The following is a 230686-nucleotide window of genomic DNA, read 5'->3' as shown; positions in this document are numbered from 1 at the left end:
CTACTGGTGGTATTGCTGTATTAGGTGTAACAACTACATCTGCACTTCAACACACATCTGACCTTTTTGATAGCTTAAAACCAAAAGCAAGCGAAATAGCATCTATTTCGCTTGCAGAAAGAGCTTCAATGTCACCTATTTTTATAAAGGATGTTGCTACGGAATTAGCAGATACATATAAACTAGCATCGGAGGAATTAAACCAACTATTTACAAATGCCGAACAAATTGGTTTTGTTGATTCTGAAAAGCTAGATAATAACAACACCTTGCTATTCAATGGTAATCTATTTCGCCGAGATTCAACAAAAAAAATAAAGGCTGTCCTTGACTCACTTAAACCAGATGAGCAAATAAAATTAAATGAACTCCAAGATACATTAAAAAAGCAAGCATGTCTCAATGTTGAGCAAGCTGAGAATTTTCTTGGCACTCAATTATTTCAAAAAGTTACTGCTATCGGTTTGTTTGATATAAGTGTTGTCAGTAATTCAACTGAAAATATAGGATTTATTACGCTACCTTCTGCATTTTCTAAATATAGTAACTCTATGGTTGATGATGCATTTGATCTTGCTAAAGCATTTGTTAGCTCAATAACATATGGTATGACTAAAAGTTCTTATACCCGTGGAAAAATTCAAATGGTTGATGCTTTATTAAGTGCTTTAGTACGAGGTGAAAGTGTTGGCCCCGTTCAAGCAATTTCAGAGGACTATAAGCTTCTTGAATTAAAAGGTGTAGTTAAAGTTAGTCAAGGATCAAAAAAAGGACGTACAGGCCCTATGCTTGAGCTCCTTAAAATTGAGGTTGGAGAGTTAGCCCTTCAAGTAATAAGGCAAGGTGATGTAAGTGAACATTCATTAAAAAACTTTCCCACCGCAGCAGTAACATCTTTCAATGGGCCTGAACAAAATAGAGAATTAACCCGAAGAACTCAAAGAAGATTAAGCCCTAAAGCGACCAATGATATGCTATCTGTCCTTCGGACTGGAGGTGGCTTATGAGTAAATATAAACACACATTACCAAAAGGATTCATGATGGAAGAACTACTTCGTAGTTATTTCATTAAAGCTGGGTACTACGTTATTCGCGGTGTACCATTCAGCTATGAAGGGTTTGATGTTACAGATATCGATTTATGGCTGTATAGCAGGACGTCCTCTGTTTCTCGAGAAATTACTTTAGTTGATGCAAAAAATAAAAAAACACCTCAAGCAATTGAACGAATTTTTTGGGTTCAGGGATTACGTATTGCAACAAAAGCTACAAATGCAATTGTAGCAACAACAGATAGACGTCAAGAAGTAAAAGATTTTGGTAGGAAACTTGATGTGCTAGTTCTTGATGGTAATTTTTTAACAAAACTTGCTAATTCAGATAGTCCAAATATTAATAGACTTTCAGATGAAGAATTTTTTACAAAAATAGATGATTATTCGTTAAGTAAATTAGATGGAAACTGGCGAGGGCGAATTTTATCTTCAAAGGGCCTATTAGCAAAACCACTATCTTTTGATAGCTGTAATGAATGGATTTCCCACGGAAAATTTTTTGCAGAACAATCTATAACTCAAGAAATACAACACGAAACAGCGCTGCGATGCCTTTACTTGATCTGCTCTTTCATCTCTATTTCAATAGATTATTGTATGAAAGAATTATCTTTCCTAGATCAACCTGAACGTAATATTTTGATCAAAGATGGATTTACTTATGGTTCTAGAGGAAGTTCTGGTATGAAAAAAATACTAGATATTTCAATGCGACTTGTAGAAGAACATGCCAACGATGGCTTAGCCATATCCCAGCAAGTAAGACTCAATGTTGAAAATCAATTATCTCAATTGAATACAACTATACTAGGTGATTTCTTTTCGAAAAATGATGTAGCTATGACATTATTTTCTGTGGCTAAAGAGTTTGAGCACTTAGCAATGTCTCGTGATTTCCTATCACATAAAACAGCTAGTTCTAATCTTCGAAGTATTCTCTTTTGCCTTCTTGACTACTGGGAAATTGATAGAGTTATGTTCTCAAAATAACTATTCTATTCATGCTTTATAAAATAATAAAAATAGCCACCTTTACGTCTAAACGTAAAGGTGGCTATTAATTTCCCTTGTTAACTTTTCTTTATTTGAAACAACTTTGATTAGAGTGTTCCAGTTGCTCCCAATAAAGTGGACACTTCCAACTTATCCATATAATCCGCATGCCACTGCATCATTTCCCTGCGTCCATCCATATACTGAGCATGATTATACGTGCCACGGATCGCATTCTTATCGATATGAACAAGCTGGATTTCAATCTATGCAGAGTTATATCCTTTCTCATGCAAAATTGTGCTCATCCTGTGGCGGAAGCCATGCCCTGTTAGCCTTCCTTTATACCCCAACAACTCAATAACCTAATTTAAATTATCTTTAATGGGGAGTGGACAAGATTACCCGATTTAGCAAAACTAAAAGGTGAAATCTCCTTCGTCCTATTCGCATCCAGATAATCAGCCCACCATTGCACCATCAGTCGCCTTTCCTCAATATGTTCAGCCTTATGAATATAAGCAGCCCTCACTGAGTTGCGCTCTTGGTGGCTCATTTGCCTTTCTACTGCATCCTTCGACCATAGACCCGACTCAATCAACGAACTACACGCCATCGTTCTGAAACCATGACCACACACTTCTGTCTTAGTATCATAACCCATCACACGTAATGCGTTGTTTACCGTGTTCTCACTCATTGGTTTTCTTGGATTATGATCGCCAATAAAGATCAACTCATGGTTACCACTGAATTGATAGATCTGTTTTAAGATCTCAATAGCTTGTCGACTTAAAGGGACTAAGTGAGTAGTACGCATTTTTGATCCGCGATGTGAGTGTTTAACCCCTTCTATCGCTTCGCGTTCCGCAGGGATCGTCCACATGGCATTTTCAAAATCGATTTCATCCCAACGAGCAAAGCGCAGCTCACTGGAACGAATGAAGACTAACAAGGTAAGTTTGACTGCAAGTTTAGTTAAAGGTCTTCCCTTATAATCATCGATGCGTTGTAAGAACTCAGGTAGGCGTTTAAGCTCTAATGCCGCTCTATGAACTCGTTTGCCTGTCGCAACTGCGCCAGCCATATCTTGTGCAGGGTTATAGTCGATTAAACCGCTTTGTACGGCATAACGCATAATAGCTGTCACACGTTGTTGTAAACGTGCAGCGACCTCAAGACGTCCAGACATCTCTACCGCTTTAATAGGTTCGAGTAGATCACGAGTTTTTAGTTCGGTAATATTGCGTTTACCAATAGCCGCAAAGATATTGTCCTCAAGGCTTTTGAGGACTCTATGGCTATGCCCTTCCGACCATTTCTTATTGGTTGCATGCCAATCACGTGCAACCTTCTCGAATGTATTAAATTCTTTTTGCTGCTCTTCTTTCACTTCTTTGCGTTTTTCACTTGGATCAAAACCATTAGCAATTAACTTTCTGGCGGCATCTCTTTTCTCTCTGGCTTCTGCGAGTGAAATATCAGGGTAAACACCCAGAGCTAACATTTTTTGCTTACCGCCAAAACGATACTGTAAACGCCAATATTTTGAGCCGTTGGTATGTACCATCAAGTGCATACCATCACCATCGGTCAATTTATACGATTTATCCAAAGGTTTAGCAGCCCTGACTTTAGCATCAGTAAGAGCCATAATTTATCTCCTTGCGTTGGTACAAACTATTATCGAATCGAGAGATACCAACACATATACCAACAGCAGGTACTTGATGTGGGTTGACCTTAGTATACTTGGGAAGACTGAAAAGTGGGAAAAAGCCTTGTAAAACTGGGATTTCAGATACAAAAAAAGACGTCCGTTGACGTCTCTTGATGTTCTTATGGTGCCGAAGGCCGGACTCGAACCGGCACACCCGAAGGCGGTTGATTTTGAATCAACTGCGTCTACCAATTTCGCCACTCCGGCACTGAAGTGTGTCTGGAAAACCTGCCCATTATACTTGCGTGAACAACCCTCGCAACAATTATTGTTAGTTTTCAGTTTGATTGGCGAAAAAAAGTGCATTTGAGGTTTGTTGTTATCATAAAACACCATTTATAGGTTACATCAAAGTACCTATCGTTAATGCTTTAATCACGTTGTATCGATAAATCAATTATCTCGTCGTTCTTGTATTTAAATTTAGTCATTATTTTATTTATACTTTCTTACCTCTTATTTTTTATTTTAAATATCACACCATCATTACATAAATTTATTAAAACTATTTTAACCAATCGATATATTTTAAAATATATAACGGTGAATAAAAAAAAGGATCAAAACTTGGGTTAGTGTTTTGATCCGACAGTACTGCTAATAGAGGGCTTAATTTTATTTTAATGACTATAAGTTATTTTTATAGTGTCACTGCCCTTTTCTTCCCTGGTGTGAGGAAGAAGGTGGTTATGTTTTATTAATATAATGTACTTCTTTATCTATACTACATATTATTGATATAAGGATTTACTACTTTAACAAGGTACTTCTTACTACTACATAGGAAATTACTATTTAACACAAAGGCACTTATTTACTGCTTTAACGAAGGTACTGTTATCTAATATAAAGGTACTTATTTACTGCTTTAACGAAGGCACAACTATCTAATATAAAGGTACTTATTTACTGCTTTAACGAAGGTACTGCTATCTAATATAAAGGTACTTATTTACTGCTTTAACGAAGGCACTGCTATCTAATATAAAGGTACTTATTTACTGCTTTAACGAAGGTACTGCTATCTAATATAAAGGTACTTATTTACTGCTTTAACGAAGGTACTGCTATTTAATATAATGGTGTTGAAATATTACTACTAATATATAAATTATTATTGAAGAGGCTATTTTATAATATGCCTTCTTATTACTTCACTCTATTATTGCTGTGTTATCTTTGCTCTGTAACTCTTATATTCTCAGTCTCTCGACTTGATGAAGCTATAATAAATTTAATTTCACAATCCCACAATCAGTAAATTATTACAAAATATGACACACTCTTATATTATCTTTATAAAGCTTCAACATAAAGATAAAAAACAACAAATATTGGAATAATAAACCACAAAAACAATAATCAAAAGACCATAACACCATTCATTAACATTTTCTTGATATACATATCCTAACTTAATAATAAAGAAAAGCTAATAATAGGGTTAAAAACTAAGGTAAACCGAGGGAGATTGTAACTTAACGGTAATACTTACCTCATTTTTAGAGGAGAAATATGAGGAAAATATCTTTTTATGATGCAATTTTTCTTCACTATCTTTTTCTTAGAGACAATTTGACACATTTAATGCCAACTTTTTGATAACTGGCTCTTGCACTGATAGACATTCTTATTTCTGATAATATAATCAAAATTTGGTTTAAAACTGATTAGAAGGCGGTGTTATGGGCATTGTTGGCTGGATTATAACGGGTATATTTGTTGGTATTATCTTAGGTGCCGTATTAAAAATGATAAAGAAAAAATAGCGCGATAAGAAAGGCACCAAATTAAAACATAAACAATTTTATGTTGATCGCATTCCTTTCACCTCACTGACTTCTGTTGAAAGTAAAAATGAAAAAACATTTTCTAAAGTATCTTATGATCCCCGTCGCTTTACTGACATTGAATGCGTGTAGCCAACGTTCGCCATTACCACCAGCGACACAACCTTCTATGTTAAATCAACAGAACAATGTGCCTGAACTGACGCAATGGCCTACGGTATTAAGTCCTAATGTAAGTAATGCAAGTGCGCTGTTTGATAAATACGCTTCACAGATTTATCAAAAGAGTAATCCTCAAGGTATGGTTATTGTCATGATCAATAACTCTCAAACCTTAAATCGTTCTTTTGGGACGACAACACCTGAAAGTCGCAATGCACCATCAATGAACTCACTGATCCGTATCGCTTCTATCACAAAGCTGATGACCAGTGAAGTAATGTTAAAGTTACAAGATGATGGAAAATTATTAGTCACCGATCCACTGCAAAAATACAGTTACTATGGCGTAAATATCCCATTAGTCAGCTCTCAATCCCCTATCCGTCTTTATCATTTAGCAAGCCATACTAGTGGCTTTCCACGAGAACAACCCGGCGGAAAATGGGGAAGACCTGTTTTTATATGGCCAACACATGGCGACCGTTGGAACTGGTTGAAAAAAGCAACCCTGACATCAACCGCAGGGGATCAAGCCGCTTATTCAAATCTAGCTTACGATCTATTAGCGGATGCCTTAGTGAAAGCATCGGGTAAAAGTTATCCTCAACTTTTACAACAATATGTTACTCGACCTGCGGGTATGACTAATACCACATTGACGCCGACCCCAGAACAATGCCAGCGGCTATTAGTAGGATATAAACCAAGTCCATGCTCTGACACTATTGCAGCAGCTGGAAGTGGTGGTGTGTACTCAACACCAGCAGATATGCAACGCTGGATGCAAGGCTTTTTGACTTCTCATAATGCCATGCGAAAAGCAACCGCAAGTAAAGAGCAATCTGTCTACTTTCCTCGTAATCGACTCTCTTCAATAGAAGGAATGGACGTTGCAGGTCGTGCTGATGGCGTGGGTTTAGGATGGGTTTATATGGCTCCAGCCAATGGTGTTCCAGCGATTTACCAAAAAACTGGGGGCGGTGGTGGCTTTAATACTTATATGGCAACCATTCCTGAATTGAATATCGGTGTGTTTGTGGTGATCACCCGTAAACCTAACGGCACCAAATTTAGTGAAGTGACTCAGGGTACTAATGCGTTTGTTCGTGCTCTAGCAAAAGATTTTTATCAGTGATCGCATATCCAATAGCGATAAAAAAAGCGCCTTGTAAGGCGCTTTTGTTTTTCTTGGCTGATATTACTTAGCGATTACGCTTCATCAATAACCATAAACTTAATGTTAGGAAGAGTATTCCTGGCACTAATGCTGCAATCACTGCGGGTATGCCATAAACCAAGCTTAATCGTCCTGAAACCTCATTGACGATATAAAATAAGAAGCCAAAAGAGATACCCGTTAAGACTCTTAATCCCATTGGTACTGTACGTAATGGACCAAAAATAAATGACAACGCCATCAACATCATTACTGCAACAGAGATTGGAGCAAAGATTTTTTTCCAGAAATTCAGCTCATAGTTTGCTGATTCTTGCCCACTCTGTTTTAGATATTTAACGTATTGATAGAGTCCACTGATTGATAATGCATCCGGATCTAACGCCACAACACTTAGTTTTTCTGGCGTTAGTCGTGTTGGCCACTCCAGTGATACCTGTTTTTTACCTGTGATTTTTTGTGGATTAGTTAAATCTGACTGCTCAACTTGCTTTAACATCCACGTTTTTTTATTCACATCGTAGGTTGCACTTGATGCATAGCGTACCGTTTCTAGTTTTCTATCATTATTAAAATCATAGAGTGTGATGCCTTGCATCTCATTTTGGCTCTTTATTCGGTTGATATGAATAAATTGGTTGCCATCTTTAGCCCACATACCGCGGTTGGTAGAAACTAAAGAGTTACCCATGATTTTTTCAGCGCGATAGTTACGTGCGTATTGTTCACCTTGTGGTGCGCCCCATTCACCAATGAGTACTGTTAACAATACTAATGGAATAGCGGTTTTCATCACAGAGCCTGCAATTTGCAAACGGGTGAATCCTGACGCTTGCATCACCACCAGCTCACTACGTGTTGCTAATGCGCCTAATCCTAATAACGCCCCCAATAATGCCGCCATAGGGAAGAAAATCTGCACATCTTTAAGGATATTTAAAATGGCATAAATACCCGCATCCAGTGTGGTGAAATCCCCTTGCCCTACTTTACGGAGTTGATCGACAAATTTGATAATGCCGGATAGTGAAACCAGCAAAAATAGTGTCATCAAAATTGACTGTAAAATAGTACGCCCGATATATCTATCTAATACACCAAACATCAGGCAACTCCTTTCTTAAAGCGAGCACGGAATTTACGCATAGGCAAGGTATCCCAAACATTCAATAAGATAGCCAAGGCAAGATAAACACCATTAACACTCCACATTGCAATGAGAGGGTCCAATTTTCCTTTTTCACCATTAGAGTGCAATGAACTTTGTAGTAAGAAGAACACCAGATAAAGCAGCATGGCAGGCAGCATACTTAATACGCGACCTTGGCGTGGGTTTACCTCACTTAAAGGTACGACCATCACAGCCATAATGACGACAGAAAAAATCAAGGTTAAGCGCCAATGGAATTCAGCGATAGATTCTGTTTCATTAGAATGCCAAAGCTCAGTCATCGTTTTTTGCTCTACACGATTACTGCTAATGGTAGATTCACGGTGCCCAATAACGGCTTGGTAGTCATTAAAATCGGTAATACGAAAATCACGCAATACCGCCGTACCTTCATAGCGAGTTCCCTCACTTAATACGACTATCTGATTCCCGTTAGGTAACTCTTTGGTATAACCTTTATCTGCCACCACGACAGAAGGACGCTGATCTTGTGTTGGACGCAACTGTGCAAGGAACACATCTTGGAATTGGTTTCCTTTTACACTACCAAGATAGAGCACCATATTGCGGTCACTGGACATTTTAAATTGCCCTTCCATCAATGCCGCTAAACTTGGGTTTGCTTTAGCATCCTCAAGGACTTGCTCTTGATGCACCGAAGACCAAGGAATAAGCCAAATGACATTTCCTGCGGCTAATGCGCTGGTCAGTAATGAGAGCAACAGTGCAGCTTGCACTAATGCTTTCTTACCTATTCCGCACGCATTCATGACGGTTATCTCACTTTCAACATAAAGTTTGCTGTAAGTCATCAGAAGCCCAAGAAAAAGGCTTAATGGAAGAATAAGCTGTGCCATCTCAGGAATTCCCAGCCACAGCAGAGAAATCACGAGGTTTGTAGGAATGTTACCTTCAACAGCAGCCCCTAAAATTTCAACCAGTTTCTGGCTAAAGAAGATAAGCATCAGAATAAATAAGATGGCTATCTGACTTTTAAGGGTTTCCCGAGCTAAATATCGAATTATAATCACGCTAGTTATGCCTGTGAAAACTTGTCTTTTTGCAGGAAAATCGCTAACTTCGTTGTATATCTATCATTTGTGCATCTCAGTTAGACATTCTTGCAGCCCAAATGATATCAAAACATGCTATAAACAGGTTCCCAATAAGAACAAGCTTATAAGTTAGCTAAATTAGTTGTGTTCAATTAATGCATTTAGCTTAACATAAAAAGTAAACTTTCTATGGGGTAGATTAATGCGGATCACTATTCTAAACGATACTTTCCGTTTTTGTCTTTAATATTCAGGAGAACGCATGGAGTTTAATGTAAAAAGCGGCAGCCCAGAGAAACAACGCAGCGCTTGTATTATCGTGGGGGTGTTTGAGCCTCGTCGTTTATCTCCGATCGCGGAGCAACTTGATAAAATCAGTGATGGCTATATCAGCGCCCTGTTACGCAGAGGTGAACTGGAAGGCAAAGTCGGACAATCATTGCTGTTACATCATGTACCAAATGTTCTCTCTGAGCGCGTTTTACTGATTGGTTGCGGTAAAGAGCGTGAATTGGATGAACGCCAGTATAAACAGATCATTCAAAAAACCATTAACACACTCAACGAAACTGGCTCGATGGAAGCCGTATGCTTTCTGACTGAGTTACATGTTAAAGGTCGTAATAATTACTGGAAAGTGCGTCAAGCGGTTGAGACTGCAAAAGACTGCCTCTATACCTTTGATCAACTGAAAAGCAATAAAACAGAATTACGTCGTCCATTACGTAAAATGGTCTTTAATGTACCTACTCGTCGTGAACTACCAAGTGGTGAACGCGCAATTGCACACGGTTTAGCTATCGCATCAGGTATTAAAGCATGTAAAGATTTAGCTAACATGCCACCAAATATCTGTAATGCCGCTTATTTGGCGTCCCAAGCTCGTCAATTAGCAGACTCATCTTCAAATGTTTCTACGCGTGTTATTGGCGAAGAGCAAATGAAAGAGCTCAATATGAATGCTTACCTTGCGGTAGGTCAGGGCTCTCAAAATGAATCGTTAATGTCGATTATCGAATATAAAGGCAATAAAGATCCTGAAGCTCGCCCAATCGTATTAGTAGGTAAAGGGCTGACATTTGACTCGGGCGGTATTTCTATCAAACCTGCTGATGGCATGGATGAAATGAAATACGACATGTGTGGTGCAGCAACCGTTTATGGTGTGATGCGTGTTGTGGCTGAACTCCAGTTGCCAATCAACGTTATTGGCGTACTTGCAGGTTGTGAAAACATGCCGGGTGGAAAAGCGTATCGCCCTGGTGATATTTTAACAACCATGTCAGGCCAAACTGTTGAAGTATTAAATACTGATGCTGAAGGTCGTTTAGTGCTGTGTGATACGTTAACTTATGTTGAGCGCTTTGAGCCTGAATTAGTTGTCGATATCGCCACATTAACAGGTGCTTGTATGGTGGCTTTAGGGCATCACTACAGCGGATTAATGTCTAATCATAACCCGTTAGCACATGAATTAATGAATGCATCAGAGCAAGCAGGTGATCGCGCTTGGCGTTTACCATTAGGCGATGAGTTCTATGAACAAATCGAATCTAATTTTGCTGACTTAGCGAATACAGGTGGCCGTTTAGGTGGCGCAATTACTGCCGGTTGTTTCTTAGCGCGTTTTGCGACTAAATATAACTGGGCTCACTTGGATATTGCAGGTACCGCATGGCGTTCTGGCAAAGCAAAAGGCGCAACAGGCCGTCCTGTTTCTTTATTGTCTCAGTTCTTACTTAATCGCGCGGGTTTGAATAGCGACGATTAATACCGCATAATTATCAGGGTTAAGGTATTACCCTATTATTATGGTAAATAGAGCAGACTCCAAGAAGGGTATTGCAACGCAATACCCTTCTGTTATCGGGATATCATGAAAAACGCCACGTTTTATTTAATGGAACACCCATCAATACACGATGATTTACAGGCTCATGAGTGGCTTGCCTGTCAACTTACCGCTGAACATTGGCGATTAGGCAAACGTATCTTGTTGGTTTGTGAGTCTCAGGCTCAAGCTGAATTGCTTGATGAGGCATTATGGGCAAGAGAACCTCATCAGTTTGTTCCTCATAATCTAGCAGGTGAAGGCCCTCGTTATGGTTCTCCTGTTGAACTATGTTGGCCTGGAAAACGTGGTAATGCACCTCGTGATCTCTTGATTAATTTGCAATTGCAATTCGTAGACTTTGCCACAGCTTTCCATGAAGTGATAGACTTTGTACCTATTGATGAACAATTGAAACAGTTGGCGCGTGAACGATATAAAATTTATCGTAGCGTCGGCTTTACTTTGACAATGGCTACGCCGCCAACCTATTGAATACGTAAAGAATATGGAAAATAAATCCGCACCGAAAGAGCCATCGCTCGACACAACATATAATCCAGCAGAGATTGAACAACCTCTGTATCAGCATTGGGAAAAAAACGGCTACTTTAAAGCCAATGGCGATACAACGAAAGAAAGCTTCTGTATCGTGATCCCACCACCAAACGTCACAGGTAGCCTACATATGGGCCATGCTTTCCAGCAGACCATTATGGATACCATGATCCGTTATCAGCGCATGCAAGGTAAAAACACCTTATGGCAGTCAGGTACTGACCATGCGGGTATCGCGACTCAAATGGTCGTTGAGCGTAAAATCGCAGCTGAAGAAGGTAAAAATCGTCATGACTATGGTCGTGATGCATTTATCGACAAAATTTGGGAATGGAAAGCAGAATCAGGCGGTAACATTTCTAACCAAATGCGTCGTTTAGGTAACTCTGTTGATTGGGAACGTGAACGTTTCACAATGGATGAAGGCTTATCTAAAGCAGTTAAAGAAGCTTTTGTTCGCTTACATAAAGAAGATCTCATCTACCGTGGTAAACGCCTTGTAAACTGGGACCCTAAATTACACACGGCGATTTCTGATCTTGAAGTTGAAAACCGTGAAGTTAAAGGTTCAATGTGGCACCTACGTTATCCTTTAGCGGATGGGGCAAAAACAGCAGAAGGTAAAGATTACCTGATTGTTGCAACAACACGTCCTGAAACCATGTTAGGTGATACCGGTGTTGCTGTTAACCCTGAAGATCCTCGCTATAAAGATTTAATTGGTAAAGAAATTATTCTACCAATCGTTAACCGCCGTATCCCTATTTTAGCGGACGAACACGCGGATATGGAGAAAGGGACGGGTTGCGTAAAAATCACCCCTGCTCACGACTTTAATGACTATGAAGTTGGACGTCGTCATCAATTACCAATGATTAATATCATGGATTTTGATGGCAATATCCGTGTTAGCGCAGAAGTATTAGACACCAATGGTGTTGAATCTGACGTTTACAGCACTGAAATTCCAGAAGCCTACCAAGGTATGGAACGCTTCGCTGCACGTAAAGCAATGGTCGCTGAATTTGAACGTTTAGGTTTATTAGAAGAGATCAAGCCTCACGATTTAACCGTACCTTATGGCGACCGTGGTGGCGTGGTTATCGAACCTTTATTAACAGACCAATGGTATGTTCGTGCAGCACCTTTAGCGAAACCAGCCGTTGAAGCTGTTAAAAATGGTGAGATCCAATTTGTACCAAAACAGTACGAAAACATGTACTTCTCATGGATGAATGATATCCAAGATTGGTGTATTTCTCGTCAACTGTGGTGGGGTCACCGTATCCCTGCTTGGTATGACAACCAAGGCAACGTTTATGTTGGTCGTGATGAAGAAGAAGTTCGTCGTGAAAACAATATCGCCGCTGATGTCGCATTACGCCAAGATGACGACGTACTGGATACATGGTTCTCATCTGCACTGTGGACATTCTCAACATTAGGCTGGCCTGAAAACACTGAAGCACTAAAAACATTCCATCCAACGAATGTATTAGTCAGTGGATTCGATATCATTTTCTTCTGGATCGCTCGCATGATCATGATGACCATGCACTTTATCAAAGATGAAGACGGTAAACCGCAAGTTCCATTTAATACGGTTTATATGACAGGTCTTATTCGTGATGAAGAAGGCCAGAAAATGTCAAAATCCAAAGGTAACGTACTTGATCCTCTGGATATGATCGACGGTATTTCATTAGAGAACCTGTTAGAAAAACGTACTGGCAATATGATGCAGCCACAAATGGCTGAAAAAATTGCTAAACGTACTAGCAAAGAGTTCCCAGAAGGGATTGAAGCACACGGTACAGATGCTCTGCGCTTTACCTTAGCGGCATTAGCTTCAACAGGTCGCGATATTAACTGGGATATGAAACGCCTGTCTGGTTACCGTAACTTCTGTAACAAGCTGTGGAACGCAAGCCGCTTTGTTCTGATGAATACTGAAGATCAAGATTGTGGCTACCAAGGTGGTGAGATGACATTCTCACTGGCTGACCGCTGGATCTTAGCTGAATTTAACAATACCGTTAAAGCCTATCGTGAAGCGTTAGATAACTATCGTTTCGATATCGCTGCTGGTATTTTATATGAGTTCACTTGGAACCAATTCTGTGACTGGTATCTTGAGCTATCAAAACCTGCGGTACACAAAGGTAATGATGCACAAAAACGCGCAGCACGTCATACACTGATTGAAGTGTTAGAAGGCTTACTGCGTCTTGCTCATCCAATTATTCCATTTATCACAGAGACAATCTGGCAACGTGTGAAGGAAGTTAAAGGCATTGAAGGTGAAACCATCATGCTACAAGCTTTCCCTGAGTTCGATGCTTCACTGGTGGACGAACAAGCACTGAACGATCTGGAGTGGATCAAAGAAGTTATCGTTGCGGTTCGTAATATCCGTGCTGAAATGAATATTGCTCCGGGTAAACCACTTGAAGTAATCTTACGTGGTGCCGATGACAATGCGAAACGTCGCGTTAGTGACAATATTGGTTTCTTAAAAGCAATGGGTCGTTTAGCCGATATCCGTCCATTAGCAGAAGGTGAAGAAGCGCCATTATCAGTAAACAAACTGGTCAACGGTGCAGAATTGCTGATCCCAATGGCAGGCTTTATCGATAAAGATGCAGAGCTTGCACGTTTAGATAAAGAGCTTGAAAAAGTAGAAAAAGATATCACAACTTTAGACAGCAAATTATCTAACGATGGCTTTGTTAGCCGTGCGCCAGAAGCGGTTGTTGCTAAAGAGCGTGAACGCTTAGCGACATGCTTAAGTGCAAAAGAGAAGCTAATCGCACAGAAAATCTCTATTGCCTCTTTATAAGCACTATCGCTTTAAAGACGCCGAGATTGATAATGAAAACCCGCGGTTATCGCGGGTTTTTACTTAGTCTCTTTCAGCCAAAAAATAAAACCATTTTTCATTAAATTATGTCAAGTACAAACTATTCTCATTAATACGGGAATTAGTATTCATTTTAATTAAAGAATCGACATTTTTTCATATTCTAACTCACTAATATTTATTGTATTCTTTATTAATTGAACAATTACTAGATTCAATGAATCATTATGCTTTTTATCATTCAAATCAATACCTATACTTTGTAAAGATGGAGTAACATAATTCTTACTAAAAATATCATATTCTGAAGAATGAAAACTATAAAAATGCCCTTCATGAGAGGGAAATAAAATACTCATTGAATTGACTGCTACTGCACCTGTTTTTTTTTCGTGTATACCATGAACATATTTCATTGTACATTCAGGTAAATATTTTCTGACCGCTAAATGTTCATTCGTATATTTAGCATCAAGTACTATTAATTTTCTTTCACCATTAAGTAATTTAATCTCAATTACGATATCTGGACATCGATGTGAATATTTATGTTTATGAGTTCGTTTTTTAATATTTTTCTTATTATAAGCCAATCCTTCTGAATTTATAAAGAATGAATCTAAAACATTATCACTTTTACTCATCCAATATACAGGTTCTCTATATAAAGAAATTTCATGTCCATACTTATTCTCCCAATAGCTACTCACCATAAGCTTCGAATCAAATAATTCATTTAATACTTCATAAACTCTATAATAACAATATGATTCAAATAACATTGGTATATTTCTTATAGCAAATAAATTTTCATAAGCAGACCAATCTGGAGAACTTTTTTCAAACCAATCTATATACTCTATAAATATAGATCGGTATGCTAAATGTGATATAGCCTTGGGAGTTAATATAGGTCTTTGTGTAATAATTTTAGAAACAGGTAGTGTCTTTTCCAAATGAAATTTTATTTCATTTGCTAACTTCAATAAATTTTCACATCTGGCAATTTGATTAGATAAAATCCTTTTCTTAAACTTATTTAATTGTTCAAAAAAAGAAAAATATCCTTCTGGTTTAACTTTCTGATTTATTAGTAAATATGATGGTAAACATTCATATGAACTCAATTGTTTTGATATTTCCATTATCATGAATGATAAGAATCCATGAATTATCCAATTTTCATATATATCATGATTTTCTTCAAGCTCAGACACTTGTAAAGATGAAGCCATAAACATATGATTATTATACATTAAGTGAGACTTGTTAATATCATCACATTCATGAAGCACTGATAGATTAGACATCAACCAACCCAATGATTCATCATCAAATATATTATTATGATTAGGTGTTATTATTTTTTGAATAGGTGTAAGTTTTGTAATTGGTTTTTTTAATATGTCAGGTAATACAGAACAAATTAATTCGAATACATATTCGAGACGTTCTAGATTACTAGATGGAGAATTTCTTCCTTCTTTAAAACCAGAATTATATTTAGTAGTTTGAAAAATAGAGTATAGTTCGTCTTCACTTAATCTTGATAAGTATAATAGCATCTTTTCAACATTATCAGCATTAGCCTTTGATGCAAGTATTTCAATTGGCTGAAAATTAAACAACTCAAACTCATCTAATATCTCATTAGATAATTTTATTGTAAATTCAGCAATACCAAAGTAATTAGCAAAGAGACATTCATATTTTTTCTGCCTACTAAAACTAGGGGTCCAAATAAATTTAATTTCATCATTATCAACAATAATTTCTGTAGGTTCTATATTATGATCATTAAGAATTAACTCTGCATATTTATACTTCTCATTTATTTCTAAATAAAATTCCAATGCTTCATTTTCTTTAATCCAATAATTAACTGAATTGTTAATATCAAGTTCATCCAACTTTAAAATTGTACCGTATCTCTCTCCTGATATTATTTTAATTTCTAATAACATATCTATATGCCTTCTTAAAAATATGAAAATGAATTAGTAAACTCATTTCCACTTGCGATAATACGTTCTAATTGAGAAGTTGAACGAGGATATGAACGACCTAAAATATCTAATAATTCTTCTAACCGTTTTTTGAAACCTAATCCATAACCTTCAATATGTGGTAATACATGCTGTTCTATTGCAAAATCCATAGCAACCTCATTATCCAGTATTGGACTAACAACAGAACAATAGTTTGTTATAATATTTATTTTTCTCTTGCTAATATAAATTGAATTACCTAATTTAATATCTCTTTTTATTAAATTCTCAATAACTCTATGTAATATTAATTCACTTGATTTGGATAATTCGAAATCATCTTTAGGCGAAAGTAATTTACTTAAAACCTCATTACTTAATGCACCATTCAATTTTTTACCAGTAACATCATGTACTATATCATTATTTATATTCAGGTTTATTATTGGAGCCCTATCAATTAATCTAGGTGATAATCTTTCGGTTGTTGAATCATTATTTATTGTTGCAATAAATCTAACTGAACTATCAATTTTTAAAAATCTTAACTCATCTTTCGGAATTCCAGTATCTATAGGTCTAAAACTATAATCTGCATCACATAATCCTATAAAATCAGACCAGTAGTGTTCCATTGAAGACAAATTAGCTTCATCAAGCAATATTATTTTTTGAGCATTATTACTTTTTCTTTGTAAAAAACTATAGAGCCCTGTTCTCGATTCTTGATATATTCCTTTTAAAGAATTATAAAAACCAAGAATATCCCTACTAGAGACCCAACCTCGGCCTACAGGTACAAATAAAAAATTCTTGTCTCCTGTTGCATCTCCAAGATATAGCGCCTCTGCAAGTCTTGTTGCAGTTGATGTTTTACCAGTGCCAGGAGGTCCACTTAATACGGTTAAAAATGATTGATTAACTGAAACAAGTAGATTCGTCATTTCTTCTCGGGAAAAATTTCTACCGCCATCTTCAGAAAAGCTAGAACATAAAGAATCTATTAAATCCTCAATTCGCTCTGGTTTATTAGTTGCAAAAGCAATGGGTCTAGCATCAAATGTAGATGTATCCAAATATGACTGCCCATTTAATACTTTATTTATAGCTTCCATCTCTCCAATTTTTTTAGCTAGATCTTGATTATTAGTAGTCCTTAAAATGTCTTGATATCCGTCAGCTGTTGATTTTAAAAGCATATTATGTTCTTCTAAATAATCTTTTCTTTTATTAAGTTGTGTTGCTTCATTTGCAACTTTTAATAAGTCTGATTTAACGGATATTTCTTTTTTTATATTATTTAATGTATCACTAGCTTTTTCAATTTCATTAGAAAGCTCTAATTGTTTTTTTTCTAGTTGTTTTTTTATTGCTTCTTCTTTTTCTGCTTCAAACTCTGCAATCTTCCGTTCAACTTCAATTTTTTTCTTTTCTATTTTGTTTTCATATTCATAAACAAGATTTTCTTTATCTTTTAATGTTTCTTCAAGCCTGTTTAGATTAGTTCTAATTCTGCTTTCTTCCTTTTCTATATCATCTTTTATTTTTTCCAAATGCTCATGTAATATGGATACTTTATTATCTTCAATATAATTTTCTAGAAAATTAATACCAGCATTACTTCCTAAATACTCTTTTATTAAAGAATATCCAATATCTGATTCAGATAAATAACGATCAAGCAGATTTTTAAGCCGCTCAATTCTTTCATATTGTTTAAAAATTTGATTAGATTTTTCACTTTCCGCAATAATTAATTGTAAACGTTGAGCTTCTTTTTTACCCAATGATTGAGTTCGCTTACCAAAGCCTTGAGAATTAACAACTTTAATTAATAAATCATCTGAAAGATAATCTATACTTTCAGATCTATATCTTGATATAGATTTAAAAGATGAGACAAATAACAAATCAACATTAGCATCATTTATTTTAACAATTACATCATTTAATTTTTGAAAATTAAAATATCCTAAATACCCTTTCCCATAACTTAATAATGAATGCACATGTGGCTCAATTATATATCTTTTATCCTCATTTTGAGTGCTCACTAATGGTCCATAAAGTACATCATTATCTAAAATAAAAAAAGGTTGCTCTGGTGGAATAATTTCTTGTGGTAGTAATCCATACTGTTTATCTGGTAAATTAGTTTTTAATATAGGAAGTAGGGTATTTTGTGGTAAGTTTTCAGCATCGGAACCTAACGCCCAATAACGATCAATACCATCTTTTAAGCTTTTGTCTTCATCATAAGAATGGCTAGATAACACAAACAAGTCTGTTGGTGAAAAACGTTCATCAATGCTTGGAAAACCCTTTGTAATTAATATATCACTTGGATAATCACTTTTATTTATTGGTATAAAAGTATTGGCATCTTTTTCTTCAAGTAATGGTATTACAAATCCTTGGTTTTCATTTAATGTTGAGGATTTTTTGACTATAAGCCGAGGTAGATGAAGATAACTGTCTTGTGTTCTCATAATATTAGCCTTTACTATTTTTAACATAAAAATTATCAATGTATTATATATGGAATAATTTATATTAGACCTATTTTTCATTAAAAAAATAAAATTTTTAAAATGAAAATAAAAAATAATTTTTTGATATATTATCCTTTCACATTTATTTGTGTTGATATTTAATACTACCAATTAATATTTTATTTAGGTTTGATTATTTAAAGATAATTTTTGTCGTTTACAATTTTATAAAATCAATTAAGATAGTTTTTGTAGCCATCAGTGCTACTTTCAATGAAGAAGTTCCTTTCCGGTGCTCTCTCAATAAATAATCAAAAAATATTCTACTAATAAGTGAAAACGATGAGTGCAACTATGACTGCAACCCAAGCTATAAACTCAAATATTGTTATTCGAGCCATTGAAGAAAAAGACAACGCAGGTATTGCACGCGTTATTCGTGAAGTATCAGCAGAGCACGGTTTAACTGCCGATAAAGGCTTTGCGGTTGCCGATCCAATTTTAGATACCCTCTATGAAGTTTATCATCAGCCACGCAGTGCTTACTGGGTTGTTGAAATGGATGGAGAAGTTGTTGGTGGGGGTGGTGTCGCACCACTTGCTGGTGGCGATGGCAATACTTGTGAACTACAAAAAATGTACCTTTCATCCAAATTACGTGGCAAAGGTATTGCGAAAAAAATCGTTCTGCAATCTCTTGAGTTTGGTAAAGAGCAAGGCTTTAGCCGTTGCTATTTAGAAACCACAGATATCTTAAAAGCGGCTGTCGGTTTATACGAAAAACTAGGATTCGAATTTATTGATGAAGCATTAGGTAACACTGGACATAGTGATTGTGAGATCCGTATGGTGAAGCCACTTTAAGCGTTCTTGCTATTCCCTACGTAATACAATAAATAAAATAAGCTCTACTTGACCCGCATTTCTTATGCGGGTTTTTATTAGCAATAAATAGCATCTATTAACACAAATCCAGTTTATCAAAATGATATAAATACAGTATGTTTATGTGCTTATTTTCACAATTAATTTCTTAATTAATTATTATCAAAATATTATTAATGAAATTCTTATCTTAAATTTCATTAAAACCCACAAGTTTAAATTATTTTTCATTCCACTCTAGATAATCACATTATCCCTCTTAAATAAAATATTATTTATCTTATTTTATATTTTAAAAAAGAGATTTTTTTATATTGCTATTTATAGCTAATTTAATATCTTTATGCAGATAAAGTCATGCATTGGCTTTTATAACTCTAAAATTTAAAAGGAATTTTTTCATGAAAAACTTTGTTAAAATTGCACTTATTGCTTCTGTAATTACCGTAATGACCGGTTGTACTGGTAGCGTATACAATAAAGAAAAAGACTGTAACTACGACTACTTACTGCACCCAGCAGTTTCTATTTCTAAAATCATTGGCGGTTGTGGCGACACAAGCAAATAAGATTTAAGAAATAAACATATTAATAAACTACATTCTGACTTATTGTTGCTAAGAAAGGATGTAGTTTTTTGTTTTATCATACCTTATATTTTTACTCGTTTTTTATGAGTCTCATTCCTCACCAACATAAGAAATCAGAGCTTAGTATTTCCATTTTAATGGAAGATAGATTAAATTAACCATTAATAAAATCTATTTTCGGTAATTTTATATGACATTAAACTACAAGATTATTATCGTCACATTATTTTTATCTATTCCTATGTTGGCTTATTCCTCCCCCCAAGCTAAATGTATTCCCGAAGAAAAAAACTTTTCCGCATGTGAAATATTAGCAACGCAGGGAGATAATAAGGCATTATTAGTACTTGGGCGTTTCTATGAAACGGGTACTGGGATTGAAAAAAATGTAGAGAAAGCCGAACAAATCTATCAACTCTTAGCAGATAAAAATGATGCTGATGGATTTAATCAATTGGCAATGCTTAAGGAAGATCAGGGCAAAAAACAAGAGGCTATTTTACTTTACCAAAGAGCAATAGAACTCGGCTCATCATCTGCTAATTATAATTTAGGTATACTGTACAAATATAATAATAATTATAAAAAAGCAAAAGAGATGTTTGAACAAGCAATTACCGATAATAATTCAGGTAAAGCTATGATGAGTTTAGGCGATTTATATTTTGATGGATTTGGTGTTGAAAAAAATATGGAATTAGCGGAGCACTGGTATAAAGCCGCTATTCAAGCTGATCATTATCTTGCCATTACACGATTGGGAATACTGTATGGCAATCTGGGAAAATATGATGAAGCGATAGTATATTATCAAGAAGCGATCAAAAAAGGTGATCCCGCCGCAATGAATTCAATGGGATTACTATATCAACATGGTTTTGGTGTACAACGTGATATCAATAAAGCGGTTAATTTTTATCAAGATGCCGCTGAACAAGACGAAATCGGAGGGCTGATTAACCTTGGTCTAATGTATGAAGAAGGCCTTGGGGTACCTCAAAATTATGAAAAAGCCATCGAATTATATACAAGAGCCTATCAATTAGGTTATACCGATATTCAGTTACGAATTAATTTCTTAAATAAACACTTTATAAATAATAACAAAAATTAATATAACCATAAAAATTAACTTTAACATATTAGTTGCTATGGTAAATAATTCCAGATATCTATTCATCTAAATAGATTTATTTATAGTTTAACTATAAATAAAAAGGAGATTTATATGCAGTGTGGTGATTTAGAGTGGTTTTACTGTAAAGATGGTGAAATATTAAATGCTAATGAGGCAATGGAAAAGCGACTTATTATTTACAAAAAAATAGGTCGGGAACTGAAAAGTGCACATAATCTTGCCCAAAAAACTTGGCAATATGAAGACTCTTCTAGTAAAAATCAAAATCGCTCAAAGGGATGCTCACCCAGTGGATTGGATGAATTTATTTATTATAAATGTGAAGGAAATGCTCCTTCCGTTGAAGTAGCTCTGAATAACCCTTGGGTAAAATATATAGAAGATTTCGGTATTACTTCTGCAAAAGGAGTAAACAGAACGATAGATACATTCATTGAACTGGGTATACTGCCCCCAGCTCTTGAGGGTATGAATTATGTTCTTAAATCTCGGCTATCTAGAAAGCCTCGTATCATACAAGAAAATATTGAAGCCATTTATCTACTACGATTTGTTTATGATCCCTATGAAAATATTACTGAAGTCGTCAATATTATTATTGATACAATAATCAATAATATGTCCCCATCTAGAAAACAAAAACTATCTCATTATATCAATGCGATAACTAATGTTTCTAATCTAGGTAATACTGTTAGCTTTGAAGATAGATTTGATGTAAGACCTCAAGTTAATTCATCAGTTAGAAATTTTGCAACAGATGTTGGCGTTGATATTATGGCTGATTCTAAAATTCGAAAATTTATTGTATCCGCTATAATCACTCAAATGGTTGCAGGTATTATTACAAATTACCCATCCTTTTTTAAACCTTTTAGACCAACCCAAATTATCAAAAGGACAACTTTAGTTGCAACATTAATGTACGGTTACGGTACGATTGAAAAAATGTCAGAAGCAGCAAGAAGACTTGAAAATAAAAATAAAATGGTTTACGACGTAATGAATAAAAGCAAGATCACCATGGCCTATTATTTTGTTGAAACAGAATTAGGACCTTTAATTACTTTAGCTGCAAGCCCAGGTAGTGTAGCTAGTGATGATGCTTTTATTTCTGAGGTACGCCATTTAATTAATAAATATAAAAATTAGAATACACTCTCATCTGATATGCTATACCCAGAAGTACCAGCCATGATTTGCGAGGTGGTAATATCACGATATCTAACAGTTAATTGCTCTTCAGGATCGATATCATTGCGTAAAATATTATTTGGGCATTGATGTGAATAATCAATAATAGATGCTTCGTTTAATTTCACTGTGAAATATTTTTCAATTCCACCATTTTGTGCGGTACGATAATAATCAAAAACTAAACTAAGAATTTCATTATTTGAAACCGCAATAAGTAATAGAGGGGAAGATTTATCAATCAGTTTGGTAAACTCTATTGGTTGATGAGCTAGATTTTGAGTTCTAGATACTGAAAAATTTAGTTCTGTAACAAATATTGCATTTTCTTTCCCTAATTGATAACGATTTCCTATTGAATCTAATGTTCCACAACCACGAGAAATCAGGCCTTGTTGCTGACCTTCTAATGTAAGATAAATTAAATTAGCCATTAATAAAGTCCATTTTTAGATACGTTTATATAATATTAAACAATATGATTATTATCATCACGTTATTTCTATATTTATCTAACTTTATATTTTTATATTAAAATAATCAAATTAAATATATTCTTAAAGAAACAATTTTCACATATGAAATATATAAAGATTACAGAGATAATAAAAAATAGCACCTGTAATTCTCTACAAATTTAGCATACGCACTAAAAAAATATATAATTAACTAAAAGTAGTGTAATTTATTAATCAAGTTAAAGATTGTTTTTCATTTACTCAACTAGAAATATTGTACAGTAAATTAGAAAAATATGGTGAAGCGAGAATATATTATCAAGAAGCTATCAAAGATAGAGGGGATCTAACTACAATAAATTCGCTAGGTTTACTGTACTAATATGGTTTTGGTACAAAATACGATATCAGACAGGCTATAAAACTATACCAATATTCGACAAATAAAGATGAAAAAATATTTAACCTCGTAGTCGCCAAATTACACATTCAATCAATATCCCTATTTATCTTCATTTTAGAAATTCATTCATTTTTTTTGAACACCATCAACAAATTCCCCCTATTTTGTTCATCATCAGAACACTTTATGATCAGCCTCATTAAGAAATCGCAATAATCTGTATTACCTCCTTCTGTGTCTTGGTTATTGCGGTTTCTTTCCTTAACTCGGAGAACAATCATGACTATCAGACAGATTAATCATATTTATTCGGCGCCAAATTCACACTGGGTAGGTAATGGCTTTCCAGTCAGCACCTTATTTTCCTATCAGGAAAATGGTGAGAAACATAGCCCGTTTCTGCTGATGGATTATGCCGAGCCAACACTGTTTAAACCTGTTACCAATGCCCGTGGTGTAGGAGCGCATCCTCATCGTGGATTTGAAACCGTAACAATCGCCTACCAAGGTGAAGTTTCTCATCATGACTCTAAAGGTCACGCAGGAACGATTACCGCAGGTGATGTGCAATGGATGACCGCTGCTTCTGGTATTTTGCATAAAGAGTATCACTCTGAAAAAATGACCAAAGAAGGCGGTGTATTGGAAATGGTGCAACTTTGGGTGAATCTGCCAACAGCGTACAAAATGACACAGCCTCGTTATCAGGCGCTGAAAGCAGAGGATATCCCTCATGTTGAATTATCAAATAACCAAGGTTATGTCAGAGTGATTGCAGGTAATTATGCCAACACACAAGGTGTGGCAATGACCTACTCGCCGCTGAATGTGTGGGATCTACGTTTAAATCGCGCAGGTGTTTCACATTACAGTATTCCTGAAGGTCATAATGCAATGCTGTTTGTCGTAAAAGGTGCCGTACATATCAATGATAGTGAAATTGCACGTCAACACGATATGGTGATGTTAGATAATCATGGCGATACGCTCACATTAGAATCAATGGGTGACACCATTGTTTTAATTTTAACCGGTGAGCCAATTAATGAGCCTATTGCAGGGCAAGGACCTTTTGTGATGAACACGCAAGAAGAGCTACAACAAGCTTTTGATGATTATGACAATGGTAAATTTGGCGTAATGGATTAATGACATTAGCTTAAAAACAATAACACCAGTCACAAAGCAACAATTTTGTGGCTGGTGCTATATTGCACTGAAAAATCAGGTACAAAAGGACAACATTTAGCAAAAATTAATGTAAACGTGATGACTTATCAGACTCTTCTTCGTCGTCTTCGTCTTCACCCTCTTCATCATCATACTCTGCGTCAGGATCTTCAAAATAAGTACCCCAACCATCGTAATAGACACCCATTTTTTCAGCTAAATTCATTAATTGCTCAACTTGAGCATCAATAAGTTCAGCATTCAAACCACTTTCACTGACTGCATCAAAGCAAACTAAAATCTCACCTGATTCGACTTCAATTTCTTCAGGCTCAGTCACTTCGTAACCTAATTTAAAAACTTCAACGGCTGCTTTTTCTAGTGTTTCAAAATTTTCACAAGAAATATGGTGCTCAATGGCATACAGTGCATCAGGATCACTGCCATCTTCCAGTAATTCTTCAATAATAAGACGTGTTTCTTCACGTTGTTCTGCTAACTCTTTGCTGTCCGCCATAATCATGCTCCGCAATAGTCTGAAAAGGTATCTCGTTCATTGTCCCACAGGCAGGATCAACACTCCATACTTAATATGATCTCCTTATCGCATACTGTTTAAATTAAAAGTTTTCCTTTAGGGGTTGATGATGAATATTTATTGATATAAATTGAATATAAATTCAATGACAGGATATCACTCTATGAACCCTTTTTATCAGAAATCATTCTTACGTTTACTTGATTTTTCACCTGCTGAAATTCAACAACTACTTACATTGTCAGCACAATTGAAAAAAGCCAAAAAATCCGGTCAAGAAACTCAGTATCTTACTGGAAAAAATATCGCACTAATTTTTGAAAAAGACTCAACACGTACCCGTTGTGCGTTTGAAGTCGCTGCATTTGATCAAGGTGCAAGAGTGACTTATCTGGGGGGAGGAAGCCAAATTGGACATAAAGAATCGATAAAAGATACTGCTCGTGTATTAGGTCGTATGTACGATGGTATTCAGTATCGGGGCTATGGACAAAAAACAGTAGATGCACTTGCACAATATTCAGGTGTACCTGTTTGGAATGGTTTAACCAATGAATTCCACCCAACACAGTTATTAGCCGATTTACTGACTATCACTGAACATCAAGCTAAACCATTATCAGAAACGGTATTTGCTTACCTTGGTGATGCTCGTAACAACATGGGTAATACTATGCTGGAAGCGGCTGCATTAACAGGTATGGATTTACGTTTAGTTGCGCCTAAAGCATGTTGGCCTGAAGCGAGTTTAGTTGCTCAATGCCAAGAAATTGCCAAGAAAAATGGCGGAAATATCACGCTAACTGAAAATGTGGCTGAAGGTGTTAAAAACGCTGATTTTCTTTACACTGATGTGTGGGTTTCTATGGGCGAACCAAAAGAGGTTTGGAAAGAGCGTATTGCGTTACTGAAGCCTTATCAGGTCAATATGGATGTTATAAAATTAACCGGAAATCCAGACGTCAAATTCCTTCACTGTTTACCCGCTTTTCATGACGAAGAAACAACGATGGGTAAAGCATTAGCTGAAGAATTTAATCTCTATGGTGGCTTTGAAGTTACTGATGAGGTTTTTGAATCAAAACACAGCATTGTGTTTGATGAAGCAGAGAATCGTCTTCACACCATAAAAGCAGTGATGGTCGCTACCCTTGCAAATCCTTTCTAAAATACATAATCATGCAAAACACCTATTTTTTATTTATGAAAAAATAGGTGTTTTCTTTGTTTTATCTCAAGCTTATTGATTTTTAAATTAAAAAAATTTTTTTTGCAAAAAATAAAAGCAAACGCTTGCGTGCAACTCTAAGATGCGTATAATGCGCCACAATTTGTCAGGAGGAAAGATGAAACAGCGCCTATTCCAATTCGTAACAAAAACAAGCACCTTAACTGGTCGCAAGCGCATTCTCTTTTTTCCAATAGCCCAATTTTTTAAAGCCCCTCTTATTGAGGGGTTTTTTTTGGCCTATAAAAAACCATCTATCGCACAATTCATCGCCAAAGGAGAACTCTAATGACTAATCCGCTCTACCAAAAGCATATTATCTCCATCAATGATCTGGACAGGGAAGATTTGGAGTCTGTTCTTCACGTTGCTAATAAACTCAAACAGCAACCTAATAACGAATTGTTGAAAGACAAAGTGATTGCGAGCTGCTTTTTTGAAGCATCAACACGTACTCGCTTATCATTTGAGACAGCTATCCACCGCCTAGGTGCATCAGTTGTCGGTTTTTCTGATGGAAGCAACACTTCACTGGGTAAAAAAGGTGAAACATTAGCGGATACCATTTCGGTTCTTCGCACTTATGCTGACGCCATTGTTATTCGCCATCCTCAAGAAGGTGCAGCACGTTTAGCCTCTGAGTTTGCGGGCGATATTCCAGTACTCAATGCGGGTGATGGTGCAAATCAGCATCCAACACAGACTTTGCTGGATTTGTTTACCATCCAAGAAACACAAGGCCGTTTAGATAACCTCAATATCGCGATGGTCGGTGACTTAAAATATGGCAGAACAGTACATTCACTGGCACAAGCATTGGCGAAATTTAAAGGTAATCATCTCTATTTTATCGCCCCTAAAGTACTCGCCATGCCAGAGCATATTCTTCACTTGCTGGAAGAAAATGGTGTTGAATACAGCCAACATGAAACAGTAGATGAAGTGATGCCAGAACTAGATATTCTGTATATGACTCGCGTACAAAAAGAGCGTTTAGACCCATCTGAATACGCGAATGTTAAAGCACAATTTATCTTAACCAGTGCAGATCTTGTGAATGTGAAAGATAACCTTAAGATCCTACACCCCCTGCCACGTATCGATGAAATCACGACAGATGTAGATAAAACACCTTACGCTTATTATTTCCAACAAGCAGGCAACGGTATCTACGCACGTCAGGCATTACTTGCCTTAGTTCTGAATAAAAACTTAGTTCTTTAATAAGGAGCACACCATGACACATGATCACAAACTAAAAGTTGAAGCTATCAAACGTGGGACTGTTATTGATCATATTCCAGCGCAGGTGGGCTTTAAAATTCTGTCACTATTTCGCTTAACAGAAACGGATGAAAGAATAACAGTAGGTTTTAATTTACCTTCAGAAAATTTAGGTAAAAAAGACTTAATTAAAATCGAAAATGTCTTTTTAACCTCTGAGCAAGCAAACCGTTTAGCGATGTATGCGCCTCAAGCAACTGTAAATATCATCGATGATTATCAAGTCGTTAATAAAATGGCATTAAGCTTGCCAGAATTGCTTGAAGATGTGGTGCCTTGTCCTAATAGCAACTGTATTAGCCATAACGAGCCAGTACAAAGCAGTTTCCGTGTCAAAAAACTGGCCTCAGATGTTGTATTAACCTGCAAGTACTGTGAAAAAGAGTTCGAACGCCACGCGGTTATTCGTTAATTCTTTTAACTATCTGCTCGCAAGGGCAGATAGTTTTTTTGTCATAACTATCTATTAAAGCAACAATACTCTTCATTGTAGATATTTTCTCTACTTAGAATCACCAAAGTAGATCTTCTGTTTTCTCTCACTTTTTGTCACCATAAAGACTGGATATATCCGCTAAATCACTTACTTAATTACTTTAACAGAGACGAATTTTCGCCTTCTGCGGATAGACTTATGCAAACAAAAACTCGCTTATTACTTTTAACACTGTCACTGGCTGTTTTTGGTGTGATCACAACCGAAGTTGCGGTGATTGGATTGCTACCACAACTTGTCGAACAAATGAATATCACTGCGCCACAAGTGGGCTTTTTAGTCAGCATTTACGCGATTGTTGTCGCAATAACAGGTCCTACTATTACACTTTTATTTGGGCGATTTAATCGCAAAACGATACTGTTGGTCATAATGGCTTTATTTATTATTTCCAATACTGTTTATGCATTAACACATCAATATCACGTTATTTTGCTCTTTCGTATTTTGCCTGCATTTACCCATGCGCTATTTTTTGCAATAGCACTGATGGTGGCGGCAAATTCAGTACCAGTAGAAAAATCCACTCATGGCGTTGCTATTGTTTTTTCTGGTGTTGCGGTGGGAATGGTTTTAGGTATGCCACTTAGCGCTTTTATTGCTGAAACTTGGTCATTAAGTATGGCATTTGGGTTTGGCGCTATCACCAGTGTTATCGCTTTTATTGGTATTGTGTTTTTTGTGCCTTCAATTAAAGTCACTGCACCGCTTAAAATTAGTGATCAATTAAAAGTATTAAAAAAATCAACAGTTTGGTTGAGCATTATTACTGTGACACTTATTTTTTCAGCCATGTTTGCTGGATTTAGCTATATTGCTGATTTTTTAGTGAATATCACAGGGTTTTCAAACAATATGACCAGCACATTACTGATTGTATTTGGTGTGAGTGGTTATTTTGGTAATTTTATTTTTAGTCACTATTTACAGCGAAATGTCGTTAAAACAACGATAACTTACCCAATCTTGTTTTGTTTTATCTATTTATTTATCTGGTTAAGCGGTTCTCAGGCGCTTGCCATGATCCCTCTGATCATTCTTTGGGGCATGTTACACACATCAGGATTAATTATTTCTCAAACATGGTTAATGAGAGATGCAAAAGCAGCACCCGAATTTGCAAATAGCCTTTATATCGCCTTTTCTAATTTAGGGATAACTGTGGGTTCTATGGTAGGAGCTTGGGTTATTCAACACATTGAATTACAAATGATAATTTGGGTAGGTATACTTTTTTCACTACTTGCATTGGGTACCATTTGGTTACGAGTACGATTGCAATCACCAAATTGTGAAATGGCTTATCAGCAATAAATATTTACTCATCAAATCCGCCTTCTTTTGCCACCTGAAGCAATGCATCTGCTATATAACGTGTTTTAGGTGGTAGTTTTTGCCCTTTATGCCACATCATATTGATAGGAGATTGATACCCTTCTGTTTTGATCAAGATGCGCTGTAATTGCCCTTCTTTAAGCTTATCCCCAATCATCCATAACGGAAGTTGAGCAATACCATAGCCATGGATCACTGCGTCAAGCATTGCATCACCATCAGCAAGTTCATAAAAAGGAGTTGGAATATATTGGTGGAAGGTTCCTTCTTCTTTTAGCATCCAATAAAAAGGGGTATCTTGCCGAAATCCCACAATACAACGATGGTCTGATAACGTTTCGATTTCTTTAGGTATGCCATATTTTTGCAAATAAATCGGTGAAGCACAGAGAACCAGTTTTTGTGTTGTCAGTTGTCGTGCAACAACATTGCTACTATCAGGTAAATGCCCGATACGAACGACTAAATCCACGCTCTCCTCATGCATATCAATATAGCGCTCACTAAATGAAACACTCATTTTAAGCTGGGGCTGCTTATCCATTAATGTCATTAAAACAGGCATAATACATTTACGACCAAAAGCAGACGGTAAATCCAGACGAATTTTTCCTGTTAATACCGACTGGTTTTCTTGAACTTGATTATTAGCTTGTTCAAGAATAGAAAGTGCTATTTGACACTGCTGTAAATAATACTCACCTTCAGAGGTCAACGTTAAACGTCGTGTTGTTCTTAATAGTAGATTAATACCTAAATGCTCTTCTAACCGAGTCACACTTTTCCCAACGGCTGATTTAGTTATTCCTAAACGAGATGCAGCTTCAGTAAAGCTACCTGTTTGAGCCGTTGCAACAAAAGCGGTGATACCAGAAAGTGAATTGAATTGCGTCATAGCCACCTACTATTATTCTAAATCTTGCATCAAACAATACATCGATAAAAGTTGTTATAAAAAGCACGATGTTTCTTCATTATAGAATAATTCCACTCTAAAAGCATAAACGGGATATTTTTGAAAAATAAACTTATATAAAAAATGATTTTTATAAAAAATTTTTCTATAAAAAGCCCTTTTATTCAGGGAAAAATACACATCAAAATGAAGTAATTACATGAGTTCATTTTCTTTTTATAATTGCAGACTTTATGATAAAGCCTGACATCTGTCATATTGCTAACCTGAAGCGCTGGCTATAATAGCGTCGCACTAATCGAATGTTAGCGTTAATCTTATAAAAACAGGAGTTCTACATGTCTTACGAAATTAATACCGATAAAGCCCCAGCTGCGATTGGCCCTTATGTACAAGGCGTTGATTTAGGTAATTTAGTGATCACTTCAGGTCAATTACCTGTTGATCCTGCAACCGGTGAATTTGTTTCTGATAATGCAGCAGAACAAGCTCGTCAATCTTTAGAAAACGTAAAAGCAATCATTGAAAAAGCGGGTTTAACTGTTGCTAATATCATCAAAACAACTGTTTTCGTAAAAGATTTAAATGATTTCGGTACGATCAATGCTGCTTATGAAGCATTCTTCAAAGAGCATAACGCTGCATTCCCTGCTCGCTCTTGTGTTGAAGTTGCACGTTTACCAAAAGATGCAAAAGTAGAAATCGAAGTTATCGCTATCCGTTAATTTCGTCTCAACAGCAAGCCATAAAAAAGCAAAGGTCTCTTTATGAGCACTTTGCTTTTTTTATGTTCTCACTTTTTGATGAATAATTTATCACTTCTGTTTTTGGCACATATTTACAATTCAGCCAATCCCTCTTGATGCCTGATGTAGCAAAAATACCTTGATGCAGATCAGTTTTAATGAAGATTATTTCTCTTTCAATTACTATATATTGTGCTTTAATACATACCGACCTACAACATATAGTAATTATACACATCTTATCCACAATAAGCCTGAATGCTGTGCCATCACCTGTTTTTATGGGATTTGAGCCTGTGGATAAATAGTTAAGGAGCAAGATTGTGAAAACCATTGTGATAAAACGAGACGGATGTAAAGTCTCTTTTGACCAAACCCGCATCAGCGATGCTATCAAAAGAGCCGCCGTAGCTTGTGAGATCACTGATGATGATTATTGCGATTCTGTCGCGCAATCCGTTTCACAATCTCTCGCAGGACGTTCGAATGTCGATATCCGTGAGATCCAAGACGCCGTAGAAAATCAGCTGATGGCTGGCGAACATAAAGATGTTGCCAGAGCCTATATTGAATACCGTCATGACCGAGATGTTGCTCGTGAGCAACGTGGAAGACTAACTCAGGAAATCCGAGGTCTTATCGAACAAAGTGATGTCTCTATTCTTCATGAAAATGCGAATAAAGACAGTAAGGTTATCCCTACCCAGCGTGATTTACTTGCGGGTATTGTGGCTAAACATTACGCAAAATTGCATATCCTGCCAAGAGATGTGGTACTCGCTCATGAGCGTGGTGAAATTCATTATCATGATCTCGATTACTCACCGTTTTTCCCAATGTTTAACTGTATGCTAATTGACCTTAAGGGCATGTTAAACAACGGTTTTAAAATGGGAAATGCGGAAATAGAACCCCCTAAATCTATTTCAACAGCAACAGCAGTAACTGCACAAATTATCGCACAAGTGGCAAGCCATATTTATGGTGGTACAACGATAAATCGTATCGATGAAGTATTAGCGCCGTTTGTAAAATCAAGCTATGACAAACACTATAAAGTAGCGCAAGAGTGGCAGATTGCTGATAAAGAAGCTTATGCTAATGCGCGTACTGAAAAAGAGTGTTACGACGCATTCCAATCTTTAGAGTATGAAGTTAATACACTACATACTGCTAATGGACAAACCCCATTTGTCACTTTTGGTTTTGGCCTTGGTACGTCGAAAGAAGCGCGTTTAATTCAACGATCTATTCTTGAAAATCGCATGGCTGGTTTAGGCAAAAACCGTAAAACAGCTGTTTTCCCTAAACTTGTTTTTGCCATTAAAGATGGCTTAAACCATAAATTTGGTGATCCTAATTACGATATCAAACAACTTGCTCTCGAATGTGCAAGTAAACGCATGTATCCCGATATCTTAAATTACGATCAAGTCGTTAAAGTAACAGGTTCATTTAAAACGCCAATGGGTTGCCGTAGCTTCTTAGGTGTTTACGAAGAAAATGGCGAGATGATCCATGAAGGTCGTAATAACCTCGGTGTTATCAGCCTGAACTTACCGCGTATTGCGATTGAAGCTCAAGGTGATGAAGCAACATTCTGGTCACTACTTGATGATCGCCTCGAACTAGCGAAAAAAGCACTGATGACTCGTATTGCTCGTTTAGAAAACGTCAAAGCGCGTGTTGCCCCTATCCTTTATATGGAAGGTGCTTGTGGTGTTCGCTTAAAAGCAGATGATAATGTCTCTGAAATCTTTAAAAATGGCAGAGCATCAATCTCATTAGGTTATATCGGTGTTCATGAAACCATTAATGCACTGTTTGGTACTGAAAAACACGTTTTTGATGATGAAACCTTAAGAGAAAAAGCAGTGGCGATTATTAATCGTCTGCGTGAAGCAACAGATCAGTGGAAAGAAGAAACAGGTTATGGCTTTAGCCTTTACAGCACACCAAGTGAAAACTTATGTGATCGCTTCTGCCGCTTAGATGCAGCTGAATTCGGTATTTTACCGGGTGTGACAGATAAAGGTTATTACACCAATAGCTTCCACTTAGATGTTGAGAAAAAAGTAAATCCATACGACAAACTGGATTTTGAAGCGCCTTATCCTCCATTAGCAAATGGCGGTTTCATTTGTTACGGCGAATATCCAAACTTACAGCATAACCTTAAAGCATTAGAGGATGTGTGGGATTACAGCTATACCCGCGTTCCTTATTACGGAACGAATACTCCGATTGATGAATGTTATGACTGTGGTTATACCGGTGAGTTCTCTTGCACTAGCAAAGGCTTTACTTGCCCACGTTGTGGTAATCACAACCCTGCAAGAGTTTCAGTGATCCGCCGTGTATGTGGATATTTAGGTAGCCCAGATTCACGCCCATTTAATGCGGGTAAGCAAGAAGAAGTTAAGCGTCGTGTGAAACATCTGGCAAATGGTCAATTAGGTTAAGAGTGTGAATTACCATCAATATTACCCTGTTGATGTTGTCAATGGTCCTGGTACTCGTTGCACCCTGTTTGTTGCAGGGTGCATACACCAATGCCGAGGCTGTTATAACAAATCAACGTGGTCATTAACGTCAGGCAAGCCATTTACACAAGAGATGGAAGATCAGATTATTGCGGATCTTCAAGACAGTCGAATTAAACGACAAGGATTATCGCTTTCAGGGGGTGATCCTTTACATCCGCAAAATTTATCTACAATTTTGCACTTGGTAAAACGAGTCAAAACCGAATGCCCTGAAAAAGATATTTGGGTTTGGACAGGCTATTTACTGGCAGATTTGACACCAGAGCAACAAGAAGTTGTTAGCTATATAAACGTGCTAATTGATGGAAAGTTTGTACAGGAACTTTATGATCCCGGATTATTGTGGCGTGGTAGTAGTAATCAGGTTATTCATAAATTGAGATAATATCTAGAAGCCCATTTTTATAGTGGGCTTTTTTCTTTCATCATTCTCATTTAATCACCTCCGTTATCAAATGCGAATCATTTTCAAAAATGATAGTCAAAGTGATTAGTTTTGTTTTATTATTAGCGCTCTTAACTATTCTTTTTATGATGATACTTGATATGAAATTAGCACTTTTCCCTTTATTTTCAATAATCTTACTTTCTGGTTGTAGCAGTACTTGGGAGCCCAAAGGTTCATCAGATTACACATTGCAGGAAGCGAAAATGCTCTGTGAGTTTGATGCCAATACTCGTTACCCTATCCGCAAAGAAGTGCTACAACGTACTGTTTATCGTGATGTGCAAAAGACGTGTCGTAAAGATGACAAAGATCACTGCGGTGATAAAAAAACCTACACTGAACGTGTACCAATGACAGAAAGCTATGTTGAAGACATTAACCAAGAAGACAGAAAAACCTTCTATACCTCTTGTATGTCTTTAAAAGGATGGGAACAAAAAAATCATTACTTTTGGGAATAGTGGAAAGTTAAGAAAAAAGTTTAATCACATTGCCAATAGAGCTTAGTACCAAAACCTAATTGATTATTCACCATCTTAATTTCTTGCAATTGTAGCTCCCATAAAGGCACATGGATGGCGGCTAATGCGACAGGAAAGCGTAAACAATAATGTTTTCTTGCGTTGATGTCGTCCTTACCAGTTAGTAAAGAAACAGCCCCCGTGAATTGAATACCTTGTAAATCTGATACGGTAATTTCTTGTGTGCTGATACTTCCTGCAACTAATAAGTTTTCCTGCATCATTTGAGCATGACGTGTTTTCTTTTCAGAAAGAAAAACAAGCCTCATCTGACTTTCATCAAACCAATAAAAACAATTAGCACACCAAATATCACCCAATGAACGTGTTGTACATAAGGTGAACACATGGTTTTCACGCATATATTGTTTAATTATTTTGATCGAGTCTAAAGGAGACATAATATACCTGTATAGATACAAAAAGAGACGCTGTTTAGTTGATAATTATATCACCAAAACGAGCGTCTTACCGCGTGTCTCTTATTACAGGTTATTTATCGAAAACAGTTAAAATTAACGATAAATTTCAGCATTTACAGTGAGGTAATCATCACCTGTAGCACCAACAACTTTAAAGCCTTTTGCGCCTTCATCTTTTGCAATTTGAGCAATTTTAGTTGTTAAACCATCTAAAGTATCGCTACCTGTGATTGTGATATACTCACCATTCACTGAAGGACTTTTTGATACGCTATCAGATGCGATTGAACCAAATGAAATAGCACTTAAAGCTAATGTAGCAGCGATTAATGTAGATTTTTTCATAATAAACTCCAAATAAATTCTAATTTTGTTAGGTATCGCGGAGTGTCTCTCTGTGATGTGGATCATATTATGCGCTTTAGTTTAACTTTAAAATTAGCAATAATTGCTGTTCATTTTCAAAAAAATTGAATGTTATTTTTTAAATGATAGAACTTACTGTCACAAATATTTCACAACATATTGATATATCTAATAGATTTCATTCTGATAAAACGATAAATTACTCAATTAAAAAATTAAGAAGTATTATTTATCAAAAGAGAAAGTAGCACGAAAAGGAAAAAATGATGACGGAGACAATGTGGTCACTCTATATTGTTAGAAATCGTCTCGGTTCTCTTTATACAGGGATCACGACAAATGTTGAGAGGCGTTTTCAACAACATCAGAATGGAACGGGCGCTAAGGCACTGAAAGGTAAAGGCCCTTTATTATTAGAATTTTATTGTCAGGTAGGGAATAGACAGCGTGCTTCTCAACTTGAATACCAGTTAAAACAGTTGAAAAAGACGCAAAAAGAAAAGCTGATCATTGACCAGCCTTCAGACATTGCACTGTATTTAATACAGGATAAATAAATTTAGCTAAATTGGTCAAACAATGGTGAATAGTTGACTAAACCATGGATGTCATCAACATTGCCATTTTCTAACGCATAAAGCTGAAAAGCCTCTTCTGTATCAGGCCATTTGCAATGTAAGCCTTGTGACTTAGCTGGGATAAAACCTGATTTTTGATAATACTCAGGCTCCCCCAACACCACAACGGCACCGTAACCAAATTCATTTAGGCTATCTAGCCCTTCATTAATCAGTTGACGTCCAATACCTTGGTTTTGGAAATCAGGCGCAACAGCAAGTGGTGCAAGTCCTACCCACTGGCAATCTTTTCCATCAATATCAACAGGTGTAAAACCGATATAGCCAATTAATTGGCCTTCATCGTTAATTGCCACCATGCCTAATGTTAATAACCCTTCTTCTCGTAAATGCCCGACTAAATCAGCTTCACTACCTGTCGGAAACGCTTGGCGTAAAAGGTTATCAATTGCAGGAATATCAACGGGAATTTCAACACGTATTAGCATGAAGTTGAGCTCAGTTCATGGCTGTGCAGAGTGTCTTCTTTTTCTTCTTGAAGCCCACTTTTTACAAACTCAGCCAGTTGTAATAAACCAAAACGCAACACAGATGGCATTGAGTCTAATTCAATTGCATCCATCAGGTTCTTAACATATAACCCGAGTTCTGTATCACCCTCAATTTGTAGACGACGTTGGAAAAATAAGGTGTCAGGATCTTCTTTGCGAGCAGCAATTAAAATAAGATCATTAGCATTTCCGCTAAAGCTGACATCTTCTTTTTCTAAGCGACTGACCACTAATTTATCATCACGAACACTGATAAACCACTGTAAATGTAAGTCTCTTATCTCAACTTTTAGCCACTTATCTTCTAAAAAGTGTAAATCACCTTCAGCTAACGACTCACGAAACTGCCAACTTAAAAACTGTTCTAAGATATCGCGTTGCAGAGCAAATGGGGTAACCTGTAAAGGGTAACGTAAAAAACGAGGACCCTCTTTAACCAAATGGGTACGAATTTTGTTAAACACGTTCGGACTCCTATAAATAAAATTACGGGCTATTGTGCCAGATATAGACAGATATTCTGCGATCCTATATCAATATTCGGTTAATCCGTTGTTCACATTTTGAGTTCTTTGATTTTACTTAAGCAAAAAACAGAGTTCTCTGCCCTAAATCAAAACCTTTTTTTATCTTGCTCATTACAATTTCTGATCATTCTTAATTTCTAAAGGGAAGTGAAGATGGAATTGCTGTGCCCAGCAGGTAATTTACCTGCCTTAAAAGCGGCCATAGATAATGGTGCGGATGCCGTTTATATCGGCTTAAAAGATGATACGAATGCAAGACATTTTGCGGGTTTAAATTTCACAGAAAAGAAGTTACAAGAAGCGGTTAATTATGTTCACCGCCACCAGCGAAAATTGCATATTGCAATAAACACCTTTGCTCACCCTGATGGATTTGAACGCTGGCAAAAAGCGGTTGATATGGCAGCATCTTTAGGTGCTGATGCGCTTATTTTGGCGGATATCGCCATGTTAGAGTATGCCGCAGAGCGTTATCCTCATATTGAGCGCCATGTTTCAGTGCAAGCTTCTGCAACCAATACACAAGCGATTGAATTTTACCAACGTAACTTTGATGTGGCTCGTATTGTTCTTCCTCGAGTTCTATCTATTCATCAAGTAAAACAATTAGCACAAACTAGTCCAGTACCTTTAGAAGTTTTTGCCTTTGGTAGCTTATGTATTATGGCTGAAGGTCGATGCTATCTATCTTCTTATTTAACCGGTGAATCCCCTAATACCGTAGGTGCTTGCTCTCCGGCTCGTTTTGTACGTTGGCAACAGACACCACAAGGAATGGAGTCTCGCCTTAATGACGTACTTATCGACCGCTATTCACCCGACGAGAATGCGGGTTATCCAACATTATGCAAAGGGCGTTATTTTGTTGATGACCACTGTTATCACGCATTAGAAGAGCCTACGAGCCTCAATACGCTTTCACTATTACCAGAGTTAATGGCGATGAATATCGCATCCGTCAAAATTGAGGGTCGTCAACGTAGTCCTGCTTATGTTACTGAAGTCGCAAGAGTTTGGCGTGCAGCTATCGATCAATGCAAAAAAGATCCTCAAGGCTTTAGTACTAACCCTCGTTGGATGAACGCATTAGGAAAAATTTCAGAAGGAACACAAACAACATTGGGTGCTTATCACCGCAAATGGCAATAATAAGGATAAGAAAATGAAATATGCATTAGGCTCTGTACTTTATTATTGGCAAAAAGAAGCACTTGAAGCCTTCTATGAAAAAGCAAAACATAGTGATGCTGATATTATTTATTTAGGTGAAACGGTTTGTAGTAAACGCCGAGAAACCAAGCCTCAAGATTGGATAAATCTCGCCAAAGAAGTCGCTAAAAGTGGTAAGCAAGTGGTGCTTTCTACCTTAGCATTATTACAAGCACCTTCGGAATTAAAAGAAATTGCTAAGTTAGTTGATAACGGTGAGTTTTTAGTTGAGGCGCATGATTTTGGTGTGATCAATATGCTTTACGAGCGTCATCTCCCTTTTGTGGCAGGTCACGGGCTTAATTGCTACAACGCTTATGCGTTACGTTTGTTGCATAAACAAGGAATGATGCGTTGGTGTATGCCTGTTGAGCTTTCTCGCGAATGGTTAAGCAACCTTCTAACCCAATGTGAAACATTAGGTATTAGAGATAAGTTCGAGGTTGAAGTGCTGGCTTATGGGCATCTTCCTTTGGCTTATTCAGCGCGCTGTTTTACTGCTCGTTCTGAAAATCGCTCTAAAGATGATTGTGAAACCTGCTGCCAAAAATACCCTCAAGGTCGTGAAGTACGCTCACAAGAAAATCAGCAAGTATTTGTTCTTAATGGTATTCAAACACAAAGTGGCTATTGTTATAACTTAGGTAACGATCAAACATCAATGACAGGCTTAGTGGATATTATCCGTTTATCTCCTGAATCTGATGCTATTTTTGATACCTTACAACAATTTCGCCAAAATGAACAAGGTCAACAACCACTGACAACAATTCATCACCATGACTGTAACGGCTATTGGCGTAAGTTGGCAGGATTGGAGTTGGTAGAATAAGTTTCGTTATCCACTCTATTTCAATCTAATCGTAGAGTGGATTTATTCTTCCTAAAGGGATTTGCATTTCAGTGCTCTAATCACTATTTAGAACCGCGATGATGTAACCAATGCTTAAATTGGTGCGTAATATGCCTTAACTCTCCATTACGTAACATACCCACCAGCACACCTAACACGGTGTAAATCACGCCTAAAACCAACATCATCACAATATCACCCAATATGCTTTGGAATGATAATCCCATTTGGTTAATACCAGCCATGGCGTTTACTGCCCATGTAGAAGGTAGTGCGGATGAGATTGCAAATACCCAGTCAGGCATCGCTTGTAATGGCCAAATCGTGCCGGAAATATAGAATACAGGTGTTGTTACAAACGCCAATGTCAGATAAATCATCTCAACACTGCGTAAGCACTCTGTAATCAATTTACCAAGACCTAATACAGCCAATAGGAATGGGAAAGTAAGCATCCATACTTGGTAAAGCGGAGCCTCTTGGCGATAGCCTAATACCCAAGGCCATAGTGCAAAGAACACGGCAGATAAAAATAACCAAATAGGAATAAGTGCAGATAACGCTCCTAAATAAACCGCTAATGGTGGCTTTCCTTTTGGCGTACTTCTCACTGCAATACTGACACGGACACAAGCAATTAAGAGCGAGTGTTGTAATAACATGACTAATAAGCCCGGGAAAATAATTGCAGCAAAACTTACCCCTGGGTTATACATCGCTATAGTTTCGCCTTGGATTGGCTTTAATAGAATTCTCGATTGCTCAACACTAAAGCCCGCATTTTGTAAAATACGCCCATTATAAGAATCTAATAACTGTTGATAAGCCAACATCAATTCTTGCTGAATTTGTCCACTGGCAAGACGGTTTGTAGCATCACCAAAAACCGGAACAGTGACATCTTTACCATTCAGTAATTTCTTCTCAAAATCAGTTGGAATAATAATGATGGCAAAGAGCTCACGCATAATCATATCGTGACGAGCTTCATCTAAATTATCGTAATTATTAATACTTAATTTAGGTGTCGAGTTTAATGCCCGAATAAGTGAATAGCTTGCGGGGCTATGATCTTGATTAATCACTGCCACAGGTAAATCCCATAATACAGGTTTGGCATACACCAAACTCATAATACATAGGGAAACAATAAGTAGCATCCACATCGGCTTTTCTAACATACCCAGTAGAACGCGCTTAAAAGTTTGGAAATACATCTGCATCATGCAACACCTACCTGTAATTCCAATCGTTTAAAAATGCGTTTGCGAACTAAGAAGGCGATAGCAAAAGGATAAATCAGCAAGAGCGAACAAACATATAAAATACCTTGTAGTGATACTTCTCTTAAAAAGATATCAAACATGGCATTTAAGGCGTGAGTTAATGGCTCTAAATTAGAAATAATCTGTGCAGGTAAGATCATCGAAAGTTCAGGTACAGCCATACCTGAAAATGCCAATGCAATACTCACCAACATACCTATCATACTGTATGCCGTTATCGCGCTATTGGTAAACGCAAAGAGCAGCAACCCCACACTTTGAGCCGCAATAATATAGAAGAATCCCACTAGCACCATATATAGCGGATTACCGTTTACCTTCGCCCCCGAAAAATGCACTAATGCCGCTAATTCAACAATTAACAAGGTTAAGAAAAACAGTGTATAAGGCGTGAGTTTACCAATAAGGGCAAATGTGAAAGGCTTAATATTCAATAGCATATTACCGCGTGATAACGAATAAATCGTACAAGTCACGACAAAGAGTTGGAGCATATGAATAGTAGCTGCAAATTGCTGATAATAAATATAACTGCCACTGGCATTAAATAAGCTGTCATAAGAGAGCGTCACTTTTGCCAATGGAGGAACTGGTTTATTCATCTCTTGAGCTAAAACAGTACGGTATTGCGCATTAAGCTCTGCGATTAATCCACTAAAATCCTGTATTGCGTAGCTCCCAGCCGCATAATACAACCCGTTGTAATACATACGTGTAGTGGGTTGTTTTCCCGCTAAGACCTTACTTTCAAAGTGTCGAGGAATGGTGAGTATCGCGTAATCTTTTGCACTACCAAGCCGTTCCATTGCTGTACGAGGATTTCCATCTAGCGTATTTAATTGCGCATGAGAGCCTGCATTTAAGTCTCTGATCAGTGTTCTCGATAATGGACTATTATCGTTATTGATCACCGAAACTGGCAAATTCAGCAACGTGCCTTCAGAAAAGTTAGCACTAATTAACGTGAACAACATCAATGGAAATAGCCAGCTTAGCCAGTGAAAAACTGGGCTACGTACTGCCATATGCGTTTCTCGTGAAAATGCGCTACTAAAGCCACGCCAAGCTGCCTTTACTCTCATTGTTTGTCCTTATTTATCCCAACGCCATAATGCACTCATACCAGGGCGAAGCCCTTCAATTGGCGTCACAGGATACAATCGGATCTCAAACGTTTTTAAATCGAAATCACCAGTGGCTCTTGTCGCTCTTTTTGTTGCGTAGTCACCCATTGGAGCGATATAGCGAATTTCAGCTTCTACCTCTTTATTACCCAATGCAGGAACCGTGATAGTAATACGATCACCTTTGCGAATATCCGCTAAAATATCTTCACGAAGGTTATAAACAAAATAAGCATCAGGAATACGAATAAGGGTAGCAAGTGGACTATTGGCATTAAAGAGTTCACCTATCTCCGCAGGAATAGGACCGACTTCGCCATCTACTGGTGCTTTAACTTGTAAGTCGTTTTGTTGGATCTTCAACTCAATAAGTTGTTGTTCTGCCTGTTGCACCGCGGCGGTGTATTTATGGCGTAATTCAATACGATCGCCATTTTTGGCTTCATCCAATTCTGCTTGAGCGCCTCTGACACGTTGTGATGCAACATCACGGCTACGGCGCGCATTATCCAACTCTGTTGCTGATACATAGCCTTGATTAGCTACCGCGCTGATACGCTGATAATCTCTTGCTGCATTTGCAGCTTCTACTTTAGCTTGAGATAACACTGCTTCTAGATTACGAATGCTCTCTTCTCTTGTGCCATGTAATGACAAATCTAATTGAGCTTGAGCTTGTGCTTTGGCGGCCTCAAGTGCAGCAACTTGCGCATTGAGTTCAGGGCTTTCTAATGTGATCATTAATTGCCCTTTTTTGACATCATCACCTCGCTCTATATGGCGTTCAATAACACGGCCTTTGGCTTTAGAGGCAACAATGACTTCTGGAGCGTCAACTTCTCCTTGCAATAATAAATATTGATTATGCGCGCGGAAAAGTATGGCTAATGCAATTAGTATTAGCATTAATAAAATAAGATAGATGGCTCTTTTTTTCATATAACGATTAGACCTTAATAGTGAAGTAGAACACTCACTGACAGAGTTATATTACACAATAACTCAGAATTTCTTTAAGAATTTTGTGCGCCAGATCACTGATGCAAAGGAATATTTTCTTTGATAGTGCGATTAAGTTATTCTTATATCAAACTTTATCGCCTAATTAATATCCCCGTTTTATCTGAACTTTTTATGTTTATCAGATAGAAAAGAGAACGGTACTCAATACTTATGTATGAATTTGATCTTATTTTGCTGTTATTACAGCAAATGTGCGTTTATTTAATTATTGCTTGGTTTTTAAGCAAAACACCTCTATTTACGCCACTTTTACAGGTCACGATAAAACTACCACATAAGTTGATGTGCTACGTCATATTCTCTATTTTCTGCATTATGGGTACCTATTTTGGGCTACATATTAATGATTCTATTGCCAATACGCGTGCTATTGGCTCTGTCTTAGGCGGATTGCTAGGAGGCCCTTACGTTGGCTTCCTTGTGGGTTTTACCGGAGGCTTACACCGCTATTCACTCGGTGGCATGACTGCTTTTAGCTGTATGGTATCGACCATTGTCGAGGGATTAATCGGCGGATTAGTTCACCGTTATTACGTAAAACATGGGCAGATGTATCGAATATTTAACCCATGGACAGCCGCTGCGGTGACTTTCTTTGCTGAAATAATACAGATGAGCATCATCTTATTATTGGCACGTCCGTTTAATGAAGCACTGGCTTTAGTGAAAGATATTGCCGCTCCTATGATCGTAGCAAATACCGTTGGTGCTGCAATGTTTATTCGAATATTACAAGATAGACGCGCTATATTTGAAAAATATACCAGTGCATTCTCAGCACAAGCATTAAAAATCGCTGTCTGTACTGAAGGTATTTTACGTAAAGGATTTAACCAAGATAATAGCACCCGTGTAGCAAAAGTGATTTATCAAGAATTAAGAGTCAGTGCGGTTGCCATTACAGATAGAGAAAAGCTACTCGCCTTTATTGGCATTGGCGCGGACCACCATTTACCGGGTACACCTATTTCATCAGATCAATCTAAACAAGCCATTAATAATAATGAAGTTGTTTATGCTGATGGTAATGAAACGCCCTATCGTTGCACTCTTTCCCCTCATTGCAAGCTAGGTTCAACCTTAGTTATTCCGTTAAGAGGTGAAAATAATCAAGTGATTGGAACAATAAAACTTTATGAGGCTAAAAATCGCCTATTTAGTTCTATTAACCGCACCTTGGGTGAAGGTATCGCAAGCCTATTATCTGCACAAATTCTAGCAGGGCAATATGAGCGAAATAAGCAATCGCTTTTAGAGTCAGAGATTAAACTCTTACATGCTCAGGTTAATCCTCACTTTCTTTTTAATGCACTAAATACACTGCAAGCAGTTATTCGACGTGATAGCGAGCAAGCAAAGCAACTCGTGCAATTTCTTTCTGCTTTCTTTCGTAAGAATTTAAAAAGACCAGAAGCGGTGGTGACATTAAGTGACGAAATCGAACATGTAAACGCCTATCTACAAATCGAGAAAGCGCGTTTTCAGGAACGCTTGCAGATTGATATTCAAATTCCTGAAAGCTTAGCGAATGCACGCTTACCGGCTTTTTCTCTTCAACCGATGGTCGAGAATGCAATTAAACATGGAACGTCACAGTTATTAGACACAGGAAAGATTACAATTAGAGCACATCAAGAGCATCATTTAATCATTATCGAAATTTGTGATAATGCTGGACTTTACCATCCTCAATGCCCGTCGCATCAATTAGGTTTAGGCATGAGACTAGTGGATAAGCGATTAAAATTACGCTATGGCGAGCTTTATGGTGTTTTAGTTGAATGCCAAGCCGATGAATATACAAAGGTGAAAATTTGCTTACCTCTAGAAAAAAGCATGGATAACGTTACATAACAATGAATATATTAATCGTTGATGATGAGCCACTGGCTCGTGAAAACTTACGTTGTTTACTTGAAGTTGAAAAGGATATTCATATTGTTGGTGAATGTAGTAATGCGATTGAAGCAATAGGAGAAATACATCGCAAAAAGCCTGATGTTGTATTTCTTGATATTCAGATGCCTCGCATTACTGGCCTTGAAATGGTCACAATGCTTGATCCTGAACATCGCCCTTATATCGTCTTTTTAACCGCATTTGAAGAGTATGCGATCCAAGCTTTTGAAGAACATGCTTTTGATTATTTACTTAAGCCATTAGAGCAAGAGCGTTTAACAAAAACATTAAATCGTCTACGCCAAGGTAATAAGCAAAATATCGATCTCTTAACACCTCCTGAAGAGCGTTTAAAGTGTATTCCATGTACAGGGCATAGCCGTATTTGGTTAATGCCAATTGATGAGGCTGTATTTGCAACATCAAGGCTCAGTGGTGTCTATGTGACAAATAATCAAGGCCAAGAAGGCTTTACAGAATTGACATTACGGACTTTAGAAACACGAACACAATTAGTACGTTGCCATCGTCAATATTTAGTGAATATGGATTATGTTAATGAGATTATTTTTGGCGATAATGGGCAAGCCGAATTGATATTACATAATAACAGCCAAATTCCTGTTAGCCGCCGCTATCTTAAACCGTTAAAAGAAGCGATTGGCTTAAGTTAATAATAAAATAAATGAGTATTTAGATATTTATAAATATTGAGCTAAGTACTCATTAAAAATTTGCTGATACTGCTTACGATCAAAAATAAGCTGCTCAATAGGTGTAATACCATGTTCATCAAGCTCTAGTGCGTCTTCTTTATCTAACCCATCTTCATAAGCAATATTATTCCACTTCACCTCATCCTCTGTAATTTCTAAATCACAAGAGATCACAGAGCAATAATCACTGCCACAATGACAACGATACAACACCAATCGATTATTATCTAATTGAGTGTAAACAGGTTTATTTCCTAAATATTGTTCTATTTTACTACGAATAATTTTATCGCGATCGTAATTAGGGAAACGAGCTTTATCAACAACAAAAAAATCCAAGTCAAAATCTGAAAAGCGTAAATCTGTTTGTTTCTCAAACCCCAACCATTTATCCAGTGCTTTACCATCAATATAAAAATTAAAGTCTGCACGTTGCGTATCAGCATCTTGCTGAATACAACGTAACTCTAAATGATTAGCTTGCATAAGCTTTCCTATTATTGATGGAAATGAGTCGTGATAGATTTTATATCATTAAAATAAGCATAAAAAAACCAGCCAACTTTCGTTGACTGGTTTCAATTTTTTATCATCAACTCAATTTAATATTGAGTGAATGCAAGCTCTTATTGGTTATGAGAGCTGCTACGACGACGAGGTGTACCTTCGTTGTTACGACCACGGAAATTACCGCGCTCGCCACCACGATCGTTACTACGCTCACCACCGCGGTCATTATTACCACGACGTTGTGGTTGATCACCATTGTTAAAACGACGACCACCTTGTGGTTGACCATCACGACGGCTGTTATTACGACGCTCACGGAAAGGCTGAGATTGAGCATCACCCACTAATTGCATATTCAGTGGTTTGTTCATAATACGCGTACGTGTGAAATGACTTAATAAGTCTGTTGGCATACCTTTTGGTAACTCGATGGTTGAGTGAGAACCATACAGTTTGATATTACCAATGTAACGGCTGCTGATATCACCTTCGTTAGCAATCGCACCAACGATATGACGAACTTCAACACCATCATCACGACCCACTTCGATACGGTATAAATCCATTTCGCCAGCATCACGACGTTCACGACGAGGAGAACGCTCACGATCATTATCACCGCGACGGCGATCATCACCACGACGATCGTCACGATCGTTAAATTCACGACGAGGACGACGAACTGGATCTGGTGGCAGGATAAGCGCACGCTCACCTTGAGCCATTTTCAGTAATACCGCAGCCAGTGTTTCCATATCTAGTGCTTCTTCACCTTGTGGAGCTAATTTAGGTAACAGAGCACGATACTGATCAAGGTTGCTAGTTTCTAATTGTTGCGCGATTTGCTGTGCAAATTTTTCCTGACGACGTTGGCTGATAAGTTCTGCATTTGGCAGTTCTACTTCAGGAATAGTCATCTTCATTGTACGTTCGATATTGCGCAGTAAACGACGCTCACGGTTATCAACGAATAAAATTGCACGGCCAGCACGACCCGCACGACCTGTACGGCCAATACGGTGAACATAAGACTCTGAATCCATTGGGATATCATAGTTCACAACAAGGCTGATACGGTCAACGTCAAGACCACGAGCTGCAACGTCAGTCGCGATTAAAATGTCTAAACGACCATTTTTCAGACGCTCTAATGTTTGCTCACGCAGTGATTGGTTCATATCACCATTTAACGCCGCACTGTTATAACCATTACGTTCTAAAGCTTCAGCAACTTCTAATGTTGCGTTTTTAGTACGAACGAAAATAATCGCCGCATCAAAATCTTCAGCTTCTAAGAAACGAATTAATGCTTCATTTTTACGTGCGCCGAATGTCATCCAATAGCTTTGGCTAATGTCTGGACGTGTTGTTACGCTACTTTGAATGCGTACTTCTTTCGGATCATTCATGAAACGACGAGTAATACGACGAATAGCTTCTGGCATTGTTGCAGAGAACAGTGCTGTTTGGTGTTCTGCTGGGATCTTACTTAAGATGTTTTCAACATCTTCAATAAAGCCCATACGTAACATTTCATCAGCTTCATCTAATACTAAACCTTTCAGTTTAGATAAATCTAATGTGCCACGGTTTAAATGGTCTAATAAACGACCCGGTGTACCCACAACAACTTGTGGTCCTTGGCGTAACGCACGTAATTGAACGTCGTAACGCTGACCACCATACAGTGCAACAACATTTACTTTTGGTAAATGCTTAGAGAAATCTTCAATTGCTTCAGCAACCTGAACCGCAAGTTCACGAGTCGGTGCTAAAACTAAAATTTGTGGTGCTTTTAATGATTCATCAAGATTGTGTAATAATGGCAGGCTAAATGCGGCAGTTTTACCACTACCTGTCTGTGCCATACCTAAAACATCATTGCCGTTTAAAAGGAAAGGAATACATTGTTGCTGAATTGGAGAAGGCTTCTCGTAGCCTAAGTCATTCAGTGCAGTCAAAATAGGTGCTGATAAACCTAGATCAGCAAAAGTCATATCGGTTTCAGTAGTCATGTCACTGTGCCTCATTCATTATGGCAGCCAGTTGACATAACATACCGCATGGTTTGTCGGTCTTTATCATCTAAAATGTGAACTGGCTCAAATTATATTATTAAACGAACAAACAAGCCCTCATCCTATGTAGATGATGGCTTTCAAACTGATCAGAGAAATGTTCGTCAGCTATTGCTGGTCCGATTCCGCTAGGTCTTCTTGTTGGCCTAACAGTGCTAATTCCAACAATGCGTAGCGGTGCTCAACAAAGTTATGTGCGTTGTTGGCAACCGTCAGCTTGAATAACGCTTCTGCGCTATCCATGTCCCCCAGACTTAGGTAATACTTACCTAAATAGAAGTTAGTTTCACTAAGATGCTCAGCGAGCGAAGTGTTATCGGTTGAAGCCTCATTTAATTTCAACATTAATGTTTTTTCATTAATGTCGCCTAAATAAAACTCAACTATATTCCATCCCCATTGCCCCGTTTTATCCGCCTGCTGGTATCGCTGTTTTAGCTGTTGTTTAGCTAAATCAGTGTTTATCTCTTTTTCTACAAGATATAACCAAAGCGAACGAATGGGATCATTTGGATCGACCTGATAAAACGCCTGCAGATCATCCTGCGCCAATTTCAATCGGCCACCGTAGTACGAAGCGATACCACGATTAAAACGCGCATTATTGTAAGTTGGATCAAGCTCTAAAACAGAATCAAACGCTTCATAAGCAGCATCGTAATTTGCTGCCTGCGTAAAATAGATACCTAGAAAATTAAAAATTTCTAGCATATCTGGTCGTATTGATAGCGCCATTGAAAAATCATTACGCGCTAAAGCTCGTAAACCGAGGCTATCATACAGCACACCACGCTCATATAAAAGCTGTGCGTATTCATCTTCGGTTAATGAGCGGCTCGCTAGGATTTGTTCTATACGAGCCAATATCACTTCTTGTTGTAAAGAAGGCTGCAATGGTGTGGCAAAAATCGCATTCTGACGCCATTCTGGACTAGTGCTGCATCCGGAAATAAAGATGAAAACAGCAATAGAACAACTGCGCAGAAATGTTTTCATTTCTCACTCCCAAAGTCAGACCTTTCAACAAAAAGCGTTCTAGACGTCCTACTTGTCAATCATAATAAGTCTCTACCGATACCTATGTCTAGATATCGGTAGTAGAATATCATTAATTCGCAGAATCTTCAGAAGAAGTTTCTGTTGCTTCCTGCTGATTAGCTTGAGCTTCTTTCATGCTTAAGCGAATACGGCCTTGACGGTCAATTTCCAGTACTTTAACTGGAACTTCTTGACCCATTTCCAAGTAGTCACTCACTTTCTCAACGCGTTTGTCTGCGATTTGAGAAATATGAACCAGACCTTCTTTGCCGCCACCGATAGCAACGAATGCACCGAAATCTACAATACGAGTTACTTTACCGTTGTAGATACGACCCACTTCAACTTCAGCCGTGATTTCTTCGATACGAGCGATAGCTTGTTTTGCTTGGTCGCCACTTGTTGCAGCAATCTTCACTGTACCATCATCTTCGATTTCGATAGTTGTGCCTGTTTCTTCCGTTAATGCACGGATAACTGAGCCACCTTTACCGATAACGTCTTTGATCTTGTCTGGATTAATTTTGATAGTATGAATGCGCGGTGCGAATTCAGAAATATCAGCACGAGGTTGGCTAATTGCATCTTCCATTACGCCTAAAATATGTAGACGTGCGCTTTTCGCTTGGTTTAATGCAACTTGCATGATTTCGCGAGTGATACCTTCGATTTTGATATCCATTTGTAATGCGCTGACACCGTTACGGCTACCCGCAACTTTAAAGTCCATATCGCCTAAATGGTCTTCATCACCCAGAATATCGGAAAGAACAACAAAGTTGTCGCCTTCTTTCACTAGACCCATTGCAATACCTGCAACAGATTCTTTAATTGGTACACCAGCATCCATCAGTGCTAAAGAAGCACCACAAACAGACGCCATTGAAGATGAACCATTTGATTCAGTGATTTCAGAAACCACACGAACAGTATATGGGAATTCTTCAATTGTTGGCATTACTGCTAACACACCACGTTTTGCTAAACGGCCATGACCGATTTCGCGACGTTTTGGTGAACCCATCATACCTGTTTCACCAACAGAGTATGGAGGGAAGTTATAGTGCAGTAAGAAAGTATCAGTGTGCTCACCCATGATGTCATCAATAGTTTGAGCATCACGTGCAGTACCTAATGTTGCAGTAACCAGTGCCTGAGTTTCACCACGAGTAAATAGTGCTGAACCGTGAGTACGTGGTAATAAGCCAGTGCGAATATCTAATGCACGTACCATGTCTTTTTCACGGCCATCGATACGTGGTTCGCCAGCTAATACGCGAGCACGAACGATATTTTTCTCAAGACCTGAGAAGATATCGCTGATTTCAGCTTCATCTAAAGTTTCATCTTCAGCTACTAACGTCGCGATAACTTCATCACGGATAGCTTCAATTTGTTCATAACGCTCTTGTTTTTCAGTGATACGGTAAGCATCACCAATACGAGCTTGCGCTAATTGTGCAATACGGTCGTGTAAAGTTTGGTTGATAGCTTCTGGCGCCCAATCCCATTTCTCTTTACCAACTTCTGCAACTAATGCATTGATGTTTTCGATCACAACTTGTTGTTGATCATGACCAAATACGACTGCACCTAACATTTCTTCTTCTGATAATAAATCAGCTTCTGATTCTACCATCAGTACCGCGCCTGCAGTACCTGCAACCACTAAGTCTAATTTACTAACTTTCAGCTCATCAACTGTTGGGTTTAGAACATATTGTCCATCGATAAAACCAACACGAGCACCACCGATAGGGCCATTGAATGGAACACCTGACAGCGCTAATACCGCAGAAGCACCAATCATTGCAACGATGTCTGGGTTAACTTGTGGGTTAACTGAAACAACGGTAGCAACGATTTGGATTTCGTTTAAGAAACCTTCTGGGAATAATGGACGTAAAGGACGGTCAATTAAACGTGCAATTAACGTTTCGCCTTCACCAGGACGACCTTCACGACGGAAGAAGCTACCTGGGATACGACCAGCAGCGTATGAACGCTCTTGGTAGTTAACAGTTAATGGGAAGAAATCTTGTCCAGCTTTAACTTTTTTCTTTGCAACAACGGTAACAAAAACAGCAGTGCCGTCCATGTCAACCATAACAGCAGCTGTTGCTTGACGAGCCATCATGCCAGTTTCTAATGAAACAGTATGTTGACCGTATTGAAATTTACGAACTGTAGGATTCAGCAAAATAATATCCTTTATCTTATTGTCGCCAGATGTTTAGCGACGATGAATGATCTTTTCTCCGCTACGTCCCCTCGCGACTAATGAAAATATTAACCATCTAGCGATAAATACTTTCATTAGCCGCGCGAATTGTCGTAACTAGAGAGACTAAATAACAATCACCACATTAAAACATAACGACTAATATTAAAAATAGCACTTTCTAGTAGAAAAGGGGCCAACAGGCCCCTTTCCAATGAAACTCGCTTGATTAGCGACGCAGACCTAAGCGTTCAATCAGTGCAGAGTAACGAGCAACATCTTTACGCTTCAGGTAGTCCAGCAGATTACGACGGCTGGAAACTTTACGCAGCAGACCACGACGGCTGTGGTGATCTTTTTTGTGCTCTGAAAAGTGACCTTGCAGGTGGTTGATTTCTGCAGTCAGCAGTGCAATCTGAACTTCGCTTGAGCCAGTATCGTTAGCGCAACGACCAAATTCAGCAACGATTTGTGCTTTCGCTTCAGTACTTAGAGACATAATAAACTCCAAATTAAGTAAAATTTTCAGATAGCCAATCTCTAATTCAGCTACCCAACTCAGCCACCTAAACAGATAGCCGCATTATTCTACGCTTCAAACACTTTTAGCGCAAGATTGCTATTAAGTGTTATCTTGTGCGCTATAGTCTACAACCACTCTTTTCGGAGCAACGAGGCCATCTTTAATGATAGCAAGGCCAATGAATTTTTTTTCATCGCCTTCAGTTACTCTTACCCATTCGCCTTCATTGATATCATGATTAACCCGAACAGGCTGTCCCAGCTTGAGATAACCTGCAATAATCGTGGTTAAATTCACAACCGGAAAATGTGCAACAGCGGTATCCATAGGCAATAACAGTGCATCAAGTGCCAAGAAAGGATCTTCTTGCGCAGTTTGTGCATCCTCTATCATCGCTCTTAATTGCTCTAACGTTACCATTCGCTCTTTAGGATAATCTGCGACTTCTAATCGACGTAAGAAAATAACGTGAGCACCACATTGTAATTTCTCACCAAGATCATCAATAATTGTTCGAATGTAAGTGCCTTTAGAACAATGAATTTCCAGCTCTAACTCATCACCTTCCCAGCGAATAAACTGGAGTTCATAAACGGTGATAGGCCTTGCTTCACGCTCTACTTCAATACCTTGTCGAGCATATTCGTAAAGCGGTTTACCTTGATGTTTTAAAGCGGAGTACATTGAAGGGACTTGCAATGTTTCACCGCGAAAGCTATCCAAGGCATCATCTAAAGCTTGCTGTGTAAATTGTACTGGGCGCTCTTGAATAACCTCACCATGTGCATCAGAGGTATCTGTTCGTTGCCCTAAACGTGCAATAACGCGATAACGCTTATCTGAATCCAATAGAAACTGTGAAAATTTCGTTGCTTCACCTAAACAAATAGGGAGCATACCTGTTGCTAAAGGATCCAACGCCCCTGTATGCCCTGCCTTGCTGGCATTAAACATACGGCGGACTTTTTGGAGTGCATCGTTAGAGGAAATATCTTGGGGTTTATCGAGTAGCAATACGCCGTTAATCTCACGCCCCTTACGACGACGCCCCATTATTTGTCCTCTTTATGACGACGCTCTTCATCGCTTTTAACGACGTTAGAAACTAAATTAGACATACGCATACCTTCAACTAATGAGTTGTCATAAGCAAATGTCAGTTCAGGCACAATACGTAAGCGCATCGCTTTGCCTAATAAAGAACGAATAAAACCAGCGGCTTCATTAAGTGCAGTTAAACCCTCTGCAACCATCTCTTCTTCGCTTTTTTCACCACCTGATAAGTTCAAAAAGGTGACAAATACTTTGGCATAAGCCAAATCACGAGAAATCTCAACGCCAGATACCGTCGCCATTCCAATACGTGGATCTTTGACTTCACGTTGTAAAATGATGGCGATTTCTTTTTGCATTTCCTGAGAAACACGCTGACTACGGCTAAAATCTCTTGCCATTTTATCTCTCCCTGACAATAGGGTATCGCCCTGATTGTCATTGTTAATTCAAATCTAAAATCAATGATATCTAAAGAGTATACATGAAGTGGTATTTAACAACCGCTTTCTCTGATTTCTTTCTTTAGAAATAAAATGTTTCTTTGGTGCTATTTTACCCTGTTATTTCACTTTCATAAATTACTGAAAGGCAATCTATTTCGGTTATGTTGAAAAATGGAGAGGAAATAAAAGGGGAATACAGCAAAGAAAGGAATAAGAAGGGAGCCCTTGAGCTCCCTTTTAAAACAAGACGGACTAAATTAATCAATAGAACGTTTGATTTCGATAACTTGGAAGACTTCAATCATGTCGCCAACACGGACATCGTTGTAGTTTTTCACACCGATACCACATTCCATGCCGTTACGCACTTCGTTGACGTCATCTTTAAAGCGACGCAGTGACTCAAGTTCGCCTTCATAGATAACCACGTTATCACGTAGAACACGAATTGGGTTATTACGCTTGATGTTACCTTCAACCACCATACAGCCCGCAATCGCGCCGAATTTAGGTGATTTAAACACATCACGGACTTCTGCAAGACCCATGATTTCTTGTTTATATTCAGGTGCCAACATACCGCTCATTGCCAGTTTGATTTCGTCAATCAGGCTATAGATAACGGAATAGTAACGTAAATCAACGCTTTCTTGTTCAATGATACGGCGAGCAGATGCATCAGCACGTACGTTGAAACCAAGAATGATTGCGTTAGAAGCCGCGGCTAATGTTGCGTCAGTTTCGGTGATACCACCTACGCCAGAACCGATGATTTTCAGTTTAACTTCATCAGTAGACAGTTTAACTAATGCATCAGTAATCGCTTCACAAGTACCTTGAACGTCTGTTTTCAGAACGATGTTCAGTTCAGAAGTTTTACCTTCTTCCATGTTAGCAAACATGTTTTCCAGTTTAGACTTCTGCTGACGAGCCAGTTTAACATCGCGGAATTTACCTTGACGGTATAATGCAACTTCACGCGCTTTCTTCTCGTCACGAACAACTGTTGCTTCATCACCTGCAGAAGGAACGTTAGACAGACCTAAAATCTCAACAGGCATTGATGGGCCAGCAGATTGAACGTCTTGACCTAATTCGTTACGCATTGCACGAATACGACCGTATTCGAAACCACACAGAACGATGTCACCTTTATTCAGTGTACCTTCACGGACAAGAATAGTTGCAACTGGACCACGACCTTTATCAAGGTAAGATTCGATAACAACACCACTTGCCATGCCTTCTTTAACTGCTTTCAGTTCAAGAACTTCAGCTTGTAAAAGAATAGCATCCAGCAGTTCGTCAATACCTAAACCTTGTTTTGCAGATACGTGCATAAACTGGGTTTCACCGCCCCACTCTTCTGGCAGGATGCCATATTGAGACAGTTCAGTTTTAACGCGATCTGGATCAGCTTCGTGTTTATCAATTTTGTTCACTGCAACAACAACAGGTACGTTTGCTGCTTTTGCGTGTTGGATTGCTTCGATAGTTTGTGGCATTACACCATCATCTGCCGCAACAACCAAAACAACGATATCCGTTACCTGAGCACCACGAGCACGCATTGAAGTAAACGCGGCGTGACCTGGAGTATCTAGGAAGGTGATTTCACCTTTGTCAGTTTTAACGTGGTAAGCACCGATATGCTGGGTGATACCACCCGCTTCACCTGATGCTACTTTCGTTGAACGAATGTAGTCCAGTAATGATGTTTTACCGTGGTCAACGTGACCCATGATAGTTACAACTGGTGCACGAGATACTGCACTTTCTTCGCCAGTATCACGATCGCTCATGACTTGTTCTTCTAACTCGTTTTCACGACGTAAGATAACTTTGTGACCCATTTCTTCAGCAACAAGCTGTGCAGTTTCTTGGTCTAAAACCTGATTAATGGTCGCCATAGCACCCATCTTCATCATAGTTTTGATAACTTCAGACCCTTTTACTGCCATTTTGTTAGCAAGTTCAGCAACAGAAATAGTCTCACCAATAATAACATCACGGTTTACAACAACCGCTGGCTTATTGAAGCCTTGCTGTAATGAGCTACCTTTACGTTTACCTTTCTTGTTAGTACGACCAGCAGCACGTGCTTCTTCACGATCTGCTTTTTCAGAATGGCGGTTGTTTTTCTTAGGACGAGGAGCCTTAGCGTTGCGACCACGACCGCGGCCACCTTCAACTTCAGCATCACTTTCATCTTCTGCATCACGAGCATAACGTGATGTGGTTACATGATAGTCTGAGCCTTCAGTTTCTGGCGCTTTAGGTTCAGCAGTCCATTTTTCAGCATTTTCTTCAGCTAAGCGACGTGCTTTTTCTGCTGCAACTTTTGCTTCATCTTCTGCTTTACGGCGCTGTGCTTCTTCCGTTTTACGCTTCAGTTCAGCCTGTTCAGCATTGCGACGTGCTTTTTCCTGATCTGCTGCTTTATCAGCTTTTGGTTTATCGTTTTGTTTCACTTTATCTTTTTCCGCTGCTTCGCGCTTAGCTAATTCCGCTGCTTCACGTTTTGCTTCTTCAGCTTCACGTTTCACTTTTTCTTCGGCGTCTTTCTTTGCCTTTTCAGCTTCACGTTTTGCTTTTTCTTCAGCTTCGCGCTGTGCTTTCTCTTGTGCTTCGCGCTGGGCTTTTTCTTCGGCTTCGCGATGCGCCTTTTCTTCCGCTTCACGCTGAGCTTGCTCATCCGCTTGCGCTTTTTCAACGGCGTCACGGTTCACATAAGTGCGTTTTTTGCGGACTTCGATGGCTACTGATTTACTTTTGCCACCTGTACCAGGAACACTTAACGTACTACGTACTTTACGTTGTAACGTTAATTTTTCTGGTTGGTTGGTTGATACGTCTTTATCACGATTCAACCAAGCCAGTAAGGTTTCTTTCTCTTTTTGGGAGACAGAATCAGAGACGGTCTTCTTAATACCGGCATCAGCAAACTGCTGTACCAAACGTTCAACCGGTGTCTGAATCTCTTCTGCCAGTGATTTTACTGTTTCATCTGTCATTCTGTTCCTTCCTGCTCAGTTGTTACGCATCATTCCCAAACCAGCAGATATTACGTGCGGCCATAATGAGTTCGCCTGCGCGCTCACTATTTAAACCTTCAATATCAGTTAGGTCGTCGATACCCTGTTCGGCAAGATCTTCCAGTGTGCAGATACCACGGGCAGCTAGATCAAATGCTAAAGAGCGCTCCAATCCTTCGAGAGCTAATAAGTCCTCGGCTGGTTGGTTATCGCCTAGGCTTTCTTTTTGAGCCAATTCAATCGTTGTTAGTGCTGCTTTTGCTCTTTCACGTAAAGCTTCAACGGTGTCTTCATCTAAACCGTCAATAGCCAGCAGTTCACTGATTGGCACATAAACTAACTCTTCAAGGGTAGAGAAACCTTCTTCAACTAAAACAGTTGCGAAGTCTTCATCAATGTCGAGATGCTTAGTAAATATTTCAATGGCTGCGTTTGCTTCTGCCTGATGTTTTGCATTCAGTTCATCAGCAGTCATGACGTTTAATTCCCACTTGTCATCACCACGATGTTTTTTCAGTAACTGTGCTGCCAGACGAACGTTCTGACCATTACGGCCAATTGCCTGTGCAAGGTTACTGCTTTCAACTGCAACATCCATTGTACATTTGTCTTCATCGACAACAATAGAAGCAACATCTGCCGGAGCCATTGCATTAATAACGAATTGTGCAGGATTATCATCCCACAGAACAATATCAATTCGCTCGCCGCCCAATTCGCTGGAAACGGCTTGTACACGTGCACCACGCATACCAACACAAGCACCCACTGGGTCAATACGCTTGTCGTTAGTTTTTACTGCGATTTTGGCACGAGAACCTGGATCACGCGCTGCAGCTTTAATTTCAATGATTTCTTCGCCAATTTCTGGTACTTCAATACGGAAAAGTTCAACCAGCATTTCAGGGCGAGAGCGTGTCACGAAAAGTTGTGCACCACGAGTTTCTGTACGTACGTCGTATAAAACGCCACGTAAACGGTCACCTGGACGGAAGTTTTCACGCGGTAACATATCTTCGCGTAAAATAACCGCTTCGGCGTTATTACCTAAATCTAAAGTGATATTTTCACGGTTCACTTTCTTCACAACACCCGTGATAATTTCGCCTAATTGTTCGCGGAATTGATCAACAACCATTGCTCTTTCAGCTTCACGTACTTTTTGTACGATAACTTGTTTAGCGGTTTGTGTTGTAATACGGTCGAAAGTAACAGATTCGATTTGATCTTCAATATAACCACCTAGTTCAATACTAGGATCTTCATATTGAGCAGCTTCAAGTGTGATTTCACGAGTTGGTTGAGTCACTTCATCAACGGCAACCCAACGACGGAATGTATCAAAATCACCGGTTTTACGGTCGATACATACGCGAACGTCAATTTCTTGCTCGTATTTTTTCTTAGTTGCTGTCGCTAATGCGGTTTCCAGTGCTTCAAAAATCTTTTCACGAGGAAGAGATTTTTCGTTAGAGACCGCTTCCACAACAGCCAGAATCTCTTTGTTCATCCTAGTTGCCTCTTCAAAACTTAAAAGTGGGGTACCAGGTTAGCTTTCTGGATGTTGCTCAGTGCGAACACTTCGTCTTTACCATCCACAGTAACCGTGATCATTTCGCCAGCGACAGACTTAATAATGCCCTGCCATTTACGGCGGTTTTGCATTGCAATTCGTAATACGATAGCGGCTTCTTCGCCGATAAATTGCTCATAATGCGTTGCAGTGAATAAAGGTCGTTCTAAACCAGGAGAAGAGATCTCAAGGTTATAAACTGTTTGAATTGGATCTTCAACATCCAGCACAGCACTGACCTGGTGGCTAACATCAGCACAATCATCAACAGTGATACCGTCTTCACTATCAATATAGATGCGCAATGTTGATTCTCGGCCACGAATAAACTCAAGACCGACAAATTCAAAGCCTAATGCTTCTACTGGTGCTGAAACCATCGCTGTTAATTTTTGCTCTAATGTGGACAAACCCACCCCCAAGGCATAAAAAAAGGGCCTATAGCCCAGTATTCTATTCTCTGATAACAAAAAACCCCGAAATTCGGGGCTTTATGCAACTGGACCCTGTAACTTGCCATTCGAGAATAACCTCTTCTTACGGCACATTCCACTCAGGATCATAATCGGTTCAACAAGATGATTAATGAGAAAAGTGCTGTATTGTTAGAAGTGGTTGCGGGGGCCGGATTTGAACCGACGACCTTCGGGTTATGAGCCCGACGAGCTACCAAGCTGCTCCACCCCGCGTTCGAAAAACGTGGCAAATTTTACGCTGATAACAAGCAAAACGCAAGCTATCTGGAATAATGGTGCCGAGAACGGGACTTGAACCCGTACGCCCGTTTTATAGGCACTACCACCTCAAGGTAGCGTGTATACCAATTTCACCACCTCGGCACTTAATGAGACTGTTACTGCGTAAAAATTAACAATCTCATTTAAATCTTTACTTAGTTTACTGCGGAATATCTGTATTTGCTGGCGCTACAGGCGCTGCTAACTGCTCAGCTTTTTTAGCTTCTTCTGTAGTCTGCTCGATAGACATCCATTTGCTGTCTTCACGCACAGTTTTATTGGCACTTAGATTACCTAAAATAAGGGCAAGTACAATAAAAGCTGTCGCTAAAACAGCGGTCATACGGGTCATAAAGTTAGCTGAACCGCTTGAACCAAATACTGTACCGGAAGCACCTGCACCAAAAGAAGCGCCCATATCAGCACCTTTACCCTGCTGTAACAGGATCAGACCAACTAGCCCTGTTGCTACAATGATAAGAATAACAATGAGTGCCGTATACATTTGCGTTACCTTTTCTATGGAACTTATCGTCTTAACGATAACCTTCGATTGCTTCACCCGCTTTAGTTCAAGACCTTACTAAGCGGGTGTGAATACTAACCAAAGCTGAACTGACAAGCAAGGTTATTTTTCTACAAAGTGATTGATTGAAGAAAAAAGCATCAATTAACCAACGTGCTTCACAGCGTCGGCAATACGATTTGCCATCGCAGTGACTTGCTCTTCATTTTCACCTTCAACCATGACACGAATTAAGGGTTCTGTTCCTGATTTACGCAGTAATACACGACCTTTACCTGCCAGTTCTTCTTCAACCGCTTTAGCGACTTTCTGAACTTCAGGTGTTTGTAGCGGATCGTGGCTACCTGTAAAACGAACATTCACTAAAATTTGTGGTAATAGTTTCATGCCACTGCATAAATCATGCAGACTCATGTGGTTACGTACCATTGCACTTAAAACTTGTAAGCCCGCAACAATACCGTCACCTGTAGTCGTTTTATCTAATAAAATAATGTGACCTGAGTTTTCAGCACCTAAGCGCCAGCCTTTCTCTTGTAATTTTTCAAGTACATAGCGGTCACCCACTTTTGCTCTTACAAAAGGAATACCCAGTTGTTTCAGTGCTATCTCTAATCCCATATTACTCATTAGAGTACCCACTGCACCGCCGCGTAATTGACCTTGGCGTAACGCTTCTCTCGCAATAATGTAGAGAATTTGGTCGCCATCAACCTTTAGACCTTGATGGTCAACCATGATGATACGGTCACCGTCACCATCAAAAGCTAGACCAACATCAGCGCCTTCTTCTAATACGCGTTTTTGCAACATACGAACATCTGTTGCGCCACACTCTTCGTTGATATTGATACCAGTAGGATCACAACCAATAGTGATCACTTCGGCACCTAATTCACGAAATACATTTGGTGCAATATGATATGTTGCGCCATGAGCACAATCGACAACGACTTTTAGACCGTTAAGATTGTTTTCATTTGGGAAAGTCCCTTTACAGAATTCAATGTAACGACCCGCAGCATCCACGATACGATTTGCACGACCAAGCTCTGCTGATTCAACACAGGTAATTGGTTTTTCCATTTCAGCTTCAATCGATTCTTCTACTTCGTCTGGCAATTTTGTGCCATCAATAGAGAAGAATTTGATCCCGTTATCGTAATAAGGGTTATGAGAAGCTGAAATCACAATCCCGGCTTCAGCGCGGAATGTACGCGTTAAATAAGCAACAGCAGGTGTTGGCATTGGTCCTGTAAATGAAGCAGATAAACCAGCCGCAGCTAAACCAGCCTCTAATGCAGATTCCAGCATATAGCCTGAAATACGTGTATCTTTACCAATAATGATTTTACGAGAGCCATGACGTGCTAATACTTTGCCCGCAGCCCAACCTAGTTTTAATACAAAATCAGGTGTAATTGGACTATCACCTACTTTTCCACGGATACCATCTGTTCCAAAGTATTTACGTTCGCTCATTCATTATTTTCCTTTGCAGAAAGAGTCGCTTGTACGACTTTCATCGCATCAACAGTCTCTTTAACATCGTGTACACGAATAATTTGTGCGCCTTGCATCGCTGCAATGACAGCGCATGCCACGCTACCAGCAACACGCTCTTGTGGTGGTACATTCAATAGTTGTCCAACCATTGATTTGCGTGACATTCCGGCAAGTATGGGTAGACCAAAGTGATGAAGTTCACTTAAGTGTGCTAATAATTGGTAATTATGCGCTAAATTTTTACCAAAGCCGAATCCTGGATCAAGAATAATTTGATTTTTTTCGATCCCGGCATCAACACAACGTTGAATATTTTCTTGTAAAAAACGATCAACATCCATCAACACATTCTCATAATGTGGTGATTGTTGCATAGTTTTAGGGTCGCCTTGCATATGCATAATACACACAGGCAAACCTGTTTTAGCCGCCGCTTCAAGTGCTCCCGGCTCTTGTAAAGAGCGAATATCATTGATAATTGAAGCACCTGCATTTGCAGATTCAGTAATGACTTGAGCTTTGGATGTATCAACAGAGATCCAAACATCAAAACGCTGACGAATAGCCTCAACAACAGGAACAACACGCTGCAACTCTTCATCAATAGAGACATCACTTGCGCCGGGTCTGGTAGACTCACCACCAATATCGATGATAGAAGCCCCTTCAGCGATTAATTTTGCTGCGTGGTTAACCGCATCGTTAAGTGAATTATGAGTGCCACCATCTGAGAAAGAGTCTGGAGTGACATTCAAAATCCCCATAACTTGGGGTGTTGATAAATTAAGTTCTGTTCCTCTAGCCATTAATTTCATTTCATTGATACCTTCATAAAAAAACCCCAGAAGCCTGGGGTTTATATTTATAGCTTACTCAATATGCATAACCCGATAAGGATTAGTGAGTATTTTTATCAGAAGGTGTATCACTTTCTGACTCAGGCTTATCTTTTGGCTCACTCGCTACATGCGTTTGTGCTGGCTGGGCAGTAGTCGTTGTACCACTATTGCCATTATTGCCTTCCCAACCCGCAGGTGGACGAACATCACGACGATTCATTAAATCATCAATTTGAGGCGCATCGATAGTTTCATAAGTCATCAGTGCATCTTTCATTGAGTGCAGAATATCAAGGTTGTCCATTAAGATCTGACGAGCACGAACATAGTTACGATCAACGATAGCTTTAATTTCTTCGTCAATTGTACGAGCTGTTTCATCAGACATATGCTGCGCTTTAGCAACAGAACGGCCTAAGAACACTTCACCTTCTTCTTCTGCATACAGTAATGGCCCTAATTTTTCAGAGAAGCCCCACTGTGTCACCATGTTACGTGCAATATTAGTTGCAACTTTGATGTCATTAGAAGCACCTGTAGAAACATGCTCTACACCATAGATAATTTCTTCAGCTAAACGACCACCGTAAAGTGTTGAAATCTGGCTCTCTAATTTCTGACGGCTTGCACTGATTTGGTCGCCTTCAGGTAAGAAGAAAGTCACACCTAATGCACGTCCACGAGGAATAATCGTTACTTTATGCACAGGATCATGTTCTGGTACTAAACGGCCAATAATTGCGTGACCAGCTTCATGATAAGCGGTTGATGCTTTTTGTTCTTCAGTCATCACCATTGAACGGCGCTCTGCACCCATCATTATCTTATCTTTCGCTTTCTCAAATTCGACCATTGAGACAACACGTTTATTACCACGTGCAGCAAATAAAGCCGCTTCGTTAACTAAGTTAGCTAAGTCAGCACCAGAGAAGCCTGGTGTACCACGCGCTAAAATCGCTGGATCAACATCTGGTGATAAAGGTACACGACGCATATGGACTTTAAGAATTTGCTCACGTCCACGTACATCAGGTAAACCAACAACCACTTGACGGTCAAAACGACCTGGGCGAAGTAATGCTGGGTCTAATACGTCTGGGCGGTTAGTCGCCGCGATAACGATAATACCTTCATTACCTTCGAAACCATCCATCTCAACTAGCATTTGGTTCAGTGTTTGTTCACGTTCATCATGACCACCACCTAAACCTGCACCACGTTGACGACCGACCGCATCGATTTCATCGATAAAGATGATACAAGGTGCTGCTTTTTTAGCTTGTTCAAACATATCACGAACACGAGAAGCACCCACACCCACAAACATTTCAACGAAATCAGAACCTGAAATGGTAAAGAATGGGACCTTAGCTTCACCCGCGATGGCTTTTGCTAATAATGTTTTACCTGTACCTGGAGGCCCTACCATCAGAATACCTTTAGGGATTTTACCTCCTAATTTCTGGAAACGGCCCGGATCACGTAAATACTCAACTAATTCGCTTACTTCTTCTTTCGCTTCATCACAACCTGCTACATCAGCGAAGGTTGTTTTGATTTGGTCTTCTGTCAACATGCGTGCCTTGCTTTTGCCGAAAGACATCGCACCTTTACCGCCACCACCTTGCATTTGGCGCATAAAGAAAATCCAAAGACCAATCAGTAATAGCATTGGGAACCAAGACACAAAAATTTGAGTCAGAAGACTTTGGCCTTCAAGTGGTTCGCCCGTTACTTTTACATTACGGTTCATTAAAGTGGTCAGCAGGTTGTCATCACGCATAGGCATATACGTGCTGTACTTTGAGTTATCTGTTTTAGTTACATTAATATCATAACCACTTATGCTGACCTCGCGTAATTGGTTATTAGTTAACTCATTGATAAAGGTAGAGTAATCCACCTTACGACTATTCGAATCGCTGGGTCCGAAGCTCTGGAATAATGACATCAAAACGACTGCAATAACTAGCCAGAGGATCAGGTTTTTCGCCATGTCACTCAAGGGATTAACCTCATATTACAACTGTGTTAACAAATAGCTTTAGGGTACTAAAGTTTACGCCCTGTGGCTACAATATATACCTCACGAGAACGAGACCGCGAAGCGTCTGGTTTACGAACTTTCACTTTCGTAAACAGGGAGCGTATTTGCCCCAGGTATTCATCAAAGCCTTCTCCCTGAAACACTTTGACAATAAAACTTCCCCCGGGAGCCAGTACATCACGACACATATCAAGCGCTAACTCTACTAAATACATGGATCGAGGGATATCGACCGCGGGTGTACCGCTCATGTTTGGAGCCATGTCAGACATGACAACCTGGACTTTGTTTTCACCTACTCTATCAAGCAATGCCTTCAACACAAGTTCATCACGAAAATCGCCTTGAAGGAAATCGACTCCGACTATAGGATCCATAGGTAAAAGGTCACATGCGATGATTCGACCTTTACTTCCTAACTGCTGTACAACGTATTGAGACCACCCACCAGGGGCTGCTCCTAAATCGACAACGGTCATACCTGGTTTAAAGATATTGTCACTTTGCTGAATTTCTTCCAGTTTAAACCAAGCACGAGAGCGAAACCCTTTTTTCTGTGCTTGCTGAACATATTTATCACTAAAATGTTCTTGTAACCAGCGGCTAGAGCTTGCCGAACGTTTTTTATTGGCCATTGCGTTTTCCAACTATCATACACTTAGCTATCAAAATTTTTACTCTTTCACTCATTTAACCCCGTATTAACGACATTTTATGGTGATAAGTGAGAGATGGCGTTAGAATAGATCGTTTTCAATCCCAACAAAGCAAAAATTAATGATGACTCTTAACAAAAAACAAATTCAACACCTGAAAGGGCTCGCTCATCACCTGAATCCAGTCGTTATGATTGGTAACAACGGGTTGACTGAAGGCGTTCTTGCAGAAATTGAACTCGCTCTGGCGCACCATGAGCTTATCAAAGTCAAAATCGCAGGCGAAGATCGAGATGTTAAAAACTTGATCGTGGCAGCGATTGTACGCGAAAGCGGTGCACAGAATGTACAAGTTATCGGAAAAATTCTTGTTCTTTATCGTCCTTCAGAAGCACGTAAGATTATTTTACCGAAATAAAACTTGTATCTTTATATAAAAATGCCATAACTAACTCTATGGCAAAAAAGGCCTTTTAAGGCCTTTTTTATATTACCACAGGATAGCAGTCTAGTTTTCTATAGAAACGTAAAATTATAAATTAAATATATTCTACGTTTAAAACTTCGTACTCGACTTGTCCGCCCGGTGTTGTGATAACAACGACATCATCTAACTCTTTACCAATCAATCCACGCGCAATCGGTGAGTTAACCGAAATTAAGTTTTCTTTAATGTTCGCTTCATCATCACCAACAATACGGTAAGTTTGCTCTTCTTCAGTTTCAACATTTAACAATGTCACTGTTGAACCAAAAATAATACGGCCATTGTTATTCATCTTTGTAATATCAATGACTTGAGCATTTGATAACTTTGCTTCAATTTCTTGTATACGACCTTCACAGAAACCTTGTTGCTCTCTTGCAGCATGATATTCCGCGTTTTCTTTTAAGTCTCCGTGTTCACGAGCTTCAGCGATAGCGGCAATAATCTCGGGACGACGAACACCTTTTAAATATTCCAGCTCTTCGCGTAATTTTTCTGCACCTAGAACTGTCATAGGGATCTGATTCATGTGTTAATACCTCAATACTATTCCTAATAAAAAATAGGTATCATCCTGATTTTTTATACTAACAACACAGAGAAAAGGATCTATTTACTCTTCTCAAGACAAAAAAAGACACAGGCAGCCTTAAATTGGGCCTGTCTCTACGGATATTCGGTGAATGAGGGGACACTATTATATTCCCAACTCATGCTGTTGGGACGAAAACTAACCCTTCCAGACTTAAAACTAAATCTAACACAACAGACGCATTGCTTCACGCCTTATCTCTCTTTATAAAGAGATAAACAGACTTTTTCCGATAATGAGCTAATCCTGCTTGTTACCGTTTACTTTTGCCCTCATTGCCCTTTAGTATTAGCCTTTGGCAATCAATACTGTAACGTTACACGCTATAGTCACGGATAGAGAAATTATGCGCTTACTATCAACATTTCGACGGATACTCTACACATTAAGTATCATCAGTTTTTCAACTCAAGCGATACCTGTTGAAAACTACACATCCCTTCTTCCCGAAGGAACTCAAGTAGGTTTAATAACTCAACCCGTTGGCGCTGCTTCTCCTAATCTTAATTATCATGCCGATCAATTAGCACTTCCAGCAAGTACTCAAAAAGTGGTGACTGCACTCGCGGCATTACTTCAATTAGGTGGAAACTATCAATTCACCACAACAATGGAAACAGAAGGTAAGATAAAAGACAATCAGCTTATGGGTGATTTGATCTTTCGTTTTACAGGCGATCCTACATTAACCCGCCAACAATTAAGAGCAATGGTTGCCGTATTAAAACAATCAGGTGTTACAAAAGTGCACGGCGATTTGCTTATTGATACTTCTGCTTTTTCAAGCCATGACAAAGCACCCGGTTGGGTTTGGAATGATCTAACTCAATGCTTTAGCGCCCCTCCTAGTGCCGCAATTGTTGATAAGAACTGTTTTTCTGTTTTACTGCAAAGTGGCAGCAAAGAAGGTGATATTGCCACAATACGTAAAGCTTCTTTCTATCCTGTAACCGTTTTAAGTGAAGTTGAAACTTATGAGAAAGGATCAACTCGTACCCGTTTTTGTGAATTAGATGTCACTGTTCGTGACTTAAATACCTATGTAATAACAGGTTGTATTCCTAAACGTGACGATGCAGTCCCTTTAATGTTTTCTATTCAAGATGGTGCTCATTGGGCGGGTACAATTTTAAAAGAAGAGTTACAGCGCGCCAATATTGAACTTGATGGATATATCAAACGTCGATCTCAACTAAAAGCGCCGGTTACTGTACTAGCACAGACACAATCAAAACCATTACATAACTTACTGACTACCATGCTAAAAGAGTCTGACAATATGATTGCAGACACCGTATTTAGAACCATTGGTCGTGAGTATTATGGCGTTGCAGGGACTTGGCGCTCTGGCGCAGAAGCAACCCGCGCTATTTTAAAACAAAAAGCCGGAATTGATTTAGGAAATACCGTTATGGTTGATGGCTCAGGCCTTTCTCGCCATAACCTCATTTCACCAGCAACAATGATGCAAGTCCTTCAATACATTGGACAACATGAGAGTGAATTAAACTTTATTACCATGCTTCCCCTTGCAGGACATGACGGTACATTGCAGTATCGAGGTGGTTTTCATGAAGCAGGTGTCGATGGCAAAGTTTCTGCTAAAACGGGTTCATTAAAAGGGGTTTACAATCTTGCGGGCTTTATGACCACGGCAAATGGACAAAAAGTAGCATTTGTACAATACGTTTCGGCGTATTCACCTCCTACACAGAATCGTAATGCTGGACGCGCTTATTTAGTGCGTTTTGAAACAAACCTGTATAAAGATATGTACAACAACCGTTAGATTTACTCCTAATAATATAAGCAATAGATATGAAAAACGCCTGATTAATCAGGCGTTTTTTTATTTTAATCATAGAGAATGATGATTAACGTTGGTAGATAAACTCAATACCTTCGTCGTCTTCTTCATCCCAATCATCGTCGTCATCTTCTTCGAAATCAGGGTTTTCAAGCTGTTCTTTGTGGTAATCATCCCACATAAAGTCAACTTTTCCTGGCTCTGCTTTTGTCGCAACAATGTCTTGCTCACGCGGAGTAACATTCAGGAATTCCATGATATTCCAGCAAAGTTTTTTCACACCTTCTTGGTTGATGGCCGCTATCATGTAATAGTTTTCATCCCAACCCAGCGCTTCAACAATGGCTTTTGCCTTCTCTTTTGCTTCTTCAGCATCGAGAAGATCAACTTTATTGAACACTAACCAACGTGGTTTTTGTGCTAATTTTTCGCTGTATTTCTCTAGTTCAGAGATAATAATTTTTGCATTTTCCACAGGATCCGATCCATCAATAGGATCAATATCGATCAAGTGTAATAACACACGACAGCGTTCTAAGTGTTTTAAGAATTGGATCCCAAGACCTGCACCATCAGCAGCGCCTTCGATTAATCCGGGAATATCTGCAACCACAAAGCTTTGGTGATTATCCATGCGTACCACACCTAAGCTTGGTACTAACGTTGTAAATGGATAATCAGCAACTTTAGGTTTTGCTGCTGATACTGCACGAATAAATGTGGATTTACCCGCATTTGGCATACCAAGCATACCCACATCAGCTAATAACATTAGCTCTAATAGGACTTCGCGAGATTCACCCGGCGTTCCCATTGTACGTTGACGTGGAGCACGGTTAACCGATGATTTAAAGCGAGTATTACCTAAACCGTGGAAGCCGCCTTTAGCAACCATTTGCTTTTGGCCGTGAGCAGTTAAGTCAGCAATGACTTCATTTGTTGCTAAATCACGGACACGCGTCCCGACAGGAACACTGATAGTAATATCTTGACCACGCTTACCGGTGCAATCACGGCTGTGACCATTTTCACCACGTTCTGCGCGATAAGATTTTGTAAAACGGTAATCAATTAAGGTGTTTAGGTTTTCGTCTGCAATCATGTAGACATCACCACCATCACCACCATCACCACCGTCTGGTCCCCCGTTAGGGATATATTTTTCGCGACGAAAGCTTACACAGCCGTTACCACCATCGCCCGCGACGATTAGGATCTTGGCCTCATCAACAAATTTCATGATTTTACTCCGTATAGTAGCCATTAACGTGCTGGATGGCCGAAATTACCCAGAGATGGCCTTTTTTAAATATAAAAAGCCCCGCAACATATTTGCAGGGCTTTTGACTCGGTGCTTAAAGGACCAGTAATTATTCAGCTTCGATGCTGATAAATTTACGGTTGTTTGGACCTTTAACTTCGAACTTAATTTTTCCGTCAGCTAATGCAAACAGGGTGTGGTCACGACCACAACCAACGTTAGTACCTGCATGGAACTTAGTACCACGTTGACGAACGATGATGCTACCTGCTAATACAGCTTCACCACCGAAACGTTTAACACCCAGACGTTTTGCTTCGGAATCACGACCGTTACGAGTCGAGCCGCCAGCCTTTTTATGTGCCATTGAACTACTCTCCTAAACCTTAAGCGATACCAGTGATTTTAACATCAGTAAACCACTGACGGTGGCCCTGTTGTTTACGGCTGTGTTTACGACGACGGAACTTAACAATCTTAACTTTATCGCCGCGACCGTGAGCAACCACTTCCGCTTTAACTTTAACGCCCGCAAGGATTGGAGCGCCAATTTGAATGTCATCGCCATTAGCGACCATCATTACAGTATCAAACTCGATTGTTTCGCCAGTAGCTACTTCCAGCTTCTCTAAACGAATAGTTTGACCTTCGCTGACTCGGTGTTGTTTACCACCACTTTGGAAAACCGCGTACATATAAACTCCGCTTTCCGCACACTCCCAATATGTATAATTTGAGTGCACAATTAAAATATTCACATAGGGCGCGAATTCTACGCAAATTTAGTGCCGATGACAAGTACAGATCGCAAACTAGCGTTAAAAAAAAGAGTTTTTTACACGATATTTATTTCAGCCATTTTTAAAGTACAATCTAAATTATAAGAGAGTAAAATCTATGGCATGATCATTTTTTATTAATAATAACGCGCTCATTGGCGAGCCAAAGTCGAAAAAACATGAATTTAGAATCTATTATAAAACTAACATCCGCTGATATGACTGCGGTAAATGAGGCAATCCTTTACCAGCTTAATTCAGATGTTTCTTTGATAAACCAACTTGGTTACTACATCATTAGTGGTGGTGGTAAAAGGATCCGACCAATGATCGCAGTGCTCACTGGACGAGCATTGGACTATCAAGGTGACAAACATATCTCGGTCGCAGCGCTTATCGAATTTATTCATACTGCAACGTTGTTACATGATGATGTTGTTGATGAATCTGATATGCGCAGAGGAAAACAAACGGCAAATGCTGTCTTTGGAAATGCTGCCAGTGTACTTGTTGGCGACTTTATTTATACACGATCCTTTCAGATGATGACGGATCTTGATTCGATGCGTGTATTAAAATTAATGTCTAGCGCCACCAATGTGATCGCTGAAGGTGAAGTTTTACAATTAATGAATTGTAACGATCCTGACATTTCTGAAGATGACTATATGCAAGTTATCTACAGCAAAACAGCTCGTCTGTTTGAAGCGGCTTCTCATGCGTCAGCCATTCTTTCTGGTGCGACGCCTGAGCAAGAAAAAGCATTCCAAGATTATGGTCGTTATCTTGGGACTGCTTTCCAGCTCATTGACGATTTGCTTGATTATGATGCAGATAACAACCAGTTGGGTAAAAACACTGGTGATGATCTTGATGAAGGTAAACCAACGTTGCCATTACTTCATGCTATGCATAATGGCAATGAAGAAGAATCCCAATTAATTCGCCAAGCCATTGAACAAGGTAATGGTCGCCATTTATTGGATACTGTTTTAAATACTATGAAACAGTGTGGCTCTTTGGAATATACCCGCCAAAAAGCAGAAGAAGAAGCAGACAAAGCGATTGAAGCTTTATCAATTATACCTGACTCACCGTATAAAGATGCGCTTATTGGGCTTGCTCACGTCGCTGTACAACGTCAATCATAACTTTGATGTATAAATCCTCTTAGTTATGTAAAGAAGCCCGCCAGAGCGACTACGTCGATTCTGGTGGGCTTTTTAATTTATTGAGCACTTCTTCGTTTTCTCGTTCAATAGCATCTTGATTATCCGCATCAATATAGCTAATGAGCTTTGCCAGCCCTTCGCGAAGCACGAATTTCACAATCTTTTCTCGTTCTGATTTGGTCAGTTGATAATAAGCTTCAACCCAAATTAAAAAGGCATCCTGACGTTTTGATAAATACTCAGCCGGAGGTTCATGTGCAGCGAGCACACCAATCACCTCATCAGGTAGACTTTTTATGGAATACTCGACAGCTTTTCCCTGCACGCCACGTTTACGACGGTTTTCCCATCCTTCACGACGCGCCATCAAGTTAACTCCCTGCGGTGAGTTAGGTAACCCCGCAAGCCCCACTAATTCTTTCGCTGTATACCATTCTTTTTTCATGATCTCATCTCACATTCAACTAAGAGGTTAGTCAGATAGATATCTGTTGCGGATAACGCAATAATAGATTCTTTAAAATCGCTTAATCATTGACGATTTTTTCTAAAAAACTTCTAATACCATCCCGCAATATCAGCTCTGTTAATGTTTTTTGTTCACCATCATTTAGTTGTTGGAATGCTTTCACCCAGATAACGAGTGGCTCCTCTTTTTTATTTAATTTGTAATGTGCTAATGGCTCATAAAGTTCTAGAGCAATTAAAGTTTTTTCTGGTAAACAAGAATAATGATATTCAACACCATTACCTTGCTTATTTTTTACATTCTGTTTTTGCCAAGACTCGCGTCTCGCTTTTGAATTTACACCTTGTGGTGATTTAGGTAATCCACCTATACCCGTCAATTCCTTTGCCGTATACCACTCTTTTTTCATTACGTTTCTCTAAAATTGTTATCAACTTCAAAAAAGAAATTATTAAGAAAAAAATCAGAAATCTTTTTAGAAAAATAATGTTATTTTATTTTCTAAATAATCAGTTTAAATGCTTTAGGACATTTCTAATAAACTGTTATTTATACCACTAACACAGCAATCAATTTTATAGAAAAAGGATTAAAAATGATTTCAAGGAAATCTGATTGGCATCCTGCCGATATTATTGCCGCACTTAGAAAACGAGGAACAACACTTGCTGCCATCTCTCGCCAAGCAGGGTTAAGCTCTTCAACACTCGCTAATGCGCTGTCTCGCCCTTGGCCTAAAGGAGAGAAAATCATTGCTGATTATCTTGGTGTAGCTCCTAGTGAAATTTGGCCTAGCCGTTATTTTCATCCTGAAACAGGAGAATTACTTGAACGAAAGATTCGTACCAAAACTAATAATTAACTAATAATTACAGACATTATAATTAATAAAAAAAACCGCTGATATAGTATCAGCGGTTTTTATTTAAATTTGCATTATTTTTATAGCAAAAAAAGTATTTCTTTATTTATTAATAAATTCTTCACCAAGAATTATATCTTTTTTCAATACATCTAACATGCCATTAAGAGATTGCTTTTCAAAATCACTTAATTTACCGATAGATAAATATTCCTCTACACCGTTTTTACCTAAAAGAATAGGTTGTGCAAAGAAACGGGCATATTCTCCGTCGCCTTCAGTATAAGTGCATTCAATAACATTTTTCTCGCCATTTAGAGCGCGAATTAATGAAAGACCAAAACGAGCGGCTGCTTGACCCATAGATAATGTCGCTGATCCACCACCTGCTTTTGCTTCAACAACCTCAGTACCTGCGTTTTGAATACGTTTAGTCAATGCTGCAACTTCGTCATCAGTAAATGAAACGCCATCAACTTGAGATAATAGAGGAAGAATAGTCACACCAGAATGTCCACCAATCACCGGAACATTGGTTTTTTGTGGATCTTTACCTTTTAGTTCTGCAACAAAGGTATTCGCGCGAATAATATCGAGAGTGGTGATACCGAAAAGACGTTTTTTATCGTAAACGCCTGCTTTCTTAAGCACTTCTGCTGCAATAGCAACAGTTGTATTCACTGGGTTAGTAATGATACCGATAAGTGCTTTCGGGCAATTTTGTGCAACCTTTTCAATTAAGTTACGCACGATACCTGCGTTAACATTGAAAAGATCTGAACGATCCATGCCTGGTTTACGAGCAACACCCGCAGAAATCAGAACAACATCAGCGCCTTTTAGCGCAGGAGAAGGATCTTCACCCGCAAAACCTTTTACAGTAACTTGAGTCGGGATATGGCTTAAGTCAGCGGCGACACCCGGTGTGACGGGAGCGATATCATATAAAGAGAGTTCACTACCAGCTGGAAGCTGATTTTTAAGAAGAAGTGCCAGTGCCTGACCAATACCACCTGCTGCACCGAGAACTGCTACTTTCATTCTGATACTCCTTAGTTTACGAGATAGTGGAACGCCTTCGAGATACTCACTATTACGCAATTCACCTTTTAAAAAACAATTATTTAACAGCAATATTGCATAATAAGGCATTTTCAGTGAAAAATAATACTTTGGTTATTCTAAACAAATTGCTTATCTGTTAATGAGATAGTGGACACCCTTTTGATAAATAATTTCAATAAATATGGCAAAGTGTTAAGTACACCATCATCCTTATGATAATCATTTAAGCTTATCATTTATTTAACAAATATTTTACTTTCTTTAAATTATCACATTTGCACGCTGTAAATAAATTTTTTTTGCAGTACATTCTACTTTACAATTTTGAGGAGGCTATCACTCGCCTTTCTTCGTCTTATGTTGCATAAAAATTCACTTCTCTGCATAATACACGGGTTATTGATAACTCACTAAAGGTGAACTATGCGCGTTCCTTCTAAGCAAGAAGACTTGGTTAAAGCGTTTAAAGCCCTGCTGAAAGAAGAAAAATTCAGTTCACAAGGCGAGATTGTGACTGCATTACAAGAGGCTGGATTTGATAATATTAATCAGTCCAAAATCTCTCGTATGCTAACAAAATTTGGTGCGGTAAGAACCCGTAACGCCAAAATGGAAATGGTCTATTGCCTTCCTACTGAGCTTGGCGTACCAACAGCAAGCAGCCCATTAAAAAATCTGGTACTCGATATCGATCATAACCATTCTGTTGTGGTGATAAGAACAAGTCCGGGTGCGGCACAACTTATTGCACGTTTATTAGACTCATTAGGCAAAGCAGAAGGTATCCTTGGTAGTATTGCGGGTGATGACACTATTTTTTCAACACCGGCTCCGGGATTTTCTACAGAAGAATTACGAGACGCTATTCTGAATCTTTTTGATCAAGAATTATAATTAGCCTTTCTACAGCTTCAAAAAATAAGCCACTGAGTTTTCAGTGGCTTATTTATTTTTAATATTGGCTATCAGGATCTTTAGGTTGCGCTAATTTTGCGAGTAGTTTTTCATGAATACCACCAAAACCGCCATTACTCATAATCAAAATATGATCGCCCGCTTGAGCTTCTTTCGCAATCATATCGACTAATGTATCGAGATCTGTACTCCAACGAGCAGGTTGTACACAATGCTCTGCAATATCACTCACTAACCATTGAATATTAGGTGGCTGGAATAAAAAGACTTCATCAGCACGACCCAATGCAGGCGCGATATCATCCTTACTAATTCCCATTTTCATGGTATTTGAACGAGGCTCTAGCACAGCAATAATACGAGCCGTTCCACCGACTTTACTGCGTAACGCTTCAAGCGTTGCTAAAATCGCTGTGGGATGATGTGCAAAGTCATCATAAACACTGACTTGATTAACCTCACCACGTAACTCTAAGCGACGACGCGCATTAATAAACTTATCTAATGCTTCACAAGCATCCGCTGGTAAAACACCAACGTGGTGCGCTGCAACAATCGCCATTAGGCCATTTTGCATGTTGTGTTCACCAGAAAGTCCCCAACACACCTCTCCGACTCGCTCACCTTTGTGGAATACCTCAAAATGGCTACTGTCATTACTGAGTTTTTTGGCTTGCCAATCTCCAGTTTCACCTGTGAATTCTTGTTCACTCCAACATCCCATTCCAATGGTCTGTTTTAAATTCATATCGTTATCAGGCATGATGATTTTTCCGGTGCCTGGGACGATACGAACTAAATGATGGAATTGTTTTTGAATTGCCGCTAAATCATCAAAAATATCAGCGTGATCAAATTCAAGATTATTTAAAATCAATGTGCGTGGAGAATAATGAACAAATTTCGAGCGCTTATCAAAGAAAGCACTGTCATATTCATCTGCTTCAATCACAAAGAAAGGGCTTTCGCCTAACTGTGCGGATACTTGGAAATTACCCGGTACACCGCCAATTAAAAATCCCGGTTTATAACCACAGTCTTCTAAAACCCAAGCCAGCATACCCGCTGTTGTTGTTTTACCATGAGTTCCAGCAACAGCTAACACCCAACGTTCAGGTAAAATATAATCATGTAGCCACTGAGGGCCTGAGGTATAAGGCAAACCTTTTTCAAGTACTGCTTCAACACAAGGATTTCCTCGTGTCATCGCATTACCAATAATCACCATGTCAGGGGCAGGTTCTAATTGTTTTGGGTCATATCCCTCAATCAGTTCAATTCCCTGATTTTCTAATAAAGTACTCATGGGTGGATAGACATTAGCGTCCGAGCCTGTGACTTTATGTCCCTTTGCTCTAGCGAGAATGGCAAGACTTCCCATAAAGGTGCCACAAATACCAAGAATATGAATGTGCATGAATTTCTGTCCAATAGCATGAAGTTGGTCACTATTCTAACGATCAAAAAGCAGATAAGGAACGGATTAACCTTTGAATCATTCGATTCTTTGGCTAAACTTGCCACCACCAAGGAGATTTTCCTCCTTTTTTACTTTACCCACTCACATTCAGGACCTGCGTCATGAAAACATTAGGCGAATTTATCGTCGAGAAACAACAAGATTTTCCCCATGCAACTGGTGAACTTACTGCATTACTTTCAGCAATTAAGCTTGGGGCTAAAATTATCCACCGTGATATTAATAAAGCAGGGTTAGTCGATATTCTGGGTACTAACGGTGTTTCTAATGTTCAAGGTGAAGCCCAGATGAAACTGGATCTTTACGCGAATGAGAAACTAAAAGCTGCATTAAAAGCGCGTGGTGAAGTTGCGGGTATCGGATCAGAAGAAGAAGATGATATTGTTATCTTTGAAGGTGATCGTGCTGAAAATGCTAAGTATGTTGTACTAATGGACCCTTTAGACGGTTCGTCGAATATTGATGTAAACGTTTCCGTCGGAACAATTTTCTCTATTTACCACCGTATTACGCCAATTGGTCAATCTGTCACTTTAGATGACTTCTTACAACCGGGTCATCGTCAAGTCGCAGCAGGCTATGTCGTTTATGGTTCATCAACTATGTTAGTTTACACAACAGGTTGTGGTGTTCATGCCTTTACTTACGATCCATCTTTAGGCGTATTCTGTTTATCTCATGAAAGCGTACATTTCCCACCAACAGGAAATATGTACTCAATCAACGAAGGTAACTACATCAAATTCCCATTAGGTGTAAAAAAATACATTAAGTATTGCCAAGAACAAGACGCAGCAACAAATCGCCCTTATACCACACGTTATATTGGTTCTTTAGTTGCTGATTTCCACCGTAACTTACTGAAAGGGGGGATTTATATTTATCCAAGTACTGCAAGTCACCCTACTGGTAAATTACGTTTACTCTATGAATGCAATCCAATGGCGTTCTTAGCCGAACAAGCTGGCGGTAAAGCAAGTAACGGTAAAGAGCGTATTCTCGATATCGAACCAAAAGAACTTCACCAACGTATGCCTTTCTTCGTAGGGACTAAATCGATGGTTGAACAAGCTGAAAGCTTTATGGCGCAATATCCAGACGAAGAATAATCCATTCGTTTAGCACTAACATAGATAAACCGGACTTCTTATTCGTCCGGTTTTTTCATCTTTGAAAATAGTACTTTCTTTTATTTGCTGCTTATTTTTACGTCAGAACGCAACATGTTCGGCAAAAAACGGGTATTGTTAAAAACTTTTCGCTATACTACAGGCCACGTAAAATTAATTTTTTTATAGGAAATTTTTTATGAGCCTGAATCATGTTCCTGCTGGTAAAGAACTACCAGAAGATATCTATGTTGTTATTGAAATCCCAGCAAATGCTGATCCTATCAAATACGAAGTTGATAAAGAAAGTGGCGCACTGTTCGTTGACCGTTTTATGTCAACAGCAATGTTCTACCCATGCAACTACGGTTACATCAACAACACGTTATCTTTAGATGGTGACCCAGTAGACGTTCTGGTTCCAACTCCATATCCATTACAACCAGGTTCAGTTATTCGTTGCCGTCCTGTTGGCGTATTGAAAATGACTGACGAATCAGGTGAAGATGCGAAACTGGTTGCAGTTCCACACACTAAACTGAGCAAAGAATACGATCACATTAAAGATGTGAACGATCTGCCTGAACTGTTAAAAGCACAGATCAAACATTTCTTTGAACACTACAAAGATTTAGAAGCTGGCAAATGGGTTAAAGTTGACGGTTGGGAAGGCGTAGAATCAGCTAAAGCTGAAATTCTGTCTTCTTTCGAACGCGCTAAAAAATAATTCTGACGCTCTCAGAATAGCTAAGTAAGTTATTATTTAATAATTTACTGATAAATAAGCTCTTCATTTTATTGAAGGGCTTTTTTTATGATGGTACGGCTCTTCTCCTCAAACACATGACAAGCAAGATGCCACTTATCAAGGTTATTCTAATAGCAATAAAAACGGCCCAATATTTCTATCGAGCCATTTTTATATAACATGGAGCAAAAGTAGGATGCTACTGATTACTCTTCTTCGTGACGTTTTAGCCAGTCACCGCATTTTATTTCACGTAAACCATCAACAGGCTTTTGATAAAGGTAGATCCAAGCACTGCCATAAGGCGTTGAAATCAGTTGGCGCTTGTAATCCTGATCGTTCTTTTTCAATTCATCAAGCTCTGTCAAGATAGAAGGCGTTATCCGATAGACTTCGCACTCTATCTCCCCTTCACCTTCAATAACCGCAGGGTAAAACCCTAAATCATAGAGTTTATACCCCACTAGTTTATGCTCACCTAAAAGTTGCGCATAGGTCATCCAGTGATGGTTACCTTGGTTTTGCCGTAAACTACCATAAACAATAATTCGCATATAATTTAAAACTCAAATTGATAAAGCAGATCTATTGCCTGATTCATACCAGACACTGCTTGTAAATACAACCTGGGCATCAAGCGATAACGTAAGGTTAACGTCGCTAGCGAATCAAATATACCCACTCCATACTTCACTTGTAGATCGTTTGTGATCTTACCGCTGACCACAACTTGTGAGTTATCCCCCACACCTTGTGTATCAAGCGCTAAATCAGAAACACCAAAGGTTTCACCAATGCGCCCTACAAGCTGACCACTTTGACCAACGCCTAATCCTATCAGCATTGCCGTCATTTGTGATGAATCCGCATCACCACTTTTATCTAACCCTTCACCTCTTAGCAAGTAGGATAACGCTTCTTGCTGTGTAAAAGCGGGTTCAGAGAAAATTTCAACTTTCGGTTTATCTGCAAGCCCTGTCACCCTAACACCAGCAATCACATTATTTGCCGTATTTTCAGGATTACGAATAGCTTCAATATTTAAGTAAGGTTGATCAACTGGCCCTGAGAACAATATTTGCCCTTTACGAACTTGCAGGTCTTGCCCATAAGCTTTGAATTCGCCTTTTGGAATATCTATCTGACCGTTTAAACCCAGTCCTTGTTTATTCTGATTGACTTTAAGCGCTCCCGTCAATCTAGCTTTAAGCCCAAATGCGTCCAGTGTCACATCATCGCCAATATTAATAGCTAAATTACTTTGAATTGGAATCGATGTCTCTTTTGGTGCAATTGGCTGTAAGTTTTTATCCAGCATCACTTCATCAGAAGAAGCGGATACCGCTGACTCTGGTAAGTCTTGAACAACGATGCGTGCCCAAGGAATATCAATGCGCCCATCTAGTTTCAGTAAATGAGGACGAGCCTCAAACACTAAATCAGGATTAACATCAATACGTACCATCGGAGGCAATGCAACACGTAACTTATTGCCATTTGCGGCTATTACTGCGTGCCATGCGTCTAATTTACGCCAATCAGCGTTACCAGTAAGATTTAAGTAACCTTCTGGGGTTTCGATTCGACCGCTTAAATCAGACGTCGCACCATTGAATTGAACATCAACATTCCCTTTCGTAATATCAAACGGGATCCAATGCCCAACCACTTTTAATTGATTAATACCAAATTGACCAAATAGCAGTGGCGATTGAGCATTTCCGCCTAAACGTAATTGCGCACCAACACGACCTTCAGCTATTTCACCTTTACCTAAGAATGGTTTGATTAAATCTAATGTCAGATTATCAATATCCACCGTACCTGATAGCTGGCGTTTCTTCTCAAGATCAGCAACATGCACATTACCTTTAATATCACCATTTCCCGCAATACTAATCAGCCATTGTAATGTTGCTTTACCATTGTTAACGCCTGCATTTAAGGTAATAGCATCAAAATCAATCGGTAAAATAGTGCCTTCAATATTCTGTTTTACTGCGACACCTTGCCCTTTTAGAGTTACCGATGCTTTCGGTAATCCGCCTTTTGAACTCCACGTTGCTGTGGCATCGCCAGTAAATACACCTTTAACAGAAGTCTCTGGTGGTAGGAAAGGTTTGATCATCGCTAGATCAAAACGCGTCAATGTAATTGCCGCAGATCCGCTTTCACCCACAGTTATCGCTTTAGGAACACAAACTTGTGCATTTGGGTTTACCCAACAGTGAGAGCCAATGGTGACTTCTTGCTTCTCTGCCAACAAATTCAACGCCATAGCTTTATTTAAACGCCATTCTCCCACTGGGGTATCAAATGCCGTATTATTTAGCGTTCCTTTCCATTGCTGTTTCTCTTTATCGAATGAGCCAGCTAATGTCAGTCCACCAGAAACAGGTTCACCATCCATTTTTAGCATCAGTTTATGCTGTTTTTCTGTACCAGCAGCATCCAACGTTAAATTGCGAATAACTAAATCGGCTTGTTTTAACTGACGAGCAGTAATCGCAAGTTTGCCACCAATTTCTTTATCCGCTTGAACATCACCTTTAATAGTGATGGATTCAACACTGACTTGATCTTGCCATTTAATACCACGAGCGTTGATATCAGCAATAATCTTAGGTGTATTAATATCGCCACGAATATTAACTTTACCTTTAATAACACCCGCTAATCCAGGTACTAAACCATTTAATCCCGGAGCATTAATATTGGCATCTAATGCCCATTTATCACCTAAATGCCCTTCAATATCGAGGTTATTTTTACCTAGGATCAGTTTTAACTGAGGAATATTCCATTGCCCTGAATCATTACCGTAAGCATTACCTCTCGCCTTGATAAGATTATTTTTGATATTGCCATCTAAGGTGATTTCAGGAACACGTAATTGCCAACTTCCGCCATATAGACTACCTGTTGTTGCAATGCGCCCATCTAATTTTGCTGGCATATCAGGGTACTGTTTTGCCGTATTAATTCCTGAAATCGTGAGCAATGCATTCCAGCTAATTGCTTTACTCCAATCAGCGACACCTGTGATATCAGCATGACCTTGCAAAGCAGCTAAACGTAAACGCGTCAGCTCTATTTTCTCTTCATTCCCTTTTGCATCCAGCATTAATTTGGCTGGAGGGATCTCTTGACCTTCAATATCAGAGCGTAATGAGAGATCATAGTTATCTGTCTGACCATTTAAGCGTAATCGAGTACCGTTAAGTTGATACTGCACATCGCCCGTTAATGGCCAACGAACTTTCTGGCTTTCAAGCGTCAGTTTTAATGGAAGGTGTGGTTTTGCCAGTTCAGCTTGAGCATCTAAAGTTGCTGTCACTGTTCCTGTTAAAGAGAGCGCTAGTTTAAGCTCTTCAAGTAATGCACCTTGTAAAGAAAGCGTCGCTTTTTGATCTTTAAAATCTTCAAGCCCTGCAACATCACGAATAGTCGCATTCACATCTAAATTAACAGGCCACTGTTTATCTAGGGTAATTCCCCCATTTAAACTCACCTCACCTTCTGGGGCATCAATATTTAATTTAGTGAGATTAACCTGCTTACCTTGCGTCTTTGCTTCAAACGATAATTGATTAATCGTAATAGGCGTATCACCACTAATCTGTAATTGCTTACCTTCAATTCCTTCGATATTGATATCAACAGGAATAATAATTTCAGGTAATTCGGCTAATAATGGCTTCGCAAAAATCGCTTTAATTGTCTCAGCTAAAGCCTGCTCTTTTTCTTCTTGTGTTGTAGGCTCAGTTTGAGGTTTTGCAGTTGCGATTTCTTTTACATCTTGAGCTGTTGCTTCAACACTCCCTTCTTTCGGTGTCTTTGGTAATGCCACCAGCAAATCATTAATGAGTGTTGGATTTAATGTAACTTGACGGCCTTCCCACTGCGCACCCGTTTTAAATTCGCCTAGCGAGATTGCCATATCGTCAATCTTCACATGCGTATTTTCTAATGAGAGTGAATTCAAATAGATAGGTAATGGCGCATTAAGCTCTGTTAGAGGCTCTGATGGAGGTGTTTCTTCGGAAGGAGGGAAAGCGCTAGTATCAACATTTACAACAACATCTCGTGTGCCTAATGTATCGACACAAACTTGTTTATCCATCAGGCACGCTAAACGTAATCCTAGAGATAACTCACCCACGTTCACATCAACCCCAGGCATTTGATATTCAACACCCGTTAAACGCAGATCTTGCCAGCCACCATTAACATCTTTGATAACTAAACCAGGAACCCAACGAGCTGCGCTATTAATAGCGAAATGCAAACCCGATTGCGTTCCCAAAATCCAAGCAACAGCACCGAATGTAAGCAAAATAATGATAAGGAGTGTTAGCGCAATCCATTTCAACCACTTTTTTATCATAACTCTGCTCCTAACCCGATATAAAACTGGAGTCTACGCTTATCCACGTCACTCACAGGTAATGCTAAATCAAATTTAATTGGACCAACTGGTGATGCCCAACGAACACCTGCACCCGCACCTGTTTTAAAATCACTGCGAGTAAAATCATTAACTGCTTCACCACTATCAATAAAGACAGCACTCCACCAGTTACCCGTGATGTTATATTGATATTCTAACGATCCTACGAGCATTCTTGATGCACCCGTTAAATTACCTTTTCCGTCTTCAGGTGAGATACTTTGATATTTAAAACCACGAACACTTCTATCACCACCTGCAAAGAAACGTAATTCAGGCGGTACTTGCTCAAACGCATTGGTTTCAATCCAACCAAAGTTGCCTCTTACCACAAAGCGATGCCCGTCCCACGGTGTACGTATCCAAACGTGTTGCGCTTGGAATGCAGCAAATTCAACATCAGAGCCCCATATTTTATTGGAGTAGTCTAATGTATAACGTTGGCTATCCCCCCAAGAAGGCATCATACCACCTCGTTGACGTACTCGACTTGCTGTAACGCCCGGATAAAGCAACATAGTGGTATTTGTAACTTCACCTTGGGTAAAGTGGCTGAGGCTCCAACGTGTATTCACACTGTATTGCCAGCCTGTCGACATATCCCAGTTACGGGACACGTTTAGCGTTGTGGTATCAGAGCGGGTGTCATTTAAATCGGTACGTTTAAAACCACCCTGAACACCATAGTATTGTTCTAATGGATTGACCTTAAGTGGAATTTTATAATTGGCACCAATAGACTGTTCAGGCTGAGAAACACTGATATTAGAGGTTAAACTATGACCTCGTGAGTTCATCCAAGGCTTATCCCACTGCATATTAAGGCGAGGACCAACATCGGTAGCATAACCACCACCAAGCTCAACATAGTTACGAGAGCGCGGTGTTACAACTGCACTCATCGGTAACAGGTAAGAGTTATCAGCGCGTGCTTTAGCAATATCAGGTGTCACAACCGCAGAGTTAAACCAGCCCGTTGCCGCTAAACGGCGATTAAATTCAGCCAGATCTTCTGAGGCGTAATATTCTCCCTCTTTAAAAGGGACAATATTTTGTAGATAGTCTTCACGGATTTGGGAGCCCGTATAATTCACTTTTCCAAAACGATAGCGTTCTCCACTATCGAAAACAAAATCCCAATATGAGGCATGATTATCTAAAGAGACGCCTAACTGGCTTTTTTGCATTTCCGCATCAAAATAGCCACGGCGAATGGCAAGCCCAGTTAACGAACCTTTGAGTTTCTCATAATCTGCATGGTTTAAAACACTATCAAGAGGAGGTGTATTTTCTTTAATGACTTTTGCATATTGGCTATCTGTTTTAGCGCCACCTTCAAGAACCACATCAACGCCTTTCAGTAAAATCGGAATACCCGGTTCAACTTTAGCGGTTAATACGGAGCGCGCAGGTGGTGTATTTTCTTCATAAGAAAATGTCACTTTGGGCTGATAGTAACCTAAAGGGCGAAGTCCTTCTTGAATTGCCTTTTCAACACGCGCACGAAAACGCCCGTCAGGTGCAACTTCTTCTGTTGTAATGTTTGATAGCTGGACTCGCGCATTTTTTTCGAGCTGCCCTTCTAAACCTTCTACTTTTAAACGCAAATTTGCCCCATAGGCAACAGGCGCGATAAAAGACAGACAGAGAACGTAGATAACGGAGTATCTCGGCACGTTTTCTCCTCAATATTATTTAATCCATGTGATGAATTGACGACAAACTGTTTTAAGCTTTATTGTAGATTTAGTTTATAACAATATTAAGCCTTTACCATAGTAAAGCGTTTACAAATATAAAAACTGGAGTCTACCTTGCAACATAAAGCTTACCAACCAGAGAATGCCTTAAGGGGTACTTCGACACCATTAGAAATATCTGCTAATCATGCTGTAAATGGGCATTCTATTAACGATATTCCAGCCAATATGAACATTGCTTATTTTGCAATGGGCTGTTTTTGGGGTGTTGAACGTCTATTTTGGCAACAACAGGGCGTTTACTCAACAAGTGCGGGTTATAGCGGTGGTGTAACAGAAAATCCAACTTACCAACAAGTTTGCCAAGGTTTAACAGGTCATAGTGAAGTGGTGAGAGTTGTTTTTGATCCCTCAGTAATTAGCTATTCACAACTTTTGGCTCTTTTTTGGGAAAATCACAATCCATCACAAGGTATGCGCCAAGGTAATGATATTGGCAGCCAATATCGTTCTGCCATTTACACTGTTAATGAAGAGCAATATGCTCAAGCTATTGAGTCAAAAAAACGTTATCAACAAGCAATGAATACTCAAGGCACTACTGATGCTATCACCACTGAAATTCAGCCTGTGGGCCCTTTCTATTTTGCTGAAGATTACCACCAGCAATATTTACATAAAAACCCACAAGGTTATTGTGGATTAGGTGGAATAGGCATCTGCTATCCCCCTGAAAAGTAAAACTAGCAGAAAATAGCAGGGCGATGATATAATTACGCCCTCTTATCTATCTTTGTGAATAAATTCATCACAATATATTGATTTATCTTCTATTTTTAACACTCTAGTATTACCCTTTGGATTAAATACTTGGGGTGGTGTGAGCCTTATATGCTTAATAGTTTACTCATTGTGCTTTTGCTTTGTGCTATCAGCGCCTTTTTTTCGCTGTCTGAAATCTCTCTTGCTGCTTCTCGTCGAATTAAACTCAAACAACTTGTTGATGAGGGCAATATGAACGCTGCGCGTGTATTAAAAATGCAAGAAATGCCGGGCATGTTTTTTACCGTTGTGCAAATTGGATTAAATGCCGTCGCTATCTTAGCGGGTATTGTCGGTGAATCTGCATTCTCTCCTTCTCTTAAAAACTTTTACCTCCAATTTTTTGAAGAGCCATTAGCGCAACAGCTTGGATCTATTTGTTCCTTTATTATTGTCACATCGATGTTTATTTTATTGGCTGACTTAACGCCAAAACGCATTGGTATGATAAAACCAGAAGCTATCGCATTAAGAATTGTGAACCCAATGCGTTTCTGCCTTGCCTTTTTCCGCCCTCTGGTTTGGTTATTTAATGGTATGGCAGATCTCATCTTCAAATTATTCAAAATCCCAATGGTAAGAAATGAAGATATTACTTCTGATGATATTTTTGCCATTGTAGAAGCGGGTGCCGTTGCTGGGGTTTTGCGTAAACAAGAGCATGAGCTTATCGAGAATGTTTTTGAATTAGAATCACGTACCGTACCGTCGGCAATGACGCCTCGAGAAGATGTGGTCTATTTTGATCGTGAAGAAACTGAAAGCGATATCAAAGAAAAAATTGCCACTCAACCTCACTCTAAGTTCCTCGTTTGTGAAGGTGATATCGACCATATTATTGGTTATGTAGATTCTAAAGAGCTGCTTAATCGTGTTATTAACGGGCAAAGCTTAAATCTCAATGATGGTGTTCATATCCGTAAGGCTCTGATTATCCCTGATACATTAACGCTTTCAGATATGTTGGAAAGTTTTAAAACATCCGGTGAAGACTTTGCCATTATCCTCAATGAATACGCGATGGTGATGGGTGTTATTACACTAAATGACGTGATGACAACCTTAATGGGCGATTTAATTGGACCGGGGCAAGAAGAGCAAATTGTGAGTCGTGATGAGCACTCATGGTTAGTTGAAGGCGGTACGCCAATTGATGATGTAATGCGTGTACTTGATATCGACGATTTCCCTGATTCGAGTAACTACGAAACCATCGCAGGCTTTATGATGTATCGCTTACGTAAAATTCCAAAGCGCACTGATTATGTGAAGTTTTCAGGATACAAATTTGAAGTTGTTGATATTGATAATTACAAAATAGATCAATTACTTGTAACAAAAGTTGATGATATTCCACCTGTTAAGCCGATTTTACAAGAACATGTTCCTGTTATACAGACAACAACAGAAGTCGATATCAAGACAGATGAGAATAAAACGGTAAGTTAACAAGTAACAAGTTGAAATTAATAACTGAGTCTTATCGATGATACTCACGAGAAAGACTCAGTTATCTATCAGATAAAAGTTAGCCCATTTCTGCTTTCAGTAAAACGACCTGCTGGTTCACTTCACTCATGACATTAAAATGTAGCTTATCTCTTATTTTAGGTAATAAAATTTTACCGTAATCGAATTCAAATGCACCCATTCCTTTGATGTAAAACCGTCCACGAAATAATGTCTTAACGTAGAGAGCAATTTTTTCAGGGTTATAGCGATTGAAGATTTTCATCTTTCAGTTAGTCTCCCATGCTCGTTGTTGAGTTTAATAAGTCATAAAGACTTATCTTTATATATCAAATTTAAAGACCTAATTATAAGTACTAGGTTCAACTTATTTGATTTTCTTATCTGTTTTTACATTTATTGACAGTAAAGAATATAAATAAAGATAGTGTGCACGTGATTTTACCCACTCAATGTTAAATAAATGTATCAGCGATGAGGTATTATTCTTCACTAGCTTCTATGCTTAGATAGAATCTAACGTCGATTTCAATAATAGGATCATGGCTATGCACAAAATAACCTTAGCTGCTCTTTTACTCAGCACATCCACATGGGCATTTGCACATAACATCACTGAAAATACAGTACTTCCCGCTGTCACAATCAATGACAAAGGTGAGCTACTTTATGACACAACCAAAGATAAGTTTAGCTACCAAAATTGGAATAGTGGTCTGCTCAGTGGAAAAGTACGTACTGTTCAGCATATAGCAGGACGTAGCAAAGCTAAGGAGATGAATGCGCCGTTTATTGAAGCTGTAAAACTGGCTAAATTCCCACATACCAGTTATCAAACCACAACGATTATTAATACTGATGATGCTGTGTTTGGTACAGGTCCATTTGTTCGTGGCAGTGTTGAAGACAGTAAAAAAGAGTTTCCTTGGTCACAGTTTATTGTTGATGCTGATGGCATAGCATTAAAAGGCTGGGGATTAGAAAAAGAGAGTTCAGCTATTGTTGTTTTGGATAAACAAGGCAAAGTCCGTTTCGTCAAAGAAGGTGTATTAAGCGGTGCGGAAATCACGACTGCAATCAATCTTATCAACGATTTAATTAAAGAATAATTTCGGTGTCAGAGCCCTTATTAAACAAAGGGCTCCGATTTCATAAAATGGCACTAAAAGATTGAAACTCTAAATCCTGGGTTTATCAGCGACTCTTTTGGGGAATAATCTAGCGTTACCCCTTTCCAATCCGTGACATGTGCGCCAGCAGCAATCGCAATAGCATGACCTGCCGCGGTATCCCACGTATGTGTAGGTCCAAAGCGAGGATAAAGCTGTGCTTTACCTTCAGCAACTAAACAAAACTTCAAAGATGAACCAACAGCAACGGTTTGATGTGCGCCAAGTTGTGAGAGGTATTCTTTTAATTCATCATCTTGATGAGAACGGCTAATCACAATTACTGGCGGCTCTGCACGACTTGCATGGATAGGTAATCGCTGTCCACACACTTCTTTCCATGCCTGTTTATTTGCCGCTGCATATAACACATTTTGAACCGGGGCATAGACAACCCCTAAAACAGGAATACCCTTTTCAATTAAGGCAATATTTACCGTAAACTCACCATTCTTACTGATAAATTCTTTAGTTCCATCTAGAGGGTCAATCAGCCAATAACGATCCCAATGACGACGTACTTCCCATTCAGGGGGATCTTCTTCAGATAATTGAGGTATATCTGGAGCAATAGAAGCAAGTCCTTGTTTGATAACTTGGTGAGCGGCCAAATCAGCTTCTGTGACAGGTGAATTATCACTTTTTTCCTGTACTTGGATAGGCTCTGATTGCTGATAGATTTGCATTATCGCCATACCTGCTTGGCGAGCTAATTTGCTGACTTGTTCTAACATAATGCACCTCTCTTATTTCTATAAGCAGATAACTTCTCTTATAAAAATTAATTACCCTACTGTCTCTTTATTTTAGTTCAGAGACAAAAATAGCCGGCAAAAACCGGCTATTTTTTACTCTGATTTACCGCAGAATAAGAAATTATAAAATTTCTAATAATTCTACTTCAAATACTAATGTTGCGAATGGAGGAATAGCCGCACCTGCTCCACGTTCGCCATAAGCTAATTGGTAAGGAATATATAATTCCCATTTTGAACCTACTGGCATTAATGTTAATGCTTCAATCCAGCCTGCGATAACGCCATTTACTGGGAATTCAGCAGGTTGACCACGTTGAACTGAGCTATCAAACACAGTGCCATCAATTAAACGACCAGTGTAGTGAACACGAACATGATCAGTACGCGCTGGAATTGCACCTTCACCCGCAGTCAGTACTTTGTACTGTAAGCCAGATTCTGTAACTTGAACGCCTTCATTTTTCACATTTTCTTCTAAGAAGATTTTACCAGCATCAGCCAGCTCAGCTTGGCGTTCTTGACGAACTGCTTCAGCACGCTCGTGCATAGTACGTAAGGCATTGTGTAATGTTTCAACAGGTACAGAAGGCGCATTACCTTCTAATGCATCGGTCAAGCCAGCTAACAGTGCTGCGGGCTCTAATCCTTGAAGACCTGATTCAGTCAGTTGTTGACCGACTTGCAGACCAATACCGTAACTTGCCTGTGATTCGATAGAATCAAATGATGGTTTTGACATGAAAAATACCTGTTTTTTATGAAAGTTAGATCCAAGAATAACAGTGGTAAGGTACAGCGTAAACCTTCAGTCTTGAGTAATGGGAATTATTCATTAAAAACATAAGCAATTGACCCTATTTATCGTCTTTTTGACGCTTTTTTATTGGCATTTGTCATACTTATTTTCACAACATAGCAACACAGGCATATAATTATAAACAGGCGCAAAACTGCCTAGCCTTATAAATATCAATATATATGTGTTCAGAGAGGTATTAAGTGAAGATAACGACAAATCCCTATTTCCGCGAACAAGGCTATATTGATGGTCTTTGGTGTAATGCTCAAAATAACGAAACTGTTGATGTTGTCGATCCTGCAACGGGTACTTTACTGGGTACAGTCCCCAATATGGCAACACAAGAAGCAATAATGGCTGTTGATGCAGCACAAAAAGCCTTACCAAAATGGCGTGCACTCACAGCACATCAGCGTGGAGCATTATTGCAAAATTGGTTTAGATTAATTACTGAAAATAAAAGAAAACTTGCTGAGTTAATGACATTTGAGCAAGGTAAACCCGTTGCTGAAGCTGAAGGTGAAATTACTTATGCAGCTTCTTTTATTGAGTGGTTTGCAGAGCAAGGTAAGAGAACCAACGGTGAAATTATTCCCTCCCCTTCTGCTGATAAACGCTTAATGGTGATCAAACAAGGTATTGGTGTCTGTGCTGCTATTACACCTTGGAACTTCCCGGCTGCTATGATCACCCGCAAAGCGGCTCCTGCATTAGCAGCGGGTTGTACTATGGTAATTAAACCTGCCAATGAAACACCTTATACTGCACTGGCTTTAGCAGAATTAGCGGCTCAAGCTGGCATTCCCGCCGGTGTTATTAATATTGTAACTGGTGATGCCATTAAAATTGGTGAAGTCTTTACCTCTGATAACCGCGTGCGCAAATTAAGTTTCACTGGCTCTACAGGTGTTGGACGTTTATTAATGCGCCAGTGTTCAGATAGTGTAAAAAAAGTCTCTTTGGAATTAGGTGGCAATGCACCCTTTATCGTGTTTAACGATGCCGATATTGATAAAGCGGTTGAAGGTGCTATGGGAGCAAAATTCCGTAATGCAGGACAAACCTGTGTTTGTGCTAACCGTTTTTATATTCATAAAGATGTTTATCAACAATTTAGCGAACGCTTTGTTGCCGCCGTTAAAAAACTCAAAGTGGGGAATGGTTTTGAAGAAGGTGTCACTATTGGGCCTCTCATTAACCGTAAAGCTGTTGAAAAATCACAATCATTGCTTGCTGATACATTAAAACGCGGTGCAACACTGCTTTGTGGCGGAGATAATGACAAAGCGGGTGAGAACTTCTTCCAACCTACCGTTGTTGGCAATGTTCCTGCTGATAGCCATATCCTTGAAGAAGAAATATTTGGCCCTGTTGCACCTTTAGTTATTTTTGAAAATGAAGATGAAGTGGTGCATTTAGCTAATAATACCATTTATGGCTTAGCCGCTTATTTTTATAGTGAAAATCCACAACGTATTTGGCGTGTTGCTGAAAATTTAGAATACGGCATGGTGGGTATTAACACTGGTTTAATTTCCAATGAAGTTGCACCATTTGGTGGTATTAAACAATCAGGTTTAGGTCGTGAGGGCTCTGAACACGGTATTGAAGATTATATGGAGATGAAATATCTCTGCCAAGGATTATAAATAACCTTTAACCCAACTTATAAAAGTAAGTCAGCATGGATGCTACTGCTTTTTCCCTTACTATTTTCTCTTATTATCAAAAAATATTAAAAATTATATTTTTAACATAAAGATATAAAATTAGATTTATATATCCCCTCAGTTTATTTATTACTTATATAAAAAATATAAAAATAACTTCTTTTATAGTGAAGGATACTATCTACTTAAAGTAAATAATAAAAATAATCAAAATAGAATTTTACATAATAAAAAATAAAAGCACGCTTGTTGTTAAGCTAACTTTTAATTAATTAATCTAACAGCAGATATTTTTAATTGCATAAAATCATAAATTTTATTAATCTAATTTAAATTTATAAAAAAAGGATCTTTTTATATGGGCTATATATACGATACCACCGTTATTGATTGGGACAGAGAAGAACAATACAACAATAAGAAAAGAATTGAGCGGATCCTTAATGATACCGAAGATGATGAAAATGTTGCGGCACTTATCACCCTTGAAGAAGCTGATTATGTTCTAAAAAACTTATCCACCCCAACACCTTACAAATCATCGAAAGATACTTTATTTAGTATTGGTGATATCGCTTCATCATATTCTGGAAATATCTATGAATCATATAGAGTCGAAAGAATTGTTAATGAGTTTAGAAATATCAATATCACAGCGACTGAGTATGTAGGTAAAAATGGAAATGTTTATATAAGAATTTCAGGTCATGCAGGCGTTAGAGCTTATTTAAATGCAACTCGATACCTAGCAAATAATCCTCGTATTATATATATGGGAGTAGGAACCCAAGGAATGAATTCCGTTTCAGCTGGAGGTGTACGTTTTGCAATTGTATTTTCAGCAGCTTATAGAATTGTAGAACTCATATTTAGAGATGAATATGATCTCACTAATTTTTTCGTAAATATCACTATGGATATGGCAAAATTGGCTATTAGTATGCAAATGACAACTTTACTAACTGGTAGTATCGTAACAGCGGCATTAACGGCAGGAACAAGTGTTATAGTCGTTGCTTTAGGTGTATTTGTTGTGGGGTTAGTGATAGCAGTTGCCCTATATAAATTAGATGATGAATTTAAGATCAGTGAAACCATAATTAAAAATCTAAAATCTTATCGAGAAAATAAACCTGAAACACCTTATCACCCTGATCAATTTTTCACACAATGGGGAAGACTTAGCCGTGGATAAAATAAAAAAAATAGAGATAAAACCGGTTAATTTAATACTATCTTCTATCTGTATCTTACTTCTATCAATTTTTGGATTTTATTACTCAATAATTTATTACATAGATTATTTCTTAATGAAAGACAAAATAATATTCTCGTTTCAAACTGGATTACTCTGCTTTGGAGTTCCTTTAACTTTTTATTTTTCATATTATGGTTTTCTTTGTGCATATAAGAAAAATATACAAAAAATGAATAATAAAATAGCTGGTTACCTCGCAATTATGGCAATAGCAGGTATTATTTTCAGTTTCTTTTTTTCATTTTATGTCAGATATGATTTAGTCTCTAAGGGGTATTATATTTGTTATAAACAATCAATTTTTGCACCAAGTGAATATGTTATATCAAAAGATATGTGTAAATAGCACATATCTTTTGATAATGAACTAAAGCTTATTTAATCATATCACTGTTAATACTATATTACTAACTGGTAGTATCGTAACAGCAGCATTAACAGCAGGAACAAGTGTTATAGTCGTTGCTTTAGGTGTATTTGTTGTGGGGTTAGTGATAGCAGTTGCCCTATATAAATTAGATGATGAATTTAAGATCAGTGAAACCATAATTAAAAATCTAAAATCTTATCGGGAAAAGAAACCTGAAACGCCTTATCACCCTGATCAATTTTTCACACAATGGGGAAGACTTAGCCGTGGATAAAATAAGCCCACTGAAATTATTTTTAACTTCTTTATTTGTTTTTTTATTATCTATCTTTTGTTTTTATTTTTCAATATCATATTACATTGAATATTTTTCAATGAAAGAACGTATATTATTCTCTTTCCAGACAGCATTATTGTGTTTTGGTTCTCCCCTATTAATATATTTTTCTTATTTGATTTTTATTTGTGCATATAAGAAAAAAACACAAAAAATGAATAATAAAATAGCTGGTTACCTCACAATTATGGCAATAGCAGGTATTATTTTCAGTTTCTTTTTTTCATTTTATGTCAGATATGATTTAGTCTCTAAGGGGTATTATATTTGTTATAAACAATCAATTTTTGCACCAAGTGAATATGTTATATCAAAAGATATGTGTAAATAGCACATATCTTTTGATAATGAACTAAAGCTTATTAAATCATGTCACTGTTAATACTATAACTTGATGTATTAGCAACCAAATGAACCCTGGATATTGAGGTGTATTTCATTTGAATACGTTGATATGGCATTGATTCATTATCATTTATTGAATCAGGAAAAATATCAGAAACCTCAATTAGAGAAACTTCAGTCAATTTAATTTCATAATATTTTTCAAGTTGCCCATGTTGGCTTGTTCTATAAAAAGTGAATATTGCTTCTAAGACTTCGTTATTATCTAAAGCTGTTGAAAGTAATGGTGATGATTTATCTATAGGCTTAGTAAATATAACTGGTTGATAAGATGCATTTTGTGCACGAACAGAACTATTATTTAAACTAATAACTTGAATTTCATCCTCATGATTAAGTTGGTAACGGTTTCCTATCGAATCAAGAGATGAACAACCTACAGAAATTAACCCTTGGACTTTTCCTTTTAAAGTTAGATAAATAGGATATGCCATAAAAATTCCTTTTAAAAAAATTAATCAATAATTAATTACATATATTAGATAATAAAAATGAAGAAACTTAATTTGATATAATTTATTTTATCACCAAATAAACATAAGTATAGTTACTAATCAAATGGCTTTCACATGAATTATTTTATTGTTCTTTTTATATCAAATAATTAATTAAAAAAAATCTAGCACTCCTTTGCTAAAGATTTTTATTATTTTATTTTCTATTTATTCCACTTAAATCAGTGATAAAGCATTTCGTGAACAATATCATCTGCTTTCATCGAATAAGGGTAATATGTTGGCCAATTACTTAATTCTTTAAGTAATTCATCTTGCGATGTATTGCCCATATATAAATGGAAGTGCCCTGCTTTCTCTGGTGCAATAATGTGGTCGCTAAATTGAATAAATTTGGGCGCTTGGCTTTTGGCATCATCACAGCGGAAAAGATAACGTACCCCTTTTTTACCCGACTCATAATACAGAATACGATAACCATCATAGTGATATTCACAGCTATCGACTTTCTCTCCACGGTGGAACTCAATGATATTGTTTTCAATACCAATCATATCCACATCAGTTTTATAGCCTTGTGTATAGTAAGCTCGGTACTCTTCAACCGTTTTATCTTTTTTTGTTTCCGCTTTCTTTTGTAACACCTCATCTAATTCACCGCTGAGAAGATAAGGCTCTACAGATTGCCATACACCATCCCAATCACTGAGTTGGCGATCAAGAACATCCTTACCTTCAAAAATTCCATTAGCTGCATCTCGTTGAGCTTGTGTTTGTACTTTTTCATGATGGTGCCCATGTGCTAAAACTGACATTGCACTACCCAATAGCCCCATAATTAAAACACAAGAAAGGACTGGTTTTTGCATAATCTTACCCCTGAACGGCTTTAAAACGTGGATTTGACTTACAAATTACATAAAGACGACCACGGCGACGCACCACTTTGCAATCTGGATGGCGTTGTTTAGCGCTTTTCAACGAACTTAATACCTGCATTTTTTCTTCCTTACTTAATAAATTGACCAAAACGTTTATTAAAGCGTGCCACATTACCTTCTTGAGAATGTGTCTTTTGTTTACCGGTATAAAATGGGTGTGATTGAGAGGAAACATCTAGTGTTACATAAGGATATGTTTGCCCTTCATACTCTATTGTTTTTTCCGTTTGGATGGTCGAACCCACTTTAAAATAAGCATCTGCACTAGTGTCATGGAAAATCACTGTTCGATATTGAGGATGAATACCCAGTTTCATAATAAACCCCACCTTATTTGTAATGTTATAATATAACAATATTGAATTGCGCTAATGTACCGCTTTTTAATTTTATTGACCAGTTTTTTTTGATTTGTTTTTCTATCTCAAGAAAGGAAGTGTGTTTGAGGTAAGTCTCTTTTAAGTGATATAGGTGAATTTTCTGGCTTTTTTTGTCCAGCTTTCCTATTTTCCGCTAAAGTTATACTAAGACGGCAAAACAAATAGGATTTATTATGACTAATTGGCGCGATAAGCTTTTCAGTAAGTCACCTCTGTCTATCGACCTCACAATAGACTTTCCTAACGTTTATCCTTCTTCTGTTCCTTCAATTCTTTCGCTGTTAGCACCTTATGAAATAGGTGATACACCTTTGCTTGATGAATTAAATCTATTGTCAGACTCTCACTTAAAAACAAAAGCTGATGATGATTCGATACCTTTTAGTTGGTCAGCCGGCGCTCGGGAAGGTATTATTTTGCATCAACGAATAGGTCGAGCAATTGAACAACAGCCTTCTCAAAAAATATGTGAAGAATTTTCGCTGTCACTTTATCATGCAATAAAGCATGTCGTTCTTTTGCCTGATAAAGAGCATGTTGCTTCTTTTTATTCAATTGCCTGCCAAGATAAACTCGCCCCTATCACCTATCTTTCGCATCTGATAGACAAAATAGAACAAGATGAAGCACTGATTAATCATGAGATTTATTTTCAATTGATCTTGTGGATCTTAAAGTTAAGTCCTGACAAGAATCCTATCAAAATAGCTTTAGGACTATTAGGATCGTTTAATGATAGCGCCTCTCAGCGTTTACTTTTATTGTTTTCCCTACACCCTGAATTTACACTTTATGCTATTCGTTCGCTAAAACAGCGCCTTTCTTGTGAAGAATTTGAGCCTTTTTTACACTCTCTAGGTCAACGAACTAAAGGCTGGGGACGTATCCAGTTTATTGAACATCTACCTTCGACACTGTCTGTTAATAATCGCTATTGGCTACTGACTGAAGGGTATAAAAATAATGTAATGACAGAGTATGTCGCCTATGACTGTGTCACAAAAGGGGCATTATTAGAAATGCTAAATACGCACCCTTTAGATAATGAGCTATTGCTTGGTTCTAGTGATCTTTTACGTGCACTGCTTAATGGCGGTCCCGCAAAAGATATTTACGATTATGTAGAAGGTGCCCAAGCATGCAACGCTTTTATTTCACAAGTCGATGCTTTGCCTCCAAAAGAATTAAAGCTCCTTTATTGTGTCTGTGAAATCGCTGACTTTGTACAAAATAGTGGTGAAGACTGGTTATTACTTGAGTCTCTTGGCTGGAACGATCATTGCCAACAACAAATTATCTCTACGTCACAAAATATTATTCAAAAACCTGAATGGTCAACTCTCATTATTGAAGCATTACAAAATCCATCTCGCTCAAAAAATTACCAAGCAAGTCTTGTCGCTAAATCGCTTCGCCTTGATATCTGGGAATTACTCTTTTCACTACAAAAAGATAATCCCAATGCGGATTGGTGGCACCAATTAATGCAAACTGATGCATCTCACAAAATAGAAAGAGTAGTTAAACTTGCAGAACAACAAATTGAATTAACAGCATTAGATAGCACAGATGATCCATTAATAACTACCTACTCTGAATATCAGCCCCATCATGCCGTTGAATATATTATGCAAGATCTTGGTGGTTTTCCCGGTATCGGTTGGTCACTTATCAAAAGGCAATTACGTAGTCCGACATTGCGTGATAGAAATATGGCGCTGAATGTTCTTTCAACATGGTCTGACACATTATTGCCTCATGATCTTTATGGTGAATTAACACAGGCTTTAACCATAGAAACGGATAAAAATGTGTATCAACGCATGAAACTATTTTTAGTTAACCATCAAGGAAATAAAGAACATTAACGGTTAGAGCGAATAGATAATTCTGAAAAGAATTCAGGGAGCAGGTTAGGATCATGGTTCGTGCTAGTATGGCTACAAGGAATAAAAAAGATGTTACAGCAATTCATAATACTGATTCACAGATCAATAATGAGGTGAATATGGGCAAATTCCCTGGCTTACATCGTCGGGCAATACTAGTTATTGCTGTTGTTTTATTGGTCGTATTTTTTTGGCCAACAAGTGAAAATAATGGTGAGCCACCTCAGCCATCATCATCGACGCATGATCTTCCTGTGCCTATTTCACCATCAGTATCAACAAATGATCCGACTCATCAAACCTCGATCCCTCAAGCACAAGATAGCTTAAATGCCGATCCCGCGGTTACTCCATCAATAGAGGATCCAACGACAAGTGATCCAGAGGGAAATGTTGCTCAAACAACGCCACAACAAGATACTCAATCAACACCAGCGCAAACATGGCAAACCTACACCATCAAAGAAGGGCAAACCTTAGCGCAACTGTTTAGAGACAATCAACTTCCTGTTAATGATGCATTCTCTATGGCGAAATCAGAAGACCAACAGAAATCATTAAGCCAATTACGCGCAGGGCAAGCTATTCGTTTACAGCGAAACCCACAAGGTGATGTCAGTATGCTAGAAGTGACAAATAGCGCCGGTACTGTTATCACTTACACTCGTTTGAGTGATGGAAGTTATTACCGTACACCATAGTAAGAAGAGATTTAATTTATCCAAAAAAAAACGCCAGCTAAGCTGGCGTTTTTCTTTATCAACATTAACTGTTTAATCAGAGATTATTCAGCAACGATGATAACATTCAGTTCAGCGAATACGTCACTGTGAACTTGGAAGTGAACTTCGTGGTCACCAGTAGTACGCAGAACGCCATTTGGCAGGCGAACTTCGCTCTTACACATTTCAACGCCAGCTGCAGTTACTGCATCAGCGATGTCACGAGTACCGATTGAACCAAACAGTTTACCTTCGTCACCCGCTTTAGAGCTGATAGTGACAGAACCCAGTGCATTGATCTTCGCTGCACGAGCTTCAGCTGCTGCTAAAGTTTCAGCTAATTTAGCTTCTAACTCAGCACGACGCGCTTCGAAAAACTCAATGTTTTTCTTAGTCGCAGAAACAGCTTTACCCTGTGGGATTAAATAGTTACGAGCATAGCCCGATTTTACGTTAACCTGATCACCCAGGCTACCCAGATTCGCTACTTTATCAAGCAGAATAATTTGCATTACCTTATCCTCTACAAGTCATTAATGGACTATATACCTATTACTGATGACGATCAGTATAAGGTAATAAAGACAGGTAGCGTGCGCGCTTGATAGCACGAGCCAGCTGACGCTGGTATTTTGCACGAGTACCGGTGATACGACTTGGTACAATTTTACCACTTTCAGTGATATAGTTTTTCAGCGTAGCGATATCTTTATAATCGATCTCTTGTACGCCTTCTGCTGTGAAACGGCAGAACTTACGACGACGGAAATAACGTGCCATATGGCTAGTCTCCAGAATCTATCAATTCAATCTGCTCGGCATGAAGCACCAATTTAAACAATCCATTTCGCGCCTGATGGCTACTAATGAATCCAGAAACGGTGATTTGGCTGCCGACCGTTATACTGTGAGTAACTGCTTGTAACGCTTTCCCGCTAGCAATAATGGGCATTCGGCACCATGATTGTCTTTTTAATCCCGCCTCTTCTTGTATTGAACGATGTTCAATAACAAATTGACAGTGCGGGATCCCAGCGGGGCTAACTTTTCGAATTAATGCTTTGCACACTGTGCCAGTTAGCACCAAATGATTATTAGCCGTCACAGCACTAATTACTCTTCAGAATCCTCTGCTACATCATCAACTTCATCTTCATCATCTAGGTCATCAGCGATATCACGACGGCGTTCGTCTTTTGCTTTAACCATTGGAGAAGCTTCAGTTACTGCGTGTTTAGTACGCATAATCATGTTGCGGAGAACGGCATCGTTGAAACGGAAAGTAGTTTCCAGTTCATCAATCACTTCCTGCGGAGCTTCAACGTTCATCAGAACGTAGTGTGCTTTGTGCAGTTTGTTGATTGGATAAGCTAATTGACGACGACCCCAGTCTTCTAGACGGTGGATCTGACCATTTGCATTAGTAATAGCGGTTTTATAACGCTCGATCATGCCCGGAACTTGTTCGCTCTGGTCAGGATGAACCATAAAAACGATTTCGTAATGACGCATTTGATATTGCTCCTTACGGATTTATCAGCCTCCTGTCAGGGTCAGTCACCACCCATGGAGGCAAGGAACTTGTTTAAGTTGTGACTGAAAAAATTGACGCGTAACTATACCCCCGCGGTCAATAAAACTCAAGGGAGTATAGAGAATAAAATAAACTAAGCGATTATTTTACATTAATACGCTGGCGCATCGCTTCAAATAAGCAAACACCTGTTGCCACAGAGACGTTAAGTGATGACACTGTACCCGCCATCGGGATACTAATCAGTTCATCACAATGCTCACGTGTTAAACGACGCATACCTTCACCTTCAGCGCCCATCACTAATGCCATTGGGCCTGTGAGTTTACTTTGATATAAAGTGTGGTCTGCTTCGCCTGCTGTACCAACAATCCAAACGTTCTCTTCTTGCAGGAAACGCAGTGTACGAGCAAGGTTGGTCACTTTAATTAAAGGAACACTTTCTGCTGCACCACAAGCCACTTTTTTAGCTGTTGCATTTAATTGTGCAGAGCGATCTTTCGGAACGATAACAGCATGTACACCAGCGGCATCTGCGCTACGTAAACAAGCCCCTAAATTATGGGGATCAGTCACGCCATCTAGCACTAATAAGAAAGGTGTACCGACTTTAGCTAATAAGTCTGGTAAATCTTGTTCTTGATACTGACGACCTGGTTTTACTTTAGCAATAATACCTTGGTGAACAGCACCTTCAGTTTGACTATCTAACCATTGACGATTAGCGACCTGAACCAGAATGCCTTGTGCTTCTAATTCATGAATAACCGGTGTTAAACGGCGATCTTCACGCCCTTTTAATACATAAACTTCTTTAAAACGTGCAGGATCACGCTCAAGTAATGCGGTTACTGCGTGAATACCATAAATAATTTCTTCGCTCATAGCGGTGCTTACTCATTAAAAAATAAAAGGCACAAAACAGATAAAAGGCGGGGTCTCCGCCTTTTAAAAAAGAACTAGAAGAACAAAAGATTATGCGTTATCGCGTTTGGCTGCACGTTTAGCTTTAAGTTTTGCTTCTATCTTTTTGGTTTGTGATGATGCTTTCTTACGTTTGCTACTCGCTTTATCTTTCGCAACTTGGTCTTTTACGGCTTTGTCTTTGCTCGCATTACCTCGACCTGATGATTTACCTTTTTTGAAGGCACTATCTGGCTCAAAGTTTTTATCTTTGCTTGCATCACGACGACGAGACTTGCTAGAACTTGCGTTTTTCTTGTCTTTTTCGCCTTTTAGACCACGAACACGGGCTGTTTTACCCGGATTACGCGCAGTGCGTGTTGTTGAAATTAAAGAGAAGTCGATAGTACGTTCATCCATACTAACTGCTTCAACTTTTACTTCTACTTCGTCACCAAGGCGATAGACTTGTCCTGAAGACTCACCAATTAAGCGTTGCCCTACATTATCATACTGATAGTAATCATTATTTAATGTAGAAACATGCACCAGACCATCAATAAACAGATCATTTAAGCGAACAAAGAAACCAAAGCCCGTTACGCTGGTGATAATACCGGTAAACTGTTGACCAATTTGATCCAGCATAAAATCACATTTCAGCCAATCAGCAACATCGCGTGTTGCTTCATCAGCACGGCGCTCGGTTAAAGAACAGTGCTCGCCTAATTGCAACATGGTGTCCATATCACTATGGTAGCCACCTGTTGGTGTCCAACGTTGTGAACCGTGACCTTCTTCCTTCGCAATCTGATATTTAATTGCACGATGCAAGGCTAAATCAGGATAACGACGAATTGGTGAGGTAAAGTGTGCGTAAGATTTTAATGCTAAACCAAAGTGCCCACGATTTTCAGGATCGTAAATTGCCTGTTTCATTGAGCGCAAAATCATGGTTTGTAGCATTTCACGATCAGGTCTGTCTTCAACCTCTTTCATGACACGTGCATAATCTGCTGGCTCTGGTGTTAAGCCTCCCGGCAACGTTAACCCTAATTCATTAAAGACAGAGCGTAGATTCAGGACGCTGTCTTCTTTTGGCTTATCATGAATACGGTAAAGTGCAGGTTCTTCGTTTTTCTCAACAAAGCGAGCGGCTGCAATATTAGCAAGGATCATGCACTCTTCAATCAATTTGTGTGCATCATTACGAACAACTGGCTCGATACGCTCAATACGACGCTCGGCATTAAAGATAAACTTCGCTTCTTCTGATTCAAAACCAATTGCACCGCGCTGTTCGCGCGCTTTATCTAATGCTTGGTATAACTCATACAGATGCTCAATATCTTTAACGATAGGCTTATAGTGCTCACGCAGTTCTTCATCACCTTGAATGATTTTCCACACTTTGGTGTAGGTCATTCGAGCATGAGAACTCATCACCGCTTCATAGAATCTGTAAGAAGAAAGACGCCCTTGCTCAGAAACGGTCATCTCACAGACCATACATAAACGGTCAACTTGTGGGTTTAATGAACACAATCCATTAGATAGGACTTCTGGCAACATCGGCACGACTTGAGAAGGGAAATAAACAGAGTTTCCTCGGCTACGTGCTTCTGTATCTAGCGCTGTTTGTGGGCGTACATAATAGCTAACATCAGCAATCGCAACCCATAAACGCCAGCCACCACCTTTTTTACGTTGACAATAAACAGCGTCATCAAAGTCTCGCGCATCTTCACCGTCAATAGTAATTAAAGGTAAGTCACGTAAATCAACACGTCCTTCTTTAGCTGATTCAGGTACTTCTTCTTTTAAATCAGCAACTTCTTTTGTCACTTTTGCAGGCCATGTATAAGGGATCTCATGAGTACGTAATGCGATTTCTACCGCAATACCTGTTCCCATTGTTTCACCTAAGATCTCAACAATACGACCTACTGCTTGCGTGCGTCGAGTTGGTCTTGTCGTGATTTCAACCACCACCACATTTCCCATACGCGCGCCCATGATATCTTCTTTAGGAATAAGAATATCAAAGCTTAAACGGCTATCATCAGGTACAACAAACCCCATACCTGACTCAATAAAATAGCGACCTACAATTTGGTTATTTCTTGGTTCAATAACACGAACAACTCGACCTTCACGGCGACCTTTTCTATCCATACCTAAAGGTTGGGCAAGGATAACATCGCCATGCATGGTTTTTTTCATTTCATCTTGTGAAAGATAAAGGTCATCTTTTTGACCTTCTGCACGTAAAAAACCATAGCCATCGCGGTGACCGATTACCTTGCCTTTCCATAAATCAAGACGTTCAGGTAATGCGTAGCACTGGCGACGGGTAAAAACTAATTGACCATCACGCTCCATCGCTCTTAAACGGCGACGTAACGCTTCTAAGTCTTCTTCACCTGAAATTTTTAACGCCTGCGCTAAATCTTCACGGCTCATTGGTGCCGTGCGCTTTTTCATTTCTTCTAAAATATATTCGCGACTAGCAATTGGAGAGGCGTATTTTTCTGCTTCTCTATCCTGAAAAGGATCTTTTGACATTATGACCTCCAAGCTATCAGATTTGATGAAATAGTAGACTCAAACATCTTCTAATAACAATTTATATAAGGAGCTATTATTTTCAACTAGCTCTGCGAGTGTGTGACGGTCTAACTCTTTCAAAAACTGCTCAATTGCCTGATTCAACACCAGTTTCAGTCGACAAGCTGGGGTAATGTGGCAAAACTCAGCACTACAGTTTACTAATGAAAGTGGCTCTAAAGCACGAACAACCTCACCCACAATGATATTTGTTGCAGGCTTGCCTAAACGGATCCCTCCATTTTTACCGCGAATAGCCTCAACAAAACCTAAATGGCTAAGTTGATTAATAATTTTCACCATATGGTTACGCGAAACGCCATAGACTTGTGTCACTTCAGTGATACTTGTCATTTTGCCTTCTGGCAATGAAGCCATATATATCAATGCCCGCAATCCATAATCTGTAAAACTGGTTAATTGCACAATGACCTCTGAAAAGTGGTTTTCCCTACTAAAGCCGTTAAGGGATAAGTAATTATTAATGAGAATATCATTTTATTAAGCAATATTATGTTTAATTTTTGGACATTTAGCAAAGATATGCTCAAAAGTGAGTTATTTCCGTCTCTCACTTGACTATTAACAAAATAATAGCGACATCACAGGCAAAGAAAAAGCGATACTGTCGATTTTCAACAGATCGCTTTCTTTATTTCTAACTCTACAACAATAACATTGTCTTATTGTTTTTTACGCGTTACTGATAAAACAGAAGCAAAACCGAGTGTAAAGCTGTCTTATCTTATTGTATGTAACGCGTATTTCTATCTCAATTTAACCAACAAACAGATACGAAAAAATCGCCCCTGTCATTTTCAGGGACGATTTTCACATCAAACCAATTTAATGCAGATTATGCATCAAATGGATGACGGAGAATGATGGTTTCTGAACGGTCTGGGCCAGTAGAAACGATATCAACAGGAACGCCTGTTAACTCTTCTACGCGCTTGATGTAGTTCAGTGCTGCCTGTGGCAGTTGGGCGTGATCTTTCACACCAAACGTCGTTTCATTCCAGCCTGGCATTGATTCATAGATAGGCTCGATACCTTCCCAATCATCAGCAGCTAAAGGTGTTGTATCAATCACTTCACCGTTTGGTAAACGATAGCCTACACACAGTTTCACTTCTTTCAGACCATCTAACACATCCAGTTTAGTCATGCAGAAACCAGACAGTGAGTTGATTTGAACAGCGCGACGAATAGCGATGATATCTAACCAGCCAGTACGACGACTACGGCCTGTAGTTGCACCAAATTCTTGGCCTTTCTCACGTAAGAAGTCACCCACTTCATCAAACAATTCAGTTGGGAATGGACCTGCACCTACACGAGTAGAGTAAGCTTTGATGATCCCTAATACGTAACCAACATAGCGAGGGCCTAAACCTGAACCTGTTGCCACACCACCAGCGGTTGTGTTTGAAGAGGTTACATACGGATAAGTACCGTGGTCAATGTCTAATAAAGTACCTTGTGCACCTTCAAACATCACTAACTCACCGTTTTGTGTTGCTTTGTACAGTAAGTCAGAAACATCAACAACCATACCAGTCAGAATATCAGCGATTGCCATGATATCGTCTAAGGTTTTTTGGTAATCAACAGGTTCAACTTTGTAGTAGTTCACCAGTTGGAAGTTATGGTATTCGATGATTTCTTTGAGTTTTTGTGCAAACGCTTTTTTATCAAACAGATCGCCAACACGTAAACCGCGACGAGCAACTTTATCTTCGTAAGCAGGACCGATACCACGGCCTGTTGTACCGATAGCTTTTTCGCCACGAGCTTTCTCACGCGCATTGTCTAATGCGATGTGATAAGGAAGGATTAATGGGCAAGCTTCAGACAGAAGTAAACGAGAACGAACAGGAATACCGCGATCTTCAAGTTGGGTCATTTCCTTCATCAGCGCTTCTGGTGATAAAACGACACCGTTTGCTATGATGCTAACAACATTTTCACGGAGAATGCCTGATGGGATTAAATGAAGAACGGTTTTTTCACCGTCGATGACTAGAGTGTGACCCGCGTTATGGCCACCTTGGTAGCGAACAACATATTTAGCGCGTTCTGTCAGCAAATCGACTATCTTGCCTTTGCCTTCGTCACCCCACTGGGTGCCCAATACGACAACGTTATTACTCATTTCAAAATACACTCGGTTGCTTAAAAAAGGATTTTACCATCTCAATTCAAGAGTTACAGTAGATTTTATCTAATTATGTCATCCCCGCTTTTAAGCAATAGATTATCTTGCCATTGTCAATATTTTTGCCCGAAAAATCCGCATCACAAACATATTGTGACTTTTATCAACAGTTTTGATCGCAAAAACAGGAAGCAGAGTGACATAAAAGTGAAAACGGCGAAGAAGACGCTTCGGAATTGCCGAAGGTTTATCTTGAAATGCAATTTTCACTTTATACTATCCCAGCTAAAACCATTTTGGAAACCATTAAGCGTAAATTTTCATCTTTTTATGCACAATTATTTATTTCTTAGCTTGATTACTCACTTTATCTTATTGATATCAAAAAAAATCCCCCACTTTTTAAGGTGGAGGATTTTATTATTTACTCAAACGGTTTAACGCGTTTGGAAATTACTCTTCAATCGCTCGCGCTTTTGTTGGTGCTTTCATATAGCGTAAGAAATCGCTATCTGGGCTTAACACCATGACGTCATTGCCGTCTTGGTTAAAGCTCTTCTCATAAGCACGTAAGCTACGAATGAAGGCATAGAAGTCTGGATCTTGGTTGAATGCATCAGCAAACAGTTTAGTTGCTTGAGCATCACCTTCACCGCGAAGACGTAATGATTCACGCTCAGACTCAGCCAGTGTCTCTGTTACAGTCTTATCAGCAGCTGCACGAATTTTCACTGCTTGCTCTTGACCTTGTGAACGGTGACGACGAGCAACGGCTTCACGCTCTGCACGCATACGCTGGTAAATCGCTTCAGAAACTTCCATAGGTAAGTTGATTTGCTTGATTCGAACGTCAATCACTTCAATACCTAAAGCCGCCATACTGTTCATATTGATAGCTGGAGCTTGGCCTTTAGTTTCTTCAGCCACCTTTTTAGCTGCAATCGCAATTGCATCATCAGCAGCGCTTGAATCACGAGAAGGAGTACCTTCATTCAGTGCATTACGAACATCAATGGTTAAACGACCACGAGAATCCGTAATAATTTGGTTTACGCTCATACGACCAATCTCAGAACGTAAACGGTCACTGAATTTACGACGCAGTAAAGTTTCAGCCTGCATTGTGTTACCACCACCTGTTGCCAGATAGTAGGTGCTGAAATCACTGATACGCCATTTCAGATAAGAATCGACTAATAAGTCTTTATTTTCACCTGATAAGAAACGGTCTTGCTGGATATTCATAGTTTGAATACGCGCATCCAGTTTTTTCACATTCTCAATAAATGGAATTTTAAAGTGAAGACCTGGTTCATAAACAACAGGTTTATTTTCAGCATCACGTACAACTTTTGCAAAGCGTAAAATAATGCCACGCTCATATTGTTGAACGACAAACACAGAAGAGTACAACAACGCTAAAATAATAACTGCAACAACAGCGATAACTTTACGCATGATTATTGTCCTCCTTGATTATTGCCGTAAGGCTGACCATAACCGCCATTATTACTACCATATCCACCATTACCATAAGTCGTTGTTGCTGGTTTTTGTGCCGGTGCTGGATTTACAGTTGGCGCGGGCGTGTTGATACGAGCAGGTGCCTCAAATGTATTTGATGGTGCAGATTGAGATTGCTGACGTAGCATTTGCTCTAAAGGCAGCACTAACATGCTATTACCTTTATCATTAGCGATGACTTTACGTGTTTTTGATAACACTTTTTCCATCGTTTCAATGTAAAGACGCTCGCGAGTAATTTCAGGAGCAGCACGATATTCAGGTAAGATTTTAGCAAAGCTAGCTACCTCACCTTCTGCTTTCATCACCACACTGGTTTTATAAGCGGTTGCTTCTTCAATCATACGTTGCGCGTTACCTTTTGCTAACGGTAACACTTCGTTTTTATAAGCTTCAGCTTGACGGATTGTTTTTTGTTCTTCTTCACGTGCAGCAATTACGTCATCGAATGCCGCTTTTACCGCTTCTGGTGGGCGAGCCACTTGGAAGTTGACGTCCACAATCGAGATACCCATGTTATAAGGACGGATAGTCTCTTCTAATTCTTGACGTGTTTGGTCACGAATTTCTGAACGGTTAGAAGTCAGAATTTTTTCCATTTCTGAACGACCAATAACGCCACGCACTGCACTGTCAGTTGCCTGACCTAAGCTGTTAATTGGTGTTGTCAGGTTAAATAGGAATGTTTCTGGATCAGAGACAACATACTGCACGTTTATCTCGACTTGAACCATGTTTTCATCTGACGTTAACATCATGCCACCCGTGGTTAAATCACGGATAGTTTTTACGTTAACAGGCTGAACTTCATCAATGAAAGTCGGTTTCCAGTTCAGACCAGGTTCAACGATTTGGTAAAATTTACCAAAACGAGTCACAACGCCTTGTTCTGCCTCTTTGATGGTATAAAAACCACTTGCAGCCCAAACCACGACAACCGCACCTAATGCAAGAGAAATCAAAAGATTTCCAGCATTGCTACGAGGACCGCCATTTTGCCCAGAAGAGGAGTTTCCACCTTTTTTACCGCCGAAACCACCAAGTTTTTCACTCAGTTTACGGAACATATCATCGAGATCTGATGCTCCACGATTCCGACCTCCTTGATTACCGTTGGAGTTACCGTTGCCATCGCCATTATTATTGCCGCTGTTTCGGTTACCCCACGGGTCGCGGTCTTGTCCGTTGTTACCGGGCTGATTCCACGCCATGTTCTAGCTCCATTATTATGATTAGATTTATCAGGCTTAAGAGCCGATTTCGTCGCCAGCTCTCAGTTAATGTTCATTATTATGGCCGAATATCAGACCACGTAATCCAATAAATTTGGTTCCTGCTTGCAAAGGCGACGCCAGTCTACCATAGGCATACGTATGATTAGCCCAACTTTACCGTCTTTTTCAATCCATTCACGTTCTATTGACTGTAATTGATAAAAACGACTACGTAAGCGCCCTGTATTCTCTGGCGGTAAACGTAATTCAAAGTGTGCGATCTCACCTGAAAGACGTTCTGTCAACGCCTGATACAACAGAGGAATACCCTCGCCTGTTTGTGCAGAAACCCAAACCCTAACGGGTAAGTTTTCTTCATTTCGATCAATTCTTGGAGTGAAGTCTTCAAGAAGATCAATTTTGTTCATAACATGCAGTGTTGGTATTTCTTGAGCATCAATCTCTTCTAATACGCTTTCAACTGCATGAATATTTTCCTCAAAACGGCTATCTGCTGCATCAATCACATGAAGAAGTAAGGTAGCTTCTCGTGTTTCTTGCAAAGTGGCTTTAAAAGCAGCAACAAGATCATGAGGTAAATGTCGAATAAATCCAACAGTATCGGCTAATACAACGGTTCCCACATCATCGACTTGAATACGTCTTAATGTCGGATCTAATGTTGCAAAGAGCTGATCTGCTGCATACACATCAGAACAGGTAATATGATTAAATAAACTCGATTTCCCTGCATTTGTGTAACCAACAAGGGATAATGTTGGAATATCAGCTTTACTCCGCGCTTGCCGTCCTTGTTCGCGCTGACGCTCAACCCTACCCAATCGCATTAGAATTTGACTAATTTTACCTCGGAGTAAGCGGCGGTCTGTTTCTAGCTGAGTTTCACCTGGTCCTCGTAACCCGATCCCCCCTTTTTGTCTTTCAAGGTGAGTCCACCCTCTGACTAAACGAGTTGATAAGTGACGTAACTGGGCGAGTTCTACCTGTAGCTTTCCTTCATGGGTTCTTGCTCTTTGAGCAAAAATATCAAGGATAACTCCCGTGCGATCAACCACACGGCATTCACAAAGTCTTTCCAGATTTCGTTCTTGTGCAGGTGTCAGTGCATGATTAAATAAAACAACATCTGCACCACTTGCTTTTACAGCTTCAGCAATTTCTTCTGCCTTACCTTCACCCACATAATATTTAGGATGAGGCGCTTTACGATTTCCTGTAATAATCTGAACTGGTTTAACACCCGCAGATGTCACCAAAGATTCAAATTCTTGCAAATCATCAACGTCCTTTTCTTGAGAAAAGAAGACGTGCACTAAAACGGCTAATTCGCCACCTTCATAACGATCAAACAAAGGCGAAACCTCTTGGACTTTATAAAAACAGGAAAAAACATAGGTAAAGTCTCCCTACCTATGTTTTTCTTATATCAAGAATAATATTGGATTATTATTCTGCAACATCATCCTGCTGAGCAGCGCCACCATTGTAGCCTGTACCAGTTTGGTTCGTGCCTGTGTTGCTATGATGAGAAACAGGACGCGAAGGTACCACGGTAGAGATAGCATGTTTGTATACCATCTGACTTACTGTGTTTTTCAGCAAAATAACAAATTGGTCAAAAGATTCGATCTGACCCTGCAATTTAATGCCGTTTACCAAATAGATAGAAACGGGAACCCTTTCACGACGTAATGCGTTCAGGAAAGGATCTTGCAAAGATTGCCCCTTAGCCATTCTATGTTTTCCTTATTTTGTTGTTTTATATTAGAACCCAATTGGTTCGAAAAATGAACTACTCAAAAATTGCGCTTTGGCAACTATCAATTTTACACAAACCTACCATCTATGCACTAACTACCTGCAAAACAGTGTCAAGAGATTGTTTTGGATCTTCACTATCAAGCCAGTGAATGTCATTCCAACCTCTTAACCAGGTGATTTGTCGCTTCGCTAATTGCCGGGTAGCGCAGATCCCTCGATAAACCATCTCATCATAATCTATTTCGCCTGATAAATATGACCACATCTGGCGATAACCGACACAACGTACAGAAGGTAAATCTTCATGCAGATCGCCCCGTTCATATAATGATTTTACTTCATCTTCAAATCCACACGTTAACATCTGTTTAAAACGGGCTTCAATGCGTTGGTGAAGAACATTTCTATCTTTCGGAGCAATCGCAAACTGATAAACATCATAGGGCAAAGACTCGCCTGATATTTTTGTCAATTCCGTCATTGTCTTACCTGAAATCAGGTAAACTTCTAGCGCACGAGAAAGTCGTTGAGGATCATTAGGGTGGATCCGTTGTGCTGCAACAGGATCAACCAATGCTAACTCTTTATGTATTGCCTCCCACCCTTGCTCTGCTGCTTTTTTTTCTATTTCAGCACGAACATCCGAATTGGCACTAGGTAAAGGCGATAGACCTTCAAGTAACGCTTTAAAATATAGCATAGTCCCACCCACTAATAGTGGAATTCGCCCAGCCGCAGTAATTTCTTCCATTGCATTTAATGCATCACGTCGAAAATCCGCAGCGGAATAGGGAAATGCGGGATCTAGAATATCAATTAATCGATGTGGAGCAAGCGATTGCTCATTCGCATCCGGCTTCGCTGTACCGATATCCATACCACGATAGATAAGAGCTGAATCCACGCTAATAATATCTACAGGCAGTTTTTGTCTCAGTGCAATTGCTAATGCTGTTTTACCTGACGCTGTAGGTCCCATTAGAAAAATTGCTTTAGGTTTTATTTGCGTGTTCACATCGCTCATTATTTAATGCCACTACCACCGGTTGTAAATCAATTAATTGTAATAAGTTTTTTGCTGGCTGTCTGACATATTGAGGGCAAAGTCTTTCAATATCAGCCAATAATCCTACTGCTTGAGCTTGCGACCATTGCGCCGGCTCTGCCCCTAATTGTCTTGCAAGCCATTGTCCAAGTTGTTGCTCGGTACAAGATTGTTCTGCTGACAAATAGGCTAATAATGCGGTCAGTAACACAGGTAAATTTTGCTGACGCAAAGGTAACGACACCGCATGTATTGTTGCTTTACCGTGAGAAATTTCGATAACGATCCCGAAATGACTAATTAGCGTTTGAAACTGATTAAATACACTAATTTCTTCTTTGCTCAATGCCAATTTTAAAGGTACTAACAAAGGTTGTGGCTTCAATGTTTCATCTTTAGGCAGTAATTGCGCACATTTTAACAGAAAATCAGCTTCTTCCAATGATAACAGCCCAAGACCTTGTGAAGATTCTATTAACGCATATTTCTGCTGATAAATTGCCAATACTCGCCCAAAAGTATAATCAGTTTGCCCATCTTTCGCATTGACGGAACGAGGCATCACCGAAATAACATCTTCTTCGATATTATTAGTTGTATGAACGATTTCACCTAAATTCAATGGGGCACGGTCAGGAAATAGGGGTATTTTTTCTTTATCTTTTGATGTAGATACACTTTCTTCCATCATTTTTTGATAAAGCGCACCTTGTGTCCGTTGATAACTTTCACCAAACTGCCGACTACCTCCAAATTGAGAGGCCTGTTTTTGATGAGAGTTATTATTGTGCTCTCGTTCATTAGAGTGGTGTGATGATGTATTTGACGGAGTTTGAGCCATTGGTGCTTGATAAGGCTGAGAAAATACGTTTTCACCTGCAACTTGACGATTTTCAGGAAAATTTAACGCTATTTCGTGTTCTTCTTCGTCATCTGAAGTCAGTGATAAAGGCTCTTGCGTTGCTTGTCGTAAAACACTCAACACGCCTTGATAAATAAAATCGTGAACCAAACGAGATTCATGAAAACGAACTTCATGTTTCGCAGGATGCACGTTTACATCGACTTGGTGAGGATCAACGCTTAAATACAAGATATAAGAAGGTTGCTGCTCTCCTTGCAAATATCCTTCATAAGCTTGGCGAATAGCATGATTAATCAACCTATCACGCATCATTCGTCCATTCACATAGCAATACTGAAGTTCACTACTTTGCACTGGTGATAAAGGATGCTCTACCCAACCTTTTATTGCTAAATCACCATGTTCCCACGATAAATGCATTGATTGATTGACAAAATTATTACCACAAATCGCACTCAAACGGCGATTTTGCTGACTTTCATCTTTCACAGCACGATATTGTCGAACTCGTTTACCGTTATGGGTAAGATTTATAGAGATATCAAAACGTGATAACGCAATGCGACGTACCACTTCATCAATATGTGCAAATTCTGTTTTTTCAGTACGTAAGAATTTACGTCTTGCTGGCGTGTTATAAAAGAGATCAAGTACTTCAACTGTACTTCCGACAGGATGAGCGGCAGGTTTAACAGTCACTGCCATATCTCTACCTTCGGCGTAAGCTTGCCACGCTTCTTCTTGATCTTGAGTACGCGATGTCAGTGTTAAACGGGAAACTGAGCTAATACTCGCTAAGGCTTCACCACGAAAACCCATACTCATTATGGCTTCGAGATCGTCAAGACTTGATATTTTGCTAGTTGCATGGCGAGCAAGTGCTAACTTCAAATCATCACGATTGATACCACATCCATTATCACGAATGCGAATAAGCTTGGCACCACCTTTATCGATATCAATATCAATTGAGGTCGCGCCTGCGTCTAAACTATTTTCCAGCAACTCTTTAACGACAGAGGCTGGTCTTTCAACAACTTCCCCTGCGGCAATTTGGTTTGCAAGCTGAGGAGGTAATAAATTTATCGCCATTACCTTTATTCCATTTTACTCAATCAATTAGGCGCGTTTTGTAAAGGATGAGCCAGAAAATAATTTCTTAAACCCGCGTGAATTGACGCCGCAAGTTTCTCTTGATAAGCATCAGAAATCAGTAACTGCTCTTCTGACGCGTGGCTGATAAAGCCTGTTTCAACTAAAATTGAAGGGATATCAGGTGAACGTAAAACACCTAAACTCGCATGCTCTGGTGTTTTCTTATGTAGTGAGCCCACTTTTCTTAGTTCAGACAATACGGCAACAGCAACGTCATAACCCACTCGTTGTGAATTACCAAACTGCAAATCAAGTACTGTTTGACTTAAATAAGGATCAGCGCCATCAGATAAAGCATCACCTGCACCACCAAGTAATTCAGATTGCTTCTCGCTTTGTTCAAGCCACTTACCTAATTCACTGTTTGCACGACGATTAGAAAGCACCCACACAGACGCGCCTCTAGCACTACGATTTGGTGCTGAGTCTGCATGAATAGACACTAACATATTCGCACTTTGCTTACGGGCAACTTCAGAGCGCCCAGCAACTGAGATAAAATAATCGCCACTACGTGTCAGAACAGGTTTAAACATAGGATCATTACGTAAGCGTGCTTCCAACTTCCTTGCCACACTTAGCGTTACGTCTTTTTCACGATTACCTTTCTGACCAATCGCGCCCGGATCTTGTCCACCATGACCCGCGTCTATTGCAATAATAATTTGACGAGAGCCCGCTTGTGGTTTTGAAGGTGTGGTGCGTGGTTTTACAATAGGAATAACGGGCGCAACCTCAGGTGTCGGCTTGGTAATTAAAGGTGCCATTTCCCTATTTGTGTTTGAATTTGTATTTGTACTGGAATTTGATGTAGTTGCTGTTGCAGTCGGTGATAACGCAACGACACTTACTGTCGATTGAGCATTACTATTTTGTCGGCTATTCATGGTTTTGATAGTAAGCACTAACTTATAGCCACCACTCACATTCATCAAACTTTCAGTTACCACAACAGGCTGAGCAAGCTCAACAACCATACTTTGGTATTGGCTATCTTTTGATTGTGTTGAGCGAATTTTATGAACTAACTGCCCATTGCCTAATGTTGCCGGTAATCCCGTGATTTTTGTGCTCTGTTTAAAATCCATCACTAAACGATCAGGACTTTTTAATGAGTAATATCGATAACTCGGCTTCCCATCACTAAAAGTGAATGTGAGAGTTGTTGCTGAAATACCGTTTTCTGCTTTTACTTCTGTCACAGTAGCGGCTTGTGCTATTTGCACAAAAAATAAAGACAAAACAACCAACAGAAAGGCAACAACATAGCGCTGACTTTGACTCACAATAGTGATGAGACTCGACATAATCAATATTCCTTTATGCAGACTGAATACGGGATAAAACAGTATTCCCTCTTTGTGAAAGGGCAACAAAACGCGCTTTTCGACCTTCATCTTCGTAGCTTAAATGAAGTTCTAAATCCGCGTTAGGTAAAAAACCTTCGCCTTGCGATGGCCATTCAATAAGGCATAACGCGTCTTGCTCAAAATAGTCGCGTATTCCCATAAATTCTAGCTCTTCAGCAGAAGCTAAACGATAAAGATCAAAATGATAAACAGGATTTGGCGAAAGCATATAGGGCTCAACTAATGTATATGTTGGGCTTTTGACATGCCCTTGATGACCAAGTGCTTGCAAAAAGCCTCGGCTAAAGGTTGTTTTTCCAGCACCAAGATCGCCATATAAATAAATGATCAATCCGCTATGATTAGTCGCCATTGCAACAGTACGCCCGAGTTTAACTGTCGCCGCTTCATCTTCTAATGTAACAACCCATTCTTTCATATTTAATATAATCTATTGTTAAGTTATAACGGCTTAATAAAGAGAGATCGTCGGAGAACATCCAATACTAAGCTTTATATGTTTTCTTAAGGCAAATAGTTATCGAAATCACTATCAAATAACCATACCATAAATCTATTTGTTGCGAGGATTTTTCCTACTGCCTCACTATGATACACTGCGCGCTCTTAGGACTCACCTCTTACCTATTGATTCGGTTTATTCATGTCATCACTCGATCTTAATCTTCTCGTTCAAAACATAAAATTATGGGGTTCTGAGCTAGGTTTTCAACAAACAGGGATATGTGATACTGACTTATCACTTGAAGAGCCTCGCCTACAAGCGTGGTTAGATAAGCAATATCATGGTGAAATGGCATGGATGGAAAAGTATGGAATGACACGAGCCAGACCTCATGAACTGGTTCTGGGTACATTACGTGTTATCAGTGTAAGAATGAATTATCTCCCCACAGATGCGGCTTTTGCACGAACCTTAAATAATCCTGAGCAAGGTTATATCAGTCGTTATGCACTTGGTCGGGATTATCACAAAGTATTAAGACAGCGTCTTAAAAAACTCGGCGAAAGAATTTCACAATATTGTCAGCAATTCGAATATCAAGGGGTAGTCAACTTTCGTCCTTTCGTTGATTCCGCACCTATTATGGAGAGACCATTAGCCGTTAAGGCAGGACTTGGTTGGGTTGGTAAACACTCACTTGTTATTAATAATCAAGCTGGCTCTTGGTTTTTCCTTGGTGAACTTCTGATTGATTTGCCATTACCTACGGATAGCCCAGTTGAAGAGCAATGCGGTAAGTGTGTCGCCTGTATGACAACCTGCCCGACAGGTGCCATTGTTGAACCTTATACTATTGATGCCCGTCGCTGTATTTCTTATCTCACTATCGAGCTCGATGGTGCTATTCCTGAAGAATTTCGCCCTCTAATGGGTAATCGTATTTATGGTTGTGATGATTGCCAGCTTATCTGCCCTTGGAATCGTTTTTCATCACTGACTGACGAAGAAGATTTTTCTCCGAGAAGAGCACTTCATACCCCAGAATTACTCGATCTTTTTCAATGGAATGAAGATAAATTTCTGCGTATTACAGAGGGATCACCGATCCGTCGTATTGGCTATTTACGTTGGCTTAGAAATATTAGCGTGGCGTTAGGAAATGCACCTTATCAAGATAAAATTATACTTGCCTTGCAAGAACGCTTTGGATTGAGTGATGTTTTAGATGAACATTTAAACTGGGCGATTGCACAACAGACAGCGAAGAGAAATGAAAAAGAAGTAAAAATACAGACTTCACAACAAAAACGCTTAGTAAGGGCGATAACTAAAGGCTTACCTCGCGACGCTTAATTTTTAACAGAATAAACGCATTACGAGTAACTATTAATTTCCTCTGTGAATAAAATAAAAATCCCTTGCCTATCAACATGAACAAAAAATTCAAGCGAACTAAGACCCAAAATTTAAAAAAAATAAAATAAACTTAGTTATCAATTAGATATAAAATCCAATCAATTTATTGAAGAGAATAATATCCTTATCACTTAATGATACGTGCTTGTGGATAACTCTGTGCAGTAAAAAAATAAATAGTGCTTAGATGCAGTGGTTATTAGCATCTCACTGTGGATAAATCGATTTGGGAAGATTTTAAGAATAGTAGAATATATATCACGTTTTTTTAAAGAAAAGCCTGAAAAACCCTTTTCTTTTTCTAAAATACTATTCAATGCATGTTTAACAGAATAAAGGCCTAAAACCTAAAAAATGATCTTGCCTCTCGTTTCCCCTCTAAATGAGGAAAGGCGCACATTCTAGTGCTGTCAAAATAGAAATGCAAGCAAAGATCAAAGATAGATCACAAAAAAATAGCTTGATCTTACATGCAGTAATGACATTTTCTTTTTTGAGTAAAAAATCCCACACACTCTCTTTGCGCGTATTAAGTAAAATCCCTTAACTTGCACCCTAAAACAGTGTAGTCGATATTTAAAAAAGCGAGAGAAAAAACTTAAAATTTTCTTTATGGGGATTAAAAAATGAGATTTGATAAAGCAGAAGAGAAAAAACTTGGAGCGGGAAACGAGACTCGAACTCGCGACCCCAACCTTGGCAAGGTTGTGCTCTACCAACTGAGCTATTCCCGCATTTGGTAAGTTTTGACAATTATAAGTGAAAGATTTGGAGCGGGAAACGAGACTCGAACTCGCGACCCCAACCTTGGCAAGGTTGTGCTCTACCAACTGAGCTATTCCCGCGTCGCATAACACTACTTATAACTGTCTAAGAAAGATTGGAGCGGGAAACGAGACTCGAACTCGCGACCCCAACCTTGGCAAGGTTGTGCTCTACCAACTGAGCTATTCCCGCGTCTTTCTTACACCCGTACAAACAAAATTCTTCATCGGTACGGGAAGCGCATTATACGAGAAAAATGCTTAACCGCAAGCCTTTATCAACAAAAAAATACGTTTTTTTGATTACATGTCGATAAAATCATCACAATGATGCAATATCAATCATCAATGCACGCTTTTTACTCTTTAATAAAGGTTTTACGATAATAAGCAAGCTCTGCAATAGATTCACGAATATCATCCAGTGCCTGATGCGTATTCTTTTTCTCAAAACCTTCTAAAATTTCAGGTTTCCAACGACGTGCTAATTCTTTTAATGTGCTCACATCAAGATAACGGTAGTGAAAATATTGCTCTAGCTCTGGCATATAACGGTATAGAAAACGTCTATCTTGCCCCACACTATTACCACAGATAGGCGATACACCTTTTGGTACCCATTTTTCTAGGAATTCAATTGTCGCTTTTTGTGCTGAATTATCATCATATGAACTGGCTTTTACGCGCTCAACTAAGCCACTGCCTGTGTGGGTGCGTGTATTCCATTCATCCATTAAACTTAATTGTTCATCTGATTGATGTACTGCAATTACTGGGCCTTCGGCTAAAATATTAAGTTGAGGATCTGTCACGATAGTGGCAATTTCGATGATACGGTCACATTCAGGATCAAGACCGGTCATTTCCAGATCTATCCAGATCAGATTATTCTCGCTTTTTGACATAATATATCCTAGCTGTTTCTAAGTGTGAGACATGATATTTTAGCGTTTATCATAGCGCGTTTACTCAATAAGCACGACAGAAGAACATCTAACCGAATAATACAAGTGAGGATCGGTGACAAAACGTAAATTATCTAAAGGCCAGCAACGCCGAGTACAAGAAAATCATAAAAAGCGTTTGCAGAGCAAAGAGAAAAAAAACCACGTTGAATTAGACGATACGCAATTAGGCGAAGCGACCGAAGGTTTAGTGATCAGCCGTTTTGGTCAACATGCCGATATCGAAGCTGCTGACGGCACTATTACACGATGCAATATTCGACGCACAATTTCATCACTGGTAACAGGTGATAAAGTTGTTTGGCGTCCTGCGCTACAAACACAAGAAAATGTCCGCGTAAATGGTATTGTCGAAGCTGTGCACGAACGAACTTCTGTGCTTACTCGTCCCGACTATTATGATGGTATTAAGCCTATTGCCGCTAATATTGATCAAATTATTATCGTTTCGGCTATTTTGCCTGAACTTTCTTTAAATATTATCGATCGTTACCTTGTAGCATGTGAAACCTTAAATGTTGAACCTCTCATTGTGCTCAATAAAATCGATATGTTAGATGAAGAAAGCCGTAAGACAGTTAGTGAATGGATGCAGACTTATAAAGATATCGGTTATCGCGTCCTTGAAGTTTCTAGCTATACCAAAGAAGGGTTAGACGCACTAACTCAAGAGCTTATCGGTCGTATCTCTATTTTTGCTGGGCAATCTGGTGTTGGTAAATCGAGTTTACTTAACACGCTGTTACCCCCAATGGAAGAAAGCATTGTTGTTAATCAGGTCTCTGATAACTCTGGTTTAGGTCAACATACCACAACCGCATCACGGCTTTACCATTTCCCACAAGGCGGAGATGTGATTGACTCTCCAGGTGTGCGTGAGTTTGGTTTATGGCACTTAACGCCAGAGCAAGTTACCAAAGGTTTTGTTGAATTCAGACCATACCTTGGTGGTTGTAAATTCCGTGATTGTAAGCACTTAGACGATCCGGGTTGCTTAATTAGTGAAGCGGTGAGAAACAACGAAATCGCAGAAACGCGGTTTGAAAACTACCATCGAATTTTAGAAAGTATGAGTCAGGTGAAAGTTCGTAAGAATATTAATTTAGACTCTTAATAATTGATTCACTGACAACCCTATTAAGGGTGGGTACAATAGACCCCTTTTGTCTATTTTTTATCGTTTAATCCCAGAGGTTGCCATTTTGGACAAGCTAAAAATTAAACTACAGTATTTATTGCCTAAATTATGGCTAACACAGTTAGCAGGTTGGTTCGCAAATAAAAAAGCGGGTGCCATCACCCAGTTTGTTATTAAAACTTTTGCGAAAGCTTATAAAGTCGATATGAATGAAGCGAAAGACAGTCAATTCCAAGCTTATTCTACATTCAATGACTTTTTTATTCGTACTTTAAAAGACGGTGCTCGCCCTATCGTTGAAGGTGATGACACACTTGCATTACCTGCTGATGGTGCAGTAAGCCAACTTGGTCTAATTCAAGATGACCAAATTTTGCAAGCCAAAGGGCATCACTACACCCTTGAAGCATTACTGGCTGGTAATTTTATGTTGGCAGATAAGTTCCGTAATGGTCAGTTTATTACGACATATCTTTCACCTCGTGATTACCACCGTGTTCATATGCCTTGCGATGGCTTATTAAAAGAGATGATTTATGTTCCGGGCGATCTCTTCTCTGTTAATCCATTAACGGCGGCTAATGTCCCTAATCTATTTGCACGTAATGAGCGTATTATCTGCCTCTTTGAAACTCAATTTGGTCCAATGATACAAATTCTAGTTGGTGCAACGATTGTTGGTAGTATTGAAACAGTTTGGTGTGGCATGGTAACACCACCTCGTGAAGGTATTATCAAACGTTGGACATATCCTCAAGCGGATAAAGCAGGAGCGATATTCTTGAAAAAAGGTGAAGAAATGGGCAGATTTAAGTTAGGCTCAACAGTCATCAACCTTTTCCCAGAAAATACCGTTCAATTGAATAAAGATCTTATGAATGGCTCCGTTACATTAATGGGGGAACAACTGGGTTCCATCATCAATGTCGCTGGTAATGACAATAATGCCATCAGTGAATAACACGTAATTCGGAGTAACTTTGTGCGCCTGATAATCAGTCTTTTCTTCTCGCTCTTTTTGACGTTTTCATTAAGCGCATCCGCAATATCAGCGGATGTAGAGAAATTACGTCAAGATATTAAACAACTTGAAGGAAGCACCAATCCTCAAGATATTGAGGCAGTTCAGGCGCTACAAGGGACTATCAACTGGATTAATGATGGTGAAAAGGCGCAAACAAACGCAGACAGCTATCAAAAAACCATTGATGATTACCCTCAAATTACGCAAGAGCTAAGAACCAAACTTCTTGAGGAAAGTCACGCAGTTCCCACTATTCCTGAAAAAATTAGCATTCCTGATTTAGAACAGAAAATTATTCAAATCAGCAGCCAATTAATGGAACAAGCAAGGCTTCAACAACAAGAACAAGATAAAAGCCGCGAAATTAGCGAATCTTTAAATTTATTACCCCAACAGCTTTCTGAAGCACGCCGTTTACTCAGTGATGCAACGGCAAGACTCGCGGCTGCCAGTGCATCAACAACACCGTTAACAGAAGCACAAAATAAGCTCACACAAGCAGAAGTGACCGCACGTAAAGCGATGGTTAATGAGCTTGAAATGGCACAGCTTTCCGCTAATAACCGCCAAGAAATCGCTCGCCTTCGCTTAGAATTGTTTAAAAAACGCTATCAACGTCTTGATGTACAACTACAACAATTGCGCAGCTTATTAAATATAAAGCGCCAAGAAGTCGCTGATCTCGCATTAGAAAAAACAGAAATGTTAGCGGAGAAAGGTGGTGAGCTTCCTGAGTTTCTAACAAAGCAGATCCAAACTAACCGTGAACTCTCTCAGATCTTGAATAAACAAACTCAGGAAATGAGCGAGCTATCAGAAAAACAGCGCATTACCACACAGCAGACACAACAAGTTCGTCAAACTCTCACCACTATTCGAGAACAAGCACAGTGGCTAAGTGGCTCTACTGCATTGGGCGAAGCATTAAGAACACAACTTTCCCGCTTGCCTGAAATGCCTCGTTCACAAGAGCTTGATAGAGATATTATTCAGTTGCGTGTCGAGCGTTTAGGTTATGAGGATATGCTGGAAAACTTAAGTAAGATCCAGCCACCAGAAACTACCGATGGCTCTAAATTGCCTGAAGCTCAGCAATATATTTTTGATTCTCTTATTCAAGCACGTCATGAATTATTGAATTCGTTGCTATCCGGTTATGATTCTCAAATTCTTGAATTAACAAAACTAAAAGTTGCCACAACGCAATTAGCGGATGCTTTAAAAGAAACAAAAGATGCAACAAACCGTTATATGTTCTGGGTTGCTGATATCAGCCCTATCAAATTTAATTATCCGGTTTTATTAGTCAAAGATATCACTCGACTGCTTTCGCTAGATACCTTTTCACAATTAGGGCATGCGGCTGTTAGCATGCTTAAAAATCAGGATACGTTCCTATTCCTATTTGTCACTTTATCAATTGTGGGTTTTAGCCTGCGTACTCGAAAACACTACAACGCATTTCTTGAAAGAGTCAGTAACCGTATTGGTAAGGTCACACAAGATCACTTTTCACTGACGATACGCACTGTCTTTTGGTCTATTTTAATTGCGTTACCATTACCTCTGTTATGGTCTGCCGTAGGTTATGGCTTACAAAGTGTTGAATGGCGTTATCCAATGGCAGGAGCGATTGGATATGGGGTAACAGCCGCGGCACCAGTACTGTGGTTATTTATGATCAGTGCAACCTTTGCACGTCATAATGGTCTGTTTATAGCTCAATTTAAATGGAAAGAGAGCCGTGTTAAAAAAGCAATGCGCTTTTACCAGCTTTCTATTTTTGTCATCGTTCCACTGATGATGTCCTTAATTACCTTTGAATATTATAGTGATAGAGAATTTGCACCGACAGTTGGTCGCTTCTGCTTCCTACTGCTCTGTATCGCCTTAAGCTTTATTACTTCTAGCCTTAAAAAAGCCCACGTTCCGCTTTATCTAGATAAACATGGATCTGGTGATAACCTGATCAACACCATTTTGTGGTGGTTCTTGCTACTTGCTCCGGTTATTGCAGGTTTAGCCGCAGTGTTAGGTTATCTTTCTACATCGATTGTTTTACTCGGTCGTTTAGAAATGTCTGTCGCCATTTGGTTTGCTCTACTGATTATTTATCACATTATTCAAAGGTGGATGCTTATTCAGCGCCGGAAATTAGCCTTTGAACGAGCTAAACAAAAACGTGCAGAAATTTTGGCTCAGCGTGCAAAAGGTGAAGATGAAAATACAATTGTCGGAAGCAGTGGTGAGAGCACAGTAGGACTTGAAATTGAAGCACAAGAAATAGACCTTGATGCTATCAGTGCGCAATCTATTGGTTTAGTTCGCTCTATTCTGACGATGATCGCATTAGTTTCGATGATCTTATTGTGGTCTGAATTAAACACTGCGTTCTCTTTCGTCGACAATATTCGACTTTGGGATGTCACCTCATCAGTGAATGGCGTTAACACAGTGCAACCTATCACGATGGGCTCTATTTTAGTGGCGATCCTCGTCATTATTATCACAACCCAATTAGTTCGAAATCTCCCTGCTTTGCTTGAGCTGGCTATTTTACAGCATCTTGATTTAACACCGGGTACAGGTTACGCCATTACTACCATGACCAAATACACCATCACTTTAATTGGTAGTATTGTGGGCTTCTCTTTATTAGGGATTGAATGGTCAAAATTACAGTGGCTAGTAGCGGCAATGGGTGTCGGGTTAGGTTTTGGTTTACAAGAAATTTTTGCCAATATCATTTCAGGATTGATGATCTTATTTGAAAAACCAATCCGTATTGGCGATACCGTCACCATTCGTAATTTGACGGGGAATATTTCTAAGATCAACACACGGGCAACTACGTTGACCGACTGGGATAGAAAAGAAATTATCGTACCGAATAAAGCCTTTATTACAGAGCAATTTATTAACTGGTCACTGTCAGATTCCGTCACTCGTATCGTAATGACTATCCCTGCGCCAGCAGACTGCAACAGTGAGCAAGTAACGAATGTGTTATTAGAAGCCTCTAAACGCTCTACGATGATTTTAGAAAACCCAGCACCTGAAGTTTATTTGGTCGATTTACAACAAGGTATTCAGATTTTCGAATTACGTGTTTATGCCGCAGAAATGGGGCATAGAATGCCAGCAAGACACGAAATCCATCAAAATATTCTCTTAGCCTTTGCAGAACATGGTATCCCATTACCGTTCCCACCATTCCAAGCAAGAGTGGATATGATGGGTAATACAATTCGTAGCTCAATGCGAGCAACACCAAGAGAAGTGGGCGGGTTATAAGTTCCACTTCAATTAATTTGATAAAAAGCCATTATCTTCTCGAAAAAAAAAGAAAGATAATGGCTTTATTCTTTTCTTCCTCATCCTTTTCATCCCCTTTTCTAATACCTTTTTCATCCCGCTCTGTGTATCTGTTTCTCTTATAGCTCATTGATTGTATAAAATTAATCCGTATTCTCTTCTTGATCTCTTATTTCTAGAAAAAAGGCAGATTATTTTTTGATTTTTTGTTTAATAAAATTGATAATTAATAACAAAAAGAAACTATCTATCACAATGTAGCAATATGAAGATAATAAAGTGAGCATCATAAAAGGGTCGCTATTTTTTCAGGCAAGCATTTTTAATGCAGTATATTTTTCTAACTAATGGCCAATTTAACCAGAGAATAAAATGTCATTTTGGATAAGGCATTTAATTTACCTTAAGGTGAAATGTGTTTTGTCTTACCTTTATTATTTTACCGTTCTATTAACGGAATCGGACTCCTAACCAAAATCCACCTCCAATTATTGATCTAAATCATGTTTTTACGTTTTTATACTTAATTACACTCCTTAAATGAGTAGAAATTACTCTTTGTTAGTTTTTAGCTTCTAAATTATTATATCTAACTGACCATTACGATCCCCTAAGTTAAATAAATTAAGCTGTTAATAGCGTAAAAAACTTAACATCAGCATTTAAAATGCTAATAGATTTACATAGCAGAACACTTCCACATATCAACATTTAACACCAAATATAGTCCAATTTAGATTACCATATAGTGTTTATTATTAAAGATAGACTTATTTATCTTACTTTAATCACCTTAAACCAAATATGAATTATTTAACATTCTAAGTTTTAATGCTAAGAAAGAATAAGAATAGATAAAAAAATAAAAAGAAAAATAATTATAAACAATAAATACAGGCTTATTTTAAAACAATAGAAATTAAAACACATCTTAATTAAAAAATATAGTTTGATAAAATATCAAATTAAAAATAAAAAATGAACAAACACCAATACTAATATAAATATAAAATATTAGTCATTATTCTAAGTAACACTTTTTAGTTATATAGGGAAAATTAACAAAGAAGAATAAAAATAATCCAAATATAATTTATAAAATAAAAACTTTTAAATAAAAAAAGTAAAAAATAATAAATATTTTTCTCACAATTGTACTACTTATTAATAAATGACATTACAGATTATAATGTTAATATTTTTTAAACTTGATTTAAAAATGAGTATTAGTACCTATTAACAATGCTAAGATATATTGCTAGCTTCATTTTTAATGAGTATTAAATAAACAATAATATAAAGGTTCCATTATGGAAAAATCCCGAACGACTCTCGATCAGTGGATTACCTTACAAGCCGTCGTTGACTACGGTGGCTTTGCTCAGGCCGCAGATGCATTACATAGAACACAATCATCAATTAGCTATACTATCAATAAATTAGAGCAGACTTTAGGCGTTGAAATCCTCTCTTTAGAGAAAAGACGAGCAGTACTCACTCATGAAGGTAAAGTATTACTTGAACTCTCTAGAGAAATTACTGAAAAAGCGATTTCATTAGAAAAAGAGGCAAAAAATCTAATACTTAACAATAAGTTAAAGATAAATATACTCATAGATCCTTTATATATTTCGGGTCTTTTCTGGAATAAAATTTCTCAATTTATTAAAGATAATAAACACTATGATATTAATATTCATAAAACAGCGCTTAGTAAATCAGATATTTTAGCGCAAAAAGATCAAGATTTGGTGATAACACATTACAATATAAAATCATTGCAACCCATTGATTTAGGAAGCATTAAAACGGTGTTAGTGACACACCCTGAGAGTATTTTACAACATCTACAACATGATGAATTATCAAAGGAATTACAACAACATACCTATATTTCTTTACTCGCTAACAGCTCAGATGCCGATCATAATAATCAAATTATTCATGTTGGCTCAGTGGAAACAGCAATAAACTTTGTTAAGCAAGGCCTTGGTTATTCTCGACTTCCATTAACGGTTGTTCAAGAAGAATTGAATAAAAATACGATTAAACAATTAAATATGCGTAATGAAGATAAAGAATATAAGTTCTATCTTTATTTGAATAAAAATTCATTTTCAACAGGAGATATTACAAACTTATCATCTTTAATAAATGGGCTACATCAAAATTTAATTAGTGACTAATTAAACATTATTTAAATTTTAAAAGTTAACATTAAATAATTTGATATAAAAACAAAAAAACTCATGTAAATCTTTATTAACTTAAATTTTTCGTGATGTTATATTTTATTGGCATATTTCCTATGCGAATAAACCAATACTTAAATCTATACTTATAAATAAATTAAAAAGTAAAAATAATTACTTTTTATATAGGACCGATCATGAGCAAATTAAATAAATCTCTCTATTTATTAGGGATGAGTCTCTCTCTACTTTCTGCACCTGCTGCTTTTGCATCGGGCACAATTAATTTTACCGGAGAAATAACAGATCAAGCCTGTACTGTGGATAGCTCTTCTAAAAATCTAACCGTAGATTTAGGAAAAGTATCATCAAAAAGTTTAGCAACTAAAGGTGAAGTTGCAGGCCTTAAAGACTTCACTATTAAACTAGTTGATTGCCCTGTTGATACGACTGTCGCTGTCCGTTTTGGTGGGACTCGTGACGCAATTGATAGCGATATTTTAGCCATTGACCAAGTCTCTGGTGGCGCGACAAATGTAGGTATCGCTCTGTTTGAAAAAGATGCCGTATCTCAAATAAACCTATATGACGATTCGAAAGAAGTCGAAATCAAAGGGACTGAAATTAACTTAGATTATGTTGCACGTTACAAAGCAACAGCCCAAGCAACACCAGGCCCAGCAAATGGATCTGCGGTTTATAGCATCCAATATAAATAATAAAAAACGAGGGTAATCCTTATTACCCTCTTATTTCCCTTAACTTTGTGGCGCCATTTATGAAAAAGAATATTTTTCTAACTCTATTTTTATTATTTTCTCTCATAACGGTAAGCCATGCTGCTGGAGTAAGTGTGGGGGGAACTCGGTTTGTTTATAACGATAATGCTCGTGAAATAAGCATTCCTATTCTAAATACCGATAAAGAAAAACCTTATCTTATCCAGAGTTGGGTTTCTGCTTTTCAAGGCTCAGAAAAAACCCCTTTTATTGCAACACCACCGCTTTTTCGTATCGAGCCTGATGGAACAGGAACTGCGCGTATTTCCTATACTGGTGAACCGTTAAATTCCAATACTGAAGTTGTCTATTGGCTTAATATAAAATCAATTCCACCCGTTGAAAAAAGCCCTGAGAATCAATTGCAACTCGTCATTAATTCTCAATTTAAACTCTTTTTACGCTCCCATGATATTGAGCCACTTAACTTTAATAACGTCGAATTATCAAAACAAAGTCAAGGCTTGGTGCTTAACAACAAGACACCTTATCACCTCACGATCAAACATATTTTTATTGATGACAAACGCTACCCTTACGACCCTTTAGTCAACCCTTATCAAGAAGTGGTGTTACTTAAAGAGAGTCCAATTTCTCAGAAAGTCACTGTGCAGTTTATTAATGACTACGGTGCAACTGTAGATAAAGTATTAAATTAAGAGTGTAGAGTTATGACTTTATCCATCATCGCATTATCTACAAAACGATTACCGGTATTTCCTACTGATAATCTCTATCGCCACTGTGTGCTTGCCATGGCGATAGCCTCTATTTTATTTCCTTATCAGGTCATTGCTGAAGAGCAATTTAACCCTGATGCACTCAATTTAGGAATAGAAAATCAGGTCGCGGATATTAATAGCCTTGATTATTTTTCTTATACTGGAGGACAACTTCCTGGTATCTACTCTGTTGATATTTATCTCAATAATAAATTAATTGATAATCGCCAAGTCCGTTTTATTTTTGATGAAGAAAAAAAGACGCTAGCGCCAGAGCTCACCAAACAAGATTTATTAAATTGGGGAGTGAAAGAATCTGCAACTTCGTCATTTAACCAGCAAGCGAGCACATCAACAATTACCGATATTGCTAGCGTTATTCCAAATGCAAAGTATGAGTATGATTTTTCACGAGCACGTTTGTCGTTTTCTGTACCACAAATTGCTTTATACAATTATGGGCAAGGCTATATTCCACCAGCACAGTGGAACGATGGCATAAATGCTGCCTTTGTAAATTACACTTATCGTCAAAATCAGTATTGGTATCATGACCAAAATAATAGTAACTCTATTTTCTTAGGGTTACGTAGTGGTGTTAACGTGGGCGCTTGGCGTTTACGTAACCACAGTAACTACAATAAAAACAGTGATAATTCATCTCAGTGGAATAGCTTACAGACTTATGTTGAACGAGATATTCGTAGTTTAAAAAGTCGTTTAACTATAGGTGAAACCGCTTCTGATAATGATGTATTAGAAAGTATTCCTTATCGTGGTATTAAATTGGCTTCTGATGAAAGCATGTTGCCGCAAAGCCAACGTGGATTTGCTCCCGTTGTTAGAGGAATCGCGCAAAGTAATGCTGTTGTCACTGTTCGACAAAATAACAGCATTATTTATCAGACCTCCGTTCCACCGGGTGAGTTTGCTATTTCAGATTTATATCCCACTTCTTACAGTGGTGATTTACAAGTTACGATTGAAGAAGCCGATGGAACAACCCGCACCTTTTCACAACCTTTTTCTGCTGTTCCCATGATGCAACGTGCGGGTAGCTTAAAATACAGTGTAGATATTGGTAAATATCATGCAGACACAGCGGCAAGAAAACCTAATTTCTTTCAAACCTCTGCTATTTATGGGCTTCCTTACAATTTCTCCATTTATGGTGGCACATTAATCTCTGCTGATTATCAAGCTTATGCATTGGGTACTGGGGTTAATCTTGGCTATTTAGGTGCCGTTTCTGCGGACATTACTCACGCGAAAACAACCTTAATAAATGACAATGAAGCCCAAGGCCAATCTTATCGTATTCAATATTCGAAATATTTACCTGATACCAAAACAGGTTTTTCATTAGCTTCTTATCGCTATTCAACAAAAGATTATTACGATTTCTCAGCGGCTAATGAGCGATTTTCTCATCTCTATCGTAAGAAAAAACAGTTTCAGTTATCTGTATCACAATCTTTAGGGGATATGGGCTATCTCTCATTAAATGGTTATCAACAATATTATTGGTATCAAGACAGAGTCGATCGCAATGTAAATGTGAGTTTTAACTCAAATTATCGTGCATTAAGTTATAGCGTCTCTTATGCCTATAACAAGCGTCAAGAAAGTGGATTAACCGATCAAATTTTATCTATTAATTTTAGTCTTCCATTTAATATTGCTCAGAATAACAACTGGTTAAGTTATCGCTATAACACCAGCAAACAAGGTGATTCTATTAGTTCAGTGAGTTTAAGTGGTACTCAGTTGGAAGATAACAACCTGCAATATGATATATCCCAAAACTACAATCATTCTCGCCAAGAATACAGTGGCTCTGTTAATGGCAACTACAGTGCTTCAGGGGGCGAGATCAGTGCGGGTTACAGTTACGACAAACGCTATCAATCAATGAATTGGGGTGCGACTGGTGCACTTTTGGTTCATAAAGGTGGGATAACACCATCTCGTACCATTTACGATTCGGCCATTTTAATTAAAGCAGAAGATGTTGATAACTTAAAAGTCAGCAGCGCACAAAGCCTTTATACCAATGCTCAAGGCTATGCCGTTATTCCTAATGTTTCACGTTATGAACGTAATAAAGTGACTGTTGATCCCGCTTCTTTGACGGGCAATAACGACGTTGAATTAACATCGACAACCGTTATTCCAACCAAAGGGGCAATTGTCTTAGCCGATTTCAAAGCAAGAAAGGGCGCTCGTGTACTTGCAAACTTGCGCTACAACGGAATACCACTGCCATTTGGTACTCAAGTTGAGATTTATAAAGACGCACATCTGCTTTCAAGTGGGATTGTCGCCAATGATGGTGAGGTTTTCTTAAATGGTGTCCCCGAACATAGCCAGTTGCGAGCTAAATGGGGCAACAGTGCCGTTGAACAGTGTCAAACAACGTTAAATGTGGATCTTGCTTCAGAAAAAATCCAATTTTTACAACTTGAATGCAGATAGGTGAGCACAATGAATAAATATATAACTCTTGGTTGTCTGTCTGCTGTTTTGTATACATCAACCACATTTGCAGAGTTTAGGGCTGACCTTACCACTAAAACCGTCACCTATTCCGCTCCCATTTATGTCTCACGTTCAGCACCTATTTTAACCGAAGTCGCAACGATTAATTTAGGTACGGTGAATGCATGGACTTGGTGGAATCTCTCCGGTGGTGCAGTAAGACCAGGGATTTATTTACCCGGCTCTTTTAATGCATCAAGCCCAAGAGTCAATGGAGCTTATGTCAAAGAGCTTAATAGCAGTGGTGTAGGTTATACCTTACATGGCACTATTGGTGGGAGTTGTAGTGGCTCTGCTTATGTCGATGGTCAGCAAAATATTGATGGTAACTACAGTAATCGCCTTATTTGCTCAACCAATGCTACTAGTGGCAATTATTCTGTGTCATTAGAAATGAAGCTTTATAAATTACGAGATAATGTGAAATCACAAACGATCCCTGCTTCATGGGTCGCTATGCTTATTCTCTACAATAATGGCTTTATCACCAGTGACTATGTAGGAAAAAATGAACCTCGAATTAATCTATCCTCTTTAAACATTATCTCTAGTGGCTGTGATGTTGTGAATAATAATATTAATGTGCCATTAGGTGCTGTACCTAAATCGAGTTTTAGTGGTGTTGGCTCTGTAAGCCCTGACAGTATCAAAGATTTTAATATTAATTTGAGTTGTGATCCGGTTTCGCCAATTAAGATCCGATTTGATGGTGTTGCAGATGATCAACAAACAGCTGGAACCATTGGTTTAAGTAACCCAACAGACAGCAATACCGCTAAGGGTTACGGTATCCAAGTTAAATATAAAAATCAGCCTATCAAGCTCGGGCAATTAATTACTATGAGTGAAAAAAATAGCGGCGCAGGGAGTTATTCTATTCCTTTAGAGGCGGGCTATATCCAAACATCTGATACAACGAGTGCAGGCAAAGCAAATGGAACATTGCAGTTTACGATGCAATACCACTGACGAAATGTAGATGGATTTAAAAAGCAAAAGGCGAACATTTTGTTCGCCTTTTCTTTTAGCTGGGATCACACTTGGTATAGCTTACGTAAATAATGAGGAACTGCTTCATCCGCGTTGGTACCAATGACTTCCATATTGGGTAGCAAATCTTTTAATGTCTGGTGCGCATTTTCCATAATGCAGCCTTTACCCGCCATCTGTAGCATCTCTTTGTCATTCATACCATCACCAAATGCGATAGCATCTTTTGCAGAGTGTTGCATCAGTTCAGCCACTCTCTCTAGTGCCTCACCTTTAGATACGCCCCCTGCCATCACTTCTAAGCAATTACGCAGTGAGAAACTCACATTAACCTTATCACCCCAGAGCTGATTGATTTCATTCTCTAGCTTCAGTAATAGCTCATGATCATCAGAGGTAAAAAAGACCTTACAAACATTGGTAGTCGGAAATCCTGTTTTACAATATAACTCATAGCCAAAGTCTGATTCTCGAAAAAACTCACAAGCCCCTGGCATCTCTTTATTAACATACCAATAGTCACCTGCATAAATATTAGTTTCAATTTCAGGGTGATCAAAAACCATAAGAGCCAAATCATAAGCAATTTCAGGCTCAAGATCTTGGCTAAAAATAAGGTCGCCATGAGTGTTATGCACTCGCGCACCATTAGACGTTATCATATAAGCGTTAATGCCTAACCCATCACGAATTTGAGCAACATCAACATGATGACGACCTGTTGCGAATACAAAATGCACGCCTTTGTTAATAAGTAGGTGCAGAGTTTCTTGCGTATAGGGAGTTAATACATGATTAGGTGATAACAGCGTGCCATCCAGATCTGAAGCAACTATCGAATACATACACGTTCCTGATTAAAATAAATGCTTATCATAAAACTCACAGATTTCATTTAATGCTTGTGAGCGTAGCTTATCTATTTCGAACAAGATTTCATGATGCGCACCCTCAATCACCAGTGGCAGTTTTTGCTTTTCTTCTCTTGTTCTGGACTGACTATAACGTTCACAGAAAGCCCTTAGCTCTTGATTATCTACCACCTTATCATGCTCTGCTTCGAGCACTAATAGAGGGGTATTAATCTCTCCCGCATGTTCAATTAACCAATCTCCCATTTTTAGGCTTTCCCCCATCCAATGATAAGTCGGTCCGCCTAATCGTAGTTCTGGAAAATCAGCATAATAACGTAAATATCGACGATATCGCTCATGGCTATGTGTTAACACATTAAGGATAAATGGCAGTGGAAACCATTTACCTGTGGATACCGCGTAGTTATTTCTTTCAGATTGACTTTGTTCTGCTCGGTTAACTAAAAAATTAGCCACCCAGCGAGGTATGGGTAATTTAATGCCAAACATCGGCGCACTTAATGCCGCCGCTTTAAAAACATGAGTTTGCTTTAGAAGATATCCCGCTAAGATAGCACCGCCCATTGAGTGAGCTAACGCAAAATAATGTTGGTATTGAAAAGGCAACACTATCGTATCAACGAACGTCGAGAAATCATCGATATAATCACTGAATTTCTCTACATGCCCTTTTTGCGTATCTTCTAATAGTCTGTCAGAAAGCCCTTGTCCTCGATGGTCGAGAAGAAAAACATCATAGCCTGAGTGAAAGAAATCGAATGCAACTTCAGGGTACTTTACATAGCTTTCACTACGGCCTGAAGCAATAACCAATGCTTTATTGTGCGATGGTGAACGCCAATGAACATAGCGAATTTTTGCGCCATCAACGCCAATAAATTCACCCTCTTCACGCAGTCCCCAAAAATCCAATAAGACGCCGTTCGTAAATGCAGAAAACTGCTTTTCACGCGATAACCACGAATATTTAAACAGAGTGGTTGTCATTGGCTCTCCTTATTGGTGTTATTCGAAGCCCTCAATATGGTCACGGATGAGTGTCATAAAAGCGGGTCCAAATCGTTCTAATTTTCGTTGTCCAACACCGTTTATTAATAACAGTTCATCTGGATAAACGGGGCACTGCTCTGCCATTTCAATCAATGTGACATCATTAAAGACGACAAATGGCGGAATGTTTTCTTCATCAGCAATAGATTTACGTAATTTACGTAGTTTCGCAAATAATTTTCTATCGTACTGTCTATGGGCATTTTTTGTTTGTTGATTACGGCTTTTTGTCGGGCTTAATAATCTTGGTACGGCTAATTGTAATGGTACTTCGCCACGTAAGATCGGTCTTGCCATCTCTGTCAGTTGCAATGCAGAGCGATGAACAATATTTTGAGTCACCATACCTAAGTGAATAAGCTGACGAATAACACTCACCCAATGTTCATGACTTTGCGCTTTACCAATACCATAAACAGGTAATGTATCGTGTCCTGAATCTCGAATACGCTGATTATTCGCGCCTCTTAAGATTTCAACAATATAACCAATACCAAAGTGCTGACCAGTACGATAAATACAAGACAATGCCTTTTGCGCATCCACTAAACCATCATATTGCTTAGGAGGGTCAAGGCAAATATCGCAGTTACCACAAGCATTTTGTCGATGTTCATCGAAGTAGTTTAGTAACACTAAGCGTCGGCATGTTTGAGCTTCAGCAAATGCTCCCATTGCATTAAGCTTATGCATTTCAATTGCTTTTTGGTCGCTTTCTGGCTTTTCATCTAAACAACGACGCAACCACGCCATATCGGCAGGATCGTAAAATAATACGGCTTCTGCGGGCAATCCATCTCGCCCAGCACGCCCTGTTTCTTGGTAATAAGATTCAATATTTCGCGGAATATCAAAGTGAACGACAAATCGGACATTGGGTTTGTTTATTCCCATACCAAACGCGACAGTGGCAACCACAATTTGTAAATCATCACGCTGAAAAGCTTCTTGTACTTTCGCACGTTGTGCAATTTCCATTCCTGCATGATAACCCGCGATGCTTAATCCTCGTTTACTCAGACGCTCTGCTGTTTCTTCGACTTTACTGCGGCTATTACAGTAAATAATGCCTGACTTTCCTTTCTGACCACGAATAAATAGCCAAAGCTGATCAAGTGGTTTGTATTTCTCTACTAAAGTGTAGCGGATATTCGGTCTATCGAAACTGCTGATATGAATTAACGGATCACGCAACACTAGCTGATTAATAATATCGTAACGTGTTGTATTATCCGCCGTTGCCGTCAGAGCAATAATGGGAACATCAGGAAGATATTGTCTTAATAACCCTATGCCACGATATTCAGGACGAAAATCATGTCCCCATTGTGAAATACAGTGAGCTTCATCAACAGCGAGTAATGCGGGTTTCCATTGCACTAACTGATGAAGAAAACTCTCCATCATTAAGCGCTCAGGAGCAATATACAGCAGTTTTATTTCACCCTTTTGACAACGTATTTGAACATCAAACTGTTCTTCACGCGTTTGGGTTGAATTTAAATAAGCAGCTTCAATACCATGAAGGCAAAGTTGATCAACCTGATCTTTCATCAGTGAGATGAGTGGAGAAACAACCACTGTCAGCCCATCAAGTAATAATGCGGGAATTTGATAACAAAGGGATTTACCCCCCCCTGTCGGCATCACAACTAGACAATCTCTTCCAGTTGTAATGGTATGGATGATTTCTTGCTGACCAGGGCGAAATTGCTGATAACCAAAGGTTTCTCGCAAAATAGCTTGTGCTGATGGCATTGAATTAAGAACTTCTGCTGTGGACACACCGTTCCTCTGAAAAGCTGCTGATAAAAACTATGATGAGGAGTAAAAGAAAAGGCACCAATGTTGAAGGTGCCATCATCATTTATAGCGCTATGCTAACCCAGAACGGGGAAAATTACAGCATATCATTAAGCATCACGCCAACACCGACTCGTGTTTGACGAAAGTTATAATCAATCATTGATTCGCCATAACCACTAAATACTTGGGTATAAAAGCGCACATGCTTAGTAATTGGGTAGCTCCAACCTAATTCAGCCGCCCCATAACCACTGTTCCAGTTATAACGCCCAGTCGCAGTGATCACACTTTCGCCTAATCGATAGCCCGCTTTTAAACGGTAATACCCCATATAGCGATTAATCTCTGGATTATCATCACGTTGAGCACTTTCACTAAAGCGATACCAAGGTTTTAGATCAAGCTGTAAATTGCCTTTTTGTACCATAAAACGCGCATAAGCACGGTTCCAGCTACGAGATGTGGGATCAGAACGACCATTCGATTCGTGGTTAAAGCCGGTTTCTATTTCACGAAGAGTCCAACCTGCAAATTTATAGTCTGTTGCCCAACCTAGAAAAAGTTGCGGTTCATAGTTTGTCTCACGGAAAGGGGCAGATTCTTTCTTATTACTTAATTGCCACCAAGAGCGTTGGGTATAAGATGCCGCTAAAACAGAGTTTTCACCCGCAATACCTCGCCATAAAGGGAAGGCCAAACTAAGCTGGAATTTCACCTCATCTTTTTTAGCCTTATTACCCCAATCATAACTTTGAATAGCCTCTTTATTCATATCAGAGGTATCAGTGTAAATAATATAATTGGATTCATAAGGATAAAGAACAAAAGGTGAGTCGTATTCTTGTAATAAACCAGAAATGATACTGCCCTGAACAAGCGGTGCAGGAGATGATGATGCTTGTATTTCGGATGCAAATCCCCATGCTGGATAGAATAAAGCCACCGCAAGTAAAGAACGGATGTAACGCATAGTTAATTATCCTGTTTCATTATTGAATAATATAGAAGTTAGTACTTACTTTAGAATTAGTTCTTATATATGTGCTTTATTACACTTTAGCGTCCATATTTTACACGTAATCGCCATTAAATCTCGTATATTTTTACACCATTATATTTATAGCACGAATGTGCAATTACGATTTTGTCATGTATCATTAACATAATATTAACTTAATGACGTGATATCAGGGGTTCTAAAAATGGAAAAACAGTTAACATTAGAAGAGGCTCAAACACTAATTGGTCATGTTTTTGTTTATAAGATGCCCTTTAATCAATTAATCGGCTTAGAGCTAGTTCGCTTTGAACAAGACTACGCTGAAATTCAATTTCGGTATCAAGATAAACTGGTTGGTAATATTGCTCAACGTATCTTACATGGCGGGCTCATTGCTTCTGTACTTGATGTCAGTGCGGGATTAGTTTGTGTCGGTAACGCATTAACACGTTTAGCACCAATATCCCAAGAGCAACTTGAACAGAAACTCGCTAACATGGGCACAATCGACTTACGTGTTGATTATTTAAGACCAGGGCGTGGGGAATGTTTTACAGCGAGTAGCCATATTTTACGCAGTGGCAATAAAGTGTCTGTTGCTCGTGTTGAATTACATAATGAAAAACAAGTTCATATTGCCAGTGGAACAGCAACCTATATTGTAGGTTAAGCCTTTGTTAGAATTCATTGCGTGCAATGATACTTAGATTAGTATTAATTACTTGTAAAAATGCATGCCTAATGACACATTAGATAATGTCATTGGGTATGATAACCCCGTCACACTTTTCCTTTCCATCAATTCCAGAGATAGCATGAGCCAGAAAAACACGATGAAAGGCGTTTTATGTGCCTTAGGCGCCTATTTGATCTGGGGTATTGCCCCTGTCTATTTTAAAAGCATTCAAGAAGTGCCTGCAGAAGAGATCTTAACGCACCGTATTTTATGGTCGTTCTTTTTTATGTTGATTTTAATGACAATTAGTCGTCATTGGCCTTATTTACGCCAATTAATACGTCAACCTAAAAAAATTCTTCTTTTAGCACTGACTGCCGTCATTATCGCAACTAACTGGCTTACCTATATATGGGCGGTTAACCACGGCTATATGCTAGAAGCCAGCCTTGGTTACTTTATTAACCCACTGGTTAACGTACTGTTTGGCATGCTTTTCTTAAGCGAGCGTTTCCGTCGTATGCAATGGGTAGCAGTAGGTTTAGCATTTACTGGTGTATTTATTCAACTCTGGCACTTTGGTTCAGTACCTGTGATTGGATTAAGCCTCGCCGTGACCTTTGGCCTTTATGGCTTACTGCGTAAAAAATTGGGTGTTGATGCACAAACAGGCATGCTGGTAGAAACATTATGGCTATTCCCTGTCGCATTAGTTTATATCTTATTTTTCACACATTCACCGACTAGCAATATGCTTGAAAATAGTTGGTCATTAAATACCTTATTAATTGCAGCTGGTATTATTACCACAGTACCGTTATTACTCTTTACAGAGGCGGCGCACCATCTGCGTTTATCCACCTTGGGCTTTTTCCAATATATTGGCCCAACTTTGATGTTTATTCTTGCAACAATGGTATATGGCGAACAAATTGATGCAGAACGATTAGTCACCTTCGGCTTTATTTGGGTTGCACTGATCCTCTTTACACTTGATGCACTTTATACACAACGCCGTTTAAGACGCAGCTAATCCTCTAAAATTCGCTCTTCCGCTAAATTGCTGATTTGTATAAAAGCGGAAGAGAGTTTTTTCTTCTTATTCTTCTTTAATAAATGCGCACTCTTTGATATCTCCTCTGCGTAGCGATATGAACGCCTAAATAATGTTGATATTGCGTTATGAATCAATTGAATATGGTTAATCACGATACTGTAATAGAGATTGATGCGAGGAACAAAATCACGCTGGTGTCTCAATAGCTTACAATACAAATCTTCTTCAAATTCATTGATGGGTTCACTGGGATGATAAATATCACAAAGAACTTCCTCAGTATTTTCGATCAATAATTCATTACTAGAAAAAGAGACAGGCGAAGTTCGCGAGCAAGGTGCGATAAAAGAGTAAGTATGAAAGAAGACACTAGAGAGTTTCATCAATTAATCCCATTAAGCAAGAATAGATAACGAGATTATTAAGTAACCAACTTGAACTTCCCTTAAAAAAAACACCCCAACTTATCTACCAAATAAGTAAGGGTGTTTTTTTATATGGGGTAATGCGAATTCACTCTAAATCGGGGCTTATTCCAACCGAGCAAATGCTGCCACCAGCCATTTAATCCCTTCACCATTAAAGGCGATTTGTAATCGGCAATGCTCACCGCTACCTTCAATATTAATAATGGTGCCATCACCAAATTTAGGGTGCTTTACACGTTGCCCAAGTGAATAGCCACTATCATTGCTGATAATCGGAGTGCCTAAACGGCTATGATTAACAGGACGTGAAACTGTTGCGCGTAAACGGACTTCTTCGACACACTCTTTAGGTAACTCACCAATAAAACGAGAAGGTCGATGGCTGACTTCTTTTCCATATAAACGGCGATTTTCAGCGTAAGTGAGTGTTAACTTTTTCATTGCTCGCGTAACACCGACATAAGCCAAGCGGCGCTCTTCCTCCAAACGTCCACCTTCATCTAGCGACATTTGACTTGGGAACATCCCTTCTTCGACACCCACAATAAAGACTTGTGAAAATTCGAGCCCTTTAGCAGAGTGAAGTGTCATTAACTGTACGGCATCTTGATATGCATCGGCTTGGCTTTCGCCCGATTCTAATGCGGCATGTGAAAGAAACGCTTGCAGTGGCATTAAATCTTCGTCTTCATCTTGATAACTAAATTGACGAGTCGCAGTGACCAGCTCTTCTAAGTTTTCAATACGGGCTTGGGCTTTTTCACCCTTTTCTTGCTCATACATCGCTTTTAAACCTGAATCACGAATAATTCGGTCTGTTTGCACATGTAATGGCATATCTGCTGTTTCAGAGGCGAGTGTTTCAATCAGTTCTAAGAATCGTTGAATTGCAGCGGTTGCACGTCCCGCCAACATTTTATGTTCGATAACCTGTAATGCGCTTTCCCATAAGGTAATTTGGTTATCTCTCGCGACTTGGCGAACAATATCTAATGTTCTATCACCAATGCCCCGTGTTGGTGTATTCACAACACGTTCAAAAGAAGCATCATCATGGCGATTAGCCGTTAATCGCATATAAGAGAGTGCATCTTTAATTTCTTGACGCTCGAAGAAACGCTGACCACCATAGATTCGATATGGCATTGCCGCTTGTAATAACGCCTCTTCCATTATACGAGATTGGGCATTGCTACGATAAAGAATGGCACAGTCTGTTAGCGCACCGCCTTCTTCTTGCCAGCGCTTAATTCGGCCAACAACATAACGCGCTTCATCTAAATCATTAAAAGCACAATACAGCGAAATAGGCTCGCCTTCTGCACCTTCAGTCCACAAGTTTTTACCTAACCTGTCACTGTTATTGGCAATGAGCGCATTCGCAGCTTTTAAAATGTTGCTTGTAGAACGATAATTTTGCTCTAACCGGATAGTCTCTGCACCAGGAAACTCATTTAAGAAGTTTTGAATATTCTCAACTTGCGCGCCGCGCCAGCCATAAATAGATTGATCGTCATCGCCAACAATCATCACTTTACCCGTTTGACCTGCCAGCATTCTTATCCATGCATATTGAATGCGGTTAGTGTCTTGGAATTCATCAACCAAGATATTGGTAAAGCGATTTTGGTAATGCTCTAAAATTTGAGGTTTATTAAGCCAAAGTTCGTGAGCGCGTAATAAAAGCTCAGCAAAGTCCACCAGCCCTGCACGATCACAAGCTTCTTGATATGCCTGATATACTTTCAACCATGTCGTTTCAACAGGATTACCATAGGTTTGAATATGTTGTGGTCGTAAACCTTCATCTTTTTTACCGTTGATATACCACATGCCTTGACGTGCAGGCCATTGTTTATCATCAAGATTCATTGACTTAACAATACGACGAATAAGGCGATATTGATCGTCACTGTCAATAATTTGGAAGTCTTGTGGCAAATTCGCATCAAGATAGTGTGCGCGTAATAAACGATGAGCAAGGCTATGGAAAGTACCAATCCACATACCGCCTTGGCTTGTACCAATTAAGTCTTCAATACGATGGCGCATCTCTGCGGCGGCTTTATTGGTAAACGTCACAGCCATAATCGAAAAAGGAGAAGCTTGTTCAACAGATAATAGCCAAGCGATACGATGTACCAGTACCCGTGTTTTACCACTGCCTGCACCAGCTAACACCAGCATATTAATACGAGGTGCGGCTACAGCTTCACGCTGTTTGTCGTTAAGGCCTTCTAGCAGATATGAGACGTCCATAATTACCAATCATTTAGTGAAGAAAATACTGTGGATATATACAGAAATAGAGAGTAAGCAACAAACTAACAGGAATTCACGCGCTATGCAAAATAAAGCCTTTTTTAGCCGCGCTTATCTGTGCCATTCTTACCGAATATCACATTAAACTAATTCTATTAGTTTGCTTAAATCTGTAATTTCAATATGTGGCATTACTCTGGTTTCACCTTCTTCAAACAAACTACGGTTATCAAGGTTAATCCAGCACGCTTGTAATCCACTATTAACGGCGCCTTCGACATCTGTTACAAGGTGATCACCCACATGTAGGATTTTTTCATGTGGAAGATTTAACAGTGAAGCGGCTTTATCAAACATATCAGGATAGGGCTTAGAGCGACCATCAGGGCCGGCTTTTAAAATATGTGAAAAATACTGTCCTAGCCCACAACTTAATGGGTTTGCATTACCATTTGTAATCGCAATTAATGGGATTTTCTGAGCCAACTCTGTGAGAACTTGGTGGGTATTTTTAGGCACATTAATGCGACTACGCCAATAAGCAAAGTGCGCCATAATTTCATCTGCACCTTGTTGTGCTTTAGCTTCACTGTAGTTGTAATCTAACAGCATATTTCTTGCGGCAAGCCAACGCCACTGCGTAATATCATGAAAAATATCAGGATTATTTTCTATAAGTGGCTTTTTATAGGCATTCACATCTTTTTCTGTGAAATGATTAAAACGCAGATCATATTGACGAATAAAATCCAGCGTCTCTTTTTCAGTTCTGTCCATTACTGGCACATTGTCATACAGTGTGTCGTCTAAATCAAAAGTCATCGCAGCAATTGGCGTCAGAGTTCTGTAAAAGCGCATTATGATTTTTCTCTCTTAGCTCTCGGATGAGCAGCATCATAGACTTTCGCTAAATGCTGAAAATCTAAGTGGGTATAGACTTGCGTGGTCGATAAATTAGCGTGCCCTAATAACTCTTGTACAGCACGTAAATCACCACTCGATTCCAATAAATGCGTGGCAAACGAGTGACGTAATTTATGAGGATTCACATGGCTACTTAGTCCTTGTTTAATACCCCAAAGTTCAAACCGTTTTTGTACACTGCGCACAGATAAACGCTTACCGCTTTGAGTTGAGATAAAGACAGCTTTATCTTCAGGTGCATAGAGCTCTCGCATCGGAAACCAATTTTGTAACCACTCTATCGCTTTTCTTCCCAGCGGTACTTTTCGTTCTTTACTTCCTTTACCTAAAACACGAACTTCACCTTCATTCATGTCGATATCGCTCATGTTTAAGTTAGTCAATTCTGATAGACGCAATCCTGCACCATACATCACTTCCAGCATGGTTCTATCTCTAACAGAAAGGGGATCTTTTAAATCGATATTCATCAATTGGCTAACTTCATCGACATCCATATTTTTAGGAAGATGACGACCAGATTTAGGCGTGCGAATACCTTTTGCTGGATTAACCTCTAACATTCCCTGTGCCACTTGCCAATCAAGAAAGCTCCGTAATGCCGAAAAGCGCAAAGCAAGGCTAGTCGGTTGTAACCCACTACGATGACTTTTCGCTAGTAACATACGTACATGTTGGCTTTCAAGTGATGCCCATTGTGTGATTTTCATTGCCACCATCATTTGTGCTAATGCGGTCAGTTGGCGATGATAGTTTTCTACTGTGACAGGGCTTAATCGGCGTTCAACTTGGATATAACGCAGGAATTGCTCAATAGCGATGGAGAGTGTTTCTGGAATATCTATTGGTTGATTCATTGCCTTGCAATCCAACGAAGTAACAATTCTGGTAAAATATGGGCGAGCTTATCAAGCATCACTGTTCCCATCCCTTCCTGAAAATGTTGGTTATCTCGGCTATTAAATATAATCACCCCCAAATCACCATAATGCCCTAGCAATGAGAGCGCAACGGAACCTGAGCGTCGTACATTAGGCATCAATAACATGATCTCTTGCCCATTTAATGTACCTAAATAGTGATTATCATCGCCCATACGCTGAATGCGAAAATGTTCAAATGCTTGGCGAGATAATGGTAGATCTTGTGCATCTAAAGGTGGCTGTAATTGCCAGCGATCGGTAAATAGGCGTAATTGAACTGAATAAAGCCCTAATCCCTTAGCCCAAAGGTTTAAACGTTCTAGCATTTCGTGAAGAGAAGCACTGTTGGATAGTTCAGAAATTAATAATAAGAGTTGGCTAAACAGTGCTTCATTTTCAGAGGCTTGTTCTATCAACAAACGCATATCTTCTTCAAGATAATGGATGCGGTTACGCTGGCGCGACATTATCCATTCGACTAAAGAAACGGTTCCTCTGACGGGGTGAGGAACTTGCATTTGCTCGATATAGCTTGCATTACGGATAAAAAAACCAGGATGCTCCCTAAGATAACGGATCACTTGTTGATCATTAAGTTCGTTTGTTTCAGGGCAACAGAACTGCTCATTTTTATCCGTCATACAGATAGCCTCTCAAAAAATAATATTATAGCTGAATGATCCCATCATAAATATGTGTTGCAGGCCCAGTCATATAAAGAGAGTTGCCCTCTCCTTTCCATTCAATTAGCAACGATCCACCCGGTAAAGTCACTTTCACGCGTTTATCTAATAAACCTTGTGAAATACCAATTGCGACTGCTGCACAAGCCCCGCTACCACAGGCTTTCGTTTCGCCGGCACCACGTTCAAACACACGTAAATGAAGATTACTTCTGTCTACGATTTGCATAAAACCAATATTAGCACGTTCAGGGAAACGTTCGTGTTGCTCTAACACAGGCCCTAGCAGCTCAACTTCTGCTGTTTTAATGTCTTCAACCTGAATAACGCAATGAGGATTTCCCATTGAAACCACACCGCACAATACAGTACGTTCCATTGCCCTGATAATATAGGTCTTTTCTGCCTTTTGTGCACGGAAAGGGACTTTTTGAGGCTCAAATTCAGGTTCGCCCATATTGACGCACACATCGTCATTGTCCATAACATGCAAGGTCATTCTGCCAGACTGTGTACTGACTTTTATCTCTCTTTTGTTTGTAAGGCCTTTTAGTCTCACAAATCGAGCAAAACAGCGAGCACCATTACCACACTGCGCAACCTCGCTTCCATCCGCATTAAAAATACGATAATGGAAATCGAGTTCGGGATCATAAGGCGCTTCAACCACCAATAATTGATCAAACCCAACACCAGTATGGCGATTCGCTAATCGACATATTAATTCTGGCGAAAAATAAACATTTTGAGTCACAGCATCGACCACCATAAAGTCGTTGCCAAGACCATGCATTTTTGAAAATTGCATCTTGCCCCTGCCTGAAACGAAGTTAGCGTTTCTAAGATTGACTAATTGGTCTGAGTTGAGGCGCTCTCAACTTGCTGGGTTGGCTGGGATGACTGTGTCATTTTTGCCTGAGTATCTTCAGGAGGGAAATAAAGAGGGCCTTTCAAGCCACAACCAGAAAGAGAAATCAGTGTTATTATAGCAAGAGTGCAACGTAAATACGTTTTCATTCGAAATCTGCCTGTCATTTATTTGGTTAATATCCTCTATAATCGCAGTTAGATCTCGAAAAGCAAATAGGAAATGAAGATGAACGACAGTGAATTTCACCAATTAGCTGACGAACTCTTGTCAGAAATAGAACAAACTATTGATAATTATGAAGGTGACGCAGATATTGATTGTGAAATCAATGGCGGTGTAATGACATTAACCTTTGAAAATAATAGCAAAATTATTATTAATCGTCAGGAAGCGTTTCATCAAGTTTGGTTAGCGACACGCTCTGGTGGCTATCACTTTGATTGGAAAGATGAACAATGGATTTGTGATAGAAGTGGCGGTGAATTTTTAACCATGCTAGCACAAGCGATAACAGAACAAAGTGGCGAAGCGTTTTCTTTCTAAGAAACGCAGTTATCTACAACAGTCACCTACAACAGTTACTTACAATAATGGGAGCTATCAAAGCTCCCATTTGTATTAATTGGCTTGTACTCAATTAAGAGTGTTGCACCGCTTTATAATCTGTAAATCCGTGAGCAACAACGTTCATCTCAGGTTGGGCTTCTTTACTTCCCAGATCGGATAATTTACCAAAGGATCCACCCGCAAAAGGTAACACTTGCGTTGATCCTTCCACTTTCACAATTTGATAAAACTGCGGCAGATTAAAATTAATAAAGCTTGAGCCATATGTGAATCGGTCATGAGATGAAGAGTAGAAACGGCTAACATCTTTCACTAACTCTTCTTTACTTCCTTCACAATGGGAATAAATTTCAACGCGATTTGCTTCATCTAAGATATAGATATTAAAGACATTATTATCTTCTGTGGTTTCAAAGAAGAACTGAATAATCCCTTCGCAAGCAAAACCATCAATCACTGCCGGTAAATAGCGAGCGTCTTTATCTAATTTAACCGGCAACCCATGAAGTTTGTTATATGAAATTGCACCATAAAATTCGATCGCATTTTCTAATTTTTGTACCGACACATTGAGGCGTTCAAAGAACAATCCCCACGTTTGCCCAGCAATGCGTAAAGCTTTAAAACGGCCCGGCTCCAAACGATTTGTTGATAAACGCAATTCAATACATTCTGAGACTAACTGCTGAACACGAGTACGAATTAAACCACGCAAATGTTGGCTATAACAAAATACTTCAACAGAGGCAGGTGGAGCCGCATCCTGGTGCATTTTACCTAAAATCGTTTTTAACGATTCCAACATAGATTGTGTACCGCTGAAATGAAGCGTTCTTACCTCATTCCAAGAGTTACGGTACAACAAATCAATGCTACCAATAAGACATTGCTCTTTTTCACCGAAACTAAAGACATCCAATTTTCTAAAATCAAAGTGAACCACTTGATCAGAAAAACTCTCTGTTGGGTCGGTTTCCAAATTAACAATAATCGCAAGGTGTCGAATTTCACAAGGGCTATACAGTGCTTTCGGGGTTGGTGCAGGTAAACGAATGGGGAAATGGCTCGACATATCCCTAACTAATTCATGCAGTTTAATTTCATCACAAGAGGATTCTCCTTGATGAATATAAACTCGAGACTCTTTCGTTAACAACCCATTAAAGTAAGACCATGCCACTAATTTATTTAAATAGCGGTTATATTCTAATGGTTGATGTCCAACGATATTTTCAAAATCAGGGGCACGATTATATAAGTACCATCCGCTACGATTTGCTCGGCCTTGTGGTACATAAATAAAGGTTAAATGTGACTCTGATAAATCAGGTGATATCTGTGGATTAACCAGTGTAACTTTACCGGGTAATGCTTCAAACGCAGCGTAAAGTTTGCGGGTTAAGACACCGATATCTTGCGGACTTGCACTGACACTTAAATTATTACGACGCGCAAAACGGATAAGATTACGATAGCTTTGCATCATCGTATCTAATAATTCATTGTGTGCATCACGCACTCGCTCGATTTTCCAACTATCACGCGTATCAAGTACGGTTAAGCGTTCATTATCCCATTGCCATTGAGTAACCAATTGCGATAAGACTTGTCGTCTCCAACCCTCTGGTTCATTTTGTGTTTTTTCGTTAGATAATTTTTCACACACTTTCAGGTAGAAACAGCGACGGATAAGATCAAGGCGAGTTAAATCATTGATAGAAACCAAATAGCGAGTGACACGCTCAAGCATCATACAATAAGCATCTAAACCGTAATTGACGATTTCGCCACGATGTAGATGTTGTTTCATTTCTAATGCCAGCAATTTCCCATTAGGGTAGTCCGCTGAATAGGCTTCTAATAAAATACTTTTTAGTACCGCTTTATAAGGCGAATCGACACTTTTATAGAGTTGCCATAAGCTTGCGCCAAAGTACTCTTCAGCAGAAAGTTCACCTAATCCCCCTAGATCTAGCCACTCATTTGGCGTTAATACGCCTTGGGCATAAAGGGAGTTAACATATTCGTCATAATGATGCTCTTCTTCAATAGGCACCATCGCCCATAGCAAGCGCTTACCTGCTAGGCGTACCGCGGTACGATAAAACTCATCAAGTAAAAGAATATGTTGGGTAGAGCCGCAATCTTCTCCACCTAAGCTACCGCTTGCATGATGACGAAATCTATTTTCATCAATTAAGAAAAACGTAACATCAATACCAAGCTCGCCAGCCCACTGTTCAATCAACTGGCATTTGCGTTGTAAAAGTGCACGTTCATCTTGATCCAGCCATGATTGATGGCAGACCCAAATATCAATATCGGAGCAGTGACTTTGACCAATAGAAGAAGTACTCCCCATTGAATAGATGCCAGTAATTGGCAACTCTCCATTGGCGTATCCATCCATCGGATCATCACATAATGCGTTAACCAGCTTATTCGCCCATTGACGTTGCATGTCATCAGGTTCAAAGAAACATGTACCGTGAGGAACATTTCCTTGTATGTAGCCGGGCAACTCAGGATGGTGGTAATGCAATAAAACAGGAATTAAACCATAGACCTGTTTAAAAACATCACACATCGATGCAAATGCTCGTTCCAGTCTGAGTTGATTAATCGCATCCAGCCGTTGCTTCAGTGTTTCAATATAAAGATACAAGAGTTTCGCCTGAACAATACTAAGAAGATAGTAGAATCTGAGTTTATAAGTGACCAAGGTTGAGTTAGGTAATATTAATAGATAAAACTTTACTAACAAAATCTTGGAAACGTGATCAATTTAACACCTTGAGCTCAAGGCGTAAAGAGGAACTCAAAATATAGCACCAAGATCTAAAAGTGATACTTAAGCGCTTAATCGTGTAAAGCCATCAAATAAATATCTTTATAATCATAAATATACGCTATTTTACTCATGAAAAAAATGATAAAAAAAATCTCTCAATCCCCCCTTTACCCCACAAAAACCCCTGTTTACTTGATGATGAAACTGAAAATAAATTTTGACAAAACATAAAAAATAGATAAAAAAGCAAAAAATAATAGCAACCAATTGATAATATTAGGTTATTTATATTTTTTGATTATTTTTTATGTTTCAGATAGAAATAAGAATTCTATTTTTAATATTTCGATAATAATATTTAAAATAATATTTAATTTTTATTAATTATTTATTTAGTTCAAAAATAAATTCTTTTCTTTATTTTAATTATTTCTCCTTCTTTTATTTAATAATAATTTTGTTAAAATTTATCGTGTTTTTATATATTAAAAAATAATAAGAAAGATAAGAGAATTTAAAATAATGGTTGTTTTATCAATATGTTCAGATTAAATATGATATTTACATCATCTTCTACCCACTAAATGTTAATGAAATTGATTTAATGTTTTAATTTTGTAAATAACCACACTTTTTATATAGATATAAGAAGAATAAAATTCTAAAAATAACTAAGCTCAATAGCGTTCATTAATAATTTACTTATTTTCTATTTCCTTTTTCTTTTTTTCTTTTTCGATGATGACCTCATTTCTTTCATTGTAATCACGACACAAAACGCCTTAACTGGAAAATTGAGCCTTAAAGTGTTAAAACAATGCCTTATTTCTAAACAAAAATACCGCTAATCGCTCGGAAGAGATAATACTATTATGTCAAAAAGTACCATCCGTATTGCTACCCGCCAAAGCCCCCTTGCTATGTGGCAGGCACTTTATGTGAAAGAACAACTACAACTTACTCATCCAGGTTTAGTCGTCGAATTAGTACCGATGGTCACTAAAGGTGACATCATTCTAGATACACCTTTAGCTAAAGTAGGTGGCAAAGGGCTATTCGTAAAAGAGTTAGAACTTGCTCTACTTGAATCACGTGCAGATATTGCCGTTCACTCAATGAAAGATGTTCCTATTGATTTCCCAGAAGGTTTAGGGTTAGTTACTATTTGTGAACGCGAAGATCCTCGTGATGCTTTTGTCTCTAATCATTATGATTCTTTAGAAGAACTGCCAGCAGGTAGCATTGTAGGTACATCCAGTTTACGCCGCCAATGCCAATTAAAAGCACAGCGTCCAGACCTAGTTATTCGTGATTTACGGGGTAATGTAGGTACTCGCTTAGGAAAATTAGATAATGGCGATTACGATGCCATTATTCTTGCCGTTGCTGGCTTAAAGCGCCTAGGTCTTAACGAACGCATTCGCACACCATTATCTGCTGAGCAATCCTTACCCGCGGTTGGACAAGGGGCTGTTGGAATTGAGTGCCGCTTAGATGACAATGAAACTCGCCAGCTATTAGATGCGCTCAATCACACTCGCACCGCAATTTGCGTTAAAGCAGAACGTGCAATGAATACTCGTCTTGAAGGCGGTTGCCAAGTTCCTATTGGAAGTTATGCCATTTGGCAAGAAGACAAAATTTGGTTACGTGCTTTAGTCGGTTCTCCTGATGGTGAAACTATTTTACGTGGCGAACGTTTAGTGACTCCAGAAGATGCAGAAACTGCGGGGATCTCATTGGCTGAAGAGCTTTTAGATAAAGGTGCGCGAGCTATTTTAACCGCCGTGTATCAAGGCAACACACCTGCATGAGTATTTTAGTCACTCGCCCCAATCCAGCAGGAGAGGCATTAACTCAGCGCTTAATAAATGCAGGGAAAACAGCCTTTCAAGCACCTTTAATCGAGATCACCGCAGGTCGTGAACTCCCTTTATTAGATGCTAAACTAAAAGAATTAAGGGCGGGTGATTGTGTATTTTTACTTTCCAAAAATGCGGTGTCATACGCAAACTGGCAGCTAAATCAATTACAACAATCATGGCCAGATACGCTATCCTATTATGGAATAGGTCAAAGCACAGCGAAGGATTTCCAACATTTAAGCAGTCTTCCAATTTGCTACCCTGAGCAAGGAGAAACCAGTGAAGATCTTCTTGAACTTCCTGCACTTAATCAGGTGAAAAACAAACGAATATTACTGCTTAGAGGTAACGGTGGTCGTGACTTACTCGCAACAACATTGAGTCAACGAGGCGCGATCGTTGATGAATGCGAATGTTACCAACGCCTATTTATTAATTATTCCCCTGAAGACTTTGCGCTTCAATGGGAAAAAGCGCAGGTTGATACGCTTGTTGTCACTAGCGGTGAAATGTTACAACAACTCTTTGATCTGGTCGCTGAATCTAAAAAAGCATGGCTGTTAAACTGCCATTTACTTGTGGTCAGTGAACGATTAGCAACAATAGCAAAAACATTAGGGTGGGAAACCGTCACCGTTGCTGAAAGTGCCAATAATGATGCTTTATTTCATGCATTAATATAGAACCTAAATGAGACGCCGATATGACGGAACAGAAAAATACGAATGATAATGACTTGCCAAAAAATGCAGCTAAAGCTGATGAGAATGTCCGCTATCAGGAAGTCAAGCCTGTTAATAACAAGCGCTCAGGTCTAATTGGAAGTGCTGTTGCTATCCTTGTTATTTTGGCAATCGGTGGTAGCCTTTATTATTACACCAATCAACAAGCATCAAAGCTGAGTGTAGAAAATCAATCACTCAAATCTGAGCTTGCCCAATTACAACAACTCCAAAATACTTATCAACAACGCTTTGACAATATTGATAGCATGTTTAACTCACAAAAACAGACTATCGATAAATTACAAAACGAGCGCCAAACAACAGAGCGTCAAATTCAAGATCTACAAACACGATTTGCCGCTATTTCCAGTGCAGACGTCAAAAGTTGGTTATTAGCTCAAGCCGATTTTATGGTGAAAATGGCTGGTCGTAAGTTATGGAATGATCAGGATGTCGTAACCGCGGTAAGTCTACTAAAAGGTGCCGACAGTAGCTTAGCGGAAATGAACGATCCGAGTTTACTTGAGATCCGTCGTGCTATTAATGAAGATATCAGTAGTTTAGCCGCGCTCACCAAAATTGATAATGATGGCATCATCTTACAATTAAACCAGTTAGCGAATCAGATTGATAATCTCCGTTTAGCGGGTTTGGAGCGTAACGGCTCACCAATGGATAAAAACGACGAAACCATTTCAGGTTCACTTTCTGATTGGAAACAAAATCTAAGTAAAAGCTGGAAAAGCTTTATGGACGATTTTATTACCATTCGTCGCCGTGATACCGCAGCCGTTCCTTTATTAGCACCTAATCAAGATGTCTATTTACGTGAGAATATCCGTTCACGTTTATTAATTGCTTCTCAAGCAGTGCCTCGTCACCAAACTGAAACTTATCAGCAATCTTTGGAAGCGGTATCTACTTGGGTACGAGCTTATTTTGATACCTCTGATCCAAGTACAACTGCATTTTTAGATACGGTATCTGAATTAGAGAAACAGCCTATTACGCTTGCAATGCCGTCAGAATTGAAAAGCCCGACACTGCTAGAAAAACGTGTAGAAAAGCAAATTCGCAATCTACTGGCACAAAATGAGTATGCAGAGCCACAAGTGGCTGAGGCACAAGCTGTTGAAGCCCAAGATGCCCAAGCTGTAGAAGCCCAAGATGCCCAAGCTGTAGAAGCTGATAGCGCATCAGAAAGCGTACAAGATGCTGCGGCTGATAGCGCAACGACTGATACGCCAGTAACACAACAAGGAGAATAAGCTTATGTTAAAAATACTGCTCCTTTTTGTGGTGCTTATTGCCGGCATCATTTTTGGCCCACTCTTGGCAGGCCACCAAGGTTATGTGCTTATACAAACTGATGATTGGGATATTGAAACCAGTGTGACCAGCCTTGTCATTATGTTTGTTTTACTGCAATTAGCACTGTTACTCATTGGTTGGAGTTATCGCCGTTTTATTGGTACAGGCTCAAAAGCATATAGTTGGTTTTCTTTCCGTAAACGTAATCGTGCACGCAAACAAACCAGCATGGCATTAATGAAATTAGCGGAAGGTGATTTTAAAGAAGTTGAAAAACTGATGAGCCGTAATGCGGATTATGCAGAACAACCTGTTGTTAACTATCTATTAGCCGCAGAAGCCGCACAACAACGTGGTGATGAGTTCAGAGTTCAGCAACACCTTGAACGTGCAGCCGAGCTTGCCGATACCAATCAGCTTCCTGTTGATATCACACGAGTGCGTATTTTATTAGCGCAAAACGAAAATCACGCAGCGCGTACTGGGGTTGATGAATTATTAAATCAAGCACCACGCCATCCAGAAGTATTACGTCTTGCAGAAGTTGCTTATACACGAACAGCAGCTTGGCAAGCATTGCTTGATATCATTCCTTCTATGCAAAAAATTGCATTACATACAGATGATGAACTAGAGCAATTACGCCAAAAAGCCTATATCGGTATAATGGGACAGAAAATGTCCGAAAATGGCTGTGATGGTCTGAAAAATTGGTGGAAAGCGCAGCCGCGTAAAGTCCATCACGATAATGCATTGCGTGTCGTTTTAGCAGAACACCTTATTGAGTGTAACGATCCAGATACTGCTCAAACGATCATCTTAGACGGCGTTAAACGCCAGTATGATGAACGATTGATCTTATTATTGCCTCGTTTAAAAAATACTGATGCTAATGTTATTTTAAAAGTACTCAATTCATTAATTAAACAACATGGACCAACGCCATTACTCAATAGCACATTAGGTCAGATTGCAATGCAACAAGGGCAATGGGCTCAAGCTGAAGAAGCTTTTCGTAATGCATTAAAACAGCGTCCTGATGTTCATGACTTTGCATGGCTTGCTGATGCATTAGATAAACAGAAAAAATCTGAAGAGTCGGCGAAAGTGCGTAAAGATGCTTTATTAATGACACTGAAAAAAGACTCTGTCATTTTTGAAGAGCCTAAAAAAAGTAAATAAACTTATTCGATAAGAACCTGTTCATTCATCGAGTGATCGACTAATTTAAAAACCCTCTTTATTGAGGGTTTTTTATTGGATCTAAAAACCATATTGAAATAACAACACCACTTCTGCACATAAAACCAAAAATACATACACCCAAGCAATACGATAAAAACGAGTGGGTATTCCCTTCTCATTTTCTTGCTGAAATGACAGATAATGTTTTCTCGCCAGATAAAACACAACAATATAAATCAGTGCGATCCCCTGACAAAGAAAGGCCACATATTTAGCCCATGATTTGCCACCAATAATAAGCATGATAAGAGGGATCAAAAAGAATAATAATGGGCCAAACTTCTCTATAAGAAAGAGTTTTTCTTGTGCAAGATATGCTTTTTGTTTATTTATCATAATGATGCTATCTCCAATCTACCCTTGCGCTGGATAATAGCGTGATAATGCAATGAATACAAAATGGATGTGTGGTTGATATATAAAAAAACGCCTGTATAAAACTATACAGGCGCATAAATATACAATCAGGTCTACAGACGGATGGTGCCTCACTCAACGTTTCGTCCTGTTGATGATGAATGATGTTCATCGTTAACGTGGACGTAGGCACCGAATAATCGGCTCTGCATCATTCCTAGGTTTATGAAGCCATACGCTGTCATAAGGAGTGGAATGAGCATCTACAAGATAGATATTGCATTAAGCATGCCAATTTTCCATTTTTTATTAAAAATATCCCCTTTCTCTAAAAGGCATAAGGTAACTTATTGAATTTTGGTTTTCCTTTCCGGCTTCACTCATTTTCAATGATAAAAAAGCTATGACCTATGCTTTCACCATGCTATTGCTAAATAGAAAAGAAAATATAGGGTCTGATATACGTCTCTTTTTCACGACAAGAAAAACACACTAACTATTTAGTCATTTAAAATCAATGCATTAAATGTCTCTTATTGGAGACATTAAAAATAGCAAGTGTTGGCATTTACCGACAGATAAAATAAAAAGCTTATATTTCATATAATTATAACTAATTATTTTATGTATTTTACCTATCTTTTTATGAAGATTAAAATTCGGCAATAAATTAAATTATTAATAACCTTTAAGTGACAAGGACGGCATTCTTGTTAAAAACGTCATTTTGGCTTTCTTATCTGGAATACATAATCAAAAATAAAAAATATGAAAAGAGTAACGATTATAGAAGTAGAAGTAGAAGTAGAAGTAGAAGTAGAAGTAGAAATGGTGTTGCGGTTTTTAAAAAGGCAAATCGTAGATACGAAAAAGCCTCGATATAATCGAGGCTTTTTCTTATTGGTCGGCGAGAGAGGATTCGAACCTCCGACCCACTGGTCCCAAACCAGTTGCGCTACCAGGCTGCGCTACTCGCCGTCTGCATCACTGCTCTTATCTTGTTTATTGGTGCGAAGGGGGGGACTTGAACCCCCACGTCCGTTAGAACACTAACACCTGAAGCTAGCGCGTCTACCAATTCCGCCACCCTCGCATAAACAATAACTAAGATAAGATGGGGTGGCTAATGGGACTCGAACCCACGACAACTGGAATCACAATCCAGGGCTCTACCAACTGAGCTATAGCCACCATAACAGCTATCTTATTACTTCTTACAACAACGTTCTTCACCGTAACTCTTAGCACGCTTTAATGGCGCGCCCGACAGGATTCGAACCTGAGACCTCTGCCTCCGGAGGGCAGCGCTCTATCCAGCTGAGCTACGGGCGCTTCACGCCGTTGCGGGAAAGGATAGTACGGATTTACGCTCTGTCTGTCTAGTGCTTTTTGAAAAAAAAAGTTTGTTTGACGATAGTTTGTGCATTTCGTCGATAAATGGAGCGTTTTAACACGCTAAACGCCCCATTAGTATAATAATCAAACAATCAAGAAGCTAGATAAAAGCAGGAATAAATTATTTAACCAGTCACATCTAACAAAAAAAGACACGATCCCTATTACAATTTATTGGAATAATAATACCCAACGAATTTTAACAGCTTAAATTGACGCTTAATTCGGCTTGGTTGTGATAACAAACGATATAACCACTCTAACCCAAGATTTTGCCATGCTTTCGGTGCTCTTTTAACATGGCCTGTAAACACGTCATAAGTTCCACCAACGCCCATGTATAAAGCATCAGGGTAAATTTCACGACATGCACGAATAAACAACTCTTGCTTAGGTGATCCCATCGCAATAGTCACTATCTTCGCACCAGAGGCCTTTATACGCTCAAATAACGCCTCTCTATCTTGTGGTGTAAAGTAACCGTTCTGACTACCTACAATATTTACATTCCACTGTGCTTTAAGCTTATCTTCGGTTTGAGAAAGAATTTCAGGTTTACCACCGACAAGAAAAACGGGTGTTCCCTCTTTGCCCGCTCTTTCCATTAACGCTTCCCATAAATCAGCACCTGCAATACGAGAAACATTTGCATCAGGGTATTTACGACGAATACCCCGCACAACGCTAATACCGTCTGCATAAAGATAATCTGCTTCGTTGAGCAGCTCATTAAGTGCTGAGTCTGTTTCTGCTGTAAGAATTTTTTCTGCATTAATGGCAATCAGAGAGCCACTTTTTATTTGTGCTCCTTCATAGAGATAATCCAGAAAATGAGCCATATCGCGAAATCCCCAGATATTATGTCCGCGGATTGAATACTTCGGAATTGAATTGGATCCCATTACTTTTCCTTTTTCTCTAAACAACGAGGTTCACTTTGTATTTGACGAGTCACGTAATTACGCACTAATCCCGCACTTTCAAATAACCAATAAAGCAGTTTGGCAACCACCAAACATAAACCAAAAATTAAACAGAAAAACACAACGCGAGAAACGAAAGAATCAACACCTTCTCGTGCCAAAACAATCATATTAAAAATAGCCCCAAAGCAGAAAGCTTGCAAAATAGCGGATTTATAACGATTGCTTTCATTGAGCCCTTGCTGATATAGCCAATCAAACCACTTAATAATCAGTCCTACAACAATCGCACCCAATGGGATAAAGGCAACGCCTCCCATCACAACCAGAGAGCCAATTAAGGTTGGTGAAATAGCAAGACCCGCATGGTAATTAAGTACTTCCCATGTAAAGTAGTTTGCTGAGTTCAGCACTACATCTGGGCGTTCTGGCCATACCCAAGAAGGAATAAAGACATAAAAATCACGAATAATCGGTGCAAGTCCTTGGAACTCAATCTTGTCATAATTATTAAGTAATAAAGCTAGATTTTCCCAAGGAGAGAACGTATCTCGAGTAAGGTATAAGAAAGTATAGAATGCCTCTGCACCACTCACATCAAGGCCATAGCGTTTTAATGCCAACCAGAACATGCCAACAATACTCATAACCCCAGCGGCAACCAGCATCCATAAGGTTATCCAGCCTCGAACAATACCGATAAACAAAAACAGCGCAAAAGCGATGATGATATTAGCGCGGGTTCCTCCCACAATAATGTAGGTTAAGATCCCAAAACCCACCGTTGCACAAAGGAAAAAAATCCATCGCTGTTGAGTGGGTTTTAAGAAATAAACCACCAGCATTGCTGGGATAAAGAAATAGAAAAAGCGCTTAAGCGCAACACCTGACACTTGGCTTGAAAAAATTTGGCTATACGTTTTGAGCTTAAAGAGTAAAAAGCCATTTTGTAGAAAGAAAATTCCCACAGTAACAAACGCAATTAATGCCAATAAAATCCAAGTAAGGTTGGTTTCTACTCTATTCATCGTAAATAGCGACCTAGAAGGGCCGTCAACCGATTTTCTCAGTCTTACCTTATAAGTTACATAATAAATAGCATAGAAGCTGGTAGAGGCTAATAGCGCGTATAATAATGAATCAACGGGCACAACTGCGACATCAAATTGGAATACCAACATACAAGTCAGGGGGAAACCAAAATAAAAGGTCAGCAGATAGAGCATTGAGAAAAAAACATTAAAATTAAAGCGAACTCGACGAAACTCTTGATAAGTCAGCAATAAAATAAAACTTAAAGAGATAAAATAAACAAGTGCTAGGCCACCCAGTTCCGCCAATGTCATTGCGGCTCTCCTGTACTCATCTCAATTAACTCTTTCCAACCATCCGTGAAGTTAGGCGCAAAGAAGGCAATATTTTGGCGATCAAGCATCAGCAATTGCCGTTTAGCCTCTTCAATCAGCGCAACATCTAATTTGTCTCCTGAGAAAAAAACAGGAACACTTTGCTCAGTTAAATCCTGCCAAAATGGATTTTGACGACTAATTACAAAAGGGATAGCAAATTGAATAAGCAGACAAAGCGTGCCGATACCTTGTTGACGGTGGAAAATAAAATAACCTAAATCGCATGTTTTCAATAACGCGAGATAATCGTCAAATGCCAATTTATCACGTAATATTTCAACCTGATTATAGGGAAGCAACTGGCTAGCTGCGTGGGCTACTTCATCAATATAAACGTGATTATTTTCAGGATATCCCATTGGAATAATCACTTTCGCACGCGTTCCATATTGCTCGGCAATTGCCTGTAAAGCTTCAATGTGGCGGTTCGATCTATCCCCTGAATTACCCACAATAATGGTGAGCTGCTTTTCATCAATAGGCGCTTTTTCTGTCACCGTAAGCGCAGGATCCATTCTTGTTGGGAAATAGAGCAAGCTGGCTGGAATATTAACGTTAAATTGCGCGAAGTAATTCAGATCACCTCGTGTACCAAATACTCGGCCCACACGCTTTTGAGCGAGTTTACGAAGAAGATAGAAGAGTTTAAATTTTAGCTGTTTAGAATCCTGATATAAATCAGCACCCCAAATATGCCACCAAAATTGATGACGTTTGATCTTGCCAGTTAATAATGCCAACCAAATAGGCGCATTAAACTGACCTAAAAAAAGGAATCGTTGGTGAGTATCGGCTTTGGCCAATGTGACCACTCTCTGTGCAACCTGCTTTTTATCAGCTAAACACTCAATATCTAAAGCTGGGTAGCTTTCTTGCAGTGAAGTATTTTTACTGGCAACGATAAAACGAGGTTTATACGTTAACCCCGCCTCAGTCACGAGGTGGTCGTTAAAAAACCGTAACATTGTGTTGTTATGATGCACAATGTCTGAACCTAGTACGTAAATCAAAGTTGTCATTTGCGCCTGCAATAAATCACGAAAACAGAACTACAGAGAAGGAAGTAAATAATATACGTTGCCATATAGGCTTGAGCGGCACCTAGTGCGCCATGCTCAGGAATAAGCCAACGCGAAAATAGCGTTAATAGGGCAAACTGGCTTACTTCTGTAAGGATATAAAAACGTAGTGCCGCTTTTGCGATGACTAGATAACCAAAGACATAAGCGCCTACTTTTAAAACATCGCCAACAAGTTGCCATGCAAATAAATCACGCATAGCGACAAATTTATCTGAAAACAGTAACCAAATCGCAAAATCACGTAATAACCACACCATAAAACTCGCAGCAGCCACTGCAGGTAATACAAACTTCAGTGATTTAACGATCTCTTTGGTAATATCACTCTTTTGCGTTAATCGAGAGAGTGTTGGCAATAAATAAACAGAAAAAGATGCGGTAATAAATTGCAAATAAGCATCTGAAATACTGGTCACCCCTTGCCAAATCCCTACGTCTTCCCAGCTATAGTGCTCAGCAAGTAAGTTACGCATCATGATATAAGCAACGGGTAATGTAATCGATGTCAGTATCGCCATAATGGTAAACTTACCAAGATGACTTGCTATCGCCTTATCCCAATGGGGTTTAAGCTCGCTTAAAGCGAAGCGTTTACGCTTTACTACTAAAAATGTAGCAGGAAATAAAATAAGTGCAGGTACTAATGCAAGTCCAATTAATGCACCGTGATAACCCGCAAATAAATAGCATAAATAATAAGCAACAACACCAATAATGCTACCGGCAATCACTGATAAAGCGTTACCTGCCGCATCACGATAACCTTTTAATATGGCAAGAAAATAGTTGCTATATGCTATCCCCATTTGAATAAAAGCAACGACTCTTACAATATCCTGATATTGATGATAATCATCACCAAATAACACTTGGCTAATGGGAGCAGAAAAAAGAAGAAATAAAATAGCTAATAGTGTGGAAAACAGCAAAATCATGGATGATGAAGTACCCAACACTTTTTTGCGTTGAATATCATCATCTTGATATTGTGCGATTAATTTCGTCACACCATTAAAAATACCCGCACCAGATAAGACACCTAGCACGGTGATTAATTGACGAAAGTTACCTGCTAACCCGACCCCAGTTGGTCCAAAAGAGACGGCAAGTAACTTGACGACAAGCAGACCAGCCCCGATTTTTATCAGGGTTGATCCGGCTGTCCAAATTGATGCTTTGGCTAATGACATAATTAAGCAAAGAAGTCGCGAATATGACCAATAACAGTCTGCTGCTCTTCTTCTGTCATGTTGTAGAACATAGGTAAACGCACTAAACGCTCACTTTCTTGCGTGGTGAAAATATCTTCACCATCAAAGCGACCAAACTTCATACCTGCTGGGCTGGTATGTAATGACACATAGTGGAACACTGTTAAAACACCGTGTTCTTTCATGTAGTCATTAAACGCGGTACGTTGATCGATATCTTTCAGTTTGATATAGAACATATGCGCATTGTGTTCTAACCCTTCTGGAACGATTGGAAGCGCTAATAAGCCTTTTTCCGCTAATGGAGTCAATGCATCATAGTAAATCTGCCAAAATGCCAAACGACGCTCATTAATTTTTTCAGCTTCTTCAAGTTGAGCCCATAAATAAGCCGCTTGTAAGTCTGACATTAAGTAGCTAGAACCAATATCACGCCAAGTATATTTATCTACCTGACCACGGAAAAATTGGCTACGATTGGTACCTTTTTCACGGATAACTTCTGCACGATTGATTAAATCTGGATCGTTAATCAGCGTTGCACCACCCTCACCGCCTGATGAGTAGTTTTTAGTTTCATGGAAGCTATAGCAACCAATATGACCAATTGTACCGAGAGCCTTACCCTTGTAAGTTGACATGACACCTTGAGCAGCATCTTCGATAACAAACAGATTATATTTTTTCGCAATCGCCATAATCGTATCCATTTCACACGCAACACCTGCGTAATGGACGGGAATAATGGCGCGGGTTTTCTCTGTAATAGCCGCTTCAATTTTTGTTTCATCAATATTCATAGTATCTGGACGAATATCAACGAAAACAATCGTTGCGCCACGTAATACAAACGCATTAGAGGTCGAAACAAAGGTAAAACTTGGCATAATGACTTCATCGCCTGGCTTGATATCTAATAAGATAGCTGCCATTTCAAGCGATGCTGTACAAGATGGTGTTAACAGCGTTTTATGACAATGAAATTGTTCTTCTAACCACTTTTCACATTTCTTTGTGAAATTGCCATCGCCACAGAGCTTGCCACTTTCCATAGCTTGTTTCATATATTCTAATTCTGTGCCGACAACCGGTGGTTTATTAAACGGAATCATATTATCCCCTGTATAACCAATAAGTGGTGCTCTCTATTAAGCCCCCACTGTGTGTGTATAAACGCGAAGCTGCAATATTGCTGATCTGTGTTGCAACATATAAGGTCGAAACACCTTGTTGTTGACACCAAAACTTCGCGGCCGACATCAGTTGTTTACCAATGCCTTGTCCTATTCTGTTGGGCATTACCGCTAGTAATCCCACTCTTGCTTCACTTTCAGATAGACGGCGTAAAGTGACAAAACCACTTACATTATTTTCAGCATCATTAGTCAGTAAACAGATATCATCGAATGTGCCTAACACCGCTTTTTTAACCCATAATGCATAAAAACGACTGCTATCACCTTCTTGATACCAAGGTGTTCTAAAACGACTTTGTACAAAAGCCTCTGAAGCCGTTGCCATCAATAAATCGATATCATCTTCATTGGCTTTTCTAAAACAATATTCCGTCGTTTTCTTACAAGCATTTTCTGTGCCAATTGAAAGTTTAAAATCAATTTCACCTTCCGCAAATTGAAAACCTAATTGGCTGAGTTTATCGATGAGAGAAAGCTCATGAGATGCGACTTTAGCTTGAACCACAGCAAAAGCGTCAAGCTGTTCGTCTGTTAACGCGGGCGCTTGTGTATCAAACTCAAGACGCCCTGTTTTGAGGGAAAAATACTCACTTTCCCACTCAAGATAATTAATATTGGCGAGGACGGACATGTAATAAATCCAATAGATAGCGACCATAACCAGTTTTAGACAGTGATTTTGCGCTTTCTCTTACTTGGTCATCACTGAGCCAACCATTACGCCAAGCAATCTCTTCAAGGCACGCCACTTTAAATCCTTGGCGTTTTTCAACAGTTTGAACAAAGGTACTGGCTTCAATTAAGCTATCGTGAGTTCCGGTATCTAACCACGCAAAACCACGCCCCAGTAGTTCAACGTTAAGCTCACCACATTCAAGATACATCTGATTAATCGACGTAATTTCTAATTCACCTCGAATCGAAGGTTTGACTCGTTTGGCAAAATCAACCACTCGGTTATCGTAGAAATACAGCCCCGTGACAGCCCAATTAGATTTAGGCTGTTCTGGTTTTTCTTCTATCGATAACACTTTAAAATCATCGTCAAATTCAACAACACCAAATCGCTCAGGATCCATCACTTGATAACCAAATACCGTTGCGCCATGTTCACGTTGAGCAACTTGTTTTAGTTTTGGACTAAACCCTTGACCAAAATAGATATTATCGCCTAAAACTAAACAGCAATGATCATCACCAATAAATTCCTCACCCAAAATAAAGGCTTGGGCTAAACCATCAGGAGATGGCTGAATTTTATATTGAAGATGAACACCAAATGCAGAACCATCACCCAGTAAACGCTGAAATGAGGTCATGTCATCGGGTGTTGTAATGATCAAAATATCTCGAATACCAGCAAGCATCAGAACTGAAAGCGGATAATAGATCATGGGTTTATCATAGATAGGCAATAACTGCTTCGATACCCCTTTGGTTATCGGATGCAGTCGTGTACCCGAACCACCCGCTAAAATAATACCTTTCATCATTTATCCTTCTTTACTTAATCAGTTCCCAAGCCCTAGACGTTCACCTGCATAAGAGCCATCTAACACTCGTTTCCACCAAGTTTCGTTATTTAAATACCACAAAACAGTTTTACGAATGCCAGATTCAAATGTCTCTTCTGGTTTCCAGCCTAATTCAGCTTCAATTTTTGCTGCATCAATTGCATAGCGCAGGTCATGACCTGGTCTGTCTTTCACATACGTGATGAGATCGACATACTGAGCAACACCTTCTGGTTTTGCTGGATATAACTCTTCTAACAGCGCACAAATCGTTTTAACAACATCAATATTGCGACGCTCATTGTGTCCACCAATATTATAAGTTTTACCCGGCGTTGCTGTTGTTGCGACTAAATAGAGAGCACGAGCATGATCTTCAACATAGAGCCAATCACGGATCTGTTCACCTTTACCATAAACAGGTAATGGTTTTCCTGAAATCGCATTTAAGATAATTAATGGGATTAATTTTTCAGGGAAATGGTAAGGGCCGTAGTTATTCGAGCAGTTTGTGATCACAGTCGGTAAACCGTAAGTACGCAACCAAGCACGAACTAAATGGTCGCTTGAAGCTTTAGACGCAGAATATGGGCTACTTGGTGCATAAGGCGTAGTTTCAGTAAAGAAATCATCTGTACCTTCTAAATCGCCATACACTTCATCTGTTGAGATATGGTGGAAACGAAATGCCGTTTTCTTCTCTTCAGGTAGAACTTGCCAAAAGTGGCGAGCTGCTTCCAATAAGGTGTAAGTACCCACAATATTGGTTTCAATAAATGCAGCGGGGCCATCGATAGAACGGTCAACATGGCTTTCTGCCGCTAAGTGCATAACAACATCGGGTTGATATTGAGCAAATAAGCGATCGAGCTCGACTCTATCACAGATATCAACTTGCTCAAAGGCATAGCGTTGACTGTCAGCTACGGTTGCTAATGACTCTAAATTACCGGCATAAGTCAGTTTATCCACCACAACAACGCTGTCATTGGTGTTATCAATAATATGTCGAACAACAGCAGAGCCGATAAAACCGGCTCCACCTGTAACTAGAATGCGTTTCAACGCCATACCCCTTTAGTATCTACAATCCATTTTTGAGTGACTTTACTACCAGGGATCGCTTTAAACTGTTGATGATCAACTAACATTAAGACAATATCCGCGTCTTTCAATGCTTGCTCTGTTGATACTAACTCTGTGATACCTTTCAGTTTTGTTGGTAACTCATGAATATTAGGTTCAACTGCGAATGTCGTACCACTGTGCCAATCAGCGACTTGTTTAGTGATATTCATTGCAGGGCTTTCACGTAAATCATCGATATTAGGCTTAAAGGCTAAACCAAAGCAGGCAATCTTAATTTCGTTTGCGCGTTTACCTGTTTCAGTGAGGCAATCAGCAACAGCGGCTTTAACTTGATCGATAACCCACACTGGTTTGCCATCATTGACCAAACGTGCAGTGTGAATTAAGCGAGATTGTTTTGGATTTTGTGACACGATAAACCAAGGGTCAACAGCGATACAGTGCCCGCCAACGCCTGGGCCCGGTTGTAAAATGTTGACGCGAGGATGGCGGTTCGCCAAGCTAATTAGCTCCCACACATTGATATCTTGGTCTGCACAGATCAGTGATAATTCGTTAGCAAACGCGATATTAACATCACGGAAGCTATTTTCAGTCAGCTTACACATTTCTGCAGTGCGTGCATTAGTGATAACACATTCACCTTCAAGGAAGATTTTGTATAGCTCGCTTGCACGTTCTGAAGATTTACGGTTCATACCACCCACAACACGGTCATTGCGGATAAGTTCAATCATCACTTGACCCGGTAATACACGCTCAGGGCAGTAAGCTACATCGATATCAGCATCTTCACCTTGCTGATGAGGGAAGGTTAAGTCTGGGCGAGCTTCCGCTAACCACTCAGCCATTTTCTCAGTAGAACCAACTGGTGAGGTTGATTCTAGAATAATAAGATCACCTTTTTTCAATACAGGTGCGATAGAGCGTGCAGCTGCTTCAACATAAGCCAAATCAGGCTCATGCTCACCTTTAAATGGTGTAGGTACAGCAATAAGGTAAGCATCCGCTGGCTGTGGCGTGGTATAGGCTTTTAAATGGCCTTCTTCAACCGCTTGTTTAACGACTTTATCAAGATCAGGCTCAACAATGTGAATTTGACCTTTATTAATCGTATCAACTGCATGCTGATTAACATCAACACCGATGACGCTTTTCTTACGAGAGGCAAAAGCTGCCGCTGTAGGTAAACCAATGTAGCCGAGGCCGATAACAGAAATAGTTTCAAAACTCATAATGTCACCTGATTTTTTTTCAATGCTTCAAGAATACGTTGGCAGGCATGACCATCACCATAAGGGTTTGTCGCCTTACTCATTTGGTGATACGCGTTTTCGTCTGTCAATAAAGAGGTTACTTCGCTAACAATACGTTTAGTATCTGTTCCTACTAAACGAACAGAGCCTGCTTCAACAGCTTCTGGGCGCTCTGTTGTGTCTCGCATTACAAGAACTGGCTTACCTAATGAAGGGGCTTCTTCTTGAATTCCACCAGAATCGGTCAAAATAAGGTAAGCATGATTCATTAAATAAACGAATGGGAGATAATCTTGTGGCTGTATTAATTTAATATTATCAATACCATGAAGGATACGTTGAACCGGTTCACTCACATTAGGATTTAAGTGAACAGGATAGACAACTTCTACATCTGGGTGTGCTAATGCAATTTCAGCTAAAGCTTGGCAGATACGTTCAAAACCACCACCAAAACTTTCTCGACGATGCCCGGTTACCAAGATCATTTTCTTGTCAGGCTGAATAAATGGATAGTTTACAGCAAGCTCATTTAAGAGTGTTTGATTGCCCATCACTCTGTCACTTACCCAAAACAACGCATCGATTACTGTATTTCCCGTAACAAAAATATTTTTATCTGCAACCGCTTCTCGCACCAAATTTAATTTTGCCGTTTCTGTTGGTGCGAAATGATACATTGCGAGATGCCCTGCAATGGTACGGTTTGCCTCTTCAGGCCAAGGGGAATAAAGATTGCCCGTACGTAATCCAGCTTCCACATGACCAACAGGAATTCGTTGATAAAATGCGGCTAAACTTGCTGCCATGGTCGTTGTTGTATCACCATGTACCAAAACAACATCAGGTTGAAATGACGCTAATACCGGTTTTAACCCTTCTAAAATACGACAGGTAATATCCGTTAAATCTTGTCCTGGTTTCATAATATTGAGATCGTAATCTGGTTTGATCTCAAAAAGATTTAATACCTGATCAAGCATTTCTCGATGTTGGGCCGTAACACATACCTTCGCTTCAAACGAATCATCATTTGCTAAAGCGTGCACTAAAGGTGCCATTTTTATCGCTTCAGGGCGTGTGCCAAAAACAGTCAACACTTTCACAGTGGCTCTCTTTTTTTCATTGTTATATCGCTTATTTTTGGGAAAGCAATATGCCCTTATACTCAGTACATCAGGTGCCGAAACACCTGATGTCTCGTTATTGTCATCAATGACAAAATTTAATTATTATTATTTTTTTAATGAACTGCGTCTTACTAATGCAACACCTGCACCCGCTAAAACACCAATAGCGCCCCAAAGTACCATCATAAAGGCACGACGAGGACTATCACGTTTCACAGGATCTTCAGGAGTACGTAGAAAACGGTAAGTTTGGAAGTTATCTTGTAATTTTGCGCCCACAGCAAGGGTCGCTAACATTGCTGTATTTTGATCATAATCACTATCAAAATCAGCACCTGTTGCCACTAAAGTTTCTAGCTGTGATTGCAACAGAGGAACACCTAACAGAAACAGTTTGGAATCCGGTAACTCATCAATCGCAATCGATGTTTGTTTTTGAGAAATACCTTGTTTCTCAGCTACTTTAATTGATTGCTCTAATAAGTTAATTTGGCGTTGATACGCAGATTGAGCTGCCATTTCTTGGCGTTTAACTAGTGCTTTCATTGATTGAGTTCTAGTTGCCCAAGCTGTTATCACTTCATCATTAAGATGAGTAGATGCTCTCTTATTAGCAAAAGCAATATACTCATTTAATAATTGGCTCGCTTCTTTTGAAGTTTCCGCGATAAGTTTTAGTTGATCATTAACTAATTTTTTTTCATCAGCAGGCGTAAATTGAATATTGTTAATTAACTCATCCAATAACGCAGCATTAGCCTGTTCATCACTCTCTTTGCGCTGTTTGAAATAATCCGTTTGCAACCAAAACTCACGACGTGTATCAAACGCCGCGATTTGAGTAATAAACTCTTGATAAGCTTCATCTGAAATAGTTAAAGCTGGGGTTTGTGCTGCTGGATTAATCTGTGTATCAAGATTGCGCAAGAACTGAGATTGCGAATAATAACTGCCTAAGTTATTAATCGTTGGTTTCTCTGTCATTGCGATTGCACTCCATTTAGGTTGCATCAAATAAGATGCACCGAGTGCAATCACTGCAAAAAGCAGAGCGAACCCTATAATCCAGCTTTTGCCTGACCAAAGTGCACAAAAAAGACCTCGAATATCGAGTTCATTATCTGGCTGTTCACCCTGTCGGGAGGCGTTATTTTCCGAGTTCATCACGTTAAAAAACCTCTGCTTATATTAATGCTGTTGTGTTGCTCTACGTAAGCGACGCTTATGTCGTTTAATAAAACGAGCGACTCGCCACGCGCGTTTAATGCAATAACCATACATAACAAATGCAAGCAAGAATAATGCCAACATAAACCATTCAGGGACAAATGATAGGTTTTGACCGATAATACCAATCGCGGCTAATAGCGCAGCAGCCACAGTAATTAAAATAAAGGCTTGGCGAGAGGTAAAACCTGCACGCATGATCAAATGGTGAATATGTTGACGGTCTGGAGAGAAAGGGCTCATTCCTTTACGTAAACGACGGTACATAATTGCCACCATATCCATAAGTGGAATAGCAATTATCCATAATGCAGTTACTGCCTTAACAGGGCGAGGCTGAGTTTGTGTTGATGCGACCAATAACCAAATAATGGTAAATCCAATCAGTGTACTTCCCGCATCTCCCATAAATACTTTGAATTTTTTACCGCAGACCCCTAAATTTAGAAGGATGTAAGGTAAAATTGCTGCGATAAATGAGAAGCACCAGAATGCGAGAGCTGAGTTACCGCTTTGATATAATAAAATACCAAGCGCACCAAAAGAGACACAAGAAAGACCACCTAATAACCCATCAATACCATCAACCATATTAAAGGCATTGATTGCTGCCCAAACAGCGAAAAGTGTAACAATATAGCCAAAAGGCCCTAAATGCATTTCCCAAGGACCAAAGGCATGACCCAGAGTGTCGAGTTTTAACCCTGCACCCACCATCATCACGATCCCAACAAAAGCTTGGATTGTTGCTCTAATTTTGACACTAATATCGAAGCGATCATCTAATGCGCCGATAAAAACAAGAAGTCCCGCACATGCCAGATACAATTCCTTATGAGGAATATAAATATCTGAAATATAAAATGCGAAAACAATACCAAAATAGACTGATATTCCTCCGACTAGAGGGATCAATCCATGATGTTTCTTACGATAATTCGGTTTATCCACGAGTCCAATTTTCTTTGCAATTTTACGAGCCAAGAATAAAAATGCGAAAGAAAATAAGAACACATAAAAAACGCTTGTGCTCATTTTTAGTATATCCACAGTACTGTTCTCTATAATAAATATAGCTGGTTATTTTACGCTTCCATGTGTTTTTATTCTTTTTTCCAGCCTCACCACGACGAGTTTATTCAAAACCCACCACCCTTCATCAATTATAAGTTTTCCTTAACTATTTTTATTGATGCCATCGCTATTTTTATCAATTACCAAAACATGCAATATATATACCAACATCTCGCTAAAATATTGCAATCTAAAATTGAATTACACCCATAAAAAACAAAAAACGCCACAAACTATTGTGGCGTTTTCATCATATCGTCATTCTTACAAAGTAAACGAGCTTAACAGCATATAAATTGAGGTGATATTACTTATTCTGTAACAGAGCACACTATTTTAATATTTTAATCCTATTCTCAGCTCAATCACTTTGTTAATACACTTTATGAACGTTTCATAAAGTCGAAGAATTCTTCATTTGTCTTAGTCATTGCTAACTTATTAATGAGGAACTCCATTGCGTCAATTTCACCCATTGGATGAATAATTTTACGCAAGATCCACATTTTTTGTAGCTCATCTTGAGACGTCAGTAACTCTTCTTTACGTGTACCAGAACGATTGTAATCAATTGCAGGGAAAACACGTTTTTCAGCAATTTTACGAGACAGGTGTAATTCCATATTACCTGTACCCTTAAATTCTTCGTAGATAACTTCGTCCATCTTAGAACCCGTATCGACTAATGCTGTTGCAATGATAGTCAAGCTACCACCTTCTTCAACATTACGAGCCGCACCAAAGAAACGTTTAGGACGATGTAATGCGTTTGCATCCACACCACCTGTTAACACTTTACCTGATGAAGGAACAACGGTGTTATAAGCACGCGCTAAACGTGTGATGGAGTCTAACAGGATGATAACGTCTTTTTTATGCTCAACTAGACGCTTCGCTTTTTCAATCACCATTTCTGCAACTTGTACGTGACGAGAAGCGGGTTCATCAAAGGTTGAAGCAATAACTTCACCTTTTACTAAGCGTTGCATTTCTGTCACTTCTTCTGGACGTTCATCAATCAGAAGTACCATTAATACGCAATCAGGGTAGTTATGAGCAATATTTGCTGCAATGTTTTGCAGCAACATGGTTTTACCTGCTTTTGGTGGAGCAACAATAAGACCACGTTGACCACGGCCAATTGGTGCCGCTAAGTCAAGAACACGCGCGGTTAAGTCTTCTGTTGAACCATTACCACGTTCCATGCGTAAACGATTATTAGCATGTAAAGGTGTTAAGTTTTCAAAGAGGATTTTACTGCGGGCATTTTCTGGTTTATCAAAGTTAACTTCATTAACTTTTAGGAGAGCAAAATAACGTTCACCTTCTTTAGGAGGACGAATTTTCCCTGCGATGGTGTCACCAGTGCGAAGGTTAAAACGGCGAATTTGACTTGGAGAAACGTAGATATCATCGGGACCAGCAAGGTAGGAACTGTCTGCGGAACGTAGGAAGCCGAAGCCATCCTGCAATATTTCCAGCACACCGTCACCGAAAATATCTTCTCCACTTTTCGCGTGTTGCTTCAAGATAGAGAAAATAATGTCTTGCTTTCTCATTCGAGCCAGATTCTCTAGCCCCATATTTTCGCCAAGTGCTATCAGTTCTGATACCGGCGTATTTTTTAATTCGGTAAGATTCATAATGGTGGGTTCTTAATAACTCGGGGTAACTCTCGAACTATGAACGTGAATAGTATAACAGCGAATTGCTGTCAGTTTCGTCATGTGTAAAATTACAGATTATAACTTTCTAACATAGGGTATAACTAAAATGATAATGTTAGAGAGTGTTAATACTATTAGACCAATCTGCTTTATCCCAGAGAAGTGACATTCATTTTCGCGATGCATGAGTGTACTTTCAACTTATGGGTTAGGAACATACTTTGGAAAAATTTATATCCCTTGAATACTATAGATTATTCTAAGGCAACTTGACTGGTTAGATGAATTCAGATTACTTATATTAAATATCATATTAGATTAAATATCATATCATGTTATTCAATTCTATTACTTTGTACGCTTGATATTCAATATCTCAGACTTATTTAATCGTGTCTAATCATATTGACAAGTAGATCCGATATATTATGTAAGTAAGTGGCGCTAACTTATCATGCTTCGAAGCGGACGTCTAGCGGTCAATAACAGAAATACTGACAAGGTCTAAACGTCCTACTTTATTTTTGATATCTAAATCAAATTAGATATTTTCGTCTAAAAACTCTTTCAGTTGAGTTTTTGACAATGCACCTACTTTAGTTGCAGCAACTGCACCGTTTTTGAATAAAATCAGTGTAGGAATGCCGCGAATACCGTATTTTGGTGCTGTCAGCGGGTTTTGATCGATGTTTAGCTTCGCAACTGTTAATTTACCAGCGTATTCTGTTGCAACTTCATCTAGAATAGGAGCAATCATTTTACATGGGCCACACCATTCAGCCCAGAAATCAACGAGCACAGGGCCGGTTGCATTTAATACATCAGCATCGAATTTGCTGTCAGATAAGTGAAGGATTTTATCGCTCATTGTTCTACTCCAAAGAATAATATTGACCGTACCAGTGTAACATTAAATAACAAAAGTCTGTCTGCATTTCAGCGGATAAACTTTTGTAATGCAACCCATAACTGATATTCTATTACATTATGAGCAAAACATATTTGACAGAAAAGAAGTTTTCCGACTTCGCCTTGCATCCAAAAGTGATAGAAGCCCTTGAGAAAAAAGGGTTCTCTAATTGTACACAAATTCAGGCATTGACGTTACCTATCACTGTGAAAGGTCAAGACATTGCCGGGCAAGCCCAAACAGGAACAGGCAAAACGTTGGCGTTTTTAACTTCAACGTTTCATTATCTTTTAACGCACCCTGCTAAAGAAGGGCATGAAACTAATCAACCTCGTGCACTTATTATGGCGCCAACACGCGAATTAGCCGTACAGATTTATTCTGATGCTAAAGAGCTTGCGCAAAACACAGGGATTAAAATGGGTCTCGCCTACGGTGGCGACGGCTATGACGAACAACTCAAAGTATTAAGCAATGGTGTCGATATCGTTATTGGCACAACAGGTCGTTTAATTGACTATGTTAAGCAAGGTCATATTAACCTTAGCGCAATCCAAGTAGTGGTACTTGATGAAGCTGACAGAATGTACGATCTCGGCTTTATTAAAGATATTCGTTGGATTTTCCGTCGTATGCCAGTTGCGGCTGAGCGTATGAATATGCTGTTCTCTGCAACGCTTTCTTACCGCGTAAGAGAACTGGCTTTTGAGCAAATGAATAACCCTGAGTATGTCGAAGTAGAACCTGAGCAAAAAACAGGTTTTAGCATAAAAGAAGAACTCTTTTATCCTTCAAATGAAGAGAAAATGCGTCTTCTTCAAACATTAATTGAAGAAGAATGGCCAGATCGCTGTATCATTTTCGCCAATACAAAACATCGTTGTGACGACATTTGGGCGCACCTTGCTGCAGATGGACACCGCGTTGGTTTATTAACCGGTGATGTTCCTCAGAAAAAACGCCTACGCATTTTAGAAGATTTTACCCAAGGTAATATTGATATTCTGGTTGCTACTGACGTTGCCGCTAGAGGTCTTCATATTCCATCAGTAACACATGTTTTTAACTATGATTTACCTGATGATTGTGAAGATTATGTTCACCGTATTGGTAGAACAGGACGTGCTGGAAATAGTGGTAACTCAATCAGCCTTGCATGTGAAGAATATGCACTGAATTTACCTGCAATTGAAACCTATATTCAACATGCTATTCCTGTGAGTAAATATAATAGTGATGCGTTATTAGCTGATCTTCCTGAGCCTAAACGCCGTCACCGTCCTCGCCAAGGTCAGCCCCGTCGCAACAATGCGCCGGCGCGAAATAATAGAGGAAATAATACTCAACGTAACAACCGAAATAAACGCCCGAGTCATCCATAAATTATGCTGAAATCCTCATCACTTTATGCTGCTATTGATTTAGGTTCTAACAGTTTTCATATGTTAGTCGTTCGAGAAATCGCGGGCTCTATACAAGTCCTTTCCCGCGTGAAACGTAAAGTTCGACTCGCTGCTGGCCTAAACAGTGAAAATGAATTGTCAGAGCAGGCAATGGAACGCGGTTGGCAATGTTTACGACTTTTTTCTGAATATCTGCGTGATATTCCGGCTGAACAAATCAGAGTCGTAGCAACAGCCACATTACGTATTGCTAAAAATGCAGATATTTTTGTCGCAAAAGCGTCTGAAATATTGGGCAATACTGTTCATGTTATTAGTGGTGAGGAAGAAGCACGCCTTATCTATCGTGGCGTTGCACATACCACTGGTGGTGCAGAGCAACGTTTAGTCGTCGATATTGGTGGTGGCAGCACAGAATTAGTTACAGGTACTGGCGCTAAGACGACGCAATTAATGAGCTTAAGTATGGGCTGTGTGACTTGGTTAGAGCGCTATTTTACTGATCGCTCTTTAACTCAAGAAAATTTTTCTAAAGCACAAGATGCAGCCAAAGCGATACTCGCCCCAGTGGCGGATAAATTAATTGAGCAAGGCTGGCAAGTGTGCGTAGGTGCCTCTGGTACTGTACAAGCGTTGCAAGAGATCATGATTGCCCAAGGTATGGATGAATTAATCACCTTACCTAAGCTTGAGCGACTCAAACACAAAGCCATTGAGTGTGGGAAACTAGAAGAGCTGGAAATTGAAGGGCTTACTTTTGAACGAGCCTTAGTGTTTCCAAGTGGGCTTGCTATCTTAATCGCCATATTTGAAACACTGCATATCGATAATATGATCTTAGCAGGTGGTGCATTACGAGAAGGCTTAGTCTATGGAATGTTGCATCTCCCTATTGAGCAAGATATCCGCCAACGTACTCTTCGTAATGTCCAACGTCGGTTTCAGATTGATATTGAGCAAGCACACCGAGTTCAACAACTTGCAGAACACTTTTTTATCCAAGTCAGCAAGAGTTGGCAGTTAGATAATCGTTGCCGCGAGTTGCTTAACAGCGCTAGTGCATTGCATGAAATTGGACTAAGTGTCGATTTCCGTCAAGCGCCTTCACATGCAAGCTATCTGATCTCTCATCTTGATTTACCGGGATACACACCTGCGCAACGACGTTTATTGGCTTCTTTGCTAAAAAACCAAACAGGGATCATCGATCTTGCACCCCTTAATCATCAAAATGCACTACCGATAACTCAAGCCAATCGACTAGTGCGTTTACTGCGATTAGCCATCATTTTTGCTAGCCGTCGCCGTGATGATACTCTCCCTGCTTTACGATTACGCACTGAAGATGAGAAACTCATTATTACGCTGCCATATCAATGGCTTAATGAGCATCCATTGCGGGCTGAAAATCTCCAAGAAGAGATCCAACTTCAGAGCTATGTCCATTGGTCTTTAATGATTGAAGAACAAAATAGCTCTCGTATAAGTTAATTTTTTTACTTATACAAAAATAAAAACCCCTTGAACATCAATATGCCAAGGGGTTAATTTTATTAACCGAGTCTTATATTATTCAGGTTTGTGTCTTGCCAGCATAGCCCTTAATCCCGCAACACCTTTTTGCCCTTTCTCTTGTTTTTCTTCGGCACTTAACACTTTCTTTTTATTAGTATCCCAATTTAAATCATCTTGAGGCAATTCATAAAGAAAACGACTTGGATCAGGTTTGATTAATTCGCCATATTGACGCCTTTCTTTACATAACGTAAAAGTAAGTGTTTTTTGTGCTCGAGTAATTCCCACATAAGCAAGACGTCTTTCTTCTTCTACATTATCTTCATCAATACTACTTTGGTGTGGCAATATGCCCTCTTCCATTCCTACTAAAAATACATGAGGAAACTCAAGACCTTTAGAGGCATGTAATGTCATTAACTGAACTTGATCTAACTCTTCTTCTGTTTCTCCTCGCTCCATCATATCGCGCAAGGTAAAACGGTTAACGACTTGAGAAAGCGTCATAGGTTCATGTAATTCATCACCTTCAAGCATTTCACTCATCCATAAAAATAGCTGATTAATATTTTTCATTCTCATTTCAGCAGCTTTTGCGCTACTTGAGGTTTCATATAACCAACTTTCATAATCCATTTCATGCAATAAATCACGTACAGCTAACAGTGGCTCTCGTTCTGATTTTTGCACTATACGTGACATCCATTGAGAGAATGCTTGTAATGAATTTAAGCCTCGTCCCGTTAATGTTTGACCTAATCCCAAATCAAAACAGGCATTGTATAAACTTTTATCTCGAACTTTTGCCCACTCACCTAATTTTTGAATTGTCATAGGCCCAATTTCACGACGAGGTTTATTCACGATACGTAAAAATGCCGCATCATCATCAGGATTGGTAATTACTCGTAAATAGGCAAGAATATCTTTTATCTCTTCACGTGAGAAAAAAGAGGTTTCACCCGAAATACGATAAGGAATGCGATTTTGCATCAAGTATTTTTCAAAAATACGAGACTGATGATTACCACGATAAAGGATCGCATAATCCTTATAATTGGTTTTATTAATAAAGTGATGAGCAATTAATTCGCCAGCGACACGCTCTGCTTCATGCTCTTCATTATTAGCCGTTAAAACCCGCAGTTCATCACCATAACCTAATTCTGAAAATAACCGTTTTTCAAAAACATGGGGATTATTTTCAATCAAGATATTCGCTGATTTTAGAATACGCCCAGAAGAGCGATAATTTTGCTCAAGCTTAATCACATTAAGTTGTGGAAAATCTTTTTGTAATAGCACTAAATTTTGAGGGCGAGCACCACGCCATGAATAGATTGATTGGTCATCATCGCCTACAACCGTAAAACGAGCTCTTTCACCAACCAGCCATTTGACCAATTCATATTGGCTTGTATTTGTATCTTGATATTCATCCACCAGCAAATAGCGAATACGTCTTTGCCAGCGCTCTCTGACTTCTTCATTTGTGCGCAATAACAAGGTTGGGCGGCTAATTAAGTCATCAAAGTCGAGCACATTACAACTACGCAGATGTTGCTCGTAACGTCGAAAGCATTCGGCAAATGTATGATCTTGTTGCGATCTCGCCATTCCTATTGCTTGCTCTGGTGTGAGCATGTCATTTTTCCAGTTAGAGATTTGGCTCTTTAACTGAGAAAGTAAATCTTTATCTTCTTCTAATAAATCAGCCGTTAATTCTTTAAGTAATGCAGATTGGTCTTGATCATCAAACAGTGAAAACTTAGCTTTAATACCTAGCGCCTTATATTCGCGTTTGATAATTTCTAATCCCAATGTGTGAAACGTTGAGATCATCAATCCTTTCGCTTCTTGACGACCTAAGGTTTGAGCAACACGCTCTTTCATTTCACGCGCAGCTTTATTGGTAAACGTGACTGCTGCAATTTGCTTTGCTGGATATTGGCATTGACGAATAAGGTGTGCAATTTTATTGGTAATAACCCGTGTTTTACCCGATCCCGCACCTGCCAAGACCAAACAAGGGCCTGACACATATTCCACTGCTTTTTGTTGACCAGGATTTAATCGCATACTTTTTCCAAACTTCATTAACCAAGAACATAACGGGGGATAATTGTAGCAGAAAGCGATCAAAGTCTTGAGTATTCCCTCTTTCAATTTTTCTCACACTATAAAAACAAAAAACCGTACTCCATTAAGAAATACGGTTTTCGAAAAAATTCAATCTTCATTTTTCGCTTATTTTTCTAAGCTATTTACGTGAGAAGAAGGCGGCAAAAGAGGTTATCCCAAGTGTAGCCAACGCACTTATCGCGTAAAGAGCGACGAAAAATTAGTTGGCAACAGCAATCTTCTTCATATCCGTCATATACCCACGCAACGTTTTACCTACGGCTTCAATTGGGTGCTGGCGAATTGCTTCATTGATATCACGTAATTGTGCGTTATCTGTTCCATTATCTTGAACTTTCTTCGCTAAATCGCCAGCTTGCAATGTTGTCATAAACTCTTTCAGCATAGGAACAACAGCGAATGAGAACAAATAGTTACCATATTCTGCGGTATCAGAAATAACTACGTTCATTTCATATAAACGCTTACGAGCAATGGTATTCGCGATTAATGGCAGCTCATGCAGTGATTCATAATAAGCTGACTCTGCAAAGATCCCTGCTTCAATCATCGTATCAAAAGCTAATTCAACACCAGCTTTAACCATTGCAACCATTAACACACCGTGATCAAAGTACTCTTGCTCACTGATTTTACCCTCATATTCAGGATAATTTTCAAATGCGCTTGCTCCGGTCTCTTCACGCCATGTCAGCAAGTTTTTATCATCATTTGCCCAATCAGCCATCATTGTTTCAGAGAATTTACCTGAAATGATATCATCCATATGTTTCGCAAACAGTGGAGCCATGATCTCTTTCAGTTGCTCTGATAATGCATAAGCTCGCATTTTTGCAGGGTTAGATAACCTGTCCATCATCAAGGTGATACCACCTTGTTTCAGTGCTTCTGTAATCGTTTCCCAACCAAATTGCAGCAACTTACCTGCATAACCCGGCTCAACACCATCAGCAACCATCTTGTCGTAACATAACAGCGAGCCAGCTTGTAACATACCGCACAGAATAGTTTGCTCACCCATTAAGTCTGATTTTACTTCAGCAACGAAAGATGACTCTAAAACACCCGCACGATGACCACCTGTTGCAGCAGCCCATGCTTTCGCAATGGCCATACCTTCACCTTTTGCATCATTTTCAGGGTGAACTGCAATCAGTGTTGGAACACCAAAACCACGCTTATATTCTTCACGAACTTCGGTACCCGGACATTTTGGTGCAACCATAACAACGGTGATGTCATCACGAATTTTTTCGCCAACTTCAACGATATTAAAACCATGAGAGTAACCTAATGCTGCACCTGATTTCATCAATGGTTGAACAGCTTGAACAACAGCGGAGTGCTGTTTGTCTGGCGTTAAGTTAACAACTAAATCTGCTTGAGGGATCAACGCTTCATAAGTTCCAACCTCAAAACCGTTTTCGGTTGCACGACGCCATGATGCACGTTTTTCATCAATTGCTTCTTGGCGTAAGGCATACGCGATATTCAAACCTGAATCACGCATATTTAAACCTTGGTTAAGACCTTGAGCGCCACAACCAACAATAACGACTTTTTTGCCTTTCAGGTAATTTGCTTCATCAGCAAATTCTTCACGTGACATAAAGCGACATTTACCTAATTGCGACAACTGCTGACGCAGATTCAATGTATTAAAATAATTTGTCATAGAAGACTCCAAAATCGTTGTGTATGTGTTTGCTATTATTGTCCTCACTCTCCGTGAGGTGTTGCATGACTTTACTATATGGGATGAAAGCCATTGCTTAAATTGATATATTTACAAGATAGTGTTGCAAAAAATGCAACGTTCTTTTTTATCACCTAAGGTGGCTGACAATGGATATTCGTGATCTCAAACTCTTCCTGCATTTAGCTGAAAGTTGTCACTTCACCAAGACCGCACAAGCGATGCACGTCAGCCCTTCTACGCTCTCTCGTCAAATTCAACGCCTTGAAGAAAGCTTAGGCCATCCCCTGTTTTTACGTGATAACCGACAGGTGACTCTCACCGATGCGGGCGAACAGCTAAAACGCTATGCTCAACAAACCTTATTGCAATATAAGCAACTTAAGCACACGTTAAATCAAAATAGCCCCAGCCTTTCTGGTGAACTGCGTCTGTTTTGTTCTGTAACAGCGGCTTACAGCCATTTGCCACCTATTCTTGACCGCTTTCGTGCAGAAAATCCATTAGTTGAAATAAAGCTCACCACAGGAGATGCGGCTGATGCGGTCGATAAAGTACAATCTGATGAAGCTGATTTAGGTATTGCAGGAAAACCTGAAAAGCTTCCTGAAAATATCTGTTTTGAAAAAATAGGTGAAATTCCATTAGTACTGATTGCGCCCGCACTGCCGTGCAATGTTCGCCATCTTGCAACACAAGAGAAACCCGATTGGCTCAATATTCCATTTATCATTCCTGAGCATGGCCCATCGCGACAGCGAATTGCGTTATGGTTTAAACGCCACCGTATCCATAATCCTTTAATTTATGCGACTGTTTCTGGGCATGAAGCGATTGTCTCAATGGTGGCGTTAGGTTGTGGTATTGCACTTATTCCACAAGTTGTCGTTGATAACTGCCCTGAGCCCGTTCGTAATCGCATATCTTCATTGGATAATATTTCAATGGTAGAACCTTTCGAATTAGGCGTTTGTGGATTACACAAACGCCTTCAAGAGCCTGTGATTAGTGCTTTTTGGCGATTACTCCACGACTAAGTTTGCCGTTTGTGGTGACAGGAATAGCTGAAAAGAAGGATTTCCTGTCTCATCATGATATTCATAGCCTAATGCATCTAAATGCCGCTCGAAACGTCCTTCTGTTTCGGGTAGTTCAAATGCCACCAGCACACGCCCATAATCGGTACCATGACTACGATAGTGGAATAACGTGATATTCCAATAAGTCCCTAATGTTTTTAAAAACTTCATTAAAGCGCCCGGTGATTCAGGAAACTCAAAACTAAATAAACGCTCTTTAAGCGGTTTATTAGGACGACCACCGACCATATAACGCACATGAAGTTTTGCCATTTCATCATCAGACAAATCAGCCACTTGATAACCAGCAGTCGTAAGTTCACGCAAAATTTCTTTGCGCTCTGCAAGTCCTTGGCTTAAACGAACACCAACAAAAATACGTGCATTTTCAGGATCAGCATCGCTATAACGATAATTAAATTCCGTGACAACGCGTTGACCTAAGATCTGACAGAAACGTAAAAAACTACCCTTTTGTTCAGGGATCGTCACAGCAAGTAATGCTTCGCGTTTTTCGCCTAATTCACAGCGTTCAGAGACATAACGTAGTCCATGGAAATTCACATTTGCACCAGAAAGCACATGCGCTAGACGCTCACCTTTGATCTGGTGCTTTTCAACGTATTTTTTAAGCCCAGCCAATGCCAACGCGCCTGAAGGCTCTGCAATTGCACGCACATCCTCAAATAAATCTTTTACTGCGGCACAAATTTCATCACTATCAACAGTAATGACATCATCAACATATTTTTGGCATAAACGAAAAGTTTCATCACCAATACGCTTAACGGCAACACCTTCTGCAAATAAGCCCACTCGAGCTAATTCAACAGGGTGTCCTGCCTCTAATGCGGCTTTTAAACATGCTGCATCTTCTGCTTCAACACCAATAACTTTAATTTCTGGCATAAGCTGTTTAATTAATACCGCCACCCCAGCAATTAAACCACCACCACCAACTGGTACGAAAATACGGTCAAGATGAACATCTTGTTGTAAGAGTTCCATTGCCAGCGTTGCCTGCCCTGCAATGACAGCTGGATGATCAAAAGGCGGAACAAAGGTGTATCCCATCTCTTCAGACAGCGCGATAGCTTTCGCTTTTGCTTCATCAAAGTTGGCACCATAAAGCAAAGCTTCCCCACCAAATTGGCGAACAGCATCGACTTTGATATCCGCCGTTGCCACTGGCATCACGATTAATGCCTTTACACCCATTCGATTCGCTGACAGCGCAACACCTTGAGCATGGTTACCCGCAGAAGCCGTCACTACACCTTTTGTTTTTTGCTCAGGAGTCAGCCCTGCAATCATGGTGTAAGCACCACGTAATTTAAAGCTATGAACAGGCTGTCGGTCTTCACGCTTAACTAAAATTGTATTTTCTAAACGCTCAGAGATTTTTATCATCTCTTGGAGCGGGGTGACTATTGCAGCTTCATAAACCGGCGCACTCAGCGCCGCTTTTAAATATTCAGCGCTACTTGGCGCTGAATTTAAAGGTCTAAAGGCAGCCATTTTTAGCCCCCTAATTTAGATTTATCACGCACCGCACCTTTATCGGCACTAGTGGCTAAAGAGGCGTAAGCGCGTAAGGCGAACGAAACTTGGCGCTGTCTATTTTGTGGTGTCCATGCTTTATCACCACGGGCATTTTGTGCATCACGGCGAGCAGATAACGTTTTATCATCTACCTTTAATGAGATCTCACGAGTTGGAATATTGATAGAGACGATATCGCCCTCTTCCACTAAACCAATGACGCCACCATTTGCGGCTTCAGGTGAAACATGTCCGATAGATAAACCTGATGTTCCACCAGAGAAACGTCCGTCAGTGATAAGTGCGCAAGCTTTACCTAATCCCATTGATTTTAAATAAGAGGTTGGATACAGCATCTCTTGCATACCCGGTCCACCTTTAGGGCCTTCGTAGCGAATAATGACCACATCGCCTGCCACTACCTTTCCACCTAAGATAGCCTCAACAGCATCATCTTGGCTTTCATATACTTTTGCGGGACCACTAAAAATTAAGTTGTCTTCATCAACGCCTGCTGTTTTAACAATACAGCCATCTACTGCTAAGTTACCGGATAAAACCGCTAATCCACCATCTTGGCTATAAGCATGTTCTTTACTGCGGATACATCCGTTTTCACGATCGGTATCTAAGGTTGGCCAACGACAGTTTTGAGAAAATGCTTTCGTGGTACGAATACCTGCAGGGCCTGCTTGGAACATCGATTTTACTTGCTCATCTTGCGTTAACATCACGTCATATTGCGCTAATGTTTCTGGCAAAGTTAGCCCTAAAATATTATCTACATTACGGTTAAGTAAGCCGGCTCTGTCTAATTCACCTAAAATACCCATGACCCCACCTGCGCGGTGAACATCTTCCATATGATATTTTTGTGTACTTGGTGCCACTTTACATAAATGAGGTACTTGGCGAGAAAGCCTGTCGATATCTTCCATCGTGAAGTCAACCTCACCTTCTTGCGCAGCAGCCAATAAATGCAGAACTGTATTTGTCGAGCCACCCATTGCAATGTCTAAGATCATCGCATTTTCAAAGGCTTCTTTTTTAGCGATATTGCGCGGTAATGCAGATTCATCATCTTTTTCATAATAGCGCTTGGTTAATTCAACAATGCGCTTACCTGCGTTGATAAACAGCGTTTCACGATCTGCGTGTGTTGCAAGTAATGAGCCATTTCCCGGTTGAGATAATCCCAGTGCTTCTGTTAAACAGTTCATTGAGTTTGCGGTAAACATACCTGAACAAGATCCGCATGTTGGGCAAGCCGATCGTTCGATTTGCTCACTATCAGCATCGCTGACATTTGGATTCGCTCCTTGGATCATGGCATCAACCAGATCTAATTTGATCAGTTGGTCTGAAAGCTTCGTTTTTCCCGCTTCCATAGGGCCACCAGAAACAAAAATAACCGGAATATTTAAACGTAAAGACGCCATTAACATCCCCGGAGTGATCTTGTCGCAGTTTGAGATACACACCATCGCATCAGCACAGTGCGCATTAACCATATATTCAACAGAGTCTGCGATAAGTTCACGGGATGGCAAAGAGTAAAGCATGCCACCGTGTCCCATTGCGATACCATCATCAACCGCAATGGTATTAAATTCTTTAGCGACACCACCAGCGGCTTCAATTTGCTCAGCAACGAGTTTTCCTAAATCCCGCAGATGCACATGACCCGGTACAAATTGCGTAAATGAGTTCACAACTGCGATAATGGGTTTACCAAAATCAGCATCAGTCATTCCTGTTGCACGCCATAAGGCACGGGCTCCAGCCATATTACGACCGTGTGTCGTTGTCGCTGAACGGTATTTAGGCATTTTTCACACTCCTGCGATAAAGAAAGCGAGTAGGGAACGATCTACCCGCTAAACAAATTTATTTGATTATGTTTATGAATTGATTGGATCTAACCAGCCGTATTTATCTTCTGTTTCACCCGTAAACAGACCAAAGAAGGCTTTTTGAATTGCTTTGGTCACTGGGCCACAACGTCCGATACCTACTTGAATACCATCAACACTACGTACTGGTGTTATCTCTGCGGCTGTGCCTGACATAAAGACTTCGTCTGCAAGATAAAGTGATTCACGAGAAAGCACTTGTTCACGCACTTCATAACCTAGATCTTTTGCTAATTTGATGATCGCATCACGCGTGATCCCTGGCAGTGCTGATGAAGTAAATGGAGGTGTAAAAATAACACCCTCTTTTACTTCAAATAAGTTTTCACCTGCACCTTCAGATAAATAGCCATGAACATCTAACGCAATCCCTTCTTGGTAACCGTGGCGACGAGCTTCACTTCCCACTAATAATGAGGATAAATAATTACCACCAGCTTTAGCTGCGGTTGGAATAGTATTTGGTGCCGCGCGGTGCCAAGAGGAAACCATTGCATCAATACCTTTATCTAAAGCTTCTTCACCGAGATAGGCTCCCCACGGGAATGCAGCAATAATCACATCCGTTTTATAGCCTGCTGGCGGATTAACTCCCATACCGACATCACCAATAAAAACTAATGGACGAATATAAGCACTGACTAATTTGTTTTTACGTAAGGTTTCACGACATGCTTCCATTAACTCATCAACGCTTTGCTCAACAGGCATACGATAGATTTTGGCTGAGTCATGTAAACGTTGCATATGCTCACGATGGCGAAATACCACAGGACCTTTATGAGAATTGTAACAACGCACACCTTCAAATACGGAAGTACCATAATGTAATGCGTGAGACATCACATGAACCTTTGCCTCAGCCCATGGAACCATTTCACCGTTAAACCAAATATAATCAGCTTGCTTTGTCATTCTTTTATCCTTACATGGCACTTAGTGCATTCATGAATCGTAATTTTTCTTTCTGTTGATGTGATACTTGAATACCTGCAACATCAGCTAATTTTGTTAACTGGCTGCACAGAAGTTCTAATGGTCGCTGACTACTCACCGTCAGACTTAAATTAATATTGTTACTCTCTGTGATATTCATATTCATTGAGCATATATGAAAACCACGATGACGGATAACTCTCAGGATACGTTCTAAGATCTCTGGACAAAAACGGGCTTCAATTGTGATATTGTGTTGGTTCATTTTGATTTCTCCATCATCTCATCATTACTTGCGCCCGGCGGAACTAAAGGCCAGACATTTTCTGCGTCATCGATAGATACCTGTAATAAATAAGGGCCATCGCTCTCTAATAAACATTTTATTGCATCAGCAACTTGTGCTTTTTCTGTGATGCGTTGCCCTGGAATATCAAAAGCTTTAGCCAAGGCAACAAAGTCTGGATTGTCTGTTAAAATTGTTTCGCTATAACGTTGTTCAAAAAACAGCTCTTGCCATTGGCGAACCATACCAAGACGTTGGTTATCTAATAACACCAATTTGATAGGTAATTGCTTACGTTTAATTGTGCCCAACTCCTGCACATTCATCATAAAAGAGCCGTCGCCTGATACGCAGATAACACATGCATCAGGTCTAGCAATCTGAGCGCCTACTGCCGCAGGGATACCAAATCCCATGGTGCCTAAACCACTTGAAGTAATAAAATTTTCAGGTGCATCAAATGTCATGTGTTGTGCTGACCACATTTGATGTTGACCTACATCTGTTGTCACAACAGTATTTTCAGGTTTTGCATCTGATAATTGTTTTAATAATAACGGTGCATAAATTGCAGAGCCGGGATGATCATAACGCCACGCGTGTTCTGCTTTTAATTCTTGAACCTCTTGTTGCCAAGCTGCGATAGATAATGGCTGAGATAAAGCTGGTAACAACACTTTCGCATCCCCCAATAACGCAACATGCGCCTGTTTCAATTTATTTAATTCTGCATGGTCGATATCGATATGGATAACCTTGGCATTAGGTGCAAAAGTATTTAATCGTCCCGTTACGCGATCATCAAAACGTGCGCCAACAGCAATTAATAAATCACTACGCTGAACAGCATAATTTGCCGCTTTAGTACCATGCATACCTAACATGCCTAAATAATTGGCATCTAATGCATCAGCACAGCCTAATCCTTTTAAAGTGGAGACTACGGGCATTTCTGTTTGCGTCACAAATTCTCTTAACGTTTCCACAGCATTACTCATGGCAACACCACCACCTACATACAAAATAGGTTTTTGTGCCTTCGCTAACATCTGCTTAGCTTGAGCCAGCTCTTGTGTTGGGTAAGGAAACTCTTGCTCTTCTGGCAATTCATAACTTGATAAATGAGAAGCATCAGCCAATTGAACATCTTTAGGAATATCAATTAAAACAGGTCCAGGGCGACCTTGAGATGCGATAGAAAATGCTTCTGATAACACTCTTGGTAATTCATCAACGGTCGAAACTAAAAAACTATGTTTTGTACACGCTAACGAAAGACCTAAAACATCAATTTCTTGGAATGCATCAGTACCAATCAAATCGGAGGCAACTTGCCCTGTGATAGCAACAACAGGCACAGAATCTAACAATGCATCAGCAAGTCCAGTGATAACATTAGTAGCGCCTGGGCCTGATGTCGCGATACAAACACCCGTTGTACCTGTAGAGCGAGCAAAACCAATAGCAGCAATTGCAGCACCTTGTTCATGGCGACATAAAACATGTTCAACACCGCCATCATAAAGGGCATCGTAAACAGGCATGATCGCACCACCAGGGTAACCAAAGACTGTTTCGACTTGATGTTTTCGTAATGCCTGTACTAACCACTGTGCTCCATTCATTCTCTCACCCTACCATCTTAACTTCTTGTTTAATTTGAATTTATTTTCTATTTAATCTCTTTTTCAAACTCAAGCTCAAAAAAAACCCCCGCGCCTTTCGGTGCGGGGGTTTTTAAGAGATCCGGCTAGTTTAGTTAGCCTTTCTTCGTCCTAGTGCAGCCCCGCACGGTGGGTTAATAATCACCACCACGCTGACAATAATTAGGCTAATCACTAGGACGATAGTATTCATAGTTTTATAACTTCTTTTCTTATTTAAAATGTTTGTTGTGTTGTGTTTTCTTTCACTCTGTCCTTTTAGAGTTATCATGATATTTTAGAATTGACAACGTTTATTTTAAAAATAATCGTAACAATATGAATTTAATGAATATTTTTATACCGCAAATCACCACCAGAACATCTATCTATAAAATATTTATTTTTTAGTTATTAATGCCAAGAAAGAACCCGTTATTTTGTTTTTTCTACTATTACACGTCATTATTTAAAGTAAAAAAGAGAACAGGTTTTTTATTATATTTATATTAATTTATTAAATTATTTATCATTATAATTAATTACTATATTTCAATACGTTACGTTATTTTCGAGATACTTCGCATTTATTTAACTCTCCATTTAACACAAAAGAAAAAATAATTTAAAAAGAGAAAAATAATGGAGAATAAAAAATGGCATTAGCAATAATATATACACGTGCCTCTTTAGGAATATCAGCTCCGCTTATTACTATTGAGGCTCATATTAGTCAGGGATTACCCGGATTAACATTAGTTGGATTACCTGAGACTGTTGTAAAAGAAGCAAAAGACAGAGTAAGAAGTGCGCTCATTAATAGCGGATATACTTATCCTGCAAAAAGAATAACAATTAATCTATCACCTGCCGATTTACCCAAAGAAGGTGCGCGTTATGATTTACCTATTGCGCTGGCAATACTCATTGCATCTGAACAATTAATATCAAATAAATTAGAGTGTTATGAGTTTATTGGAGAGCTTGCACTTTCTGGTAAATTACAACGAGTTAATGCAGTTATTCCATCAATTCTTAGTGCTTCAAAAGATCATCGAATATGCATTGTATCAACAGAACATCAAACTGAAGTTTCATTATTACCCAACAAATCGGCTTTATTAGCCTCTCATCTTTTAGAAATTTGCCACCACCTAGAAAATAATACGCCATTAATTGAAACAGAAAGTTTTATTATTAATGATGAAATTGGAAATCAAGATAATAAAGATATGAGCGATATAATTGGTCAAAATAATGCAAAAAGGGCAGCAGAAATCACAGCAGCAGGAAATCACAACATTTTATTTCTTGGGCCACCAGGAACAGGTAAAACAATGTTGGCGCAAAGAATAAGTACACTTCTTCCACCTTTAACTGCTAAAGAAGCACTTGATGTATTAATCATTAGTAGTTTAAGAGGAGTGACATTTGATGAAAGAAAATGGCCTACAAGACCATTTAGAGCCCCGCATCATACTTCCTCTGCGGTTGCTTTAACGGGAGGAGGTTCTCTTCCTAAGCCAGGAGAAATTACATTAGCACATCACGGTATTTTATTTTTAGATGAACTGCCTGAATTCGAACGACGTGTACTCGATGCATTACGAGAACCTCTAGATGCTAGAGAAATTACTATTTCACGAGCAAAAGCCAAAATAAGCTACCCAGCCAACGTATTATTAGTCGGTGCATTAAATCCAAGCCCAACAGGACACTATCAAGGTAATCACAATCGAGTACCAATAAAACAGATCCTGCGCTATTTAAGCAAGGTTTCTGGACCTTTTTTAGATAGGTTTGATTTATCTGTCGAAATGCCACTGCTTCCTCAAGGCGCGCTTATTCATCCTACATTTACCACGGAAAGTAGTACTGCAATTAGAGAACGTGTTCTAAAGGCAAGAGAAAAGCAATTTGCACGATGTGGAAAAGTGAATACTTATTTAACTGGAAAAGAGATTGAATGCTATTGCTCGTTGAGTACTAGTGATGCAACTTTTCTTGAAGACACTCTAAATAAATTAGGATTATCAATACGAGCTTGGCATAAGATTTTAAGAGTATCGAGGACTATCGCAGATCTTGCAAACGAAGAGAAAATACAAAGAAATCATTTAATTGAAGCATTAAGCTTTCGGGCAATGGATAGGTTAATGATCTATTTACAAAAGCAACTAGATGGGTAAATAAAAAGGAGCGAAAATACGCCCCTTTTAACTAAAACTAATGATATTAATCATCAGAGTCGGTATAGTCATCAGATGGATCGAGCTGCGGCTTTCCACCCGATAATGTATGAAAACGTTTTGGACGACTTATACGACTAGTATATTTTTTCCAAATTTTTTCTTCGACCGTTGCTGCTTCTCGTTCGCCACGACACATGGCAACAAATAATTTTTCCGCTTCAGTTGTAGGCTCTCGTTTGCCTAAATCAAGCTCATTAAAGGCTTGACCATGACGTTCCAATATCTGGGATTCCTTGATAGTGAAATCGCCATGACGAGAAAAACCACGCGGATAATGTTTATTGTCAAAAAAACGATTAGTCGTGATAAAACTTTCTGCCATCTGACACACTCCTAATTCTCTATCGTCATACTTATGGCGCGGAGTATTAGATAGTCATGCGGTTCTGTAAAACAAAATATTTAAATCGTAACGACAAATTTTTTTGGAGATAGATGTGGATACCGAATTACTGAAAACCTTTTTGGAAGTCAGTAAGACTAGACACTTTGGACGAGCCGCTGAATCTCTTTATTTAACGCAGTCTGCGGTTAGTTTTAGAATACGGCAATTGGAAACACAATTAGGTACAAATCTGTTTACTCGCCATCGTAATAATATTCGTCTAACTGTCGCGGGTGAGAGGCTTATTCCTTATGCTGAATCGTTAATGAATACATGGCTTCTCGCTAAAAAAGAGATTAGCCATGCTTCTCAACATTCAGAGCTATCAATTGGCGCTACAGCATCACTCTGGGAAGCATATCTAACATCTTGGTTACAGGAATCTTATCTAGAAAGAAAAGAGCTCAGAATTGAATCTAGAGTCTCTACAAGGCAATCTCTTGTAAAACAACTTCATGCAAGAGAGCTTGATCTTCTTTTTACAACTGAAGCACCGAAAATGGATGAATTAGAAAGTAAAATTATTGGTGATATTACTTTCCAGCTGATGAAAATAGCATCAAATAAAACAGAAGAAATAGCACAATTTATCAAAATCGAATGGAGTGCTGATTTTCAGCCTTTTCTTCCTAATGGTGCAGTACAAAAAATTGATCCTATTTTGACCACTAACTCCGCAATGATTGCTTATCAGTTAATGAAAACAACTCAAGCAGTTGCATTTCTACCTACACATTGGCTCGATCTTTATTCAGATCTTGCCCCTGCCTCGACAGAAGTTATTCAAAAACCTTTATTCGCGGTTTGGCTAAATACCAGTGATCAACAAGTATTGATACAACAGCTATTAAAACAGCCGATAAATAATCAATAAGGCTTAAATCCACTCTATAGTTATTCATAATATTAACGAATAACTTTTGGATTTAAGTTTTATCTCTAGAATTCATAATATATAACAGGGAATATTACCGATAAATATTGGTAAAGAGAGTGTATTAGTAGGTTAATTGATGAGTGTTTAGAGTAGTAAATATTGAGAATATACAAATAACAAAAAGCCCAGTTAATTAACTGGGCTACAAAGAAGTATAAATTTTGTTATTACTTAATTGGTAACTGGCAGGGGCGGAGAGGCTCGAACTCCCAACACCCGGTTTTGGAGACCGGTGCTCTACCAATTGAACTACGCCCCTAAATAGTTGGCGGAACGGACGGGACTCGAACCCGCGACCCCCTGCGTGACAGGCAGGTATTCTAACCAACTGAACTACCGCTCCGCGTATTCTTTGCGCAATTAATGTTATTGAACACTAATGCTTTAATTAATGCCTGGCAGTTCCCTACTCTCACATGGGGAGACCCCACACTACCATCGGCGCTACAACGTTTCACTTCTGAGTTCGGCATGGATTCAGGTGGGTCCGCTGCGCTATGGCTGCCAAGCAAATTCTGTTTTATTACCCGTTATTGTGTATCTCTACACATTAACCAGCAATATTCAATCTTAAACAAGCTTACTTCATCTACTGTCGTCTCTCAGACAAAACACCTTCGGTGTTGTCAGGTTAAGCCTCACGGTTCATTAGTACTGGTTAGCTCAACGTATCGCTACGCTTACACACCCAGCCTATCAACGTCTTAGTCTTAAACGTTCCTTTAGGTCACTCAAGGTGACAGGGAAGACTCATCTCGAGGCAAGTTTCCCGCTTAGATGCTTTCAGCGGTTATCTCTTCCGCACTTAGCTACCGGGCAATGCCATTGGCATGACAACCCGAACACCAGTGGTGCGTTCACTCCGGTCCTCTCGTACTAGGAGCAACCCCTCTCAATCTTCCAACGCCCACGGCAGATAGGGACCGAACTGTCTCACGACGTTCTAAACCCAGCTCGCGTACCACTTTAAATGGCGAACAGCCATACCCTTGGGACCTACTTCAGCCCCAGGATGTGATGAGCCGACATCGAGGTGCCAAACACCGCCGTCGATATGAACTCTTGGGCGGTATCAGCCTGTTATCCCCGGAGTACCTTTTATCCGTTGAGCGATGGCCCTTCCATTCAGAACCACCGGATCACTAAGACCTACTTTCGTACCTGCTCGAGCCGTCACTCTCACAGTCAAGCTGGCTTATGCCTTTGCACTAACCGCATGATGTCCGACCATGCTTAGCCAACCTTCGTGCTCCTCCGTTACTCTTTAGGAGGAGACCGCCCCAGTCAAACTACCCACCAGACACGGTCCCCGATCCAGATTATGGACCTAGGTTAGAACATCAAACGTTAAAGGGTGGTATTTCAAGGTTGACTCCATGCAGACTGGCGTCCACACTTCATAGTCTCCCACCTATCCTACACATCAAGGCTCAATGTTCAGTGTCAAGCTATAGTAAAGGTTCACGGGGTCTTTCCGTCTTGCCGCGGGTACACTGCATCTTCACAGCGAGTTCAATTTCACTGAGTCTCGGGTGGAGACAGCCTGGCCATCATTACGCCATTCGTGCAGGTCGGAACTTACCCGACAAGGAATTTCGCTACCTTAGGACCGTTATAGTTACGGCCGCCGTTTACTGGGGCTTCGATCAAGAGCTTCTCCTTACGGATAACCCCATCAATTAACCTTCCAGCACCGGGCAGGCGTCACACCGTATACGTCCACTTTCGTGTTTGCACAGTGCTGTGTTTTTAATAAACAGTTGCAGCCAGCTGGTATCTTCGACTGGCTTCGGCTCCGTCCGCAAGGGACTTCACTTACCGCCAGCGTGCCTTCTCCCGAAGTTACGGCACCATTTTGCCTAGTTCCTTCACCCGAGTTCTCTCAAGCGCCTGAGTATTCTCTACCTGACCACCTGTGTCGGTTTGGGGTACGATTGTTGGTAACCTGAAGCTTAGAGGCTTTTCCTGGAAGCAGGGCATCAATTGCTTCACCACCTTAGTGGCTCGTCATCACACCTCAGCATTAAGTGACCGGATTTGCCTAATCACTCTGCCTACATGCTTGAACCGGGACGACCGTCGCCCGGACAACCTAGCCTTCTCCGTTCCCCCATCGCAGTTACCACCAGTACGGGAATATTAACCCGTTTCCCATCGACTACGCTTTTCAGCCTCGCCTTAGGGGTCGACTCACCCTGCCCCGATTAACGTTGGACAGGAACCCTTGGTCTTCCGGCGTGCGGGTTTTTCACCCGCATTATCGTTACTTATGTCAGCATTCGCACTTCTGATACCTCCAGCATACCTCACAGTACACCTTCGCAGGCTTACAGAACGCTCCCCTACCCAACAACACATAGTGTCGCTGCCGCAGCTTCGGTGCATGGTTTAGCCCCGTTACATCTTCCGCGCGGGCCGACTCGACCAGTGAGCTATTACGCTTTCTTTAAATGATGGCTGCTTCTAAGCCAACATCCTGGCTGTCTGAGCCTTCCCACTTCGTTTCCCACTTAACCATGACTTTGGGACCTTAGCTGGCGGTCTGGGTTGTTTCCCTCTTCACGACGGACGTTAGCACCCGCCGTGTGTCTCCCGTGATAACATTCTTCGGTATTCGCAGTTTGCATCGAGTTGGTAAGTCGGGATGACCCCCTAGTCGAAACAGTGCTCTACCCCCGAAGATGAGTTCACGAGGCGCTACCTAAATAGCTTTCGGGGAGAACCAGCTATCTCCCGGTTTGATTGGCCTTTCACCCCCATCCACAAGTCATCCGCTAATTTTTCAACATTAGTCGGTTCGGTCCTCCAGTTAGTGTTACCCAACCTTCAACCTGCCCATGGATAGATCACCGGGTTTCGGGTCTATACCCTGCAACTCATTCGCCCAGTTAAGACTCGGTTTCCCTACGGCTCCCCTATACGGTTAACCTTGCTACAGAATATAAGTCGCTGACCCATTATACAAAAGGTACGCAGTCACCCCATAAAGAGGCTCCTACTGCTTGTACGTACACGGTTTCAGGTTCTTTTTCACTCCCCTCGCCGGGGTTCTTTTCGCCTTTCCCTCACGGTACTGGTTCACTATCGGTCAATCAGGAGTATTTAGCCTTGGAGGATGGTCCCCCCATATTCAGACAGGATAACACGTGTCCCGCCCTACTCGTCGAGTTCACAATAACAGCATCTTCGGATACGGGGCTATCACCCTTTACTGCCGGACTTTCCAGACCGTTCTCCTGATGCTGCTATTGATTAAGACTCTGGGCTGTTCCCCGTTCGCTCGCCGCTACTAGGGGAATCTCGGTTGATTTCTTTTCCTCGGGGTACTGAGATGTTTCAGTTCTCCCGGTTCGCTTCATGACGCTATGTATTCACGTCATGATAATATCCATTGGATATTGGGTTTCCCCATTCGGAAATCGTCGGGTATAACGGTTCATATCACCTTACCGACGCTTATCGCAGATTAGCACGTCCTTCATCGCCTCTGATTGCCTAGGCATCCACCGTGTACGCTTATTCGCTTAACCTCACAACCCGAAGATGTTTCTCTCGAAGACCAATGTCTTGAGTTCACACTTCAAGGTCTGAGATTTTGAGAGACTCATCAATATACCTCGGTGATATATTGATTTGTTTTCAATTTTTCAGCTTGTTCCAGATTGTTAAAGAGCATAATAGGTAAAATAACTCATGCGAATTATCTTAACTATTCTCTGATTTTCATCAGACATAGTGTGGTACGCCTTTCACTCATACCGCGCAATTGGCGTCCCCTAGGGGATTCGAACCCCTGTTACCGCCGTGAAAGGGCGGTGTCCTAGGCCTCTAGACGAAGGGGACTCTTGTCAGCTTCGCAGACGCGCTTTTGCTCGTTCTTCATCAGACAATCTGTGTGAGCACTGCACATAACACGTATCTCTTAGGTAAGGAGGTGATCCAACCGCAGGTTCCCCTACGGTTACCTTGTTACGACTTCACCCCAGTCATGAATCACAAAGTGGTAAGCGCCCTCCCGAAGGTTAAGCTACCTACTTCTTTTGCAACCCACTCCCATGGTGTGACGGGCGGTGTGTACAAGGCCCGGGAACGTATTCACCGTAGCATTCTGATCTACGATTACTAGCGATTCCGACTTCATGGAGTCGAGTTGCAGACTCCAATCCGGACTACGACAGACTTTATGAGTTCCGCTTGCTCTCGCGAGGTCGCTTCTCTTTGTATCTGCCATTGTAGCACGTGTGTAGCCCTACTCGTAAGGGCCATGATGACTTGACGTCATCCCCACCTTCCTCCGGTTTATCACCGGCAGTCTCCTTTGAGTTCCCGCCATCACGCGCTGGCAACAAAGGATAAGGGTTGCGCTCGTTGCGGGACTTAACCCAACATTTCACAACACGAGCTGACGACAGCCATGCAGCACCTGTCTCAGAGTTCCCGAAGGCACTCCTCTATCTCTAAAGGATTCTCTGGATGTCAAGAGTAGGTAAGGTTCTTCGCGTTGCATCGAATTAAACCACATGCTCCACCGCTTGTGCGGGCCCCCGTCAATTCATTTGAGTTTTAACCTTGCGGCCGTACTCCCCAGGCGGTCGATTTAACGCGTTAGCTCCAGAAGCCACGGTTCAAGACCACAACCTCTAAATCGACATCGTTTACAGCGTGGACTACCAGGGTATCTAATCCTGTTTGCTCCCCACGCTTTCGCACCTGAGCGTCAGTCTTTGTCCAGGGGGCCGCCTTCGCCACCGGTATTCCTCCACATCTCTACGCATTTCACCGCTACACGTGGAATTCTACCCCCCTCTACAAGACTCTAGCCAACCAGTTTCAGATGCAATTCCCAAGTTAAGCTCGGGGCTTTCACATCTGACTTAATTGACCGCCTGCGTGCGCTTTACGCCCAGTAATTCCGATTAACGCTTGCACCCTCCGTATTACCGCGGCTGCTGGCACGGAGTTAGCCGGTGCTTCTTCTGCGGGTAACGTCAATTGCTAAGAGTATTAATCTTAACACCTTCCTCCCCGCTGAAAGTACTTTACAACCCTAAGGCCTTCTTCATACACGCGGCATGGCTGCATCAGGCTTGCGCCCATTGTGCAATATTCCCCACTGCTGCCTCCCGTAGGAGTCTGGGCCGTGTCTCAGTCCCAGTGTGGCTGATCATCCTCTCAGACCAGCTAGAGATCGTCGCCTAGGTGAGCCATTACCTCACCTACTAGCTAATCCCATATGGGTTCATCCGATAGCGCAAGGTCCGAAGAGCCCCTGCTTTGGTCCGTAGACGTCATGCGGTATTAGCCACCGTTTCCAGTAGTTATCCCCCTCTATCGGGCAGATCCCCATACATTACTCACCCGTCCGCCGCTCGTCAGCAAGAAAGCAAGCTTTCCCCTGTTACCGCTCGACTTGCATGTGTTAGGCCTGCCGCCAGCGTTCAATCTGAGCCATGATCAAACTCTTCAATTAAAAGTGTTTGATGCTCAAAGAAATCGAAAACTTAGCTATTCATAAATGAATTTACTTTTGTTGTTCACTCTTCAAGACTTGATACATCTAATATTTTAGAAGATATCGTCTCTGCGAGTGCCCACACAGATTGTCTGATAATTTGTTAAAGAGCAGTGCAACATTCGCTGCCGTTTCCGGTCTTCTGCGTTGTTGCGAGGAGGCGTATATTACGTTATTCCTCTGAAGAGTCAAGAGTTTTTTCAAACTTTTTTCTTTTCTCTTCGCTGTCCTTCGCGGCTGTTGTCAGCTCATCGTCGGTCAGTGGATGCGCATTATAGGGAGTTCTCGGATTAGCGCAAGTATTTATTTCAACTTTTTTTCTGTTCGTTCTCTTTTTGAACTTTACGTCTATTTTTGATACGAAAAACATCTTTTGTGTGTAAAAAATATACGCTTTATCTTGTTATTGTCTATTCGGTATATTCTATCAATTACACTCTATTACTCTGCTTTCTCCTTTATTATCGGTTTTTATAGTCTTACTGTATAAAAATCATTGCTCTCGCCAGCCTGCCCCATCCGCTGCTATGCTTTTCTTATTATAAAGTGAAACCAAATACGAGGTTAAATTATGGGGAAATCAACAATCAGGAATTACTTACACCTTTCGCCTTCTATCGACAAAGATGTTTTTATTGATGAAACAGCAACTGTGATTGGAGATGTACGTATGAGTGAAGATGTCAGTATCTGGCCTATGGTTGTTATTCGTGGTGATGTGAATTACGTGAGTATTGGGAAAAGATCAAATATTCAAGATGGTTCAGTCCTTCATGTCACTCACATCTCACCCGAGGATCCTGAAGGTTTTCCTCTTATCATTGGTGATAATGTTACTGTTGGGCACAAAGCAATGTTGCACGGCTGCACAATAGGAAATCGTGTTTTAGTCGGAATGGGTTCTATTTTACTTGATGGTGCAATTATTGAAGACGATGTAATGATTGGCGCAGGCAGTTTAGTTCCACCAGGAAAGCGGCTTGAAAGTGGTTTTCTTTATTTAGGAAGTCCAGTGAAAAAGATCCGTCCACTTTCATCAGCAGAAATAGAGCACTTTATCTATTCTGCTAATAATTATGTCGGGTGGAAAAATAACTATTTAGCTACTCGTCAATCTGCCATTGATAAAGAATAGATAGGATGGAGAGTTGATAACTCATATTCCGTTACCAACTCTTCAAATTCTTCTTCAATGTCCCAACGATTTTGTTTAAATAATAAAATTCCTTCTCCAACACCAAAACGTTCAATAAGCTCTTGCTCTGTAATTTGACAATCAAAAAGCATTCCGTTGATCATTATAGGAAAAAGAACACTCCTATCCTCAGCTAGCCATATTTCACGATCTGGAAATTGAATGGACTGGTTCATTGATTCAATCTTTCTCTTAATACATTAAGGACGGGATTAATATCCGGCACAATTTCATACCACAGTTCAAGTGCATAAGCGGCTTGTCCTACTAACATACCTAATCCATCTGATAAACGCGTGCTTCCATGTTTTAACGCGTTATATAGAAATGATGTCATCCCTGTTTGATAATAAAGATCGTAGCACGCTGTATCAAAACCATAAACAGTGTTAGGAATAGGTGGTAAATCATTAGTCATGCTGGATGAAGAGGCATTTATAATTAAATCGTAATGTCTATCGGCAACATCTTCGACAGCTATTGCTCGGATCGTTCCAAATTGACTAAATTCTTTTACTAATTGTTCAGCTTTAGCAAATGTACGATTGGTTAAAGTAATATCACAATCAAAATCAAGTAATGGAAGCAGTATTCCTCTTGTTGCGCCACCAGCACCGATAACTAAGACTGATTTAATCTTATTAGGCACAATAAAATCGAGTCTTGCTAAATCCAGAATAAGTCCTTGCCCATCGGTATTATCACCAAGGAGTGAGCCATCTTCCAATTTAACAATAGAATTAACTGCACCACATGCTTTCGCTCTATCCGTTAATTTATCCACAAAGCGGAATGCATCTTCTTTAAAAGGAACAGTTACATTAGCACCTCGCCCCCCATTAGAAAAAAAATGTGAGGCTGTTTTATCAAATTCACCTAAAGGAACAAGTAAACGTCCATAGCCATACTCTATTCCTGTTTGTTTTGAAAAAAATTGGTGGATGAAAGGAGACTGACTATGCTCGATAGGGTTTCCCATCACTAAATATTTTTCCATCACAATCACCCTTGTCGATATAATTCACCCGTTAATGCATCTCGGATTTCAGAAGGATTCTGTCTACCTCCGACACTCCCTTCAACGATAGGAATTGTATCCTGAAACTGTGCTTTTACTTCTTCAACTGTACGACATGGTGGTAATCCACTTAAATTCGCACTCGTTGAAACTAAAGGTTTTCCATAGGCTAGGCAGAGTTCTTTAACAACTGGGTGGTCTGTTACTCTCACAGCTAAAGAAGTAAATTTTCCAGTTAACCACTTTGGCGTCGTTGATTTGGCAGGAATAACCCATGTAACAGGTCCCGGCCAAGACGCAAACATTCTATCTCGCTGAGTTTGAGTCAATGCACTATCGTCGATATAAGGTTTCAATTGCTCATAATTATCAGCAATTAAAATTAGCCCTTTGTCAATTGAGCGTTGTTTTAACATTAATAATGCCATAACAGCATGTTCGCTATCAGGATCACAACCTACCCCAAACACGGCTTCTGTTGGATATGCGATGACTTTATTATTTTTTAATGCTGCTATTATAGTGTTGCTTACAGGTGATGCTTCGTTATTCATGTTCTTCTCTTTTTGTTTGTTGCTTTCCACATAATTTGCTGGCGCACACCAATCTTACTCCTTGAGAAGACCTTTTTTCCATCAATAATGGATAGTGGCAATATTCACATTCACCATTAACCGGCTTGTTATTTAATACAAATTGGCATTCTGGATATTGGTTACAAGCATAGAATGTCTTACCAAACCTAGACTTACGTTGTAGTAATTTTCCTTTTTCGCATTGAGGACAAGGTATAACGGTTTCATCAGGTTTATCAATTTGTTCTATATGTTCACATTCAGGATAATTACTACAACCAATAAACATCCCAAATTTACCCTGACGTAAAACTAAATCTGCACCACAACACTTACAAGGTTGCCCTTCTAAGACTTTTATAATTTGCCCATCACCTTGTGATTTTAATGTTTTAATATAGTGGCAATCAGGGTAAGCCGAACATCCTAAAAAAGGGCCATGCCCTCCACTTTTCATCACTAATGCACTGCCACATTCAGGGCATTTTTCCTGTTCAGGCTGCTGTGTAAACGGCATATGCTTTGCCATTGTTTTACCTCATTACACTTATTCCAATCGAGTATAGCCACCAGCCACAATAGCGACTTTTTCAATAAGCTCAAGCTCTAATAAAAGAGGAGCTAATTCAGAAGTTGATAGTCCACTATCCTGAGCAATGATATCAATGGGTACAGTTTTATTAAAACGTAGAAAAGGTAATATCACTTCCATCGCCTGCTGTTGTTCAGGTGTAAATTGTTCTACTTTAGCCTCTTGTTTTTCACTATTAATAAGTGTTGTATATTCTTCTGTGATTTGTTTTTGTTGATACTCATTAACACAAGTAAGCCACTGCAAAGAACTATTTAAATATTCAAAGATATCTTCAGGTGAAGATGTTAAATTTGCACCTTGCTTAATAAGTTGGTGATTACCTTCAAAATGAATATCACCCAATAGTCCCGGTAACACGAACAACTCTTTACCTTGTTGCAAAGCATAGTTTGCTGTTATTAAAGAACCGCTTTTAATTCCGGCTTCAATAATAAGTAGTGCAGCACTTAATCCACTAATAATTCGATTACGTTGAGGAAAATGACGCGCTAAAGGTGGAGTCATAGGTAAATGTTCAGAAATAAGAAGACCAGATTCTTTTATTTGTGTTGCAAGAGTACGATGAAATGACGGATAAATCTGCTCTAAACCACTCCCTAGTACAGCAATAGTAATACCATTATTTTTTAATGCACTTCGATGTCCAATACCATCAATACCTTGAGCTAAGCCACTTGTAATAGTGAGCTCTTTCTTTACTAGTTCCTGTGCAAAATAAGTTGCCCATTTAGAACCGTATGGTGTAGCAACTCGACTACCAATTAATGCAATTTGTGTGCTTTTTAAATACTGTCTATTCCCTGCAACAAAAAGCAAAAGTGGGGGCGATGATATTTGCTTTAATAAGGGTGGATAATCTGAATCTGTAATCGTTAATAATGATGATTCGTTTTTATCTAACCATTTTAATGTATCGTTGACAGTATTTGCATGAAGTCTTAAGAATTGGTGACTTTGCTGTTCTGACAGACCACAACCTATTAATAGTCTTTGATTTAATTGAGTTAAAGATTGTAGATACCCTGCAATTTGAATTGCTTTATTAGTGGGTAGTCTTGAAACAGCATTAAGCCTTATCCATATTTCTCTAGCATCCATGCTTTATCCTAATATTGTTTTTAGCAAACAGGGTGAGTGCTAAACACACCAAATACTGTCAATCTAGACAATAAATGTCTAGAATAGACGTTAAATCCTATTCACATTTTAGAAACAGTCCGAATAAATTATGGCAGTGTTACACGTATTACATTATCCAGACGAGCGCCTTCGCACGATTGCAAAGCCAGTCGAAAAAGTTGATGCCGAAATCCAAAAAATTGTCGATGATATGTTTGAAACAATGTATTTGGAAGAAGGTATCGGCTTAGCTGCGACACAGGTGAATATCCACCAGCGCATTATCGTCATTGATGTCTCTGAAACTAGGGATCAAAGACTGGTATTAATAAACCCAGAACTTCTTGATGCTGATGGCGATACAGGCATAGAAGAAGGCTGTTTGTCTGTTCCAGAACAGCGTGCTTTTATTCCTCGTGCAGAGCATGTAAAAGTAAGAGCTCTTGATTACAATGGCCAACCTTTTGAGTTAGAGGCTGATGATTTATTAGCTATCTGTATTCAACATGAAATGGATCATTTAGTTGGTAAATTATTTGTAGATTATTTATCTCCATTAAAACGCCAACGCATCCGTCAAAAAGTTGAAAAACTCGATAAGCTAGATAAAAAAAGAGCTAAAGCAGGACAGTAACAGTTAAATTGAAACAGGAAGAAAACGTGTCTGATTCATTACGTATTATTTTTGCGGGAACACCCGATTTTGCGGCTCGACATTTAGCTGCATTGTTATCAACCCAACATCGAGTGGTGGGAGTACTCACTCCTCCAGATAAACCCGCAGGAAGAGGTAAGAAACTGACTATTAGCCCTGTTAAAGAACTGGCGTTAACTCATAATATTCCTGTTTATCAGCCTGCCTCTTTAAAACCAGAAGAGAACCATGAGTGGATAGTTGCACAACAAGCAGACATTATGATTGTTGTCGCTTATGGCATGATCTTACCTAAAGCCGTTCTCGAAATACCGCGTTTAGGTTGCCTTAATGTGCATGGTTCTCTCCTTCCTAAATGGCGTGGTGCTGCACCAATTCAACGCTCTTTGTGGGCAGGAGATAAAGAAACAGGTGTCACAATTATGCAAATGGATGTTGGCTTAGATACAGGTGATATGCTGTATAAAGCCTCGTGCCCAATTACAAATGAAGATACCAGTGCATCTCTTTATGAAAAGCTTGCAGAGCTTGGACCGAAGGCTCTAACAACTACGTTAGATCTCATTACCTCAGGTAAAATAAAAGCTGAAAAACAAGATGATAATTTAGCTAATTACGCGCAAAAATTATCTAAAGAAGAAGCAAAAATTGATTGGTTATTATCAGCAGAACAGATTGAACGTTGCATAAGAGCATTCAATCCGTGGCCAATGAGCTTTTTCATGTTAGATGAGCAACCTGTGAAAGTATGGAAAGCACAAGCTATTGCTGACGATACAAATCAACCAGCAGGAGCCTTATTAAAAGCAGATAAAACGGGTATTTATATTGCGACAGGTAACGGCATTCTAAATATTACTGAATTGCAACCATCAGGTAAGAAACCTATGGCTTCTGCCGATTTCTTAAACTCCAAGCGAGATTGGTTCACTCCTGGAAAAATCATTCAATAATAATTCTAAACCCTGATATCTAACACTTTTATCAGGGTTTTCCTTTTTTCACGCCAATGTAGTACATCTCTGGCGCTCAATATTAAACGTTGACTCATCATGAAAACGTCATACAACTTACGTAGCATTGCAGCCAAAGCAATTAACCAAGTATTAGATCAAGGGTTATCTCTAAGCACTGTCATACCCGAACTTCAAAAAAATGTTTCAGACAAAGACAAGGCATTACTACAAGAAATTTGCTTTGGTGTATTACGTACATTACCACAATTAGAATGGACTATTCAGCAACTCATGGATAAACCATTAAAAGGTAAACAGCGTATTTTACACTACCTCATTATGGTTGGCTTATATCAGCTTCTTTATACACGTATTCCTGCTCATGCCGCTCTAGCAGAAACAGTAAATGGCGCTGTTGCACTAAAGAAACCACAGTTAAAAGGATTAATTAACGGTGTGTTGCGTCAGTTTCAACGTCAACAAGATATTCTAAATGAGCGTTTTCAAAATAGTGAAAATCGTTTTCTCCATCCATCATGGCTACTTGCCCGTATTAAACAGGCTTATCCTGAACAATGGATGAATATTGTTGAAGGTAATAATCAAAAACCACCTATGTGGCTACGCGTAAATCAACGCCATCATTCACGAGAAGAGTATTTAACATTACTTGAAAAGGAAGAAATTGCCGCTGTTGCTGATGATAGCCACCCTTTTGCGATCCGTTTAGAGAACCCATGTAACGTGAATCTTCTTCCTGGATTTGCCGATGGCTGGGTAACAGTTCAAGATCGTTCAGCTCAGCGTTGCGCTGAATTATTAGCGCCAGAAAATAAAGAGCAGATCCTTGATTTATGTGCAGCGCCGGGTGGTAAAACAACACATATTTTAGAGATAGATCCTCAGGCTCAAGTATTAGCAATCGATATAGATGAGCAACGTTTGAAACGTGTACAAGAGAACCTTACTCGTTTAAAACTTAATGCTGTCGTCAAAAGTGGTGATGGTCGTTATCCTGAACAATGGTGTGCAGGTATGCAGTTTGATCGAATTCTTCTTGATGCACCATGCTCAGCAACAGGCGTTATCCGCCGTCATCCAGATATTAAGTGGCTTCGCCGTAATGACGACATTGAGCAATTAGCTCAAATTCAAAAAGAGATCCTTCACGCTATTTGGCCATACCTAAAATCTGGTGGTACGTTGGTCTATGCAACTTGCTCTATTTTACCTGAAGAGAATAAACAACAAGTTGAAGCCTTCTTAGCATCAACGAAAGATGCACAATGTGATTATCAGCACCAATGCTTGCCAGAAGAAGAAGGTGGCGATGGTTTCTTTTATGCATTGATCAAGAAAATACGATCTTGTGATAAAAGATGATATCAGATCTAAAAACCGCTACTATTTCAACGCAAGATCATCAAGATCTTGCGTTTCTTTTCTATTTGTTAATCGAATACTCTGAGAAATTACGATGAAAATTATTATCTTAGGCGCTGGTCAAGTAGGTGGTACTCTCGCTGAAAATCTTGTCGGGGAGAATAATGATATTACTGTCGTTGACACTAATGCAGATCGTTTGCGCCAACTTCAAGATAAATTCGATTTACGAGTAGTCAATGGGCATGGCTCTCATCCAAGGATCTTACGAGAAGCCGGTGCTGAAGATGCAGATATGCTGGTTGCCGTCACCAACTCTGACGAAACCAATATGATTGCATGCCAAGTTGCTTACACTTTGTTTAATACACCCAATAAAGTTGCTCGGATACGTGCCTCTGAATTTGTTCGTGAAGCAGACAAACTCTTTCTCCCTGAAGCTATTCCCATTGATTACTTAATCTCTCCTGAGCATTTGGTTATTGATTATGTATATAAATTGATCCAATACCCAGGTGCCTTACAAGTTGTTAATTTTGCCGATGGCCAAGTCAGTATTGTTGCTGTAAAAGCATATTATGGTGGTTCTCTCGTCGGAAATGCGCTATCAACATTACGTGATCATATGCCACATATTGATACGCGTGTTGCTGCAATTTTTCGTCAAGACAGGCCTATCCGACCTCAAGGCTCTACAATTATTGAAGCGGGAGATGAAGTTTTCTTTGTCGTTGCATCTCAGCATATTCGTGCAGTAATGAGTGAATTACAACGATTAGAAAAACCTTATAAACGCATTATGATTGTTGGCGGCGGTAATGTCGGTGCCGGTTTAGCCGCTAGATTAGAAAAAGATTATAGCGTCAAGCTTATTGAACATAATCAGCAACGTGCAACAGAACTCGCTGAACTACTCCATGACACTATTGTTTTTTATGGTGACGCATCTGATCAAGAGCTTCTAGCAGAAGAACATATAGAACAAATCGATGTCTTTATCGCACTGACTAATGATGATGAAGCCAATATTATGTCAGCGATGTTGGCGAAAAAAATGGGTGCCAAAAAGGCGATGGTGCTTATTCAGCGTAGTGCTTATGTTGATTTAGTCCAAGGTGGGGTTATTGATATTGCGATATCACCACAACAAGCAACAATTTCTGCACTTTTAGGCCATGTTCGTAAAGCCGATATTGTAAGCGTTTCTTCATTACGACGAGGTGTTGCAGAGGCAATCGAAGCCGTTGCACATGGTGATGAAAATACATCAAAAGTTGTTGGTCGTCGTATACAAGATATAAAACTACCACCTGGAACTATCATTGGTGCAATTGTTAGAGAGCAAGATGTTATTATTGCGAACGCAAGTCACTCCATAGAACAGGGAGATCATGTGATTATGTTTATCACGGATAAAAAATATGTCCCTGAAGTAGAAAAGCTTTTCCAACCTAGCCCATTTTTCTTATAAAGACTACGTAGAAATAAGAATAATAGTAATTGTTACTTATAATGGTCTACTATTATCATGTTAGATACTATATTTTTACATAATAAATCTATGCATAGATAAATAAGGGGTGGTTATGTCTTTTTTCAAAGAGTTTCGTGAATTCGCAATGAAAGGTAACGTTGTTGACATGGCAGTCGGTGTCATCATTGGTGCTGCTTTCGGTAAGATTGTTTCATCATTAGTTGCTGATATTATTATGCCACCACTAGGCTTGTTAATCGGTGGTATTGATTTCAAACAGTTTAGCCTTGTATTAAGAGATGCTAGTGGGGATGTACCGGCAGTTGTACTAAATTATGGTATGTTCATTCAAACTGTTTTTGACTTTGCCATTGTTGCATTTGCGATTTTCTGCGCAATCAAATTGATTAACAAAACTCGTCGTCAAGCAGAAGAAGCACCTAAAGCACCACCGGCACCTTCCGCAGAAGAAACTCTATTAACAGAAATTCGTGATTTATTAAAAAATCAGCAAAAATAAAAACTAAAAGGCCAGTGATAACAATTGAAAAAATCTTTTGTTATCACTGGCCTCCCAGTTACCCTTCTTGTTATGCTTCGCTTTTCTCATATAACTTCCTTTCCCTTTTTTATTCTTTTCCACGCGTTGTCTAAATAGTGGATCATGAACAAGTGCTGCTAAGGCATTATCTTTAATAACACCTTTCTGGTGCTGATATTTGCTAGACATAAAAACCTCTTAAATTGTTAAAGAACATAAAACACAATACGGCACAGATATTATTGCTTTGTGGCTCCAGATTCAAGTATTTCAAGGATAGAACAATAAGTACTTTCATGAGCACTACCACAACATGCATTACTCAACATCTTCAATGAATCTCGCATTCTTTCCATTTCTTTCAAGCGAATTTCAACTTCAGCAAGTCTTGCATCAACAATGTGTTTTGATTCAACACAGGTGTGATGAGCGGGATCAACACGAATAGAAAGTAGTTCTGTAATCGCATCTAATGTAAAGCCCAACTCCTTTGCATAACGAATAAAACGTAAACGTTGGAGATCTTTCTCTGTATATAAGCGATAACCGCCTTCCGTTCGCCTGTCATGATCCATCAACCCTTGTTTTTCATAAAAACGGATTGTATCTGTTGTCACATTCGCTAATTTTGCAACCTGCCCAATACGATACATGGATCATTCCCTCACTTTAGCTGATGCATAAGCATAACAAATAATCAAAAGAATAGAATTGAAATATAGTGCGAAGCTTATCTTACCAAAATAGCAGTATGCTGAAATAACAGAAAATAAATATGATGTAACACAAGGGTAGGCAAAAAAGCATGGAATAACAAATAGAAAGGTCAGGAGATGGCTTGATAGATTATTTTTATAACGGTAGTTTCATAACTATCATTTTTGATAGATGTAAAAAAACCGGATTAAAAATCCGGTCTTTTTATTCGCTTCACTAAATAATAATTAAATTATTCAGCTGCTGCTTCTGTTTCAGAATCAGCACGGTCAACAAGCTCAATGTAAGCCATTGGAGCGTTGTCACCAGCACGGAAGCCACACTTCAAAATACGAGTGTAACCACCTGCACGGCTCGCAAAACGCGGACCTAATACTGTAAACAGTTTTGCCACGACTTCGTTATCACGAGTACGGGCGAATGCCAGACGACGATTAGCTACGCTGTCGGTCTTGGCAAGAGTAATCAGCGGCTCAACGACGCGACGCAGTTCTTTCGCTTTAGGCAAAGTTGTCTTGATGATCTCATGACGAACTAAAGAACCTGCCATGTTACGAAACATAGCCTGACGATGGCTGCTGTTGCGGTTCAATTGACGACCACTCTTACGATGGCGCATGACCTTATCCTTCTCAGTAAAACCTTAACCTGTGATCTTATTCATCAGCGATACTTGCAGGTGGCCAATTCTCAAGGCGCATGCCCAGAGATAAACCACGCGACGCCAGTACGTCTTTAATCTCAGTAAGAGATTTCTTACCAAGGTTAGGCGTCTTAAGTAATTCAACTTCAGTACGCTGTACCAGATCACCGATGTAGTGGATTGCTTCTGCCTTCAGACAGTTAGCAGAGCGGACAGTCAATTCAAGATCGTCTACTGGGCGCAGTAAGATAGGATCGAATTCTGGCTTCTCTTCTTTAACTTCTGGTTGACGAACATCACGTAAGTCAACAAAAGCTTCAAGCTGTTCAGCCAGGATAGTCGCTGCACGGCGAATCGATTCTTCTGGATCGATAGTACCGTTAGTTTCCATCTCGATAACCAGCTTATCCAAGTCGGTACGCTGTTCAACACGAGCTGCTTCCACATTATAAGCAATACGCTCAACTGGGCTATAGCACGCGTCTACTAAAAGGCGACCGATAGGGCGCTCATCTTCTTCCGAATGAATTCGGGCAGAAGCCGGCACATAACCACGACCACGCTGAACTTTGATACGCATATTAATAGATGCGTTCTCGTCTGTAAGGTGGCAGATAACGTGCTGCGGCTTGACGATTTCGACATCACCGTCATGGATGATATCGGCTGCAATAACAGGGCCAATGCCAGATTTGCTCAAAGTAAGAATAACTTCATCTTTACCATGAACTTTTACCGCCAACCCTTTAAGGTTGAGCAGTATTTCTAGGATATCTTCCTGAACACCTTCTTTGGTGCTGTACTCATGCAGTACACCATCAATCTCAACCTCTGTTACCGCACAACCCGGCATAGACGAAAGCAGAATACGGCGCAGTGCGTTACCAAGAGTATGGCCGAAGCCTCGCTCTAATGGTTCAAGGGTCACCTTGGCGTGCGTCGAACTGACTTGCTCGATATCAACCAGGCGCGGTTTTAGAAACTCTGTCACAGAACCCTGCATTGTGTCCTCTCTTTGGTGCTAAGCCTTACTTGGAGTAAAGCTCGACGATCAGGTGCTCGTTAATGTCAGCAGACAAATCAGTACGTTCAGGAATACGTTTGAACACACCTTCCATCTTAGCAGCATCAACTTCCAGCCATGTTGGCTTTTCACGCTGTTCAGCCAGCTCTAAAGCAGCCTTGATACGAGACTGTTTTTTCGATTTTTCACGAACGCTGACTACGTCATTCGGGGAAACCTGATAAGAAGCAATGTTAACCACGCGACCATTTACCATGATTGCTTTATGGCTAACCATCTGACGTGCTTCTGCGCGAGTTGCGCCAAAGCCCATACGATAAACAACGTTATCCAGACGACCTTCCAGCAGAGTCAGCAGGTTTTCACCTGTGTTGCCTTTCAGACGAGTTGCTTCTTTGTAGTAGTTACGGAATTGACGTTCTAGAACACCGTAAATACGACGTACTTTTTGTTTTTCACGTAACTGAACACCGTAATCAGAAAGACGCGGTTTACGTGCGCCGTGCTGACCTGGTGCTTGTTCCAGTTTACACTTGGTGTCAATCGCCCGAACGCCAGATTTTAGAAATAAATCTGTACCTTCACGGCGGCTCAGCTTGAGCTTAGGACCCAAATATCTTGCCATTTTCTTTCTCCAACTTTCCTAAAAACGAAAACGTTATTAAACGCGACGTTTTTTCGGTGGACGACAACCGTTATGAGGAATCGGAGTCACATCAGTAATATTAGTGATGCGGAAACCAGCCGCGTTTAATGCACGGATAGTTGACTCACGACCAGGACCAGGTCCTTTAACCATAACTTCCAAGTTCTTAATTCCGTACTCTTTAACAGCTTCAGCGCAACGTTCTGCTGCAACCTGAGCCGCGAACGGAGTAGATTTACGAGAACCACGGAAACCGGAACCACCGGCAGTAGCCCAACCCAATGCGTTACCTTGACGATCGGTAATAGTAACGATTGTGTTGTTGAAAGAAGCATGGATATGAGCCACACCGTCAGAGACTTGTTTTCTTACACGCTTACGTGCACGAATAGGTGCTTTTGCCATTGTTCAAATACCCCGATTATTTCTTGATCGGCTTACGCGGACCCTTACGGGTACGTGCGTTAGTCTTAGTACGCTGACCGCGAACTGGTAGACCACGACGATGACGTAAACCACGGTAAGTACCAAGATCCATCAGACGTTTGATGCTCAGGGTAACTTCACGACGCAGATCACCTTCTACAACGTATTTGGCAACTTCGTCACGCAGCTTGTCGATTTGCTCTTCAGACAGCTCACTGATCTTAACATTCTCAGCAATACCAGCAGCTACACAGATAGCCTGTGAGCGGGTCTTACCGATACCGTAAATCGAAGTTAATGCGATTACAGTATGTTTATGATCAGGAATGTTAATGCCTGCTATACGGGCCACTATGCACTCCTAAATTAGCAGTTATACAGTACCATTCTGAAAAGCCCGTTTTCAGGATACTCAAACAATACTGTATATATTATAAAAGATTGGGCTGGCTAATTTAGCCAGCTCAACCGAACTTTGCAAGAAAAAAATGCAATAAATTAGCCTTGACGCTGTTTATGCTTAGGCTCGACGCTGCAAATTACACGCACGTGACCGTGACGTCTAACAATTTTGCAGTTACGGCACATTTTCTTGACGGAAGCACGAACTTTCATTTTTACTCTCCGTAACTTCTAAAACAAATCGCTTATCAGTAATTAACCTTTAAGATTTGCTTTTTTCAATGCAGACTCATACTGACTTGACATCAGGAGAGTTTGCACTTGAGCCATAAAATCCATGATGACCACAACCACGATTAAGAGGGAAGTACCGCCAAAATAGAAAGGTACTTTCATTGCGTCACGCATGAACTCCGGGATGAGACAGATAAAGGTAATATACAAGGCACCGATTAAGGTTAAACGAGTCATTACTTTATCTATATATTTAGCCGTCTGCTCTCCCGGGCGAATTCCTGGTACAAATGCACCGGACTTCTTCAGGTTATCTGCCGTTTCTCTTGGGTTGAAAACCAACGCCGTATAGAAGAAACAGAAGAATATGATTGCAGCAGCGTATAGTAACACATAAATAGGTTGACCAGGCTGTAGATTTAAAGAAATCGTCGTCAGCCAACCCCACCCTGTACCATCGCCAAACCAAGAGGTTATTGTACCAGGAAACAGGATAATACTTGAAGCAAAAATTGCTGGTATAACACCCGCCATATTTACTTTAAGTGGTAGATGTGTACTTTGTGCCGCGTATATTCTACGCCCTTGTTGACGTTTTGCATAGTTAACAACGATACGACGTTGTCCTCTTTCTACAAAAACAACAAAGAAAGTAACCGCGAACACCAATACTGCAACCAACAATAACAGGAGGAAGTGCAGTTCGCCTTGCCGCGCCTGCTCGATGGTTTGACCAATGGCAGGCGGAAGACCTGCAACGATACCTGCAAAGATAATAATTGAGATACCGTTACCAATACCACGTTCAGTGATTTGCTCACCTAACCACATTAGGAACATTGTCCCAGTGACTAAGCTCACAACAGCCGTAATATAGAATGGTAGACCTGGATTAATTACCAGACCTTGCATTCCTGGCATATTCGGTAAGCCTGTTGCGATACCAATTGATTGGAATATCGCCAGCACCAAAGTACCATAACGGGTATATTGGCTGATCTTACGACGACCGGCCTCCCCTTCCTTCTTAATCTCTGCTAACCGAGGGTTAACCACTGATAAGAGTTGGATAATAATCGATGCCGAAATATAAGGCATGATACCCAGCGCAAAGATAGAAGCACGGCTAAGAGCACCACCAGAGAACATGTTAAACATTTCAATGATGGTGCCTTTTTGCTGATCGAGCAATTTGGCAAGCACAGTGGCATCAATACCAGGGATAGGAATAAAAGAGCCAATCCTAAAGACAATAAGTGCACCAAGAACAAACAAAAGTCTGCGTTTTAGTTCACCAACACCACCTTTAGCACTCTGAAAATCTAAACCTGGTTGTTTAGCCATCTGTCACTTATTCCTCAATTTTACCGCCAGCTGATTCGATTGCTGCACGGGCACCTTTGGTAACACGCAGACCACGAATAGTCACTGCACGGTTAACCTCACCAGACAGAATTAATTTTGCAAATTCAATCTGTGGGCCAACAACGTTTGCGGCTTTCAGTGCATTCAGATCGATTACATCGCCTTCAACGTAAGCTAAATCAGACAGACGGATTTCCGCAGTCACGAATGATTTACGTGAAGTAAAACCAAATTTTGGTAAACGACGATATAAAGGCATCTGGCCGCCTTCAAAACCACGACGTACGCCACCGCCAGAACGAGATTTCTGACCTTTGTGACCACGGCCGCCAGTTTTACCTAAGCCAGAACCGATACCACGACCTACACGTTTAGGCGCATGCTTGGCACCTTCAGCCGGAGACAGAGTATTTAAACGCATCTCTTACTCCTCAACTTTAACCATATAGGAAACCAAGTTGATCATACCGCGAACTGCTGGTGTATCTTCGCGTTCTACAGTGTGACCGATGCGACGCAGACCTAAACCAGTCATAGTTGCCTTATGTTTAGGCAGACGGCCGATTAAGCTGCGTGTTTGAGTAATTTTAATAGTCTTAGCCATGGTCATTACCCCAGAATTTCTTCAACGGATTTACCACGCTTAGCTGCGACCATATCTGGAGACTTCATGCTATCTAAAGCGTCCAGTGTTGCACGAACCACGTTAATCGGGTTAGTGGAACCATAGGTTTTAGCCAGTACGTTACGAACGCCAGCCACTTCTAGAACTGCACGCATTGCACCACCTGCGATGATACCAGTACCTTCATGAGCAGGCTGCATAAATACGCGAGAGCCTGTGTGAGTACCTTTAACAGGGTGGAACAGAGTACCGTTGTTTAAAGCGACGGTTTTCATATTGCGACGGGCTTTTTCCATCGCTTTCTGGATTGCTGCCGGAACTTCGCGAGCTTTGCCATATCCAAAACCAACGCGGCCATTACCATCACCAACTACTGTAAGAGCGGTGAAGCTAAAGATACGACCACCTTTAACGGTTTTAGATACGCGGTTTACCGCGATCAGCTTTTCCTGCAGTTCGCCAGCTTGTTTCTCGATGTGAGCCATCTTACACTCCTACCTTAGAACTGAAGGCCAGCTTCACGGGCAGCATCTGCCAGTGCCTGGACTCGACCATGATATTGGAAACCGGAACGGTCAAATGATACTACTTTGATACCTTTTTCCAGAGCGCGTTCAGCAACAATTTTACCAACTACTGCTGCTGCTTCTTTGTTTCCAGTGTTTTTCAGTTGCTCAATGATAGCTTTTTCTGTAGTAGAAGCGGCCACCAAAGTTTCAGAACCGTTTGGTGCAATAACCTGCGCATAAATATGGCGAGGGGTACGGTGTACCACCAGGCGAGTCGCACCCAATTCCTGGAGCTTACGGCGTGCGCGGGTCGCACGACGGATACGAGCTGCTTTCTTATCCATAGTGTTACCTTACTTCTTCTTAGCCTCTTTGATACGCACAACTTCGTCGGCGTAACGAATACCTTTACCTTTATAAGGCTCAGGGCGACGGTAAGCACGCAGTTCAGCTGCTACTTGACCAATCACTTGCTTATCCGCACCTTTCAGTACGATTTCAGTTTGTGTTGGACATTCAGCAGTGATGCCTGCTGGCAGTTGGTGTTCCACTGGATGTGAAAAACCTACTGATAAGTTAACCGCATTGCCTTTAATAGACGCACGATAACCTACACCTACCAGTTGCAGTTTCTTAGTGAAGCCTTCGGTAACACCTACAACCATTGCATTTAACAGAGAACGAGTAGTACCCGCCTGTGCCCAAGCATCAGCAAAACCATCGCGAGGTGCGAAAGTTAAGTGGTTGTCAGCATGTTGAATTTCAACTGCATTATGGATAGTACGAGTTAGCTCGCCGTTTTTACCCTTAATCGTAATTACCTGACCGTTGAGTTTAACCTCTACGCCGGCAGGAATGACGACGGGTGCTTTTGCCACACGAGACATTCTTTCCTCCCGAATTAAGCTACGTAGCAGATAATCTCGCCACCAAGACCTGCTTGGCGAGCTGCACGATCAGTCATAACACCTTTTGAGGTAGAAACAACAGCGATGCCCAGTCCTGCCATAACTTGTGGCAGCTCATCTTTTCTTTTATAGATGCGCAGACTTGGACGGCTTACGCGCTGAATGCTTTCTACTACAGCCTTACCTTGGAAATATTTTAAAGTGATTTCCAGTTCTGGCTTAGTGTCGCCTTCAATTTTAAAATCTTCGATATAACCTTCTTCCTTAAGCACGTTGGCAATCGCCACTTTCAGCTTGGAGGAAGGCATTGTGACCGCAACTTTGTTCGCGGCCTGACCGTTACGGATACGGGTCAGCATATCCGCGATGGGATCTTGCATGCTCATCTGTCTTTACTCCCGTGATTCAATTATGGTAATTACCAGCTAGCCTTTCTAAGGCCCGGGATTTCACCGCGCATAGCGGCTTCACGGACTTTAATACGGCTGAGGCCAAATTTCCGCAGGAAACCGTGCGGACGTCCAGTTTGACGGCAGCGGTTACGCTGACGTGAAGGACTTGAATCACGTGGCATAGTTTGCAGTTTTAGAACAGCATTCCAACGATCTTCGTCAGACACGTTCACATCTGAAACGATAGCTTTCAGTTCTGCGCGTTTTGCGAAGAATTTCTCAGCTAAATTCGCACGTTTTACATCACGTGCTTTCATAGATTTCTTAGCCATGAATGCCCTGCCTTACTTGCGGAACGGGAAGTTAAACGCTGCTAACAGTGCGCGACCTTCATCATCTGATTTCGCAGTCGTAGTAATGGTAATATCCAAACCACGAACACGATCCACTTTATCGTAATCGATTTCAGGGAAGATGATTTGCTCACGTACGCCCATGCTGTAGTTACCACGTCCGTCAAATGACTTAGCGGATAAACCACGGAAGTCACGAATACGAGGTACAGCAATAGAGATCAAGCGTTCAAAGAACTCCCACATGCGTTCGCCACGCAGGGTCACTTTACAGCCGATCGGATAGCCCTGGCGGATTTTGAAGCCTGCAACAGATTTGCGTGCTTTGGTGATCAAAGGTTTTTGACCTGAGATTGCTGCTAAATCAGCTGCTGCATTGTCCAGCAGTTTCTTATCAACAATCGCTTCACCAACACCCATATTCAGGGTGATCTTCTCGACCCGAGGGACTTGCATGACAGAATGGTAACCAAACTGAGACATCAGTTGTTGGACCACCTCGTCTTTGTAGTAATCATGCAGTTTCGCCATCGTATACTCCAAATTACTTGATAGTTTCTTTATTAGACTTGAAGAAACGAACTTTCTTACCGTCTTCAAATCTAAAACCTACACGGTCAGCCTTGCCGGTTGCCGCATTGAAAAGCGCAACGTTAGAAACTTGAATAAACGCTTCTTTTTCAACGATGCCACCTGGTTGATTCAGAGCCGGAACTGGCTTCTGATGTTTTTTAACCAGATTGATACCTTCAACGAGAACTTTACCAGAAGAAAGAACCTGTTTTACTTTACCGCGCTTACCTTTATCTTTACCAGTAAGAACGATAACTTCGTCATCACGACGGATTTTCGCTGCCATTGCCTGCTCCTTAGAGTACTTCAGGTGCCAGAGAGATTATTTTCATGAACTTCTCATTACGAAGTTCACGAGTAACCGGCCCAAAAATACGCGTACCAATAACTTGCTCGCTGTTGTTGTTTAACAATACACAAGCGTTGCTATCGAAGCGAATGACAGAACCGTCAGGGCGACGAACACCCTTCTTGGTGCGCACCACTACCGCTTTCAGTACATCACCTTTCTTAACTTTACCACGTGGAATTGCTTCCTTGATGGTAATTTTGATGATGTCACCTACATCTGCGTAGCGACGGTGCGAGCCACCTAGAACCTTGATACACATTACGCGACGTGCACCGGAGTTGTCGGCCACGTTCAGCATAGTCTGTTCTTGGATCATTTTAGTGCTCCGCTAAATGTCAACTACTACTGAGCCACTTCCACATTAGAAGAGGCCGTTCAATATCCCATAATACGAGGGAGCGGCATTATAACACCACATTCTCGATATGGACAGAAAAAATAAACGGCTCGTTCAGTTTTGAGCCGTTTATTTCGTACGAAAAGGCTATTTTATTACAGAACAGCTTTTTCTACAACGCGAACTAACGCCCAAGACTTAGTCTTAGACAGTGGACGTGTTTGACGAATTTCTACTACGTCACCAATTCCACATTCGTTGTTCTCGTCATGTACATGCAGTTTGGTCGTACGACGGATAAACTTACCATATAATGGGTGTTTAACCATACGATCGATAGCAACGACAATAGATTTCTCCATTTTGTCACTAACTACACGACCTTGCAGAGTACGGATTTTATCGGTCATTACGCACCCGCCTTCTCAGTCAGTAAAGTCTTAACGCGTGCGATATTACGACGCACTTGTTTCAACAGATGAGACTGTTGTAACTGACCACTTGCTGCCTGCATACGCAGGTTAAACTGCTCGCGCAGTAAGTTCAGCAGTTCTGTGTTCAGCTCTTCAACGCTCTTTTCGCGCAGCTCTTTTGCTTTCATTACATCACCGTCTTAGTTACAAAGGTGGTTTTGATAGGCAGTTTTGCTGCCGCCAGCTTGAATGCTTCACGGGCCAGTTCTTCAGGCACACCATCCATTTCATACAGGACTTTACCTGGCTGGATTAAGGCAACCCAATACTCAACGTTACCTTTACCTTTACCCATACGGACTTCGAGCGGCTTTTCAGTGATTGGTTTGTCTGGGAACACACGGATCCAGATTTTACCCTGACGCTTAACTGCACGGGTCATTGCACGACGTGCCGCTTCGATCTGACGTGCAGTCAGACGACCACGGCCCACAGCTTTAAGACCGTAAGTCCCGAAGCTTACATCCGCACCAGCAGCTAAGCCACGGTTGCGGCCTTTGTGCACTTTACGGAATTTTGTACGCTTTGGTTGTAACATCAGCGACTCTCCTTACTTGCGGCCTTTACGCTGCTGCTTTTTAGGTTGAGCAGCCGGTTTTTCCGCCTGTTCAACTGCAGCCATACCACCCAGGATCTCACCTTTGAAGATCCATACCTTAACGCCGAGCACACCATAAGTGGTTTGTGCTTCTGAGGTATTGTAGTCGATATCTGCACGCAGAGTGTGCAGAGGTACACGACCTTCACGATACCATTCAGTACGAGCGATTTCAGCGCCGCCTAAGCGACCACTTACTTCCACTTTAATACCTTTAGCGCCTAAACGCATAGCGTTCTGTACCGCACGCTTCATAGCACGACGGAACATAACACGACGTTCCAGCTGTGAAGTGATGCTGTCAGCAACTAATTTTGCGTCCAGTTCAGGTTTACGTACTTCGGCGATATTAATTTGCGCAGGAACGCCAGCGATATCCGCTACGTTTTTGCGCAGTTTTTCAACATCTTCACCTTTTTTACCGATAACGATGCCTGGGCGAGCAGTGTGAATAGTCACACGGATGCTTTTCGCAGGACGTTCGATAACGATACGAGATACAGATGCTTTAGCCAGTTCTTTAGTTAAGTACTGACGTACTTTAAAGTCGCTGTCTAGGTTGTCAGCGAATTCATTGGTACCCGCATACCATGTGGAATTCCAAGGCTTGACAATGCCAAGGCGGATACCATTAGGATGTACTTTTTGACCCATTGCTAGTCTCCAGAGTCTCAGCGATCAGACACAACCACAGTGATGTGGCTGGTGCGCTTCAGAATACGATCTGCACGGCCTTTTGCACGAGGCATAATGCGCTTCATAGAAGGACCTTCGTCAACAAAGATCTTAGCTACTTTCAGATCATCAATGTCAGCGCCATCGTTGTGTTCTGCATTAGCAATAGCAGACTCCAGTACTTTCTTCACTAAACCAGCAGCTTTCTTGTTGGTAAAGGTTAAAATTTCCAGAGCTTGCGACACTTTCTTACCGCGAATCAGGTCAGCTACCAAGCGAACCTTCTGAGCAGAAGAACGAGCGTGGCGATGCATAGCGATAGTTTCCATCTCTTCCTCCTACCTTATTTTTTCTTAGCCTTTTTATCGGCTGCATGACCGCGATAAGTACGGGTCGGCGCGAATTCACCCAGTTTGTGACCAACCATTTCGTCGGAAACGTAAACTGGAACATGCTGACGACCATTATGGACAGCGATGGTCAAACCGATCATGTTAGGAAAGATCGTTGAACGACGGGACCAAGTCTTAACAGGCTTTTTGTCACCGCTTTCCACCGCTTTCTCTACCTTCTTCAGCAAGTGCAGGTCAATGAAAGGACCTTTCTTGAGAGAACGTGGCATGGCTTATCCTCTAATTATTTCTTAGTACGACGATGAACGATGAAATGTTCAGTGCGTTTGTTTTTACGAGTCTTCTTACCTTTGGTTTGAACGCCCCAAGGTGTTACTGGGTGTTTACCAAAGTTACGACCTTCACCACCACCATGTGGGTGATCGACTGGGTTCATCGCAGTACCGCGAACGGTAGGACGAATACCACGCCAGCGACTTGCACCAGCTTTACCCAGAACGCGTAACATGTGCTCAGAGTTGCCAACTTCACCGATAGTTGCACGGCAATCAGAAGGAACTTTACGCATTTCACCAGAACGCAGACGAATAGTGACATAAGCACCATCACGAGCAACGATCTGAACGTAAGTACCAGCTGAACGAGCTAACTGACCACCTTTACCTGGTTTCATTTCTACGTTATGAACTGTAGAACCAACCGGGATATTACGCATTGGTAAGGTGTTACCCGCTTTGATAGCAGCATCAACGCCAGACTGAACTTTATCACCCGCTTTCAGGCCTTTTGGAGCCAGAATGTAGCGACGTTCACCATCAGCATACAGCACTAAAGCGATGTTAGCTGAACGGTTTGGATCATATTCCAGACGTTCTACTGTCGCAGGGATACCATCTTTGTTGCGTTTGAAGTCAACAATACGGTAAGCCTGTTTGTGACCACCACCGATATGACGGGTAGTGATACGACCATTGTTGTTACGACCACCGGACTTGCTGTTTTTTTCCAGCAATGGCGCATAAGGTTTCCCTTTATGCAGCTCAGGGTTTACCACTTTAACTACGTGGCGACGGCCCGGAGACGTAGGTTTACATTTAACAATTGCCATTGTTCTTTACTCCTCCGACTTACTCAGCGCCGCCGACGAAGTCCAGATTCTGGCCTTCCTTCAGGGTTACGTAAGCTTTTTTCCAGTCGCTACGACGACCAATACGCTGACCGTGACGTTTCACTTTGCCTTTCATCAGCAGAGTGTTAACACTTTCAACTTCGACTTCAAACAGTTTTTGTACAGCTGCTTTAATCTCTGCTTTGGTCGCGTCTTTAGCAACTTTGAGAACGATGGTATTTGATTTTTCCATCGCGATAGAAGCTTTTTCAGATACATGCGGCGCGCGCAGTACTTTCAGCAGACGTTCTTCACGGATCATGCCAGCATCTCCTCAACTTGCTTCACAGCGTCAGCAGTCATGACGACTTTGTCGAAGGCGATTAAGCTAACAGGGTCGATTGTTGCTGCATCACGTACGTCAACTTTATATAAGTTACGTGCTGCTAAATACAGATTCTCATCTACATCAGCAGTGACGATCAGAACATCAACCAGAGCCATATCTTTCAGTTTCTGTGCTAAAAGCTTAGTTTTAGGCGCTTCAACAGAAAAATTCTCTACGACGATCAGACGATCTTGACGTACCAATTCAGACAGAATGCTCTTCAGAGCACCACGGTACATCTTTTTGTTTACTTTTTGACTGTGGTCCTGTGGTTTAGCTGCGAAGCTAACACCACCAGAGCGCCAAATTGGGCTCTTGATTGAACCTGAACGTGCACGACCTGTACCTTTCTGTCTCCAAGGCTTTTTGCCTGAACCAGAAACTTCAGCACGGGTTTTCTGAGCACGAGTACCTTGACGAGCACCAGCAGCGTATGCAACGACTACTTGATGCACAAGCGCTTCGTTAAAGTCACGCCCGAAGGTAGTTTCGGAAACAGTCAGCGCGCCTTGCGCGTCTTTCATTACCAATTCCATTCCTATCTCCTCGACGTTACGCCTTGACAGCTGGTTTAACGATCAGGTCACTGCCAGTTGCACCTGGAACAGCACCTTTGACCAGCAGCAGGTTGCGCTCAGCGTCAACACGTACTACTTCCAGGCTCTGAACGGTAACTTGTTCGTTACCCAGTTGACCTGCCATTTTCTTGCCTTTAAACACCTTACCCGGAGTCTGGTTCTGACCGATAGAACCCGGAACACGGTGAGACAAGGAGTTACCATGGGTAGCATCTTGAGTACGGAAGTTCCAGCGCTTTACAGTACCGGCAAAACCTTTACCTTTAGATGTTCCAGTAACGTCGACTTTTTTAACGTCAGCGAAAATTTCTACGCTAATGCTTTGACCTACAGTGTATTCTTCGCCTTCATTCAGACGGAATTCACGTAGTAAGCGACCAGCTTCAACACCAGCTTTAGCAAAATGCCCTGCTTCAGGTTTCAGTACACGGTTAGCTTTTTTGCTACCAGTAGTCACCTGAATGGCACGATAACCGTCTTTCTCTAGATCTCTGACCTGAGTAACACGGTTGTTTTCAATTTCGATAACGGTTACAGGGATTGAAACGCCATCTTCAGTGAAGATACGAGTCATTCCTACTTTCTTACCGACTAAACCAATCATTGTTTCAACCTCTCAATCGCTTGATGACCTGATTAACCTAGGCTGATCTGCACGTCTACGCCGGCAGCCAGATCCAGACGCATCAGAGCATCAACGGTTTTCTCGGTTGGCTCAACGATGTCAACCAGACGTTTGTGAGTGCGAATTTCATACTGATCACGCGCATCTTTATTAACGTGCGGAGAAATCAACACTGTGAAACGCTCTTTGCGCGTCGGCAGTGGGATTGGACCACGAACTTGCGCACCAGTGCGCTTAGCAGTCTCTACGATTTCCGCAGTTGATTGATCAATCAGACGATGATCAAAAGCTTTCAGGCGGATACGGATTCTTTGGTTCTGCATGAGACCAGAGCTCCAACTATTTTTTATAAACGTAAATGATCACTACTCGTACCCATTTCGATTGATGAGAGAGTGTAATCGTTCTGCATATAACTCCCCAATCGGGAGTATTATATTAATGCAATATAAAATCTGCATTAGCTGATAAATCAGCCTCACTAAATCAGTGAGCCTGCGCATTATACTTGCCTGAGTGATGAAATCAAGCCAAGAATAAAAAATCAGCGATAAAAATTCGTTTTATCTTTTCAAAAATAAAAAAAGCAAAGGCACCTTCATTACCTTTGCTTTAAAAAGCATCTAATAATTCACTAACGAAGGTGAATTATTCTTTTCTGTATGAGCCAAATTACTCTTCAATAATTTGAGCTTGTAGATAATTTTGAAGTCCCATGCGTTCGATAAGTTCAAGCTGGGTTTCTATCCAATCAATGTGCCCTTCTTCATCGATTAGAATTTCTAGCATGAGATCACGGCTGACATAATCATGAATTGAATCTGCGTAAGCAATGGCTTCACGTAAATCTTTGGCACCGCCTAATTCTAATTCCAAATCAGAACGTAGCATCTCTTCAACATCTTCACCGATGTTTAATTTGCCTAAATCTTGTAAATTTGGAATGCCTTCAAGGAACAAGATACGCTCGATATATTTATCTGCGTGTTTCATCTCGTCTATGGATTCATGATATTCCATTTCATTGAGACGTGAGAGTCCCCAATTCTTGAACATTCGGGCATGTAGGAAATACTGATTAATTGCAACAAGCTCACCACCTAATAACTTATTAAGGTGGGCTATCATTTTTTTATCACCTTTCATTTTTATGCTCCTTTGCTTCCAGTCTTTTCAGTGTAGACCTTTTATACAAAGAGGAGAGAAAGGAAATTTAAAATTTGTTATGCAACTTCAGAAATTTGTGGGTAAAGAGCTGATTGCTCATTTTCGATAAGTTGACGGGCTTGACGTACGCACTTACCGCAACAACTTCCAACGGGTAAGATCTTGCGTAATTCATTAATAGTGTGGATTTGATGTTTATGGACAGTTGAGATAATTTTTTTATCACTCACACCGTGGCAAAGACATACGTACATAATAACAACCTCATTAACTACTCACGAACAAGATAGTAAATGATAATTATTATGATTTCAATTTCTATTTATTTGACTTAAGTGTTTTTACTTATTTATATCATCAACGATGATGATGCAGGAGAAAACATTAATACTTTGCTGAGATTTAAAATATCTAATCTTCAGATACAAAAAAAGGGCATCTTACGATGCCCTCTTCATGCATAAATCTATCGGGAATTAACCTAATACTTTAGCAACAACGCCCGCACCTACTGTACGGCCACCTTCACGGATAGCGAAACGTAAACCGTCGTCCATCGCGATTGGGTGAATCAGTTCAACGATCATGTTGATGTTGTCACCTGGCATTACCATTTCTACGCCTTCTGGTAATTCGATAGTACCAGTTACGTCAGTTGTACGGAAGTAGAACTGTGGACGGTAGCCTTTGAAGAATGGAGTATGACGACCACCTTCATCTTTGCTCAGAATATAAACTTCTGATTCGAATTTAGTGTGTGGCTTGATTGAACCTGGTTTTGCCAGTACTTGTCCACGTTCGATTTCTTCACGTTTAGTACCACGCAGAAGAACACCAACGTTCTCACCTGCACGACCTTCGTCAAGTAATTTACGGAACATTTCAACGCCAGTACAAGTTGTTTTAACTGTTGGTTTGATACCAACGATTTCAACTTCTTCACCAACTTTAACAACACCACGCTCAACACGACCAGTTACTACTGTACCACGGCCTGAGATTGAGAATACGTCTTCGATTGGTAACAGGAATGGTTTGTCAATTGCACGCTCTGGTTCTGGGATGTATGAATCCAGTGCTTCTGCTAATTCAACAATTTTTGCTTCCCACTCAGCTTCGCCTTCCAGTGCTTTCAGCGCTGAACCACGGATTACTGGAGTGTCGTCACCTGGGAAATCGTACTGAGACAGAAGTTCACGAACTTCCATTTCTACTAATTCCAGTAACTCTTCATCATCTACCATGTCACATTTGTTCAGGAATACGATGATGTAAGGAACACCAACCTGACGACCTAACAGGATGTGCTCACGAGTTTGTGGCATTGGGCCATCAGTCGCAGCAACAACCAGGATAGCTCCGTCCATTTGCGCAGCACCAGTGATCATGTTTTTAACATAGTCGGCGTGACCTGGGCAGTCTACGTGTGCGTAGTGACGAGTTGGAGTGTCATATTCTACGTGTGAAGTAGAGATGGTGATACCACGAGCTTTTTCTTCTGGTGCGTTATCGATTTGATCGAATGCACGAGCAGCACCACCGTAAGTTTTAGCTAAAACTGTAGTGATTGCAGCAGTCAGAGTTGTTTTACCGTGGTCAACGTGGCCGATAGTACCAACGTTAACGTGCGGTTTTGAACGTTCAAATTTTTCTTTAGACATTTAAATTGTCCCTCTAAGACACGGAATCGGTGGTTACACCACATCAACCAAGCAGTAAGTAAATTAGCGATTTGCTAGTGCTTGTTAAGATTTTAATCAGGGAGGCAAGAACATGAAGGAGTGGTGCTGATAGGCAGATTCGAACTGCCGACCTCACCCTTACCAAGGGTGCGCTCTACCAACTGAGCTATATCAGCACATCTGGAGCGGGCAGCGGGAATCGAACCCGCATCATCAGCTTGGAAGGCTGAGGTAATAGCCATTATACGATGCCCGCAGAACTCGGCTACCTGACTTAAAATCAGCTTTGTATTCTACTTAAGTGTTTACTAATTTAAAACACTTAAGTTAGGAATTAATGGTGGTGGGAGAAGGATTCGAACCTTCGAAGTCTGTGACGGCAGATTTACAGTCTGCTCCCTTTGGCCGCTTGGGTATCCCACCAAACCTAATTTTTAATGGTGCCGGCACCAAGAGTCGAACTCGGGACCTACTGATTACAAGTCAGTTGCTCTACCAACTGAGCTATGCCGGCTAAGTGGTGCGCATTCTAGGAGGACTTTCATCATGATGCAACAAAAAAATTGCGATATTTGTTCTTTTGCTTAGATTTTGTTCACTTTTGATTGAATTGTTGATTTTTTAGGAAAAAAACGACCAAAATGCCAACAAAAATTCATGATAGATTAGCACGCTAATTTATCTATTCAGTCCCAAATTTATTAATCATCAATAAATTTTTAGAAAAAAGATTAATTGCACCCTTATTAGTCTACGCTAAAAAATTATTTTTATGACTATTTTTTGTACTTTTTTTACAAATTTATTCAGTTCGTGTCAAAAAAAGTAGAAAAAATTTAAAAAATATCTACGCCTAAGAGGCATCACTCGTTATGATGCTGTTTATTTTTTATCGGATACGGGTGTTTTAAACAGCCTGTCCAACCTGCGAATATTAGGCAGATGTTGGCTTATGAATAACAAAGAACGCTTTATAACCCCTTATTTAGAATTTGACAGAAAGCACTGGGCAACGTTAAGAGATTCCGTTCCTTTAACACTAACCGAGAAAGAGATTGCCGATTTAAAAGGAATTAACGAAGAAATTTCTATTGATGATGTCATTGAGATTTATCTTCCTCTTTCAAGATTGCTCAATTTTTACATAAGTTCTAACTTACGTCGTCAAGCCGTCTTAGAGCAGTTTCTTGGAACAAGAAGCGCTAAAATCCCTTATATTATTGGTATAGCCGGCAGTGTTGCTGTTGGTAAGAGCACCACTGCTCGTTTACTACAAGCACTTTTAACCCGTTGGCCAGAACATCGTAAAGTTGATTTAATTACTACTGATGGTTTTCTTTTACCTAATGCGGAGTTAAAGAAACGCGGGATAATGAAGAAGAAAGGATTTCCTGAATCCTATGATATGCATAGCCTTGTCTCTTTCGTTTCTGATATAAAATCAGGCAAGAAGCAAGTAACAGCCCCTGTCTATTCTCATTTAGTGTATGACATCATTCCAGATAAGAAACAGGTTATTGAACAACCGGATATCTTAATTCTTGAAGGATTGAATGTATTACAAAGCAATCAAGATTATCCTCATGATCCGCATAATGTTTTCGTATCAGATTATGTAGATTTCTCTATTTATGTTGATGCTGAAGAAGAATTACTAAAACACTGGTATATCAGTCGCTTTTTAAAATTTAGAGAAGGTGCGTTCACTGATCCTGAATCATATTTTAATAATTACTCTAAATTAAGCAGAGAAGAATCTATTGAAATAGCATCTTCAATTTGGCAAGAAATTAATGGTTTGAATTTAAAACAGAATATTTTGCCGACGAAAGAAAGAGCGAGCCTTATACTGACCAAAGGCCAAAATCATACGATCACCAACGTTCGATTACGTAAATAAATCTAAACAATTAGTGATACTTGGTCTCAGTATTATTGTATTTTAGTTATTCAAAATAATATCGATAAACAAAAAGCTTTCCAATTTAGGAAAGCTTTTTTAGTTTTAGATGTTCGATGCAATTTAAAGCATTACGATGCACTTCTCAGTGAAATTTCACCACCTATATAAGGTATGATTTTTCCATCTTGTTCTAAAAGTAAAGCCCCTTGATCATTGATGCCCTTGGCAATACCAAAGATCTCTTTTTCACCAATAATAAGCTTCACTCGGCGATCCATAAAATTATCTAAACGTTTCCAACGCTCGATAAACACAGATAACCCTTGTTTTTCAAATTGAACAAATGCTTCTCTTAGTGCATTAGTAATTTCACAAGCAAGCTTATTTCTATCAATTTTGATACCAACTTGCTCTAAGTTAATCCATTGCTGGTTAATGGCTTCAGTTTGATTTTTACTCATCGCAATATTGATACCAATACCCGTGACAATATGAGCAACATCGCCTGTTTTTCCTGTTAACTCAACAAGAATACCTGAAAGTTTTTTATCATTTAAATAGAGATCGTTAGGCCATTTAACTTTAACGCCATCTGCACCAAGCTTTTGCAATACCTCAGCCATAATAACGCCGACAACCAAACTCAGTCCTATTGCAGCCGCAGGCCCTTGTTCGAGTTTCCAATACATACTCAAGTATAAATTTCTACCAAAAGGCGAAATCCATTGACGTCCTCTTCGGCCTCGTCCAGCAGACTGGTATTCAGCAATGCAGACATCACCCGATTTTAATGCGCTAATACGTTGTATCAAATACTGGTTAGTAGAATCTATAACAGGAATAACGCTAGCAGGTTCACCTTTGATATTTTTGTTTACACTATCCGCATTTAACAAATTCATAGGAGCATCTAATTGATAGCCCTTTCCTGCGACAGTTTGAACATCGATACCCCAGCTACGCAATGTCTGAATATGTTTGTTAATACCTGCGCGTGTCATTCCTAAGCTTTCGCCTAGTTGCTCTCCTGAATGGATATTTCCGTCAGCAAGAATTTCAATTAATAATAAAGGTGTTGGTGTTTCTTTCATGAAATAGCGTCCACTGCATTGATTTCGCCATATTGACCAATAAAACGGACTTCTGGCTCTAATTGCACACCGAAGCGCTCGAAGACTTTTTGACGTATATATGCAGCTAAATTAACAATGTCTTTGCCTGTTGCCAGACCGTCTTTATTGATAAGAACAAGTGCTTGCTTCATATGAACAGCCGCACCACCAATCTGATGGCCTTTAAGACCGCATTGATCAATCAGCCAACCTGCTGCAAGTTTTACACCATCTTGTTGAACATATTGCGGACAGAAGGGGTATTCTGCTTTTAAATGTTGTGCAATACGAATATCAACAATTGGATTCTTGAAAAAACTACCAGCATTACCTGTTATGGTAGGATCCGGTAGTTTGCTCGTTCTCATAGAGCACACAGACCCAAACACATCTTTTGGCGTAACTGTTTCTAATGATAATTTTGATAAATCGCCATAGGTAAGAATAGGCTCCCATTTTTTGCTAAGCTGTAAGCCTACAGCAACAATGGCAAAGCCTTGCTGATAATGATGTTTGAAAATACTATCTCGGTAACCAAACTGACATTCATTATTAGTTAATCGATGAACATGACCTGTACTTAGTTCAACAATATCTACATAAGCGCAAACATCTTTTAATTCTTTACCATAAGCACCGATATTTTGTATTGGTGCTGAGCCTACATTTCCTGGGATCAGTGATAAATTTTCCAGTCCATAGATGTTCTTTTCTAACAGAAATTCAATAAGTGCATGCCAATTTTCGCCCGCACCAACATGAACAGACCAATATTGCTCATCTTCAGTAATTTCAATACCAGCAATACAGTTGCGAATAACAACACCATTAAAATCTTCTGTAAATAGTACGTTGCTACCACCACCTAGAATAAGGGTGGGCATTTTCTGCTCATGAGCATTTTGCCAATATGTACAAAGCTCATCTTCATTATTTGCAGTTTCTATTTGGTGAGCTTTTGCTCTCAAACCAAATGTATTAAATGCTTGCAATGAAACCGATTCTTTCATGAAAGTCTACCTCATTTAGCTGATGGCTTAGTTTAACAGCCAAGTATCGCTGAGGATAGCAAAGTGATAGGTGATTAGTGTGGAGATATTACATCTGTATTTTAGATGTTGTCTTAGAATGCAAAAAAGCCAACCCATTGGGTTGGCTTTCTCGTCTTATTTAATGCCTGGCAGTTCCCTACTCTCACATGGGGAGGCCCCACACTACCATCGGCGCTACAACGTTTCACTTCTGAGTTCGGCATGGATTCAGGTGGGTCCGCTGCGCTATGGCCGCCAAGCAAATTCTGTTTTTATAACTATCTGTTTATGTAGCTATAATTAATTTTTTATGGTGCTGATACCCAGATTCGAACTGGGGACCTCACCCTTACCAAGGGTGTGCTCTACCAACTGAGCCATATCAGCACTAGTGGCTTATTGTCACCGGCTGACACAGCCTAAATTTGATGCCTGGCAGTTCCCTACTCTCACATGGGGAGACCCCACACTACCATCGGCGCTACAACGTTTCACTTCTGAGTTCGGCATGGATTCAGGTGGGTCCGCTGCGCTATGGCTGCCAAGCAAATTCTGTTTTATTACCCGTTATTGTGTATCTCTACACATTAACCAGCAATATTCAATCTTAAACAAGCTTACTTCATCTACTGTCGTCTCTCAGACAAAACACCTTCGGTGTTGTCAGGTTAAGCCTCACGGTTCATTAGTACTGGTTAGCTCAACGTATCGCTACGCTTACACACCCAGCCTATCAACGTCTTAGTCTTAAACGTTCCTTTAGGTCACTCAAGGTGACAGGGAAGACTCATCTCGAGGCAAGTTTCCCGCTTAGATGCTTTCAGCGGTTATCTCTTCCGCACTTAGCTACCGGGCAATGCCATTGGCATGACAACCCGAACACCAGTGGTGCGTTCACTCCGGTCCTCTCGTACTAGGAGCAACCCCTCTCAATCTTCCAACGCCCACGGCAGATAGGGACCGAACTGTCTCACGACGTTCTAAACCCAGCTCGCGTACCACTTTAAATGGCGAACAGCCATACCCTTGGGACCTACTTCAGCCCCAGGATGTGATGAGCCGACATCGAGGTGCCAAACACCGCCGTCGATATGAACTCTTGGGCGGTATCAGCCTGTTATCCCCGGAGTACCTTTTATCCGTTGAGCGATGGCCCTTCCATTCAGAACCACCGGATCACTAAGACCTACTTTCGTACCTGCTCGAGCCGTCACTCTCACAGTCAAGCTGGCTTATGCCTTTGCACTAACCGCATGATGTCCGACCATGCTTAGCCAACCTTCGTGCTCCTCCGTTACTCTTTAGGAGGAGACCGCCCCAGTCAAACTACCCACCAGACACGGTCCCCGATCCAGATTATGGACCTAGGTTAGAACATCAAACGTTAAAGGGTGGTATTTCAAGGTTGACTCCATGCAGACTGGCGTCCACACTTCATAGTCTCCCACCTATCCTACACATCAAGGCTCAATGTTCAGTGTCAAGCTATAGTAAAGGTTCACGGGGTCTTTCCGTCTTGCCGCGGGTACACTGCATCTTCACAGCGAGTTCAATTTCACTGAGTCTCGGGTGGAGACAGCCTGGCCATCATTACGCCATTCGTGCAGGTCGGAACTTACCCGACAAGGAATTTCGCTACCTTAGGACCGTTATAGTTACGGCCGCCGTTTACTGGGGCTTCGATCAAGAGCTTCTCCTTACGGATAACCCCATCAATTAACCTTCCAGCACCGGGCAGGCGTCACACCGTATACGTCCACTTTCGTGTTTGCACAGTGCTGTGTTTTTAATAAACAGTTGCAGCCAGCTGGTATCTTCGACTGGCTTCGGCTCCGTCCGCAAGGGACTTCACTTACCGCCAGCGTGCCTTCTCCCGAAGTTACGGCACCATTTTGCCTAGTTCCTTCACCCGAGTTCTCTCAAGCGCCTGAGTATTCTCTACCTGACCACCTGTGTCGGTTTGGGGTACGATTGTTGGTAACCTGAAGCTTAGAGGCTTTTCCTGGAAGCAGGGCATCAATTGCTTCACCACCTTAGTGGCTCGTCATCACACCTCAGCATTAAGTGACCGGATTTGCCTAATCACTCTGCCTACATGCTTGAACCGGGACGACCGTCGCCCGGACAACCTAGCCTTCTCCGTTCCCCCATCGCAGTTACCACCAGTACGGGAATATTAACCCGTTTCCCATCGACTACGCTTTTCAGCCTCGCCTTAGGGGTCGACTCACCCTGCCCCGATTAACGTTGGACAGGAACCCTTGGTCTTCCGGCGTGCGGGTTTTTCACCCGCATTATCGTTACTTATGTCAGCATTCGCACTTCTGATACCTCCAGCATACCTCACAGTACACCTTCGCAGGCTTACAGAACGCTCCCCTACCCAACAACACATAGTGTCGCTGCCGCAGCTTCGGTGCATGGTTTAGCCCCGTTACATCTTCCGCGCGGGCCGACTCGACCAGTGAGCTATTACGCTTTCTTTAAATGATGGCTGCTTCTAAGCCAACATCCTGGCTGTCTGAGCCTTCCCACTTCGTTTCCCACTTAACCATGACTTTGGGACCTTAGCTGGCGGTCTGGGTTGTTTCCCTCTTCACGACGGACGTTAGCACCCGCCGTGTGTCTCCCGTGATAACATTCTTCGGTATTCGCAGTTTGCATCGAGTTGGTAAGTCGGGATGACCCCCTAGTCGAAACAGTGCTCTACCCCCGAAGATGAGTTCACGAGGCGCTACCTAAATAGCTTTCGGGGAGAACCAGCTATCTCCCGGTTTGATTGGCCTTTCACCCCCATCCACAAGTCATCCGCTAATTTTTCAACATTAGTCGGTTCGGTCCTCCAGTTAGTGTTACCCAACCTTCAACCTGCCCATGGATAGATCACCGGGTTTCGGGTCTATACCCTGCAACTCATTCGCCCAGTTAAGACTCGGTTTCCCTACGGCTCCCCTATACGGTTAACCTTGCTACAGAATATAAGTCGCTGACCCATTATACAAAAGGTACGCAGTCACCCCATAAAGAGGCTCCTACTGCTTGTACGTACACGGTTTCAGGTTCTTTTTCACTCCCCTCGCCGGGGTTCTTTTCGCCTTTCCCTCACGGTACTGGTTCACTATCGGTCAATCAGGAGTATTTAGCCTTGGAGGATGGTCCCCCCATATTCAGACAGGATAACACGTGTCCCGCCCTACTCGTCGAGTTCACAATAACAGCATCTTCGGATACGGGGCTATCACCCTTTACTGCCGGACTTTCCAGACCGTTCTCCTGATGCTGCTATTGATTAAGACTCTGGGCTGTTCCCCGTTCGCTCGCCGCTACTAGGGGAATCTCGGTTGATTTCTTTTCCTCGGGGTACTGAGATGTTTCAGTTCTCCCGGTTCGCTTCATGACGCTATGTATTCACGTCATGATAATATCCATTGGATATTGGGTTTCCCCATTCGGAAATCGTCGGGTATAACGGTTCATATCACCTTACCGACGCTTATCGCAGATTAGCACGTCCTTCATCGCCTCTGATTGCCTAGGCATCCACCGTGTACGCTTATTCGCTTAACCTCACAACCCGAAGATGTTTCTCTCGAAGACCAATGTCTTGAGTTCACACTTCAAGGTCTGAGATTTTGAGAGACTCATCAATATACCTCGGTGATATATTGATTTGTTTTCAATTTTTCAGCTTGTTCCAGATTGTTAAAGAGCATAATAGGTAAAATAACTCATGCGAATTATCTTAACTATTCTCTGATTTTCATCAGACATAGTGTGGTACGCCTTTCACTCATACCGCGCAATTGGCGTCCCCTAGGGGATTCGAACCCCTGTTACCGCCGTGAAAGGGCGGTGTCCTAGGCCTCTAGACGAAGGGGACTCTTGTCAGCTTCGCAGACGCGCTTTTGCTCGTTCTTCATCAGACAATCTGTGTGAGCACTACACATAACACGTATCTCTTAGGTAAGGAGGTGATCCAACCGCAGGTTCCCCTACGGTTACCTTGTTACGACTTCACCCCAGTCATGAATCACAAAGTGGTAAGCGCCCTCCCGAAGGTTAAGCTACCTACTTCTTTTGCAACCCACTCCCATGGTGTGACGGGCGGTGTGTACAAGGCCCGGGAACGTATTCACCGTAGCATTCTGATCTACGATTACTAGCGATTCCGACTTCATGGAGTCGAGTTGCAGACTCCAATCCGGACTACGACAGACTTTATGAGTTCCGCTTGCTCTCGCGAGGTCGCTTCTCTTTGTATCTGCCATTGTAGCACGTGTGTAGCCCTACTCGTAAGGGCCATGATGACTTGACGTCATCCCCACCTTCCTCCGGTTTATCACCGGCAGTCTCCTTTGAGTTCCCGCCATCACGCGCTGGCAACAAAGGATAAGGGTTGCGCTCGTTGCGGGACTTAACCCAACATTTCACAACACGAGCTGACGACAGCCATGCAGCACCTGTCTCAGAGTTCCCGAAGGCACTCCTCTATCTCTAAAGGATTCTCTGGATGTCAAGAGTAGGTAAGGTTCTTCGCGTTGCATCGAATTAAACCACATGCTCCACCGCTTGTGCGGGCCCCCGTCAATTCATTTGAGTTTTAACCTTGCGGCCGTACTCCCCAGGCGGTCGATTTAACGCGTTAGCTCCAGAAGCCACGGTTCAAGACCACAACCTCTAAATCGACATCGTTTACAGCGTGGACTACCAGGGTATCTAATCCTGTTTGCTCCCCACGCTTTCGCACCTGAGCGTCAGTCTTTGTCCAGGGGGCCGCCTTCGCCACCGGTATTCCTCCACATCTCTACGCATTTCACCGCTACACGTGGAATTCTACCCCCCTCTACAAGACTCTAGCCAACCAGTTTCAGATGCAATTCCCAAGTTAAGCTCGGGGCTTTCACATCTGACTTAATTGACCGCCTGCGTGCGCTTTACGCCCAGTAATTCCGATTAACGCTTGCACCCTCCGTATTACCGCGGCTGCTGGCACGGAGTTAGCCGGTGCTTCTTCTGCGGGTAACGTCAATTGCTAAGAGTATTAATCTTAACACCTTCCTCCCCGCTGAAAGTACTTTACAACCCTAAGGCCTTCTTCATACACGCGGCATGGCTGCATCAGGCTTGCGCCCATTGTGCAATATTCCCCACTGCTGCCTCCCGTAGGAGTCTGGGCCGTGTCTCAGTCCCAGTGTGGCTGATCATCCTCTCAGACCAGCTAGAGATCGTCGCCTAGGTGAGCCATTACCTCACCTACTAGCTAATCCCATATGGGTTCATCCGATAGCGCAAGGTCCGAAGAGCCCCTGCTTTGGTCCGTAGACGTCATGCGGTATTAGCCACCGTTTCCAGTAGTTATCCCCCTCTATCGGGCAGATCCCCATACATTACTCACCCGTCCGCCGCTCGTCAGCAAGAAAGCAAGCTTTCCCCTGTTACCGCTCGACTTGCATGTGTTAGGCCTGCCGCCAGCGTTCAATCTGAGCCATGATCAAACTCTTCAATTAAAAGTGTTTGATGCTCAAAGAAATCGAAAACTTAGCTATTCATAAATGAATTTACTTTTGTTGTTCACTCTTCAAGACTTGATACATCTAATATTTTAGAAGATATCGTCTCTGCGAGTGCCCACACAGATTGTCTGATAATTTGTTAAAGAGCAGTGCAACATTCGCTGCCGTTTCCGGTCTTCTGCGTTGTTGCGAGGAGGTGCATTCTACATCTTCCTCATTCAGTGTCAAGCGTTTATTCTCAAGGCTTTTCACTTTTTTCTTTGTTCTCTCGGCTAACTCACTTAGCGTGGTTTGCCGTGACAACGAGGGCGCATTATAGGGAGTTTTGTGAAGCTGGCAACACTTTTTTTGAGTTTTTTTACTGACCGTTGAATTTTCAATCAAATTGCACTTAAAGCGCCAGTTTTCTGAGCGATTCGAAGCCAAAACTTGCTAAAACAGGTTTTAGTAATTCGCTATTCTCATCTTCTTTTAAGCAATAAGCGAAGCTAATTTCATTTGAACCTTTTATTTTCGCTTGATTTACGACCAACCACGCAGTTCTTCGTGCAATTGCAGCACCAGAATCGATGATTCGTGTGCCATCAGGTAAAACAGAAAGAAGTTCATCCGCTAATAAAGGGAAATGAGTGCAACCTAGTACCACTGTATCCGGTGGCTCTTTCATTTTTAGCCAAGGTGTAAGGATTTTGCGAAGCTCATCTAAAGAAACCTCTTCACCATGAAGTTTTCTTTCTGCCAGTTCTACCAGCTCAGCCGAACCTAAAGAGTGAACTTTGCAATCAGTTGCAAAGCGTTCAATAAGTTCATGGGTATAAGGACGTTTAACTGTTGCTCTGGTCGCTAATAATCCAACCACGCCATTACATGTTAATTTAGCCGCTGGCTTAATCGCCGGAACAACACCCACAATAGGGATCTCTGTAAACTTGGCGCGTAAAGCAGGAAGGCTTACTGTACTTGCTGTATTGCAAGCAATAACAATAGTGGCGAGATCATGTTTTTCAGCAACCGCGCTAACTATTCGAACAACACGGTCAATAATGAACTCTTGTGATTTTTCACCATAAGGGAAAGCTTCATTATCGAAAACATAGATATAGTGAGCCTCCGGTAGTTTTTCACGGATCTCACGATAAACAGATAAACCGCCAACCCCTGAATCAAAAACTAATACAGTAGGGTTAGCGGTAGATAGTGCATCAGAAGTTGTAACTTCCTGTGAGGAAGTATTCTCGTCCTGGCGTGCGATAGCCATAAGCTGTCTCATAATCTTTATCAAACAGGTTGGCTATTCTACCACGAATTGAGAGATGTGATGTAATAGGATATGAAGCAGTTAAATCCCAAATACTCACACCACCTAAAGAAACATTCTCATAAGTCCCATAATCTTTATCTGTGCGCTGACCGATATATTGGTAAGTCACACCCATATCGAGTTTCTCGACTTGCCAATCAAGTTGATATTTCAGTTGTTGACGAGCACGACGATCAAGACGTTGATGCGTTTCTTTATTTCTTGCGTCTATATATTGTAGGTTAAAGGTATGATGAAAAACCCAAGTATCCATTTCACCTGTAAATTCCACACCTTTAATTAAAGCTTTACCAACATTGTAATTACGATATGGATAGTTCGATTCACCTTGGATCAAAGAGTTCACATCATTACGATACGCCGTTAATCGCCACTCTAAAGGTCCTGTTAGTCCTTCAAAGCCGCCTTCCCACTGTTTACTCTTTTCAGGTTGTAAGTCTGGATTACTTCCCCATTCACTATAAAGTTGCATCAGTGTCGGAGCTTTAAATGCCGTACCATAACCACCAATCACACGATAACCGTCAACAAATTCCCAGCCTAGGTTAGTTTGCCAAGTAGTATGCCAGCCATATTCTGAATGCTTATCAGAACGTACAGAGGCTTCAGCGATAATCTCACCTAATTTTTGCTGCCCTGTTAGATATAAGCCAGTATTGTCGAAGTGTTCTTTATTAGGAAATCCATTGGAGCCTGCTTTAATAGATTGACGTTGCCAATCAACACCACCACCAATACTACCATCCCCTAATAAAAGGTGATTTCCCCACTGCACATTATATTGCTCAGAGTTGGTAAAACGGCTTCCTTTACCATAGCGACCATAACGAGGATCATAGTCATAATCTTTGGTGTAGTTATAGCTAGTATTTAAAGAAGAAGAGTAGTTATCGCGATGAAACTTCACGCCACCATCATAGGTACGGCTAAATAGAGCTCTTGTATCCGTTAATGTATCGTTATAACTGTCATAATAAGCATCATAAGCGGTGCGATTATCAAAACCATAAGCTCGTGCATATAAAGAAACGTCATCATTAATATCATGATTAACCCCTAACCACAGTGACTTATTCATAAAGCCATCACGATCAGGTTGTGGATATCCACCAGTATTTCCATTCGCTTCTACATCATAACCTTTGGTATAGAGATAACTACCTGCTGCGGTTAATGTTGTTCTATCCCCGACTTTCTGTTTTACCGAACCATCATATTCTTGATAACCATGAGAACCCATTGTGGCATTAAGCGTTCCTCCTTCCGTTTTTCTTTCTGTGAGGATATTAATCACGCCGCCAATCGCATCTGAACCATAAACAGAAGAACGAGGCCCTCTTATATATTCAATACGTTGAACAAGAGAAAGGGGAATTTGGCTAATATCGGAACTACCAGATACGTTAGCCTGATTTAAACGCACACCATCCACTAAGATAAGAACATGACGAGATTCAGTCCCACGGACATAAATAGAGCTCATCTGCCCTATCCCGCCGTTTTGCCCCACATCAATACCCGGCATTCTGCGTAATACATCAATAACACTATTACTCTGCCAACGATCGATCTGTTCACGTTCAACAACAGTGATAGGCGCTAGAATAGAAGAGTTAGGCTCTTGAAAGCGGTTCGCGGTCACACTTAATGTATCGCTGTTATTCGCAAACGCACCAAAACTGCTCACCATGACACTCAAAGCCACACTCGAAGCCATACTAGAAATAAGAAAAACTTTTTTATTATTCATGAAAATCTGCATCCAACAGAATAAGTAGCAGGATGCCGCCAAAATTAAATAAAGCGCGTATTTAATTTAAGATGCGACAGGTCTTCGGCAGGTCTTCGGACTCTAGGTTAAATAAACAATTTTGTATATTTAAGATAATGACTTCCCACCGCACTTATAAGGTGCTTTGTAGTGTCTTTTATTATCCTTGATCCTATTACCGCTGCGCGTCAGTTCTGGCTTTGCACCAGATTCCCTTTTCACTCCTATTAGGAGACCGAATAACTATGCTACGATTTCAAATCCACTGAGTCCAGAAATTGAACATGAAGAATACTGGACATCTTCATGAGGATCTCTACAATTTCGCTCGCTTAACTTTATTACTGCCAAAAAAAGGCGAGATACCATGCAGAATTCATTACCAACGCAAACATATCAGTCTCAACTGAATGAAAAAACACAACGTCTACAAACAATGATGGCCCCTTTTAATGCGCCTGAAGCAGAGGTTTTTTCATCACCAGAACAGCATTATCGTATGCGTGCGGAATTCCGTATCTGGCATGAAGAAGATTCTCTCTATCATATTATGTTTGACCAAGAGACTAAGCAGCGTATTCGTGTTGACCAATTTCCGGTTGCCAGCCAACTTATTAATAAAATGATGGCTGCCTTGTTAGCAGAAATAAAAGATAAACCGACACTCAGAAAGAAACTGTTTCAGATTGATTATCTTTCTACGTTGAGTAATAAAATTATTGTCTCATTGCTTTATCACAAGAAAATTGATGA

214 protein-coding genes, 19 tRNA genes, 7 rRNA genes, 1 pseudogene and 1 riboswitch (2 of these 242 cut by a window edge) are annotated in these 230686 nt (G+C 40.0%); of the genes and pseudogenes, 70 read left to right on the top strand and 171 right to left on the bottom strand.

Annotated features, from left to right (window positions below; all coding sequences use genetic code 11):
- Positions 1 to 1007, top strand: the 3' portion of a protein-coding gene (locus tag EHE21_RS01720; RefSeq protein ID WP_161779069.1) for a hypothetical protein. It extends 256 nt beyond the left edge of the window; the window shows 1007 of its 1263 coding nt (coding positions 257-1263); the start codon falls outside the window, past its left edge; the stop codon is at positions 1005 to 1007.
- Positions 1004 to 2047 (top strand): hypothetical protein, encoded by a 1044-nt coding sequence (locus EHE21_RS01715; protein WP_161779070.1) that lies wholly within the window; start codon positions 1004 to 1006, stop codon positions 2045 to 2047. Before EHE21_RS01720 ends, EHE21_RS01715 begins: the two co-directional genes overlap by 4 nt.
- Before the next feature lie 110 nt (positions 2048 to 2157).
- Here the strand turns inward: EHE21_RS01715 and EHE21_RS01710 are convergent.
- From EHE21_RS01710 to EHE21_RS01700, 3 genes and pseudogenes are all read right to left on the bottom strand, one after another.
- Positions 2158 to 2415: pseudogene (locus EHE21_RS01710) on the bottom strand (tyrosine-type recombinase/integrase); the annotation flags it as partial.
- Positions 2416 to 2420: 5 nt separating this feature from the next.
- Positions 2421 to 3704 (bottom strand): tyrosine-type recombinase/integrase, encoded by a 1284-nt coding sequence (locus EHE21_RS01705; protein ID WP_161779071.1) that lies wholly within the window; start codon positions 3702 to 3704, stop codon positions 2421 to 2423.
- Positions 3705 to 3892: 188 nt separating this feature from the next.
- A tRNA-Leu gene (locus tag EHE21_RS01700) sits at positions 3893 to 3977 on the bottom strand.
- 1650 nt (positions 3978 to 5627) lie between these two features.
- On the opposite strand from EHE21_RS01700, the gene ampH reads away from it, so the two are divergent.
- Positions 5628 to 6857: a D-alanyl-D-alanine-carboxypeptidase/endopeptidase AmpH gene (ampH, locus tag EHE21_RS01695; protein ID WP_194951674.1), complete on the top strand. Its 1230-nt coding sequence runs from the start codon at positions 5628 to 5630 to the stop codon at positions 6855 to 6857.
- A gap of 67 nt (positions 6858 to 6924) precedes the next feature.
- On the opposite strand, the gene lptG is transcribed toward ampH, so the two are convergent.
- Complete coding sequence (gene lptG, locus EHE21_RS01690; RefSeq protein WP_194951673.1) at positions 6925 to 8004, bottom strand: LPS export ABC transporter permease LptG; 1080 nt, start codon at positions 8002 to 8004, stop codon at positions 6925 to 6927.
- Positions 8004 to 9101 carry an LPS export ABC transporter permease LptF gene (gene lptF / locus EHE21_RS01685; RefSeq protein WP_088493952.1) on the bottom strand — a complete coding sequence of 366 codons (1098 nt, stop codon included), beginning with the start codon at positions 9099 to 9101 and terminating at the stop codon, positions 8004 to 8006. Before lptF ends, lptG begins: the two co-directional genes overlap by 1 nt.
- Before the next feature lie 286 nt (positions 9102 to 9387).
- Here lptF and pepA point away from each other — a divergent pair, with 286 nt between their 5' ends.
- The 3 genes from pepA (at position 9388) to EHE21_RS01670 (ending at position 14353) form a co-directional block, all read left to right on the top strand.
- Positions 9388 to 10896 (top strand): leucyl aminopeptidase, encoded by a 1509-nt coding sequence (gene pepA / locus EHE21_RS01680; protein ID WP_088493953.1) that lies wholly within the window; start codon positions 9388 to 9390, stop codon positions 10894 to 10896.
- A 105-nt stretch (positions 10897 to 11001) separates the two neighbouring features.
- Entirely contained in the window at positions 11002 to 11451 is a 450-nt protein-coding gene (locus EHE21_RS01675) for a DNA polymerase III subunit chi (RefSeq protein ID WP_194951672.1), read from the top strand.
- A 13-nt stretch (positions 11452 to 11464) separates the two neighbouring features.
- Positions 11465 to 14353 (top strand): valine--tRNA ligase, encoded by a 2889-nt coding sequence (locus EHE21_RS01670; protein WP_194951671.1) that lies wholly within the window; start codon positions 11465 to 11467, stop codon positions 14351 to 14353.
- Positions 14354 to 14511: 158 nt separating this feature from the next.
- Here the strand turns inward: EHE21_RS01670 and EHE21_RS01665 are convergent, their stop codons facing one another.
- A complete protein-coding gene (locus tag EHE21_RS01665; protein WP_194951670.1) occupies positions 14512 to 16338 on the bottom strand; it encodes a nuclease domain-containing protein in 1827 nt (608 codons plus the stop codon).
- A 14-nt stretch (positions 16339 to 16352) separates the two neighbouring features.
- Entirely contained in the window at positions 16353 to 18851 is a 2499-nt protein-coding gene (locus tag EHE21_RS01660) for an AAA family ATPase (protein WP_194951669.1), read from the bottom strand.
- A gap of 357 nt (positions 18852 to 19208) precedes the next feature.
- Here EHE21_RS01660 and EHE21_RS01655 point away from each other — a divergent pair, with 357 nt between their 5' ends.
- From EHE21_RS01655 to EHE21_RS01640, 4 genes are all read left to right on the top strand, one after another.
- The gene (locus tag EHE21_RS01655; RefSeq protein ID WP_194952569.1) at positions 19209 to 19718 is read left to right on the top strand and encodes a GNAT family N-acetyltransferase; all 510 of its coding nucleotides are present in this window, start codon (positions 19209 to 19211) and stop codon (positions 19716 to 19718) included.
- A gap of 422 nt (positions 19719 to 20140) precedes the next feature.
- On the top strand, positions 20141 to 20308 hold the full coding sequence (locus tag EHE21_RS01650; protein WP_036914671.1) for a YhfL family protein: 168 nt from the start codon (positions 20141 to 20143) through the stop codon (positions 20306 to 20308).
- Positions 20309 to 20519: 211 nt separating this feature from the next.
- On the top strand, positions 20520 to 21443 hold the full coding sequence (locus EHE21_RS01645; RefSeq protein WP_194951668.1) for a tetratricopeptide repeat protein: 924 nt from the start codon (positions 20520 to 20522) through the stop codon (positions 21441 to 21443).
- Between the two features lie 114 nt (positions 21444 to 21557).
- On the top strand, positions 21558 to 22619 hold the full coding sequence (locus EHE21_RS01640) for a hypothetical protein (protein WP_194951667.1): 1062 nt from the start codon (positions 21558 to 21560) through the stop codon (positions 22617 to 22619).
- Here EHE21_RS01640 and EHE21_RS01635 read toward each other — a convergent pair.
- Entirely contained in the window at positions 22616 to 23095 is a 480-nt protein-coding gene (locus tag EHE21_RS01635; RefSeq protein ID WP_194951666.1) for an Hcp family type VI secretion system effector, read from the bottom strand. The two genes, EHE21_RS01640 and EHE21_RS01635, sit on opposite strands and share 4 nt — an antisense overlap.
- A 706-nt stretch (positions 23096 to 23801) precedes the next feature.
- Here EHE21_RS01635 and EHE21_RS01630 point away from each other — a divergent pair.
- A complete protein-coding gene (locus EHE21_RS01630; protein WP_088493955.1) occupies positions 23802 to 24671 on the top strand; it encodes a pirin family protein in 870 nt (289 codons plus the stop codon).
- A gap of 106 nt (positions 24672 to 24777) precedes the next feature.
- Here the strand turns inward: EHE21_RS01630 and rraB are convergent, their stop codons facing one another.
- The gene (gene rraB, locus EHE21_RS01625; protein WP_151434047.1) at positions 24778 to 25209 is read right to left on the bottom strand and encodes a ribonuclease E inhibitor RraB; all 432 of its coding nucleotides are present in this window, start codon (positions 25207 to 25209) and stop codon (positions 24778 to 24780) included.
- Between the two features lie 184 nt (positions 25210 to 25393).
- Here rraB and argF point away from each other — a divergent pair, with 184 nt between their 5' ends.
- The 5 genes from argF (at position 25394) to EHE21_RS01600 (ending at position 29552) form a co-directional block, all read left to right on the top strand.
- Positions 25394 to 26398: an ornithine carbamoyltransferase gene (gene argF, locus EHE21_RS01620; RefSeq protein ID WP_088493957.1), complete on the top strand. Its 1005-nt coding sequence runs from the start codon at positions 25394 to 25396 to the stop codon at positions 26396 to 26398.
- Positions 26399 to 26576: 178 nt separating this feature from the next.
- Positions 26577 to 26747: a hypothetical protein gene (locus EHE21_RS01615; RefSeq protein WP_164996119.1), complete on the top strand. Its 171-nt coding sequence runs from the start codon at positions 26577 to 26579 to the stop codon at positions 26745 to 26747.
- A complete protein-coding gene (pyrB, locus tag EHE21_RS01610; RefSeq protein ID WP_088493958.1) occupies positions 26747 to 27682 on the top strand; it encodes an aspartate carbamoyltransferase in 936 nt (311 codons plus the stop codon). Before EHE21_RS01615 ends, pyrB begins: the two co-directional genes overlap by 1 nt.
- A 13-nt stretch (positions 27683 to 27695) precedes the next feature.
- The gene (gene pyrI / locus EHE21_RS01605; RefSeq protein WP_006535648.1) at positions 27696 to 28154 is read left to right on the top strand and encodes an aspartate carbamoyltransferase regulatory subunit; all 459 of its coding nucleotides are present in this window, start codon (positions 27696 to 27698) and stop codon (positions 28152 to 28154) included.
- 222 nt (positions 28155 to 28376) lie between these two features.
- Entirely contained in the window at positions 28377 to 29552 is a 1176-nt protein-coding gene (locus EHE21_RS01600; protein WP_194951665.1) for an MFS transporter, read from the top strand.
- 4 nt (positions 29553 to 29556) lie between these two features.
- Here the strand turns inward: EHE21_RS01600 and EHE21_RS01595 are convergent, their stop codons facing one another.
- Positions 29557 to 30468 carry a LysR substrate-binding domain-containing protein gene (locus EHE21_RS01595; protein WP_194951664.1) on the bottom strand — a complete coding sequence of 304 codons (912 nt, stop codon included), beginning with the start codon at positions 30466 to 30468 and terminating at the stop codon, positions 29557 to 29559.
- A gap of 359 nt (positions 30469 to 30827) precedes the next feature.
- Here EHE21_RS01595 and EHE21_RS01590 point away from each other — a divergent pair, with 359 nt between their 5' ends.
- From EHE21_RS01590 to EHE21_RS01575, 4 genes are all read left to right on the top strand, one after another.
- Positions 30828 to 31214: a RidA family protein gene (locus tag EHE21_RS01590; RefSeq protein ID WP_006535650.1), complete on the top strand. Its 387-nt coding sequence runs from the start codon at positions 30828 to 30830 to the stop codon at positions 31212 to 31214.
- A gap of 344 nt (positions 31215 to 31558) precedes the next feature.
- Positions 31559 to 33697, top strand: coding sequence for an anaerobic ribonucleoside-triphosphate reductase (gene nrdD, locus EHE21_RS01585; protein ID WP_194951663.1), 2139 nt, complete (start codon positions 31559 to 31561; stop codon positions 33695 to 33697).
- 4 nt (positions 33698 to 33701) lie between these two features.
- Positions 33702 to 34166 carry an anaerobic ribonucleoside-triphosphate reductase-activating protein gene (gene nrdG, locus EHE21_RS01580; RefSeq protein ID WP_194951662.1) on the top strand — a complete coding sequence of 155 codons (465 nt, stop codon included), beginning with the start codon at positions 33702 to 33704 and terminating at the stop codon, positions 34164 to 34166.
- Between the two features lie 161 nt (positions 34167 to 34327).
- Positions 34328 to 34690, top strand: coding sequence for a hypothetical protein (locus EHE21_RS01575; RefSeq protein WP_194951661.1), 363 nt, complete (start codon positions 34328 to 34330; stop codon positions 34688 to 34690).
- A gap of 20 nt (positions 34691 to 34710) precedes the next feature.
- Here EHE21_RS01575 and EHE21_RS01570 read toward each other — a convergent pair whose 3' ends face one another.
- The gene (locus EHE21_RS01570) at positions 34711 to 35151 is read right to left on the bottom strand and encodes a YhbP family protein (RefSeq protein ID WP_194951660.1); all 441 of its coding nucleotides are present in this window, start codon (positions 35149 to 35151) and stop codon (positions 34711 to 34713) included.
- Positions 35152 to 35265: 114 nt separating this feature from the next.
- Positions 35266 to 35517 (bottom strand): YdgH/BhsA/McbA-like domain containing protein, encoded by a 252-nt coding sequence (locus EHE21_RS01565; protein WP_075673608.1) that lies wholly within the window; start codon positions 35515 to 35517, stop codon positions 35266 to 35268.
- A gap of 287 nt (positions 35518 to 35804) precedes the next feature.
- Here EHE21_RS01565 and EHE21_RS01560 point away from each other — a divergent pair, with 287 nt between their 5' ends.
- Positions 35805 to 36095, top strand: coding sequence for a GIY-YIG nuclease family protein (locus tag EHE21_RS01560; RefSeq protein WP_098941343.1), 291 nt, complete (start codon positions 35805 to 35807; stop codon positions 36093 to 36095).
- A gap of 2 nt (positions 36096 to 36097) precedes the next feature.
- On the opposite strand, the gene EHE21_RS01555 is transcribed toward EHE21_RS01560, so the two are convergent.
- Positions 36098 to 36604, bottom strand: a complete 507-nt coding sequence (locus EHE21_RS01555) for a GNAT family N-acetyltransferase (protein ID WP_088493967.1) — start codon at positions 36602 to 36604, stop codon at positions 36098 to 36100.
- Positions 36598 to 37131, bottom strand: a complete 534-nt coding sequence (ubiT, locus tag EHE21_RS01550) for a ubiquinone anaerobic biosynthesis accessory factor UbiT (protein ID WP_006535669.1) — start codon at positions 37129 to 37131, stop codon at positions 36598 to 36600. Before ubiT ends, EHE21_RS01555 begins: the two co-directional genes overlap by 7 nt.
- Positions 37132 to 37347: 216 nt before the next feature.
- Here ubiT and ubiU point away from each other — a divergent pair, with 216 nt between their 5' ends.
- Complete coding sequence (gene ubiU / locus EHE21_RS01545) at positions 37348 to 38343, top strand: ubiquinone anaerobic biosynthesis protein UbiU (RefSeq protein ID WP_088493968.1); 996 nt, start codon at positions 37348 to 37350, stop codon at positions 38341 to 38343.
- A gap of 13 nt (positions 38344 to 38356) precedes the next feature.
- Positions 38357 to 39235, top strand: coding sequence for a U32 family peptidase (locus EHE21_RS01540; RefSeq protein WP_088493969.1), 879 nt, complete (start codon positions 38357 to 38359; stop codon positions 39233 to 39235).
- Positions 39236 to 39318: 83 nt separating this feature from the next.
- On the opposite strand, the gene EHE21_RS01535 is transcribed toward EHE21_RS01540, so the two are convergent.
- Genes EHE21_RS01535 through EHE21_RS01525 form a run of 3 tightly spaced genes read right to left on the bottom strand, consistent with a single transcriptional unit; the run spans position 39319 to position 42605 of the window.
- Positions 39319 to 40479: an ABC transporter permease gene (locus EHE21_RS01535; protein ID WP_088493972.1), complete on the bottom strand. Its 1161-nt coding sequence runs from the start codon at positions 40477 to 40479 to the stop codon at positions 39319 to 39321.
- Entirely contained in the window at positions 40479 to 41624 is a 1146-nt protein-coding gene (locus EHE21_RS01530; RefSeq protein WP_088493973.1) for an ABC transporter permease, read from the bottom strand. Before EHE21_RS01530 ends, EHE21_RS01535 begins: the two co-directional genes overlap by 1 nt.
- Positions 41625 to 41633: 9 nt before the next feature.
- On the bottom strand, positions 41634 to 42605 hold the full coding sequence (locus tag EHE21_RS01525; RefSeq protein WP_194951659.1) for an HlyD family secretion protein: 972 nt from the start codon (positions 42603 to 42605) through the stop codon (positions 41634 to 41636).
- 234 nt (positions 42606 to 42839) lie between these two features.
- Between EHE21_RS01525 and EHE21_RS01520 the strand changes: the two genes are divergently transcribed.
- Both EHE21_RS01520 and btsR read left to right on the top strand, forming a co-directional pair.
- Positions 42840 to 44543, top strand: a complete 1704-nt coding sequence (locus EHE21_RS01520) for a sensor histidine kinase (protein WP_194951658.1) — start codon at positions 42840 to 42842, stop codon at positions 44541 to 44543.
- Between the two features lie 2 nt (positions 44544 to 44545).
- A complete protein-coding gene (gene btsR, locus EHE21_RS01515) occupies positions 44546 to 45262 on the top strand; it encodes a two-component system response regulator BtsR (RefSeq protein WP_023583566.1) in 717 nt (238 codons plus the stop codon).
- 27 nt (positions 45263 to 45289) lie between these two features.
- On the opposite strand, the gene EHE21_RS18860 is transcribed toward btsR, so the two are convergent.
- The 17 genes from EHE21_RS18860 to rlmE all read right to left on the bottom strand — a co-directional run bounded on the left by EHE21_RS18860 (position 45290) and on the right by rlmE (position 64071).
- Positions 45290 to 45790 (bottom strand): hypothetical protein, encoded by a 501-nt coding sequence (locus EHE21_RS18860; RefSeq protein WP_228766722.1) that lies wholly within the window; start codon positions 45788 to 45790, stop codon positions 45290 to 45292.
- A 140-nt stretch (positions 45791 to 45930) separates the two neighbouring features.
- Entirely contained in the window at positions 45931 to 47829 is a 1899-nt protein-coding gene (locus EHE21_RS01505) for a DEAD/DEAH family ATP-dependent RNA helicase (RefSeq protein ID WP_151434027.1), read from the bottom strand.
- A 171-nt stretch (positions 47830 to 48000) separates the two neighbouring features.
- Positions 48001 to 48888, bottom strand: a complete 888-nt coding sequence (gene nlpI, locus EHE21_RS01500) for a lipoprotein NlpI (protein WP_098941350.1) — start codon at positions 48886 to 48888, stop codon at positions 48001 to 48003.
- 112 nt (positions 48889 to 49000) lie between these two features.
- Positions 49001 to 51130, bottom strand: a complete 2130-nt coding sequence (pnp, locus tag EHE21_RS01495) for a polyribonucleotide nucleotidyltransferase (RefSeq protein WP_102949423.1) — start codon at positions 51128 to 51130, stop codon at positions 49001 to 49003.
- Between the two features lie 250 nt (positions 51131 to 51380).
- Positions 51381 to 51650: a 30S ribosomal protein S15 gene (gene rpsO / locus EHE21_RS01490; protein ID WP_088493979.1), complete on the bottom strand. Its 270-nt coding sequence runs from the start codon at positions 51648 to 51650 to the stop codon at positions 51381 to 51383.
- A 123-nt stretch (positions 51651 to 51773) separates the two neighbouring features.
- On the bottom strand, positions 51774 to 52727 hold the full coding sequence (truB, locus tag EHE21_RS01485) for a tRNA pseudouridine(55) synthase TruB (RefSeq protein WP_075673620.1): 954 nt from the start codon (positions 52725 to 52727) through the stop codon (positions 51774 to 51776).
- Positions 52727 to 53128, bottom strand: coding sequence for a 30S ribosome-binding factor RbfA (gene rbfA / locus EHE21_RS01480; RefSeq protein WP_006535687.1), 402 nt, complete (start codon positions 53126 to 53128; stop codon positions 52727 to 52729). The genes truB and rbfA overlap by 1 nt, the downstream gene beginning before the upstream one ends.
- A gap of 302 nt (positions 53129 to 53430) precedes the next feature.
- The gene (gene infB, locus EHE21_RS01475) at positions 53431 to 56187 is read right to left on the bottom strand and encodes a translation initiation factor IF-2 (RefSeq protein WP_194951657.1); all 2757 of its coding nucleotides are present in this window, start codon (positions 56185 to 56187) and stop codon (positions 53431 to 53433) included.
- A gap of 22 nt (positions 56188 to 56209) precedes the next feature.
- On the bottom strand, positions 56210 to 57718 hold the full coding sequence (gene nusA / locus EHE21_RS01470) for a transcription termination factor NusA (protein ID WP_006535691.1): 1509 nt from the start codon (positions 57716 to 57718) through the stop codon (positions 56210 to 56212).
- Positions 57719 to 57738: 20 nt separating this feature from the next.
- On the bottom strand, positions 57739 to 58191 hold the full coding sequence (rimP, locus tag EHE21_RS01465; protein WP_036914691.1) for a ribosome maturation factor RimP: 453 nt from the start codon (positions 58189 to 58191) through the stop codon (positions 57739 to 57741).
- Positions 58192 to 58393: 202 nt separating this feature from the next.
- Positions 58394 to 58470: transfer RNA gene (locus EHE21_RS01460), tRNA-Met, on the bottom strand.
- A gap of 60 nt (positions 58471 to 58530) precedes the next feature.
- Positions 58531 to 58620 (bottom strand) — tRNA-Leu (locus tag EHE21_RS01455).
- A 58-nt stretch (positions 58621 to 58678) separates the two neighbouring features.
- A complete protein-coding gene (secG, locus tag EHE21_RS01450; RefSeq protein ID WP_036914692.1) occupies positions 58679 to 59023 on the bottom strand; it encodes a preprotein translocase subunit SecG in 345 nt (114 codons plus the stop codon).
- 165 nt (positions 59024 to 59188) lie between these two features.
- Positions 59189 to 60526, bottom strand: coding sequence for a phosphoglucosamine mutase (gene glmM / locus EHE21_RS01445; protein ID WP_194951656.1), 1338 nt, complete (start codon positions 60524 to 60526; stop codon positions 59189 to 59191).
- Positions 60523 to 61365, bottom strand: coding sequence for a dihydropteroate synthase (gene folP, locus EHE21_RS01440; protein ID WP_088493983.1), 843 nt, complete (start codon positions 61363 to 61365; stop codon positions 60523 to 60525). Before folP ends, glmM begins: the two co-directional genes overlap by 4 nt.
- A gap of 82 nt (positions 61366 to 61447) precedes the next feature.
- Positions 61448 to 63394, bottom strand: coding sequence for an ATP-dependent zinc metalloprotease FtsH (gene ftsH / locus EHE21_RS01435; protein ID WP_075673624.1), 1947 nt, complete (start codon positions 63392 to 63394; stop codon positions 61448 to 61450).
- Between the two features lie 47 nt (positions 63395 to 63441).
- Positions 63442 to 64071 (bottom strand): 23S rRNA (uridine(2552)-2'-O)-methyltransferase RlmE, encoded by a 630-nt coding sequence (gene rlmE, locus EHE21_RS01430; RefSeq protein ID WP_023583577.1) that lies wholly within the window; start codon positions 64069 to 64071, stop codon positions 63442 to 63444.
- 145 nt (positions 64072 to 64216) lie between these two features.
- Between rlmE and yhbY the strand changes: the two genes are divergently transcribed.
- On the top strand, positions 64217 to 64510 hold the full coding sequence (yhbY, locus tag EHE21_RS01425) for a ribosome assembly RNA-binding protein YhbY (protein WP_036914752.1): 294 nt from the start codon (positions 64217 to 64219) through the stop codon (positions 64508 to 64510).
- Positions 64511 to 64631: 121 nt separating this feature from the next.
- On the opposite strand, the gene greA is transcribed toward yhbY, so the two are convergent.
- Positions 64632 to 65108: a transcription elongation factor GreA gene (gene greA, locus EHE21_RS01420; RefSeq protein WP_088493984.1), complete on the bottom strand. Its 477-nt coding sequence runs from the start codon at positions 65106 to 65108 to the stop codon at positions 64632 to 64634.
- 409 nt (positions 65109 to 65517) lie between these two features.
- On the opposite strand from greA, the gene dacB reads away from it, so the two are divergent.
- Positions 65518 to 66960, top strand: coding sequence for a serine-type D-Ala-D-Ala carboxypeptidase (dacB, locus tag EHE21_RS01415; protein ID WP_194951655.1), 1443 nt, complete (start codon positions 65518 to 65520; stop codon positions 66958 to 66960).
- 85 nt (positions 66961 to 67045) lie between these two features.
- Here dacB and cgtA read toward each other — a convergent pair whose 3' ends face one another.
- From cgtA to rplU, 3 genes are all read right to left on the bottom strand, one after another.
- Positions 67046 to 68218, bottom strand: a complete 1173-nt coding sequence (cgtA, locus tag EHE21_RS01410; RefSeq protein WP_075672814.1) for an Obg family GTPase CgtA — start codon at positions 68216 to 68218, stop codon at positions 67046 to 67048.
- Between the two features lie 130 nt (positions 68219 to 68348).
- On the bottom strand, positions 68349 to 68606 hold the full coding sequence (gene rpmA, locus EHE21_RS01405) for a 50S ribosomal protein L27 (protein ID WP_006535706.1): 258 nt from the start codon (positions 68604 to 68606) through the stop codon (positions 68349 to 68351).
- Between the two features lie 19 nt (positions 68607 to 68625).
- Complete coding sequence (gene rplU / locus EHE21_RS01400; RefSeq protein ID WP_006535707.1) at positions 68626 to 68934, bottom strand: 50S ribosomal protein L21; 309 nt, start codon at positions 68932 to 68934, stop codon at positions 68626 to 68628.
- 263 nt (positions 68935 to 69197) lie between these two features.
- Between rplU and ispB the strand changes: the two genes are divergently transcribed.
- The gene (gene ispB / locus EHE21_RS01395; RefSeq protein WP_088493986.1) at positions 69198 to 70169 is read left to right on the top strand and encodes an octaprenyl diphosphate synthase; all 972 of its coding nucleotides are present in this window, start codon (positions 69198 to 69200) and stop codon (positions 70167 to 70169) included.
- A 49-nt stretch (positions 70170 to 70218) separates the two neighbouring features.
- Here ispB and EHE21_RS01390 read toward each other — a convergent pair whose 3' ends face one another.
- Both EHE21_RS01390 and EHE21_RS01385 read right to left on the bottom strand, forming a co-directional pair.
- Positions 70219 to 70635: a DNA-binding protein gene (locus EHE21_RS01390; RefSeq protein ID WP_088493987.1), complete on the bottom strand. Its 417-nt coding sequence runs from the start codon at positions 70633 to 70635 to the stop codon at positions 70219 to 70221.
- 82 nt (positions 70636 to 70717) lie between these two features.
- Positions 70718 to 71068, bottom strand: coding sequence for a DNA-binding protein (locus tag EHE21_RS01385; protein WP_194951654.1), 351 nt, complete (start codon positions 71066 to 71068; stop codon positions 70718 to 70720).
- Positions 71069 to 71254: 186 nt separating this feature from the next.
- Here EHE21_RS01385 and EHE21_RS01380 point away from each other — a divergent pair, with 186 nt between their 5' ends.
- Positions 71255 to 71521: a helix-turn-helix domain-containing protein gene (locus EHE21_RS01380; RefSeq protein WP_075672811.1), complete on the top strand. Its 267-nt coding sequence runs from the start codon at positions 71255 to 71257 to the stop codon at positions 71519 to 71521.
- A gap of 102 nt (positions 71522 to 71623) precedes the next feature.
- Here EHE21_RS01380 and mdh read toward each other — a convergent pair whose 3' ends face one another.
- The gene (gene mdh / locus EHE21_RS01375; protein WP_088493988.1) at positions 71624 to 72562 is read right to left on the bottom strand and encodes a malate dehydrogenase; all 939 of its coding nucleotides are present in this window, start codon (positions 72560 to 72562) and stop codon (positions 71624 to 71626) included.
- A 447-nt stretch (positions 72563 to 73009) separates the two neighbouring features.
- On the opposite strand from mdh, the gene argR reads away from it, so the two are divergent.
- The gene (gene argR / locus EHE21_RS01370; RefSeq protein ID WP_006535714.1) at positions 73010 to 73480 is read left to right on the top strand and encodes a transcriptional regulator ArgR; all 471 of its coding nucleotides are present in this window, start codon (positions 73010 to 73012) and stop codon (positions 73478 to 73480) included.
- Between the two features lie 58 nt (positions 73481 to 73538).
- Here the strand turns inward: argR and mpl are convergent, their stop codons facing one another.
- Positions 73539 to 74918 carry a UDP-N-acetylmuramate:L-alanyl-gamma-D-glutamyl-meso-diaminopimelate ligase gene (gene mpl / locus EHE21_RS01365; protein ID WP_088493989.1) on the bottom strand — a complete coding sequence of 460 codons (1380 nt, stop codon included), beginning with the start codon at positions 74916 to 74918 and terminating at the stop codon, positions 73539 to 73541.
- A gap of 164 nt (positions 74919 to 75082) precedes the next feature.
- Here mpl and fbp point away from each other — a divergent pair, with 164 nt between their 5' ends.
- Both fbp and ppa read left to right on the top strand, forming a co-directional pair.
- Positions 75083 to 76090, top strand: a complete 1008-nt coding sequence (gene fbp / locus EHE21_RS01360) for a class 1 fructose-bisphosphatase (RefSeq protein ID WP_023583589.1) — start codon at positions 75083 to 75085, stop codon at positions 76088 to 76090.
- A gap of 199 nt (positions 76091 to 76289) precedes the next feature.
- The gene (ppa, locus tag EHE21_RS01355; RefSeq protein WP_088493990.1) at positions 76290 to 76817 is read left to right on the top strand and encodes an inorganic diphosphatase; all 528 of its coding nucleotides are present in this window, start codon (positions 76290 to 76292) and stop codon (positions 76815 to 76817) included.
- 227 nt (positions 76818 to 77044) lie between these two features.
- Here the strand turns inward: ppa and EHE21_RS01350 are convergent, their stop codons facing one another.
- From EHE21_RS01350 to tamA, 3 genes are read right to left on the bottom strand one after another with little or no spacing between them, the layout of a single operon-like run.
- Entirely contained in the window at positions 77045 to 77392 is a 348-nt protein-coding gene (locus EHE21_RS01350) for a gamma-glutamylcyclotransferase family protein (protein ID WP_023583593.1), read from the bottom strand.
- Positions 77393 to 77397: 5 nt separating this feature from the next.
- Positions 77398 to 81225: an autotransporter assembly complex protein TamB gene (gene tamB / locus EHE21_RS01345; RefSeq protein WP_324187749.1), complete on the bottom strand. Its 3828-nt coding sequence runs from the start codon at positions 81223 to 81225 to the stop codon at positions 77398 to 77400.
- Positions 81222 to 82964 (bottom strand): autotransporter assembly complex protein TamA, encoded by a 1743-nt coding sequence (gene tamA, locus EHE21_RS01340; protein ID WP_194951653.1) that lies wholly within the window; start codon positions 82962 to 82964, stop codon positions 81222 to 81224. The genes tamB and tamA overlap by 4 nt, the downstream gene beginning before the upstream one ends.
- Positions 82965 to 83102: 138 nt before the next feature.
- Between tamA and msrA the strand changes: the two genes are divergently transcribed.
- Positions 83103 to 83729, top strand: coding sequence for a peptide-methionine (S)-S-oxide reductase MsrA (gene msrA / locus EHE21_RS01335; protein ID WP_193775136.1), 627 nt, complete (start codon positions 83103 to 83105; stop codon positions 83727 to 83729).
- Positions 83730 to 83879: 150 nt separating this feature from the next.
- The gene (locus tag EHE21_RS01330; protein ID WP_194951652.1) at positions 83880 to 85259 is read left to right on the top strand and encodes a hemolysin family protein; all 1380 of its coding nucleotides are present in this window, start codon (positions 83880 to 83882) and stop codon (positions 85257 to 85259) included.
- 79 nt (positions 85260 to 85338) lie between these two features.
- Here the strand turns inward: EHE21_RS01330 and EHE21_RS01325 are convergent, their stop codons facing one another.
- Positions 85339 to 85545 carry a DUF1107 domain-containing protein gene (locus EHE21_RS01325; RefSeq protein WP_006535730.1) on the bottom strand — a complete coding sequence of 69 codons (207 nt, stop codon included), beginning with the start codon at positions 85543 to 85545 and terminating at the stop codon, positions 85339 to 85341.
- A 283-nt stretch (positions 85546 to 85828) separates the two neighbouring features.
- Between EHE21_RS01325 and EHE21_RS01320 the strand changes: the two genes are divergently transcribed.
- The gene (locus EHE21_RS01320) at positions 85829 to 86389 is read left to right on the top strand and encodes a YtfJ family protein (RefSeq protein ID WP_194951651.1); all 561 of its coding nucleotides are present in this window, start codon (positions 85829 to 85831) and stop codon (positions 86387 to 86389) included.
- A gap of 53 nt (positions 86390 to 86442) precedes the next feature.
- Here the strand turns inward: EHE21_RS01320 and cysQ are convergent, their stop codons facing one another.
- Complete coding sequence (gene cysQ, locus EHE21_RS01315; RefSeq protein ID WP_194951650.1) at positions 86443 to 87183, bottom strand: 3'(2'),5'-bisphosphate nucleotidase CysQ; 741 nt, start codon at positions 87181 to 87183, stop codon at positions 86443 to 86445.
- A gap of 142 nt (positions 87184 to 87325) precedes the next feature.
- A complete protein-coding gene (locus tag EHE21_RS01310; RefSeq protein ID WP_036939421.1) occupies positions 87326 to 87946 on the bottom strand; it encodes a peptidylprolyl isomerase in 621 nt (206 codons plus the stop codon).
- 260 nt (positions 87947 to 88206) lie between these two features.
- On the opposite strand from EHE21_RS01310, the gene EHE21_RS01305 reads away from it, so the two are divergent.
- The 4 genes from EHE21_RS01305 (at position 88207) to EHE21_RS01290 (ending at position 91972) form a co-directional block, all read left to right on the top strand.
- Positions 88207 to 89655 (top strand): NAD-dependent succinate-semialdehyde dehydrogenase, encoded by a 1449-nt coding sequence (locus EHE21_RS01305; RefSeq protein ID WP_194951649.1) that lies wholly within the window; start codon positions 88207 to 88209, stop codon positions 89653 to 89655.
- A 379-nt stretch (positions 89656 to 90034) separates the two neighbouring features.
- Complete coding sequence (locus EHE21_RS01300; protein WP_194951648.1) at positions 90035 to 90871, top strand: hypothetical protein; 837 nt, start codon at positions 90035 to 90037, stop codon at positions 90869 to 90871.
- On the top strand, positions 90864 to 91280 hold the full coding sequence (locus EHE21_RS01295; RefSeq protein WP_228766721.1) for a DUF1240 domain-containing protein: 417 nt from the start codon (positions 90864 to 90866) through the stop codon (positions 91278 to 91280). Before EHE21_RS01300 ends, EHE21_RS01295 begins: the two co-directional genes overlap by 8 nt.
- 398 nt (positions 91281 to 91678) lie before the next feature.
- The gene (locus tag EHE21_RS01290) at positions 91679 to 91972 is read left to right on the top strand and encodes a DUF1240 domain-containing protein (protein ID WP_228766768.1); all 294 of its coding nucleotides are present in this window, start codon (positions 91679 to 91681) and stop codon (positions 91970 to 91972) included.
- A gap of 31 nt (positions 91973 to 92003) precedes the next feature.
- Here the strand turns inward: EHE21_RS01290 and EHE21_RS01285 are convergent, their stop codons facing one another.
- From EHE21_RS01285 to EHE21_RS01270, 4 genes are all read right to left on the bottom strand, one after another.
- Complete coding sequence (locus tag EHE21_RS01285) at positions 92004 to 92480, bottom strand: Hcp family type VI secretion system effector (RefSeq protein ID WP_109408484.1); 477 nt, start codon at positions 92478 to 92480, stop codon at positions 92004 to 92006.
- Positions 92481 to 92722: 242 nt separating this feature from the next.
- Positions 92723 to 93370, bottom strand: a complete 648-nt coding sequence (gene zinT, locus EHE21_RS01280; RefSeq protein ID WP_088493998.1) for a metal-binding protein ZinT — start codon at positions 93368 to 93370, stop codon at positions 92723 to 92725.
- Between the two features lie 4 nt (positions 93371 to 93374).
- The gene (gene ykgO, locus EHE21_RS01275) at positions 93375 to 93500 is read right to left on the bottom strand and encodes a type B 50S ribosomal protein L36 (protein WP_006535739.1); all 126 of its coding nucleotides are present in this window, start codon (positions 93498 to 93500) and stop codon (positions 93375 to 93377) included.
- 10 nt (positions 93501 to 93510) lie between these two features.
- Positions 93511 to 93759, bottom strand: coding sequence for a type B 50S ribosomal protein L31 (locus EHE21_RS01270; RefSeq protein WP_023583603.1), 249 nt, complete (start codon positions 93757 to 93759; stop codon positions 93511 to 93513).
- A 236-nt stretch (positions 93760 to 93995) separates the two neighbouring features.
- Here EHE21_RS01270 and EHE21_RS01265 point away from each other — a divergent pair, with 236 nt between their 5' ends.
- Positions 93996 to 95690 (top strand): hypothetical protein, encoded by a 1695-nt coding sequence (locus EHE21_RS01265; RefSeq protein WP_194951646.1) that lies wholly within the window; start codon positions 93996 to 93998, stop codon positions 95688 to 95690.
- 68 nt (positions 95691 to 95758) lie between these two features.
- Positions 95759 to 96412: a LysM-like peptidoglycan-binding domain-containing protein gene (locus EHE21_RS01260; protein WP_228766720.1), complete on the top strand. Its 654-nt coding sequence runs from the start codon at positions 95759 to 95761 to the stop codon at positions 96410 to 96412.
- A gap of 83 nt (positions 96413 to 96495) precedes the next feature.
- Here the strand turns inward: EHE21_RS01260 and rplI are convergent, their stop codons facing one another.
- From rplI to tsaE, 17 genes are all read right to left on the bottom strand, one after another.
- Positions 96496 to 96945 (bottom strand): 50S ribosomal protein L9, encoded by a 450-nt coding sequence (rplI, locus tag EHE21_RS01255; RefSeq protein WP_023583606.1) that lies wholly within the window; start codon positions 96943 to 96945, stop codon positions 96496 to 96498.
- Positions 96946 to 96985: 40 nt separating this feature from the next.
- Positions 96986 to 97213, bottom strand: a complete 228-nt coding sequence (gene rpsR, locus EHE21_RS01250) for a 30S ribosomal protein S18 (protein WP_000135199.1) — start codon at positions 97211 to 97213, stop codon at positions 96986 to 96988.
- A 4-nt stretch (positions 97214 to 97217) separates the two neighbouring features.
- On the bottom strand, positions 97218 to 97538 hold the full coding sequence (gene priB / locus EHE21_RS01245) for a primosomal replication protein N (protein WP_006535746.1): 321 nt from the start codon (positions 97536 to 97538) through the stop codon (positions 97218 to 97220).
- Between the two features lie 8 nt (positions 97539 to 97546).
- Positions 97547 to 97945 carry a 30S ribosomal protein S6 gene (gene rpsF, locus EHE21_RS01240; protein ID WP_023583607.1) on the bottom strand — a complete coding sequence of 133 codons (399 nt, stop codon included), beginning with the start codon at positions 97943 to 97945 and terminating at the stop codon, positions 97547 to 97549.
- A 163-nt stretch (positions 97946 to 98108) separates the two neighbouring features.
- Positions 98109 to 98840 carry a 23S rRNA (guanosine(2251)-2'-O)-methyltransferase RlmB gene (gene rlmB / locus EHE21_RS01235; protein ID WP_165126424.1) on the bottom strand — a complete coding sequence of 244 codons (732 nt, stop codon included), beginning with the start codon at positions 98838 to 98840 and terminating at the stop codon, positions 98109 to 98111.
- A 102-nt stretch (positions 98841 to 98942) separates the two neighbouring features.
- Positions 98943 to 101435, bottom strand: a complete 2493-nt coding sequence (rnr, locus tag EHE21_RS01230; protein ID WP_194951644.1) for a ribonuclease R — start codon at positions 101433 to 101435, stop codon at positions 98943 to 98945.
- Between the two features lie 39 nt (positions 101436 to 101474).
- The gene (gene nsrR, locus EHE21_RS01225; RefSeq protein ID WP_109372704.1) at positions 101475 to 101903 is read right to left on the bottom strand and encodes a nitric oxide-sensing transcriptional repressor NsrR; all 429 of its coding nucleotides are present in this window, start codon (positions 101901 to 101903) and stop codon (positions 101475 to 101477) included.
- A 430-nt stretch (positions 101904 to 102333) separates the two neighbouring features.
- Positions 102334 to 103632 carry an adenylosuccinate synthase gene (locus tag EHE21_RS01220; protein WP_072069601.1) on the bottom strand — a complete coding sequence of 433 codons (1299 nt, stop codon included), beginning with the start codon at positions 103630 to 103632 and terminating at the stop codon, positions 102334 to 102336.
- A 102-nt stretch (positions 103633 to 103734) separates the two neighbouring features.
- Positions 103735 to 103905, bottom strand: coding sequence for a hypothetical protein (locus tag EHE21_RS01215; RefSeq protein ID WP_167394834.1), 171 nt, complete (start codon positions 103903 to 103905; stop codon positions 103735 to 103737).
- A gap of 183 nt (positions 103906 to 104088) precedes the next feature.
- Positions 104089 to 105093 (bottom strand): protease modulator HflC, encoded by a 1005-nt coding sequence (hflC, locus tag EHE21_RS01210; protein ID WP_109394711.1) that lies wholly within the window; start codon positions 105091 to 105093, stop codon positions 104089 to 104091.
- Between the two features lie 2 nt (positions 105094 to 105095).
- Entirely contained in the window at positions 105096 to 106370 is a 1275-nt protein-coding gene (hflK, locus tag EHE21_RS01205; protein ID WP_109401981.1) for an FtsH protease activity modulator HflK, read from the bottom strand.
- A 92-nt stretch (positions 106371 to 106462) separates the two neighbouring features.
- Positions 106463 to 107746: a ribosome rescue GTPase HflX gene (gene hflX, locus EHE21_RS01200; RefSeq protein WP_109394715.1), complete on the bottom strand. Its 1284-nt coding sequence runs from the start codon at positions 107744 to 107746 to the stop codon at positions 106463 to 106465.
- Between the two features lie 94 nt (positions 107747 to 107840).
- Positions 107841 to 108128 carry an RNA chaperone Hfq gene (gene hfq / locus EHE21_RS01195; RefSeq protein WP_075672788.1) on the bottom strand — a complete coding sequence of 96 codons (288 nt, stop codon included), beginning with the start codon at positions 108126 to 108128 and terminating at the stop codon, positions 107841 to 107843.
- Between the two features lie 109 nt (positions 108129 to 108237).
- Positions 108238 to 109179: a tRNA (adenosine(37)-N6)-dimethylallyltransferase MiaA gene (miaA, locus tag EHE21_RS01190; protein WP_069369879.1), complete on the bottom strand. Its 942-nt coding sequence runs from the start codon at positions 109177 to 109179 to the stop codon at positions 108238 to 108240.
- Positions 109148 to 111157: a DNA mismatch repair endonuclease MutL gene (mutL, locus tag EHE21_RS01185; protein ID WP_194951643.1), complete on the bottom strand. Its 2010-nt coding sequence runs from the start codon at positions 111155 to 111157 to the stop codon at positions 109148 to 109150. The genes miaA and mutL overlap by 32 nt, the downstream gene beginning before the upstream one ends.
- A 23-nt stretch (positions 111158 to 111180) precedes the next feature.
- Positions 111181 to 112527, bottom strand: a complete 1347-nt coding sequence (locus tag EHE21_RS01180; RefSeq protein ID WP_194951642.1) for an N-acetylmuramoyl-L-alanine amidase — start codon at positions 112525 to 112527, stop codon at positions 111181 to 111183.
- Between the two features lie 13 nt (positions 112528 to 112540).
- The gene (tsaE, locus tag EHE21_RS01175) at positions 112541 to 113008 is read right to left on the bottom strand and encodes a tRNA (adenosine(37)-N6)-threonylcarbamoyltransferase complex ATPase subunit type 1 TsaE (protein WP_088494008.1); all 468 of its coding nucleotides are present in this window, start codon (positions 113006 to 113008) and stop codon (positions 112541 to 112543) included.
- 225 nt (positions 113009 to 113233) lie between these two features.
- On the opposite strand from tsaE, the gene queG reads away from it, so the two are divergent.
- Positions 113234 to 114388, top strand: coding sequence for a tRNA epoxyqueuosine(34) reductase QueG (gene queG, locus EHE21_RS01170; protein ID WP_194951641.1), 1155 nt, complete (start codon positions 113234 to 113236; stop codon positions 114386 to 114388).
- 721 nt (positions 114389 to 115109) lie between these two features.
- Here the strand turns inward: queG and EHE21_RS01165 are convergent.
- The 4 genes from EHE21_RS01165 to orn all read right to left on the bottom strand — a co-directional run bounded on the left by EHE21_RS01165 (position 115110) and on the right by orn (position 116120).
- Positions 115110 to 115185 (bottom strand) — tRNA-Gly (locus EHE21_RS01165).
- A gap of 35 nt (positions 115186 to 115220) precedes the next feature.
- A tRNA-Gly gene (locus EHE21_RS01160) sits at positions 115221 to 115296 on the bottom strand.
- A 36-nt stretch (positions 115297 to 115332) separates the two neighbouring features.
- Positions 115333 to 115408, bottom strand: a tRNA-Gly gene (locus EHE21_RS01155).
- A 166-nt stretch (positions 115409 to 115574) separates the two neighbouring features.
- A complete protein-coding gene (gene orn, locus EHE21_RS01150) occupies positions 115575 to 116120 on the bottom strand; it encodes an oligoribonuclease (RefSeq protein WP_006535770.1) in 546 nt (181 codons plus the stop codon).
- Positions 116121 to 116235: 115 nt separating this feature from the next.
- Here orn and rsgA point away from each other — a divergent pair, with 115 nt between their 5' ends.
- From rsgA to EHE21_RS01110, 8 genes are all read left to right on the top strand, one after another.
- The gene (gene rsgA / locus EHE21_RS01145; RefSeq protein WP_088494010.1) at positions 116236 to 117294 is read left to right on the top strand and encodes a small ribosomal subunit biogenesis GTPase RsgA; all 1059 of its coding nucleotides are present in this window, start codon (positions 116236 to 116238) and stop codon (positions 117292 to 117294) included.
- Positions 117295 to 117382: 88 nt separating this feature from the next.
- Positions 117383 to 118279 (top strand): archaetidylserine decarboxylase, encoded by an 897-nt coding sequence (gene asd / locus EHE21_RS01140; RefSeq protein ID WP_194951640.1) that lies wholly within the window; start codon positions 117383 to 117385, stop codon positions 118277 to 118279.
- A 21-nt stretch (positions 118280 to 118300) separates the two neighbouring features.
- Entirely contained in the window at positions 118301 to 121636 is a 3336-nt protein-coding gene (gene mscM / locus EHE21_RS01135; RefSeq protein WP_088494012.1) for a miniconductance mechanosensitive channel MscM, read from the top strand.
- A gap of 1331 nt (positions 121637 to 122967) precedes the next feature.
- A complete protein-coding gene (locus tag EHE21_RS01130; RefSeq protein WP_194951639.1) occupies positions 122968 to 123843 on the top strand; it encodes a LysR family transcriptional regulator in 876 nt (291 codons plus the stop codon).
- Between the two features lie 203 nt (positions 123844 to 124046).
- On the top strand, positions 124047 to 124568 hold the full coding sequence (locus EHE21_RS01125) for a fimbrial protein (protein WP_194951638.1): 522 nt from the start codon (positions 124047 to 124049) through the stop codon (positions 124566 to 124568).
- Positions 124569 to 124627: 59 nt separating this feature from the next.
- Positions 124628 to 125287: a molecular chaperone gene (locus EHE21_RS01120; protein WP_194951637.1), complete on the top strand. Its 660-nt coding sequence runs from the start codon at positions 124628 to 124630 to the stop codon at positions 125285 to 125287.
- A 12-nt stretch (positions 125288 to 125299) separates the two neighbouring features.
- Positions 125300 to 127825 carry a fimbria/pilus outer membrane usher protein gene (locus EHE21_RS01115; RefSeq protein WP_194951636.1) on the top strand — a complete coding sequence of 842 codons (2526 nt, stop codon included), beginning with the start codon at positions 125300 to 125302 and terminating at the stop codon, positions 127823 to 127825.
- Positions 127826 to 127834: 9 nt separating this feature from the next.
- The gene (locus EHE21_RS01110) at positions 127835 to 128857 is read left to right on the top strand and encodes a fimbrial protein (protein WP_194951635.1); all 1023 of its coding nucleotides are present in this window, start codon (positions 127835 to 127837) and stop codon (positions 128855 to 128857) included.
- 65 nt (positions 128858 to 128922) lie between these two features.
- Here the strand turns inward: EHE21_RS01110 and yigL are convergent, their stop codons facing one another.
- The 4 genes from yigL to pldA form a co-directional block, all read right to left on the bottom strand.
- Complete coding sequence (gene yigL, locus EHE21_RS01105; RefSeq protein ID WP_088494013.1) at positions 128923 to 129723, bottom strand: sugar/pyridoxal phosphate phosphatase YigL; 801 nt, start codon at positions 129721 to 129723, stop codon at positions 128923 to 128925.
- A 12-nt stretch (positions 129724 to 129735) separates the two neighbouring features.
- Positions 129736 to 130740 carry a lysophospholipase L2 gene (gene pldB / locus EHE21_RS01100; protein ID WP_088494014.1) on the bottom strand — a complete coding sequence of 335 codons (1005 nt, stop codon included), beginning with the start codon at positions 130738 to 130740 and terminating at the stop codon, positions 129736 to 129738.
- Between the two features lie 18 nt (positions 130741 to 130758).
- On the bottom strand, positions 130759 to 132588 hold the full coding sequence (gene recQ / locus EHE21_RS01095) for an ATP-dependent DNA helicase RecQ (RefSeq protein WP_194951634.1): 1830 nt from the start codon (positions 132586 to 132588) through the stop codon (positions 130759 to 130761).
- Between the two features lie 115 nt (positions 132589 to 132703).
- Positions 132704 to 133579 carry a phospholipase A gene (gene pldA / locus EHE21_RS01090; protein WP_194951633.1) on the bottom strand — a complete coding sequence of 292 codons (876 nt, stop codon included), beginning with the start codon at positions 133577 to 133579 and terminating at the stop codon, positions 132704 to 132706.
- A 232-nt stretch (positions 133580 to 133811) separates the two neighbouring features.
- On the opposite strand from pldA, the gene EHE21_RS01085 reads away from it, so the two are divergent.
- Both EHE21_RS01085 and rarD read left to right on the top strand, forming a co-directional pair.
- The gene (locus EHE21_RS01085; RefSeq protein ID WP_075672777.1) at positions 133812 to 134279 is read left to right on the top strand and encodes a thioesterase family protein; all 468 of its coding nucleotides are present in this window, start codon (positions 133812 to 133814) and stop codon (positions 134277 to 134279) included.
- A 145-nt stretch (positions 134280 to 134424) separates the two neighbouring features.
- On the top strand, positions 134425 to 135318 hold the full coding sequence (rarD, locus tag EHE21_RS01080) for an EamA family transporter RarD (RefSeq protein ID WP_099076355.1): 894 nt from the start codon (positions 134425 to 134427) through the stop codon (positions 135316 to 135318).
- On the opposite strand, the gene EHE21_RS01075 is transcribed toward rarD, so the two are convergent.
- From EHE21_RS01075 to lptM, 7 genes are all read right to left on the bottom strand, one after another.
- Positions 135315 to 135725 carry a hypothetical protein gene (locus EHE21_RS01075; protein WP_194951632.1) on the bottom strand — a complete coding sequence of 137 codons (411 nt, stop codon included), beginning with the start codon at positions 135723 to 135725 and terminating at the stop codon, positions 135315 to 135317. The genes rarD and EHE21_RS01075 overlap by 4 nt on opposite strands.
- A 147-nt stretch (positions 135726 to 135872) precedes the next feature.
- On the bottom strand, positions 135873 to 138029 hold the full coding sequence (gene uvrD, locus EHE21_RS01070; protein ID WP_088494019.1) for a DNA helicase II: 2157 nt from the start codon (positions 138027 to 138029) through the stop codon (positions 135873 to 135875).
- 144 nt (positions 138030 to 138173) lie between these two features.
- Complete coding sequence (gene yigB, locus EHE21_RS01065) at positions 138174 to 138890, bottom strand: 5-amino-6-(5-phospho-D-ribitylamino)uracil phosphatase YigB (protein WP_088494020.1); 717 nt, start codon at positions 138888 to 138890, stop codon at positions 138174 to 138176.
- A complete protein-coding gene (gene xerC, locus EHE21_RS01060) occupies positions 138890 to 139813 on the bottom strand; it encodes a tyrosine recombinase XerC (RefSeq protein WP_194951631.1) in 924 nt (307 codons plus the stop codon). The genes yigB and xerC overlap by 1 nt, the downstream gene beginning before the upstream one ends.
- Complete coding sequence (locus tag EHE21_RS01055) at positions 139810 to 140520, bottom strand: DUF484 domain-containing protein (protein WP_088494022.1); 711 nt, start codon at positions 140518 to 140520, stop codon at positions 139810 to 139812. Before EHE21_RS01055 ends, xerC begins: the two co-directional genes overlap by 4 nt.
- Before the next feature lie 25 nt (positions 140521 to 140545).
- A complete protein-coding gene (gene dapF / locus EHE21_RS01050) occupies positions 140546 to 141370 on the bottom strand; it encodes a diaminopimelate epimerase (RefSeq protein WP_194951630.1) in 825 nt (274 codons plus the stop codon).
- 41 nt (positions 141371 to 141411) lie between these two features.
- Positions 141412 to 141579, bottom strand: coding sequence for an LPS translocon maturation chaperone LptM (lptM, locus tag EHE21_RS01045; RefSeq protein ID WP_071788576.1), 168 nt, complete (start codon positions 141577 to 141579; stop codon positions 141412 to 141414).
- Between the two features lie 79 nt (positions 141580 to 141658).
- Between lptM and cyaY the strand changes: the two genes are divergently transcribed.
- The gene (gene cyaY, locus EHE21_RS01040; RefSeq protein WP_088494024.1) at positions 141659 to 141976 is read left to right on the top strand and encodes an iron donor protein CyaY; all 318 of its coding nucleotides are present in this window, start codon (positions 141659 to 141661) and stop codon (positions 141974 to 141976) included.
- Positions 141977 to 142070: 94 nt separating this feature from the next.
- Here the strand turns inward: cyaY and EHE21_RS01035 are convergent, their stop codons facing one another.
- On the bottom strand, positions 142071 to 144665 hold the full coding sequence (locus EHE21_RS01035; RefSeq protein ID WP_194951629.1) for a class I adenylate cyclase: 2595 nt from the start codon (positions 144663 to 144665) through the stop codon (positions 142071 to 142073).
- Between the two features lie 998 nt (positions 144666 to 145663).
- Between EHE21_RS01035 and hemC the strand changes: the two genes are divergently transcribed.
- The 4 genes from hemC to hemY are packed head-to-tail and all read left to right on the top strand — an operon-like array spanning position 145664 to position 149874.
- Positions 145664 to 146605 carry a hydroxymethylbilane synthase gene (gene hemC / locus EHE21_RS01030; RefSeq protein WP_194951628.1) on the top strand — a complete coding sequence of 314 codons (942 nt, stop codon included), beginning with the start codon at positions 145664 to 145666 and terminating at the stop codon, positions 146603 to 146605.
- Positions 146602 to 147339 carry a uroporphyrinogen-III synthase gene (hemD, locus tag EHE21_RS01025; protein WP_194951627.1) on the top strand — a complete coding sequence of 246 codons (738 nt, stop codon included), beginning with the start codon at positions 146602 to 146604 and terminating at the stop codon, positions 147337 to 147339. The genes hemC and hemD overlap by 4 nt, the downstream gene beginning before the upstream one ends.
- A gap of 20 nt (positions 147340 to 147359) precedes the next feature.
- Positions 147360 to 148649, top strand: coding sequence for a uroporphyrinogen-III C-methyltransferase (gene hemX / locus EHE21_RS01020; protein ID WP_194951626.1), 1290 nt, complete (start codon positions 147360 to 147362; stop codon positions 148647 to 148649).
- 4 nt (positions 148650 to 148653) lie between these two features.
- Complete coding sequence (gene hemY / locus EHE21_RS01015) at positions 148654 to 149874, top strand: protoheme IX biogenesis protein HemY (protein ID WP_194951625.1); 1221 nt, start codon at positions 148654 to 148656, stop codon at positions 149872 to 149874.
- An 81-nt stretch (positions 149875 to 149955) separates the two neighbouring features.
- On the opposite strand, the gene EHE21_RS01010 is transcribed toward hemY, so the two are convergent.
- The 19 genes from EHE21_RS01010 to trxA form a co-directional block, all read right to left on the bottom strand.
- Positions 149956 to 150273: a hypothetical protein gene (locus EHE21_RS01010; RefSeq protein ID WP_194951624.1), complete on the bottom strand. Its 318-nt coding sequence runs from the start codon at positions 150271 to 150273 to the stop codon at positions 149956 to 149958.
- Positions 150274 to 151195: 922 nt separating this feature from the next.
- Positions 151196 to 151272, bottom strand: a tRNA-Pro gene (locus tag EHE21_RS01005).
- A gap of 28 nt (positions 151273 to 151300) precedes the next feature.
- Positions 151301 to 151387, bottom strand: a tRNA-Leu gene (locus EHE21_RS01000).
- 22 nt (positions 151388 to 151409) lie between these two features.
- Positions 151410 to 151485, bottom strand: a tRNA-His gene (locus EHE21_RS00995).
- Between the two features lie 64 nt (positions 151486 to 151549).
- Positions 151550 to 151626 (bottom strand) — tRNA-Arg (locus EHE21_RS00990).
- A gap of 227 nt (positions 151627 to 151853) precedes the next feature.
- Complete coding sequence (wecG, locus tag EHE21_RS00985) at positions 151854 to 152591, bottom strand: lipopolysaccharide N-acetylmannosaminouronosyltransferase (protein WP_099076342.1); 738 nt, start codon at positions 152589 to 152591, stop codon at positions 151854 to 151856.
- Positions 152591 to 153958, bottom strand: a complete 1368-nt coding sequence (wzyE, locus tag EHE21_RS00980) for an ECA oligosaccharide polymerase (protein ID WP_102949428.1) — start codon at positions 153956 to 153958, stop codon at positions 152591 to 152593. The genes wecG and wzyE overlap by 1 nt, the downstream gene beginning before the upstream one ends.
- A complete protein-coding gene (locus EHE21_RS00975; RefSeq protein WP_194951623.1) occupies positions 153955 to 155040 on the bottom strand; it encodes a TDP-N-acetylfucosamine:lipid II N-acetylfucosaminyltransferase in 1086 nt (361 codons plus the stop codon). Before EHE21_RS00975 ends, wzyE begins: the two co-directional genes overlap by 4 nt.
- A complete protein-coding gene (gene wzxE, locus EHE21_RS00970; RefSeq protein WP_194951622.1) occupies positions 155037 to 156293 on the bottom strand; it encodes a lipid III flippase WzxE in 1257 nt (418 codons plus the stop codon). The genes EHE21_RS00975 and wzxE overlap by 4 nt, the downstream gene beginning before the upstream one ends.
- Positions 156294 to 156295: 2 nt before the next feature.
- A complete protein-coding gene (gene rffA / locus EHE21_RS00965) occupies positions 156296 to 157426 on the bottom strand; it encodes a dTDP-4-amino-4,6-dideoxygalactose transaminase (protein WP_194951621.1) in 1131 nt (376 codons plus the stop codon).
- Between the two features lies 1 nt (position 157427).
- Positions 157428 to 158141, bottom strand: a complete 714-nt coding sequence (gene rffC, locus EHE21_RS00960; RefSeq protein WP_194951620.1) for a dTDP-4-amino-4,6-dideoxy-D-galactose acyltransferase — start codon at positions 158139 to 158141, stop codon at positions 157428 to 157430.
- The gene (gene rfbA, locus EHE21_RS00955) at positions 158119 to 159000 is read right to left on the bottom strand and encodes a glucose-1-phosphate thymidylyltransferase RfbA (protein ID WP_194952567.1); all 882 of its coding nucleotides are present in this window, start codon (positions 158998 to 159000) and stop codon (positions 158119 to 158121) included. Before rfbA ends, rffC begins: the two co-directional genes overlap by 23 nt.
- Positions 159001 to 159021: 21 nt before the next feature.
- Complete coding sequence (gene rffG / locus EHE21_RS00950; protein WP_194951619.1) at positions 159022 to 160089, bottom strand: dTDP-glucose 4,6-dehydratase; 1068 nt, start codon at positions 160087 to 160089, stop codon at positions 159022 to 159024.
- The gene (wecC, locus tag EHE21_RS00945) at positions 160086 to 161348 is read right to left on the bottom strand and encodes a UDP-N-acetyl-D-mannosamine dehydrogenase (protein WP_098941404.1); all 1263 of its coding nucleotides are present in this window, start codon (positions 161346 to 161348) and stop codon (positions 160086 to 160088) included. Before wecC ends, rffG begins: the two co-directional genes overlap by 4 nt.
- A complete protein-coding gene (gene wecB / locus EHE21_RS00940) occupies positions 161345 to 162475 on the bottom strand; it encodes a non-hydrolyzing UDP-N-acetylglucosamine 2-epimerase (RefSeq protein WP_069369918.1) in 1131 nt (376 codons plus the stop codon). Before wecB ends, wecC begins: the two co-directional genes overlap by 4 nt.
- A 129-nt stretch (positions 162476 to 162604) precedes the next feature.
- Positions 162605 to 163663 (bottom strand): ECA polysaccharide chain length modulation protein, encoded by a 1059-nt coding sequence (gene wzzE, locus EHE21_RS00935; RefSeq protein ID WP_194952566.1) that lies wholly within the window; start codon positions 163661 to 163663, stop codon positions 162605 to 162607.
- A gap of 24 nt (positions 163664 to 163687) precedes the next feature.
- A complete protein-coding gene (wecA, locus tag EHE21_RS00930; RefSeq protein ID WP_109410128.1) occupies positions 163688 to 164776 on the bottom strand; it encodes a UDP-N-acetylglucosamine--undecaprenyl-phosphate N-acetylglucosaminephosphotransferase in 1089 nt (362 codons plus the stop codon).
- Between the two features lie 407 nt (positions 164777 to 165183).
- Complete coding sequence (gene rho, locus EHE21_RS00925; RefSeq protein WP_023583649.1) at positions 165184 to 166443, bottom strand: transcription termination factor Rho; 1260 nt, start codon at positions 166441 to 166443, stop codon at positions 165184 to 165186.
- A 565-nt stretch (positions 166444 to 167008) separates the two neighbouring features.
- Positions 167009 to 167335: a thioredoxin TrxA gene (gene trxA / locus EHE21_RS00920; RefSeq protein WP_006535838.1), complete on the bottom strand. Its 327-nt coding sequence runs from the start codon at positions 167333 to 167335 to the stop codon at positions 167009 to 167011.
- Between the two features lie 119 nt (positions 167336 to 167454).
- Between trxA and rhlB the strand changes: the two genes are divergently transcribed.
- Complete coding sequence (gene rhlB / locus EHE21_RS00915; protein WP_194951618.1) at positions 167455 to 168759, top strand: ATP-dependent RNA helicase RhlB; 1305 nt, start codon at positions 167455 to 167457, stop codon at positions 168757 to 168759.
- A 3-nt stretch (positions 168760 to 168762) separates the two neighbouring features.
- A complete protein-coding gene (gppA, locus tag EHE21_RS00910; protein WP_194951617.1) occupies positions 168763 to 170271 on the top strand; it encodes a guanosine-5'-triphosphate,3'-diphosphate diphosphatase in 1509 nt (502 codons plus the stop codon).
- A 78-nt stretch (positions 170272 to 170349) separates the two neighbouring features.
- Here gppA and rep read toward each other — a convergent pair whose 3' ends face one another.
- Entirely contained in the window at positions 170350 to 172374 is a 2025-nt protein-coding gene (gene rep, locus EHE21_RS00905; RefSeq protein ID WP_088494042.1) for a DNA helicase Rep, read from the bottom strand.
- A 262-nt stretch (positions 172375 to 172636) separates the two neighbouring features.
- Positions 172637 to 174112, bottom strand: a complete 1476-nt coding sequence (gene ilvC, locus EHE21_RS00900) for a ketol-acid reductoisomerase (protein WP_194951616.1) — start codon at positions 174110 to 174112, stop codon at positions 172637 to 172639.
- Between the two features lie 170 nt (positions 174113 to 174282).
- Between ilvC and ilvY the strand changes: the two genes are divergently transcribed.
- Positions 174283 to 175170 carry an HTH-type transcriptional activator IlvY gene (ilvY, locus tag EHE21_RS00895; protein WP_075674047.1) on the top strand — a complete coding sequence of 296 codons (888 nt, stop codon included), beginning with the start codon at positions 174283 to 174285 and terminating at the stop codon, positions 175168 to 175170.
- Here ilvY and ilvA read toward each other — a convergent pair.
- From ilvA to ilvL, 6 genes are all read right to left on the bottom strand, one after another.
- Positions 175156 to 176730, bottom strand: a complete 1575-nt coding sequence (gene ilvA / locus EHE21_RS00890; protein WP_194951615.1) for a threonine ammonia-lyase, biosynthetic — start codon at positions 176728 to 176730, stop codon at positions 175156 to 175158. The two genes, ilvY and ilvA, sit on opposite strands and share 15 nt — an antisense overlap.
- A 2-nt stretch (positions 176731 to 176732) precedes the next feature.
- Complete coding sequence (gene ilvD, locus EHE21_RS00885; RefSeq protein WP_088494045.1) at positions 176733 to 178583, bottom strand: dihydroxy-acid dehydratase; 1851 nt, start codon at positions 178581 to 178583, stop codon at positions 176733 to 176735.
- A gap of 72 nt (positions 178584 to 178655) precedes the next feature.
- Positions 178656 to 179582 (bottom strand): branched-chain-amino-acid transaminase, encoded by a 927-nt coding sequence (ilvE, locus tag EHE21_RS00880; protein ID WP_194951614.1) that lies wholly within the window; start codon positions 179580 to 179582, stop codon positions 178656 to 178658.
- A gap of 10 nt (positions 179583 to 179592) precedes the next feature.
- Entirely contained in the window at positions 179593 to 179868 is a 276-nt protein-coding gene (gene ilvM, locus EHE21_RS00875) for an acetolactate synthase 2 small subunit (RefSeq protein WP_023583660.1), read from the bottom strand.
- Positions 179865 to 181514, bottom strand: coding sequence for an acetolactate synthase 2 catalytic subunit (ilvG, locus tag EHE21_RS00870; RefSeq protein WP_088494047.1), 1650 nt, complete (start codon positions 181512 to 181514; stop codon positions 179865 to 179867). The genes ilvM and ilvG overlap by 4 nt, the downstream gene beginning before the upstream one ends.
- Before the next feature lie 130 nt (positions 181515 to 181644).
- Positions 181645 to 181746 carry an ilv operon leader peptide gene (ilvL, locus tag EHE21_RS00865; RefSeq protein WP_071788577.1) on the bottom strand — a complete coding sequence of 34 codons (102 nt, stop codon included), beginning with the start codon at positions 181744 to 181746 and terminating at the stop codon, positions 181645 to 181647.
- A 442-nt stretch (positions 181747 to 182188) separates the two neighbouring features.
- On the opposite strand from ilvL, the gene EHE21_RS00860 reads away from it, so the two are divergent.
- Positions 182189 to 183721: a YifB family Mg chelatase-like AAA ATPase gene (locus EHE21_RS00860; protein WP_194951613.1), complete on the top strand. Its 1533-nt coding sequence runs from the start codon at positions 182189 to 182191 to the stop codon at positions 183719 to 183721.
- Positions 183722 to 183767: 46 nt separating this feature from the next.
- On the opposite strand, the gene EHE21_RS00855 is transcribed toward EHE21_RS00860, so the two are convergent.
- Positions 183768 to 184106 carry a DUF413 domain-containing protein gene (locus EHE21_RS00855; RefSeq protein WP_036939631.1) on the bottom strand — a complete coding sequence of 113 codons (339 nt, stop codon included), beginning with the start codon at positions 184104 to 184106 and terminating at the stop codon, positions 183768 to 183770.
- 115 nt (positions 184107 to 184221) lie between these two features.
- Between EHE21_RS00855 and hdfR the strand changes: the two genes are divergently transcribed.
- The gene (gene hdfR / locus EHE21_RS00850) at positions 184222 to 185043 is read left to right on the top strand and encodes an HTH-type transcriptional regulator HdfR (RefSeq protein WP_194951612.1); all 822 of its coding nucleotides are present in this window, start codon (positions 184222 to 184224) and stop codon (positions 185041 to 185043) included.
- 246 nt (positions 185044 to 185289) lie between these two features.
- Here the strand turns inward: hdfR and EHE21_RS00845 are convergent.
- From EHE21_RS00845 to EHE21_RS00820, 6 genes are all read right to left on the bottom strand, one after another.
- Positions 185290 to 185365: transfer RNA gene (locus EHE21_RS00845), tRNA-Trp, on the bottom strand.
- A gap of 7 nt (positions 185366 to 185372) precedes the next feature.
- A tRNA-Asp gene (locus tag EHE21_RS00840) sits at positions 185373 to 185449 on the bottom strand.
- A gap of 50 nt (positions 185450 to 185499) precedes the next feature.
- Positions 185500 to 185615 (bottom strand): 5S ribosomal RNA (gene rrf, locus EHE21_RS00835).
- A gap of 118 nt (positions 185616 to 185733) precedes the next feature.
- A 23S ribosomal RNA gene (locus EHE21_RS00830) occupies positions 185734 to 188636 on the bottom strand.
- Between the two features lie 237 nt (positions 188637 to 188873).
- Positions 188874 to 188949: transfer RNA gene (locus EHE21_RS00825), tRNA-Glu, on the bottom strand.
- A gap of 84 nt (positions 188950 to 189033) precedes the next feature.
- Positions 189034 to 190576 (bottom strand): 16S ribosomal RNA (locus EHE21_RS00820).
- The 16S, 23S and 5S rRNA genes sit together here with 3 tRNA genes alongside, the layout of an rRNA operon.
- A gap of 613 nt (positions 190577 to 191189) precedes the next feature.
- On the opposite strand from EHE21_RS00820, the gene EHE21_RS00815 reads away from it, so the two are divergent.
- Complete coding sequence (locus EHE21_RS00815; protein ID WP_194951611.1) at positions 191190 to 191753, top strand: gamma carbonic anhydrase family protein; 564 nt, start codon at positions 191190 to 191192, stop codon at positions 191751 to 191753.
- On the opposite strand, the gene EHE21_RS00810 is transcribed toward EHE21_RS00815, so the two are convergent.
- Genes EHE21_RS00810 through dprA form a run of 5 tightly spaced genes read right to left on the bottom strand, consistent with a single transcriptional unit; the run spans position 191729 to position 195099 of the window.
- Positions 191729 to 191989 (bottom strand): DUF1488 family protein, encoded by a 261-nt coding sequence (locus tag EHE21_RS00810; protein ID WP_194951610.1) that lies wholly within the window; start codon positions 191987 to 191989, stop codon positions 191729 to 191731. The two genes, EHE21_RS00815 and EHE21_RS00810, sit on opposite strands and share 25 nt — an antisense overlap.
- Positions 191986 to 192810, bottom strand: coding sequence for a shikimate dehydrogenase (aroE, locus tag EHE21_RS00805; RefSeq protein ID WP_194951609.1), 825 nt, complete (start codon positions 192808 to 192810; stop codon positions 191986 to 191988). Before aroE ends, EHE21_RS00810 begins: the two co-directional genes overlap by 4 nt.
- Positions 192811 to 192815: 5 nt before the next feature.
- Complete coding sequence (tsaC, locus tag EHE21_RS00800; RefSeq protein WP_194951608.1) at positions 192816 to 193385, bottom strand: L-threonylcarbamoyladenylate synthase type 1 TsaC; 570 nt, start codon at positions 193383 to 193385, stop codon at positions 192816 to 192818.
- Positions 193378 to 193935, bottom strand: a complete 558-nt coding sequence (locus tag EHE21_RS00795) for a type I DNA topoisomerase (RefSeq protein WP_194951607.1) — start codon at positions 193933 to 193935, stop codon at positions 193378 to 193380. Before EHE21_RS00795 ends, tsaC begins: the two co-directional genes overlap by 8 nt.
- Before the next feature lie 18 nt (positions 193936 to 193953).
- Positions 193954 to 195099, bottom strand: a complete 1146-nt coding sequence (dprA, locus tag EHE21_RS00790) for a DNA-processing protein DprA (protein ID WP_194951606.1) — start codon at positions 195097 to 195099, stop codon at positions 193954 to 193956.
- Positions 195100 to 195229: 130 nt separating this feature from the next.
- Here dprA and def point away from each other — a divergent pair, with 130 nt between their 5' ends.
- The 5 genes from def to mscL all read left to right on the top strand — a co-directional run bounded on the left by def (position 195230) and on the right by mscL (position 200108).
- Positions 195230 to 195754, top strand: coding sequence for a peptide deformylase (gene def, locus EHE21_RS00785; protein WP_194951605.1), 525 nt, complete (start codon positions 195230 to 195232; stop codon positions 195752 to 195754).
- A gap of 26 nt (positions 195755 to 195780) precedes the next feature.
- Complete coding sequence (gene fmt / locus EHE21_RS00780) at positions 195781 to 196728, top strand: methionyl-tRNA formyltransferase (protein WP_194951604.1); 948 nt, start codon at positions 195781 to 195783, stop codon at positions 196726 to 196728.
- A 99-nt stretch (positions 196729 to 196827) separates the two neighbouring features.
- Positions 196828 to 198114, top strand: a complete 1287-nt coding sequence (rsmB, locus tag EHE21_RS00775) for a 16S rRNA (cytosine(967)-C(5))-methyltransferase RsmB (RefSeq protein WP_194951603.1) — start codon at positions 196828 to 196830, stop codon at positions 198112 to 198114.
- 94 nt (positions 198115 to 198208) lie between these two features.
- Positions 198209 to 199585 carry a Trk system potassium transporter TrkA gene (gene trkA, locus EHE21_RS00770; RefSeq protein WP_194951602.1) on the top strand — a complete coding sequence of 459 codons (1377 nt, stop codon included), beginning with the start codon at positions 198209 to 198211 and terminating at the stop codon, positions 199583 to 199585.
- A gap of 115 nt (positions 199586 to 199700) precedes the next feature.
- A complete protein-coding gene (gene mscL / locus EHE21_RS00765; RefSeq protein WP_023583476.1) occupies positions 199701 to 200108 on the top strand; it encodes a large-conductance mechanosensitive channel protein MscL in 408 nt (135 codons plus the stop codon).
- Positions 200109 to 200111: 3 nt separating this feature from the next.
- Here the strand turns inward: mscL and EHE21_RS00760 are convergent, their stop codons facing one another.
- The 37 genes from EHE21_RS00760 to EHE21_RS00580 form a co-directional block, all read right to left on the bottom strand.
- Positions 200112 to 200318 (bottom strand): alternative ribosome-rescue factor A, encoded by a 207-nt coding sequence (locus EHE21_RS00760; protein ID WP_109396570.1) that lies wholly within the window; start codon positions 200316 to 200318, stop codon positions 200112 to 200114.
- Between the two features lie 50 nt (positions 200319 to 200368).
- Positions 200369 to 200782: a Zn(2+)-responsive transcriptional regulator gene (gene zntR / locus EHE21_RS00755; RefSeq protein ID WP_088494060.1), complete on the bottom strand. Its 414-nt coding sequence runs from the start codon at positions 200780 to 200782 to the stop codon at positions 200369 to 200371.
- A gap of 296 nt (positions 200783 to 201078) precedes the next feature.
- Positions 201079 to 201465 (bottom strand): 50S ribosomal protein L17, encoded by a 387-nt coding sequence (gene rplQ / locus EHE21_RS00750; RefSeq protein ID WP_004246940.1) that lies wholly within the window; start codon positions 201463 to 201465, stop codon positions 201079 to 201081.
- Between the two features lie 37 nt (positions 201466 to 201502).
- Positions 201503 to 202492: a DNA-directed RNA polymerase subunit alpha gene (locus EHE21_RS00745; RefSeq protein ID WP_006535513.1), complete on the bottom strand. Its 990-nt coding sequence runs from the start codon at positions 202490 to 202492 to the stop codon at positions 201503 to 201505.
- A gap of 25 nt (positions 202493 to 202517) precedes the next feature.
- Complete coding sequence (gene rpsD / locus EHE21_RS00740; protein ID WP_004246942.1) at positions 202518 to 203138, bottom strand: 30S ribosomal protein S4; 621 nt, start codon at positions 203136 to 203138, stop codon at positions 202518 to 202520.
- A 36-nt stretch (positions 203139 to 203174) separates the two neighbouring features.
- A complete protein-coding gene (rpsK, locus tag EHE21_RS00735; RefSeq protein WP_002919257.1) occupies positions 203175 to 203564 on the bottom strand; it encodes a 30S ribosomal protein S11 in 390 nt (129 codons plus the stop codon).
- Between the two features lie 16 nt (positions 203565 to 203580).
- Positions 203581 to 203937, bottom strand: coding sequence for a 30S ribosomal protein S13 (gene rpsM / locus EHE21_RS00730; protein WP_036914623.1), 357 nt, complete (start codon positions 203935 to 203937; stop codon positions 203581 to 203583).
- Positions 203938 to 204083: 146 nt separating this feature from the next.
- The gene (gene rpmJ, locus EHE21_RS00725) at positions 204084 to 204200 is read right to left on the bottom strand and encodes a 50S ribosomal protein L36 (RefSeq protein ID WP_071788572.1); all 117 of its coding nucleotides are present in this window, start codon (positions 204198 to 204200) and stop codon (positions 204084 to 204086) included.
- Positions 204201 to 204242: 42 nt separating this feature from the next.
- A complete protein-coding gene (gene secY / locus EHE21_RS00720; RefSeq protein ID WP_006535510.1) occupies positions 204243 to 205565 on the bottom strand; it encodes a preprotein translocase subunit SecY in 1323 nt (440 codons plus the stop codon).
- A 7-nt stretch (positions 205566 to 205572) separates the two neighbouring features.
- Positions 205573 to 206007 carry a 50S ribosomal protein L15 gene (gene rplO, locus EHE21_RS00715; protein WP_004246944.1) on the bottom strand — a complete coding sequence of 145 codons (435 nt, stop codon included), beginning with the start codon at positions 206005 to 206007 and terminating at the stop codon, positions 205573 to 205575.
- Between the two features lie 3 nt (positions 206008 to 206010).
- Entirely contained in the window at positions 206011 to 206190 is a 180-nt protein-coding gene (gene rpmD, locus EHE21_RS00710) for a 50S ribosomal protein L30 (protein ID WP_036914634.1), read from the bottom strand.
- A gap of 5 nt (positions 206191 to 206195) precedes the next feature.
- Positions 206196 to 206696 (bottom strand): 30S ribosomal protein S5, encoded by a 501-nt coding sequence (rpsE, locus tag EHE21_RS00705; RefSeq protein ID WP_023583472.1) that lies wholly within the window; start codon positions 206694 to 206696, stop codon positions 206196 to 206198.
- Positions 206697 to 206710: 14 nt separating this feature from the next.
- Complete coding sequence (gene rplR, locus EHE21_RS00700; RefSeq protein ID WP_023583471.1) at positions 206711 to 207064, bottom strand: 50S ribosomal protein L18; 354 nt, start codon at positions 207062 to 207064, stop codon at positions 206711 to 206713.
- A gap of 9 nt (positions 207065 to 207073) precedes the next feature.
- A complete protein-coding gene (gene rplF, locus EHE21_RS00695) occupies positions 207074 to 207607 on the bottom strand; it encodes a 50S ribosomal protein L6 (protein ID WP_023583470.1) in 534 nt (177 codons plus the stop codon).
- Between the two features lie 14 nt (positions 207608 to 207621).
- Complete coding sequence (gene rpsH, locus EHE21_RS00690) at positions 207622 to 208014, bottom strand: 30S ribosomal protein S8 (RefSeq protein ID WP_004246950.1); 393 nt, start codon at positions 208012 to 208014, stop codon at positions 207622 to 207624.
- Positions 208015 to 208046: 32 nt separating this feature from the next.
- The gene (gene rpsN / locus EHE21_RS00685) at positions 208047 to 208352 is read right to left on the bottom strand and encodes a 30S ribosomal protein S14 (RefSeq protein ID WP_006535503.1); all 306 of its coding nucleotides are present in this window, start codon (positions 208350 to 208352) and stop codon (positions 208047 to 208049) included.
- A 12-nt stretch (positions 208353 to 208364) separates the two neighbouring features.
- Positions 208365 to 208904 carry a 50S ribosomal protein L5 gene (rplE, locus tag EHE21_RS00680; RefSeq protein WP_075674041.1) on the bottom strand — a complete coding sequence of 180 codons (540 nt, stop codon included), beginning with the start codon at positions 208902 to 208904 and terminating at the stop codon, positions 208365 to 208367.
- Positions 208905 to 208917: 13 nt separating this feature from the next.
- Complete coding sequence (gene rplX / locus EHE21_RS00675) at positions 208918 to 209232, bottom strand: 50S ribosomal protein L24 (protein WP_075674042.1); 315 nt, start codon at positions 209230 to 209232, stop codon at positions 208918 to 208920.
- 10 nt (positions 209233 to 209242) lie between these two features.
- Entirely contained in the window at positions 209243 to 209614 is a 372-nt protein-coding gene (gene rplN / locus EHE21_RS00670) for a 50S ribosomal protein L14 (RefSeq protein ID WP_004246955.1), read from the bottom strand.
- A gap of 176 nt (positions 209615 to 209790) precedes the next feature.
- Positions 209791 to 210045, bottom strand: coding sequence for a 30S ribosomal protein S17 (gene rpsQ, locus EHE21_RS00665; protein WP_023583468.1), 255 nt, complete (start codon positions 210043 to 210045; stop codon positions 209791 to 209793).
- Positions 210045 to 210236 (bottom strand): 50S ribosomal protein L29, encoded by a 192-nt coding sequence (gene rpmC, locus EHE21_RS00660; RefSeq protein WP_004238624.1) that lies wholly within the window; start codon positions 210234 to 210236, stop codon positions 210045 to 210047. The genes rpsQ and rpmC overlap by 1 nt, the downstream gene beginning before the upstream one ends.
- The gene (rplP, locus tag EHE21_RS00655) at positions 210236 to 210646 is read right to left on the bottom strand and encodes a 50S ribosomal protein L16 (RefSeq protein WP_006535500.1); all 411 of its coding nucleotides are present in this window, start codon (positions 210644 to 210646) and stop codon (positions 210236 to 210238) included. The genes rpmC and rplP overlap by 1 nt, the downstream gene beginning before the upstream one ends.
- 12 nt (positions 210647 to 210658) lie before the next feature.
- Positions 210659 to 211360, bottom strand: coding sequence for a 30S ribosomal protein S3 (gene rpsC / locus EHE21_RS00650; protein WP_023583467.1), 702 nt, complete (start codon positions 211358 to 211360; stop codon positions 210659 to 210661).
- Between the two features lie 17 nt (positions 211361 to 211377).
- Positions 211378 to 211710 (bottom strand): 50S ribosomal protein L22, encoded by a 333-nt coding sequence (gene rplV, locus EHE21_RS00645; protein WP_006535498.1) that lies wholly within the window; start codon positions 211708 to 211710, stop codon positions 211378 to 211380.
- Positions 211711 to 211724: 14 nt separating this feature from the next.
- Entirely contained in the window at positions 211725 to 212003 is a 279-nt protein-coding gene (gene rpsS, locus EHE21_RS00640; protein WP_004246960.1) for a 30S ribosomal protein S19, read from the bottom strand.
- 14 nt (positions 212004 to 212017) lie between these two features.
- A complete protein-coding gene (gene rplB, locus EHE21_RS00635) occupies positions 212018 to 212842 on the bottom strand; it encodes a 50S ribosomal protein L2 (RefSeq protein ID WP_006535497.1) in 825 nt (274 codons plus the stop codon).
- A gap of 19 nt (positions 212843 to 212861) precedes the next feature.
- Positions 212862 to 213164, bottom strand: coding sequence for a 50S ribosomal protein L23 (rplW, locus tag EHE21_RS00630; protein ID WP_004246962.1), 303 nt, complete (start codon positions 213162 to 213164; stop codon positions 212862 to 212864).
- Positions 213161 to 213766 (bottom strand): 50S ribosomal protein L4, encoded by a 606-nt coding sequence (gene rplD / locus EHE21_RS00625; protein WP_088494062.1) that lies wholly within the window; start codon positions 213764 to 213766, stop codon positions 213161 to 213163. The genes rplW and rplD overlap by 4 nt, the downstream gene beginning before the upstream one ends.
- A 16-nt stretch (positions 213767 to 213782) precedes the next feature.
- On the bottom strand, positions 213783 to 214412 hold the full coding sequence (rplC, locus tag EHE21_RS00620) for a 50S ribosomal protein L3 (protein ID WP_023583465.1): 630 nt from the start codon (positions 214410 to 214412) through the stop codon (positions 213783 to 213785).
- A 32-nt stretch (positions 214413 to 214444) separates the two neighbouring features.
- Entirely contained in the window at positions 214445 to 214756 is a 312-nt protein-coding gene (gene rpsJ / locus EHE21_RS00615; protein WP_001181005.1) for a 30S ribosomal protein S10, read from the bottom strand.
- A 349-nt stretch (positions 214757 to 215105) separates the two neighbouring features.
- Positions 215106 to 215579 carry a bacterioferritin gene (bfr, locus tag EHE21_RS00610; RefSeq protein ID WP_194951601.1) on the bottom strand — a complete coding sequence of 158 codons (474 nt, stop codon included), beginning with the start codon at positions 215577 to 215579 and terminating at the stop codon, positions 215106 to 215108.
- Between the two features lie 77 nt (positions 215580 to 215656).
- On the bottom strand, positions 215657 to 215854 hold the full coding sequence (gene bfd, locus EHE21_RS00605) for a bacterioferritin-associated ferredoxin (protein WP_088494063.1): 198 nt from the start codon (positions 215852 to 215854) through the stop codon (positions 215657 to 215659).
- 222 nt (positions 215855 to 216076) lie between these two features.
- The gene (tuf, locus tag EHE21_RS00600) at positions 216077 to 217261 is read right to left on the bottom strand and encodes an elongation factor Tu (RefSeq protein WP_088494064.1); all 1185 of its coding nucleotides are present in this window, start codon (positions 217259 to 217261) and stop codon (positions 216077 to 216079) included.
- Positions 217262 to 217382: 121 nt separating this feature from the next.
- Positions 217383 to 217458: transfer RNA gene (locus EHE21_RS00595), tRNA-Thr, on the bottom strand.
- Between the two features lie 5 nt (positions 217459 to 217463).
- Positions 217464 to 217538: transfer RNA gene (locus EHE21_RS00590), tRNA-Gly, on the bottom strand.
- An 82-nt stretch (positions 217539 to 217620) separates the two neighbouring features.
- Positions 217621 to 217705: transfer RNA gene (locus tag EHE21_RS00585), tRNA-Tyr, on the bottom strand.
- Positions 217706 to 217720: 15 nt separating this feature from the next.
- A tRNA-Thr gene (locus EHE21_RS00580) sits at positions 217721 to 217796 on the bottom strand.
- A gap of 438 nt (positions 217797 to 218234) precedes the next feature.
- Between EHE21_RS00580 and coaA the strand changes: the two genes are divergently transcribed.
- On the top strand, positions 218235 to 219182 hold the full coding sequence (gene coaA, locus EHE21_RS00575) for a type I pantothenate kinase (RefSeq protein ID WP_088494065.1): 948 nt from the start codon (positions 218235 to 218237) through the stop codon (positions 219180 to 219182).
- A gap of 131 nt (positions 219183 to 219313) precedes the next feature.
- Here the strand turns inward: coaA and birA are convergent, their stop codons facing one another.
- From birA to btuB, 10 genes are all read right to left on the bottom strand, one after another.
- Positions 219314 to 220276, bottom strand: coding sequence for a bifunctional biotin--[acetyl-CoA-carboxylase] ligase/biotin operon repressor BirA (birA, locus tag EHE21_RS00570; protein ID WP_194951600.1), 963 nt, complete (start codon positions 220274 to 220276; stop codon positions 219314 to 219316).
- Positions 220273 to 221307 carry a UDP-N-acetylmuramate dehydrogenase gene (gene murB / locus EHE21_RS00565; protein WP_194951599.1) on the bottom strand — a complete coding sequence of 345 codons (1035 nt, stop codon included), beginning with the start codon at positions 221305 to 221307 and terminating at the stop codon, positions 220273 to 220275. Before murB ends, birA begins: the two co-directional genes overlap by 4 nt.
- 165 nt (positions 221308 to 221472) lie before the next feature.
- Positions 221473 to 221588: ribosomal RNA gene (gene rrf / locus EHE21_RS00560) — 5S ribosomal RNA — on the bottom strand.
- A 51-nt stretch (positions 221589 to 221639) separates the two neighbouring features.
- A tRNA-Thr gene (locus tag EHE21_RS00555) sits at positions 221640 to 221715 on the bottom strand.
- A 43-nt stretch (positions 221716 to 221758) separates the two neighbouring features.
- Positions 221759 to 221874, bottom strand: a 5S ribosomal RNA gene (gene rrf, locus EHE21_RS00550).
- Between the two features lie 118 nt (positions 221875 to 221992).
- A 23S ribosomal RNA gene (locus EHE21_RS00545) occupies positions 221993 to 224895 on the bottom strand.
- Positions 224896 to 225132: 237 nt separating this feature from the next.
- A tRNA-Glu gene (locus EHE21_RS00540) sits at positions 225133 to 225208 on the bottom strand.
- An 84-nt stretch (positions 225209 to 225292) separates the two neighbouring features.
- A 16S ribosomal RNA gene (locus EHE21_RS00535) occupies positions 225293 to 226835 on the bottom strand.
- Positions 226836 to 227232: 397 nt separating this feature from the next.
- The gene (murI, locus tag EHE21_RS00530; protein ID WP_194951598.1) at positions 227233 to 228099 is read right to left on the bottom strand and encodes a glutamate racemase; all 867 of its coding nucleotides are present in this window, start codon (positions 228097 to 228099) and stop codon (positions 227233 to 227235) included.
- Positions 228044 to 229912: a TonB-dependent vitamin B12 receptor BtuB gene (gene btuB, locus EHE21_RS00525; protein ID WP_194951597.1), complete on the bottom strand. Its 1869-nt coding sequence runs from the start codon at positions 229910 to 229912 to the stop codon at positions 228044 to 228046. Before btuB ends, murI begins: the two co-directional genes overlap by 56 nt.
- Before the next feature lie 68 nt (positions 229913 to 229980).
- A riboswitch (cobalamin riboswitch) is annotated at positions 229981 to 230188 on the bottom strand.
- A 112-nt stretch (positions 230189 to 230300) separates the two neighbouring features.
- Here btuB and trmA point away from each other — a divergent pair.
- Positions 230301 to 230686, top strand: the 5' end (the start) of a protein-coding gene (gene trmA / locus EHE21_RS00520; RefSeq protein ID WP_194951596.1) for a tRNA (uridine(54)-C5)-methyltransferase TrmA. It continues 712 nt past the right edge of the window; the window shows 386 of its 1098 coding nt (coding positions 1-386); it begins with the start codon at positions 230301 to 230303; the stop codon falls past the right edge of the window.

It is taken from the genome of Proteus sp. GOKU, from assembly GCF_015475555.1.
GTDB lineage: Bacteria > Pseudomonadota > Gammaproteobacteria > Enterobacterales > Enterobacteriaceae > Proteus > Proteus mirabilis_B.
Note: the sequence above shows the minus strand (reverse complement) of the source record. Positions and strands in the feature narration are given on the sequence as shown.

Bases quoted from the DNA above. Each gene is read 5' to 3' on its own strand.
- wecG (WP_099076342.1), bottom strand. From the start codon at position 152,591: ATGGGATCCAATTCAATTCCGAAGTATTCAATCCGCGGACATAATATC.
- rplC (WP_023583465.1), bottom strand. From the start codon at position 214,412: ATGATTGGTTTAGTCGGTAAGAAAGTAGGAATGACTCGTATCTTCACT.
- rhlB (WP_194951618.1), top strand. From the start codon at position 167,455: ATGAGCAAAACATATTTGACAGAAAAGAAGTTTTCCGACTTCGCCTTG.
- EHE21_RS01320 (WP_194951651.1), top strand. From the start codon at position 85,829: ATGCACAAAATAACCTTAGCTGCTCTTTTACTCAGCACATCCACATGG.
- wzyE (WP_102949428.1), bottom strand. From the start codon at position 153,958: ATGACATTGGCGGAACTGGGTGGCCTAGCACTTGTTTATTTTATCTCT.
- hflK (WP_109401981.1), bottom strand. From the start codon at position 106,370: ATGGCGTGGAATCAGCCCGGTAACAACGGACAAGACCGCGACCCGTGG.
- EHE21_RS01675 (WP_194951672.1), top strand. From the start codon at position 11,002: ATGAAAAACGCCACGTTTTATTTAATGGAACACCCATCAATACACGAT.
- hflC (WP_109394711.1), bottom strand. From the start codon at position 105,093: ATGCGTAAAGTTATCGCTGTTGTTGCAGTTATTATTTTAGCGTTGTTG.
- EHE21_RS01075 (WP_194951632.1), bottom strand. From the start codon at position 135,725: ATGAAACTCTCTAGTGTCTTCTTTCATACTTACTCTTTTATCGCACCT.
- EHE21_RS01705 (WP_161779071.1), bottom strand. From the start codon at position 3,704: ATGGCTCTTACTGATGCTAAAGTCAGGGCTGCTAAACCTTTGGATAAA.
- EHE21_RS01310 (WP_036939421.1), bottom strand. From the start codon at position 87,946: ATGTCAAAACCATCATTTGATTCTATCGAATCACAGGCAAGTTACGGT.
- EHE21_RS01530 (WP_088493973.1), bottom strand. From the start codon at position 41,624: ATGAGAGTAAAGGCAGCTTGGCGTGGCTTTAGTAGCGCATTTTCACGA.
- EHE21_RS01130 (WP_194951639.1), top strand. From the start codon at position 122,968: ATGGAAAAATCCCGAACGACTCTCGATCAGTGGATTACCTTACAAGCC.
- rpsQ (WP_023583468.1), bottom strand. From the start codon at position 210,045: ATGACCGATAAAATCCGTACTCTGCAAGGTCGTGTAGTTAGTGACAAA.
- pldA (WP_194951633.1), bottom strand. From the start codon at position 133,579: ATGCGTTACATCCGTTCTTTACTTGCGGTGGCTTTATTCTATCCAGCA.
- rplO (WP_004246944.1), bottom strand. From the start codon at position 206,007: ATGCGTTTAAATACTCTGTCTCCGGCTGAAGGTGCCAAGCATGCGCCT.
- rpsS (WP_004246960.1), bottom strand. From the start codon at position 212,003: ATGCCACGTTCTCTCAAGAAAGGTCCTTTCATTGACCTGCACTTGCTG.
- rpmC (WP_004238624.1), bottom strand. From the start codon at position 210,236: ATGAAAGCAAAAGAGCTGCGCGAAAAGAGCGTTGAAGAGCTGAACACA.
- rplR (WP_023583471.1), bottom strand. From the start codon at position 207,064: ATGGATAAGAAAGCAGCTCGTATCCGTCGTGCGACCCGCGCACGCCGT.
- nusA (WP_006535691.1), bottom strand. From the start codon at position 57,718: ATGAACAAAGAGATTCTGGCTGTTGTGGAAGCGGTCTCTAACGAAAAA.
- nlpI (WP_098941350.1), bottom strand. From the start codon at position 48,888: ATGAAAACATTTCTGCGCAGTTGTTCTATTGCTGTTTTCATCTTTATT.
- rplQ (WP_004246940.1), bottom strand. From the start codon at position 201,465: ATGCGCCATCGTAAGAGTGGTCGTCAATTGAACCGCAACAGCAGCCAT.
- ilvD (WP_088494045.1), bottom strand. From the start codon at position 178,583: ATGCCTAAATACCGTTCAGCGACAACGACACACGGTCGTAATATGGCT.
- EHE21_RS01300 (WP_194951648.1), top strand. From the start codon at position 90,035: ATGGGCTATATATACGATACCACCGTTATTGATTGGGACAGAGAAGAA.
- zntR (WP_088494060.1), bottom strand. From the start codon at position 200,782: ATGTATCGTATTGGGCAGGTTGCAAAATTAGCGAATGTGACAACAGAT.
- rplD (WP_088494062.1), bottom strand. From the start codon at position 213,766: ATGGAATTGGTAATGAAAGACGCGCAAGGCGCGCTGACTGTTTCCGAA.
- btuB (WP_194951597.1), bottom strand. From the start codon at position 229,912: ATGAATAATAAAAAAGTTTTTCTTATTTCTAGTATGGCTTCGAGTGTG.
- rplP (WP_006535500.1), bottom strand. From the start codon at position 210,646: ATGTTACAACCAAAGCGTACAAAATTCCGTAAAGTGCACAAAGGCCGC.
- glmM (WP_194951656.1), bottom strand. From the start codon at position 60,526: ATGAGCGAACGTAAATACTTTGGAACAGATGGTATCCGTGGAAAAGTA.
- EHE21_RS01265 (WP_194951646.1), top strand. From the start codon at position 93,996: ATGACTAATTGGCGCGATAAGCTTTTCAGTAAGTCACCTCTGTCTATC.
- EHE21_RS01670 (WP_194951671.1), top strand. From the start codon at position 11,465: ATGGAAAATAAATCCGCACCGAAAGAGCCATCGCTCGACACAACATAT.
- EHE21_RS01640 (WP_194951667.1), top strand. From the start codon at position 21,558: ATGCAGTGTGGTGATTTAGAGTGGTTTTACTGTAAAGATGGTGAAATA.
- EHE21_RS01110 (WP_194951635.1), top strand. From the start codon at position 127,835: ATGAATAAATATATAACTCTTGGTTGTCTGTCTGCTGTTTTGTATACA.
- ilvC (WP_194951616.1), bottom strand. From the start codon at position 174,112: ATGACAAATTATTTTAATACATTGAATCTGCGTCAGCAGTTGTCGCAA.
- xerC (WP_194951631.1), bottom strand. From the start codon at position 139,813: ATGAATCAACCAATAGATATTCCAGAAACACTCTCCATCGCTATTGAG.
- trkA (WP_194951602.1), top strand. From the start codon at position 198,209: ATGAAAATTATTATCTTAGGCGCTGGTCAAGTAGGTGGTACTCTCGCT.
- rplX (WP_075674042.1), bottom strand. From the start codon at position 209,232: ATGGCAGCGAAAATCCGTCGTGATGACGAAGTTATCGTTCTTACTGGT.
- rbfA (WP_006535687.1), bottom strand. From the start codon at position 53,128: ATGGCAAGAGATTTTAGCCGTAGTCAGCGTGTTTCTCAGGAAATGCAA.
- EHE21_RS01635 (WP_194951666.1), bottom strand. From the start codon at position 23,095: ATGGCTAATTTAATTTATCTTACATTAGAAGGTCAGCAACAAGGCCTG.
- yhbY (WP_036914752.1), top strand. From the start codon at position 64,217: ATGACTCTTAACAAAAAACAAATTCAACACCTGAAAGGGCTCGCTCAT.
- truB (WP_075673620.1), bottom strand. From the start codon at position 52,727: ATGGGGCGTCGTCGTAAGGGGCGTGAGATTAACGGCGTATTGCTACTC.
- rpsH (WP_004246950.1), bottom strand. From the start codon at position 208,014: ATGAGCATGCAAGATCCCATCGCGGATATGCTGACCCGTATCCGTAAC.
- rpmA (WP_006535706.1), bottom strand. From the start codon at position 68,606: ATGGCACATAAAAAGGCTGGCGGCTCGACTCGTAACGGTCGTGATTCC.
- pyrB (WP_088493958.1), top strand. From the start codon at position 26,747: ATGACTAATCCGCTCTACCAAAAGCATATTATCTCCATCAATGATCTG.
- hemC (WP_194951628.1), top strand. From the start codon at position 145,664: ATGTCAAAAAGTACCATCCGTATTGCTACCCGCCAAAGCCCCCTTGCT.
- aroE (WP_194951609.1), bottom strand. From the start codon at position 192,810: ATGGAAAAATATTTAGTGATGGGAAACCCTATCGAGCATAGTCAGTCT.
- EHE21_RS01085 (WP_075672777.1), top strand. From the start codon at position 133,812: ATGGAAAAACAGTTAACATTAGAAGAGGCTCAAACACTAATTGGTCAT.
- mscL (WP_023583476.1), top strand. From the start codon at position 199,701: ATGTCTTTTTTCAAAGAGTTTCGTGAATTCGCAATGAAAGGTAACGTT.
- rpmD (WP_036914634.1), bottom strand. From the start codon at position 206,190: ATGGCTAAGACTATTAAAATTACTCAAACACGCAGCTTAATCGGCCGT.
- EHE21_RS01715 (WP_161779070.1), top strand. From the start codon at position 1,004: ATGAGTAAATATAAACACACATTACCAAAAGGATTCATGATGGAAGAA.
- rpsN (WP_006535503.1), bottom strand. From the start codon at position 208,352: ATGGCTAAGAAATCTATGAAAGCACGTGATGTAAAACGTGCGAATTTA.
- EHE21_RS01555 (WP_088493967.1), bottom strand. From the start codon at position 36,604: ATGCTAATACGTGTTGAAATTCCCGTTGATATTCCTGCAATTGATAAC.
- EHE21_RS01655 (WP_194952569.1), top strand. From the start codon at position 19,209: ATGACTGCAACCCAAGCTATAAACTCAAATATTGTTATTCGAGCCATT.
- ampH (WP_194951674.1), top strand. From the start codon at position 5,628: ATGAAAAAACATTTTCTAAAGTATCTTATGATCCCCGTCGCTTTACTG.
- rnr (WP_194951644.1), bottom strand. From the start codon at position 101,435: ATGTCAAAAGATCCTTTTCAGGATAGAGAAGCAGAAAAATACGCCTCT.
- argF (WP_088493957.1), top strand. From the start codon at position 25,394: ATGAACCCTTTTTATCAGAAATCATTCTTACGTTTACTTGATTTTTCA.
- EHE21_RS01540 (WP_088493969.1), top strand. From the start codon at position 38,357: ATGAAATATGCATTAGGCTCTGTACTTTATTATTGGCAAAAAGAAGCA.
- EHE21_RS01615 (WP_164996119.1), top strand. From the start codon at position 26,577: ATGAAACAGCGCCTATTCCAATTCGTAACAAAAACAAGCACCTTAACT.
- EHE21_RS00975 (WP_194951623.1), bottom strand. From the start codon at position 155,040: ATGACAACTTTGATTTACGTACTAGGTTCAGACATTGTGCATCATAAC.
- mutL (WP_194951643.1), bottom strand. From the start codon at position 111,157: ATGGCGATAAATTTATTACCTCCTCAGCTTGCAAACCAAATTGCCGCA.
- rfbA (WP_194952567.1), bottom strand. From the start codon at position 159,000: ATGAAAGGTATTATTTTAGCGGGTGGTTCGGGTACACGACTGCATCCG.
- EHE21_RS01180 (WP_194951642.1), bottom strand. From the start codon at position 112,527: ATGTCGAGTCTCATCACTATTGTGAGTCAAAGTCAGCGCTATGTTGTT.
- EHE21_RS01520 (WP_194951658.1), top strand. From the start codon at position 42,840: ATGTATGAATTTGATCTTATTTTGCTGTTATTACAGCAAATGTGCGTT.
- rsmB (WP_194951603.1), top strand. From the start codon at position 196,828: ATGAAAACGTCATACAACTTACGTAGCATTGCAGCCAAAGCAATTAAC.
- tsaE (WP_088494008.1), bottom strand. From the start codon at position 113,008: ATGAAAGAATGGGTTGTTACATTAGAAGATGAAGCGGCGACAGTTAAA.
- rpsC (WP_023583467.1), bottom strand. From the start codon at position 211,360: ATGGGTCAAAAAGTACATCCTAATGGTATCCGCCTTGGCATTGTCAAG.
- bfd (WP_088494063.1), bottom strand. From the start codon at position 215,854: ATGTACGTATGTCTTTGCCACGGTGTGAGTGATAAAAAAATTATCTCA.
- secY (WP_006535510.1), bottom strand. From the start codon at position 205,565: ATGGCTAAACAACCAGGTTTAGATTTTCAGAGTGCTAAAGGTGGTGTT.
- murB (WP_194951599.1), bottom strand. From the start codon at position 221,307: ATGAAAGAATCGGTTTCATTGCAAGCATTTAATACATTTGGTTTGAGA.
- rpsO (WP_088493979.1), bottom strand. From the start codon at position 51,650: ATGTCTCTAAGTACTGAAGCGAAAGCACAAATCGTTGCTGAATTTGGT.
- birA (WP_194951600.1), bottom strand. From the start codon at position 220,276: ATGAAAGAAACACCAACACCTTTATTATTAATTGAAATTCTTGCTGAC.
- argR (WP_006535714.1), top strand. From the start codon at position 73,010: ATGCGCGTTCCTTCTAAGCAAGAAGACTTGGTTAAAGCGTTTAAAGCC.
- cyaY (WP_088494024.1), top strand. From the start codon at position 141,659: ATGAACGACAGTGAATTTCACCAATTAGCTGACGAACTCTTGTCAGAA.
- mdh (WP_088493988.1), bottom strand. From the start codon at position 72,562: ATGAAAGTAGCAGTTCTCGGTGCAGCAGGTGGTATTGGTCAGGCACTG.
- tuf (WP_088494064.1), bottom strand. From the start codon at position 217,261: ATGTCTAAAGAAAAATTTGAACGTTCAAAACCGCACGTTAACGTTGGT.
- trxA (WP_006535838.1), bottom strand. From the start codon at position 167,335: ATGAGCGATAAAATCCTTCACTTATCTGACAGCAAATTCGATGCTGAT.
- rplI (WP_023583606.1), bottom strand. From the start codon at position 96,945: ATGCAAATTATTCTGCTTGATAAAGTAGCGAATCTGGGTAGCCTGGGT.
- secG (WP_036914692.1), bottom strand. From the start codon at position 59,023: ATGTATACGGCACTCATTGTTATTCTTATCATTGTAGCAACAGGGCTA.
- btsR (WP_023583566.1), top strand. From the start codon at position 44,546: ATGAATATATTAATCGTTGATGATGAGCCACTGGCTCGTGAAAACTTA.
- EHE21_RS01590 (WP_006535650.1), top strand. From the start codon at position 30,828: ATGTCTTACGAAATTAATACCGATAAAGCCCCAGCTGCGATTGGCCCT.
- EHE21_RS00760 (WP_109396570.1), bottom strand. From the start codon at position 200,318: ATGTCTAGCAAATATCAGCACCAGAAAGGTGTTATTAAAGATAATGCC.
- EHE21_RS01010 (WP_194951624.1), bottom strand. From the start codon at position 150,273: ATGATAAATAAACAAAAAGCATATCTTGCACAAGAAAAACTCTTTCTT.
- cgtA (WP_075672814.1), bottom strand. From the start codon at position 68,218: ATGAAATTTGTTGATGAGGCCAAGATCCTAATCGTCGCGGGCGATGGT.
- miaA (WP_069369879.1), bottom strand. From the start codon at position 109,179: ATGAGCGATGTGAACACGCAAATAAAACCTAAAGCAATTTTTCTAATG.
- EHE21_RS01125 (WP_194951638.1), top strand. From the start codon at position 124,047: ATGAGCAAATTAAATAAATCTCTCTATTTATTAGGGATGAGTCTCTCT.
- rpsK (WP_002919257.1), bottom strand. From the start codon at position 203,564: ATGGCAAAAGCACCTATTCGTGCACGTAAGCGTGTAAGAAAACAAGTC.
- EHE21_RS01260 (WP_228766720.1), top strand. From the start codon at position 95,759: ATGGCTACAAGGAATAAAAAAGATGTTACAGCAATTCATAATACTGAT.
- EHE21_RS00855 (WP_036939631.1), bottom strand. From the start codon at position 184,106: ATGGCAGAAAGTTTTATCACGACTAATCGTTTTTTTGACAATAAACAT.
- uvrD (WP_088494019.1), bottom strand. From the start codon at position 138,029: ATGGACGTCTCATATCTGCTAGAAGGCCTTAACGACAAACAGCGTGAA.
- tamB (WP_324187749.1), bottom strand. From the start codon at position 81,225: ATGATAAAAAAGTGGTTGAAATGGATTGCGCTAACACTCCTTATCATT.
- rpsJ (WP_001181005.1), bottom strand. From the start codon at position 214,756: ATGCAGAACCAAAGAATCCGTATCCGCCTGAAAGCTTTTGATCATCGT.
- dprA (WP_194951606.1), bottom strand. From the start codon at position 195,099: ATGGATGCTAGAGAAATATGGATAAGGCTTAATGCTGTTTCAAGACTA.
- ilvY (WP_075674047.1), top strand. From the start codon at position 174,283: ATGGATATTCGTGATCTCAAACTCTTCCTGCATTTAGCTGAAAGTTGT.
- EHE21_RS01505 (WP_151434027.1), bottom strand. From the start codon at position 47,829: ATGACTACTGAAACCGATATGACTTTTGCTGATCTAGGTTTATCAGCA.
- rplB (WP_006535497.1), bottom strand. From the start codon at position 212,842: ATGGCAATTGTTAAATGTAAACCTACGTCTCCGGGCCGTCGCCACGTA.
- rplE (WP_075674041.1), bottom strand. From the start codon at position 208,904: ATGGCGAAACTGCATGATTACTACAAAGACGAGGTGGTCCAACAACTG.
- EHE21_RS01385 (WP_194951654.1), bottom strand. From the start codon at position 71,068: ATGAAAAAAGAGTGGTATACGGCAAAGGAATTGACGGGTATAGGTGGA.
- EHE21_RS00745 (WP_006535513.1), bottom strand. From the start codon at position 202,492: ATGCAGGGTTCTGTGACAGAGTTTCTAAAACCGCGCCTGGTTGATATC.
- EHE21_RS01120 (WP_194951637.1), top strand. From the start codon at position 124,628: ATGAAAAAGAATATTTTTCTAACTCTATTTTTATTATTTTCTCTCATA.
- EHE21_RS01220 (WP_072069601.1), bottom strand. From the start codon at position 103,632: ATGAGTAATAACGTTGTCGTATTGGGCACCCAGTGGGGTGACGAAGGC.
- EHE21_RS01600 (WP_194951665.1), top strand. From the start codon at position 28,377: ATGCAAACAAAAACTCGCTTATTACTTTTAACACTGTCACTGGCTGTT.
- orn (WP_006535770.1), bottom strand. From the start codon at position 116,120: ATGTCAAAAAGCGAGAATAATCTGATCTGGATAGATCTGGAAATGACC.
- EHE21_RS01115 (WP_194951636.1), top strand. From the start codon at position 125,300: ATGACTTTATCCATCATCGCATTATCTACAAAACGATTACCGGTATTT.
- rplN (WP_004246955.1), bottom strand. From the start codon at position 209,614: ATGATCCAAGAACAGACTATGCTGAACGTGGCCGACAACTCCGGTGCA.
- EHE21_RS00795 (WP_194951607.1), bottom strand. From the start codon at position 193,935: ATGGCAAAGCATATGCCGTTTACACAGCAGCCTGAACAGGAAAAATGC.
- coaA (WP_088494065.1), top strand. From the start codon at position 218,235: ATGAATAACAAAGAACGCTTTATAACCCCTTATTTAGAATTTGACAGA.
- ilvE (WP_194951614.1), bottom strand. From the start codon at position 179,582: ATGACAAAGCAAGCTGATTATATTTGGTTTAACGGTGAAATGGTTCCA.
- rpsE (WP_023583472.1), bottom strand. From the start codon at position 206,696: ATGGCTCACATCGAGAAACAAGCTGGCGAACTGCAGGAAAAGCTGATC.
- rpsR (WP_000135199.1), bottom strand. From the start codon at position 97,213: ATGGCACGTTATTTCCGTCGTCGTAAGTTCTGCCGTTTCACAGCAGAA.
- lptM (WP_071788576.1), bottom strand. From the start codon at position 141,579: ATGAAAACGTATTTACGTTGCACTCTTGCTATAATAACACTGATTTCT.
- wecC (WP_098941404.1), bottom strand. From the start codon at position 161,348: ATGAGTTTTGAAACTATTTCTGTTATCGGCCTCGGCTACATTGGTTTA.
- rffA (WP_194951621.1), bottom strand. From the start codon at position 157,426: ATGATTCCGTTTAATAAACCACCGGTTGTCGGCACAGAATTAGAATAT.
- EHE21_RS01595 (WP_194951664.1), bottom strand. From the start codon at position 30,468: ATGACGCAATTCAATTCACTTTCTGGTATCACCGCTTTTGTTGCAACG.
- lptG (WP_194951673.1), bottom strand. From the start codon at position 8,004: ATGTTTGGTGTATTAGATAGATATATCGGGCGTACTATTTTACAGTCA.
- ppa (WP_088493990.1), top strand. From the start codon at position 76,290: ATGAGCCTGAATCATGTTCCTGCTGGTAAAGAACTACCAGAAGATATC.
- greA (WP_088493984.1), bottom strand. From the start codon at position 65,108: ATGAATCAGATCCCTATGACAGTTCTAGGTGCAGAAAAATTACGCGAA.
- rpmJ (WP_071788572.1), bottom strand. From the start codon at position 204,200: ATGAAAGTTCGTGCTTCCGTCAAGAAAATGTGCCGTAACTGCAAAATT.
- tsaC (WP_194951608.1), bottom strand. From the start codon at position 193,385: ATGAATAACGAAGCATCACCTGTAAGCAACACTATAATAGCAGCATTA.
- hemD (WP_194951627.1), top strand. From the start codon at position 146,602: ATGAGTATTTTAGTCACTCGCCCCAATCCAGCAGGAGAGGCATTAACT.
- rplU (WP_006535707.1), bottom strand. From the start codon at position 68,934: ATGTACGCGGTTTTCCAAAGTGGTGGTAAACAACACCGAGTCAGCGAA.
- EHE21_RS01575 (WP_194951661.1), top strand. From the start codon at position 34,328: ATGAAATTAGCACTTTTCCCTTTATTTTCAATAATCTTACTTTCTGGT.
- EHE21_RS00860 (WP_194951613.1), top strand. From the start codon at position 182,189: ATGGCATTAGCAATAATATATACACGTGCCTCTTTAGGAATATCAGCT.
- hemX (WP_194951626.1), top strand. From the start codon at position 147,360: ATGACGGAACAGAAAAATACGAATGATAATGACTTGCCAAAAAATGCA.
- EHE21_RS01570 (WP_194951660.1), bottom strand. From the start codon at position 35,151: ATGTCTCCTTTAGACTCGATCAAAATAATTAAACAATATATGCGTGAA.
- EHE21_RS01380 (WP_075672811.1), top strand. From the start codon at position 71,255: ATGATTTCAAGGAAATCTGATTGGCATCCTGCCGATATTATTGCCGCA.
- infB (WP_194951657.1), bottom strand. From the start codon at position 56,187: ATGACAGATGAAACAGTAAAATCACTGGCAGAAGAGATTCAGACACCG.
- EHE21_RS01630 (WP_088493955.1), top strand. From the start codon at position 23,802: ATGACTATCAGACAGATTAATCATATTTATTCGGCGCCAAATTCACAC.
- EHE21_RS01525 (WP_194951659.1), bottom strand. From the start codon at position 42,605: ATGAAAAAAAGAGCCATCTATCTTATTTTATTAATGCTAATACTAATT.
- EHE21_RS01650 (WP_036914671.1), top strand. From the start codon at position 20,141: ATGAAAAACTTTGTTAAAATTGCACTTATTGCTTCTGTAATTACCGTA.
- rlmE (WP_023583577.1), bottom strand. From the start codon at position 64,071: ATGGCCAATAAAAAACGTTCGGCAAGCTCTAGCCGCTGGTTACAAGAA.
- EHE21_RS01285 (WP_109408484.1), bottom strand. From the start codon at position 92,480: ATGGCATATCCTATTTATCTAACTTTAAAAGGAAAAGTCCAAGGGTTA.
- ilvM (WP_023583660.1), bottom strand. From the start codon at position 179,868: ATGAACCAACACAATATCACAATTGAAGCCCGTTTTTGTCCAGAGATC.
- rplW (WP_004246962.1), bottom strand. From the start codon at position 213,164: ATGATCCGTGAAGAACGTCTGCTGAAAGTACTGCGCGCGCCGCATGTA.
- fbp (WP_023583589.1), top strand. From the start codon at position 75,083: ATGAAAACATTAGGCGAATTTATCGTCGAGAAACAACAAGATTTTCCC.
- EHE21_RS01565 (WP_075673608.1), bottom strand. From the start codon at position 35,517: ATGAAAAAATCTACATTAATCGCTGCTACATTAGCTTTAAGTGCTATT.
- rho (WP_023583649.1), bottom strand. From the start codon at position 166,443: ATGAATCTTACCGAATTAAAAAATACGCCGGTATCAGAACTGATAGCA.
- zinT (WP_088493998.1), bottom strand. From the start codon at position 93,370: ATGCAAAAACCAGTCCTTTCTTGTGTTTTAATTATGGGGCTATTGGGT.
- yigL (WP_088494013.1), bottom strand. From the start codon at position 129,723: ATGTATTCGATAGTTGCTTCAGATCTGGATGGCACGCTGTTATCACCT.
- pepA (WP_088493953.1), top strand. From the start codon at position 9,388: ATGGAGTTTAATGTAAAAAGCGGCAGCCCAGAGAAACAACGCAGCGCT.
- EHE21_RS01270 (WP_023583603.1), bottom strand. From the start codon at position 93,759: ATGAAACTGGGTATTCATCCTCAATATCGAACAGTGATTTTCCATGAC.
- ubiU (WP_088493968.1), top strand. From the start codon at position 37,348: ATGGAATTGCTGTGCCCAGCAGGTAATTTACCTGCCTTAAAAGCGGCC.
- wzxE (WP_194951622.1), bottom strand. From the start codon at position 156,293: ATGTCATTAGCCAAAGCATCAATTTGGACAGCCGGATCAACCCTGATA.
- rarD (WP_099076355.1), top strand. From the start codon at position 134,425: ATGAGCCAGAAAAACACGATGAAAGGCGTTTTATGTGCCTTAGGCGCC.
- ilvG (WP_088494047.1), bottom strand. From the start codon at position 181,514: ATGAATGGAGCACAGTGGTTAGTACAGGCATTACGAAAACATCAAGTC.
- ykgO (WP_006535739.1), bottom strand. From the start codon at position 93,500: ATGCAGGTATTAAGTTCGTTGAAAAGCGCTAAACAACGCCATCCAGAT.
- EHE21_RS01645 (WP_194951668.1), top strand. From the start codon at position 20,520: ATGACATTAAACTACAAGATTATTATCGTCACATTATTTTTATCTATT.
- dapF (WP_194951630.1), bottom strand. From the start codon at position 141,370: ATGCAATTTTCAAAAATGCATGGTCTTGGCAACGACTTTATGGTGGTC.
- mpl (WP_088493989.1), bottom strand. From the start codon at position 74,918: ATGCACATTCATATTCTTGGTATTTGTGGCACCTTTATGGGAAGTCTT.
- hemY (WP_194951625.1), top strand. From the start codon at position 148,654: ATGTTAAAAATACTGCTCCTTTTTGTGGTGCTTATTGCCGGCATCATT.
- EHE21_RS01660 (WP_194951669.1), bottom strand. From the start codon at position 18,851: ATGAGAACACAAGACAGTTATCTTCATCTACCTCGGCTTATAGTCAAA.
- pyrI (WP_006535648.1), top strand. From the start codon at position 27,696: ATGACACATGATCACAAACTAAAAGTTGAAGCTATCAAACGTGGGACT.
- ispB (WP_088493986.1), top strand. From the start codon at position 69,198: ATGAATTTAGAATCTATTATAAAACTAACATCCGCTGATATGACTGCG.
- rplV (WP_006535498.1), bottom strand. From the start codon at position 211,710: ATGGAAACTATCGCTATGCATCGCCACGCTCGTTCTTCTGCTCAGAAG.
- EHE21_RS01560 (WP_098941343.1), top strand. From the start codon at position 35,805: ATGACGGAGACAATGTGGTCACTCTATATTGTTAGAAATCGTCTCGGT.
- EHE21_RS01055 (WP_088494022.1), bottom strand. From the start codon at position 140,520: ATGACGGATAAAAATGAGCAGTTCTGTTGCCCTGAAACAAACGAACTT.
- wzzE (WP_194952566.1), bottom strand. From the start codon at position 163,663: ATGAACTCGGAAAATAACGCCTCCCGACAGGGTGAACAGCCAGATAAT.
- EHE21_RS01535 (WP_088493972.1), bottom strand. From the start codon at position 40,479: ATGCAGATGTATTTCCAAACTTTTAAGCGCGTTCTACTGGGTATGTTA.
- EHE21_RS01390 (WP_088493987.1), bottom strand. From the start codon at position 70,635: ATGAAAAAAGAATGGTATACAGCGAAAGAATTAGTGGGGCTTGCGGGG.
- EHE21_RS01665 (WP_194951670.1), bottom strand. From the start codon at position 16,338: ATGTTATTAGAAATTAAAATAATATCAGGAGAGAGATACGGTACAATT.
- rffC (WP_194951620.1), bottom strand. From the start codon at position 158,141: ATGTCCGTCCTCGCCAATATTAATTATCTTGAGTGGGAAAGTGAGTAT.
- bfr (WP_194951601.1), bottom strand. From the start codon at position 215,579: ATGAAAGGTGATAAAAAAATGATAGCCCACCTTAATAAGTTATTAGGT.
- yigB (WP_088494020.1), bottom strand. From the start codon at position 138,890: ATGCGCTTTTACAGAACTCTGACGCCAATTGCTGCGATGACTTTTGAT.
- folP (WP_088493983.1), bottom strand. From the start codon at position 61,365: ATGAAATTAATGGCTAGAGGAACAGAACTTAATTTATCAACACCCCAA.
- EHE21_RS00810 (WP_194951610.1), bottom strand. From the start codon at position 191,989: ATGAACCAGTCCATTCAATTTCCAGATCGTGAAATATGGCTAGCTGAG.
- cysQ (WP_194951650.1), bottom strand. From the start codon at position 87,183: ATGTTAGAACAAGTCAGCAAATTAGCTCGCCAAGCAGGTATGGCGATA.
- hfq (WP_075672788.1), bottom strand. From the start codon at position 108,128: ATGGCTAAGGGGCAATCTTTGCAAGATCCTTTCCTGAACGCATTACGT.
- rplF (WP_023583470.1), bottom strand. From the start codon at position 207,607: ATGTCTCGTGTGGCAAAAGCACCCGTCGTCATTCCTGCCGGCGTAGAG.
- gppA (WP_194951617.1), top strand. From the start codon at position 168,763: ATGCTGAAATCCTCATCACTTTATGCTGCTATTGATTTAGGTTCTAAC.
- EHE21_RS00815 (WP_194951611.1), top strand. From the start codon at position 191,190: ATGGGGAAATCAACAATCAGGAATTACTTACACCTTTCGCCTTCTATC.
- murI (WP_194951598.1), bottom strand. From the start codon at position 228,099: ATGGCTATCGCACGCCAGGACGAGAATACTTCCTCACAGGAAGTTACA.
- EHE21_RS01330 (WP_194951652.1), top strand. From the start codon at position 83,880: ATGCTTAATAGTTTACTCATTGTGCTTTTGCTTTGTGCTATCAGCGCC.
- EHE21_RS01325 (WP_006535730.1), bottom strand. From the start codon at position 85,545: ATGAAAATCTTCAATCGCTATAACCCTGAAAAAATTGCTCTCTACGTT.
- rep (WP_088494042.1), bottom strand. From the start codon at position 172,374: ATGCGATTAAATCCTGGTCAACAAAAAGCAGTGGAATATGTGTCAGGC.
- rraB (WP_151434047.1), bottom strand. From the start codon at position 25,209: ATGGCGGACAGCAAAGAGTTAGCAGAACAACGTGAAGAAACACGTCTT.
- pldB (WP_088494014.1), bottom strand. From the start codon at position 130,740: ATGACAACCACTCTGTTTAAATATTCGTGGTTATCGCGTGAAAAGCAG.
- queG (WP_194951641.1), top strand. From the start codon at position 113,234: ATGTCATCACTCGATCTTAATCTTCTCGTTCAAAACATAAAATTATGG.
- ilvL (WP_071788577.1), bottom strand. From the start codon at position 181,746: ATGAATACTATCGTCCTAGTGATTAGCCTAATTATTGTCAGCGTGGTG.
- rpsD (WP_004246942.1), bottom strand. From the start codon at position 203,138: ATGGCAAGATATTTGGGTCCTAAGCTCAAGCTGAGCCGCCGTGAAGGT.
- def (WP_194951605.1), top strand. From the start codon at position 195,230: ATGGCAGTGTTACACGTATTACATTATCCAGACGAGCGCCTTCGCACG.
- EHE21_RS18860 (WP_228766722.1), bottom strand. From the start codon at position 45,790: ATGCAAGCTAATCATTTAGAGTTACGTTGTATTCAGCAAGATGCTGAT.
- rpsF (WP_023583607.1), bottom strand. From the start codon at position 97,945: ATGCGTCATTACGAAATCGTTTTTATGGTTCATCCTGACCAGAGCGAA.
- ilvA (WP_194951615.1), bottom strand. From the start codon at position 176,730: ATGGCTGCCTTTAGACCTTTAAATTCAGCGCCAAGTAGCGCTGAATAT.
- dacB (WP_194951655.1), top strand. From the start codon at position 65,518: ATGCGCTTACTATCAACATTTCGACGGATACTCTACACATTAAGTATC.
- EHE21_RS01290 (WP_228766768.1), top strand. From the start codon at position 91,679: ATGAAAGAACGTATATTATTCTCTTTCCAGACAGCATTATTGTGTTTT.
- EHE21_RS01350 (WP_023583593.1), bottom strand. From the start codon at position 77,392: ATGCGAATTATTGTTTATGGTAGTTTACGGCAAAACCAAGGTAACCAT.